Origin of the sequence: Williamsia herbipolensis, assembly GCF_000964005.1 — a bacterium.
Lineage (GTDB): Bacteria > Actinomycetota > Actinomycetes > Mycobacteriales > Mycobacteriaceae > Williamsia_A > Williamsia_A herbipolensis.
In genome coordinates, this window is record NZ_JXYP01000038.1 from 1 (window position 1) to 193,540 (window position 193,540).

The following is a 193,540-nucleotide window of genomic DNA, read 5'->3' on the forward strand; positions in this document are numbered from 1 at the left end:
TCAGGCCCATTCGATCAGCGATCGATCGGATCAGCACGGTTCCCGCATGCCCAATCACGCCACGCCCACCAGATGTGACCGACAAGCCCGATGACCACGATGTACTCTTCACCTACGGAGTGCCTCCCAGTTCGGAAAAATGTTGACTTCAGCAATCACCATTATCCCTGCTGGACAGGCACTTCCGTCATTTCACACGCCGAACGACCTCAACTCTCGTGAACAATCCGGGCTAGAACTGTGCGAGGTCGATTCCGTGGGTATGGGCATGGCTGGTCAGCTGTTCCAACCTTCGGCGGGCGTCATCGTCACCGACGACCGCCACCTGCGATTGTCCTATCTGCTGACCCGCGAGAAATCCGAACACGTCATCGGACTCCCCGGACACCGTGACGTCCGCGACCTCATCCTTCGGACACAGAACGGCGGTGAGGCCATCTCGCGCCGCCTCCACGAGAATGTGGTCTCCCTCGGAGTCGATCCTCAGTCGCAACGGAGCGACGGCGCCGTCGAAATGCACCACGTCGGGGTACAGCGACAGCACCGCGAAGCCCAGCCACCGGCCACGGCTGCTATCGCCGGCCTTGCCCGCGGCCATGTACGGCACTCCCCACCGGGCCAACTCGACGAGAACCGGCTGTGACGAGCCTCCGCGCTCGATGCCCACGAGCTTTTCGGCCGCAGAAGCACTCGCCGCCGGCGCGGTGCCGGACGGATGGGTGAGCTCGCCGCAAACTCATAGCGGCACCCACGAGGTGTCAGCGGCGGTGCGCGGTGGCGGGAATCCCCCGACCGGTCGCAGCGTGATCGTCGATTCGAGGTGGATGCGGACGGACGGATCGGACTCGAAGCGGTACCGGCGCGCGACGACGGCCCCGAGAATCGCGGCGTTGAGCATCGCGAACCCCTGCCCGACGCACGCACGCCGACCGCCACCGAAGGGCAGATAGGAGAACTTCGGGCGGTCCGCCGCCGCCCCGTCGAGCCACCTCTCCGGCTCGAACGAGGTCGGACGCTCGTACACCGACGGATCCCGGTGAGTGCTCCACCCACTCACCATGATCCGCGACCCTGCCGGCACCTGATGACCGTTGATCACGTCGTCTGCGGCGGCCAATCTCGGGATGTGCCAGACCGGCGGATACAGGCGCATGGCCTCGAGGAAACATGCATTCAGCCATGGCATCTGCTCGGCGTCGGCGGCGGTCGGCAGCCGTCGGTCGCCGAGCACGGCGTCGACCTCGTCCTCGAGTCGCTCACGCGCCGTCGGGTGGTGACCGAGCAGGTAGAACATCCACGCCAACCCGTGTGCGGTGGTCTCGTGGCCGGCCGCGATGAAGGTCTTGATCTCATCGACAACCTTTGTGCGCGTTAGCTTTTCACCGTTGGTGGGGTCGGGGCTGTCGATGAGCAGGGCCAGCAGATCATTGCGGTCGCCGTGCCCGTGGGCGAGGCGATCGTCGACCAGTGACTCCATCACCGCATCGGTGCGCCCGGCCAGGCCGGCGTAACGCCGCCAGTGTGTGGGTGTGAAGATCCGCGCCGCACGGACGATACCGACCCGCTTCACGTCCTGGAGCAGCATCGCGGCAGGGCTTCGGCTCATCTGGCCGATCTCGTGGAGTGCCTCGCCGATCAGACTTCCCACGTCGTCTCCGGTGTCGGCGACATCGTGGCTGACCAGTGCGCGAAAGACGGTGTCGAGTCCGATGCGCAGCATCTCGCCGTCGAGATCGATCTCCCGGGCGTTCGGCGCCCCATCCCAGGTGTCGACGGTGTCGGCGGCCGCGGCGGCCATGTGGTCGGCGTAGACGCCGAGATTCCGTTTGGCGAACACCGGATTCACCATTCGCCGCGACCTGCGCCACGTGTCGCCGCGACTGGTGACCAGACCGTTCCCGAGAATCGGTCGGAAGAGATCGAACTGGTTCGATTTCGGGTAGTTGTCCTGGTTGGCCACCAGGACGTGTCTGACCGCATCGCTGCCGCGGACGAACACGACACTCTGCCAGCCGATCCTGATGCGGGAGACGTTGCCGTACTTCTCGGCGAGCGAATCCATGGTCCGCAGGATGTCGCTACCGAGATACTTGAGCCACGTGAGCGATTCGCGTGCACCAGGTCCCGGGATCGCCGTCGCGCGACCGCGTGCGGCAGGATCGACCGGCGTTTTCACGCGTCGCTGCTCTGGCGACGCACCGTGAGACCACGGGTCGTGGACAACGGGTCGAAGTCCTCAGCCCACGCCGGGATCGATGCGGTGTCGGCGATGACGGCTCCGGACTCGATCTCGGCGATGAGATCGCGCCCGACGATGGATCCCGCGGCATGGACGCCGCTGTACATCGCCCCCACGGTGCCCGGCCCCCATGCAGTACTCGTCCCGACGGTGAACAGCCCCGGGATCGGTGTCACGTCCTTCGGGCGCAACGGACCGATCTGGGTGACGCGGGTCTGCAATCCGAACGGCGCGCCACGGGTGTTGTTGACGAAGCGCGTCTGCGTTGCAGGCGTAGCGAGTTCGGCGACGACGACTTTCGAGGACGCGCCGGGAAAGACCTGCTCCATGCGCTCATACATGCCGTCGATGACGATCTTCTTGATCTCGGCGTAGCGCGGGTCGTCGCTGTAGTCACCGTCGGCGATACCGCGACCGTCGATCCCCCACAGACGGGCCTTGCTCGGGGTGATGGTCTGGACCTCGATGGTCGAGTGACCGGGCGGCACGGCGCGGCTGTTCCCCGGGTCACGTCGCGACGACGACTGCACGAACATCGGCTGACGCGTCGACATCGCGCGCGCCCACTCGGCACCGTCGGAGAAACCTCTGCCGGAACCCACGCCGGCGCCGAACTGTGCCAGCGATCGCAGCGAGGTGGCATCGTCCCAGGACGGGATGGCGAAGTAGTTGCTGTTGGGTTTGTCGGACACGTCATGGTCGACGCCGAAGAAACCGTTGATCAACGGCTGCGACATCTTCCAGCGGCTGACCCGCTCGCGGAACAGCCGCGGAAGGTGTTGGAGACCGACGAAGTCGGTGTAGGTCTTGATGACGTCGGCATCGGACACGACGACGGGAGCCGACAGCACCTCACCATCGGCCAGGAGCACGCCGTTCACACACCCACCCTCGATGGTGATCGAGATGACGTCGGCATTCGTGCGGATGGATCCGCCGTGCGCGGTGATCACCTCCGCGAACCCGGCCGCGAGCATCTGACCACCCCCCTTGGGGTAGTACGAGCCGGTGCCGACGTAGTCCTGGAAGAACGTCGCCATGGCTGCCGTGGGGAGGATCGCCGGGGTGCTGGCCAACGCCCCACACTGCACCGACAGCGCCAGCACGGCGCGGGGCGACAGCCGGCAGGCGGCCAACGTCGCCGCGTAGGGCATCACCATGAACGGTGCGGCCCACCCGGCGCGCAGCGACCAGCGGGCGAGTCCCGCGGCCGATCCCAGATCGGCGCGGGAACCGGACTCACCGATGCGCTGCATGATCGCGTGGAAGCGACGGATAGCCCGGCGCTCTTCCGGGAACGCGTCGATCAGGTTCTCGAGGTACCGGTCCCAGCCGACGGGCGTCGCGAGTTCGAAATCGGGGGCGACGATGCGGTCGAAGCCGTCGGGGTCCATCGGCAACCACTCGATGCGGTCATCGAGTCCCAGACCCCGCATCATCGTGGTGACGATGCCGTCCGGTCCGCAGTGACCGAGGTAGTGGACACCACAATCGAACTCCCACTTCCCCTTTCGGCGGAACACGTGCGACGAGCCACCCAGGGTGGTGTAGCGCTCGAGGAGGAGAACCTTCTGCCCGGCCGCCGCAAGGTAGGCCGCGGCGGACAGTCCACCGAGCCCCGAACCCACCACCACTGCATCCCACTGTGCGTTCACGCGTAGATCCCCCATGGTGAGTCCCTTCGTTCGCCAGCGAAGGCGACTAGACTGATCGGTATAGGCAGACCGTAGTACAACGATCGGTATCATTCAACGGCCAGGCGCAAGGGTGGCGACCACGACCGAAAGCGGAGAGGTGACATGTCAGCGCGAGACAAGCTCGTCTACGGCACCATCGACCTCATGCAGCGGCGCGGGGTGTCGGCGTCGGGATTGTCGGACATCCTCGAGCACAGCGATGTGTCCCGGCGATCGGTCTATCTCAACTTTCCCGGCGGCAAGCCCGAACTGGTCGCCGCTGCGACCGAGGCCGCAGGGGCCTGGATCACCGCGCAAGTCGAGGCATCGTGCGCCGAGGACGACCCCGTGAGCGCCGTGTCGGACTTCGTCGAACAGTGGCGAACCATGCTCGGCGGCAGCGATTTCGAAGCGGGATGCCCGGTCACCGCGGCTGCGATGGCACGGTCGGTGGCGCCGGCCGCGGCCGATGCGGCAGCAACGATCTTCGACACGTGGCGCGCCGTTCTCGCCGACGCCCTGACGCGGCGACAGGTGGCCGAGTCGCGAGCCACCACACTGGCGACGATGATCGTGGCCGCGGTCGAGGGTGCGGTCCTCATGGCGGTCGCCCAGCAGTCGATGACACCGCTCACCGATGTCGAGCAGGAACTCATCCCGCTATTGCGATCCGCCGTGCCGTCGCTCGACTGATCGGTCCCACGGCGACACATCGATGCAACCACCAGTGCCCGGGGCCCACCACGGTCACTCTGCTCGCTCACACCTCGGCCCCACCGAAAGGAACCACATGTCAATCCCGTCCACCGATCGTCGGCGACCGCTCATCGCGGTCTTCCTGGCCGCTCTCATCAGTCAGAACGCCATCGCGCTGCCCTATGTTCGTCGGAACGGTGTGCGGTCGATTCCCGACTTCTTCGTCGGCGACATCCTGAAGACGACCCCGGGCCGCTTCGCGATGGTGGACCTGGCCCATGTGGTCGTGGCTTTCCACATCTGGGCGCTGTCCGAGGCACGTGAGCTGAAGATCATGCGGTGGTGGGCGGCATCGATCGTGATGACTTTCGCAGTCGGGATCGCCTCAGCGATACCCTTTTTCCTGCTCGCCCGCGAACAGGCACTGATCAGCGCCGGTCGCACCAACCCCTGACGCGCGCGCCCTCGGCCGTCTCTCTACGAGCCGACGGGGGCCGTCCTCCCTGGTGAACAAATTGTTCAGTATCCTCGGGGATGCAAACGTGAGGATCAGTGGTGGAGGACGCCGATGTCGGACGTGGACATGGTCGAGTTGGTGAACGACGACGGGTCGCCCTGCGGTGTGGCACCGAGAAGCACGGTCCACGGGGCGTCGACTCCGCTGCACCGCGCCTTCTCCTGCCACCTCCTCGATGACCACGGCCAGATGTTGATGACCCGTCGAGCACTGAGCAAACGCACCTGGCCCGGAGTGTGGACCAACTCCTTCTGTGGCCACCCTCGACCCGGCGAGTCCACGGTCGACGCGGTCCACCGCTACAGCCGTCATGAACTCGGCGTCGACGTCATCCGGCTGACGCCGGTGTTGCCCGATTTCCGATATCGCGCCGTCGACGCGAGTGGTGTCGTGGAGAACGAACTGTGCCCGGTGTTCACCGCTCACTCGGTCGGCTCGCTGGACAACAATCCTCTCGAAGTCGTCGAGTCCAGATGGGCTCCCATCCAGGACATCTGGACTTCGGTGCAGGCGACGCCGTGGGCGTTCAGCCCGTGGTTCGTCGACCAGATGCACCACCTGCACGCGAGCGGGAGTCACGCCTGGTGACGCACCGAACGAAGCTGTGCCTTCGCCGGCCGGCTGCCGCTCCAGGTCATCTGTCGGGCGTTCGAATGACAAACCCGGCCGTGTCCGATTAGCGTTCGTTAGATGTCGACCGTGGATGCCGATGTCTTGCAGGCCCAGTACTTCATGGCTGAACTCGAACAGGCCGCGGAGGTGTTGGTCGGACAGATCCAGTCGATCGAGCAACGGAAATCCGGGCAACGCGAGGTGGAGCGACGTCGGCGGGAGCTCTACGACGTCCGCCGACAGATCGAGGCGTTGAGGCATCGGTTCGCCAAGCAGCTCTGACGTGTGACGGGTTTCGTCATCGCGGTGACGTCTGGCGCGGTGGGTATCCACATACCGGTGGAGACCAGCTCGGCGAGCTGGCCACCACTGACCGACGCCCCGGGTCCCACTCGTTGACATCAAGTCAATCAAATCTTAGTGTCGAGCGATGGACGCCACCGCCACCGAATCAACCAGTTCGGCTCTGCGACGCGCATTCGGATGCTTTCCCAGCGGGGTGGCGGCGATATGCGCGGACGTCGAACCGCAGGCCACCGGCATGCTCGTCAGTTCGCTCACCTCGGTCTCTCTCGACCCGCCACTGCTCTCCCTGTGTGTCCAGAACGGATCTCGCACGTGGTCCGGTCTGCGGACGGCGACCCACGTCGGGGTGAGCGTCCTCGGCGACACTCACGAACAGGTCTGCGCACAGTTCGCCGGCACCTCGGCCGAGCGTCTCCGCGGTGTCGACACCCGGCGAACTGACCAGGGCGCGATCCTCCTGACCGACGCGGCCGCCACCTTCATCTGCTCGGTCTGCGACGAGATCCCGGCCGGTGACCACTCGATCGTGATCCTGCGCATCGAGACGTTCGACACCGCACCCGAATCCGCGCCGCTGGTCTTCCATCGATCCCGGTATCGGCGGCTCGCCGGATAGCCCACACATCACCCTGAGCAGAAGATCCATCCACAACCTCGACAGGAGACCCCCATGACCTCAACGCAGGCCCCACCCATCACCACGGCCGACGACGTCCTGGCCCGGGTGACGGAATTGCTGCCCCTCATCAAGGAACACTCGGCCGAGAACGAGAAGGAGCGTCGCGTCGATCCCGTTGTCATCGAGGCACTTCGAGAGGCCGGGGCGTTCCGACTCGCCGCTCCGCGACGGCACGGCGGGCTCGAGGCGGGTCTCGAGTCGATGCTCGAACTGTCCGCCCTGATCGCCGAGGCAGACGGCGGGCCATCGTGGGTGACAACGCTGTCGAACATCCAGTCGTGGTCGACATGCCTGTATCCCACGCAGACCGTCGACGAGATCTACGCCGATGGTCCGGACGTGGTGATGTGCGGTGTCGTCACCCCGGGCGGCACCGCACGCAAGGTCGACGGCGGTTACCGCGTCACCGGGAAATGGCCCTACGCATCGGCGAGCCTGCACGCGGAGTGGATGGGCGGCGGGGTCTGGGTTCTCGACGAGGACGTCGACGAGGAAGACCAGGCGATGGTCCTCCTGCCGCGAGCCGACGCCGGCGTCGACGACACCTGGTACGTGGCCGGGATGCGCGCGTCGGGGAGCAACACGATCGTGGCCGAGGACGTGTTCGTCCCCGAGCACCGCCTGATCTCGATGCTCCCGGTCATCTCGGGCACCTACATGGCCGATCACCCGGAGTCCGCGTTCTATCGCTCCGCCTTCGGCGCCATGCTCGTGATGGTGTTGGTCGGCCCCCAGCTCGGCCTCGGCCGCGCCGCTCTCCACCTCGCGACGACGAAGGCGGCCACCAAGTCGTTGGCGTACACCAACATCGAGTGCCAGGCGGAGTCGGTGGCCTTTCAGCTGTTGATCGCCGAGGCCGCCACGAAGATCGACACCGCGCACCTTCACGCCTTCCGGGCCGCAGACGACGTGCGACGGTACGCGGAGGCGAACATCTACCCCGACTTCACCGCCCGTGCCCGGATGCGCACCGACTCCGCGGTGGCTCTGAAGTCGATCAACAGCGTCATCAACACCCTTCTCGATGCGTCAGGGGCGGGAAGTTTCGCCGAGGTCAATGCGATGCAGCGCATCTGGCGGGACTCGAACGTGGCTGCACGACACGCGGTGATGCTGCCGCAGGTGTCCATGGAGACGTACGGCAAGGCGCTGCTGGGTCAGCGCGACCACATCACCGCCATCATCTAGCTCGGACACGAGTGATACAGGAGCCATCGATGCCCGAGATAACCACCGCGAGAACACTGCAGACCTCCCAGGAGAAGGCGTGGGCCGTGATCTCCGACCCGACGCGGTTCGCGGAGTGGAACACCTTGCACACCTCGTGGGGAACACAGCCGCCCACCGACCTCGCGGTCGGCACCACGATGACCGAGGTCGTCACCATCAAAGGCGTGGTCGACACGATCGACTTCACGACCACCGACTACGACGCACCCCGTTTCGTCCAGTTGGAAGGGTCCGGGAGCACCGCGTCCACCGTGCAACTGGACTTCACCGTCGAGCCCGATGGTGACACCGCGTGCGTGGCCACCCTGCACGTGATCTTCAACGCCTCGATCCTGTTCGGCCCGCTCGGCAAGATCGTCCAGAAGGCGTTCGGCAAGCAGCTCGACAAATCTCTCGAGAAGCTCAGCGAGATAGTCGAATAGGTCGTCGGCGGCCCACCTGCTCACTCCAACAGCGCGACGGCGCCATCGAGGTCGATGCCGGGGTCGAGTACGTGGGCCGTCTGGATACATGCGACGATCAGCGATTCCATCCACCGGACCATGTGGTCGACATCGAACGCATCGGTGTTGTCGAGCCACTGGACAGTCGACTCATCCAACGCGCTGACCGCGGCGCGACCCACCATCCGCAGTGCGGGGTTGTCACGGTCCAGACCCATCACCGCGGCGAAGGCCGCGAGAGCCGTCCACCGCGCCGCCTCGTAGACCTCCCACGCCTGCGGGTCCGCACCTCGACCCCCCAGCACGAGTCGTAGCGCCAGGCCACGATGCTCGCGGAGGTATTCGAGGTGCTGTCGCAGGGCCGTCCGCACGAGTTCTCGGGGAGTCGAACCCGGCCGAAAGACGAACGCGGCGTTGAGTTGGTCCGCGGTGGTGCGTACAGCCTCCAGGTAGATGCCGCGCTTGTTCCCGAAATAGTGGAAGAGCAACCCGTGCGCCACGTCGGCCCGCGCGGCGATGTCGGCCACCGCCACCTGCTCGTAGTCGCTCTCGGAGAACACCTCGATCGCCACGTCCACGAGCCGCTTGCGCGTCTCGGCCTTCTGCGCCGCCCGCTTGCTCGGCTTGGCCGACGACGACCGGGACAACGGGACTCTCCTTCGGTTGCGCGGCGACGATGATCTTCGACTGACCCTACCGCCACCTCACCCGACGAACGGCGTCCTGTTCTCGGTCATCGCGGTCAGTTCGCGTTCCATCACCTCATGGACGCGGTGCGCATAGTCATCAGCGGATTCGCCGTCGCGCGAGGTCATCGCGGGCAGGACCGTGGTGGTGATCTTGGTGGGGAGCGGGAGGTAGGGCAACAGTCCGACGAATCCGGTGGTGAGGCCCCACGGGAGGGATATCGACGTGGGAAAGGACTTCAACCGCAGCAGTTTGTCGAGTCCCGCGAGACGTGCGAGTCGCCGTCCGCCGCTGATGACGAACAACGACTCACCAGCACCCGCCGTGACGAGGACGATCGGCACCCCGGCTTCGGTGGCGAGCCGGGCGAACCCGGTCCGGCCGTCGAACATGACCCGGTTGCGATCGCTCCATGACTTGAAGCCGTCGATGTCGCCGCCGGGGAACACGAGGACATGCCGTCTCGCCCGCAACGCCACCACAGCCGCGTGGTGGTTCGCGGGCGTCGCGTCGAACTTCTCGACGACGCGTCCCAGACCGAGCGCCCAGGCGATCTGATGCGTCAGGATGCTGACTCGGCGCTTGTCGCCGGTCTGTTCGTACGCCGACGCGAACGCCAACACGTTCAGATCGAACACACCGCCGAACCCGTGGTTGGCGACGAACAGAACGGGACCTCTCGGCATCGGGCCACGGTGGTCGGCTTCCATCCGGTGATAGAAGCGAGCCACCGCGACACTCATGCCCACGATTTGCCGCGGCACCACGTCCATCAGTCGACCTCAGGTCGCATTCGGGATCAGCGCGACGTGTGACCGCGGCGGGCGGCCTCGCGTTCGGCGAACTGGCGGTAGGTGGTCGCCGGTCGCCCCAGCAGCTACGGCAGCACCGCCATGTCGCCGGCGGGCAACCCGTTCTTGTCGTAGTAGTTCATCATCGTGACGTAACAGTCGACGGACTCCTGCGGCCAACTCCGGACACCCTTCGCGTTGGATGACTGCGCCAGACCGCGCGCGATCTGCAGCGGGGCGTGAATGGTCGTCGCGCGCAACGATCGGACGAGAGCGACACCGAACCCACGCGCCCCGAGCCACGGATTCTTCACGACGCCGGGCGGGAGGCGCAATGCCGACACCTTGTGTCCGAGAACGTCTCCCCAGATCTTCGCCATCTCATGGCGGGTGAGTTCCTGGGTCGACAGGTCGTAGGTCTGCCCCGCGTGCTCGTCGACGGGTGCGGTCATGATGCGCCCGCCGACCTCGCTGACGTCCTCCGCGTCGACGACCCCCATCACCGAGTCCGGCGAGGACGGGTACGGCAGCACCTTGCCGCGCACGAACTCCCAGAAGTCCAGATAGTTCTGCATGAAATGCGATGCCCGCAAGAATGTCGACGGGATCCCCGAGTCACGGAAGACGTCCTCGACGCGCCCCTTCTCCTGATGGTGGAACATCTCGACGATGTCGGGGTGGATGACCCGAGTGGTAGGCGATGTGCTCCACCTTGTTCGCACGCGCCGCCGCGACGATATCTTCAGCGATCGACACCTCGCGGACGATGCTGGTCGGATTCGCGTGGAAGATTCGCTCCACTCCCGCGACCGCGGCGGTGAGGTCGTCGGACGATCGGATGTCGCCGATCACCGTCTCGGTCGCCCCGTCTGCCCGAGCGGTTCGCGCCTGATTCTCGTTCTTGACGAACGCGCGAACGTCGACGCCGCGGCCGTGCAGGTCACGCACCAACGCGCGTCCCATGCCACCACCGGCTCCGGTCACCAAAATCATGTGTCGCTCCCTCGTTGGATCGGTCGACCCATACTAGCCAGTCGATTGACTTGAAGTCAATGAACCTCGACGCTTCACTGACTTCGAGTCAGTGGCATCCTATGATCCTCCAGGGCGGACCGTCGGCGTCGGCGAGCCGATGGCACACACCGCGCTGTCGCCCCATATATCGAGGTCGCATGCACACAGCAGTCATCACCGGCGCGTCGTCGGGAATCGGTCGGGCGATTGCCGCGCTACTCGTGGAACGCGGATACCGGGTCATCGGCACCAGCCGTGACAGCGCAACCATCTCCGATCCCATCCCCGGCGTGGACTACCGCGACCTCGACCTCACGTCCACCCAGTCGATCTCAGCGTTCGCGGCCGGACTCGGTGACAGCGATGTCGACGTACTCATCAACAACGCGGGCGAAAGCCAATGTGGGCCGTTGGAAGAAATTCCCATCGACGCCCTACGGCGGTTGTTCCAGATCAACGTGCTCGGGCACATCGAGCTCACCCGGTTACTCCTGCCCGCGATGCGTGCACGGCGCCGAGGACGGATCGTGTTCGTGGGTTCGATGCTCGCCAGCTTCCCCCGCTCGCCTACCGCTCGTCGTATGTGGCCACCAAGGCGGCGATCAAAGGCTTCGCCACCGCGGCCCGGCTCGAGGTGGCGCCGTTCGGTGTCGCGATCACCACCGTCGAGCCGGGATCGATCAACACCGGACTCTCGGAACGCCGGACCAAGTATATCGCCGACGACTCCGCCTACCGCAAGGCGTTCACCGCGACCGTGGCCGCACTCGACGCCAAGGAGGCAGGGGGCATCTCGGCGCAGCGCGTCGCCGAGACCACCCTGAAGGCCGTCACCGCCACGCGACCGGAGCCGCTTTACGCGGTCGGCAGCAAGGCGCCGGTGGTGTTCGCCGCACGTCGACTCCTGCCGCGCCGCGTCATCGAGTCGGTGATGGCGAAGTCCTACGGGGTGACCGGATCCGACTGACGCAGAACCAGATCAGCCGACCGTGACGCCACGCCGGGCGGGTTCACGCGCAGCGAACCCCCGGTAGCTGGTGGCCGGGACCCCATCGCGGTCCGGGCGATCACGCTGACCAGGTCACCGATCTCGTCGGCGACGGCGTGCGCGCTGCAATCCAGCATCGAGCCGATTTCGGGGTCGCGCAACGCTGTTGTGTGGCGGATCAGCGGGAAGGATGACTCGGCCGTGACACCAGATCCGGCAACCGGATCAAGCTCCAAACTCGCCCGACGGCTATCGCTGAACGCGATCAGCGCATCTACCATCGAAGACGTCCATTCTTGTTGCTGACCGTCCCGGTCGGCCCATCGCCCGCAATGGTCGCGAGGCGCACGATCTCATCGGTGCCCTCGGTGACGTCGTGGGCGCCGTCGCCAGCGTTGAGGTCGGTCCGCGTATAGCCGGGGTCAGCAGCATTGACCCGAATGCCGGGCAACGCGCGCGAGTATTTCAGTGTGAGCATGTTCAGCGCGGTCTTCGACACGGCGTACACAGGCGGTATCACCTGCCAATCGAAATAGTCGTGCTCGACGGTGTCGTGTATCGATCCGACTCCGGATGAGACGTTGACGATCCGGGCGTTGTCCGACATCTCCAGCAACGGGACGAACGCGTTGGTCACCCGCATGGCACCGAACAGATTGGTGTCGAGGACGATACGGGCGTCGTCAACCGACGTGTGTTCGAGCGGGCTGCGCCCACCGGTGACGCCGGCGTTGTTGATCAACACCTCCAGCCGCTCGTGTTCCGCGCGAACCTGGCGCGCGGCGGCGTCGACACAGCCCTGATCGGTGACGTCGAGATGGACGAACTCCACACCCAGGTCGGCGGCGGCAGCCTGACCGAGTTCTCGGTGGCGTGCACCGATGATGACGGTGTGACCTGCCTGCCGCAGACGCCTGGCCGTCTCGCGACCAATTCCCTTGTTTGCCCCGGTTATCAGCGTCACGTCACTCATGTTCTCGACGGTATGCGGCAGGACCGCAGACCAGAAGATGATGACCGTCGGTAGGACTGTCAGTACCACCGTCGGGGCGGACACACTGGAGTGATGTCGATCGAGCACAGGGAACCGCCGACCGCGCAATCGTCAGCCGGGTTCGCGTCGCTGCTGCATTCGTGGCGTGATCGCAGCGCGCCGATGTCGGATGTGACGGGCAGGCCACGACGTTCCTCGGGTATGCGCCGCGAGGAACTCGCCGTACTGGCCGGAATCTCTGTGGACTACCTCATTCAGCTCGAGCAGGGCCGGGCGACGAACCCGTCACCGGCGGTCGTCGCAGCGTTGGTCCGAGCCATGGGGCTGGCCGCCGCCGATGCTGCAGTGCTTTGTGGCGCAGCCGGTTTGGCGGCACCGGCGTCTGTTGTGGATCGGTCGGTTCCCGACAGCGTCACACGGATGGTGGCGCGGGCAGATCGGCTGCCCACTGCGGTCTTTTCCGCGGACTGGTGGCTGTTGCAGTGGAATCCCGCATGGTCGGCGCTCATGGAGATCCGATGGAACTGTCCGGCCGCCGACGCAACCAAGCGTGGTACGAGATGACCGAGGACACCTCAGCAGTGTGGGTGGACCCCGAAGAACACGCCCGGTTTCGGGATGCAGTGGTCGGAGACCTTCGCATCGCGCAGATAGCCCACCCCGCAGATCCTGAACTCGACGACCTCATCCGTGACCTCAAGAGCGCCAGTGCCGAGTTCTCCGGGCTGTGGCGTACCGCCACGCCGACGTTCTACCGGGGAGCGCGAAAGACCTTCACTCACCCCGTCTGGATCCGATCACCCTCATCGGAGACGTTTTTCATGCCACCGGCTCGGATGTGCGGGTCATCGTCTACTCGGCGGAGACCGGATCCCAGGAGGAGACGCGACTGAACACGCTGACGTCTGACGGCTAGCGTCTCCATGATGGCCACGCTCGCACTCGACATCGTCGCCCAACACCTCGAAGTGCTCGGCGGCGAGTTCGTGATCGAGCACGCTTGACCGCCTTCTATTCCGGTGGTTCCGCACACGAACTCGACCAACCCGGCATGACCGTATCGATGATCGCCCCTGTCGGCCGACGGCATACCCGTCTTCGTCGGCTCAACGGCCACCGCCGACATCGTCCTGACCCCGTCGACACACAAATCGGTCGCGGTCGAGGCGCTTCGGGCAGCGGGTCACCACATCTCCGTGTAGCGCCTACCGACGTCGCCGCGACGGCGTTGCGTTGACGTCGGCGAGGTGTGGCCGAGGAGCCGTCGCGGACGCTTTTCATACAACGCGACCACGCGAATCCGACTAAGCGGTCGCGCTGTCCGACCAGGTGTGTCTGGTGCGCCACACTGCGGTGGCCGGTGGGTGCGAAGCGCTGCTAACGTTTACATCGTTAGGCTATGCAAAATCCTGTACGGGTGCTCAGGACGCCTACTCGTCCTCCCGTCCGGCCATAGTTCGAAGGAGTACCACCCATGTCTGTCGACACCCAGGACGACCAACTCGCCCGCCGCATTGCCGATCTGGTCGGTGACGACGCGCAGTTCGCCGCCGCGCGCCCCGACGACGCGGTGACCGCGGCGATCAACGAGCCGTCGCTGCGACTCGCCCAGATCATGGACACTCTCGCCGAGGGCTACGCCGACCGACCCGCACTCGGGGCGCGTGCCGTCGAGTTCGTCGAGGACCCTGCGACCGGTCGCACCACCACCACGCTGCTGCCGCGCTTCGAGACCATCACCTATCGCGAGCTGTGGGCCCGTTTGCGCTCGGTCGCCGCGGCACTCGCCGACGGTGCGGTCTCGCCCGGCGACCGCGTCGGGGTGTTGGGGTTCACCAGCATCGACTACGCGGTCATCGACATGGCGACGGTTCTGCTGGGCGCGGTGTGCGTGCCCTTGCAGACCAGTGCGCCGCTGACCCAGCTGCAGCCCATCGTCGACGAGACCGAACCCACGCTGATCGCCGCGAGCGTCGATCACCTCGGTGACGCGATCGGACTCAGCGGGAACAGCGAGTCGCCCGCACGGTTGATCGTGTTCGATCTGCACCCCGAGGTCGACGACCACCGCGACGCGGTCGCCGATGCGCAGCGTCGCCTCGCCGACGGCGAGCACGCGGTGACCGTGGAGGCGCTCGCCGACGTGATCGCACGCGGTGAGTCGAAGGTGACCGGCCCGGTTCCGGTTGTGGGCGAGGGCGATCCGCTGTCACTGCTGATCTACACCTCGGGTAGCACCGGCCGACCCAAGGGTGCGATGTACCCGGAGAGCCTGGTGACCAACGCATGGCGGCGGTCGACGAACATGGTCGGTGCGCAGGGCACCACCGGTCCGTCGATCACCCTGAGCTTCATGCCCATGAGCCACGTCATGGGGCGACACATCCTGTTCGAGACGCTCGCGTCGGGCGGGACGTCCTACTTCGCGGCGACCAGCGACCTGTCGACCTTCCTCGAGGACCTCGCGCTGGTGCGACCGACGTTGCTCAGCTTCGTCCCCCGGATCTGGGAGATGATCTTCACCGAACACCAGAGCGCCCTGAACCGTCGCGTGAACGCGGGTGAGGACGAGGCCACCGCGAGCGAGGCGGTCTCGGCGGACCTGCGCGACAACCTGCTCGGCGGGCGATACGTTGCCGCACTGACGGGTTCGGCGCCGATCTCGGCGGAGATGACCGCGTTCGTCGAATCGTTGCTCGGACTGCACCTGGTCGAGGGGTACGGATCCACCGAGGCCGGGATGGTGTTCATCGACGGAGCGGTCCGCCGTCCCCCGGTGATCGACTACAAGCTCGTCGACGTCCCCGACCTCGGATACTTCCACACCGATCGTCCCAACCCGCGCGGCGAGCTGCTCGTCAAGTCCGACACCATGTTCCCCGGATACTTCAACCGTCCCGACGCCACCGCCGACGTCTTCGACGAGGACGGTTACTACCGCACCGGCGATGTCGTCGCCGAGACCGGTCCCGATCAGCTGGTCTACCTCGATCGCCGCAACAACGTCCTCAAGCTCTCCCAGGGCGAGTTCGTCACCGTGTCGAAGGTGGAGGCGGTCTTCGCCGACAGCCCCGTCATCGGGCAGATCTATATCTACGGCAACAGCGCTCGTGCGTTCCTGCTGGCGGTCATCGTGCCGACCGACGATGCCCTGGCCCAGGTCGACAGTGATGTCGACGCGGTCAAGCCGATCCTCGGCGAGTCGTTGCAGCGGGCCGCCAAGGCCGCGGGTCTGCAGTCCTACGAGATCCCCCGTGACTTCATCGTCGAGACAACGCCTTTCACGCTGGAGAACGGTCTGCTGACCGGCATCCGCAAGCTCGCGCGTCCCCGGTTGAAGGAGAAGTACGGCGAAGCGCTCGAACAGCATTACGCCGACCTCGCCGACGGTCAGACCAACGAACTGGCCGCGCTGCGCCGCGACGGCGACACCGCACCGGTTCTCGAGTCCGTGAGTCGAGCCGCGGCCGCACTGCTCAGCGCGTCGGCCTCCGACGTGCAGGCCGATGCGCACTTCACCGACCTCGGTGGTGACTCGCTGTCGGCGGTGACGTTCGCCAACCTCCTTCGCGAGATCTTCGACATCGATGTCCCGGTCGGCGTCATCGTCAATCCGGCAGCCGACCTGCAGGCCATCGCGGACTACATCGACAACGAGCGGAACTCGGGTGCGACCCGACCCACGTTCGCGACGGTGCACGGCGCCGACGCCACCGCGGTCCACGCACGGGATCTGACCCTCGACAAGTTCGTCGACGCCGAGACCCTCGCCGCGGCACCGTCGTTGCCGCGCCCCGGCGAGCAGGTCCGTACCGTTCTGCTCACCGGCGCGACCGGCTTCCTCGGTCGGTTCCTCGCGCTGGAATGGCTCGAGCGGATGGATCTCGTCGACGGCACCCTGATCTGCATCGTGCGCGCGAAGGACGACGCGGCGGCCCGGGCGCGACTCGACGCGACCTTCGACAGCGGCGACCCGGCCCTGTTGGCGCGATACGAGAAGCTGGCCGCCGACCATCTCGAGGTCGTCGCGGGTGACAAGAGCGAAGCCGATCTCGGTCTCGACGCGCAGACGTGGCAGCGCATCGCCGACACCGTCGACCTGATCGTCGACCCGGCGGCACTGGTCAACCACGTGCTGCCGTATGCGCAGCTGTTCGGCCCGAATGCCCTGGGCACGGCCGAGCTGATCCGCATCGCGCTGACCAGCAAGCTCAAGCAGTTCGCCTATGTCTCGACCATCGGTGTCGGGGCCGGTATCGAGCCGGCGTCGGCGTTCGTCGAAGACGCCGACATCCGCGAGATCAGCGCCACCCGTGCGGTGGACGAGACCTACGCCAACGGTTACGGCACCAGCAAGTGGGCCGGCGAGGTGCTCCTGTGGGAAGCGCATGATCTGTGCGGTCTGCCGGTGTCGGTGTTCCGGTGCGACATGATCCTGGCCGACACCCAGTTCGTCGGTCAGCTGAACGTGCCCGACATGTTCACCCGGTTGATGCTGAGCCTGGTGGCCACCGGGGTCGCCCCGAAGTCGTTCTACGAGCTCGACTCCGATGGCAATCGTCAACGCGCCCATTACGACGGACTACCAGTGGACTTCATCGCCGAGGCGATCTCGACCCTGTCGGTCCAGCTGCTCGACGGTTTCGAGACGTACCACGTGATGAACCCGTACGACGACGGCATCGGTCAGGACCAGTTCGTCGACTGGCTGGTCGATGCGGGGTACTCGATCCAGCGTGTCGACCACTACGACACCTGGCTCCAGCGGTTCGAGACCGCGGTCCGCGCGCTGCCTGCCAAGCAGCGGTCCGCGTCACTGCTGCCGTTGCTGCACAACTACCAGCAGCCCGTGCCGCCGCTCAACGGGGCGATGGCATCGACCGATCGGTTCCGCGCGGCGGTACAGGACGCGAAAATCGGTCCCGACAAGGACATCCCGCACATCACACCGCAGATCATCGTCAAGTATGCCACCAACCTGGAGGTTCTCGGACTGCTCTGAGCCGATTCCGCGAGGCAGTGCAGCGGTGACGTTCGAGCACAGGCACGTTCGACGTTCCACAAGCGCGAGGGGATTCAGCCGACGGTGGCCCCACGCCGGGCGGCTTCACGCGCGGCGAACTCCCGGTAGCTGGTGGCCGGTCGACCGAGCAGTTCCGGCAGCACGGTCATGTTACCGGCCGGCAGTCCGACCGTGTCGTAGTAGCTCATCATCGCGACATAGCAGTCCTTGGACTCCTCCGGCCAGTTCCGCACGCCACGGGTGTTCGACGAGCCGGCCAGTCCACGAACGATGCTCCCCAACGCATGGGTCTTGGTCGACGCCAACGACTTGGCGACGATCGTCGCGGCCGCACCGACACCCTGCAACGGGCTCTTCACCGCCGTGGGAGGGAGTCGCACGGCCGAGACCGAATGGCCCAGAACGCCACTCCATATCGCTGCCATCTCGTGGCGGGTGAGCTCCTGGGTCGATAAATCGTACGTTTTACCCGCATGACCGTGCGGCGACGCGGTGATCATCGCACCCACCTCACCGATGTCCTCCGCGTCGACAACACCCATGACCGAGTTCGGCGACGACGGGTAGGGCAGAGTCCCGGCGAGCATCAGGTCCCAGAAATCGAGATAGTTCTGCATGAAGTGCGACGGCCGCAGAACAGTCGCCGGGACGTCGGACGCATGCAGCAGCGCCTCGACTCGCAACTTCTCCTGGTGGTGTGGCAACTCCTTGATCTCCGGATGGATCACCGAGTTGAACACGATGTGTTCGACGTCGTTGGCGCGCGCGGCGGCGATCAACCCCTCTGCGATCGCCACCTCCCGCACCACGGCCGTCGGACATACGTGGAACACCCGGGCGACGCCGGGGACCGCACCCACCACGTCATCAGTTGACCTGATGTCGCCGATCACCACCTCGGCCGCACCGTCGGCACGCGCGACGCGGGCCTGCTCCTCGTTCTTGACGAACGCACGAACCTTCTCGCCTCCCTCGGCCAGCCTGCGCGCCACGCCGCGGCCCACTCCCCCGCCGGCTCCGGTCACCAGGATCATCTCGACCACGTCCACTCCTCTGTTGACAACACACGAGGATCCACCGCGCACGCCGTACCGGGGCAACGACAACACGACGTGCCCCGCTGCCTCGGATGATGCGACGCTACAAGACGGTTGACTGTCAGTCAACGAAATGTCAAGCTCGGTGACATAAACCAGACGATGCGAGATGACCGTCATGCCGTCGGGTGAGCGCCGCCGCTTCGCGGCTCGACGCACCCTCATCACCGGCGCGAGTTCCGGGATCGGCGAGGAGTTCGCCCGCGCCCTCGCGGCCCGGGGATCGGACCTCGTACTCGTGGCGCGTCGCGCCGACCGATTGCGTGAGCTCGCCGACGAGCTGAGCAGAAAGTTCTCGGTCGACTGCGCCGTCGTTCCCTTCGATCTCGCCACCGAGAACCCCGGCGCTACCTTGCGCGCCCAGGTCGACGACGACATCGACCTGCTCATCAACAACGCCGGCTTCGCGACCCAGGGACTTTTCGTCGACACCGACCCGGCGGACTACCGCAAGGAGATCGCCGTCGACGTGATCGCGGTCGTCGATCTCGCGCGTGCGTTCCTTCCCGAGATGATCGAGCGCGGCCACGGCGGCATCATCAACGTCTCGAGCACCACGGCCTTCCAGCCCGTGCCGTCGCTGGCGGTCTACTCGGCGTCGAAGGCTTTCGTCCTGAGCTTCAGTCAGTCGCTGTGGTTCGAGGCCAAGAAGCACGGGATCACCGCGTTCACCCTCGCCCCCGGGCCCACGAAGACCGAGTTCTTCGACGTCATCGGCGACGACGCGTCGGTCGTCGGATCTTTCCAGACGCCCGACCAGGTCGTCGCCACCGGGCTGCGCGCCCTCGACCGCCGCCGGACGCCGCCGCATGTGGTCTCCGGACGTATGAACGCCATCGCGGCGCAACTCGCCGGCATGGTGCCCCGGCGCATCCTCGTCCCCGCGCTCGACCGGGTGATGCATCCCACCACTTCGCGCAACGACAGGGAAAATCGTGCCAGATCCTGACGACTCCGCATCTGCGACACCGTCGACGTCAGACACCGAGGTCGCGCCCACGGCGGCGCATTGGCGCGACTTCCCGTGGGAGGAGGTGACCCGTGAGGTCGAACTCGATGGGAAGCGCATCCATCTCGTCGATCTCGACCGGGTCGGCGACGACCGTGATGTGGTGGTGTTCCTGCACGGCATATCCGCGAGCTGGCGCTGGTTCATCGAGATCCTCCCCGAGGTCGCCAGGACCCACCGGGTCATCGCCATCGACCTTCCCGGGTTCGGCGATTCCCAGTTCTCGCGCAGACAAACGAGTTTCACCGCGCTTGCGCAGGCGGTGGCCGCAGTGTGCGCGGAACTCTCGGTCGATCGCGCCACGATCGTGGGGCACTCGATGGGGTCCATCGTCGCGACCCGCCTCGCGATCGACCGCCCCGATCTCGTCGAGCGACTCGTGATCACCGGCGGGCCCATCCTCTCGCTCACCGGCCTGGCGCGGAACCCGATCCAGACCTTCCTGGCCCAACCGCGATCGGTCGCGACCCTGCTCGCGGAACTGTTGACCATCGGCGTTCCCCTGCCCGCGCGGGTGACCACGATGGTGGCCTCGTCACCGAGGTTGTTGAAGCTGGCTCTCGGCCCGTTCCTGGCGCACCCCGAGAAGTTGGATCCCGACCTCATGGAGCAGGTCATGTCCGCCCTCGGCGCACCGGGATCCTTTCCCGCCCTCCTGTCGACCATCGGCGACGATCCCGGGGGCGATCTGCACCGGATCTCCTGTCCCACGAAGATCATCCGTGGACCACTGGACCCGCTGTCACCGCCTGCCGACGTCGACCGATTTCTCGCGACGGTCGCCACCTCGACGGCGGTCGAGATCCCGGAGACCGGGCACTGGCCGCATATCGAGAAACCGGCCGAGTTCCTCGCCGAGCTGGGCCAGTTCCTGGGCGAGACCGGTCGACGACCTGTCGCACCCGCTCGTCATCAGCTCGTGGGACGCGGACCGTCGTCGGCGAGCGTCTGCAGCAAGGGTGTCACCCGGTAACCGACCATCTCACGCATCACCAGCCCGGTCGTGGTCCGCTTGACGCCCTTGATGGCCAGCACCGCGCCGGCGATCCGGTACAGATCCTCCACGTGGCGTGCGACGACCTCGATGAGCAGATCCGCGACGCCGCTCATCCCGACCACCTCGACGACCTCCGGGATCTTCGCGAGCGCGGCACCGACCGCGTCGAGCTTGCGCTGGCGCACGCTGGTCAGGATGAAAGCGCGCACCGGATAGCCGAGACCCGTTGTGCTGATCCGATTTTCGAACGAGAGCAACGCATTTTCCTGATCCATGCGCGCGAGGCGCGATTGCACGGTGTTGCGCGAGAGCCGCGTACGATCGGCGAGCGCGAGAGCCGTGGCACGCGGAGCGTCGGACAAGGCGAGGAGCAGACGCGCGTCCGTCGCGTCGAGACGGTCGTCCTTGGGCATTGCGCTCATCTTTCGGGTCGGTTCAGCGGCGATGATGCGCAATCTGCACAGAAACGGACGCGGCCCTGGCGCACAAGCGAAATTCGCGTCACCGTTTGGTGAGCATAGTGCGAACGCATCCTCGAAGCGACGTGATCCGTCGACCTCCCTGTCGCACATCGCGCCACCGGACATCCCGACCGTGCAGGCGCCCATCGTCACCCCGAAGATCCATCCGGTGACCTCCTGATCACCACCGAACACACGAGGAGCACGCCATGTCGCCATCGACACCGGGACCGGCGACTGCGGAGTCCGCGCCGCTCGAGGCCACCGCACACCATCTCGACGAGATCGCCGAGCGGGTGCTCTGGTTGTCGACGTCGATCATCCACCACGCCAATCGCGTGCGCCCCAACACCTCTGGCCTCAAGGTCGGCGGGCATCAGGCGTCGTGTGCCTCGATGGTGTCGATCATGACATCGCTGTGGTTCGACCAACTCCGGTCCGGTGATCGTGTCTCGGTCAAGCCGCATGCCTCCCCGGTTCTGCACAGCCTCAACTACCTGCTCGGCGACCTCGAGGAGAAGTACCTGACGACACTCCGCGAGTACGGCGGACTGCAGTCGTATCCGAGTCGATCGAAGGATCCCGAAACGGTCGACTACTCCACCGGCTCGGTCGGCATCGGCGCCACGGCCCCGATCTGGGGAGCGATGGCAAGTCGGTACGTGCAGACCTCGACGGGGCATGCAGGCAGCGGCCGACAGTACTCACTCGTCGGAGACGCCGAACTCGACGAAGGCGCGGTCTGGGAAGCCATCCTCGACCCCGGCATCGCCGACCTCGGCGAGGTCGTATGGATCGTCGACATGAACCGCCAGTCCCTCGACCGGGTGGTGCCCAACATCGCCGCCGGACGGCTCGAGGCGATGTTCGGCGCCGCGGGATGGCAGGTCATCACCGTCACGTTCGGCGCCCTGCTGGAGTCGTTGTTCACCCGCCCGGGTGGATCGGCGTTGCGCACCAGAATCCTCGAGATGCCCAACGCCGAGTACCAGCGGTTGCTGCGCTGCAGCCCGTCCGAGGTGCGCGACCGTCTCCCCGGCGACGGAACCGGTCACGACGAGATCGCCGGCCTGATCGCCGACCTCGACGACGACACGCCCGCCGCGGCCATCCGCAATCTGGGCGGTCACGACATGTCGGCCCTGACCGAGGCGTATCGCCGGATCGACGACACCCGACCGACCGTCATCATCGCGTACACGATCAAGGGTTTCGGCCTGCCCACCGAGGGGCATCCGCAGAATCACTCGTCACTGCTCAGTGTCGACGAGTACGAGACGTTCGCCGCCGAACTCGGTCAGGATCCCGCCGCACCCTGGAGCCGCTTCGACGACGGATCGGAGCTCGCCTCGCTGTGCAACGCCACCGCACGCAGATTGCGACGCGATCCGGTGCCTGCGCGTGCGGATCTCACGATCCCGAGCGACAGCGGTCGCACCCCGAAGGGCACGTCGAGCACCCAGGCCGGTCTGGGTCGAGTGCTGCTCGACCTCAACCGCAGCGCCCCCGACATCGCCCGGCGGGTCGTCACCGTGAGCCCCGACGTCAGCTCGACGACCAACCTCGCCGGCTGGGTCAACAAGGTCGGTGTCTGGTCGGCGGCCGAACGCCACAACTAGTTCGACGACGATCCCGAGACGCTCATGCACTGGCGCGAGAAGCCGACCGGTCAGCACATGGAACTGGGTATCGCCGAGACCAACCTCGTGGGTCTGATCGGTGAGCTGGGCGCCACGTGGAGTCGGTGGGGAGAGCCGCTGTTCCCGATAGGCGTCATGTACGGCCCGTTCGTGGAACGTGCGTTGGAGCCGTGGTCCTACGGCATCTACGCCGGCGGCCAGTCGATCCTCGTCGGGACACCGTCGGGGAGCCTCGCTACCGAAGGTGGTGCGCACCAGTCGATCAAGACCCCGTCGATCGGTCTCGAGCAGCCCGGCTGCATCTCCTACGAGCCCGCCTTCGGCATCGACGTCGAATGGACGTTGCTCGCCAGCATCGGCCGACTGGGCCGACCGGACGGCACCTCGGCCTACCTGCGTCTGTCGACGCGACCGGTCGACCAGTCCCTCGCCGACGTCCCCGAGGATCCGGCTGCGCGGGAGCGGCGTCGGCGTCAGGTGGTGGCGGGCGGCTATCCGCTGGTGCGGCGCGAGAACCCTGCGGTGACGATCGTCGGGATGGGCGCACTGATCCCCGAGGCGCTGGCCGCGGCCGAGCGTCTCGAGCAGGTCGGGGTGTCGGCCGACGTCCTGTGCGTCACCAGTCCGGGACTGCTCTTCGAGGCCGTGCAGGCGCGCCGCGGCCAGGGCTCCGGGCCGACGTGGATCCTCGATCAGCTGCTGCCTGCCGACCGCGCCACCCCGATGGTCACCGTCCTCGACGGCCATCCGCACACTCTCGCCTTCCTCGGCGGGGTCAATCGCGTGTCGTCGATCTCATTGGGCGTCAGCCAGTTCGGACAGGTCGGTTCCCTCGAGGACGTCTACCGCCACCACGGGATCGACGCCGACAGCATCGTCCGCGCCGCTCTCGACGCGCTGGCCTGACACGACCAGCGCTCTACGACAGGGATTCTCATGACCACCAGTACCCGAGAGACGACCACCGTGTGCCTACCGGCCCTCGGCGAGGGGGTCGACGCTGCCGTCATCACCCGGTGGCTGAGAGATCCCGGGGACCGCGTCGAGGCCGGCGAACCCCTCCTCGAGGTCGCGACCGACAAGGTCGACACCGAGATCCCCTCTCCCGCATCAGGGTTACTCGTCGACGTTCTCGTGCACGAGGACGACTCGGTGGCCGTGGGAGCCGACATCGCGAGGATCGCGTCGGACGCCGCCCCCGAAGTCGTCCCGCCCACGGATCCGCGGCCACGCGCCGACGACCGTGTGGCCGCAGCACCGACCGACACAGCTGCGCCAGACACCCAGAAGCTCAGTCGTCTGCGTCGAACCATCGCGTCCCGGATGATGGAATCGCTGCAGACATCGGCCCAGCTGACCACGGTGTTCGAGGTCGACGTCACGGCGATCGCGCGACTGCGGCAAGAACACAAGGCCGACTTCCTCGCCCGCACAGGCGTGAAGCTGTCCTTCCTGCCCTTCTTCGCACGAGCGGCGATCGACGCGCTGGCCGACCATCGCGTGCTGAACGCATCGGTCAACGCCGACGTCACCGAGATCACCCACCACCCTCGCTGCCACCTGGGCATCGCGGTCGACGGCGAGCGAGGCCTGATGGTCCCCGTGATCCGCGACGCACAGGATCTACGCATCGATGGTCTGGCGCAGGCCATCGCCGACAAGGCCGATCGGGTCCGCGCCGGAACCATCACCGTCGACGAACTGACCGGCGGAACCTTCACTCTCACCAACACCGGAAGTCGCGGCGCGCTGTTCGACACCCCGATCATCAACCTGCCGCAGACCGGGATCCTCGGTACCGGTGCGGTGGTCGAGCGTCTGGCACCCACCCGCGTCGACGGAGCGCTGGGCATCGAGGTCCGATCGTTTGTCCACCTGGCGGTTTCCTACGACCATCGGGTCGTCGACGGTGCGGACGCAAGTCGATTCCTCGGCTCGGTGAAGCACAGTCTCGAGAACGGCTTTCAGACGAGCGATCTGCTCTGAGCCGGCGCCGCCTCGCAGGGTATCATGGCCGCGTGATCGCCTGGGGGTTTGTGCGTCGTGACAGGTGATGCTGCGCGGGTCCGTACCGCGACCAGGCGTTCACAGCAGAAGGCCGCCACGCGCGACCGGATGGTGACTGCGGCCTCCGAGCTGTTCGCCGAACGCGACTACGGCGACGTGACGATCGCGGACATAGCCAGACGCGCGGGCGTCGCCCACGGACTGCTGTTCCATCACTTCACGAACAAAGAGGGAATCTACCGCGCAGTCCTCGACAATGTTGTGGCGCAGATGGATTCCGCGTTCACGACCCCCGTCGGGGCAGACACCCCGACGGTCATCCCGGCCGCCTTGCGCACTCAACTGAGCTATCTCGAGACCCACCGAGGCGTCGCACTGCGGCTCATCGTCGGGCGACGCCACCCCGACCCGACGGTCGCCGCCGTGTCCGACGGCGGACGCACCCGGGCGTTGACGGCGCTGGCGGGATCGCTGGAGCTCGACCCGACCAACCGGCTCATGCAGTACGTCGGCACCACCCTGGTCGCCGCGTTCGACGAGGCGTCGTCGTGGTGGTTGAACGACCCCGATCCGATCCCGGTCGACGCCCTCGTCACATCGTTCATCGAACTCGGCATCGGTGCGCTGAAGGGTGTCAAGGAGCTCGAAGGGTGCCCTGACCCTGCGGGAACCGATCGCTGCCCTCACCGCCGCCGCAGCCATGGGCCACGGTGGAAAGAACTCGTGACCGCAATTCGTTGACTGTCGTTCAGCGAACGGGTTAACTTGGGTTTCCGAGGCCAACCCTTAATCCGGGAAGGCCTGTCCTGACCCGTGGCGTCTCTGGACGTTTGGGGTCGCTGGCGTGTTTCCGTGAAGGAGCCTCAGCGAACGATGGCACCTTGCGGTGGCAAGTAAACAACCCGCCCGTTTCTTTGGCAACCCAGTGCGTGGATCACGTAAAGAGCTCGTGGAGCCATGATTGGGCCCGCTCGGGCAATTCCGGCGACACCGACAGCCGACAGCGGCCGAGCGACTCGTGGTCGCGGCGAACTCCGACTTTCCCCTCGGCGCTGCAGACCCTGGGTGCCGAACTGCAGAGCGCGGTGGACAGCGGCGACCAGACCGCGCGGGAGCGGCAGCTCGATCTGCGCGAGTGCCGTAACAGTCCGGCGGAACGCCGCCCGGCGATGTCTGGCGCAAACCGCCTCGAACTGGTAGAACAGTTCTGAACTTGTTGTTCATCACTCTTGCTGAACTGCGAGTTGATCGTCACAGCCATGAGGCCGAACCAGTTACCTTCGTCGGCTCGACGGCACACCGCACCCTCCGTGTGTGTGATGCGCCGTTGTCATTCAGCCGCACGCAGGGCACACCGCCCCGGTGCACCAGACGGGGAGACACATCGCAGTGGCCGTTCCTGACACCCACCTCGCGCAGCCCGACAGTCATCCGGACGTGCGCCTTCCCATCGACCGGCCGTTCATGGCGTGGCTCCGCCAGATGGTTCACGCGCCCACCCGCGACGAAGCGATCATGGCCCACCTCAGCCGGTGCGCGGCCACCATCGCGGGGGTCGATCATGTTGCCGTGGTCACCGTCTCGCGAGCGCGGCGACGCGTGCCCTCCCTCTCGCTCGAAGGTGCCAGCAGCACACTGGCCGAGAAGCTCTCGCTGATGGAGATCGAGTCCGACGACGGGCCGATTCATCGCGCGACCACAGATCGATGCACTGTCGCCTGCAGCGAGACAACCGGTGACAGCGCCTCGCGGTACATGTTCGGTCTTCCCGCGCCCCACACCGTTCGTTCGGTGCTCGCGATCCCACTGCTCGAGCCGACCCACTCGTCGGTCTTCGCCGTTGCCACCTTCTGGTCCGAACGGGACGAATCGCTGCCTGGTGACGTCCGCGGACGGGCGACAGCGGTCAGCGACCTCCTGGGCGCTCGCCCTGGGCGCAGCCGCAACGCGGTCACAGTTCGACGCGGCTCTTCAGTCCCGGGATGTCATCGGACAGGCCAAGGGAATGATCATGGAGCGTTACGACATCTCCGCCGATGAGGCATTCGCACTCCTCGCCCGACTCTCGCAGGACACCAACACCCCGCTCGTTGCCGTCGCGACGAAGCTGACCGACGCGGCGCCCCCCGCCGACACCGGGGCAGACTAGAGAATGACAGTCATCGACACGGTGATGATCTCGACGGGCCGTGCCCGGGACGGGGCCGATCATGACCAGCCACGACCCACCCGATGACGTCATACCAATCTTCGGCGGTCCGGCCGCCGATGCCATCGAAGAACTCGCCGACGAAGAGCGCGCAGCCCTTCGCCATCCGGTGAACGACCGCCTCGACGCGGCGCTCCACGATCTGAAGTCGACGCTCGGCCTCCCTGACCGGGAGAAGTGATCTCGTTCCGACGTGACCTGCGGCCCGGCCTACTTGTAGGAGCGCTCCTCGGCGATCGCTCGCGAGTACCCGAAGATGGCGAACACCACGTAGATCGCGACGAACACCACCGAGAACTGCACGCTCTTGCTGCGCGACAACGAATCCAAGACCGACATGGTCACCCCAATCAACGACGACACGACTTCACCGTCAATTATTTCGTGACTCCATGCACCGGTGCAACGCTGTGTGGAGAAAAAGCTGTGGCTCCGCAGACCTACCTGCGGGTCGCGGCACGTGAGCCGGGGTGAACACGGATGGCGCTGCGTCAGCCCCCGCGTGTGAAGGCCTCCTCGGCCGCGCGTCGATGCAACGCCTGCAACTCTTCGGCCTGCCGTGCGGCCTGCTGGTCGAGTTCGGCGCACCTGGCGGTCCCCGGCCCGAAATCGACACGGCCCTCCATGCCGAGCTCCCACATCGCCTTCTTGGCGAGCAACAGCGAGCGCATGGCCTCCAACGCCGCGACGCGACGGAAACGACCGCGCGTCAACCCGACGACGCCGGCCACGCCACGCACCCCGGTGCCGACGCCCACCACCGCTCCCAGCCACGACTCGCGATGGCCGCTGAGTTCCTCTACGCGGGTGCGTACGAATGCCATCTCCTGCTCCAGCTCGCCCGGCAGATGGTCGATCGCGTTCACCGTCCAGGGATCATGGGCGACCAGACGCGCGAGTTGCAGACCACCGCTGGCGCCGATGAGATGCGTTCGCATGTAGAGCGCAGAGGTCTGGTGTGCGATGTCCATGGAGGAACCCTTCGTCGCGTTGGTCGGATCCGGCGAGGGCTCTACCCGTTCAGACAAGACCAGTGTAGAGCGGGAACCGTCGCGGTGGCGCGCCGATCCGTGAGACAGTGGAGGGGTACAGACGGCCACGTTGAGTTTCCCAGCTACGGTCAATCCGCGATCGAATGTCGTGGTTCTGCTGGTGATGTCGATGTCTGGCAAGGTGAGCATCGACTCCCGATCCTTGGCGTCAACTGCGAACGATGTTGCTTCCGTTGATGATCCGCTCGAGCCGGCACACCTGACAACAGATCGCGCATCACGAGAGGCATCATCATGCGCGCAGTCACGTGGCAGGGCAAGCGGAAGGTCAGTGTCGACGAGGTACCCGATCCGACGATCGAGCAGCCGACCGACGCGATCATCAAGGTCACCTCGACGAACATCTGCGGCTCCGACCTGCACCTCTACGAGGTGCTGGGAGCCTTCATGACCCCCGGGGACATCCTGGGCCACGAACCCATGGGCGTGGTCGAGGAAGTCGGCTCGCAGACAGGCGATCTCGCCGTGGGCGATCGCGTGGTGATCCCCTTCCAGATCTCCTGCGGATCCTGCTACATGTGCGACTCGTCGCTGTACACCCAGTGCGAGACCACACAGGTCCGCGATCAGGGCATGGGCGCGGCGCTCTTCGGCTTCTCATCGCTGTACGGAGCCGTACCCGGCGGTCAGGCCGAGTACCTCCGTGTTCCGCAGGCACAGTTCACCCACATCAAAGTGCCCGAGGGGCCTGCGGATTCGCGTTTCGTCTACCTCTCCGATGTACTGCCGACCGCGTGGCAGTCGGTCGAGTACGCAGCGATACCCGAGGGTGGATCGGTCACCGTCCTGGGCCTGGGGCCGATCGGCGACATGGCCGCACGCATCGCCGCACACCGAGGCCACCGTGTGATCGCCGTCGACCGCGTCCCCGAACGCCTCGACCGCGCACGGGTTCGCGGTATCGAGGTGATCGACCTCGACGCCGTCGACGACATCGGTGAGGAGATCCGCGCGGCCACCAATGGACGCGGAACCGATTCGGTGATCGACGCGGTGGGCATGGAAGCTCACGGATCACCGGTGACGAAGCTGGTCCAGCAGGTGACCGGCCTGCTCCCCGACGCGCTGGCGGCACCGATGATGCAGAAGGCCGGGGTCGATCGTCTCGCGGCGCTCTATGCGGCGATCGACATCGTTCGACGCGGCGGGACGATCTCGCTCATCGGCGTCTACGGCGGCATGGCCGACCCGCTTCCCCTGCTCACCATGTTCGACAAGCAGATTCAGCTGCGCATGGGTCAGGCGAATGTCAAGAAGTGGGTTCCCGACATCCTGCCGCTGCTCGGGGAGGACGATCCCCTGGGCGTGGATTCGTTCGCCACGCATGAACTCCCGCTCGAGCAGGCGCCTCATGCGTACGACATCTTCCAGAAGAAGACCGACGGCGCGGTGAAGATCATCCTCAAACCCTGAGCACACCCGCGAGGGCGGGTCGTCACTGCGGGCCGGACGCCGCAGCCGCGCCGGCAGCCGACGACCCGCCGCCGACCGACACCTGATCCTTCAGCGTCGCGAGCTTCATCGCCGAGTCCGAACCGGCCTCAGCGTGATAGATCGCGAGGATCTGACCGTCGGTACCCGCCAGGGGGAGCTTCTCCCGGCGAAGCTCCATCGCACCCACCATCGGGTGGTTCAGGCGCATGGAGCCGCCGGCGAGCACGGCTACGTCGTGCCGAGCCCACAGCGAGCGGAACTCCTCGCTGCGCAGGGACAACTCGCCGACGAGCTGGGTCGTCGCCGGGTCGTCGACCTCGGTGCCGACCGACGCACGGAAGCCCGCCACCATCCCGCGGGCGCGCTGGGCCCAGTCGTCCCATAGTTCCTTCTCGGCGGGGTCGAGCAGAAACGCCCGGAGACGGTTGGTGCCGACACTGATCGCGGGAGAGACCGCGGTCGCCAATGGATTCGCGGCCAGTACGTCGAAGGAGCGGCTCTCCACGAAAGCCGGCAGGTCGATCACCTCGAGGAGCGACAGGATTCCCGTCGGTACGCCGACCCGCTTACGGCCTCGGGGCGGGCGGGGGCTCGCGCCCGCCAACGCATGCAGATGCGCCGTGGCCGCGGTATCCAGTTCGAGGACTCCGGCGAGGGCGTCGACCACCTGCGTGGAGGGGTTCCGGTCGCGACCCTGCTCGAGCCGCAGGTAATAGTCCGCACTGATGCCCGCGAGCAGGGCGATCTCCTCGCGGCGCAGGCCGGGCGTCCGACGGACACCACCCGCGGCGAAACCCGCACGCTCAGGACTCATCAGCTCGCGGCGAGCGCGCAGGTACTCACCCAGGGAGTTGGGACGATCGCTCATGGATTCGATGGTAGGAGGACCGATCGCACCGTGGGTGGTCCTGACGGTCCCAGGATGAGCGGGGACTCCTCACCACGGTCGATGCGCTCCTAGCGTCGATGGGGACGGCGAGATCCGCCCATACGAACCCACAGAGGAGCGATCATGTCCGACATCACCCTGCCCGGCGGCACATTTCGCATGGGCGACCTGACGGTCTCACGATTCGGTTACGGCGCAATGCAACTCGCCGGTCCCGGCGTCTTCGGGCCGCCTCCCGATCGGGAGGCCGCCGTCGCGGTGCTCCGCGAGGCCGTCGACCTGGGCATCACCCACATCGACACCGCGGACTTCTACGGGCCCTTCGTGACCAACGAGATCATCAAGGAGGCCCTGCACCCCTACCGCGACGATCTCCACATCGTCACCAAGGTGGGAGCCCGTCGCGACGACGACGGCAACTGGCCGTTTCATCGGAGTCCCGAGGAGCTGACGACCCAGGTGCACGAGAACCTTCGCCATCTCGGTCTCGACGCACTCGATGTCGTGAACATGCGGATGGGCGCCACCGACGGCCCCGCGCCCGGACCGATCGCCGAACAGATCGGCGCACTGGCGGAGCTACAGCGTGCGGGCGACATCAGGCACATCGGCGTCAGCAACGTCACGGCTGCCCAGCTCGCGGAGGCACAGGAGATCGCGCCGGTGGTCTGTGTGCAGAATCGGTACAACCTCGCCGATCGCGCCGACGATGCACTCGTCGAGGACACGGCGGCGCAGGGGATCGCCTTCGTCCCGTTCTTCCCGCTGGGCGGATTCTCACCCCTGCAGTCGAACGCGTTGTCGCGCATCGCCACCAGCCTCGACAGCACTCCACTCTCGGTGGCACTGGCGTGGTTGCTGCACCGCTCCCCGAACATACTTCTCATCCCCGGCACGTCGTCGGCAGAACACCTGCGCGAGAACGCAACCGGAGCAGGACTCGACCTCAGTGCAGACGTACTGGCCGAGCTGGATCAGATCGGGACAGGCGACTGACCACACGATGATCGCCGCAGGACCTCCCTCACACTGACGACGACACCGATCCGACCGGCCTCGACGTCAGCCGAGACCGATCGGATCGGTGCCGGCTCTAGCTCGAACCGAACAGTCCCGCACCGAGTCCCAACAGCAGGTTGCCGACACCGAGATTTCCCAACAGGCCTCCGACGAGCGCCCCGACAGCTCCGAGCAACATGTGATTCTCCTTCGATGTGGTCACCGCGCAACCGTTCCGGTCACCCGGCAAATGTCAGATACTGCATTCGGACATCGAAATAGTAACTAGCGAGTCTCACATCTGTTGTCGATTTCGAGACCCTGACCACGCTCTGTAGGGTCGCTAACTCACGCTTTGTGGTCTCGAATCCATTGCCCGCGAGGGGTATACGCGCGTTCCGGCTGGTCAGGTGTGCAATGCGGCATCGATGGCGTGGGCCACCGCGGCGACGTGGGGTGCGTGGAGGACATCGACGTGACCTCCGGGTACGGCGACGAGATCGACTCGTCCCGATGTCACCGACTCCCACCGGGACCGCCGATGCGTACTGCCCTGCGCGCACAGCACGGTGACCGGGGCGTCGATGTGGCGAACGCGATGCCGACGGACCATCCGAACACCGCGGTGGTAGAACACGATCCACTGGGTGACGGGATCGAACACCTTGCGTCCGGCCACCGGCAACCTGAGGAACAGACCCACGAGTTGTCGATGGGTCATCGTCATCTCGGCCTGCACCGGAGCGCCTGCGTCGAAATGCACGTCGTCATCCGGGAGCCCCGCCGCAACATCGAGTTCGGCGACGGACGCCTCGGTGAGCGAGGAGTCGATGAGGACGACGTGGCGTACCGATTCGCCATCATCAGCCAACTGGGCCGCCATCTCGAGGGCGACCATCCCACCCATCGAATGGCCGGCCAGATGATACGGCCCGTGGGGTTGTGCGCTGCGGAGCTGCTCGATGTTCCTGCGCGACATGGCCACGATGCTGCGGTCGGGACGCCCCGGCTGTTCGAGACCGCGCGCCTGTAACCCGTAGACCTTGCGGCCGGGAGTGAGGGAGCGCACCAGCGGGACGAAGGCGGACGCGGGGGCTCCCGCACCGGCCACCAGAACCAACGGGGTGTCGTCACCCTCGGCTCGCAGTGGCACCAGGACACCCCCGCGGTCACGTGTCCCGCCGGAGCGATTCGCCTCGCGCACACCACGGGTCAGGGTGTCGATGGTCGGCGCGGCGGTGAACGCCGCCAGATCCACCTCCACATGCAGCATCTGTCGGACGGTGGTCGCGATCCGGGCCAGAGCGAGTGAATCCACGCCCGCCGCCACGAGGTCCTGATCGGCGTCGAGTTCGGCGTCGACCGATGCCCGTGTGAGGGCCAGGCGGACCGCGGATTCGACCACGTCGGGCGACCGGCGGCGGCGACGCGGTTCCGGGGTCGTCACCGGCGACGGCAGCGCGGCGCGATCCACCTTGCCGCGATCGGTGCGTGGCAGAGCGCCCATACCGACCACGAATCTCGGGACCATCCATGGTGCGAGCGTGGCGGACACATGCGCACGAACCCGTCGCTCGAGTGCGGCGGCCGACTCCGATGCGCTTGCCACGTAGGCGACCAGTTCGGTGCCCCCGTCGTGGTCGATCCCGCGCACGAATACCTCGTCGACGCTCGGCATCGCGACGATCGCGACCTCGATCTCGGCCGGCTCCACCAGGTATCCGCGGATCTTCACCGCGTCGTCCGCCCGGCCCAGAACATGAAGCGTCCCATCGGGATCGAGGAAACCCCGATCGCCCGTGCGATACCCACGACCCGAACCCGAGTCCGGGAGGAACCGGTCCGACGAGCGGCCCGCGTAACCCACCGCGATGGTCCCGCCGACCACGATCACCTCGCCGGTTCGACCCGCGGCCAGGATGCTCCCCTCGTCATCGACGATCGTCACCTGCCGCGGGCCGGGCAGACCCTTTCCTGCGGCCACGCGGCCGGGTGGGACCTCGTCGTCCGGATCGAAGACGGTGTGCCCGACGAGCCCGACCTCGGTCGACCCGTACCAGTTCACCACCCGCGGTGGGGGTTCGGAGAGATGGCGCGCGAGCAGGACATCCTCACGGGTCGAGGGTTCGCCGTAGAACGTGATCTGACGGACGGTCGACAGGGGCCGAAGCACACCGTCGCGGGCGTCCGCCGCCAGACGACGCACGAGACTGACCGAGGAGTTCACCACCGTCGGGCGCTGGTCGTGCAGCCACTCCATCAACGACTCGACACCCATCCGACGCGAATCGGCGAGCAGCACGGTGGCACCGGCGAGAAGGCCGGAGAACAGAGTGGTGAGTCCGGCGCTGAAGCCGAGCGGCATCACGTCGGCGATCCGGTCACCGTGCGTCAGACGCTGGCCCACGGCCGCCTCGTAGGCCTTGCCGACGGCGTTTTCGTGATCGAAGACAACCCCTTTCGGTTCGCCTGTCGAGCCCGAGGTGAACACGATCGTCGCGGCATCATCGGGCCGCGCCCGTCGCTCGCCCGGCGTGACCGCATCGGCCGCCCGCACCCGGTCCTCATCCCAGAGCTCGGCCTCGGCCAGTGCGAGGATCCGGGATACGCGGTCCGCTGTCAGCTGCGGGTCCAGCGGAACAAGCGCCCGTCCCGCCAGCAGCGCGCCGAACGCTATCACCACCGGCTCGATGCGATCGTCGAGGTGGATCGCCACGGGCCCGCTACCGGCGCCGGCCAGGATCGCCGCCGCCGCCGATGCCTGTTCGAACAGAGCCGCGTGGGTGATCCGTCCGTCGCGGCCTACGACGGCGTCGGCCTCGGGCACGTCGGTCGCGGAAGCAGTCAGCATCGCAGCCACTGTCGTCGGAACCGGACGGTCTCGCGTCGTGGGCGGAATCGCCGCGAGGTCGAGCTGTGCCTGGATTCCGGTCACGTCGGTCATGGTGGTCCCTCTCCCCGACGCAAGAGTTTACGTGCACGTGGACACATGCGGAGCGGGACGTGGGAATCAGCGCAGGTGACGCGTGATGCGATCCCAGTTGCCGGAGGCCACCTGCACGCGCTCGTCGGGCGTCAGGTCGGCGTCGTCGAGGAATCGGCGGGCCGCGCCTGCGGATGCATCGATGTAGGGATAATCCGTGGCGTAGACGATGCGGTCGATCCCGACGACCTCGCGCGTCCACCGAAACGCCCTCTGGGAGAACACTCCCGATCCCATCACGAGGACGTTGTGCGTGAGGTAGTGCTCGAACGGGTTCTGGGTCGTCCCGGTCAGCGCCCCCACACTCCCGATCCGGTCGGCGTAGAACAGCACCGCCTCACCCCAGTGCCCCACGACGACCTGCAGTTCCGGGTGCCGGTCGAAGACGCCGCCGAAGATCATGTGCAGCAGTTCGATTCCGGTCTCGTAGTGCCACCCGATCAACGGGCCGGCGAACAGTGTGTCGACGTCCGGTCCGATCCCGGTGTAGTACGCGTCTCGGACCGCGGCAGTCGGTGTCTGCGGATGCAACACCACGGGCGCGCGGAGCTGCGCGGCGGCGGCCCAGATGGGTTCCATCGCCGGATCACCGAGGTGCATCGCCGCGGTCCGCCCGTAGATCATGGCCCCGAGAAGGCCCTTCTCCGACACCGCGCGGCGAAGTTCGTCGGCGGCCGCCCGTGGGTCCGGGGTGGGCAGGGCGGCCAGCCCGTCGAACCGATCTGGGTGTTCGGCGACCGCACCGGCGATGATGTCGTTGGCGGCCGCCGCCAGAGGCACGGCCCTGTCCGCATCGAGGTTCTGCACCCCGGGCGTGGTGACCGACAGGACCTGCACATCGACACCCTGGTCGTCCATGTCGGCGATCCGAGCGCGACCGAGGTCGAACAATTTCTCCGGTTGCGCACCGGGGATCGACATGCGGCGCGCCGTGTCCGGGCCGGCGACAGCAGCCCAGGCGTCGGCGATCTCCGCCGTCAGAAGGTGCTCCTCGAGCGCGACTATCTGGTAGTCACTCTTGCGAACGGTTGCCATGAAGCCGTTGTACACCGGCGGTCGACATAGGCTCGTCGGATGACCGATCAGGGTGCGTGTGATGTCCGATGACGCGTCGCGGCGTACGGGGATGTCGCGCGCCGAACAGAAGGCAGCCACACGCGCCCGACTGATCACGGCCGCCGGCGAACTGTTCGCCGAACGCGACTACGCCGACGTCACCATCGCCGATCTCGCCGCTCGCGCCGGCGTGGCGCACGGATTGCTGTTCCACCACTTCTCGAGCAAGGAGGGCCTCTATCGTGCCGTCCTCGATGCGGTTGTCGCCGAGATGGACTCGGCGTTCGCCGCTCCGGAAGGCGGCGACACGCCGACCATCATCCGGGCTGCGCTGACCACTCACCTGAACTATCTGGCCACACATCGCGGCGTCGCGTTGAAACTCATCGTGGGCCGTCGCCACGCCGACCCGACGGCGGCGGAGGTGTCCGATCGCAGTCGTGGTCGAGCCCTGTTCGCGCTGGCCACGCTCCTGGATCTCGACACTGCAAACCCGGTCATGCAGTTCGTCGGCGCCACCCTCGTGTCCGCGTTCGACGAGGCCACACACTGGTGGCTCCACCATCCCGCCCCCTTCCCCGTCGACGCACTCGTCCCGTCACTTCTCGAGCTCGCGATCGGTGCACTCGAAGGTGCCCGATCACTCGACGGCTGCCCCGACCTCGAGGACGCCATCGCGACAGTGCGCGTCGCCGCACACGGGTCGGGGGCCGGCGCCTGAACCGTTGATCGGTATCCGTCGCACGCCGACGTCACGCCCGCGCCCGGACACTCGTGCGGTTCCCGCCCACGATGAACGCCAGGGTGACCGCGGTGATCGATTGGGCGCAGATCAATCCGGTGAGCACCGCCAGCTGGAAGCGGGCGGCCTGTTCGGCACCGGCTCCGGCAAGTATCGCCCCGACGAACGCCCCAGGGAGGGTGACCAATCCGACTGTCCGAGTCTGATCCAACCCGGGGACGAGCGCCTCGAACACCGCGCTTCGGCACAGGTCGACAAGGGCCTGCCGGCGGGTGGCCCCGATCGACAACCACGCCTCGACCTCGTCGGCACGGGCCGCGATCGCAGTGAGCAGGTTCCGACCGGTGAGGGTGGCGGCAGTCATGCATCCGCCGATGATGATGCCGGACACCGCGATCAGGTCTTTCGGATCCCTGTCGAGGATCGGGATGCCGACGATCACTCCGACGGTCACCGTGGCGCCGCACCCGCACGCCACCAGTGTTGCCGGCACGGCATGTCGGAACGTCCGCAGCCTCCGTGCTGCGGTGACGACAGCGACGGTGAACATGATCGCGACGACCACGGCGGCCAGACTCCAGTTGGTGATGGCCCCACGCAGTACGAGGGCGACCACGGCGAGCTGCAGCACCGCGCGCAGAGCGGCTCGGATCGCCGGCCCCCGCTGCCGAACCCCGTACCAACCCAAGACGGCCACCGCGATGGCGACGAGCACGGTCCCACCGACGGCCAACCGAATCCAGTGCTCCAACGATCACTCCCAGAGGTCGGCCCGTCGAGGGCGCGGCGGCCGGCTGAAGCGGGTGTCGGCGGCGCACTCGAGCGAGACCGTCAGTGTGGAGGTATGCAGCTGAGAGGACGCTGAGACCTACGTCTGACCCGTCGGGACGGTCGACCACACCCGCCCTCTCAGCCGTTTTGCCGGTGATTCGGTGGCACCACGCACATCGGTGTCGCCGAATCACCGCCGTCAGGGCAGTAAGAGCAGTTCACCGTCTTCTCAGGTGCGTACAGCGTCGTCACAGGATCGCACCTTCACAGTGGGGTCCACGCCGGAGGTGCTCTTCCCGGCGACAAGCCACCATCTGGACGAAAGGCCCAGCCATGCATCAGCGACCGGTCGCACCACCATCCCGCATCGCGAGTCAGGCGCTGAGCAAAGTCCCCGAGGTCACGATCTTCTTCTGGGTCATCAAGATCCTGGCGACCACGGTCGGGGAGACGGCCGCCGACTACCTGAACATGACGATGGGGTTCGGGCTGACCAACACCACCATCGTCACCGTCGCAATCCTCGTCGTCAGCCTCGCCGGCCAGTTCGCGGTCCGCCGTTACATCCCGGTCCTCTACTGGTGGATCGTGGTCGTCATCAGCGTCACCGGCACGCTGATCACCGACAATCTGACCGACAACCTCGGCGTCCCGCTGATCGCGACCACGATCGCCTTCGCCGCCGTCCTCATCGCGGTCTTCACCGCCTGGTACGTGGTCGAGGGGACGCTGTCGATCCACTCCATCCGGACGCCACGACGTGAAGCGTTCTACTGGCTCGCCATCCTGTTCACCTTCGCGCTGGGGACCGCCGCCGGCGACCTCATCGCCGAGAAGTTCGCGCTCGGCTACACGTGGTCGCTCGTGTTGTTCGCGGCGGTGATCGGGGCGATCACGCTGAGCCACTACGGTGTACGGCTCAACGCCGTCATCGCGTTCTGGGCTGCCTACATCATCACTCGGCCTCTGGGAGCATCGTTGGGTGACCTGCTGACCCAACCCACCGATGCCGGCGGCTTCGGACTCGGCACCACGGGGGTCAACATCGCCTTCTTCGTCGTCATCATCGCTCTCGTCGCCTACCTCACCGCCACAAAGGTCGACCGACTCGAACAGCGTGACTCGTCGCCGGGCACGATCCGCGAGGCGGCCACATCGTGACCCGAAGCGTCACGTCGTCGACAGACCGACTGTTCGGACTCGCGATGGGGTACATCGGTGTTGACGCTCCCTTTACCGTCCCACAGGACCCTCTCAGCGGGCGCTGTCCACACTGAGGACTCGTTCCCGACGACCCTGGAGTGCTTCGTGCCCACCTTGCGAAAATCGACACCCGACACCGCCGGTCATGCTGCGATCGCGGGCCGTTTGCGGGTCCCCGAGATCACCGCGCTGTTCTGGGCGATCAAGATCCTGACGACCGGCATGGGCGAGACCCTGTCGGACTTCCTCGGAACCCACGGCAACGACATCCTCAACGCCGCCGCCATCCTCCTGGTGTTCGGCGCCGTGTTCGCGGTCCAGTTCCGCGTACGTCGCTACATCCCGGCCGTCTACTGGGCCTGCGTCGCCATGGTGAGCGTCCTGGGCACCGTGGTCGCCGACGTCGCTCACGCCGTCGTCGGGATCCCCTACATCGCCACCAGCGTCTTCTTCGCCGTGGCCGTCGCGGTGATCCTGGCGCTCTGGCACCGCAACACCGGCTCGCTGGACGTGCACACCATCACCGCACGCGCTCCCGAGTTGTATTACTGGGCAACGGTCATGGCCACCTTCGCACTCGGAACCGCGCTCGGTGACCTCACCGCCAGTTCGCTGCATCTCGGCTACCTCGCCAGCACCATGGTCTTCGCGGTGGTCATCGTGATCCCCCTCATCGCCTGGCGACGCGGCGCCAACCCCGTCCTGACGTTCTGGGCCGCGTACGTGGTGACCCGGCCACTCGGTGCGTCGGCGGCCGACTGGCTCGCCGATCCGACGTCGAAGAGCGGCTTGGGCTGGGGCACAGGGCCTGTCACAGTAGCGTGGCTCGCTGCGATCGTCGTTCTCGTGGCGATCGTGGCCGTCGGTCAGCGGCGGTCGACGAACACGGTGCCCGCCGAGGCCGGGAGCGCACGGGAGCCGGCGGACCTCGACCGGGCCACGAAGCCCGATGTGATGACGAGGGTGCCCGGGCACCGGTCATGAACCCGTTCGCTCCGTGGACCACCGTGATGCGCGAGGATCCGCCTACTCTGCAGCGATGAGCTCGCGAATGCGGTCCGCTGTGCGCGCAGTGGGCCATCACCTGGCGGGGGTGCGTGTCCGCCTGACGGTGGTGGCGACCGTTCTCCTGGCGGTCGCCCTCGCCTGCGCGGCCGCGATCATGCTGTCGGTACTGCACAATTCTCTGCTGAACTCCGCCGACGCGGCGGCGGCGGCGAGGGCCACCCAGATCGCGGCGACCGTGCGCACGGAATCGCTGCAGGGCATCGACGCCGAGACCGTGGCGCCATCGAAGGATCTCGACATCATCCAGGTCCTCGATGCGGCCGGGCGCGTGCGGGCCTCGAGTCCCTCGGGCCGCGGTGGTCGGGTGGTCGATCCGGTCGCGGTCGGCGCGCACGAGACCATCGACGGCGCTCAGATCGATGGCCGAGGCGATGAATTCCGGACCACGGTGGTCGGGGTCGACTCGCCGGCGGGACCATTGACCATCGCCGTCGGTGCCGCCGAAGGACCCATCAACGACGTCGTGATCACCGTCGCGATCCTTTTCTGCGCGGTGTTCCCGATCATCCTGTTGGTGTTGGCCTTCGCCTCATACCTTTTCGTCGGCCGCGTGCTCCGGCCCGTCGAGGGCATCCGCGCCCAGGTCGCGGAGATGTCGAGCAAGGATCTCAGCGCCCGGGTACCCGAGTCAGGGGCGGGCGACGAGATCTCGACGCTCGCGAGAACCATGAACGCGATGCTCGACCGCCTCCAGCTCGCGCGCGAACAGCAACTGCGGTTCGTCGGCGACGCGTCCCACGAGCTGCGCAGCCCGCTGATGAGCATCTACGGTCTGCTCGATCTCGCCCGCACCACCGGCCGACCACTCGATCTCGCGACGATCGACTCGATCATGCTGCCCGAGGTGTCGCGGCTGCAGGCGATGGTCGACGATCTGCTGCTCCTCGCCAAGGCCGACGAACGCGGGATCCCTGTCGTCATGGAAGACGTGGATCTCGACGACATCGTGGCCGAGGCGGCACATCGCACCGACACCCTCAGCCCCATCACCATCCGTGCGCGGGTGACACCGATCCGGGTCAGCGGTGACCGCGAGAAGCTCTCGCGTGCAGTACGTAATGTTGTCGACAACGCTGTGCGCCATGCGCATTCGGCGGTGACCATGACCATGGCGACGACCGAGGACGGCATGGGACAGATCGTCGTGAGCGACGACGGCCCCGGGATCCCGGCCGCAGAGCGAGAGCGGATCTTCGACCGGTTCGTGCGTCTCGACGCAGACCGGGAACGTTCCGCCGGAGGGTCCGGCCTGGGCCTCGCCATCGTGAGCGAGATCGTGCGCGCGCATGCGGGGACGGTGCGCGCAGGCGAGGCGCCCGGCGGGGGTGCCGCGATCACCATCAGCGTCCCGACGAGCGCATCGGCGGAGTGAGAGTCGCCGTCGATCCCCGACTCACTCGTCGAGCCGGTACCCGACGCCGCGGATCGTCTGCAGGCTGGTGACACCGAACGGTCGGTCGACACGTCGGCGCAGATAGCCGATGTAGACCTCGACGATGTTCTCGTCGCCTTCGTAGTTCACGTCCCACACCCCCTGCAGGATCTCGTTCTTGGTCAGAACCTGCCCCTTGTGTCGCATCAAGAACTCGAGGAGACCGAATTCGCGTGGCGTGAGGGTGATCTCGACGTTCCCGCGCCGGACGCGGTGCGCGGAGGGGTCCAGTGACAGCGATCCGGCGGTCAACGTGACGGGACGCTCGGGAGCGCCGCGGCGGACGAGCGCGCGCACTCGTGCGATGAGGACGGCGACCGAGAAGGGTTTGATCAGATAGTCATCGGCCCCGAACTCGAAGGCGTCCACCTGATCGTGGTCGCCGTCTTTCGCGGTCAACATCAACACCGGTGTCCAGACGGAGCGTTGCCGCAACGTCCGGACCACCTCGTAGCCGTTGAGCCTCGGCATCATGATGTCGAGAACGATGACCTCGTAGGTGGTGGTCGAGGCGAGGTGGAGTCCGTCTTCGCCGTTGTGCGCCAGCTCGACGACCCAGCCCTCGGCGACCAGCGTGCGCCGCAACGTCTCAGCGCCGTTCCGATCGTCCTCGACCACCAGGACCCGCATCATCGACCTCCGCTCGCGATGGCCTGAACCGTGCTCCGGCGTCGGACACCTGTCATGTCGCAGTCAACACCCCGGACCCGAGAAGTGCGATCAGGACCAGGCCCAGCGCCACGCGGTAGCCGACGAAATAGGTGATCGGGTGTCGCCCCACGAACCGCAGGAGCCAGGCGATGCTGGCGTAGGCGACGACGAGGCTGACCAGCGTGGCCACCGCGGTGGCCGCCCAGCCCACCCCGTGGGAGATGTCCTTGGCCGACGTCGCGGCCTCGTAGCCGCCCGCGGCCAGCAGCGCGGGAATGGACAGATAGAACGACAGGCGGGTCGCGGCCACGCGGTCGAGCCCCCGGAACAGTCCCGCCGAGATCGTGGCGCCCGACCGCGACACACCCGGGATGAGCGCTATGCACTGCAGCACTCCGACGACCACACCGTCGACGACCGTCACATCGCGACCCGTCCGTCGCTGCGTCGCGACACGCTCGGCCAGATACATCACGACGCTCCAGACGATCAGCGCCGCGGCGACCACCCACAGACTGCGCAGCGGTCCCGAGACGACGTCTTTGGCGAGGAACCCCACGATCCCGATCGGGATCGATCCGATGATCACCGTCCACGCCATCCGGTAATCGGGGTTGTCACGGTCGGATGCCGACCGTAGACCCCGTACCCAGGCGACGATCAAGCCGACGATGTCGGAGAAGAAGTAGATGATCACCGCCGCGATCGCCCCGACCTGGATGATCGCGGTGAACGCCGTCACCGACGCGTCGTCGATCCGCAACCCCATCAGCTTCTCGGCGATGGTCAGGTGACCTGTCGACGAGACCGGCAGGAACTCCGTCAGTCCCTCCACGATCCCGAGCACGATGGCCTGGATGATGTTCACTCCGACGTCTCCTCCGACTCGACCGCGAAGGACGGACCTGCCCACGCGTCAGTAGGAGACCACAGCGCCGCTGAAGAATCGCTGAGAGACGAGGCAACTACTTCTTGTCGCCCTTCTCTTTCCCGATCCCGTTCCCGTTCCCGATCCCGTTCCCGTTCCCGTTGCCGTTGCCACCGGGCGGCGCCGCGGGCACGACCGCGTTGGTAGGGGGCGTCGGAGCGGCTGCGGGTCTCGGAGAGTCTGCGGTCGGCGGATCGGCTGCGGCCGTCGGCGTGGCGACCGCGGACGTCGCGACCGCGGTCGATGACGGCGCGGCCCCGCGCGACACCGGCGCGGCGGAGGAGATGGCCGGTGAGGGTTGCACGCCGGCCGGCGCAGAATCCGGGCCCGACGCGATCCACAGGACTGCACCGATCCCCACGGCCACCATCGCGACTCCCATGGCCCACGACCACCACGGGAGTCGAGCGGCCGTGCGGGCCGGCACCTGCGCCCCGGCGAACACCGGCTCGGGCTGCGCGGCGGTGAACACCGCGGTGGGTGCGGGCGCCCCGTGCTCGATGTCGCGCAGGCGTGCGGCCACCGACACCGCGGTGGGTCGGTCGGCAGGTGCACGCGCGGTCATGTCGGTCAGGAGCGACGCCCAGGCCGGCCCGAACTCGATCGGCACGGCGGGATCGCTCTGTAACCGCGCCATCGCCGACGCGACCGCGGTCCCCTCGAACACCATTCGCCCGGTGAGACATTCGATGAGCAGCAGGCCGAGTGCGTAGACATCACCGGGTGGTCCCGTCGCGCTGCTCCCGGTCGCCTGCTCGGGACTCATGTAGTGCACGGTCCCGACCGTGGTCCCGTGCTCGGTGAGGTGCTCGGCGTCGATCACGCGAGAGATACCGAAATCGGCGAGTTTCGACGACTGCTCGCGGCCGCCGACGGGTGGGCTCGGCATCAGGATGTTGGCGGGCTTGATGTCCCGGTGCACCACCCCCGCAGCGTGGATGTAGGCGAGGGCGTCGGCCAACTCTCGACCGATCTGCGCCACGGCCGCCGGCGGCAGCGCGCGATCCCCCCGATGGGTACCGAGCGTCGGACCGTCGACGAGTTCCATGATCAGGTACGGGACATCGACCCCGTCGAGGTCCTGCGTGGTCCCCGCGTCGAAGAGGCTGATCAGGCCCGGGTGCGACAGCGACGCCAGCGTGCGCATCTCGGCTTCGACACGGCGTCGATCGTCCACCGAACGGGGGTGGACGCGGAAGAGCTTGACGGCGACCGGACGGCCGAGGAGCTCATCGGTGGCTCCGTACACGTCGGCCATGGCACCTCGTCCGAGCGCGCGGCCGAGACGGTAGCGTCCGGCGACCACCCGCGCGTCGGCCGGCACACCGCCCGCCACTGTCGTCATCGATGCTCCTACCGCGAGACCCTGCCTGTCGGTGGAGCCTATCGCCGCCGACTCGCGGCCCGGACCGAGCGTGTTGGCACAATGCTCTGGGGGTGGAGGACCGGGGACCGAGGAAGGATCCACGCGTGCGCCCATCGACCGATGCGGCCGAGCCGTCACCGATGACGGTCGACATCGAGACCGTCTATCAGCCCGTTGTCGAGGTCGAGACCCGTGCGGTGGTCGGATTCGAGGCCCTCACCCGCGCGCCGTCCGGCGTCTGGTCGTCTGCGGGTGCGATGTTCCACGCCGCGGAACAACAGAACCTGACCGTGGAGTTCGACTGGCGGTGTCGTGTCACCTCGCTGCGCGGTGCGCTCGCCGGCGGCTTCCCGAGCGGCTTGACCCTGTTCCTCAACGCCGAACCGGCGGCGCTCGACGCCACGCCTCCGGCGGACGCCCATCCGGTGCTCACGGCCGCGCGCGGGCTGTCGGTGACGGTGGAGATCACCGAGCGACACCTCATGCGCGATCCGGCCGGACTGCTGCGGGCCGTCGAACATGCGCGGCGTCTGGGATGGCGGATCGCGCTCGACGACGTGGGCGCGGACTCCTCGAGCCTCGCGATGCTCGAGCTGCTGCGACCCGACGTCATCAAACTCGACATGAGCCTGGTCCAGGAGCGTCTCGCGCCCGATGCTGCCGACACCATTGTCACCGCGGTCCGGACCGAGGCCGATCGGACCGGGGCGGTGATCGTCGCCGAGGGGATCGAGAACGAGCGCCACGAGCAGCGCGCGATCGATCTCGGCGCCCACCACGGGCAGGGCTATTTCTACGGTCGCCCCGGTCCGCTTCCGACCTTCGGTCCGTCGGGCGATCTGGCAGAGGGGATCGATCGGGCGCCGCTGCCCGCGGTGACCGTCCGCGACCCGGCCGCGGTCACGCCCTGGGGTGTGTGCCGATCCGTCGCGGGGCGCCACGGCATCGACGGGAACGACCTCGCCGCGTCGGAGGAGCGGCTACTCGCGCGTGCGGCGCAGCTCGGTCCGTCCGCGATGGTCTTCGTCACGATCCCGTCGTCGAACGATGTCTCGCCTGATCGCCACGCCCTGCTGCGCGATGTCGCATCGCGCACGGCGTTGACGGCCGTCTTCCACACCACACGAGTCGGCGACGAGACCGGCTCACGCGCCGTGGTCATCGACACCGAGGAGCCGTTGGCGCGTGAGCGATCCGTCATCGTGGTGTCGCCGACGTTCACCGCGTCGTCGGTCGCGCTCGAGGCCGGTCAGGCGGCCGACGGCTCACGACGGTACGAACGAGTGCTCACCGAGGATCGCGAGATCGCACTCGGCGCGGCGACGTTGTTGGCTCGTCGGATCCCCGCGCACGATCCCGTCGGATGAGCGTCGTTCGTCGTCGAACGTGTCGGGCTCAGTCGGCCCCGGGCGCGAGAAACGCCGCGGGCGGACGGTACGGCTCGACGTAGTTCGTCGCCGGTGACCCTCCCGTGCCGGGGTAGGCGCGGCGGTACCGCGAACGCTTCACGCGTGCGATGTGCTCCTGCAGGGTGCGATCACCACGTGCCATGGCGCGAGAGCGGATGGAATAGATCGTCAGACCGTAGAGGACGACCCAGACGACGAGTGCGGCGATGCCGGCGACGGTGAGGCCTGTGGCGACACCCGCCAGACCCAGTGCGAACGCTGCGGATCCGAACATGAACGCCGCCCATCCGACCTGACCCCAGACCGCTGCGCGCCGTAGGCGTGCTCGGCGTTGCCGTGCCGCGCTCATCGGCGGCGCGTGACGCAGGTGGGGCGACGAGAAACTCATGGTGACGGCCATAGCGCTAACCTCCTACGGTGTGATCTGGGCCACATCGTCACGTCAGAATACCGCCGCCCGCTCCTGAACTACCTGTTCAGAACCTGAGAATCTGAACGCATTCTCTGAGCGAACGGGTCGGGGCGATGAACCCGTGCCCGATGGCACACGCGTACCGCCGGAACCCCCTTTTGCGCCCCTTTGTCACTGTGCGGTCTGTCATCGGTCGCCACGCAGCAGGGCGGTGACATCCCCCGACGCCGTGCGATAGCCGAGGCCGTAGTCCACCGCCACGCGGCGGCAACCGTCGGTCTCGACCGACAGCGTCGCGCCGCCGGATCCGTCCGGCCGATAGAGGGACATCACGGCGACCTCGGTGGCGTCGGTGTCGCACGAGGGTGCACTCGGGGCCGAGATGGACTCGCGCACGATACGACTGGCGTCGGCTGCGGTCAGGCGTCGCGCCTGCGCCCCGGACATCCGCAGATCGCCCGTCGACGACCGCGACGTCCGGTAGCTACACACCGTCGACGCGGCGACTGCCCGCGTCGGGAACCGCAGTGTGCCTTCGCGAACCGTGTCCGAGTAGAGGTCACCGTTCGTCCGCGCGAACCCCGCCGAGCGGCCGCGGCAGATCGTCACGGGGACCACCCCGAGATCTCGGACCGGGGTACGTCCGATCTCCCTCAGCGCTTCCCACGCGGCGAGTGGCTCGTCCCGGTACCCGCACACGACGCGAGGCCACGCCACGCGGATCGCACCCGCGTCCGACACCAGCCAGGTGGCGACAGGCGCCACGACGTTGACGGCACAGCTCACCGAGGTGTTGCGATCGGTGCGTTCCGACGGGCGGTCGATGGCACGCACGAACGCATCGACGTCGCCGCCGAGTTCCACCGCATCGATCACGGTGGTGCCGCCGGGACCATCCGAGGTCCGGCAGCTGACCACCGTCCTCGCCCGGAAACCGTCGGGCACCGACCCCTCACCCAGGTTCTCACCGGTCGCGCCGCCCTCCACGCCGAACCCCCCGACGATGTCGGGGGTGGTGCAGGACGCCTCGGACGAGATCGGTGCAGCGGGAGGCCGATACGACTCGGTCCCGTCCGAGAACAGTTCGCATCCGGCAACGGATGTCACCACCGCGGCCGTCGCCACCGTCATCACCACCGCGCGAACCGTCAGCACGGCGACGACGTCATCGGCGCGACCCGGCATCGGCGGGCTCGTCGACCGGTTCGGAGTCGCCGGCACTGGGCGGCAACCGCGGCACGATCATCTGTTCGGCATAGTTCTTGCCCCAGTCGTTGAGAGCTTCGACGAAGGGCGCCAGCGCTTTTCCCTGCTCGGTGAGCGAATAGACCACCTTCGGTGGCACCTCGGGGAACACGGCGCGTTCGACGATCCCGTCGGATTCCAGTTCCCGCAGCTGCCGGGTGAGGACCCTCGGGGTCACGGGACCCACCGCACGCCCGAGCGCCCCGTATCGCATCGGGGCGTCGAGCAGGTGCTTGACGATGGTCATCTTCCAGGCCCCGCCGAGCACCGCCACGCTGACCTCCACCGGGCACACCTCGTACGCGCGCCGCACCGGCTCACGCAGCGTCGGATGGTTCTCGTCTGTCATGTCGCGGCTCCCGCGGCATTGCCCTCGCGGGGACAGTGCCGTCCATATGGACGCAATTGTGCGTACTACCGCGTCAGAGCCTACTGCTCTAGACAGAACCCATGACCGCTACGAACAGACACGACCTCCTCGAGCAGTGCGCTCGACGTGGCGATGAACCCCCTGGCGACTTCGGACGCATCACGTCACGCCTCTGCGGCGCAGCGCTGGGCAGTGCCACGGTGGTGGCGACCATCCTCGCCGCGGTCAGTGCCCACGGGGCCGGCCCGGGCGCGATGGTGGCTCTCATCTGCTCGGCAGGGATACTCACGATCGCGCACCTCGGCCTGCAGTTCCAGGCCGCGGTCGCCGTCCTCCGCGACGGATCCGTGGCCGTCGGAGTTGTGGTTGCGTGCGTCGTCACCACATCACTCGTGGCCCTCTACCTCCTGGCCACCGGGACCTCGGGCGGGTTCGAGGCACTGGTCGTCACCGCCGGGTGCGCGGTCCTGCACGGGCGGTGCCTCGCCCCGTCCGATCACCAGGTGCGCCATTGACAACTGTGACAATCTCTGGTGACACTATCGAGGAACACTCGCTCGCGGCCACCCCACGTTCGACGGCCGCACTGCTTCGCGCTCCGCGCGTTTGAAAACAGGAGACCTCTGATGACTGCACCGACGACCACGTTCGACTTCGACGCGATGCTGGCCAAGATCAAGGACAAGCAGTGGTCGCTGGCCGACATCGACTGGGAAGCGCCCGGCGCCGAGTTGATCGACCCCGAACTGCACGCACGACTCAAGCCGTTCATGTCGGACCTCATGTGGATCGAGAACGTCGGTGCTCGCGGGTTCGCCGCGATGGCGAAGAAGGCCCCGACCGACACGCTGCGCGAGATCTACACGTACTTCCACGCCGAGGAACAGAAGCACGCCAACGCCGAACTCGCGCTCATGCGTCGGTGGGGGATGCTCGACGGTGACGAGATGCCGGAGCCCAACGTCAACGTCAAGCTGATCATCGACTGGCTCGACAAGCATGCCGACGGGCTGAGCCTGAGCGTGTTGGGCACCGTCATACCGATGCTCGAGGTCGCCCTCGACGGCGCGCTGGTCAAATTCATCATGGACGAGATCCATGACCCCATCTGCCAGGAGGCGTTCAAGCACATCAACGCCGACGAATCGCGCCATCTCGCCGTCGATTTCGCGGTCATCGAACTGCTCGGCAACTCGACCATGCGCAAACTGCTCGTCGACACCGTGGGCGCGTGGATGAACCCGTCACTCATCATTGGGACCCTGCGTTACATCCCGCTGCTGAACAAGATGCGCGACAACATCGTCACCATGGGTGTCGACGAGGAACGGCTCTACAGCGCGATGAAGCGTTTCAAGAAGGTCGGGCAGCGTAATCCCGCGGCACTGCGGGTTCCCATGTACCGCTTCATCCAGTGGCACGGCGACATGGTGATCGACCGCAGCCACCCCTACCACCTTCTCGCCGACCGCCTGGTGAAGATCACCAAGCACTATCCGACGCGCACGCTCAACTCGAGCCCCACCTGGTCGAAGGAACTCACCTACGAGCCGACCGCCTGACGGTGGGTTCTCCCGACGACGCGCCCTCGTACACGTCCGGGCGGCTGCAGCTCCGGGTCCGTGAGGTGATCCGTGAGACCGCCGATGCCGCGTCGGTGGTGTTCGAGTCGCCACACGACGGATTCACCTATCGCCCAGGTCAGTTCATCACCGTCGGTGCGCAACTCCCGGAGGGGCTGGCACCGCGGTGCTACTCCCTGTCGACCGCACCCGATCATGATCCCCACCCGGCCATCACCGTGAAACGGGTCGCCGGCGGGCAGGTGTCGAACTGGTTGATCGACAACGTCGCCCCGGGCATGAGTGTCGACATCATCTCTCCGACCGGAGGATTCACCCCGCGCGAGTGGACCCACGACTTCGTGGTCGTCGCCGCGGGCAGTGGCATCACACCGGCGATGTCGATCATCAAGACCGCGCTGATGACACACGACAACGCCATCACGTTGATCTACGCCAACCGCGATCAGGAGTCGGTGATCTTCGCCGACACCATCGCGACCCTGCAGGAGACCTACCCCGACAGACTCGTGGTGCAGCACTGGCTGGAGTCCGAACGCGGGCTGCCGACCGCAGCGGGTATCGGGTCGTTGATCGCCGGGATCGACGACGGAGCGGCGGCGTACCTGTGCGGCCCGACGCCGTTCATGGACGTCGCGCACGAGGCGCTCGAGGCCGCCGGCCTGCCCGTGGCACGCATCCATCGCGAACTGTTCTATTCGTTGACCACGAACCCGTTCTCGGCCGCTGCGACGACCACGCCCGCGGCGCCGGTGTCGCCGGGACAGCCCGCGGAGACCGGAACGCGGGTCACCGTCGAGATCGAGGGCGAGACCCACGAGGTGGCGTGGCCGCGCGACGCGATCCTTCTCGACGTCCTGCTGGACAACGGGATCGAGGCGCCGTACGTGTGCCGCGAGGGGAACTGCGGTGGGTGCGAGTTCATCCTCACCGAGGGCGAGGTGGAGATGAGGGTCAACGACACCCTCGACGACTTCGATCTACGCCGTGGTGCCCGTCTGGCGTGCCAGTCGACACCGGTCACCGACATCGTCGGAATCTCCTACGACAGCTAGCGCGGGGTCAACGCTCGGAGTCGTGCACCGCGGTCACTGCATCGCCACCACTGCGCTTGGTCGAGTACAGAACCGCGTCCGCGCGGGCCAGCATCGCTCCGACCTCGCGGTCGGGTGGTGGCCAGCTCATGGGCTGCGTCGTGTGGATGCCGATGCTCATCGTGACCGGCGCCGACCGTGACCGATCGGCCATCGACTCCCGGACCCGGTGCGCCAGCGTCGATGCGGACTCCGAATCGACGTGCAGGACCGCGACGAACTCGTCACCACCGATCCGGGCGATCGCATCGGCATGACCGTCGCAGACCGATGTGAGGGCCGTCGCGACGGCCACGAGCAGTGCGTCACCGTGGCCGTGACCGTTCGCGTCGTTGATCGTCTTGAACTTGTCGATGTCGGCCATGAGAACGCTCACGGGACCCCCGGCCGGGACCCGCGTGGTCGAGTGCGACAGCGCCTCCTCGAATCCGCGCCGGTTCAGCAGACCGGTCAGCGGATCGGTGAACGAGTTGCGGGCGTCGTTGCGCAGGAAGGTCAGCGCGATCTGACCGGCGATCAGTCCGGCGTTGCAGGCCGCCAGTTGCGCCACCACGATGACGACACCGGTCACGACGTCGAGGTCGGTGACGACCAGTGCGTAGGCGCCGGTCCCGACGATCACCGCCGTCACCCACACGCAGTGCGCGACGAGAACGGCAGGGCTGTGGATGAAGATGACATAGATGCCCAGGAGCACGTACAGCGACAGCAGCGCGAGTGCCGCCGTCGACGACGGCGCCGCCCCGGCGAGGGCGAGAACGGACAGCTCGGTGACGGCCAGGAATGCCAGCGACACCCTCTCGGAGGGCCACGGACGGTCCGACCACCACCACCACGCGCAGAAGCTGAACGCCAGCACCGCGATCCCGGCACAGACGGTGACGGCTGGTCCCGGACGACCAGAGGCGATGAGAGCGATCCCCATCGCGGCGAGCATCGCGTACCCGGAGGCGACCAGGATCCGGTCCACGCGCAACCACGCACGCGACTCCGCGAACGCGTAGACCCACTCGTACTCGAACGGCTGCTCCCACCACCACCGCAGGAGTTCGATCGTGGTCTTGTCGCGGATGCGCGCCGCGCCGGGACCCCGAGGATGCGGAGGCGGCACCGGCAGTTACCGCCTCTCGTCGCTCGGGCTTCGCGCCGTCATCGAACGCGCTCGCCGATTCTAGGTGACGCCCCGCCCGGGGCTCGCGAATCGCTCAGGTCGCGCGCTGCACCGCACGGTGTCACACAGCGGATTCGGCGCGTGCCTTCAGCTGTTCGAGGCCGCGGGCGAAGTCGCCGCCGATGAGCTTGTCCATGGGCACGACCTTCGTCATCAGCTTCGCGATACCGGAGCGGTCGCCGGTCATCGTCCACTCGACACCGGTGGTGCCGTTGATCTGCTCGGCGATCGTGAACACGACCGTGCTGGTCGACTTGAACGGCTTCAGGAACTCGAGCGCGATGGTGATGCGACGGCGGGGTTCGACGTCGGTGATGGCCATGCTCCCGGCGCCGGCCTTCCGGTTGCCCTTCCAGGCATAGGTCGCGCCGACGCCGGAATCGGGTCCCGAGTAGGACCGTTCGACGTTCGGATCGGTCTGCTCCCACGGTGACCACGCGGTCCAGTGGTGGAAATCGGCAATGAGCGCGTAGACCACATCGGCGGGAGCGGCGACGTCGATCGACCGGGTGACGGTGTACGCGCTGGGTGCCATGGCCAGTACCGTAGCGGCCCCGCCACGATTCCGTCAGAGATCCTCAGCGCAGACATGGTTTCTCGACGGCGTGCTCGGGTGGCGCGGTGACGGCGGTGTCCTCAGACGGCGGTGTCGCGTCGGCGGGCGCACTGCGTGCCTGCACCACGCAGGCCGCTGCGCCAAGAGCCAGACCACCGATCGTGAGCGGGGAGAGGCTCTCCCCCAACGCGATCCAGGCCATGACCGAGGCGGCGGCGGGGATCACCGCGAACACGATCGACGCCGACCGCGCGCCCGCGGACTTGATGCACGCGGAGTAGAGCGTGGTGGCACCCACCGAACTGAACACGATCATGGTGGCCAACAGGATCAGCGCCCTCGGCAGGTCGGTCGTGTGTTCGGGCGAGATGACGGCGAACACCGCGGCGACGGGCGTCGACGCCGTGAGGCCCAGGGCGCTCACCATCCACACGTCCATGTCGGCACAGAACCGTCCTGGTAGATCCCACCGGCCGACAGACCGACCATGGCCACGATCACCGCGACGATCCCGAGCCCGATCCCGTGGTCGGCGACGATCTTCGGGGCGCAGGCCAGTACGACCGCCGCCGCCGCGAGACCGAGTGCGAGCGCGCCGCGCCGCGACTCGCGTTGTCCGAGAAAGACGATCATCAGCCCGGCCGTCACCACCGGGTTCAGGGCGATCACGAGGGCCGCGAGCCCCGACGGGACACCGTGATCGAGTGCCCAGTACAGCCCGATGAACTGGACGCCCTGGGTCATGAGGCCCGCCACCATGGCGTGTCCCATCTGGCGTCGCGTCGGTCGCGTCGGTCGCCGGATCGCGACGATGACCCACAGCAGCGCCGCCGACGCGTTGCACCTGTCGCCGGCTGCGGTGACCGGACATATCCGGAAGCTCGAGCGCGAACTCGGATGTCGCCTGGTCATCCCCGACGGGCGCGGGATCGCACTCACCAGCGACGGCGACGAACTCGCGGTCCGAGCCCGCGACATCATCGCCCACCACGACGACGCCGTGCGGACGCTGACCCCGCACGACGACAACGGGATCCTGGTCGCCGCCACCGAACACGCCGCCGAGTTCCTCGTCCCCACCGTGATGGCGCTCGTCCACGCCCGGCATCCGGAGCGGCCGGTGCGGCTGCGCCTCACGCGCAGCGCCCACGTCCGCGACCTCGTCGACGACGATCGCGCCGACGTCGCCCTGATGTTGACCCGCCCCGCGAGAGGAAGCGTTCGCGTGGCGCCGGTCCCGCTGCAGTGGTTCGCCCACGACGCCCGCCCCAGCGAGGACCTCGTGCTGTTCGCCAACCCCTGCGCGGTGCGCCACGAGGCGCTGGCCTCCCTGGGACGGCGTCCGCACCGGGTGGCGGCCGAATGTGTCGACCTCACATCGGTTGTCGGCGCGGCGCGCGCCGGTGTCGGGATGACCCCCCTGCCGCGCATCGGGCCGGCACACGACGGGCTGCGGGTCGTCCGCGGACTCCCGCCGATCCCCGACATCAGCCTCTTCGTCGCCGCCAGTGCCCGCGTCGACACGTCCATCCGTCAGGAGATCGTGGGCCTCCTGCGTCATGTCCTGTCCGGACGAGTCGACGCGGCCTGAGCGGGCTGGTCCTCGACCGCGCGCGAGTCGGTGAGCGTGAGCGCTCCGATCGCCGCGACGAGCCCGACGACGACGGCGAGGATGCCGTAGGTGATGCGCTCGCCGTGGAAGAACGAGGCGACCAGGTCGCTGCTCCACGTGCCCGCGGGGAGTCGCGTCGTCACCAGGACGGCGATGAGGGTGCCCACCACGGCGGTACCGACGCTGGTGCCCACCTCCTGCGCGGTGTCGTTGAGGGCGGTGCCGATGGACGTGCGGTTGGCCGGCATGGCGTCGACCAGGGCGACCGCGCAGATCGTCATGACCGTCCGCAGGCCGATGGTCATGAGGACCATGCAGGCCGCGATCGCGACGTAACCGTGGTCGACGCCCCACGCCAGCCCGGCGAGTGACCCGCCGAGACACGCGGCGCCGATGAGGCACGCCATCCTGTGCCCGAAACGCGTTGCGAGCCACTCCGACAGCGGTGTCGCTGCGACCATGGTGATGATGATCGGCAGGTTCGCCAGGCCGGCGCGGACCGGGCTCCACCCATAGGCGTACTGGAAGTGCAGGATCAGGCCGAACATGACCGCGGCCATCGCGATCGCGGTACCGATCTGCGCGATCGCGGCGCCTCGGACGGTGCCGTTCGCGAACAGTCCGAGGTCGAGCATCGGTGCGGCGGTGCGACGTTCGTGGACGATGAACGCCGCGCCCGCGGCGACGGCACCGGCGATGGCGGCGAGGGTGGGCAGCGACGACCAGCCGTGCTGGACCCCGCTGGTCAACGACCAGCAGGCCAACCCGATGGTGGCGATGCTCAGGACCGCGCCCGGGAGGTCGAGCCGGTCATGGGTGAGACCGTCACGACGATCGGGGGCCACCCCGCGCCACACGCCGATGCCCGCGATCAGCGCGATGGGGGCGTTGACGAGGAGCAGCCATTCCCACCGGACGTGCGCGAGCGCGGTGCCACCCAGCACCGGTCCGAGAACGAAGCCGGCCATGCCGACGACGATCATCACGGTCATGGCGCGCATGCGCAGCGCCTTGTCGTCGAACAACCGGAACACCAGCGAGTTGGTGATCGGTGCCATCGCGGCGGCCGCGACGCCGAGCGCGGCACGCAAGGCCACGAGTTCGCCCGTGCTGGTGACCGCGACCACCAGCAGGCTCAGGGTGCCGAAGGCCGCGAGGCCGATCATCAGGACCCGGCGTCGGCCGAACCGGTCGGCGATCGATCCGGCGGTCAGCAGTAGCCCGCCAAAGGTCAACGAGTAGGCGCCGGTGATCCATTGCAGGGCGGTGGTGCTGCTGCCCAGGTCGCGTCCGATCGTCGGCAGCGCGATCGACAACAGCGTGTTGTCGACCATCTCGACGAAGAACGCGAGGCACAGCGCGGCGAGGGGGATCCAGGCCGCGGCGAGCGAGGTGTAGGTGCGCGCCGACGAGACCGGCGGTGCGGCGGTCGGGGCAGGGGAAGTGGTCATGCGGGTCTCCTGACGTGCGAGGTCGGTGTCGAGACCAGACGTTATGAACCGCCGCTGTCGTGGGACTGTCGCGCTCTGTCGCGTCCCTGTCGCACTCCTCCCGGGGCCGCCACTATGTCGTGTCGCCGGCCAACTCCTCCAGCAGGGGCGAGACGCGGAAGTCGACCATCTCCCGCATCACCAGTCCTGTCGTGGTGCGCTCCACCCCGTCGATCGCGAGGATCTCCCCCGCGATCCGGTACAGGTCCTCGACGTGGCGTGCGACGACCTGGATGAGCAGGTCCGCCACCCCGCTGAGCCCGTGTACCTCGACGACCTCCGGGATCTGCGCGAGCGCGACACCGACGGCGTCGAGTTCGCGCTGGCGGAGGTTGGTCATGATGAACGCCCGTACCGGGTACCCGAGTGCTGCCGGGTCGACACGCCGCTCGAACGGTCGCAGCGCATGCCCCTTCTCCAACCTCGCCAGTCGTGACTGCACGGTGTTGCGGGACAGGCGCGCGCGCTCGGCGAGCGCGAGAGTGGTCGCGCGCGGCTCGGCGTTGAGCGCCATCAACAATCGCGCGTCGGTGGAGTCGACACTGCGCGGATGGGTCATTGTGCTCACCTCTGTCGGGGCGATGGGACGTCGATATGTGCATTATGCGCAGTCCACACAGGGGTGGTTGCGCAATCGGCCAAGCGAGAGCACCGTTTGGAGTACAGATCGCCAGTGCCGAGGAGAACGCCATGTCATCGCCCAGCCACACCGACCCGATGCACGAGGCCTCGCCGGAGGTCCTCGACGAGATCGGTGAGCGGGTGTTGTGGCTCTCGACGGCGATCATCCATCACGCCAACCGGGTGCGGCCCAACCCCTCGGGCCTGAAGGTCGGGGGCCACCAGGCGTCGTGCGCGTCGATGGTCTCGATCATGACGGCGCTGTGGTTCGACCAGCTCCAGCCCGGCGACCGCGTCTCGGTGAAACCACACGCGTCGCCTGTCCTGCACAGCCTCAACTACCTCCTCGGGGACCTCGAGGAGAAGTACCTGACCACCCTGCGCGAGTTCGGTGGCCTGCAGTCGTACCCGAGCCGGTCGAAGGATCCCGACACCGTCGACTACTCGACAGGGTCGGTGGGAATCGGTGCCACCGCACCGATCTGGGGTGCGATGGCGCGGCGCTACGTCCAGACCTCCACCGGCCAGACGAGCAGCGGACGTCAGTACTCCCTCGTCGGTGACGCCGAGCTCGACGAGGGGGCGGTGTGGGAGGCGATCCTCGATCCCGGTGTCGCCGAACTCGGTGAGGTGGTGTGGATCATCGACCTCAACCGCCAGTCGCTCGACCGCGTCGTGCCCATGATCGCCGCCGGTCGACTGGAGGCGATGTTCGCCGCCGCCGGCTGGCAGGTCATCACGGTCACCTTCGGTGCCCTGCTGGAGTCGCTGTTCACGCGCGACGGCGGCATCGAGTTGCGCGCGCGGATCCTCGGTATGCCGAACGCCGAATATCAACGGCTGCTGCGCTGTTCACCCGACGAGGTGCGCAACCGACTTCCCGGTGACGGAGACGGCGCGTCCGCGATCGCCGCGCTCATCGCCGATCTGGACGACTCCACCCTGGCCGCGGCGATCCGCAACCTGGGCGGTCACGACATGTCGGCGCTGATCCGGGCGTATCGAGAGATCGACGACACCCGACCCACGGCGATCATCGCCTACACGATCAAGGGATACGGGTTGCCCACCGAGGGCCACCCACAGAACCATTCATCGCTGCTCACCGTCGACGAGTTCGCCTCGTTCGCCGCCGAACTCGGGCGTGACCCCGGCCACCCGTGGGAACGGTTCCCCGACGAGAGCGCCGCAGCACAGCTCTGCGCGACGACCGCCCAGCGCCTCCGACGCGATCCGGTCCCGACGGCACCCCGCCTCGAGGTGCCCATCGACAGCGGACGGACCCCGAAGGGCACCTCGAGCACTCAGGCGGGCCTGGGTCGAGTCCTGCTCGACCTCAACCGCAGCGCCCCCGACATCGCCCGTCGGGTCGTCACCGTGAGCCCCGACGTCAGCTCCACCACCAACCTCGCCGGCTGGGTCAACAAGGTCGGTGTGTGGTCGGCGGCCGAGCGCCACAACTGGTTCGACGACGATCCAGAGACGCTCATGCACTGGCGCGAGAAGCCGACGGGTCAGCACATGGAACTGGGTATCGCCGAGACGAACCTCGTCGGTCTCATCGGCGAGCTGGGCGCGACGTGGAGTCGGTGGGGTGAGCCACTGTTCCCGATCGGCGTCATGTACGACCCGTTCGTCGAGCGCGCCCTCGAGCCCTGGTCCTACGGCATCTATGCCGGCGGGCAGTCGATCCTCGTCGGGACGCCCTCGGGGGTCAGTCTCGCCGCCGAAGGCGGTGCACACCAGTCGATCACGACACCATCGATCGGACTCGAACAGCCGGGGTGCATCGCGTATGAGCCGGCGTTCGGCATCGACGTCGAGTGGACGTTGCTGGCCAGCATGGGGCGCCTCGGTCGACCGGACGGCACATCGGCGTACCTGCGGTTGTCGACGCGTCCGGTCGACCAGTCGCTGGCGAACGTCCCCGATGATCCCGCGGCGCGGGAGCGACGACGCCGTCAGGTCGTCGCCGGGGGTTACCCTCTGGTGCGCCAGGCGAATCCGGTGGTCACCCTGGTGGCGATGGGCGCGGTGGTCCCCGAGGCGCTCGTTGCCGCCGACCGACTCGAGCAGGCGGGCGTGGCGGCCGACGTCCTCGTGGTGACGAGCGCGGGACTGCTGTTCGAGGCACTGCAGGCGCGTCGCGGTCAGGGATCAGCGCCGACGTGGATCCTCGATCAGGTGCTCCCCGCCGACCGCGCCACCCCGATGGTGACCGTCCTCGACGGGCATCCCCACACCCTGGCGTTCCTCGCCGGCGTGAACCGGGTCGCGTCGGTGTCGTTGGGCGTCAGCAGTTTCGGGCAGGTCGGTTCACTCGACGACGTCTACCGACTGCACGGGATCGACACCGACAGCATCGTGCGCGCCGCCCTCGACGTCACCGCCTGACCGCAGTTGGGCACGTAAGGACCGCAGTTGGGCACGTAAGGACCGCAGTTGGGCACGTAAGGACCGCAGTTGGGCACGTGATGCCCGAACAGGTCACGGCCAGACGAGGCGTCCACCCTCGAAGTTCTGCGCGAAGTTGCGGCCGATCCGGTACTCGTCGCTGGTCGGCATCCCGAATTTGCCGGGGCCGCCGGCCGCGGCGTACTTGCCGAGGATGCCGCCCCACACGGGGTGCTGGCCCGACTTCTCGCTGGTGTAGAGGTTGCCGCCCTGGAACAACTGCTTGCGCCCCTTGCCCGCGGCGTCGATCTCGTTGGAGGTCGGGAACTTCAGTGCGCCGCGCTCGAAGCCGAGGCTGCCCCACTTCGCGCGGATGGGGTCGCTGATCGGGTGCGCGATCCCGTTGCTGACGTTGGCTTTCCAATAGAACGACGTTCCCTTGTCGAACCGCTGGAAGCGTCCACCTTTGTCGGCGAAGGCCTCGTCCATCGTGGGGTCGCCCCACTTCTCCGCACCGCCGGTGGCCTTGAACGCCTCGAGGATACGTCCGCCGACGTTGTACTCGCCGAACTGTTCGTCGGCGCCGGCGATCGCGGCGGTCTGCGCCGAGCCCACCAGCACGGCCGCCATCGCCGCCACGGTCAGGGCTGTTGCACGCTTCTTGAGTTGCATTGTCGAATCCTTACATAAGGACGCTAAATGATCGGGATGTTGGCCGACCATGTGGTCCGATCGGAGTACCGCGACCGGTCACGCGCTCAGTCGGCTACCACCGCAGCGGCGAACTGCCCAGCGGACTGGGTGCCTTTAGCACCGGGGTCGGGACGCCGTCGAACGACAACGGCAGACCGGGCTCGGTGATGACGCCGAACGGACTGTCGACGGTCTGCAGTCCGATGGTGGGGGCGGAGGGCCGCGGGATGTCGTCGACGACGTCGCGTGCGAGGAGGCCGAGATCCTGTACCCACATGCACACGCGGGCGAGGTTGATGCGTACGCGCCAGGATCCGCCCACAGCGGCACGACGGCGCAGCGCGGCCACCATCCCGGCGGCACCGAGGTACGCCGCCAGGTAATCGTTGAGGAGATAGGTGGGCGGCAACGATGGTCGGCCGTTCACGGCCTCCGACCCGGCGAATCCGGTTGCCGAGCAGGCCAGTTGATCGAAGCCGCCGCGCTCGGCCCACGGACCGTCGGCGCCCCAGCAGTGGTACTCGCACACCACGACACCGGGTCGCAGGGCTGCGAGGTCGTGCGCCCCGAATCCCCGCTCGGCGATACCGCGGTAGGAGTTCACGACGACGTCGGATCCGGCGCACACCTCGCTGAACGCAGCCCGCTGGTGATCGTCGCGCAGGTCGGCGAAGGCGTTGCGCTTTCCGCCACCCGTCATGACCACCATCGCGTTCGGATCAGAGTTGTCGGGCCGCGAGACGTGCAGGACGTCGGCGCCGAAGGTGGCCAGCAGCCGCGTCGACACCGGTCCGGCGATCACGTGGGTGAGGTCGGTGACCCGGACACCGCCCAGGGGTGGCCAGGAGGCGGCCGCCGGCAGATCGGTCTGCGGACCGTCGCCCATGCGGTCGATCTCGACGATGTCACGCGCGAGCAGGTCGATCCCCACCTCGTGGGCACGCCACTGCGCCGCGGTGCGCACGACCGCCGCCACGCCGCCCGCCGCACACACCGCGGTCTCCAGTGCCACGGCGTCCCAGTGGGCAGCGGCCTCGGCGATCCGATCCGGGAAGGGCGGGCAGTTGAGCACTTTGCACACGGCATCGCGCAGTCCGGCGTAGGTGGTGATGAGGAAGATCCACCGGTCGTCGCGGCAGCGATAGAAGTCGTTGTTGCCCAATGCGCGAGGGTCTTCGATCAGGTGAGGGGCGGGCACCCCGGACACGGTGGTCAGGTAGGAGGCGCGCAGTTGGTCGATCGCGTCGGCGGCGCGCACGGTGATCGTCTGCGGATCTGCGCCGGCGGATTCGGCCACCGCGGCGACCTGGATCCCGAACGCGGCGATCGCAGCTGAGGTCGCATCGGCGAGGCGGTGTGGCGACGGTGTCAACGGATCGCCGCCGATCACCGTTGCGTGCGAACGGATCTGTTCGTCGTCGGTCCCGAACAATGCGGTGAGGCTGTCGATGATCGCTGCTGTCGACGGCGCGCCGGGTGGTCGGCGGGAGGCTGTGTCGGCAGTGGACGATTGTGGGGTTGCGGTGTCGGCGTTCATGACGTCCACGGTCGTCGGACGACACGCGCGGCTCCCGGCCTTACGGATATCCGTAGGCTATGGACCGTGACCTCGACCGGACACCGCTCGCTGGCCCGCGCTGATCGCCTTCTCGACCACGTGGCCCGATCCGCGACGGCACCGACGTTGACCGACCTCGCCCGCGCCATCGGCGCACCGGTGAGCTCCACCCAGGATCTGGTCCGGGAGCTGTGCGTGCTCGGCTATCTGCGGGTCGTCGACTCGCGCTACCGCACGGGCCTGCGGATGCACGTCCTCACCGTCGTCGCCGGTGCGCCGTCGACGGCGGGTGTCGACCACGACGACCTCGTCCGGCTGAGTCGACTCGTACAGGCACCGGTCACGCTCGCCGCCCTGGTGGGGCGCGAGGTGTTCTATCTCGACCACGCCGGCCCACGGGCGCCGACGCGACTGCAGGTGGTGGCCGACGATCACCGCCCGCGCCCGACGCTGCGCACCGCGGCGGGTCGGTTGCTGCTCGCACTGTGCGACGAGCCGGTACGACGTCGCATCCTCGGCGAACTCGCGGTGGCCGATCCCGTCGCCGCACGGGCGTTCGCCACGGAGCTGCCGCTGATCCGGCGCCATCGGATCGCCCGCAGCGACGGACTCGCCGACCCCGACATCGCGGCGGTCGCGCTACCCACCACGCAACCCGACATCGCGCTCATGGTCACCGCACGGCGTGCGCCGCGGGGCGGACGGGTTCCGGTTCTCGAACGTGCCGCGCAGACACTCCGGGCAGAGATCGATCAGCGCGGCGCGGACACCTCCGAGGTCCCCGGGACGCGATAGCCACGGAACGACACAGCTGATCGGGCTCGGAAGCCGAGACGTTCGTAGACCGAGATGGCGGCCGAGTTGCTCTGCGCCACATGGAGGAACGGACGGTCGCCGGTGGCGGTGATGAGTCGGATCTGCGCGGCGAGCAGGTGTGCGGCGAGTCCGCGGCCGCGGGCTTCGGGTGCGGTACAGACGGCGCTGATCTCGGTCCATCCGGGCGGGCGGAGACGATGGCCCACCATCGCCACGAGTTCTCCCTGATCTCGGATGCCCAGATAGACACCCAGTTCGGGCGTGCGGGGGCCGAAAGGCCCGGGCCGGGTGCGTTCCACCAGATCGAGGATGTCGGGAAGGTCGTCGGGGCCGAGGGTGACGACCGACTCGGTCGAGGAAACCGCCGGCAACGAGCCGTCGTGCACCATCTGCAGACCGTCGAGACCGAACACCTGCTCCCAGTCCGCGGGTGGGCGGTCGGGAGCACTGAACATGTCGGCGAAACCGCCTGGTCCGAGCAGTGCGGCCAGGTCGTCCCACCGCCGGGGATCCGAGGCATCGACGGCGACAAAGCTGCACACCCCGGGCGCGAAACCCACTGCACTGCCCACTGCCCGGGCGAGGTGGGCGTGGTGACCGCGCAGCGACCCCATGACCGGAAGATCGAGGGCCTCGAGGCCGGACGTGTGCACGAAGACCAGTGTTGCTGATGGCGCGCGCCCTGGACAAACACAGCGGCGGTCGCCGGCATGATGCCGACGACCGCCGCTGCGGGAAATCGATCGCTCAGAGAAGCGAGATCACTTGGTGTTGACGGTGATCTTCGCGATTCCGACCAGCAGACCGGCCTTGACGGCGTCGGTGTTGAAGGTCTTGTTGAGCAGGCCGGCCGCGGTGTCCGAGATCAGGACGCGGGTGCCCTCGAGAACGGCGGTGCCGTCGGGGTTGCTCTGCAGCGGCTTGAGCGTGCTGCCGTCGAGATCGAAGACGATCGCCTGGGTGGCGGCGACCTGACCGTTCACGGCGACGTCGGCCATGAGCTTCGAGGTGCCCGGGTCGATGGTCAGGTTCGTGATGTCGACAACGGTCTGCCCTGCGGTGAGGGAGAAGCCGGCGCCGGCGTGCTCGATCTTGCCCTGGACGTACGGCTGGATCGATCCGGGGGTGTAGTACGTGACGTTTCCACCGGTGATCGGGAACACCAGCGAGCCGTTCTCGAGCTTCGCGCCACCGACGACACCCGGGGTGAGCTTGAGTGCGGTGAGCGCGTCGGTGAACCCGGTGTCCAGAGCGACGGCCGTGTCGCGACCGGTGAGGGTTGGGATGGTGGCGACGGGGGCCGGAGCGCTCGACTCGGCCGCCGAGGGGGCCGCCGAGGAGGTGGCCGCGGTCGACGACGACGCCGAATCCGACGAGTCGTCACTCGAGCAGGCAGCCGCCGGAAGAACAGCGATGGCAGCGATCGCCGCGGCGACCACGATCTTGCGGGACTTGAGCATCATGGGTGTATATCCGTTCATGAAAGTGTTCGTTCGCAACGTATTTCGTGGCGACGCTGGCGACACACTGTTTCGGCGACGACCGCTTGGCCATCAGAGTGTGTACACAGGGCATTCGGCACGCCTGGCGGTTCGGCTTGGTCTCGATGGCAAGAAGTTTGAATTTTTCCGCAGACACGGTGGTGTGACCAATTTATCCCCGCACCTGCGGACCGCGACCCATCCATCCCGGTTCCGGCAACGAACGACCTCATGACGATCGGTGACGTGCCGATCAGATGACGATCAGAAATTTGTTGCTTTTCAACGAGATATGAGTGGCGCTCGCCGGACCGGTCGGACTGATCACATGGGTGCCCGGGCGGACACGGTGTTGTCGTGGTTCGCCCGGACACCCTTGCGGGCAGTCCGGCGCGGTGCGGTCAGGCGCCGTGGACACCAGCGACGTCGTCGTGTGGATGTGACCGGGCGTGCCGGTTGCGCACCACCATCACGACGACGAGGGCCCAGATGACCAGCACGGCAAGGGTCAGACCGAGACCGTAGGGCCGATCCAGGATGGTGAGGCTCTCATTTCCTCCCGGTGCAGCCTTTCCCTCAGGGCGTGGCAGGATGACCGGCAGTGCCAGCAGGACGAGCAGGACGGTCGCCGACCCTCCGGCCAGCACAGGTGCCCACCATCGTTGCGGCAAAATATTTTTCGCTGTGTGACCGGTGGCGATACACAGGGGCGCGAACACCGCGTCGTGCACGATGAGGCCGGCGATCAGCCACACGACGATCGACATGATGTCGGCAGGCGACATCTCCCAGATCAACGACAACCCGTACCAGGCGACCGGTACCGCCCCGACGATCAGCAAGGCCCTGATCAACCGTGTGGTCACAGCACCTCCATTCGTGCCAGCCACTTCGTCTGCAGAACCCCGGGCCGGTTGGGTGTGATGAGTCGGCACGGATACCCGTGATCGACGGTCAAGGTCTCACCGTGCAATTCGAGCGCGACCAGCGACGACGGGTTCCGGACGAAGTTCGCGGGCAGAACGCTGACGGCATAGAGCCCGCGTTCCAGCGACACGAACCTCACGTCGCGATCGAGATCACCGCCGACGAGTTCCACGAGATCACGCACTCGTACCCCACGCCACGTCGCCTGAGCGCTCCAGCCCTCGACGCACGCGATCGGGAGATCGCTGTCGTGCTGGGGCATCTCGCGCAACTGGTCGAGGGTCAGAACCTTCATTCGTCCTCCCGCGGTCACGGTGAAGGTGTACTCGCGCGACTGTGCGGCCATGGTGACTCCCGCTGCCGCCGCGGTGCGGTTGATCGGTACGCCCTGGGGTCCGTCGCCGGAACGGGGTGCGAGGAACGAGATCCATTTGAGGAACGGCACCGTCTGCCCGGCGAACGCGAGTACGGCGAGCCCGGCTGCGGCGACGGCGCCGCGCAGGATCGCGCGCCGGGTCACTGCACCGGGGGCTCCTTGTGTCGACGGGTCGACGAATCGCGCGTAGACCGACGGCGGCGGGTCCCTGGGGACCGCGGGCGGATCGTCGGTTCCGTGGTCGTCGACGACGGCATCGCGTTCGGGATCGATCGGTGGCGGTGTCGTCATCGCGCAGTCCGATCGAGGGGCTCGTTGTCGATGGCCTCGGTCGCTTTCGAGGGGCGATCGAAATGCCGCCTGGATGATCGGGAGCTTGACGGCGATGTGGACCATGAGCGCGGCGACGACGACGAACGACATCGCGTAATGGGTTGTGGTGAAAAAGAATCTCCACGGATAGAACTGCGCGGTGTTCATCAGCCCGGTGAACAACTGGAAGATCATCGAACTCACCAGCACCGCGATCGACAGCCGCTCCACCGCGCGCAGCGGCGACCCGATGACCGGCCGAGCGAACAGGCGTGGGTACACCAGCTGGAGCTTGACGAGCAGCAGCGGGATTGCTGCGGTGCCGGTGATGACGTGGAGTCCCTGGCTGAACCGGTACAGCCACGGTGGATCGGAAGGGAACCAGAACCAGCTCGGCGGATGCTGGATCCAATGGCTGATCATTCCCGTGGCCAGACATATGGCCACGCACAGGCCGAGCAACGCGCCCACGCGGGCCGTGATCCGCGGACTCCGCAACGAGGTGTCGTCGTCGGCCGGATCGCCGGAGGTGAACCCGATCGCGTAGAGCACCGCGAACATCTCTCGAATGCGCTCGCGCACAGCGCCTCTGCGCGGGACCGGCACCTCCGATGTCGTCACGCCCATGATGCGACGCACCAGAGCCGTGGAGGCGGCCAACCGGCGGCCCGCATGGCCGGTGGGCCTCGGCGTGGCGGCACGGTCGTCGAGCGCGCGGCCACCGACGTCGGCGCTGTCGGTGTCGTCGGTGTCGCTCACCCAGGGCATTCGTACCCGCGGCCCAGTCGGCTTGGTCGAGCGACGGATCGGCACGCGGTCACGGCCGGCTTCTCTGTCGACCGATCGCTCGACACGCTCCGCGTACCGTTGAGGGCATGACGACTGACGGTGCAGAAGAACGCCAACAGATCGACATGGTCATCGACCGCATCGCCGCGAGCCGAGAACTACCTCGCGAACGTGTGGCCGATGTTGTCGACAAGGCCTATCGAGAACTCGAACAGAACCGGATCCGGGACTTCGTTCCCCTGCTCGTGGAGCGCCGTGCACTGCGGGACCTCGACCGTGAATCCGTCGACTGAACTGACGAACACTCTGTCCTCGAGCGGCCGGCGTCAGTCGATGATCACCGCGCGGTTCTCGCGCTGCAGGGTGGCCAGGCCGTCGCGCATGGCCTGGATTCGTTCGGGTGGGTGGCCGACCCAGTCGGTGAGCTCACCGACGACCGTGACGGGTTCGAGGGTGCGGAACGAGTGTGTCGGGTTGCCCGGGAACTTCTTGTCGGTCACGTTCGGGTCGTCCTCCACCGCGCCGGTCGGCTCCACGAGGTAGATCCGGCCCGGTCCGTCGCCGACGGCCATCTCCGCTCCCCACACCGCGGCGTCGAGCGTTCTCGTCATGTAGACGTGCCGGAGCGGCCGTTCGCGGAAGTTCGACCGGTGGCCTGGCACCAGCCGGTCCCCCACCGCCAGATCGGCCTTGGTCCCGTGCAGCCACCCACCGGATTCGTGCACCTCGAACGGTGTCGGTACCTGCACCATGCGCGAACTCCCCTCGTCCCGCCGCGCCGGGTCCGGACGCGAGCACGACGATGGTGCACCGCCACTGGGGTCTTGCCGCAAGACCCCCTCCCCGACCTATCCTGGAAGCAACGGTCGTGTGCGTCGCGGTGATGCGGCGCCCGATAGGTTGTCATCATCAGTTGCCGGCGTTCGCGCCGGGCGTTGCACGATTCGATGAGACGAAGGACAGCCATGACATTGCTGGGAGTGGTCGGCGGCGGAACGATGGGCGCTGGTATAGCCGAGGTCGCCGTACGCGCAGGTGACGAGGTCATCGTCCTCGAGCGCGACCAGGCCGCCGCCGACGCCGCGACGGCACGTATCGAGAAGTCACTGGCCCGCGCGGTCAAGTCGGGCAAGCTCAGCGACGACGACTCCGGCGCCGCACTCGGCCGGTTGCGCACCACCACCTCGATCACCGATCTCGGCGATCGCGAACTGGTCATCGAGGCACTTCCCGAGATCGAATCGCTGAAGATCGGATTCTTCGCCGATCTCGACAAGGCGACGTCACCCGAGGCGATCCTGGCCACCAACACCTCGTCCATCCCCATCATCCGGGTCGCCAAGGACGTCGCCGACCCGAGTCGCGTGGTCGGCGTGCACTTCTTCAACCCCGTCCCCGTGATGCCCCTCGTGGAGATCATCTCCAGTCTCGTGAGCTCCGAGCACGCCGTCGAGACCGTCACCACTTATGCGCGAGACCATCTCGGCAAGCGCACCATCGCCGCCGGCGACCGCGGTGGATTCGTGGTCAACGCACTGCTGGTGCCCTACCTCCTGTCGGCGATCCGCATGTGCGAGAGCGGATACGCCACGAAGGAGGACATCGACACCGGCATGGTGAACGGGTGCGCGCATCCGATGGGTCCGTTGACCCTCTGCGACACCGTGGGTCTCGACGTGATCCTCGACGTCTCCGAGTCTCTGTACGCGGAGTTCGCCGAACCCCACCTGGCCGCGCCGCCGTTGTTGCGCCGCATGGTCGACGCCGGTTTCCTCGGCAAGAAGTCGGGCCGGGGTTTCTACGACTACTCGCGCTGAACGCGGGCGGATCGGAAGATCTGCAACAGGATTCGGTCGACGAGTGGTGTCGGCAGGTGATGCAGGACGCTGCGCCGGAGATCGGCGCGGACGGAATAGTGCGTGCGTGGGCGCTTCGCGGTGGCCGCGCGCCACACCACCTCGGCCAGCAACCGGGGGTCGTGGGCGCGTCCCTGCTCGCGTGCCGCGAGGTGGCCGACCCGGTCGATGAGCTCACCGAAGTGCGTCGAGGTGTCGCGGGCATGGTCGAAGGCTCGGCCGATGCCGTCGACCATGTCGGTGCGGAACGGTCCGGGGCGGATCGTGCTCACCGGGATGCCGAGGAACATGAGCTCGCGCCGTAGTGCGTCGGAGTACGCCTCCACGGCGTGCTTGGTGATCGCATACGGCCCGTTGAGCATCAATGCGCTCTGCCAGCCGGTCTCGGAACTGATGGTGATGACACGTCCACCCGCGTCGATCACCTGCGGCAGAGCCGCTTTCACCACACGGTAGGTGCCGAGCAGGTTCACCTCGAGCAGCCCGGTCAGTTCACCCTCGTCGATCTCGGCGACGGATCCGACGCGCATCACACCCGCAAAGGTGACCACGGCATCGAGGCCGTCGGCCGCTTCGTGCCGGGCGATCTGCAGTGCAGTCTCGACGGAATCGGTTCGGGTGACGTCGATCTCGATCGGTACGATGCGCTCCGCCGGGGGCGGTGGTCGCAGATCGGCGGCGAGCACGCGCCACCCTCGATGCGCGAACAGTGTGGCCGCGGCGCCTCCCAGTCCGCCGCCGGCTCCGGTGATGAGAACCGTCGGGGTCACCGATCACTCATCCGGCGACCCGGTCGCGGGTCAACACGCAGTGGGTCCGGCTGTAGATGGTCGGCATGCACTCGTTGCAGTGTGTGCAGAGTGACCGCGGCCGGTCGTTCGCCTGGATCCGGTTGATGAGATCTGGCTGGCGGAGCAGAGCCCGAGCCATCGCGACGAACTCGAAACCCTCGCTGCGCGCGAGATCCATCGTCTCGCGCGACGTGATGCCGCCGAGCAGGATCAGGGGCATGGTGAGTTCCTGCCGGAACTGCCGCGCCATGTCGAGCAGGAACGCCTCCTGATAGGGGTAGGCCCGGAGGAACGGGCCGGCCAACCGCATCCCCCACCCCAGCGGTGGCGGGAAGGCCCGGGCGAAGCTGCGCCGCGGGGCGTCGCCGCGGAACAGGTACATCGGGTTGAGAAGCGAACTACCGGAGGTCAATTCGAGTGCGTCGAGGGCGCCGTCGTCCTGCAGCCAGCGACCGATCTGCAGACTCTCCTCGATGTGCAGGCCCGGCGCGACACCGTCGTCCATGTTGAGTTTGGCGGTCACCGCGAGGCGGTCGCCGACCCGGTCACGCACAGCCATCGCGATGTCGCGGGCCAGCCGGGCGCGGTTGCGCAGCGAGCCGCCGTACTCGTCGCGACGTCGGTTGAGGAGCGGACTGAAGAACGCGCTCACGAGATAGTTGTGGCCGAAATGGATCTCGACGGCGTCGAAGCCCGCCTGCTCGGCGTGGCCGGCGGCGTCGGCGTGCGCCTGCACCACCTCGTGGAGTGCCGCGGCGTCGGGGCGGTGCATCATCTTCATGCTCAGGGGGCTGAACAACCGCGTGGGGGCCAGCGCCGGAGACCGGTTCGACGCCGCGTTCGCGACGGGACCGGCGTGGCCGATCTGGGCGCTGACCGCGGCACCTTCGGCATGGACTGCGTCGGCGAGTCGTCGCAACCCGGGCACGGCGTCGGGGCGCATCCAGATCTGGTGTCGATCGGTGCGACCGCCCGGCGCGACGGCGCAGTAGGCGACCGTGGTCATCCCCACCCCACCGGCGGCGGGGGCACGGTGGTACTCGATGAGGTCGTCGGTGACCAACGCATCCGGTGTGCGCCCCTCGAATGTGGCCGACTTGATGACCCTGTTGCGCAGCGTGATCGGCCCCAGCCTTGCCGGTTCGAAGATGTCACTCATCGTCACTCGCCCTCCTCGGACAGACCTGCGGACACGAAACGGCACAGGGACTCGACCTGTCGCGCCGACAGGACACGGTCGCCGGCGAGCGGATCGCCGAACTGCCCCAGGATCAGCTCGAACGCCAGGGCCCACCGTTGCCTCGCCTCGGACACCGACAGCCCGGAGACGTTGCGGCGCAGCATCTCCACGAAGGGGTCGAGGGTGAACCACCGTCCGGTCCAGGCCATCTCGCGGCGCCCGAGCACGACGCGGGCCAGGAGGTGGAGGTACAGCCGACCCGCGGGGTCGTCGGCCATGGTGACCAACGGCGCGACGACGCCGTCGACGATCTCGCGCACCCCGAGCGACTCGGCGTCCATCCGCGACACCGGCTCCAACCACGCCGGTCCGAGCCGCGCCTCGAGGAGGGCGGCGACGAGTCGCTCCTTCGATCCGAAGTGATAGTGCACCGCCGCGGCGTTCATCCCGGCCTCGGTGCACACCGCGCGCACCGACACCGCGTCGTACCCCGACCGCAGCAGGAGCGACTCGGCGGCCACCAACAGTCGTTCCCGGGTGTCGACCTCGATCTGTTCCACATCCCGAGTAGAACACGTTCCAATCAGTAGTTCAATCACTGATTGAACGGGCTGCGGTAGGTGGTCTGCTGAAAACTGCCCCCTGAGCGACCTCCGAGGGCACATTCCCCTCGAGCAGCGGTCTCGGGGACGTTTTCAGCAGCGAGCGGCACCGGCCACTGGGTCAGCTGACGATGTCCTTGCGGTGGAACCACCACCAGGCGGCGCCGAACAACACCGACGAGTAGATCAGCGAGATGCCGACCCCACGGGCCATGTCCTCCCAGATCACGTTCGGGCCCAACGCATCCAGCCAGGCGAACTGGTAGTGAGTGGGCAGGAACTGGCGGTACGGATCGAGGGCGGAGATCGAATCGAGGATGTTCGACAGGATCACCAGCATCGTCGCGCCACCGACCGCGCCCAGCGGCGCGTCGGTGAGAACGCTCAGCAGGAACGCGAAACCCGCGACCACCATCGACTGGATCAGCGTGTAGCCGACCACGATCGCGAGCCGTTGGAGCGTCTCCGAACTCGTGAAGTCTCCTCCGAGCGGCGACTGCGCCGGGCCCCAGCCGAAGAATAGACCACCGATCACATAGGCCCACACCGGCAGCAGGATGAGCACGATCGCGCTCGACGCGAGACCGATGAACAGCTTCTGGCGCAACAGATGTGAGCGGCGGACCGGGATCACCAGCAGGTAGCGCAACGACGCCCAGCCCGCCTCACCGGCGACGGTGTCACCGCAGAACAGCGCGACCAGCACCGTCAGCAGGAACGACCCCGCCGCGAACTCGGTGAACAGGGCGAAGTTGGCGCCGCCCGCGGTGGCCAGTCCGTAGAGCGCCGAGGTCTGACGGCCACCCTGGTCGCCACCGGCGGTCGAGGGATCGTCGGAGCTGAGGGAGAACGCGATCGCGATGATGGGCGGCAGGATCAGCACGAGCAGAGCGGCCACCTGGGTGCGGCGACGCCGCAACTGCCGCACCGCCTCCACGCGCAGGCCCAGGGTGCGGCGCGAGCGGAACTCGACCGGAGCGACGGGTCCGATGGAGTCGAGACGGTCATGCACCCCCTTGCGGGTGGCGGCCACCCGCGTCGCGGCGGTGGAGTCGTCAGCTGAGGGTGCGGTCACGAGGACTCCTCTCCGATCAGGTCGAGGAACGCCTCTTCGAGGTGTCTCCGCGATTCGACGACGTCGGCGTCGATGCCGGCATCGGCCAGGACCCGTTGCGCTGCGGCCACATCGGCGACCGCGAGGGTCGAGGTCGCGGCACCGGCGAGTTCCTCCACCGACCCTGCGGTGATGAGTCGACCCTTGTGCATGACCACGACGTGGCTGCAGGTCTGCTCGACCTCCGACAACAGGTGGCTCGACACCACCACCGTGCGTCCGGTGGCGGCGTACCGCCGCATCACCTCACGCATCTCGGCGATCTGCGGCGGGTCGAGACCGTTGGTGGGTTCGTCGAGGATGAGCAGCTCCGGCAGGCCGAGCATCGCCTGCGCGATGGCCAGACGTTGGCGCATGCCCTGGCTGTACTTGCGGACCTTCCGGTCGACCGACGCTCCGAGACCGGCGATCTCGAGTGCGGTCTCGACATCGGCGTCGGCGCGGGGACGTCCGGTCGCCGCCCAGTACAGATCGAGGTTCTCGCGACCCGAGAGGTGCGGGAGGAGTCCCGGTCCCTCGATGAACGCGCCGACGCGAGCCAGTACGGCCGACCCGGGGCCGACGTGCTGACCGAACAGGCGGATCGATCCGGCCGTGGGCGAGATGAGTCCGACCATCATGCGCAGGACCGTCGTCTTGCCGGCGCCGTTGGGGCCGAGCAGCCCGACCACCTGGCCCTTCTCGACGCTGAACGACACCCCGTCGACGGCGCGATAGGAATCGCCGTACTCCTTCACGAGGCCTTCGACGACGATCGGTGACACATCGTCGGACGGGACGTCGGCGTTCTCCGCGCGACCACGACGCCAGCCCGCGAAGGAGATCCCCGCGATGAGCGCCAGCAGCACGACGATGCCGGCGATCGGCCAGGCCCACGGGAACGGCGCCGAGCGTGCCTCACCGCTGAGCGTGGTGAGCGACAGCATCGGTGAATCCAGTGCGATGGAGTAGGTCCGGGCGTCGGTGGGCAGGGCGAACCCGAGGTCGGTGGTCGAGACCTGCACCGCGACACGATGTCCCGCGGCGATCGTGCGCACCACCGTCGGCAGGTTCACCGTCACCGACGCAGGTTGTCCCGGGGTGAGTCCGGTCAGTCGGACCGGCGTCACGAGGCCTGACGGCTGAGTACGTCTCCCGTCGGTGTCGACATCGACGAGCGAGACGAACAGCGTTGCGTCGGTGGTGGTTCGCGGTGTGACACGCAACCGTACGGTCGACGATCCGCCGACGAGGGTGTCCGACGCCAGCGGCGCCGAGACGAAACCGCCGGCCTGGCCGGGGAGCGCCGAGAGTGACACCCCGCCGGTGACCGAGGTGGCCGTCGCCAGGAGGCTGCCGATACCGGGCACGGCGGTGATGGCGGTCGGGGTGCCGCCGGCGGGGGCGTTGACGAGCTGGGTGCCGCCGAGCAGCGGCATCTGTCGTGTCTTCTGTGCGGCGGCCAACGATGCCGCGCTCAGCGGTCGTGCCGTGGACCGTCCGGTATCCGAGGAGAGGGCACCGTCGGCCACGTCGGCGGAGAAGCCGCTCTGCGGGGTCCGCTTGTCCTGCAACACCTTTGCGAACCACGACTGGACCGCCGAGGAGATGTCGCCACCGGGTTGGTCATGACCGCCGGTACGCCACTGCATCCGCACGGGAGTGCCGTTCGCCGCGATCCCGGTGGCGTTGCGCACGGCCTGGTCGATCGGGAACAGCGAGTCCTGCTGACCCTGGGTGAGCAGGGTCGGCGCCGTGATCCGGTCCAGCACCGACGCCGGGCTCGACGCGCGCATCAGTGTCTGCAGGGCGGCGGTGGGGGCCCCGGCGGTCGCCGAGGCCTGGTAGGCCGCGCACACGTCGGGCGCGAACTTGCCGCATCCGTCGACGCTGGCGGTGCTCGCGGCCTGGCTGAACAGTTGGCCTGCCCAGGCCCGTTTGAACACACCGTTCGGAAAGAGGGCCTGCGACAGGTCGTTCCAGGTGATGTCGGCCGCGATGGCGTCGACCCGACGGTCGTAGGCCGCGGTCAACAGCGCGACACCACCACCGTAGGAGCCGCCCGCGATGCCGACGCGGGGGTCGTTCGGTCCGTCGCGCTCGACCTCGGGCATGGTCGCCAACCGGTCGATGATGCGCCGGGCGTCGGCGATCTCGTAATCGGGGCTGTCGAGGTGGACGAGGCCGCCCGACGCCCCGAACCCCCGTGCGGAGTACGCGACCACCACGTACCCGCGACCGGCGAGGGTGCGTGCCTGCGACGTCAGGTCGTCCTTCGAACCACCGAAACCGTGGGCGAGGATGACCGCCGGGGCGGGGAGCGTGGCGGGGAGGAACAGCGAGGCGTCGAGCGAGACCGGAGTGCTGCCCTCGGGGACACCGGCGACCGTCATCGACCGTTCCGACACCGCACGATCGTCGCCACCGGAGGTCGCGATCACCGCGATCACCACCGCCAGCACGACGACCACGACCGCGGCCACGATCAGCCAGAGTCGACGACCCCCGCGCACCGTCCGACTGTTACCGATGCTGCTCTCCCTCGATGCCCGCGACCCGCGTAGGTCGTCCGCATCGATCATGCCCGCAATCGGGCGACGATGCCGTCGGGCAGGAGGACGCCGCTCCACTACGCTCCGGGACGTGGACCCCGACACCATCGGCGACGACGAGTCACCGGGCGACGTCATCGCCCGTGTCGTCCGCGAGGACATCCTGGCCGGCCGCCTGGCGGCCGGGGAGCGTCTGGTGGAGGAGGCACTGGCCAAACAGTTCGGCGTGTCACGCGTACCGGTCCGTGAGGCGCTCGGCCAGCTCGAGGGCGAAGGGTTCGTCACCATCGTCCGATACCGCGGCGCAACCGTGTCGACATCGTTGCGCAAGGACAACAGGGAACTGCTGGAGGTGCGGCGCGGTCTCGAAGTGCTCGCCGCGCGGTTGGCGGCCGGCAGACGCGGAGGCGAGGTCGCCGACGAACTCGCCGCCTACGCGCGCCCCGCGCGGTTGCCGGACCGGGACGGCGCACCGACCTCTCGTCCGTTCCACGACCTGGTGGCGATCGCCGCCGGCAACGACCAGCTGCGGGAGATGCTCGCGACGGTGAGCAGGCGTGTCGCCTGGGGACTCGGCGACGACCCGGAGGCCTCCGAGTACGACCACGCCGCGCTGGCTCAGGCGATCCTCGGCGGTTCCGAGGTCCAGGCGGGTTTCCTGATGGACGAGCACCTGCGCCGAGATGAGCGCGCGGCCGACGTCGAGCGAACCGGACCGTAGAAGTCGTATACGACCTGACCGATAAATCCGCGCTTTAACACGTCTGTAGCGTAGGGTAACCAGAGTGACACGCCTTTTGTATACAAATTGGGGCAGTCGCCCCCGATCAGCGAGGCGATTCGCCGCCGATCACCAGATCTCCGGTGCCAGATACTCCCGTTCCCGGAGAAGTCGCCATGTCCATTCCCGCACCGCTCACCGAGCCGGCCACGCTCGTGCCCCCCACATCGACCGGCACCACCCCACCCGCCGACCACACCCCGCCGGCCCAGGGGCTGACCGCAACACTCGACCGCATCGGCTTCACCCGGGTGCAGGCCGCGGTCATCTTCCTCTTGATGGCCGGATTGTTCTTCGACAGCCTCGAGCAGAACTCGACCGGCGCCATGGGACCGCTCATCAAGGACTCGCTGGGTATCGGGAACGCGCAGTTGACGTTGATCAACACCGCAACGGTCATCGGCGGCCTGGTCGGCCGCCTCATCGGCGGTTACATCGCCGACCGCTGGGGCCGGCGCATGGCGCTCAGCCTCAACCTCCTCGTCTACACCCTCGGCGGCCTGATCAGTGCCGCAGCTGTCAACTACGAGATGCTGCTGGCCAGCCGCTTCATCGTCGGCATCGGCCTCGGCGGCGAGTTCACCGTCGGCCTGGCGATCCTCGCCGAGGTGGTGGCCACTCGTCACCGTGGTTCGCTGCTCGCGACGCTCAACATTTCCTCGGGCGGCATCGGCAACATCGCCTCGTTCGGATTCTTCCTGCTCGTTCTCGGCCCGCTCGGCAGCGTCCTCGGTGGAGCCGACCACTCGTGGCGCTGGACCTACGTGATACTCGCTCTGCCTGCGCTTCTCGTGGTCGCCTTCCGCCGCTATCTGCCCGAGTCGCCGCGGTTCCTGCTGTCGAAGGGCCGCGTGGACGAGGCCAACCAGTCGTTGACCCGCCTCGCGTCGGGCTCGATCTCCGGTCTGCGCAAGCCGGGCCCGACGAAGCATTTCGTCACCGCCGCAGATGCACTGCCGCACGTGAAGACCTCGTACGCCGAGGTGTTCAAGGGCCGCAACCTGCGACGCACCGCCGCGATCGGTTCGGCGTCGTGGATGTCGTTCGGCGCGCAGGTGACCCTGCTGTTCCTGATGCCGATCCTGCTGGTCTCGCGCGGCTACTCGCTGTCGGACTCGCTGTTGTTCACGATGATCATGAACATCGGCAGCCTGTTCGGTGCCTGCACTGCCTGCTACCTCGCGAGTCGGGTACCCCGCCGCATCACCGTGATGTCGGCCGCTGTCCTGGGCTGCATCGCCGCCATCGCCTTCGCGGTCTTCGCACAGAACGTGCTGTTGATCCTGGTGCTGGGCGCCATCTTCCAGTTCTTCACGATGCTGCTCAACACGATGCTGTCGGTCTGGACACCGGAGCTGTTCCCCACCTCCATCCGTGCCATGGGCGCCTCGGTGGTCAACGGGATCGGCAACGTGGCCGGCGCGGTCATGCCGTTCGCCGCACTGTTCTTCTTCAACATCGCCGGGGTCGCCGGGGTGTTCTTCATGATCGCCGCGATGTACGGCCTGCTGGTCGTCGCGGCCAAGTTCGGACCGGAGACGTTCGGCAAGTCCCTGGAGGCCGCCACTGAGGCCCCCTCCGACATACCGATCGCCGCCTGAGATCCGCACTTCCTGAACTCGATTCCCTCATCACCACAGAAAGCAGTCATGCAATGTCACATCTGGCCATCTCCGCCACCGCACACGGGCTCAACTACCTGCCCGAGTACTACGCGGACCACGCCGGCCTCTTCGCCGATCGCGACCTCACGGTCCATGCGAAGGCTTGCGACCCCTGGACCGGTGTCCTCGACGATCTGGCCACCGGCGCAGCCGATGTCGCCCTCGGCGGCATCTGGGTCCCGGGCATGTATCACGGCACCCCCCGCGAACTGACCGTGTTCGCCCAGCTCAATCATCAGTTCCCCAAGGCCCTCGTGACCCGCGAGGAACAGGCCACGGTGTTCGAGTGGTCGCAGCTGACCGGGAAGACCGTGCTCGCTCCCGGCATCGGCGGCAGCGCGCCGTACGCCATCACCGCCGGGATGATGCGCGAGTCGGGCACCGACTCAGCGGCCACCACCTTCCTGCGCGACCTGTCCACCCCGATGTTCGTGGAACTGTTCGAGGCCGGACTCGGTGACGCCATCATCCTTGACATCACCACCGCCCAGTCCATGCACGACCGAGGCACCGGCCACATCGCCGTCGAGTATGCCGAGGTCGGAGGTCTCGGACCCAACAGCGTGTACTACTGCCGCACAGATCGTTTCGAGGAGCTCGAAGAGCGCCTCGTCGCGTTCACGGCAGCGCTGAGCGACGGCATGGCGGCGGTACGCCAGGCGCCGGTCACCGAGCTCGAGCCACTGCTGGCCGAGCACTGGCCGTCCATGCCCCGGGCGACGCTGTCGGCGTCCTGCGCGCGGATCCAGCGCTCGCAGACCTGGGACACCGTCCGCATCGACGCCGACGCCACCGACCGGTGGATGCGCATCCTGGCCGAGGAGGGCATGGTGCGCACCGCGCCTGTCTTTGCCGACCTGGTGAACACCCGGGTCGTCGACGCTGCCGAGCTGGTAGCGGTCGGCTGACGAATGACCCTGGTGTTGCGGCACTCCCACGTGGCCGCCCTGCTCGATCGCGTCGCAATTCTGGGCGCGGTCGAGCAGGCCCATTCCGACCTCAGTACCCGCACCGCACAGAACCCCCGCCCGATCTCCATGCACGCACCTGACGACGGCGCGGTGATCGGCATGGCCGCCGAGCTCCGATCCGCGGGACTCGTTGCGGTGAAGGTCCTCTCGGATCTCCCCGGTAACCCTGCCCACGGCCGTCCGCGACAACGATCGACCATCGTCGTCACCTCCGCAGCCACCGGTCAGTGCGTCGCGCTGATCGACGGCCGTGCGATCACGGCGATGCGGACCGCGGCGACCAGTGCCATCGCGACCAAGCACCTCGCCCGCCCAGACGCCTCCACGCTCGGACTGGTCGGCGCGGGCAATCTCGCGGTCGAGCACACCCGCGCCATCGCGCTCGTGCGTCCCATCGAGCGCATCGTGGTGTGGTCCCGTTCGGTCTCGACGGCCGACGCGCTCAGTGAGAAGGTCGCCGATCTGAACATCCCCGTGGTATCCGCTGGATCGGTCGATGATGTTGTTGCACAGTCGGACATCGTCTGCACGCTGACCCCCTCGGTGACCCCGATCCTTCTCGGGGAGTCACTCCGACCGGGCATGCACGTCAACGCCGTCGGCGCGGCGCCCCGGCCCGACGAGCGGGAGGTGGACGGCACCGCGATGGCGCGCTCCCGCGTCGTCGTCGACAGCCGCGCCACCGCACTCGCCAAGTCGGGCGACGCGCTGCTCGCGATATCCGAGGGCGCGATCACCGAGTCCGACATCGACATCGAACTCGGTGACGTGATCAGCGGCCGTACGCCCGGCCGTCGCGACGCGGACGAGATCACCCTGTTCGACTCCACCGGGATCGGCCTGCAGGACCTCGCCACCGCGGCCCGGGTGATCGAGTGGGCGCGCGCCGCCGGCGTCGGCACCGACATCGACATGTCGGCCTGACGCCGGCGCACCGCTACACCGGTGCGAGCACGTCCTCGCGGTCGTGGGTCGCGAGCTTCGGCGACGACACGACGAGACCTGCGAGCGCGGCGAGGGTGGCCGCGACCGCACAGATGGTGAAGAGGACCTGGTAGCCGCCCAGCGACGGCAGCGCCGCACCGCCGACGGTGACGGTGATCGCCGCGAGCAGGCTGCCACCGACGGCACTGGCCAGGGTGCTGCCGAGTGACCGTGCGAGGGTGTTGATCCCGTTGGCGGCCGCGAGGTCCGCGGCAGGGGTGTGCACGTTGATCAGCGACGGCAGCGACGCGTAGGCGATACCCGTGCCGGCGCCGACGATGGTGCTGCCCAGGATGATCTGCCAGAGCGAATCGGTGAGCACGATGCGCACCACGAGCCCCGCGGCGATGATCAGACCACCGGCGAAGAGAACCTTTCCCGGTCCCCACGCCGCCATCAGCCGGGCCGCGACCGGTGCGAGCAGGAGCATGAGGATGCCGCTGGGCATGAGGCACAGTCCGGCGACGAGCACCGACGACCCGAACCCGTAGCCGGTCGCCTCGGGCGCCTGCACGTAGTTCGCGGTACCCACGAAGCTGGCGAACAGCGCGAAGCCCACGAAGATCGAGGCGACGTTCGTGATGGCGACGGGCGGATTCGACAGGGCGCGCATGTCGACGAGCGGATCGGGCGATCGCTTCTCGACGACGACGAGCAGCGCGAGAAGCACCACCGAGGCGACGAGCAGGCCGATGGTGGCGAACGAGCCCCAGCCCCACGACGATCCCTGCGACAGCGGCAGCACCAGGCAGACGAGACCGCCGACGAGGAGCACGATGCCGGGCACGTCGATCGCCCCGGGCCGTTCACCGCGCGGGTTGCCGACCACGGCGAGCACCAGCACGATGCTGGCGAGTGCACCGACCGCACCGATCCAGTACAGCGCGTGGTAGTCGAAGTGCTCGGCGACGATGCCGGCGAGCGGGAGACCCAGTGCGCCACCGACACCCAGCATCGCGCTGACGAGCGCGACCGCGGAGCCCTTGCGGGCCTCGGGCAGCACCGCCGAGAGCAGGCTGATGCCCAGGGGGATGGCCGCGCTGGACAGTCCGGTGATCGCGCGGCCCAGGATCATCACGCGGATGTCGTCGGTGAGCGCGTCGATCACCGAGCCGACGAGCAACGCCCCGAGTGCGACGATCAGCATCAGACGGCGTCCGTACATGTCGGCGAGTCGGCCGATCACCGGCACCGCCGCCGCACCGACGAGCAGTGTCGAGGTGAGCAGCCACTGCGCCTCGGTGGTCGAGGCTCCGATGTCCCGCGAGATCGTCGGCAGCACCGGGAGCACGAGGGTCTGCGCGAGCGCAGCCATCAGCGCACCGAGTCCGATCGCGATGATCTCGAGGTTGGCTCGCCATCCCGATCCGGCGTGCACCCCGTCTTGCGTCTCCGTCGTCATGTCACTCCACTCCCTCACTGTGCAAACGCTTGTTTACACAGAGACGGTAGACCGCTGTGGCATTCTGGTCAACATGCGTTTACATGAGTCGTCGCAGCACTCGGATCCCACCGGCGAGGCCGTGGGGCGCGAACGCAACGCCGACGCCACACGCGCCGACCTGCTCAAAGCCGCCAAGCGCCGGTTCACGGTCTACGGCTTCGAGCGGACCACCGTGCGCGAGATCGCCGCCGACGCGGGCGCCAACGTGTCGCTGATCAACCGATACTTCGGGTCGAAGGACGGCCTGCTCGCCGCGGTACTGGCCGAGACCGCGCTCGTGTTCGACGGCCGACCGACCGTCGGTGCGGCGCGACCCGAGACGGTCGTCGACGAGCTTCTCGCCGGCATGGCCCCCGACGCGTGGCCGGAGTTCGGACACGAGAACCCTCTGGTGCTGCTTCTCCGCGACGCCGCGGGCGACGAGGCGACGGCGAACCTGCGCCGACGGACGCTCGACGCGGTGATCGAGCGTTTCGCCGGGGACATCGCGAGCGGCGACACGGGCGGTGGCAGCGTGCCCGGAGATGAGGCCCGCCTGCGCGGCGCACTGCTCTTCGCCATGATGATCGGAGTCGTGTCGCTGCATTCGGCGTTGCCCGACAACGCCTTCGACGTCACCGACTCACCCCGCTTGCGCTCGATGCTCACCGAGATCGCAGCGTCGATCACCCGGACCGACGTCACGGGATGATGCGGGCCTCCCGGTAGCGGGCGACGGCGTCGGCGAAACTCTGCGGGGTGGAGCGGAATCCGAGGAATCCGGCCTGACGGCTCTTGGTCATGTCGGTGAGGCACTCGATGTCGCGGCCGAGGTCGCTGTCGGTGTGCCACCACGAGGCGAGACGGTCGACGTCGGGCTCGACGAGGTCGTGGGCCTTCGCGATCTCGGCCCACTCGGAGGCAGCGGAGCCCATGCGGTCGTCGAGCGGCTGCGGCTCGGAGTCGAAACCGACGGGCTCCACGTCGAACAGTTCCGCGATCTGGGGCCACAGCCACCGCCACCGGAACACGTCACCGTTGGCGACATTGAAGGGTTCATTCGCCCCCGCGTCATGAGTTGCGGCCCAGATCATCTGCTCGGCCAGCAGGCCGACGTCGGTCACGTCGGTGAGGCCGTCCCACTGGGTCTTCGACCCGGGGAACACGAACGGTCGGTTGTTCTGCTTGCACAGGGTGGCGTACACCGACAATGTCAGCGCCATGTTCATCGCGTTGCCGACCGCGAACCCGAAGATGGTGTGGGCCCGGTGCACGCTCCACGTGAACCCCATGCGCTCGGCGGCGGCGAAGAGCTCGTCTTCCTGTGCGTAGTAGAAGTTCTCGTTGTCGAGTCGGGGCTCGGACTCGTGGAACGGAGTCTCGGCCATCACCGCTGTTCCGTAGTCCTCGAAAGGGCCGAGGTAGTGCTTGAGTCCGGTCATCAATGACACGTGCCGCACCGACGACCCCTCCAACGCCGCGAACACGTTGCGCAGCAACAGCGAGTTGACCTCGATGTTCTCGGCCTCGGTGTCCTTCTTCATCCACGCGACCAGGAACACCACCTCGGGTTCGATGTCGCGCAGCTTCGCGGTGAGGTCATCGACGTCGAGGAGGTCGGCCGCGATGGGGGTCACGCCCTCGACCGGCAACGTCTCGTGGCGGGACAAGCCGTAGGTCGTCCAGCCCTCGTCGACGAGTTGGCGACTGATGGCCTGACCGGAGATGCCGGTCGCGCCCACCACGAGCGCGACTCCTGGGGTGTGTTCACTCATGACCAGTGCAGCACACCCGGCCGGTCACTTTGTTCCATCACGGCTGTGACCAGCGCGGAGCCGCCGCAGTCAGGCGACGGTGGGCTTGTCGGTCCGGAGCCACTCCACGCCCGATGCGACCGCATCCTTCAGCGCCGACCGTTCCCCGACGTAATCGGCGGCGGCACCCACCACGGGGACCGCGCTCAACGTCCGCCACAGACGCGACGGGCGTGGACGCCGCTTCGCCTCGCCGGCGACCTTGCGCAGGAGCTGCGCGGTCGACCAGATCCGCTTCACGACCGCGCGTGCCGACCGTGCGACCGAATGGTCGTCCTCGGCGGCCGGGAGCGGCTCGATGTCGTCGGCGGTGGAGGGTTCGAGCAGTGTGGCCGAGGTGATCGTCCGGCCACAGAGCACGGCGGCGAGCAGGTCGGTCTGCCGCGTGCGGTCGATGACACCGTGCACGCGGGCGACGGCGCACAGGACGAACGCCTGCTGGGTGAACCCGAGCACGTCCTGGATCGGCAGACGGTCGGCCGCCGCACCGAACACGCCCGGGTAGGCGACCAGTACCGCGGTCAGCGACCCGACCCGGTCGACCCACCAGTCGGTGCGTTCGTCGGTGTCGAGCGCCTCCCACTTCGGCGACCCCGGAGCAGAGGCCGCGTTGGTCACCCATGCCAGGGAGTCGGCGACTTTCGCCACCGCCCTGTCGGAGAACGAGTCCTCGTCACCGTCGGCCACGCCGTCGCCGTCGGTCGAGGCGTCGCCGTGGGTCGCGGCGTCGTCGTCGGTCGCGGCGCCGTCGGTGTCGTGTGCCGCCGCGGCCTCGGCACGGTCCTCGCCGAACGGATGGCTGTTCTCGAGGACGTCGAGGACTGGCGCGATCATGCCGGTGGCCCGGTGCAGGATCGCGGCGACCTCGGCGTCGGTCAGGTCTTTCACGAGATCACTTGACCGCGCGACGAACCCGCACCGCTGCACTGACGATGAGGGCGATGACCGCACCGACGACGGCGGCGCCGAGCATGGCGACACCCACGCCGAGATCGAAGTCGAAGCTGATGAACTTGATGGTCGTGTGCACCGTGTTCTGCAGGACGAACACCACGAGGGCGATGACGAGGACCAACGCGACGACGAGCGAGATCTTCGTGACAACGCTGGTGCCGGAACGCTTCGCGGGAGTGGAGGTGGTCATGGACGGTTCCTTTCGGGAGGGTGGAGCAGGTGGTGTGGAGTGATCAGGCCGCGCGGGCCGGTGTGACGAGCAGCCGGTGCACCGACGCCGCGATCACGGCACCGACGAGCGGGAAGACGATGAACACCCAGAGCTGGGACAGCGCGAGGTGTCCGGTGAGGACAGCGGGACCGATGGACCGCGCCGGGTTGACCGACGTGGAGTCGATGCCGATGGCGACGAGATGGAGCACGGTGAGCGTGAGGCCGATGGGCACTCCCGCGGCGTGCGGGGCGGATGCGGTGCGCGACGTCGCCGACAGCACCACGAACACCAGGATCGCGGTCGCGACGACCTCGATGATCGCGACGGGCACGAGCCCGTATCCGCCGGTCGATGCCGAGCCGAAGCCGTTGGTGCCCAGGCCATCCGCAGCGCGGCTGTAACCGGGACGACCCGATGCCACGGCCAGCACGACCGCTGCGCCCGCGATGGCACCGATGACCTGCGCGACGACGTAGACGGCCGCTCGCGCCGGTTCGATGCCCCGGCTGAGCAAGACGCCCAGCGTCACCGCGGGGTTCACGTGGCAGCCCGAGATGGGACCGATCGCGAATACCAGGGCGAGCAGCGTGAGGCCGAAGGCGAGCGCGATGCCGATCGTCCCGACGCTGTCACCGGCGAGTACCGCGGTACCCACGCCACCGACGACGAGCAGCCCGGTTCCGATACCCTCGGCGGTCGCGGCGCGCGCGGTCGAGACCTCGCTCATCGCTGCTTCGAGCGGTTCTCGCGGCGCTCGTGCCACTTCTTCTTGGCGAATCCCCATGTGACGCGGCCGAGTCCGGCGTACAGACGGCTCGCGACGCTCCTGTGTTCACTCATCGTGTCTCCGAACGTGTTCTGCGCACACGTCATCCGGCCGAAAGCCATGGGGACAGCGGCCGATGATGTGCAGCGAAATGGTGAGCGACGGGACCGAGTGGCCCGTCGGTGTGACGGGGCGGCGTCGTGCGCACGCCCGCGGGGCGGCCTGCGCGGCCGCAGTGGTCACCCGGTTCGCGTCGATGGCGAACCGGGTGACACGGAAGCGGTTACTTGAAGGTGTCCTTGATGTTCTCGCCGACCTTCTTCACGCCGGCCGAACCCTGGTCCTTCTTGCCCTCGGCCTCGAGGTCCTTGTTGTCGGTGACGTCCCCGATGACCTCTTTGGCCTTGCCGACGGCGTCTTCGGCAGCGTTCTTTGCCTTGTCAACGATTCCCATAGCAATCCCACTTTCATCCGGGGCCCCTGATTGGGGTCACAGGCATGTAGTCGGGGCGCGCCCGTGTTGTGCACGCGCAAGATCTGTGAAGTGGATCACACGGCGGTGTCAGCGGGCGGATCGGCGGCGGGGACCGCGGTGTGCCCGGCGATCATCTCGGTGGCGATGTCGCGCACCCTGCGGTTGGTGTTCTGCGACTGCGCGCGCAGCATCGCGAACGCCTGCTCGGCGCCCACCCCGTGGCGACCCATGATCATGCCCTTGGCCTGCTCGATGGGCGCGCGCGAACTGAGCGCGGCCCGCAAGGCGTCGGCGACCTCGACCGCGGACTTGAAGCGCGCGAAGTCACCGATGGCGCGGGACACCGTGGTGGCCAGCAGTTCGATGATGTCGGCGTCGACGGTGTCGAATGCCGCGGCCGCCGCACCGTAGAGATTCAGGGCGCCGAGGGGTTGGTCCTGCGCCGCGAGGGCCGCGGCGAGGAAGGAATGGATGTTCTCCTGCGCCGCCGACGCGGCGAACTCCGGCCACCGCTGGGTGCCTGCGTCGACATCGACCAGGACGGTCTCCCCGGTGCGCGCCGCGTGCAGACACGGTCCGTCACCGGCGTCGTACTGCTCCTGGTCGACCCGCAGGGTCCGTGAATCGGTGTGCACCGCGGTGTAGGTGCGGCCGCCGAGGGCGATGGTGATGCTGGTGCACGTGGCACCGTCGATGGCCTCGTGCGCCACATCGACGACGCGCTGCAGCAACACGATCAGGTCGTCCTCGTCGGTGATGCTGCCGCCGAGGGCGACGAGCATGGTGGCGAGCGTCGCCGGGGTGGCGTCCGAGGTCGCGACCGCGGTCGCGACCTCCACGGCCTCGTCGGTGGCGCCGTCGGGGGTCGCGGCGAGCAACGACGTGCTCGTCCGTGGGTCCGACGCCGGGTCGTCGCCGGAAATCGGGGTGATCATCGCGAGTCCTCCTCGTCGGGTGGGGTGTCGGTCCGACGCACCGAGACGTCGACCGACTGGGTCAACACGGCGTGGCGGGCCTCGCCCAGCACATCCCGCACGACGTCGAGAACGAGCCGGCGCACCCGCGCCACGAGGGCGTCGAGGTCGGTGGGTTCCGAGCCGTGCAGGCCCACCCGGACGCCGGTGAGCTGACCGCCGTCGATGTCGAGATCGACCGCCGACGGCCGGTGCGCGTCACCCCGCAGAGCGCGTGCGAGCACGGCGCGCAACGCGTGCTCGCGCACGGTGAGGTCCCCGAGCCGGTGCTCGGCGGGCGTGCCGAGCGACAGCAGACGCCCGCTGCGCGCGGTCGCCCGCACGCGGTCGAGGACGCCGTCGGCGATGCCGTCCCATCCCGCCTGGGCGCGATCGCGGAGATCGGCGACGAGCTGTCGGGAGATCAGGTCGTCGTCGGGGGGTGGGGTGGGTGCGGCGCTCACTGCCAACTCCTCATCGATCCGCGCAAGGCTGTTCGGGCGCGGACGTAGTGACCGCGGGCGGCCGCCGACGCCACGCCCAGCACCTCGCCGATGTCGCCGAAGGGCATCTGTTCGACCTCGCGGAGGATCCAGGCGGCACGTTGGCGTGGGGGCAACACCGACAGCTCCTTCTCGAGTGCGTCGACGAACGCGTCGGAGGTGGTCGCTGAGAGCGGCAGCCCCAGCGTCGAGGGTCCACCGAGGTCGAGGATGTCATCGCCGATGGGAACCGGCGACCGTTTGCGGTAGGCGTCGACGATCTTGCGGGAGCAGATGGCGAACAGCCATGTCTGAACCGAGCTGTCATGACGGAAGTGGTCGAGTCCGCGCCATGCGGCGACGAAGGAGTCCTGCACCACCTCCTGCACGGTGCATTCGTCGGCGAGCATGCGGCGCGCGAAGCCGTGCAGACGTGGACCGAACCGGTCGACGAGGGTGTCGAAGGCGCCGCGATCGCCGAGGCGCGCGTGCTCGACGAGCTCGCGATCGGTCAGGACAACAGCGTCCTGGTCGTCTCCCCACACAGAAATACCCCTTCACAGCCACGGCTCCGCTCGGCAAGCCATCACGTGGAAGAGGCAGACCAACTTTATGTCGTTCGGCGCCGCAGCTCCCACAGGGGTCGAGATCAGACGTGGTGTTTGTCACACCACCTCGGCATTCGACGGGGAGGAGAGTGGACGACTACGCCCATGTCGGGCGATCCCGACATCCCTGCGAGGAGGCCCGACCATGTACTCCGAAGGTGCCCACACCGACGCCGCGGTGGTCGATGCGGTCCTCGCCGTCGAGGATGTCGTCGCGATAGTTGACAACCCCGACGACCCCGAACACACCGACGACACACACATCCACGTGACCGTCACCGATGCCCACGATCCGACGGTCACCGCGCACAACGTCCGAAACGCCGCGCACCGGGTGACCGGCGGGCGAGTCGACGTGACGATCGAGGAGATCCTCGAACGCTGATCGCCCGCGGTCAGCGCCCGCGGGCGGCGGCGTTGAGACGCGCGGCCTGACGTGTCAGGTGGTCGCGTTCGAGCAGGTTCGACGCCGCCGATGCGGCGCGGGCGTACAGCTCTGCGGCAGTGAGCGCGTCACCGGCGCGCTCGTGCAGGTGGGCGGCAACGGCGGTGGGACGCGGGAGTGCCGGATCGAGATCGACGAACGCCGCGAGCCCGGCGGCGCCACCGTCTGCCTCACCGACGGCGACGGCTCGGTTGAGCCGTGCCACGGGGCTGTCGGTGAGGGCGATCAGCTCGTCGTACCACTCGACGATCTGCACCCAGTCGGTCTCGGCGGCCGAGGGCGCGTCGGCGTGCAATGCCGCGATCGCGGCCTGGGCCTGATACTCGCCCAGCCGATCCCGGGCCAAGGCGCCCTGCAGCACGGACACACCCTCGGCGATGAGCGTTGTGTCTTAACGACTCCGGTCCTGCTCGGCCAGCGCCACCAAGGATCCGTCGGACGCATGTCGCGCTTCCCGCCGTGCGTGGTGGAGCAGCATCAGGGCCAGCAGACCGGCGACCTCCTCGTGGTCGATCACCGCGAGCAGTGCACGGACCAACCGGATCGCCTCCGCCGCGAGGTCGATGTCGCCCGAATACCCATCGTTGAAGACGAGATAGAGCACCCACAGCGCGGTCGCCACATCGCCTGGCGCATCGAATCGGACCCCGGCGATGGTCCGCTTGGCGCGGCTGATGCGTTGGGCCATCGTCGCTTCCGGGACGAGATAGGCCTCTGCGATCTGCCGCGTCGTGAGGCCCCCGACAGCCCGCAACGTCAGCGCGACCGCCGATGCCGGCGTGAGAGACGGATGCGCACACAGCAGATACAGCGCAAGGGTGTCGTCGGTGGACGGAACGGGCCCCGGCGACGGCTCGTCCTCCATCCGCTCCTCACGCAGCCTCCGCGACGAGTCCGCGCGTGTGGCGTCGACGAACTTGCGCCACGCGACCGTGATCAGCCAACCCCGCGGCTCGCGCGGCGGATCGTCCGGCCAGATCCGCAAGGCCTCGACGAGCGCGTCCTGCACCGCGTCCTCGGCACGGGCGAAGTCGGCGCCGCGGGCGACGACGACCTCGATCACCCCCGGAACGAGGGATCGGATGAGGTCGGCGCCGACCGCGTCAGGCGGCATGTGTCACTCCGTGACCGTCATCCACTCGTCACTCCGTGACCGTCATCCACTTGTCACTCCGTGACGGCAGGCGACTCGGTGAGGAACGGCCGTACCTCGAGCCACTCGTGGATCGGCTCCCCGCCACGGCCCGGTGCCGCCGAGAGCTCACCGGCGAGTGCGACCGCGCGATCCCAGTTCTCGACGTCGATGATCATCCACCCCGCGATGAGGTCCTTGGTCTCCGCGAACGGCCCAACGGTCACCGGCGGCCGCCCCTCGCCGTCGTACCGGACCCACGCACCCTCGGGGGCCAGGGCCTGACCGTCGACGAACTCGCCGCTGTCCTCGAGTCGGCCCGCGAAATCGTTCATGTACTGCATGTGTGCCGAGATCTCGTCCTCGGTCCACTGGTCCATCGGCACGTCGTTGCGCGGGGCGGGGGCTCCGCGGTAGTGCTTCAGCAGCAGGTACTTCGCCATGGTGTTCTCCTCGGTGCGGTGCGGCCCATTCTGGCCGCGCTCGACACAGGGACGGAACCGATCGACGGTTCTCGACATCGCCGGACAGGAAAAATGTCGCCGGATGTCGAACCCGGTACCTCAGTAGTCGTTCGTGGTGTCGACCGCGGTGCCCGTCGGACTCAGTCGTTGCAGGTGGACGCGGCGCGCGAGCCGGATGACGGGACGGATCAGCAACTCGACACTGCCCGCGAGGAACAGCCAGGTCCCGGCGTAGGTGGTGGATTCGCCGAAGAAGAGGATGCTGCCGACGATGAACCAGATCGCCACGAGGATGTCGTTGACGATGCTGACCACCTCCCACCGCTGACGGATCACGAGTTCCTCGCGGCCGATGGTGAACGTCAGTTCGTTGCTCATGAGCCCATCCTCCATCGGCCTGTCGGTGCGTGGCTCGCATTCCAGACGTCGGCACCACCCGACTCAACGGGCGTTGAGATTCGGGTGGTACACATGTCGAGACCGACCCGGCAGGAGGCACCCATGACGACCACGTCCCGTTCCGCGGACCGCCACGGCGGAACCCGAGGCGAGCGCACACCCATCGGCACCCTGCTGCTCATCGTGCTCGCGTCGCTCTCGGCGATCGCGCCGATCGCCACCGACCTCTACCTGCCCGCGTTCCCCACGATGACCGGCGATCTGGCGACCGGCGCCACTGCCGTACAGCTCACCTTCACCGCGTTCCTCGTGGGTGTCGCGGTGGGGCAACTCGTCTTCGGACCGTTGTCGGATCGGGTCGGACGTCTGCGTCCCCTGATCGGCGGCGCCGCGATCTGCGTGATCGCCAGCGCGCTGGCCGCACTGGCCCCGACGATCGAACTGCTGGTCGCCGCGCGTTTCGTCCAGGGTCTGGCCGGCGCGGCCGGCATGGTGATCGGGCGCGCGGTCATCAGCGACCTCGCCGCCGGGCCCGCAGCGGCCCGGGCGTTCAGCATCATGACGCTCGTGACCGGCGTGGCACCGATCCTCGCCCCGTTCGTCGGCAGCCTCCTCATCGGCGGCGTCGGGTGGCGCGGGGTCCTCTGGGTGGTCTTCGCACTCGCCGCGGTCATGCTCGTCGCGGTCGTCGCCGTGGTGCGCGAGACGCACACACCCGAGCGCCGACGCCGGGCTCGCATGGAAAGCGCCGAGAACGGTTCGGCAGCAACGGATCTGATCTCGCGTGCATTCCTCGGCAACACCGGGGCCTACGGATTCGGCTTCGCCGTGATGATGGCCTACATCGCCGCGTCACCCTTCATCTACCAGGTGCTGCTCGGCATGAACGAGATCGCGTACGGGGTGTCGTTCGGCACGAACGCCGCCGGTCTCGTCGTCGTCGGCAGCGTGGCGGCACGACTGTCCGCGAGCCGGTCGATCAGGGGGATGCTCGGCCTTGGGCTCTCGGTCGTCGGCGCGGCGACCGTCGCCCTGCTCATCGTCGTGGTGGCGGGTGCACCGCACTGGCTCATCCCGATCCCCATCTTCGTCGCCGTGTCCGGCCTCGGACTGGTACTCGGCAACGCCACGGCCGCGGCCCTGCAGGCGGTCCCGCGCGCATCGGGCTCGGGGTCAGCATTGTTGGGTGCCTTGCAGTTCGGGCTCGGCGCCGCGGTGTCGCCCCTGGTCAGTCTCGGTGGCGAGAGCGATCCCCTCCCGCTGGCGATCGTGATGGTCACCTGCGCTCTCATCGCCCTCGCCGCCTTCGTTGTCGCCGGCCGGCCATCCGACTGACCTCCCGCACCGAAGCCATAGCTGCTCCGCAGACGGCGAGCTCAGACATGTCCGCTGCGGCTTGGCGATCGGCGGGGTCGCACTTCTCGAAGCATTCAAAACTGCAACGCGCACAGCATCGTCCTGGCATCGGGCATCCACAGGAACGGTCTGTTCACAGCCACGAGTTTCACCACGGGGCATTGTCGTACCCCTGTTCTAGGCTTCTTGTATGGCTGACGCGGGGGTGCGGCGAGTGAGAATCGAGCGCAGCGAGGCTCGGAGCGAAGGCGCGTCCACCCCCGTTGTCACAGCTTGGGCTGGGGTGGATGCGGGGTCGGTGGGATTGCTCACCGATCATGTTGCTGCACCGGTGAACGCGTTGTTGGGCAACATGGTTCACGCCGCCGCCGGGCAGGCGTTCCTGGAGTGGACCCGGTACAGGGATGCCGGTGAACTGCACCGGCAGTTGGTGGTGCCAGAAGAAGCGTCGGATCGTCGGACGTTCGACGCGACCATGCAATGCGCGGCCCGGATCGCGATCACCCACTCCATCTCCCAGGGCGCGGCCGAGCGGATCGTCGACACCGCCGTCGCTTTACGCGACCGGTTACCGAAGGTGGCCGAGTGTCTGCGCGACGGGAAACTGGCACCGCGGTATGTGCGAGTGATCGTCGAACGCACCGACCTCGTTCTCGACCGCGAAGATCAGCAGGTCGTCGACACCGAGATCGCAGCAGCATTGCGGCGGCGGGGGTCCTGGTCGCCGTCGCGGATCCGGGACATGGTCGACCGCAGCGTCTACCGCGTCGACCCCGACGCCGTCCGAGCCCGCCGCAAGGCTGCAGTCGACGCTCGCGGATTCTGGACCGAACCCCTCGCCGACGGCATGGCACGCGTCGAGGCCACCTCCACCGCCGAGAAAGCCATCCAGATATCGCGACGGGTCGACGCTTTGGCCCGTGCGGTCTGCGACAAGGACGGCCGCACCCTTGCCGCGCGGAAGTCCGATGCCCATTTTTGTCTCGTCATGGGGGTGGCGTGGGAATGCCAGTGCGGCAGCGACGACTGCGACGCACCCACCATCGACGATGCCGCCCCCGCACCGCGCACGATGCCCGGCACCGGCAGCAGCATGACGCTGCATGTCATCTGTGATCTGGAGACTGTCGCCGGGGACGGGGAGACGCCGTGTTTCCTCGACGGCTACGGCGTGATCTCCCCAGCGCATCTCGACGAGCTGCTCACCGAACCCGGTGTGACGATCGCCCCGATCGGGCATTCCGATGACCCGCTCGCACCCCACACGCCAGGCAATCCGTATCGGCCGTCGACCGCACTGGACACCGTGGTGCGGGCCCGGTCGTTGTACTGCGACGTCGCAGGATGCGAAAGACCCGCGTGGGTGTGCGACATCGACCACGTCCGCGAGTACGACCACGACAATCCCTGCGCGGGTGGGCAGACATGCCCCGGGAACACCGGATCCAAGTGCCGGCTGCACCACAACCTCAAAACCCACACCGACTTCCTCGACGACCAGACCATCGGCCGCGACGGCCGCATCACATCAGTGATCATCACCCCCGAAGGCTTGACGGTGGCCGGGCCCGCATTCGACGGCACCGACCTGTTCCCGGCCTTGAAGGACATCCGATTCACCGCACCCCAGAACGCGCCAACCGCTCCTGGACCCGCCGAAGAGCCAGCACCCACCAGACGCCGACCACGCCTGGCGGACAAACACGCCCGCCGCCAGACAGAACGCGAACACAACTGCCGCACCCGCGAAACCGAGGAACAGGCCCGGGCCTCTGACCCCGCCAACGACGAGCTGCCGCCCTTCTGAGACGACCCGCCACGGTCGGCGACGCAGGATACGGTCGGGCGATGACACCGGTCCACCGTCGCCCACTGCGCAGATGGTGAACGTCGTCGCCCTCGCCAGGGCCGGGCACCTGCCGCCCGCGCTGGCGGTCACCGCTCTGTCGACGGTTCTCGCGGCCACCGGCGACGTCGCACCTGCGATCGTCGTCGCCCTCGCGATCGCGGTGTTCAGCGGCCAACTCGTGGTGGGGTGGACCAATGATCTGATCGACCACGACACCGACGTCGCCGTGCACCGCACCGACAAGCCGCTCGTCGTCGGCAGCGTCACCCGCGAGGCGGTCGTGACCGCGACGGTCCTCACCACCGCGGTCTGTGTCGTCGCCTCACTGCTGTGCGGTGTCGCTGCGGGGACGGTGCACCTCGTCGCCGGTGTCGGGGCGGCCCTGGCCTACAACCTCGGGGTGAAGCGGACGATCTTCTCGTGGGTGCCCTACCTGCTCGCCTTCGGATCGGTGCCCGTCGCAGTCGGTCTCGCGTCCCGATCCGGCGACCTGCCGCCGGCGTGGGTGGTGGCGATGGCCGCACTGCTCGGTGTCGGCGCCCACCTGCTCAACGTGTTCCCCGATCTCGAAGATGACGCCGTCACCGGGATGAGTGGACTGCCGCATCGACTGGGCCGCACCAGGATCCCGCCGGTCGCGGCGGCACTCCTCGTGGGCGCCACCGCGATCGGCGTCGTGGCCACACACCGCGGGGCGTGGCAATGGGCGGTGCTCGGAGTCGTCACGGTGGTGGCCGCGGTGTGCACGCGCGCACCGGGCCGGGCGCCGTTCTACGCCACGATGCTGATCGCCGGGATCGATCTCGCGATCATCGTCATCCGCTGACCAGACGCGACACCAACAGTTCGACGATCGCGCGTCGCCCTGCCTCGTCGCCGGGATGCGTGAGCAGTCCCTCCACCACGAACGCGACGATCGCGCTCGCCGCCTCGGCGCTCGCCGCCTCGGCGTTCTCCGCCGGCAGATCAGCCCGCGTCAACGCATCGGCGAGTTCGTGGAATCCCGTGTGCCACTCGTCGATCACCGGCGACGACGCACGCCGCGAGTGCACGGTGTCGACCAACGCGTGCATCGACGACAACTCCTCGACGGCGAACATGATCTTCTCCGGCAGCGGCGCTTGCGCCACCGACCCGTACCGGCTGAGCGCCTCGACCAACAACTCCTCGAGCACGGCGACAAGGAGGTGGTCCTTGTCGGCGAAGTACCAGTAGACGGTGTTGGTGGTGACACCCGCCTCGGCCGCGATCCGGCTGACCGGGGTGACCTCGTAGCCGTCGGCGACGAACAGCGCGCGCGCCGCCGCGACGATCTCGTCACGCTTCTCCGCACGGGCGCGGGGACGACGGTTGGCGGGCACCGGTCGACTCTACTTGATCGTCGTTCAAGAAACCGGTAGCTTTCCTTGAACTGCATTCAAGAACAGAGCGAGAGGCAACGCCGTGCCCACCGAGATCGAGTACACCCGAGTCGAGGAGACCTTCGCCTCCGAGGGCGTGGGCTGCGCGGCCACCGTCTACCGACCCAGCACCGCCTCGCCGGGCACGCGGACGCCGGTCATCGTGATGGCCCACGGGTTCGGCGGGGTCCGTGCGCTGCGTCTGCCCGCCTACGCCGAGGTGTTCGCCGCCGCCGGCTACGTCGTGATGGTGTTCGACTACCGCTACTTCGGTGACAGCGAAGGGGAGCCACGCCAGCTCCTCGACGTCTCGTCGCAGCTCGCCGACTGGCGCTGCGCCATCGCCCATGCGCGCACCATCGACGTCGCCGACCCCGACACCGTCATCGCGTGGGGCACCTCGTTCGCCGGCGGCCACGTGATCAGCACCGCCGGCTCCGGCGAACGACTCGCGGCGATCATCGCCCAGGTGCCGCACGTGAGCGGACCCGCGGCGGTGCGCGCCACGGGGATCCGGCGCGCCCTGCGGATCGCGCCCGTCGCGCTCGCCGACACCGTCGCCGCACTACTGCACCGGACGCCGCGCTACGTCGCGTCGATCGGTCCCGACGGATCGGCCTCGGTGATGTCGGCACCGGGCGCGGAGGAAGCCTTCGAGCGTCTCGTCACCGCGTCGGGGATCCGCCGCGGCGAGTACGCGGAGACCGTCGCCGCCCGGATAGCCCTGCGCATCGGCCTCTACTCCCCAGCCCGGTCGGCTGCGCGTGTCCGGTGCCCGGCCCTGATCCAGGTGGCCACGGGCGACACCATCGCCCCCTCGGCGGCCGCGACGAAAGCCGCACGCTCGATGCCCGACGCCACCGTGCTCACCTACGAGGGCGGCCATTTCGACCCCTACGTCTCGCCCTTGTTCCCCTCCGTCGTCGCCGATCAGCTCGCGTTCCTGCGTACCGTCGCGCCTGTCGATTGACCGTCCCCCGCGCGGGAGCGCTGCTATATTCGGTTCTGCTGTAGACCTCGGCACCCGCGCACAACGGATTTCGACTCTGCGTGATCGAAATTCTTGACCTGCGGTGACGTACCGCCGATCACCGCTGGTGACGACACCGGTTCCCGCACAACACACCGCCCGCGCCGCGTACGGATGCCGCGCAAGCAGCCCCGTGGGCCGGGTGGTGTCGGTTACCGTTGCGCAACTCGCCCACGCTCCCCACCGCCGTCCGTCGACCCCTGTCGGATGCGGAGCGCGCTGCGGTCGCACGAACGATGGGATGCCAGTGGACCTTTGGGGTTACCTACGAGGCCGGGGTGAGCTCCTCACCTTCCTCACCTATCAACACGCGTCGCTCGCGTTGCAGGCGCTGGTCGTCGGTTCCGTCGTCGCGGTCGTCATCGCGGTGCTCGTCTATCGCCTGCCGTTCGTCTCCGCCCTCACCCTCACCACGAGTCGTGTCGCGCTCACCATCCCGTCGCTGGCTCTGCTCGCGCTGCTGATCGTGCCGCTGGGACTCGGTGTGCTGCCGTCGTTCTTCATGCTGGCGTTCTTCGCCGTGTTGCCCGTGATCGGCAACGCCATCGTCGGTCTGCGGTCGGTGCCGGAGACGGTGATCGAGTCGGCGCAGGGAATCGGGTTGTCGCGCTGGCGGATCCTGTTCACCGTCGAACTCCCCATCGCGTGGCCGATCATCCTCATCGGCATCCGCGTGTCCACGCAGATGATCGTCGGTGTCGCCGCGATCGTCGCCTATGTTCTCGGCCCCGGGCTCGGGTCGTTGATCTTCAACGGTCTGGCCCGGCTCGGCGGCGCCAACGCCCTCGAGATGGCCCTCACCGGAACGGTTCTCATCGTCGTCATCGCCCTGGTGTTCGACGCCCTGCTGGTGCTGCTCGGGCGCCTCACGATCGCAAAGGGACTCTCATGACAGCAACCTCTGCCGGCAGCGACCCGTCGCGCACGGTCACCGGGGTGCCGATCCGCCTCGACGGAGTGGTCAAGCAGTACCGCGGCACGTCGGCGCCGGCGGTGAAGAAGCTCGACCTCGAGATCGCCGCAGGTGACATCGTCGCGTTCGTCGGCCCCTCGGGTTGCGGCAAGACCACGACGCTGAAGATGATCAACCGACTCATCGAGCCGACCGCCGGCCGCATCCTCCTCGACGAGCGCGACGTCACCGGCGAGAACCCCGACAAGCTGCGCCAGTCCATCGGATACGTCATCCAGTCCGGCGGCCTCTTCCCGCACTGGTCGGTGAAGAAGAACATCGGCGCGCTGCCGCGCGTACTCGGGTGGGACAAGAAGCGCATCGCCGAGCGCACCGACTACCTGCTCGACCTCGTCGGCCTCGACGCCGACGTCTTCGCCGACCGTCTCCCCAAGGACATGTCCGGCGGCCAGCAGCAGCGTGTGGGCGTGGCCCGTGCGCTGGCCGCCGACCCGCCGGTCCTGCTGATGGACGAGCCGTTCGGCGCCGTCGACCCCATCACCCGGGTTCGCCTGCAGGACAGCCTCATCGCGATCCAGCACGAGCTGGGCAAGACCATCGCCATCGTCACCCACGATTTCGAGGAGGCGACCAAGCTCGGCGACAAGGTCTGCATCTTCTCCGAGGGCGGTCACATCGAGCAGTACGCGACGCCCGAGGAGATTCTCGCCAGTCCGGCGACGCCGTTCGTCGAGGAGTTCGTCGGGTCCGGCGCCACCCTCGCCCACCTCACCCTGTCTCGCGTGCGCGACGTGCCGCACAACCCGGTGCTGCGGGCGCGGGTCGGGCAGTCGACACAGGAGGTCGTGAACCAGGCCCGCGCCGAGGGTCACACCTGGGTGGTCGTGGTCAACGACGACGGCACCCCGCGCTCGTGGCCCTCGATCGACGAACTGCTCACCAAGGACGTCGTCTCCGACTACGTCGACAACCGTCTGCCGGTCGTCGCCCGGTCGGCGACCCTCAACGACGCGCTCGACTCGATGCTCGCCGCGAGCCAGGGCGGCGTCCTCGTCACCGACGGCCGCGGAGCGGTGCAGGGGACGCTCACCATCGCGGTGGTGATGGACGTGATCCGCAACCAGCTCGCCGACGCCCGCGCGGACACCGACACCGACACCTACGCCGATCACGAGGACGGCGCGGCGTCGTGAAGCGCCTGCGCCGCATCCCGACCGACGTCTGGTTCGAGCCGCTCATCATCATCGTGGTGCTGGTCGGCTACATCATCTGGTACCGGTCGACGACCTTCAGCACCACCGAGCAGGCGTCGCTCGCGTGGTCGACGCTGAAGTCGACGATCCTCGACCACATCGAGCTCACCCTCATCTCCACGGCCTGGGTGGTGGTCATCGCGATCCCGCTGGGCATCCTGCTGACCCGCGAGAAGGCCAGGCGTGTCAGCCCGTTCGTGGTCAACATCGCCAACATCGGTCAGGCCGCACCCGCCGTCGGTCTCATCGTGCTGTTCACCTTCTGGCTCGGGACGGGGTTCCGGACCGCGGTTCTCGGCCTCGTGGTCTACGCGATCCTGCCGATCCTGCAGAACACGATCATCGGTCTGCGGCAGGTCGATCAGCGCACCATCGAGGCGTCACGCGGCATCGGCTACTCGGGCCTGCGCACCCTCGTGCAGGTCGAACTGCCGCTGGCCGTGCCGGTCATCCTCAACGGCGTCCGCACCGCGCTCGTCATCCTGGTCGGTACGGCCACGCTCAGCACGTTCATCGGCGCGCCGAGTCTCGGCACCCTGATCACCACCGGCGTCACCCTGTTCCTGCCGAAACTGCTCGTCTCCGGGGCCATCCTGGTGGGCCTGCTCGCCATGACGATCGATTGGCTCGGCCGGCTCGTCGAGCTGGTCGCGACACCACGAGGACTCGCATGACTCAGCGCACATCCCGAGCTGCCGGCCCGCGCCGACGGTTTCGCGCCGCACTCGTCGTTCTCGCGGCGACGGCCCTGACCGTCGCCGGCTGCGGCCTGGTCAGTTCGTCGGGCACGTTCACCACCGGCAGCCTCGCCGACGGAGCGAAGCCGCTCGAGGGTGCCAAACTCACCGTGACGTCGAAGAGCTTCACCGAGGGCGTCCTCCTCGGCAAGATCACCGCGTCGTACCTGTCGTCGGCCGGCGCGAAGGTCACCGACCTCACCGGCGCCCCCGGTTCGGCGTCCTCGCGGCAGGCGCAGCTCAACGGCGACGCCGACATCCTGTGGGAGTACACCGGAACCGGGTGGGTCACCTACCACAACCAGACCGAGACCATCGCCGACCCGACCCTGCTGTGGGAGAAGGTCCGCGACATCGAGAAGTCGACCAACAACCTGGTGTGGTTGCCGCCGTCGAACTTCAACGACACCTACGCGTTCGCCGCCTCGGGCCCCACCGCGCAGCGCCTGAAGGTGACGTCGCTGTCGGAGGTCGCGAAACTCCCCGTGGCCGACCGCACTTTCTGCGTCGACGACGAGTTCTTCTCGCGCTCCGACGGATTCCTGCCGATGCTGAAGAAGTACGGGATCCCCTACGGCACACCGGACGGTGTCCCGGCAGCCAACGTCACGCGCATGGACGCCGGTGTCATCTACACCTCCACCGCGAAGAGCGCTCCGTGCAACTTCGGCGAGGTCTACACCACCGACGGCCGCGTGAAGAACCTGGATCTCACCGTGCTCACCGATGACCGGAAGTTCTTCCTGCCCTACAGCGGGACCGCCGTGGTGCGTTCGTCGATCATCAAGGAGTACCCGCAGCTGGCCCCGCTGATCGCGAACATCTCGAAGCGGCTCACCGACGATCTCATGCAGGATCTCAACGGCCGCGTCGACATCGACGGCCAGGATCCCGCCGACGTCGCCTGGGACTGGCTCACGAGCACCGGACTCGTGAAGTGACCTCGCCGGTCACATGACGAACCGGGCGCCGGACACAGTACGCGTCCGACGCCCGGTCGTCTCAGGGGTGCTGCGTCAGTTGACCAGCGGTCCGCTCGGGGCGCAGACCACGGGGCTCGCGGGGTTGAGTGCGTTCTTGATGATCGACACCATGCGCGTCGAGTAGCTCATCGAGATGTGGTCGGACAGGTCGATCGGGCACCCGTCCTGCAGCGTAATGTTCTTGACCGTCGCGCCGGGGCCGGCGGTGAGGAACGTCGACTCCGACGGGGTGGTCACCTCGTCGTACTTGGTGCGGACGACCGTGTAGTCGATCCCGGGCAACGTGTCGCCACCGGCATTGAGCTTGTTGATGAAGTCCGATCCCACGACCTGCTGGATGCCCGAGACACCGACGGGGAGCTGGGCGAACCCGAGCACGTCGATGCCGAGGTTGTTGATGCTGCGGCCGAGCGACCCGATCCCCAGAAGCGTGGTGCCGTGGTTGGTCCCGCCCATGGTGATCAGCTTCTGCACCTTCGCGGCGCCGCCGTTGAACTTCAGGTACTGACGCGCCAGCGGCCCGCCCTGCGAGTGCCCGACGATGTCGACCTTCGACGCACCGGTCGCTGCGAGAACGCGGTTGACGAACGTCGCGACCTGGCCGGCCGAGGTCGGGATGTCACCGGTGCCGTTGGTGCCGGGGATCAGGGAGATCACGCCGCCGCCGTTGGTGATGTTGAGCTTGCCGTAGTTGAACGTGAAGGTGCAGTAGCCCGCCGCCTTCAGATCCGGGGAGATCCGCGCGAAGTTGTCGTATGCGTTCTCCCAGGTGCCGTGGAGCAGGACGACAGGGCGCTGACCCGACTTGGGCTTGCAACCGAAATCGTTGGCGCCAGGGGGAGCGGCGTTGGGGTTGAGAATGGCGTAGCCGAAGGCGTTGCCGAAGTTGGTCTGCTGCGGCCCCACACCGGAGGTGTCCGAGGCGGTGCTGGCGGTGCCGTCGGGCACGGTGAACGGACCCGACACCGCCTGGGGCGCGATGGACCGGTTGTTGGTGTTGGTGTTGGGCTGCGCGGTCCGGGGCGCGGCCTTGGTGGGGGCCTTGACCCCCTGCTTGATGGTGTCGGTCAGTTGCTGCACCGACGGCGCCGCGGTGGCCGGTCCGGCAAAGCCGGCACCGAGTCCCGCGACAGCGGCGATCGACACGCAGCCGATCGCGAGACGCTGGAGTCCACGAGTGGTCTTCATGTGTGCCCTTTCAGGGATCTCTTCCGGCGCCGCGGAAGCCGAATGCCCCCAGTTCGTACGCCGCGCGAAAGATATCCATGGCGACGAGACCCCTCGGACGCAATCGCCGAGGTACGTTCGATTTTGGCAGCGGGTGACCTGGGTCACTGTGAACAGTCACGACGCAAAGGTCCCGTTCGGGCGTATTTCTCAACGCCCGTTGGAGAACGTCACCACGGGGCCCGTCATCGGGGTCACGCCCTCACCCGACCGGCGCGAGCACCGTGACGGAGTTGTGTCCGCCCATACCCAGCGAGGGCTTCACCGTGATCCCGTCGACCATGGGTGTCGCGCCGTCGAGGAGCTGCGGATGCGCCGCGGCGACCTGCGGGGGCGCCGGGACCACGCCGTGTTCGGCCCCCAGTGCGGCCGCGGCGATCTCGACCGCGGCCGCCGCACCCTGGCAGTGCCCGGTCAGCGGCTTCATCGAGTAGACCGCGGGGCGCGACTCGGCGAACATCTCCGCGAGGATCGCGGTCTCGGCCGCGTCGCACTGCGCGGTGCCCGGGCCGTGCGCGTTGAGGTACCGCACGTCTCGCGCGGCGACGCCGGCATCGTCGAGGGCGTCGGTGACACACCGCATGATCTCCCGATGGTCGGGCGCCACCGACGCCACGTGGAACCCGTCGTGCGACATCGCGCCCCCCAGGATGCCGAGGTAGCCCCGAGCCGAGCCGCGCCTGCTCAGGACGAACCCGACTGACGCCTCCCCCATGGCGAATCCGCGGCTGCCCTCCTGGAACGGTCGGCACGCGTCGAGCGGTTCGGTGTCGACGACACCCGCACCGAGCCGCACGAAGTGATCGACGTTCTCGGGGGTGAGCGACAGATCGGTGGCGACGCACACGACGTCGTCGACGATGCCGGCGTCGAGCCACATCTTCGCGGTGATGAGTGCGACATTCCCGGAGCTGCATGTGGCCGACACATTCATCGCTGGACCGTGGAAGCCGAATTCCTGCATGAGGGTCGAGATGGGCGTCGAGGGCAGCAGACCCATGTAATCGCGAATGCGGCGGTAACCGTGATCGTCGAGATGGAACGACCGCCAGTCCTCGGTGTCGCCGAGCACCACGCCGTGCAACAACCCCACCCGGCGGCCGGGATCCCACCCCCGGGCGTGCGCATCGTCGATCGCCTCCCTCGCCGCAAAGCGCATGGCCTGCGAGAAGCGACTGCGACCGTCGGCCGGGTCGCCACCGTCGGGCACCTTCGCGAGCCAGATGCCGTCGCCGTCGGCGTACGCCGCCCCCTGGTGGAGGACGGCGGCAGGTTTCCCGCCCGACACACCGCCCCACAGCGCATCGGTGCCCCACCCGTAACCGGTGACGGCTCCGACGCCGACGATGTCCACATTGTCCGCGCCATTGTTCGAGATCATTTCGGTGACACCTTTCGTCGTCGCGAGATCGGGGAAGACATCCCCGAGAACCATTGAGATACACATGGGGCGACAACACAAAAGAAGGCGTCAACAATGCGACATCACCAATGCGCAGTGACCCCTTCTGCACATTTTTCGAGTCCTCTCATCGCCTGTTCATGGTCCGATAGACTTCGCCGGTCGGGTGGACGAGACCCCGACGTCAGGTGAGCGTGGCGCGACGGGGAGGCACGGGGTGACCGATCCGGACCGTCACTACAAGATCCTGATCGATCACAGTCCCGACGCGATCGTCGTGCACGAGGGACGCCGACTGGTGTTCGTGAATCCCGCGGCACTGCGCCTCGTCGGTGCACATTCCCCCGATCAGGTTGTCGGCCACCTGTTCTCGGAGTTCGTCGACCAGGGCTCACTGGTGGCGCTCCGGGAACGTATCCGCAGTCTCGAGGTCGAGGGCGTGCCGTCCACACCGACCGAGATGACCCTGCGCTGTATCGGGGGCCGCCAGACACCGGTGGAATCCCGCTCGGTGCTCACCCTCTGGGAGGGTCGCCCCGCCTACCTCGCAGTTCTCCGCGACCTCTCCGCGCAACGCGCCGCCGAACGTGCCGCGGCGGTGGCCGAGCACCAGTTCGCCAGCGTGGTCTCCACCCTCGCCGAAGGTGTCATCGTGCAGGATCCCGACGGCATCGTGCAGTCGATCAACGCCGCCGCGGCGAGTGCGCTCGGCGTCGATGCGGCGGCCGTGGTCGGTCGGGATCTGCCGCGAGAGTTGTTGCGCGCCAGGGTCGTCGACATCGACGGTCGACCCGTGGCCCACGCAGACCTCCCCCACGTCACCACGTCGCGTACCGGCCGCCCCACCCGTTTCCTGCTCGGCGTCACCCGCCCCGACGGCACCCAGGTGTGGTTGCGCGGGACCTCGGCGCTGATCGACGACCACCCGCTGTCGCACCTCGTCGCGTCGTTCACCGACATCACCGCCGAGCGCAACGCCGCCGCCCAACTCGCCTACCAGGCCACCCATGACTCTCTGACCGATCTCCCCAACCGCCTGCACCTGGTGTCGGTGTTGACCGAGACCGTGGCGTCGACCGAACGCGGGCCGATCGCGGTGCTCTACGTCGATCTCGACAATCTCAAGACGATCAACGACTCCTTCGGCCACAGCGTCGGCGACGCCGTGCTGCGCGAGGTGGCGCGACGACTCCGCGCGGTCGTGCCGGACGGATGCCAGGTCGGTCGGGTCGGCGGAGACGAGTTCGTCGTACTGCTCGCCGGGCCGAGCGCCGACACCGACGAGGTCTCCGACGCCGTCCACCACACACTGTCGCGCCCCCTCGAACTCGACGGTTGGACGATGGGAGTCGGTGCGAGCATCGGCCACGTGGTGGTGCCGCAGGGCGACACCCGCACCATCGACGACCTCCTCCGCGACGCGGACATGGCCATGTACGCCGCGAAGGAGGCGGGCGGGAACCGCACGGTCCGTTTCTCCTCCGAGCGCACTCGCTGAGACCGTCGGCGGGTCGTAGGCTCGTCGGGTGCCCCCCACCGAGTCCTCGACCCCATCGGTCGACGCCACCGATCCGTCCGCGACACGCATCGAGGTGTCTCGCGTGATCGCCGCATCACCCGCTGCGGTGTTCGCCGTGCTCAGCGACCCGCAGGGACACGTCGCGATCGACGGTTCGGGCATGCTGATGGGAGCCGACGGTGACCGGGTGCGGGCGGTGGGCGACACGTTCGTCGTGCACATGGACCGCGAGGCCCTCGGCGACATCCCGATGGGTGAGTACGACGTGACCGTGACGATCGCGTCGTTCGAGCGTGATCGCGAGATCTCCTGGACGATCCTCGGCCGCATGCGCCCGCCCATCGGCCACGTGTACGGCTACCGGCTGCGACCTGAGGGCGACGGCACACGGGTCACATCGTTCTACGACTGGTCCGACATCCACCCGGAGTGGCGTGCGAAGGGCATCTTCCCGGTGATCCGGCCCGAATCACTCACCGCGACACTGGGCATCCTCGCGCGCACGGTGCTCCGCGGCTATCCCTGCGCGACCCCGAAGGGCTGAGGTCAGCGCTCGAGGCGTTCGGGAGCGGTCGGATCGATCGCGCGTCGGGTGACCGTCGTCGTCCGACCGTAGATCGCCTCGTAGGCGGCACGGTCGGCCACCGCCTGCCGGCGGCGGCTCTCCGGCAGCAGATCGGGGTCGAGCCCGTGCTTGCCGAGACGGTGCCTGCGGTTCTGGTCCATGTACGCCGCGCAGTAGATCAGCCCGAGAACCGCTGCGAGAGCGACCATCTGCGCGCGCAGCCACCACGGTCCGGGGAACATCATGAACACCGCGAAGATGGGCAGGAACGGCACCATTCCCCGCACGAGGTGTCGCACATAGAAGTTGCGTCCCAACAGATCTCGGCGCACCCAGTCGCGGAGATCGGCGTCGAGGGTGCGTCCGAACGCGTATCCGATCCACTGCCACACCGTCGGTCGTGTGCGCGCCCGTGTCGATCCGCTCATCGCCGGCTCTCCTTCTCGGCGGCCGCCCGGGCCGCCGCGTTGATCCTCCACAGCACCTCTCGCAGGTCCTCGAGATCGGCCAGGGACACCCCAAGGGTGTCGACCACGGCCGGTGGGATGTCGAGGGCCCTGGTGCGCAGGGCCACGCCGGCGTCGGTGAGGGCGACGTCGAGCTGACGCTCATCGGCATTCGACCGCTCGCGGGTGACGAGTCCGGCCGTCTCGAGTCGTTTGAGCAGCGGGGACAATGTCGCGGAATCGAGCATGAGCACCTCCCCGATGGCGCGCACGCTGCGCGGCGAGGACTCCCACAGCGCCAGCATCACCAGGTACTGCGGATGGGTCAGCCCCAGCGGTTCGAGCAGGGGCCGGTAGATGGTCAACACGGTGCGGTTGGTGACGGCCAGGGCGAAACACACCTGCCGGTCGAGCCGGAGCAGGTCGTCGGTGGCGGGCGCATCGGTCATGGATTCGATCGTACACGATTGAATCGTGCACTATCTATCCACGTGGTCGCCCAACGACGGATCCCGCCGTCGGCGTCGACGGCGGGATCCGGTGAGCGATCGGAGATCGCGGGCGATCTGCAGGTTCTACGAGCGGGTACGGGCGCTGAAATCGAGGTCGTTTCCGCCCCACAGCAGGATTCCCGAGACCGCGACGGTGCCGAGCACGAACATGGTGATGAGCATGGCCTCTCCTTTCTCGTCGGCGAACGCCTCGACTGGCACGTTCGTTCTGTTTCCCAGAATAGAACCGAAAAGAGCCAGCGCACAGGGAAAGTCGGCGACACCTCGTCGACCGGTGCGAAGTGACGTGCGTCGCTGTGCGTCGCGGGCCGAGTCGCGGGTCACCGCCGACCGCGGCACGTGACCGCCGTCAGTCGCCGGAGCGGAAGATCCGGCGACGCCGAGGCCGCGCGGTCTGTCGCAGTTCGGTCTCACTGGTGAGCTTCACGCGGGGACGGCCCACGCTGGTCCCTCGACGCCGTTCGACGCGATCGATGGTCGCGATCCCGCGGGCCCGCACCGGCGCCACGCCGCGTCGACGGAGGAACGTGTCGAAGTCGCCCATGGCGTGCGGGCGGGTCGCCAGTCGCCCCGCCGCCGCGTCGGCGATGAAGGCCTGCACCGTCTCCTCGGCGTCGGCGCGGTTGGCGCCGATCCCGCCGGTGGGGCCACGTTTGGCCCAGCCGACCACGTACGAGCCGGCCACCTCCACCGAGGCGTCGGAGATCCGACCGGCCTCGTTGGGGATCCGGCCCGCTGCGTCGTCGAACGGGAGCCCGGGGATCGGCCGGGTGCGGTAACCGATGGAGGAGATGAGGTTGTCGGCGGGGATGTCGCGCACCACGTCGCCGGTGCGCACACGGACGGCGCGGACGCGGTCGTCACCCAGCACCTCCAGCGGCGTGGAGTCGTACAGGAAGACGATCCGCTTGTGCGCGCCGTCCACCTCGGCGGTGACGGTGATCGCATCCTGATCCGACGCGTCGACGGTGATGATCTCGACCCCGGGAGTGTTCACCAGGGCGGTGTACTCGGCGGGCGTGTGGGCGCCGGTGTCGCGACCACGGCGGCCCAGCAGGACCACCTCGCGGGTGCGGTGGGCCTCGAAGAAATCCAGGGCCCGATCGGCGATGTCGGTGCGGCCGAGATCGGCGAGATCGGTGTGGAACAGGCGCACGATGTCGAGGGCCACGTTGCCGGTACCGACGATGACGGTGCGCCCGATATGGGCCGGCTGCAACGGGTTCGGCGCGTCGGGGATGCCGTTGTACCAGGCGACCGCCGCACTCGCCGAGGTGCTGCCGGGCAGGTCCTCACCGGGGATGCCGAGACGACGGGGCTCCGACGCCCCGATGGCATAGAAGACCGCGTCGAAGTGGTCGGCGAGATCCTGCGGCGAGACGTCGCGACCGACCTCGACACCGCCGAGCACCGTCACGCGGGGATCGCGCAGGTGCAGATCGAACCCGCGGGTGATGTTCTTCGTCGCCGGGTGATCGGGCGCCACACCCGAGCGCACGAGTCCGCCCGGCGTGGGCAGCTTGTCGATCACCGTGACCTCCACGGCGGTGCGCATCAGCAGCGTGCGCAGCGCGTACCCGGCCGAGGGACCGGTGCCGACCAGAGCCACCTTCATGCCCTCGGGCAGACGCAGCAGCGGCACGTATTCGGTGGGCTTCTGCTCCTGGGAGACCTCGCGGTCGCGGTAGTAGGCCGCGTTCACCTCAGCGAAGTGCAGATCACGCGGTCCGAGGCGGTCCACGGGGAAGATCGCGTCGACCGGGCACGCGTCCGAACACGCACCACAGTCGATGCAGGTGTCGGGATCGATGTGCAGGATGTCCGCGGTCCCGAAACCCGGCTCGCCCGGCGCGGGGTGGATGCAGTTGACCGGGCAGACCGACACGCACCCGGCGTCGCTGCAACACGACTGGGTGATCGCGAACGCCATCAGAGAAGATTCGCCCTGCGGTACCACCGTGCGGCCGGACGCGTGAGCAGGCCGACGCTGTCGAGGAACTCCATCAGGTGCACGCAGCTCTCGCGCATCATCGACTGGAAGTGGCGGTTGTTCTTCTTGACCGCCATCGCACGCTTGCTGTCCAGTCCGGCGTTCGTGTACAGGTGCGGCGAGTGCAGGCTGGTCACGATGAGGAAGCCGGCGATCGCGATGATGAGCGCGCTGAGCTGGCGACGGAACCAGCCGACACCCTCCATCGACTCGCGCACCTCTTCACGCGCGAACTTCATGTGGCGCGACTCCTCGAGCACATGGATCTCGTTGACCGTGCGCACCAGCGGCAGCACGCGGTCGTCGTTCATGCAGCCGCGCTGGAAGACGTCGAGGACCTCCTCGGCGACGAGGATGGCGCTGTAGGCCACCTCGTTCTTCGCCAGCGCCATGAACGCCTTGCCGGCCCAACCGACGAACTTCGACGGCCGGTAGGAGGTACCCACCATGACGTCGGCGCCCTTGGCGAACATCAGCGAGTGACGGCACTCGTCGGCGATCTCGACGAGCGACCACTGGAACTCGGGCGAGTGGTACTCGCCGAGGTACTGATCGCGGATGACCATCTCCTGCAGGATCATCTCGAACCAGATGCCGTTGGTGGAGATCGAGGCGAACTCGTGGCGGGTGAGCTCGATGCGCTGTTCTTCGGTCAGCTCGTCCCACATGTCGGTGCCGTACAGCGACGACCATTCCGGGCTGCAGCCGTACTTGGTCGGATCGAGGGGCTCGTTCCAGTCGATCTCGGTCATCGCGTTGCGCGACATCCTTGCGGCGGACGCGATCAGCCGGTCGGAGACCTCGTTCGACCCCTGATCGCGACGGGTCTCGTCCGTACCGGTGCTCTCGACGGTGATCGTCATCTCGCGTCCCTCCATCGTGACAACTGGTGTTGTAGTCAATGAGCGTTGTAGTCAACGCTCGTTGTCACGATACGTGTTCGGAGTACACCTGTAAACCCTCTGCGGCGGGCCCCGAACGCAGAACGTCCCCGTGGGGTGACGCGATGGACGCGATGTCCACCGCCCCTCCACGGGGACGATCTACGCAGTTCAGGCCGGTCGACGAGGACCGTGCGACGTCAGTCGCGCGCTGTCATGCCCTCGGGTGTCACTCCCTCGGGGGCATCGAGACGCGCACGCCGTTGTCGCCGCCGTGCTCCGGGCCCGCGTCGGGGTGATCGGAGGGCAGGCGGCCGCGGAAGCGAGCGGCCTCGCTGTCACGGACGTCGGAACCCGAGTGCGCCGGGCGGTGGTATGGACCGGGCTTCGGTCGCACCTTGCCGCCGGGGAACGCCAGCCGCAGTATGGTGCGCTGCACCTGTCCCCACTGGGAGAAGAACGGACCGGTGTTGTACGGCAGGTCGTAGCGCTCGCAGATGTCCTTCACCTTGGGGGCGATCTGCGAGTACCGCGAGCTCGGCATGTCGGGGTAGAGGTGGTGCTCCACCTGGTAGCTCAGGTTGCCGCTGGCGATGTGGAACAGCGGGCTGCCGTCGATGTTGGCCGCGCCCACGAGCTGACGGGCGTACCAGGCGCCACGGCTCTCGTCGGCCGCCTCCTCCTTGCTGAAGGTGTACGCCTGGTCCGGGAAGTGTCCGCAGAAGATGATCGCGTTCGACCACACGTTGCGGATGATGTTGGCGGTGAAATTCGCCCAGAAGGTCGCGACGAATGTGTCCTCGACACCGGGCAGCACCCGGTCGGCGACCGATGCGATGGACTTCGTCCGCTTGCCGTTGAGTTTGCGGATCTGCTTGCCCAACCGCGAGCCCTTCGACTGGTGGACCCGACCGCCGGTCGCGATGGCGGTCAGCGCGAACGCGCCGGCGCTGATCGCGGGCCAGCCGATGTAGTCCTTCACGATCTGAGCGCGCATCTTGCCGCCGATGCCGCGCAGGTCCTTGAGGACCTCGGTCGGCGACTTTTCGCCCCGTCGCAGCGCCTCGAGGTCGAGATCGTGCAACGCCACGCCCCACTCGAAGAACGCGATGAGCAGCAGGTTGTAGAACGGCTGCGCGAGGTACACGGGATTCCACGGCTGATGCGGGTCGATGCGCATGATCTCGTAGCCGAGATCCTTGTCCTTGCCGCGGATGTTGGTGAAGGTGTGGTGCACGTAGTTGTGCGAGTGCTTCCACGATTCAGCGGTCGACGCGGTGTCCCAGTCCCACACCGACGAGTGGATGTTGGGGTCGTTCATCCAATCCCACTGGCCGTGCATGACGTTGTGGCCGATCTCCATGTTCTCGAGGATCTTCGCCGCGCCGAGGGCCGCCGTTCCGGCGAACCAGGCGGGCTTGGACCGCGAGTTGAGGAGGATCACGCGGCCGAGCGCGACGAGCTGACGCTGCGCGGCGATCACGGACTTGATGTAGTTGCGGTCCTTGTCGCCGAGGTCGCTGTAGACCTCGTCGTGGATCGCGTCGAACTCCTTGCCCAGTCGCTCGATGGTCTCGGCATCGAGATGGGCGATCGGGTTGCCGGTGGGGTTGCGTCGTTCGGTGGTGGTCATGCTGGTCCTCCCTGATGGATCGCTGTGGTGCGCTGCGATTCGCTGGTGTTGCCCGCCGCGCGGGCTGTGGTGGAACGGGATCCCTGGGTCACAGGTCCACCTCCACGTCGCCCTCGGCGCTGTTCACGCAGATGCGGATCGACTGCCCCTCGGGTGAGGAGACGTCTCCGGTGCGCAGATCACGGATCTGTCCCTTCTTCAACACACCCGTACAGGTGTGACAGATGCCGATGCGGCACCCGTACTTGAGCTCCAGCCCCGCCTTCTCGCCTGCCTGCAAGATGGGAACGCCTGGCTCACACTCGAAGTCACTGTCGCTCTTGAGCATCGTGACGTGGCCACCCTCACCTTCACCGGGGTCTGCACCGAAGGTGGGTTGGAATCGTTCGAGCAAGATCTGGTCGCCGATGTCGTTGGCCTTGTAGTGCTCGACGAGATCGTCGAGCAACTCCGCCGGCCCCGACGCCATCGTGGTGCGCTCCCGCCAGTCGGGGCACAACTGGTCGAGATCCTCGGGCTTCATGCGGCCCTCGTCGCCGGTCACCCGCAGGTTCAGCGTGAAGCCCTCGTGCGCCTTGTCGAACCGCTCGAGTTCGCGCAGGAACATCGTCTGCTCGCGACGATGGATCGAGTGGATGGCCACGACATCGTTCATCTCGCCGCGATGGTCGAGCGCGCGCATCATGCTCATGATCGGCGTGATGCCGCTGCCGGCACTGATGAACAGCATCTTCTTCGGCAGGGGCTCGGGCAGCAGGAACGTGCCCTCGACGTCGCTGAGGCGGACGATCTCGCCGGGGCGGATCGCGCGCACCAGGTACGGCGAGACGGTTCCCTCCTCGACGAGCTTCGGCGAGACACTGATGAGTCCGTCGCGGGGCTCGGGATCCGAGGTCAGCGAGTAGGCACGCCAGTGGAACTTGCCGTCGATGACCAGTCCGAGCCGGACGTACTGACCGGGCTCGTGGCCGGGCCACTCGTAACCGGGTCGGATCCACACCGTGGAGGCGTCGGTGCCCTCGGGGCTGACCTCCTCGACGCGACCACGCAACTCCTTGGTGGTCCACAGGGGATTGATCAGCTCGATGTAGTCATCGGGTTCGAGCGGACTGAACAGCGCCCGGATTCCCTTGAGGAACCCCCTGCGCAGGGGCGATACCTGGGGTGTGGCGCCGCGTTCAGCCATCGAGACGCCCGCTGGGATTCATAGGTGACACGTGACCTCACAAGGTTCTCGATCGAGATGGCTGCTGTCCGCACCCCCGGTTACCCCCACGCCTGGCGTTCAGCGAGTGTGATCCGGGTCTCTCCGGCCAACAGTACGTTGCCTCAGGGCGTGGCGCGCACGCTTGCGATCACAGAACAGACAATGCAGTCGGGTGCAAGGTCACCGTCAGGTCACGGCCTCCCGGATGCGTGGTGACGCGCTCCAGATCAACGATCCGCGATGTGTGGTGCGGGACAAGCGACCGAACACTCGCTCCGTCCCGCGCCTGGTCAGTCGAGTGCGCCCATCGGCCTGAGGCAGACTGAGCGGATGAGAACCGGGGCGACATGACAACCGGACACCGCCGCCGGCGCATCGGGGTCGCCCTCGGTGCCGTCGATCGCGCCGTCTACGACGCGGTCGCACGATCGGACAGTCCTCTGCTCGACGCGACGATGCCGCGACTCACCAACGCGGCGAACTATTCGCGGCTGTGGTTCGCCATCGCGGCGGGACTCGTCGCCTCGCGGTCGGCGTCGGCCCAGCGGGGAGCGGCACGCGGCGTCACCAGCCTCGCCGTCAGCAGCATCGTCACCAACCAGGTCGCGAAACGGGTCTGGTCGCGACGGCGACCGATCCCCGACGCGGTCCCCCTGGCCCGGGTGGTCCGCACGCCGTCGTCGACGTCGATGCCCTCGGGACACTCGGCGAGTGCAGCAGCCTTCGCGGTGGGGGTCGGGCTGGAGAACCGGAAGTTCGGCGCCGCGTTGGCACCGTTGGCCGCGCTCGTCGGCGTCTCCCGCGTCGCCACGGGCGCTCACTACCCCGCCGACGTCGTCGTCGGGTTCGGGATGGGCGCCTCCATCGCGCTGGTCATCGGGCGGGTGTTCCCGCCGATGTCGGTGTACCGCCCGGTCGATCACGCCCCCCGGTGGGTGCCCACCCGTGAGCGCAGCGACGGCGACGGGGTGGTGCTGGTCATCAACCCGAACTCCGGAAGCGGCAGCGGGGAACGGATCATCGACGAGATCCGCGCCCATCTGCCCGCCGCGGAGATCGTGACCTGCGGCGAGGGTGACGACACCACCGAGTTGTTGCGCGCCGCCGCCGAGCGCGCCGAGGTCCTCGCCGTGGGTGGCGGTGACGGGACCGTCGCCGCCGCGGCCGACATCGCCCGCCTCGCCGGGCTGCCGCTGGCGGTGTTCCCCGCGGGTACCTTCAACCACTTCGCCAAGGACATCGGGTGCGCCACGGTCGCCGACACCGTCGACGCGATCCGCAAGGGCCGCGCGGCGCGGGTCGACCTCGCGCTGCTCAACGGTGAGACGGCGTTCATCAACAACGCGAACATCGGCGCCTATCCGCAGTTCGTGCGGTTTCGCGAGCGATACGAGAAGACGCTGGGCAAGCCGATCGCCAGCGTGTACGCGATGCTGCACACGCTGCGCCGCGAGCGGCCGGTGCGGTTGCGGTACCGGGACACCGACAACGGGGACACCACCGTCACCACGTCGCTGTTCTTCCTGGGGACGTCGGTCTACGAGACCCCGGGGTTCGCGCCGGCGCATCGACCACGTATGGACGACGGGCTCCTCGACGTCCGCATCCTCGAGGTCGACCGGCGGTTCGCGAAGAGCCGCATCATGTTCTCGGTCCTCACCGGTCAGCTCGCGCGGTCCAGTCTGTACCGCGAGCTGCGGGTCACCGATTTCACGGTGACCTCGCTCGACGGGCCCACCACCATCGCACTCGACGGCGAGATCCGAACCCGGTGCACGACGGCGTCGTTCACCGTCGACCACGAGGGTCTGGTGGTGTTCGGGAGTTTCGAACGTGAGTGAGAACCACTCAGTCGTCGCCACCGACGGGACGCGGCTGGCCGTCTCGATCCGTGGCCGCGGACCCGCACTCCTCTTGCTGGCCGGACAGTCCAACGACCACACCTGGTGGGACGGTGTGCGCGAGGACCTCGGCGTCGGCCGCACCACCGTCGCCGTCGACTACCGCGGGACCGGCGGCAGCGACTCTCCCGAGATGCCCTACTCGACAACGATGTTCGCCGACGATGCCGTCGCGGTGCTCGACGACCTCGGGATCGCGGACGCGGCCGTGTACGGGACGTCGATGGGCGGTCGCGTCGCACAGTGGGTCGCCGCGAACCACCCGCAGCGGGTCACCCATCTGATCCTGGGATGCACCACACCGGGTGACGCCCACGGCGTCCCCCGCAGCGCCGAGGTCCGCCGCGCGTTGGCGCACGACCGCTCGCAACAGGTGCTCACCGACCTGATGTACACACCGCGGTGGCGCACCGCGCACCCCGGCCCCTACCGCACCCTCGGCGACCCGACGATGACGAACCACGCACGACACCGACACCTGCAGGCGAGCAACAACCACGACGCGTGGGATGCCCTGGGCGACATCACAGCACCGACCCTGGTCCTGCACGGCAGCGACGACCGGATGGCCCCGGTCGGCAACGCCGCACTCCTCGCCGACCGCATCGCCGACGCAACCGTGCGGGTGTTCACCGGAGCGCGTCACGCCTACTTCGAGGAATGCCACCACGAGGCCGGCCCTGCAGTCACCGAGTTCCTCGGGCGCTGAGCGATCCGAACAGGAGCCGATCGGTCAAGGAAAGTCGATGCGATCCAGGGCGAATCGTCGGACGCTGCCGGGGATCGTCGCGTCGCACGTGGACAGCAGCGGCGGCGACGCCGAGACCCGCAGGGTCACCTCTGCACGCCGACCATCGCCGGCGTCGAGGACGACACGCGCGCTCTCCCCGTCGTCGAGCACGTCGATCGGCGCGAACGCCTCGATGCGATCGTCTCCGGTGTGTTCGCGAGCGAAGTGCTGCGCGGCCTGCACCACATGCGGCACACACGTCCGCCCGCGCAGCAGGTCGGCGGCAACGCGCCCCTGGGCGTGTCGGCCCATCAGGTCGACCACGTCCCCGGAGTCGACGCGCCCGTAGCTCAACCCGTCGGGCAGCACGATCATCGTCGCGGCGAACCGGTCGCCTCCCAGATGCGAGCACTCCCAGGTGATGTCGGGGTTCGCGGCGGCCAGATCGGCCGTCGCGGCCCGACCGCGCACCGCGCAACACCGGTCGTGTTTGCCGTGGGCGCACACCGCCGCGAGCGGGCCGTCCACGATCGATCCGGCCGAGCCGTCGAGGGGCAGATCCAGATAGTCCTCCGGCCCGGAGACCTCGCCGCCGTACATCACCGATCCGACCGGCCTCGTCTGCGCGATGAACCACCGCCAGCGCGGCGTCTCGGCGCGGCGCCCCGGGCGGCGGATCGCGACGATGCGCATCGAGGCCGCCTCGGCGCGACGGACGATCGCCCGCCCGAGTGCGGGGTCGAGGATGCGCGGCGACTGCAGGAACGCCGAGTGTCCCCACGGCCCGGCCACCTCCAGCAGCAGCCAGTCGTGTCCGAGAGACGCCGTCGCGAAAAGCGGTTCGTCGGCCGCTAGCGACCTGTCGCTACAGGGGGGCAGCGGCATGCCCCGCTCGCCGGCGATCACGCTCGGGCGGGCGCTCGGCGAGGTCACACCCCCGCCGGGACCACGACGGCCTCCCGCAGAAGGCGTCGGATCACCACGGTCGCGTCGGCGGTGTCGAGGCCAGGAAGGGTTGCCGCGTCCGCACTCTCGGCCGAACGGAGATGACGGAGAGCCGGCGCGCAGAAGTCGGGGAAGGAGATGGCACGGTCGGACAGCTGCACGTGGACGCGTCCGGCGACCGGGTCGTCGACGACGGACCCGATGAGTCCGTGGCGCCAGCGCACGCGCACCGATCCTGCGGCGGCGATCGCGTCGAGGGTGGCCAGGGGCCGCACCGCGGCGGGACGGGTGCGGCTCGCGAAGACCTCGGAGAGGTCGGTGGCGACCGCTGATCCCCACTCGTCGGCGCGGTCGCGGATCTCGTCGGCGAACGCCAGCAACGCCTTCGTCGCGTGGGCGGCGATCGCGTCGTGGTCGGTCGGGTCGATGCCGACGGGCAGCGAGGTCCGCAGGTCGGTCACCGCGCCGGCGACGCGGTCGACCGCAGCGCGCACGACGTCGACCCGTGTGAGTGCGGGGACGCCGATGGTCAGGTGGATGGCGGTCTCGTCGGTGGTCCGCGCCGAGTGCAGCCACCCCCGCGGCAGGTACAGGGCGTCGCCGGGGGCGAGATCGGTGTCGATGACGGGGGTCTCGGTGACGCGCCGGGAGATGGCGTCGCGATGACCGGTCCACGCATCGGTGGGCAGCGGACTGGTCACGACCGGTTCGTGGACCGTCCAGTGCTTGTGGCCGGCGACCTGCAGCACGAAGACGTCGTGCACGTCGTGGTGGGAGTCGAAGCCCTGGCTGCCAGGAGGGGTGATGTAGGCGTTGGCCTGCACGGGATGCCCGAGATCGTCGACGAGGCGACGGACGAACTCGATGACCGGGGGCCACAGGCGGTGCAGACCCTGCAGCACGATGGACGCCCCATCGGCGAACTGCGCCGACGCCTTTGCCGAGTCGACCTGATCGCCGATCTCGGCCCCGACTCCGGCCGGCCCCAGGAACTCGTCCCGGGACAACAGGGAACCGTTGCGCGCCATCCGGATGAACGGCGCGCGTACCCCGCGCTCGGAGAGCAACTCGTCGACCGCGGAGGCCGAGAGGAGATCACCGAAGTCGCGGGGCAGCGTCGTCGAGGTGCTGAGCAGTGGCCTACGACCCCAGTACTCGCGCTGGAAGGTTCCCAGATCGACTGAGATGCAACGGCTCAGCATCTTCTGGTGTCGTCAGGCCGTGCCGTCGGCGCCACCGTCGTGGCCGCCGGGGTTCGAGCCACCGTCGGCCGGGCCCTCGCCCGCACCCGCGGTGCCGTCGGCACCACCGTCGTGACCGTCGGGGTTCGAGCCACCGTCGGCCGGGCCCTCGCCCGCACCCGCGGTGCCGTCGGCACCACCGTCGTGGCCGCCGGGGTTCGAACCGCCGTCGGCGGGGCCTTCTCCGCCACCGGTGGAGGTGGTGATGTCATCGTCGTCGAGCGCCATGATCTGCCTTTCGTCGCACGTGAGCTGGTGTGTGGTCCAACTCCTCCTGTCTACCACCAGAGCGACTCGGCTCGTGGGCCTCTCGGACACCTCCGATCCGACCGGTTCCGATGTGTGTGACGCGGGGCCGATGGTGGTACACGCATGCGCCGGATCCGTACATCCACCCGGGATACTGGGGTCATGCGGTCCCGACAGAAGGTCATCGACGCGGCCCTCGAACTGGTAGGCGAGGGCGGGTTCGCCGCGGCCAGCATCGCGGCCGTGGCGTCGCGGGCCGGGGTGTCGCGGCAGACGATCTACTCGATCTTCGGCAGCCGTGAGGACATGGTGTCGCAGGCGATCATCAGCGTGACGATGGCGGCGACGGAGGAGATGCGGTCGGGTGTCGACACCGCCGAGGGGCCCACCGAGTACCTCGTGGAGTTCATCGTCGCCGGCCGGGCGGTGCTCTACCGACACCCGGTCCTGGCCACCCTGTTGCGCGGCGAATCCCTCAACCCTCTCTTCGATTCCGGCATGCTCGACCGCGCGCGCCCGGTGGCGCGGGAGATGCTGTCCCCCATGGCCGATCAATTCCCCCAGCTCGCCCCGCGCATCGACGACATCGTCGAGATGGCCGTGCTCCTCGGTCTCTCGGTCATCCTCTTCGACGACCCGACGGGCCGCTCCGACGAGGACCTCCGCACGTTTTTGACACGCTGGCTCGGTCCGTACCTCGGTTAGTTCTTGACACTTTCTGCGCCGACTGTCTAGTTTCAGGACGTCATCGCATCGCCGATCCATCGGGGGATCCCACATGGCCGACGTCAGTCGCCGCTCGTTTCTCGCAGGTACCGCCGCCGCAGGTGTCGCCGCGCTCGCCGCACCCGTTGTGGCGCAGGCTCAGACACCACAGGGCCACCGCGGGCCGGCACCCGCAAGCGTCCGCCTCACGCGCGAGAGCCACCGCGTCGTCGTCGTCGGCTCGGGATTCGGCGGTGGCGTCACCGCTCTGCGTCTGGCCGAGGCGGGGGTCCCCGTCCTGGTTCTCGAACGGGGCAACCGCTGGCCCACGGGTCCGAACGCGAAGACGTTCCCACTCGCCACGGCGCCCGACAAGCGGATCCTGTGGCACCGCGGCGCCCCTCAGTTGTTCGGGAAGCCGGTCGGCTTCGAGCCCTATACCGGTCTGCTCGACGCCGTCGTCGGCGAGAACATGACCGCGATCTGCGCGGCGGGGGTGGGCGGCGGTTCCCTCATCTACCAGGGGATGACCCTCCAACCCGCCGCGGACGTCTTCGCGACGCAGTTCCCGGAGCAACTCGACTACGCACGCATGGCCCGCGTCCACTACCCGCGGGTGGCGCGGATGCTGCAGCTCGAGACCGCGCCCGACGCGCTCGTGGACAGTCCGCCATATCACGCGCCGCGCGTGTTCGCGAAACGTGCTCGGGCAGCGGGACTCCCGGTCTCGAAGATCCCCATGCCGATCGACTGGACCTACGCACTGCGCGAACTCCGCGGGGAGATGACGCCCTCGTACACCAACAGCGCCGGCACCCTCGGGGTGAACAACGGCGGCAAACACAGCGTCGACGTCACCTACATCAGGCAGGCCGAGGCCACCGGCCTCGTCACGGTCGCGGTACGCCACGAGGTCCGCGAGGTCTTCCGAACCCGCAACGGGCAGTGGGAGGTCCACGTCGACCGCACCGACACCTCGGGTCGCGTGCTGGAGAACAAGATCATCACGACACCGACGCTGGTGATGGCGGCGGGGACCATGAACACGACGCGCCTGCTGATGCGCGCCGCCGCCAAGGGCCAGATCACCGACATGCCCGACGGCCTGGGACAAGGGTGGGGCAGCAACGCCGACCGGATCTACACCTGGACCAGCCTCGCCGACGACTTCGGCGCCGTGCAGGGGGGACCCGTCGTATTCGGAACGCTCGACTGGTCACGACCCACCGAGGCCATCACGGTGATCCAGGCGTCCATTCCCTCACTGGCAGGCATCGACTCGCGCACGACGATGATGGTCGGCTACGGCGTCAGCGAGGGCCGCGGCCACTTCACCTACGACTCCCGCGCCGACGACGCGATCCTGCGATGGCCGGCCGACGGCGACGCCCACATCCAGAACACGCGCATCGGTCCCACCGTGCGGAAGATCGCCCGAGGAGACATCCTCGGCGACACCACGGGCGTCTTCCCGAACACGTGGCACCCGTTGGGCGGTGCATCGATGGGGTCGGTGTGCGACCTCGACGGCCGCGTCCGCGGACAGAAGGGCCTGTACGTCCTCGACGGTGCGTTGATGCCCGGCAACTGTGCGGCGTGCAACCCGTCGATGACGATCGCCGCGATCGCCGAACGCGCACTGGACAACCTGGTGGCGAACGACGTCGGGACCATCATCTGACGCGCGGACCTACCGCGCCCGCTCGATGGTGCCGTAGTCGAGTCCGCCGTGCGAATACGTCGGCACCACCGGCCACTGTCGCTTCCACGACGCGCACTCCGACGACGCGATGATCTGCAACCACCGCGGGTCCCTCGGCGACGGCGACGCCATCGTCTTCTCCTTCACCATGGAGTCGTACTGGTCGAGCGAGTCCTCCATCGTGTTGGCGTTGAGAACGACCTCGCGGTTGTAGAACGCCGCCTGCTGCCGCACACCGGGGATCTTCGACAGCTCGGGTTGCCAACTGTCGGCGGCCATCCCGTTCTCCGACGACACCCAGACGCCGTCGGGGGTGTTGACCACCAGCGAGTGGTTGCCGTCGGTGTGACCGGGCGTCCACAGCAGGCTCACCCCGACACCGAGTTCGACGTCACCGTCGAACACCCGCACACGGTCCATCGGCACACCGTCCATCCCGTCGGCGACGTACCACGACCACTGCAACGGATGCGGCGCCTCGAAGGTCCCGAGTTCCTTGCGATGGACGAGCAGTTCGGCGTTGGGGAACAACGGCTCCCGGGGCGCGGACTCACCGGGGATGACCGAGGTGCTGCCGAGGATCATTCGCACGTCCTGGACGTGCAGGTGGTCGAAACTGAGGAAGTCGACGTCGTCGTTGCTCAGTCCGCACTTGGGCAACACACTCTGCGGGTCGTTGTAGTACTTCGTGAACACCCTGTGCGACAGGAACTTCCCGGCCATCGATTCCAGCTTGGCGTAGAACGGCGCCTCGGCGGAGCCCGCCGCGACCGTGGGCTCCCACACCAGCGTCTTGAGTTCTCCGTCGAAACCCTCGAACTGGACGACGAACATCCGGTTGATGATCGAGATCATCGGGTTGGGGCCCACCGAGTACCCCTGGAAGGCGAACCGCTGCGGATAGGGCGCCGCGGCGATGTCGAAGCTCTTGATCGCGCGGACCTGTCCCTGGGCGATGAACCGCTCGCGGTAGGCCTGTGCCGCTGCGCGGACGGCATCGAGACGCTTGCCGCGCGGCCAGATGTCGTGGACGCCCTCGAATTCCGGTATCGGTCGGATCACCCGATCGTCGATGGGTGCGGCGTGGGTCGGCGCCTCGAAGGTGGTCATGCCGGCTGCTCCTCGTCATCGGGGTCGTCCGGCGAGAATACATCATCTGACACGCGCTCGTTCCCGAATGCCCGCAACGATCCTCCGGACACGATCGTCGACCCCGGGCCGACTAGTCTGGTCTGCGATGAGGCCGGGCGCGACGAGTGAGCAGACGACGGGCCGTCGCTACGGCGGCCAGGATCCGGCGGCCCGGCAGGCGGCACGGCGTGAGCAGCTGCTCGACGCCGGACTCGAGTGCTTCGGCACCGACGGCTACCAGCGGACCTCGGTGAAGCAGGTCTGTGAACGCGCCGGACTCACACAGCGCTACTTCTACGAGTCCTTCGACGATCGCGAGAGCTTGCTGCTCGGGGTCTACGACTCCGTCGTCGAGGTGGTGCGCGGCCGGACAGAGGCCTCCATCGCCGATGGCGGCACCACCATCGCCGACCTGGCCCGCATCGCGCTCGGAGAGTTCGTCGACTGCCTCACCGAGGACGCGCGACGCGCTCGGATCATGTTGCTCGAGGTCGTCGGCGTCAGCCCCGCGCTGGAGGCGCGCCGCTACCGGGTCATCCACGACTTCGCCGACGTCATCGTCGCGGCGGGCGCCGCCCACGCCGGTCTCGGGGAGACCACTCACGAGTTCCACCTCGTCGCGGTCGGCCTGGTGGGTGCGGTCAACCAGCTGCTCGTCGACTGGGTGCTCGGCAACGGGTCGACCGACCCCGATCACATCCTGGCGGTCTGCGTCCGCCTGTTCGCGGCGACGTTCGACGACTTCGTCCCCGACTGATCCACGACCGGATCGCGTTCGGTCAGCATGAGCAGTTCGGCATGGATGCGCGCGGCGTCGGGGCCGCTGGAGAACGGCACCCGGTTCAGGTGGGCGGTGTCGCGCTGGTTGCGATAGATCGCGACGAAAGCGACGACGAGGACGGGCACGAGGATCACTGCGAGAGTCATGTCAGAAAGTGTGTTCTCGCACATATCGTGCCACCAGCGGCAGAATTGCCGATGTTCACAAAATTTCTGCCACACTGGTCGTCATGCTGCGAACAGTCGCCGTGATCGTGCAGGAACCCGTCGCACTCTTCGAGTACGGGGTGGTGCACGAGGTCTTCGGACTCGACCGCACCGATGACGGTGTGCCCCCGTTCGAGCTGCTCATCTGCTCCCCGACGCCGAACGTCCCGCTCTCGAGCGGCAGCGGGGGGTCGATCATCGCGCCCCTGCCGCTGTCGGCCGCCCTCGACGCCGACCTCGTCGCGATCCCCGGTGGCCCGAGCGACGGCGACCCGCTCCCCGAGGTCCTCGACGTGCTGCGCACCGTCGCCGCCCGCGGTGGTCGTCTCCTGTCGGTGTGCACCGGCGCCTTCACGATCGCGGCCACCGGACTCCTCGACGGGAAACGCTGCACCACGCACTGGCGTCACGGCGAGAAGTTGACCGCGCGATACCCGAACACCGTCGTCGACACCGATGTCCTGTTCGTCGACGAGTTCCCGATCGTCACCAGCGCGGGCACCGCGGCCGGGATCGACGCCTGTCTGCACATCGTCCGGCAGGAACACGGCCCCGTGGTGGCCAACGCCATCGCGCGACGAATGGTGGTGCCGCCCCACCGCGACGGCGGACAGCGACAGTTCGTGTCGGCGCCCGTCCCGGACTGTTCCGAGGACGGCTTCGGCGCGGTGCTCGCCTGGATGCTCGAGAACCTGGCCGACGACATCTCGGTGCCCGCCCTCGCGGCGCGCTCGCACATGTCCGCGCGAACGTTCGCCCGTCGGTTCGTCGACGAGGTCGGCACCACCCCCCACCGATGGCTGACCGAACAGCGGGTGCTGCACGCGCAGAACATGTTGGAGGCGACCGACATCGGGATCGAAGAGGTCGCCGAACGGGCCGGCTTCGGTTCGGCGACCCTGCTGCGACACCACTTCTCGGCCGTCGTCGGGGTGTCCCCCACCGCCTATCGCCGACGCTTCGGGTGCGCGGTCACGGCCGACTGAAAGTCCGGCGCTGCCCGCCTCAGGGCTTCGTGGTGGTCGGGTCCCCTGTGTCGGCGGTCCCGGTGTCGCGGTCCGCGGTGTTCGCGGCGTCGGTGGTCACCGGGGCCGGCTCGACGATGTCATCGAATGCGATGCGAGGGACCACGGTGGCGGCGAGGACAGCCCGCACCGCGTGCACGATCGTCGCGACACCGAAGCCGACGGCCGCGGCGAGCGCGAGGTAGAACGCCACGTCGACGAGCGCACCCGACCCGGGTTCGGTCACGAGGGCCGCGGCGAGCGCCAGGACCAGCCCGCCCAGGGACCACGCGGTCGCCACCAACCGGGGCGCGGTGGTCGACGCGGCGAACAATCGGCGGTAGATCGTCGTCTCGAACTCGTCGACGGCCGCCAACCGCACCGGGTCCCCGTCGGCGAGAGTGCGCAGTGATGCGGCCAGTTCCGCGTCGCGACCGAGGTGGTCACCTTCGCGCCGCCGGTGGTGGGTGTAGGCGATGACCGCCGCGATCGCCGCCACCAGTCCGAACGCCGCCACCACAGAGCTGTCCACGGCCGTCACGCTACCGCCCGACCCCACCCTCGGCGGCCCACAGCGAATTGTCCGTTTGACCGCCCGCCGTCGAGTCCTGCGCCCTACGATGGCCCCGAACATGCGCCCGGTCGCACCGGCCGGACCGCATCGGGCGTCCGTCCTCGAGGAGCACCGATGGCTGAACTGGTCGAACACTCCGCGCGCATCGTCGCCGCGCGGCTCGACAACACCTCGATCCGGGCGATATCGGGATCGATGGTGTCCTACCAGGGCACGGTGGCGTTCAAGTCCGCGGGCTTCGGCGGCGGATCGGGCGTGCTCGCCGGGCTCAAGCAGCGCGCGACCGGCGAGAGCCTGTCGTTGATGGAGGCCACCGGTTCCGGGGTCGTCCACCTGGCCGTGAACGGGCAGTACGTGAGCGTGTTGGCGCTGAACAACGAGACGCTGCAGGTCGAGTCGCAGCAACTCCTGGCGATGGCAGGCGCCCTGCAGACCAACGTCACCTTCGCCGGCCTCGGGGGTATGAGCAGCGGACAGGGGCTGTTCACCACCACGGTCACCGGCACCGGTCAGGTGGCCCTGCTGTCGTCGGGCGGTCCCCTGATCCACCTCGAGGTCAACCCGAACCTGCCCCTGGTGGTCGACCCCGACGCCTTCGTGTCGGCGAAAGGTCAACTGCAGCAGTCATTCGTCACCGACGTGAGCTGGCGCGACATGGTCGGCGCCGGCGGCGGCGAGGCCTTCTCCCTGCGCTGGCAGGGCCAGGGCGTCGTCTCGATCCAACCCGCGGAACGGTGAACGCCATGGTCTTCGAGAAGGTCAACAGCAAGGTCGTCTCGGTCGACATCGCCCGCGCCGGAGGCGTGATCGCCCGCAAGGGAGCCATGCTCTTCTACACCGGCCAGGTGATGTTCTCGCCCCACATGATCCCCGGCGCCGGCGGCGCGGGCCTCGGCGCGATGGCCGGCGTGGCCGGTCGGATGATGGCCGGCGAGCACGAGAAGACGATGCTGGCGCAGGGAACAGGCGTGGTGCACTACGGGTTCGCCGGCCTCGCCGTCCATATCGTCGATCTGCCCCAGGGCGGCACGGTGACCGCCGACGCGTCCCGACTGCTCGGCCACACCGCGGGTATGCAGGCGTCGGTGGTGATGATGCAGTCCCAGTCCGGCAGTGGCGGTGGCGGCCTGCGCAACGCCCTGCGCGGCGCCGCGACCGGAGCCCTCACCGGCAACGGGTTGATGACCACGCAGTTGCAGGGACAGGGCGCGGTGGTGTTGCTCGCGCACGGCGAGGTGATGGAGCTGCGTGTGGGTGGTGAACCCGTGGTCGTCGACCCGCAGGCGTTCGTGGGAACGCTGGGACACGTTCAGACACAGCTGAAGTCGGCGCTGAGCTGGCGAGATGCGGTCGGTCGCGGCGCAGGCGAGGCCATGCAGCTGCACTGCACCGGCGACGGCATCGTGTTCGTGCAGGCATCGGAGCAGAAACTGTGAGGGACACGCTGTGAGCGACATCCTGAATCCCGCGGTCCTGGTGGGAAACGACAACGTGCCGCACAACTCCTACGCGTACTACATCACCCTCGACAAGCCCTGGATCATGTCGAAGGGCGCCATGATCGCCTACTACGGGCAGATGCAGTTCCGGACATTGATGCAGGGCCTGCAGTCGGGACTGCTCGCCTCGATCGCGGGAACGATCAGCGCACCGATGTACATGGGCAACTTCGTCGTCGCCGAGGGCCAGGGGACGTTGATCATCGGTGATCGTGGATTCGACATCAACTCCTTCGACCTCGACGACGGGAATCTCACCGTGCGCGCGGCGAACCTGCTCGCCTTCGAGCCCGGTCTGCAGCTCAACCAGTCGATCGTGCCCGGCTACCTCACCCTCATCGGGACAGGGAAGTTCCTCGCGTCCTCGAACGGGCCGGTGATGTTCGCCGAGCCACCGGTGCGCGTCGATCCGCAGTCCCTCGTCGGCTGGGCCGACTGCCCGTCACCGAGTCACCACTACGACCAGAACTGGGTGAACGGCTTCATGGCCGCCGGCGCCGCCATGATGGGGGCGGGCAGCGGCGAGGAGCAGCAGTTCGACTTCACCGGCGCGGGAACGGTTCTCATCCAGTCGAGCGAGAAGGTCCGCGACGACGCCGACGTGGTCCGCACCATCGAGACCCAGATCCCCGCGCTGTCGCAGGGCGGCATCCGCCGGATCATGGCCACGGCGCAGGCGCACATCAGCCAGCAGTGATGGTCACCCGCCCGATGGGCGGCGTCGTTATCGATCCGTTACCGATGTTCTCGAATGGATACCGATGCGTTCAGGGATTCTCTGTTCGGGCAGGTAACGGTATAGCGTCCTTTTCATAGCGATCAAAGAAATGGGTCGTCGCGTCACCCGCGCCTGACCGCGCGTTGTTCGAAAGGCCCGCCATGGACCAGAACATTCTCGAGCACCACATCCCCCAGCCCGCAGGCGTCGAGCCCGCGGTCACCAGCCCGGCCACCTTCGCGGCCCCTTCCCTCGCCGATGCGGACACCGCGTCGGATTCGGTTCTCGCCGATGTCGCCGACAAGGCGGAGAACCTGCTCGGCGACATCGCCGACGCGCTGCCCGGTCCGCCGGAGAGCCTGCTCCTCGGCGAGCACGGAGGCGTCATCATGCTCGCCGCCCTGGTCATCGCGACCATCGTGATCCTGGCCGCCTCCGCAGCCACCGGGGCACTGTGAGCACGGGCTCCGCACCCATGGGGGTCGGCCCCGACGAGCGCAGCCGCGACTGGCTGACCCTGGCCATCGAGGGCGTTCTCGTCGCCGTCATCCTGGGCACGCTCATCGGCGCGGTCGTGACCGCGCTGCCGCTCATGGGTCTGCTGTCGACGATCGGTGTCGTCGCAGCTTTGGTCGTCATCGTGCTGCTCGTGGTCCTGGCCGCCTATCTGGGCCGCAGTGCCGACGACGAACCACTCGAGTCGCTGGGCGACGTCGAGAACTTCTGACACGTCTATCGTCGCTCAGCCGAGCGCGTAGACGATGCCGAGGCCGGCGGCGCACGACGCCAGCGACAGGATCAACGACAGTGCCGCATAACCGATCCCGGCGCCGACGCGACCGGATCGCAGCAGCGTCACGGTCTCCACGCTGGCGGTGCTGAAGGTGGTGTAACCACCGCAGAAGCCGGTGCCGATCACCGCCTGCCAGTCGGCATCGACCCCGGCGCCGGTCACCAGGCCGGCGATCACACCGAGCGCGAACGATCCCGTGACGTTGATGATGGTGGTCTGCCACGGCGTCGACCACCCGAAACGGTGGCGCAACTCGCCGTCGACGGCGAAGCGGGCCACCGCCCCGAGTGCGCCCGCGAGGGTGACGAGGACCGCGATCACCGCGTCATCACCGATCGCGAAGCTATGAATCCGAGTGCGGCGCAGACGATCCCGGCGATGACGGTCGCCGCGACATAGGCGATACCCACGACTCGGTCGGCACCGGCGAGTAGCCGGTCCGATTCCAGGGCGAAAGCGCTGTAGGTGGTCAGGGAGCCGCAGAACCCGACGCCGACGAGAAGCCGGATCCGCTGGCGCACACCGGTGTCGGGACCCGACACCGTCAGCCAGCCCACCAATGACCCGAGAATCGTTGCGCCGACGAGGTTCACGACGAACGTGGCCCACGGCCAGTGCCCTGACGTCGCCGGATCGAGCTGCTCGGCGGCGTAGCGGAGCGCGGTCCCGACCAGCCCGCCGCCGAACACCACGAGCATCGCGCGCACCTGGCGATGCAGTGGGATCGGGGCCGGCGTCTCGGGATCGGTCACGCGCTCACGCTACAACCGCCTCTCGGGCTCCGACAGGCGGATCAGACGTGCGCGGTGACCGTCTGCTCGATGTTGCCCTTGGTCGCCTTGGAGTACGGGCAGAACGAATGTGCGGTCTCGGCGACCTTGTCGGCGGTCTCCTGGTCCAGGCCGGGCAGCGTGACGTCGATCGCGGCGGTGAGGCCGAATCCACCGTCGGAGGAATCCTTGCCGATACCGATCGTGACCTTGACCTCGGTGCCCTCCGGGGGCTTCACACCGGACTGCTCGGCTGTGGCGCGCAGGGCGCCGAGGAAGCATGCGGCGTAACCGGCCGAGAACAGCTCCTCGGGGTTGCTGCCCTCACCGCTACCGCCCATCTCCTTCGGCGGGCGCAGATCGAGATCGATCTGACCGGTGTCGGAGTAGACTTGTCCGTCGCGTCCGCCGCCGGTGGCCTTGGACGTGATCGTGTAGACGGTGTCGATGCTCATGAGCTCCTCTTCCTGAAGGGACAGTGGGGTACGTGAACCACAGAACACGTACGCCGAACACAACGGCCCCGCGGAACGGATTGTTCCGTGGGGCCGTTGTGTGTGGTGTCGACGCAGATCAGCCCTGGGCGCCCTCGCGGACCCCGGCCTCGACCTTCTTGCCCAGGTCGGGATCGACGTTGGTCCAGTACTCGAACACGCGGCTGAGCACGGGCTCCTTCACACCGTCGAGGACGTGGCCGACGATGTTGTCGACGAGCCGATCGCGGGCGTCGTCGTCCATCACCTCGCGGACGAGCTGACCCGCCTGCACGAAGTCACCGTCCTCGGGGTGCTCGACGTAGCCGGTACGCAGCGCGTCGCCGTCGAAGCTCCAGAGGCCCTCGTCGCCCGCGGCCTGTTCGGAGGCGTGCGGTCCCCCGAAGGAGTTCGGGGCGTACACCGGGACCTCGGGTCCGTTGGAGCGGTACGACATCGATCCCTCCTTGGAGTAGGTGTTGATCTCGGCGTTCTTCGCGTAGTTCACCGGCAGCTGCGAGTAGTTGGTGCCGATGCGGTAGCGGTGGGCGTCGGCGTAGCTGAACACCCGACCCAGCAGCATCTTGTCCGGCGAGAAGCCGATGCCCGGAACGACATTCGACGGCTCGAACGACGACTGCTCGATGTCGTTGAAGAAGTTGCGCGGATTGCGGTTCAGCGTGAGCTTGCCGACCTCGATCAGCGGGTAGTCCTTCTGCGACCAGACCTTGGTGAGGTCGAACGGGTTGAACTTGTATCCCTCCGCCTCGTCCACCGGCATGACCTGGATCTTAAAGGTCCAGCTCGGGAAGTCACCGGAATCGATGGTCTCGTAGAGATCCTTGCGGTGATGATCGGGGCTGCTGCCGGCGAGGGTGTCCGCCTCGTCCTGGGTGAGGAAGTCGATGCCCTGGTCGGTCTTGAAGTGGAACTTCACCCAGAAGCGTTCTCCCGCTTCGTTGACCGTCTGGTAGGTGTGCGAACCGAAGCCGTCCATGTTGCGCCACGTCTTCGGGATGCCGCGGTCACCCATCAACCAGGTCACCTGGTGTGCGCTCTCCGGGCTCAGGGTCCAGAAATCCCACTGCATGTTGTGGTCACGCAGGGCCGAGCCGGGCAGACGCTTCTGCGACCGGATGAAGTCCTGGAACTTGATGGGATCCTTGACGAAGAAGACCGGGGTGTTGTTCCCGACCAGATCCCAGTTGCCCTCGGTGGTGTAGAACTTCAACGCGAAGCCGCGCGGGTCACGCCACGTGTCGGGGCTGCCCTGCTCGCCAGCGACGGTCGAGAAACGCGCCAGCGCTTCGGTTTTCGTGCCCTGCTGCAACACAGCAGCTTTCGTGTACTTCGAGATGTCGTGGGTGATCTCGAGTTCACCGAAGGCGCCGCCGCCCTTGGCGTGCACGACGCGCTCCGGCACGCGCTCGCGGTTGAACTGCGCCATCTTCTCGATGAGGTAGTGGTCGTGCAGCAGGATCGGTCCCTGCGGGCCGGCGGTCAGCGACTGATCGTCGCTCGCGACCGGGATGCCGGTGTTGGAGGTGGTGTGCGGGGTGGAGGCGTTCTGGGTCATCGATGGTCTCCTAGTGGTGCCGTGCGGCTCGCCAGGGCTCGAAGAGTCGCGCTTGTCGGTCGGGCTGCATTCGTTCACGGCCGGAGATGGGACCAACGCTACGGCATCATCTGGAACGGATCCAGACAGCTGGGGGATGAGAGTTCCGCCCGGAGGCCTCGCGGCCATGTTCGAGTGGCGCGGTCCCCGCCGGTGTTCTAGCGTCTGTGCGCAGAGGTCGTGTGTAGCACCGGGCAGTCCCGGTGTTCGCGTCCGCGGTGTTCTCACTCTTCACGCCGCGTCGAAAAGCGCATCCGCCCTCACGTCGAAGAGAGATCACACCCGTGAACGACACCACCCAGGACGACACCACCCGGAACGCGAGCCCCCGGGCACCGATGACCGAACTCCTGCGCGAGAAGCGCATGGGCGGCGTCGGAACCGAGACCACCCGCCGAGAGATCCGACGCATCAGTCTGCGTGATCTCGACACGCGACACGACGCGATCGCCGCCGAGTTGTGGAGCGCGGCAACCGACATCGGGTTCTTCCAGATCGTCGACCACGGGATCGACGCCGACACCCTCGACCGCGTCTTCGCGGCATCGGAGCGATTCTTCGCCCTGCCCACCGCGGTGAAGGAGCGCTACCCGTTGCGCCCGGGCACCAACGCCGGGTGGGAGTACTCGTCGCAGGTTCGCCCGTCGGTCGGAACGCCCGATCAGAAGGAGTCGTTCCAGGTCACGCGGCCGCGCATGGACGGCCTCTGGCCGAGCGACACCGAGCTCGAGGGCTTTCGGGATCTCGTCGAGGGCTTCGAACGACGGTGCTGGGAGATCGCGATGCGGGTGCTCGGGTGCTTCGCCCCTGCCCTCGGTTTTGATCGTGACTTCTTCACGCGGGCACACGATCCGGCGAGTACCGACTACCAGAGCACTCTGCGGCTGCTGCACTACTACCCGTTCGGCGACGACCTCCTCGACCGGCCCGATCTCTGGCGGGCCGGCGCACACACCGACTTCGACGCACTGACACTGCTGTTCCAGAGATCCGGTCAGGGCGGCCTGCAGGTGCTCCCCGGCGCCGAGAGCGACGAGCAGGCCTGGACCTCGGTGGAACCGTCCGACGACGCGATCACCTGCAACATCGGCGACATGCTGATGCGCTGGTCCGACGACCGCTTGCCGTCGAACTTCCACCGCGTGCGCTCGCCTCGACGCGACGAGTACCGGGGAGCGCGCCACACCATCGCGTTCTTCGCGCAGGCCAACCGCGACGTCGTGATCGAGGGGCCCGGCGGGAAGTACCCGCCGATCACCGCCCACGACTACCTGCAGCAGCGCATCGCCGCCAACTTCGCACGCCGATGAGCGTTCTCGTGCCCGACGCGTCGGTGTACACCGGCGGCCGGTGGGACAGTCACCGCGACATCGTCATCGACGACGGCGTGGTGACCGCGATCGTGCCCGCGGGGACCGGTGAGGGCGTTCGTGCGACCGCGCCCGGAGGCCACGTCATCCCCGGCTTCGTCAACACCCACACCCACCTCCAGCAGTCGCTGATGCGGGGCGTCGCCGAGTGCACACCACTGCTCTCGTGGCTGCTGGAGGTGGGTCGGCGGTCGACGGCGATCACGCCCGAGCGCGCCTATCTCGCAGCGGTGTCGGCGTCGCTCGAGGGACTTCGTTCGGGAACCACCACCCTGCTCGAACACATGTGGCCGCACCCTTCGCCCGACGTGCACGACGCAGTGATCCGGGGTCTGCGCGACACCGGTGTGCGGGCCGTGGTGGGGCGCGGGATCGCAGACCGCGCGGATGCGACCCGCCGGTGGGGTTTCGAGCCGTCGCTGATGCAACCGCTCGACGAGGTGTTCTCCCACGTCGAGCAGATGCGCCAGGCGGTCGCGGGCTCGACGATCACCGTCGGACTCGCGGTGCCCAACCCCCGCTCGCTGACGCCCGACGGGATGGCCGCGGTCCGCGGGTACGCCCGGGCGCGATCGATGACGGTGTCGATACACCTCGCGGAGACGCCGACGGACGACGCGATGTGTCGCGAGCACGCCGGCGTCGGCGCGCTCGACTACCTCGCGACGTCGGATTTCCTGTGGGACCGGTTGCTCGCCGTGCACTGCGTGGAGGTCTCGGCCCAGGATCGCGAGACGTTGCGCGCGCACGGCGTCGGCGTCTCGCACAACCCGCTGTCGAACATGCGGCTGGGCAGCGGTGTGGCACCGGTCCCGGCGATGCTCGCCGAGGGACTGCGTGTGGGACTGGGCGTCGACGGCGCCGCCAGCAATGACACCCAGAACATGCTCGAGTCGTTCCGGATCGCCGCCTACCTGCAGCGGGCCACCCACAAGAGGGCCGATCTGCTCGGCTTCGGCGAGATGATCGACATGGCGTGTGGCGGCGTCAACCCGACCATGGGGCTGCCCGAGGTGGTCGGCGGGGTCACGGTGGGCGCGCCCGCCGACCTGACCGTCATCCGCTTCGACCGGGACTTCGCGACGCTGCCGGTCAGCGACCCCGGTGCGTCGATCCTGACCACAGGGAGCCCGTCGATCGTCGACACCGTGCTCGTGAACGGTGAGGTGGTGATCGCCGACGGCCACAGCACCCGCGTCGACGAGTCCGCACTCACCGCGCAGATCGCGACACTGTAGCGACCACGGGCTCAGCCCCGACGGGACCGCATCTGTCCCGGACGCAGTCGCATGGGCTCGGGGAGCCACTGATTGACGCTGCGACGCAGCGTGAACAGCGCCGAGAGCAGGAGCAACGCGAACTGCACCCACGCGACCACCGTCATCACCGGCGAGACCTCGGGGTAGTCGAAGAGCAGGTCGATGCCGACCGGGATGCACAACAGCATCAACACGACGGCGGTGACGTAGAAGCTGCGGCAGTTGCGGCTGTGGTGACGCGCGGTGGCGGTCAGCAGCGGGTACTGGATGGCGAGCAGCACCACGATGGCGATCAGCATGATCACCGGGTACGTCGAGGACAGCGAATCGACCTGCGTGGCCGGCGCCGACTCACGGGGGTTCGTCGCGATGCCCTCCTCCAGCCGCCCGCGCAGGGCGTCGGAGATGGTCCCGAGGTTGATCAGCCCGTACGCCGCGCTGATGAGAGCCGCGACGGCACCGCCCACCCACAGCACGAACGCGTGCTGCAGCGCGCGTGGCGGTGGTCCGATGTCGTCGGTGCGCAGATCCTTGTCGGCCGACGTCCGACCGGCCGCGATCTCGGCCATGTCCATGGCGTCGAGCTCGGCGAGGCTGGGAATGGGCTCGGGGTCCTGCGGAGTGCTCACGCACTCCAGTGTGGCACCCGACCGATCAGACGAGCAGTTCGGCGATCTGGATGGTGTTCAGCGCGGCACCCTTGCGCAGGTTGTCGCCGGCGACGAACAGCGACAGGCCGCGTCCGTCGGGTACGCCCTCGTCGACACGGATCCGTCCGACCAGCGATTCGTCGATGCCGGCCGCGTCACGCGGGGTCGGCACGTCGACCAGTCGCACGCCGGCGGCGTCGGCCAGGATCTCGCGCGCACGCGCAGGCGACAACGGCCGGTCGAACTCGGCGTTGATCGACAGCGAGTGGCCGGTGAACACGGGCACACGCACACACGTGCCACTGACCAACAGCCCGGGCAGATCGAGGATCTTGCGCGACTCGTTGCGCAGCTTCTGGTCCTCGTCGGTCTCGAACGATCCGTCGTCGACGATCGACCCGGCCAGCGGGATCACGTTGTAGGCGATGGGGGCGACGTACTTGACCGGATCCGGACCGGTGACCGCGGACCCGTCGTGCACCAGCCCCTCGACACCGTCGATCCCGGCACGCAGCTGCCCGGCGAGCTCCTCGACACCGGCGAGGCCGCTCCCCGAGACCGCCTGGTAGCTCGAGATGATGAGCCGACGCAGACCGGCCTCGGCGTGCAGCGGCTTGAGCACCGGCATCGCGGCCATCGTGGTGCAGTTCGGGTTGGCGATGATGCCCTTGGGCGGGTTCGCGGCCAGGTGGCCGTTGACCTCGGAGACGATCAGCGGGACGTCCGCGTCCTTGCGCCACGCCGAGGAGTTGTCGATCACGGTGACCCCCGCGGCGGCGAACCGCGGCGCCTGCTCCCGCGACATCGTCGCGCCGGCCGAGAACAACGCGATGTCGAGGCCCGAGGGATCGGCGGTCGCCGCGTCCTCCACGGTGATCTCACCGTCGAGCCACGGCAGCTTCTTGCCCGCCGACCGCGACGACGCGAAGAACCGCACCTCGTCGGCGGGGAACTCCCGCTCGGCGAGCAGGGTCCGCATGACGGCACCGACCTGTCCGGTCGCGCCGACGACTCCGATACTCGTCACGAACTCTCTCCTCGTTCCGCCCGTGTCATCGGGTCACCGTCCTGTTCCTGCGTGCACGGTCGCGACCTCGTCGCCACCGAGATCGAACGCGGAGTGGATGGCGCGCACGGCGTCGTCGAGCTCGGTGTCGCGGCACAGCACCGAGATCCGGATCTCCGAGGTGGAGATGAGTTCGATGTTGATACCGGCCTGGCTCAGCGCCTCGCAGAAGGTGGCCGTGACACCGGGGTGGCTCTTCATGCCGGCACCCACCAGCGACACCTTGCCGATGTGGTCGTCGAACAGGATCTCCGAGAACCCGATCTCGCCCTTGAGCTTCATCAGCTTGTCGACCGCGACCGGCCCCAGTTCCTTCGGCAGGGTGAAGGTGATGTCGGTCTTGCCGGTGTCGACCTTCGACACGTTCTGCAACACCATGTCGATGTTGATCTCGGCGTCGGCGACGGCACGGAACACCCGGGCGGCGTAGCCGGGCTTGTCGTCGAGCCCCACCACGGTGATCTTGGCCTCGCTGCGATCGTGTGCGACTCCGGTGAGAATTGCGTCTTCCACTGCGATGTCCTCCATCGAACCGGACACGATGGTGCCGGGCTTGGTCGTGTACGACGAGCGAACGTGTACGGGAACGTTGTATCGGCGTGCGTATTCCACGCATCGCAGCATCAGGACCTTGGCGCCGCACGCGGCCATCTCGAGCATCTCCTCGAAGGAGACGGTCGCGAGGTGGCGTGCGTCGGGGACGATGCGCGGATCGGCGGAGTAGATGCCGTCGACGTCGGTGTAGATCTCGCACACGTCGGCGTTCAGCGCCGCGGCCAGCGCGACGGCGGTGGTGTCGGAGCCGCCGCGACCGAGGGTGGTCACGTCCTTGGTGTCCTGCGAGACGCCCTGGAAGCCGGCGACGAGGACGATCTTGCCCTCGTCGAGCGCGCTGCGGACGCGGCCGGGGTTGACGTCGATGATCTTCGCCTTGCCGTGGCTGCTGGTCGTGATCACGCCGGCCTGCGATCCGGTGAACGACTGCGCCTGCGCGCCCATCGAGCTGATCGCCATCGCGACCAAGGCGTTGGAGATGCGTTCACCGGAGGTGAGGAGCATGTCCATCTCGCGGGCGGGCGGCGAGGGGCACACCTGCTCGGCGAGGTCGAGCAGCTCGTCGGTGGTGTCGCCCATCGCCGAACACACGACGACGACGTCGTTCCCCTGCTTCTTGGTGGCGACGATCCGCTCGGCCACGCGACGGATGCGTTCGGCCGATGCGACCGACGATCCGCCGTACTTCTGCACCACGAGCGCCACGCCGGCCTACCTCCACCTGTCCTCGTCTGTGTACCGCCATCTGAGACTCGCCATACCCTACCGGCCGACCTGCGCCATGACCGATTCGAGCGGTGACCTGGCCGGATCGGTTCGATCGCGGGGCTTACGATCTGTGTCGTGGCAGGAACCCCCTCGGCGAGCACCCCGACGGCGACCGACCGTCCCGGGTCGAGCACCGACGCCCTCGAGCCCACGTCGACCGACACCGCGTCGCCGGTCGAGCCCGGATGGGCCGCCCGACATCAGGACTGGCTGGCGCCGATCGCGATCTATCTCGCGATCCGCGCGATCGGGCTGTTGACGCTCGCCCGCTTCGCCGATCTGCGAGGTGGCTCGGTCGGCTACTTCCTCTCGTCCTGGGACGGCCGCTGGATGTTGGCGATCGCCGAGCATGGATACGGCGGTGTGCCGTTCACGCAGGCCGACGCCCACGGCTATCGCGACGCCAACACCCCCTACGCCTTCTTCCCCGGGTACCCGATGCTCGTCGGTGCGGTCGCGAAACTGCCCGGCGTCACCACGTTCGGTGCCGCGATGGCGGTCAACATCGTGGTCGGCTGCATCGCCGCGGTCGGCGTCGCGCGCCTCGGTGCGCTGTGCTGTCGCCTGATGGGCGACCGGCCGCGCGGCGGGTCGGGCTGGTTCACCGACAACCTGCGGATCACCTCGCGCGTCTCGATGTTCCTCAACTCGACCACCGACTCCACCGACGCGCCGACGTCGCGGGTGGTCCCGCGCCGTGTCGGGCTGATCCTGGTGGTGCTGTTCGCCGCGGCACCGATGGGCATCGTGCTGTCGATGGCGTACACCGAGGCCCTGTTCTGCGCGCTCGCGGTGTGGGCGCTCGTCGGTGTCCTCGAACGCCGATGGCTGCTCGCCGGGACCATGACGATGCTCGCCGGACTCACCCGCCCCACGGCCGTGGTGCTGGTCGGCGTGGTGATGCTGGCGGCGCTGCTCGCCCGTCGCGACGGACCACGTGCGTGGCTCGCGGTGATCCTCAGCCCGCTGGGCTATCTCGGCTACCTCGGCGTGGTGTGGCACCAGACCGGCAGTCCCACCGGATGGTTCACCATCCAGACCCAGGGGTGGGGCACCGAGATCGACTGGGGCAAGGCCGCCTGGCAGTTCGTCAACTACTCGCTCGTCAACGCCGACGAGGTCGCCGTGGTCGCGACCGCATGGATCATGGTGGCCACCATCGCACTCGTCGCGGTCTGCGTGTGGGAACGGTTGCCGTGGCCGGTGCTGCTGTACGGGACGCTGGTGATCGTGTCGATCGTCGCCTCGAGCGGTTTGATGATGAGCCGACCGCGACTGTTGTTGCCCGCCTTCGTGATGCTGATCCCGTCGGCGATCGCACTGTCCCGCGCCCGCCCGTTCACCCAGCTGTGGGTGCTCGCCGCGGTGGTGACGCTGAGCTCGTGGTTCGGCGCCCACATGCTGACGGTCTACCCGCACGCGATCTGAGCGCGCGGGGCCGATCAGGCCCGGGTAGGTCAGGCGCGAGCGAGCGCCAGCTTCTCGATCCGCGGCAGGGCGATCGCCATGATCGTCAGGTAGGCCGGAGCCCAGAGAGGCACACCGAAACTCAGCACACACCGGTTGTCCCCACGCGGGATGACCTCGTGACGCGTCGCGGGGACCCCGGCCACCCGCCACGCCCACGCCCGGCCCTCGACGAACTCGGTGATGGTGAACGGCAACGGCACCCCCACCGGGGTCCACACCTTGCCGCGCGCTCCTGCCTCGAGCCCGCCGGGGGTGTCGAGTTGCGCCCCCGTCACCGACGGCCCCCACTCCGGCCAGGCCGTCAGATCGGTGATGACGTCCCACACCGCGGCGGCGGGTGTGTCGATGGTCAGTTCGACCGATGGCATCGCGTGTCGCAGTCCCAGTCGCATGGTCCCGACAGTAGGTGCCGACGCCGGCGTGTGCCGGGGGCATGACCGTCCGGGTCACGGCTGTCCGGGTCACACCTGCGGGGCTCACCGCACCCCGAGCCACCGCGGGCCGGGGAACCCGGTGTCGGTGTCGGCCCCCGACCGCTCGTGCGCGGCGAGTCGATCGCGGGCGGCGCGGATGGTCACCTCGTCACGGATGCCGTCGGCATCGGGACCGAGGTCGGTGAGGACACCGGCGTAGGAGTCGAGGGTGGGCAGCCCCGCCTCGCGACGACTGCGACGATCGGCGACGGCCAGCGCCAGGACGAGAGCAGGGGCCAGGATCAGGATCAGTGTGAAGGTCATGGCACTGACTCTGCGGGCACAACGATCCTGCCAACAGTGGCAGTTGCGACACTCTTCGCAAAGATCCCGCCAGTCAATGCGCGGCGGCCTCGAACCCCACGCAGAGCAGCTCGACGCCGTGGTCGAGCCGGCGCCGCGAATCGGTCAGTCGGCGCTCGCGGCCGACTCCGCGCAGGGCCGCCACACGGGGCGGCGGCTCGTCGGTCTCGTCGCCGTCGAGCACGTCGTCGAGGCCGCTACGGGTGGAGACCTGCTCGGGGTTGGTCCGCAGCAGCTGATCACTGACGTCGGCCAGCGCGACTCCCTGGATGTAGCTCCAGAGGGTCAGGGTCATCTCGGCCGACGTCACGCGGTCGACACCGAGCTGGGAGAAGCCGGCCATCATCCAGTCCAGACACCCCAGACTCGACGCGCCCATACTGTGCCGCGGTGACGAGTAGGCCAGCACGACCCACGGGTGACGCTGGTAGAGAGCCCAGTCGATCTCGACGGCGACCTGCACGCACTCACGCCACGTGCGGTGACCGACGACGGCGAGATCGTCGCTGAGCTCGTCGCCGCGCCCGTCGGTGCGCGCCATCTCGTGCGGGTAGGGGAATCGCCGGCCGACCTCCTCGGTCATGGCCATGAGCAGCGCGTCCTTGTCGGCGACGTGGCGGTAGAGCGACATCGCGCCCACCCCGAGGCGGTCGGCGATCTTGCGCATGGTGACCGCCGCGAAGCCCTCGGCGTCGGCGAGATCGATCGCCGCCTCGACGATCGCCGTCCGGGTCAGGCGCGTCGTCGAAGTCGATTCGGTCATCGCACGTCACCTCCCGTCGGCGGTGGCGCAGAGCACCACAGAATTCATTTGCGTACAGCGTACCCAACTGGGTATCTTTGCCGGAGCAAACCATCCGCGTACGCCGTACGCGCACCGGTGTCGACAGTCGAGTCAGCAGAGGAGGACAGCAGCATGAGCACGATCGCGCAGACAACAGGAGGCGCCGACCCGCGAGGGACGCAACCACGCACCGACCCCCGTGCCTGGCTGGGCCTCGCGATCATGTCGCTGCCGGTCCTGTTGGTCGCCATGGACTTCTCGGTCCTCTACCTCGCCATCCCGACCATCACCGATCAGCTCGAGCCGACGGCGGCCGAGCAGCTGTGGATCGTCGACATCTACGGCTTCCTCATCGCCGGTCTCCTCATCACGATGGGCAACATCGGTGACCGCTTCGGGCGCCGCAAGATCCTGCTGTCGGGCGCGACACTGTTCGGCCTGGCGTCGGTGATCGCGGCCTTCGCGCCGAACCCCGAGGTGCTCATCGGCGCGCGCGCCCTGATGGGCGTCGGTGGTGCGACCCTGCTGCCGGCGAGCCTGTCGCTGATCAGCAACATGTTCCCCAACCTGCGCCACCGCTCGCTGGCCATCGGCGTGTGGACCGCATGCTTCGCCGGCGGCTCGGCCGTGGGCCCGGTCATCGGCGGCGTGGTGCTGCACCACTTCTGGTGGGGTTCGATCTTCCTTCTCAACGTCCCGATCCTGCTGGTGCTGCTGGTGCTGGCACCGCGGTTGGTCCCCGAATACCGTTCGGGCACCACCGATCCGTTCGACGTCCTCGGTGTCGTGCTGTCACTGCTCGGCATCCTGCCGCTGGTCTACGCGATCAAGCATCTCGCCGCCGACGGTGTCGATGCCGTGGGGATCGTCTCCGCGGTCATCGGTGTGGTCGCGATCGTGGCGTTCATCCGACAGCAGCGCAGCGCGAAACACCCTCTGCTGCAGATCAACCTGTTCCGTCTCCCCGCGTTCACCTCGGCGATCATGGCCGCGTTGACGTGCATGATGACCCTCGGCGCGCTGTCGTACCTGACCGGCATCTACCTGCAGTCGGTGCTGGGCCGCGATGTGTTGGCCGCCGCTCTGGCGGGTGTCCCGATGGCCGTCGCCGTCGCGGTGTTCTCGCTGGGGGCGTCGCGGATCAGCTCGTTGCTCGGCACTCGCGGGGCCTTCGTGACGGCGTTGCTGTTCGCCGCGGTCGGCAACCTCGGGTTGCTGGGCCTGGGCACCGACACCCCGTTGTGGATCTACCTCGCGGCGACCACCGTCGCCGGCGTCGGTTACGGCATCGTCTTCAGCCTGGTGTCGGAGGTCGCGGTGGCCTCGGCCCCGCCCGAACGCGCGGGCGCGGCGTCGGGGATCAGCGAGACGAGCTTCGAGCTGGGCACCTCGCTCGGCCTCGCCCTCATCGGTTCGCTGGCGACGCTGGTGTTCCGCGGCAATTCCGACGGACGCGACTTCTCGGACACGCTGGGTGAGACCCTGCGGCACGCAACACAACTGGGCTCCGGCCAGGGTGGCGATCTGGCGCAGACCGCCCGGACCGCCTTCGTCGACGGGCTGCATGTCGCCGTGGGCACCAGCGCAGGAATACTGGTGGTGATGGCCGCGGTGATCGCGGTCGTGCTGCGCCGCCGACAAGCGCGCTGATGGTGCCCGCACAGCGGGCGCAGGGAGGGACGACAACCGTGCACGAACTCTTCGAGAAGCGATGGAGCGCACGAGGCCTCGACGCCTCGGCCACCATCCCCGCCGATCACCTCACCTCGATTCTGGAGGCGGGGCGCTGGGCGCCGACCTGGGGGTCGACGCAACCCGTGCGATTCGTGGTGGGAGTGCGCGGCGATGCGACGTTCACCACACTGACCGAGGTGCTCAGCCGCGGGAACGCCTGGGCGAGCGCGGCGTCGGCGTTGATCCTGCTCACCACCCGCGACGACGCCACCGACGCGAACGCGACCACCTACGGTGCCGTCGATCTCGGTCTCGCGACCGCCCAGATGATCCTGCAGGCCGTCGATCTCGGGTACGTGGGTCACCCCATGGCCGGTTTCGAGGTCCCCGCGACCATCGAGCGCTTCGAGATCCCCGCGGGTGAGCGGCCGCTGGTGCTGCTCGCGGTCGGGACCCTCGCCGACCCGGCCACGCTGGAGCCGAAGATCGCCGAGAAGGACGCACGCGAGCGCACACGACGGCCCCTGGGGGAGATCGCGTTCGCCGAGCGCTGGGGCCACCCCTTCGGCGGATGAGTTCCGACGACGACTCGGCACACCATCCGCCGCCCCCGCGGCCGTCGTTGCGGGCGCTGTTCTTCGGGGTGTCGGGGTTCGGCACGCGCTGGCCGGCCGCGGTACGGGCCGCGGCCGCGTTCGCGCTGCCGGCCGTCGTCCTGCTGATCGGAGGACTCGGTCACAACGCGCTGTTCGCCGCGCTCGGTTCGTTCGCGGTGCTCTACGGCGAGAACCGTCCCTTCCGGATCCGATGGCGGGTCATCGGCATCGCCTCGGCGGCGCTGGTGGCCTCGGTCGCGGTGATGGGGTCCCTCGGCCACCTCGCCGACCTCGACGCCTCGGTCGCGGTGCGGTCGGGACTGGTGATGGCGTCGGTCGTCATCGCCGGGGTCGCGGTGTTCGTGGGCAATGCCCTGCGGATCGGTCCGCCCGGTCCGCTGTTCTTCGTGCTGACCGGCGGGATCTCCGCGACGGTGACCCAGCACGGTGTGAATCCGTGGGTCGTCGTCGCGTGTACCGCGGCCGGGACCGTCGGCTCGATGGTCGCCGGGATGGCCCCGGCGCTGGTGCACCGCTCACGACCCGAGGAGTCGTCGGTGAGCGCGGCCGTCGCCGCGATCGACGACTACCTCGCGACCGACGCCCCGCCGGAATCGGCTCTGCGGCAGGGTGCGTCGGGGCAACTCCTGCACGCCTGGAGCGTATTGCACGACGCCGCACAGACCGACGGCGTCCTGGCGCAGCGACTCTGGCAATCGCACCATCGACTCCACGGCGCCACCGAGGAAGACGAAACCCTCTCGACCGCACCGCTGCCGCGCCCGTCGGTGGGACAACGACTCCGGGCCGCCGCGCATCCGAACAGCCACGCCACGGTCGCGACCGTCCGGGTGGTCGTCGCGGCCACCGTCGTCGGGCTCGTCTCGGTCGCGGTCGGGTTGAGTCGACCGGACTGGGCGATCGCCGCGGTCGTCCTGGTTCTACAGCTCGGGCCCGACCGCATCCGCGGCGTGTTGCGCGGCGCCCATCGACTCGCCGGAACCGTTGTCGGCGTGGGCCTGTTCGCGGTGGTGCACCTCCTCGAACCGGGCAGTGTGGCGCTCGTCGCGATCCTGACCGTCCTCACCTTCACCATCGAGATCAGCGTGGTGAGCAACTACGGACTCGCCGTCCTCGCCATCACACCCCTCGCCCTGCTCATGTCGCCGACGACAGCGGGCCTCGCGGTGATCGCGGGCGACCGGATCATCGAGACGGCGCTGGGCGTGGCCGTCGCGGTCGCCGCGTTGTGGGTCGTGAGCCCCGGCGCACATCGACGCACCACGCGGTGGTCCCGGTCGGCCGCGGTGGGGAACATGCGACGCCTGCTCGACGACGTCGCCGTCACCTCACCGCACACCGACGCCGCGCGGGCGGGCCGACGGGATGTGCAGTGGGCGCTGATGGAAGCCGAGCTCGCGGCCACCGAGAGCGCGGTCGACGAACCCCGCTGGGCCCACACCGACTGGCCCTCCCACGTACACCTGCGTCACCTCGGCCACGACCTTCTCGCCGCGTGCTGGACGGCTCCACGCGACCGTCCGCTCGGCGCGGACGTGGTCTCCGACCTCCGAGCCCGTGCGGCCGCGGTCGGGTGACCTCTCGGGGATCAGCTCTTGGGGACGACTGTTTGGCCCATCACGGGGGCGGGGGTATCGTCTGCCACCATGCGGCGCAGCCTCCTTCTCGGGTGCCGCGGCGGGGTCTGATCAGACCGGCTCCCCGTCGCGGGGGTCGATCCTGCGCCGGTCACTTCATCCACGACCACGGAGAAATGACCTCCCATGCCTGCAGCAGACAGTTTTCGTTCCGGAGCCAGCCGCATCGTCTCGCCCGGCGGCCCCGTCCCCTCTGATCAACCGAGCTGGAACACCCAGCGCGCCTCGGCGATGCCGTCGCATCGGTACAAGCCCTTCGCCGACGAGGTCGAGGCCATCACGCTGGCCGACCGCACCTGGCCCGACCGGATCATCGACCGCGCCCCCGCGTGGTGCGCGGTCGATCTGCGCGACGGCAACCAGGCGCTGATCGACCCGATGAGCCCGGCGCGCAAGCGCCGGATGTTCGACCTGCTGGTCCGCATGGGCTACAAGGAGATCGAGGTCGGCTTCCCCTCGGCCAGCCAGACCGATTACGACTTCGTCCGCGAGATCATCACCGACGGAGCCATCCCCGACGACGTCACCATCCAGGTCCTCACCCAGTGCCGTGATGAACTCATCGAGCGCACCTTCGACGCCTGCCGCGGCGCGAACCGGGTGATCGTGCACTTCTACAACTCGACCTCGGTCCTGCAGCGCCGTGTCGTGTTCCGCGCCGACAAGGCCGCGATCACCAAGATCGCCACCGATGCCGCCCGCAAGGTGAAGTCGGAGGAGCAGAAGTACCCCGACACCCACTGGCGCTACGAGTACTCCCCGGAGTCATACACCGGGACCGAGCTCAGCTACGCCAAGGAGGTGTGCGACGCGGTCACCGAGATCATCGCGCCCACCCCGGCCGACCCGATCATCCTGAACCTGCCGGCGACCGTCGAGATGGCGACGCCGAACGTGTACGCCGACTCCATCGAGTGGATGCACCGCAACCTGGCCCGTCGCGACTCGGTGATCCTGAGCCTGCACCCGCACAACGATCGCGGAACCGCGGTTGCCGCAGCAGAACTCGGTTACCAGGCGGGCGCCGACCGCATCGAGGGCTGCCTGTTCGGCAACGGGGAGCGCACCGGCAACGTGTGCCTGGTGACCCTCGGGATGAACCTGTTCAGCCGCGGCGTCGACCCGCAGATAAGCTTCTCCGACATCGACGAGATCCGTCGGACCGTGGAGTACTGCAACCAGCTCGGCGTTCCCGAGCGCCACCCCTACGGCGGCGATCTGGTCTACACCGCGTTCTCGGGCAGCCACCAGGACGCGATCAACAAGGGGCTCGACCAGATGAAGGTCGACGCCGACGCCGCCGATTCCGACATCGACGACCTTTACTGGCAGGTTCCGTACCTGCCCATCGACCCCAAGGACGTCGGCCGCAACTACGAGGCCGTGATCCGCGTCAACAGCCAGTCGGGCAAGGGCGGCGTCGCCTACATCATGAAGTCCGACCACGGCCTGGCCATGCCGCGGCGACTGCAGATCGAGTTCAGCCGTGAGATCCAGAAGATCACCGACGGCGAGGGCGGCGAGGTCTCGCCCAAGGAGATGTGGGACGTCTTCGCCGACGAGTACCTGCACCCGCTGCGACCGCTGGAGCGCATCAGCCAGCGCGTCGACGCCGCCGAGACCGACGACGGCGAGGACCGCATCAGTGCGGTGGTCAAGGTCGACGGCGTCGAGAAGGAGATCGCCGGCCGGGGCAACGGGCCGCTCGCGGCGTTCGTCGATGCCCTGGGCACCGTCGGGTTCAACATCCGGATCCTCGACTACAGCGAGCACGCGATGACCGCGGGCTTCGACGCCAGCGCGGCCAGCTACGTGGAGACCGAGATCGACGGCGAGGTCGTGTGGGGCGTCGGCATCGCCACCTCGATCACCACCGCGACGCTGCGCGCGGTCGTCTCGGCGGTCAACCGCAACCACCGCAAGTTGTTCGGGTCGGGACAGGGCGACGACGTCGCCGCAGGCCCTGCCCCGCGGACCTGGGCGCCCTAGCCCGCGCCGACCCGCCCTGAACCGACGAACCCGCCTCCTGCGTGAGGCGGGTTCGTCAGTTCGGCGCGGGTTCGCACAGGCGGCTTCTCACCAGTCGAGGGGGATGGCCCGGAACGGCACCGTCGAACGGTGCGCCATCCCGTGCCGTGAGCGTCTGCACCGTGGATGCGCCGACCGGGACACGCAGGGGCGGTGAGTCCATCTCGGCCGCATCGACGATCGCCGTCGCCACCTCGGCCGGGGTCAGCATCGACGAGAACACATCCCCGCGCTGCGACATCAGTGGCGCGTACGGGTCATCGGGCAGCGCGTATCTGAGGACGTCGTCGAGTGCCCCGGTCGAGATCGCGCCCGGTTCGATGAGCGACGCGTGGATCCCGAAGTGCCCCACCTCGATCGCGAGCTCCTCGACAAGCGCCTCGAGCGCCCACTTCGTGGCTGCGTAGGCCGCGTTTCCGGGCAGCACCACGCGCCCGACAACGCTGGACAGGAACAGCAACCGACCACTTCCCCGCGTCCGCATCTGGGGGAGCACGGCCTGGGCGGTCCGGATCGAACCGACGGTGTTGGCCGAGAACAGCCGCTCGAGTTCTGCCGGTGGCGTGGCCTCGACCGACGCATGGAAGATCACGCCCGCGTTGGAGACCAGGATGTCGAGATCGCCGGCCTCCGCGATGGCTGCGTCGACAGACGCCTGATCGGTCACGTCGAGCGCGAGACGCTGGTCGACATCGAGATCGTCCAGCGTTCGGGGATCACGGGCGGTGGCGACCACACGATGTCCGCGGGCGGCGAACTCCTCGGCGGTGGCGCGGCCGAGGCCTTTCGACGCTCCGGTGATGAGTACCGATGGCATGGCATTTCCTTCCTGGTCGACGCGACCTGTCGGTGGGTTTGGTTTTCCAACTCACTCGGCCGGCGTTACGCTAACACCGTGAGTCCCGAAGTCAAACCGACAATGCTTGCCGGCGTCCGCGAATGCCCCATCGACGACGCCCTCACCGTCGTGGGTGATCGCTGGTCACTGCTCGTGGTGCGTGAGATCGGTTTCGGCGTGACCCGGTTCAACGACATCGCGCGACACACCGGGATGGCCCGCGACCGGCTGGCATCTCGCCTCCGCTCGCTCGAGACCGCGGGCATCATCCGACGAGAGCAGTACAACGAGCGGCCTCCGAGGCACGAGTACCTGTTGACCGAATCCGGCCGTGGCCTGCTCCCCGTTCTGGACGCGCTGCGGCGATGGGGCGACATGATGCCCCACGGGGCGCCTGCCACTCCTTGACTCGACGGCGGGGATGCACGACACTCGGGCTACATGTGACGATGAGTCACACTTAGTTGAGGGGTCGACGATGACACCACAGTTCGACGCGATCATCGTCGGCGCAGGCTTCGGCGGCATGGGTGCGGCGATCGCACTCCGCGAACTGGGGTACGAACGTCTGACGATTCTCGACCGCGAGGACGACCTCGGCGGTACGTGGCACGTCAACCACTACCCCGGGCTCGCCGTCGACATCGCGTCGGTCACCTACTCGTACTCGTTCGCCCCGAACCCCCACTGGTCCCGACTGTTCGCACCCGGCGCCGAGCTGAAGAAGTACGCCGAGCACATCGCCGACACCTACGACCTCCGACGCTCCATGCGTTTCGGTGTCAGTGTGCAGCGCGCCGAATGGGATGACGGCGAACACCACTGGACCGTGACCACCGACGCGGGCGAGACCCTCACCGGACGCTTTCTCGTGACCGCGACCGGATTCCTGTCGCAACCCCATACGCCCGACTTCCCGGGCATCGACGAGTTCGCGGGCACGATCATCCACACCACCCGGTGGGATGACGACCACGACTTCACCGGCGAGCGCGCGGCGATCATCGGCACGGGCGCCACAGCTGTGCAACTCATCCCCGAGATTGCTGCGCGCGCAACCGCTCTCACGGTCTTCCAACGTACCCCCATCTGGGTGGTGCCCAAGATCGACTTCGCCATACCCCCATTCGTGCAGCGCCTGTTCGCCCGTGTGCCGCGCACCCAGCGGGCGGCCCGATCGGTGAACAACGCGATCCTCGAGGGGATCATGGTGGTGGGTGTGCTGCACTTCCGGCAGGCCAAGATCGTCAACAAGATCGCCGCCGCCGCCGCGCGGGCGCATCTGAGGGTCTCGGTTCGCGGTCGCGCGACGAGGAAGGCCCTCACGCCGCACTACGACTTCGGCTGCAAACGACCGACGTTCTCCAACAAGTACTTCCGCACCTTCAACCGCCCGAACACCCGGCTGCAGACATCGTCGATCGAACGCTTCGAGAGCGACGCGGTGATCACCGCCGACGGCACCCGCACACCGATCGACACACTCGTGCTGGCGACCGGTTTCAACCTCTGGGACACCAATTTCCCTGCGTTGCAGATCATCGGACGCGAGGGACGCGACCTCGGTGCGTGGTGGCGTGAACACCGGTTCCAGGCGTACGAGGGCATCACGATCCCGAGGTTCCCGAACCTGCTGAGCCTGAACAGTCCGTACTCCTACAGCGGGCTGTCCTACTTCACGACGATCGAATCGCAGATGGCCCACATGCGACGTCTGCTCGGCGAGCTGTCGCGGCGTGGCGCGGACACCTTCGAGGTGACCGACGACGCGAACTCCGCCTTCCTCGACGACGTCACCGAGAAGCTCGGTGACTCGGTGTTCTACGGCGGCCAGTGCTCCACCTCGCGGAGTTACTACTTCAACCAGCACGGCGAGGCGGCACTGCTGCGTCCGACCTCGACATCGAACAGCCTCCATTCGGCCTCGACGTTCCCGCTCTCGGACTACGCGTTCGGTACCAGCACCCAGCCCGCCTGAGACGCCGCTGCCGGCGCCACCCCGTCACGCGGTACGGCCGTTCTCGCCGCCGCCGTCACTCGATGCTCGCGCACAACCCACGGATGTCCTCGGCCACGGCGGCGTTGACGCGTCGCTCGAGGGCCGTCGGTCGGTGGAGGATCTCGTAGACGCGGGCCGCGCGCACGCCGGAGAGCACCAGCCGATGGACCTGCGGATGCCGCACCGCGTGACGGGGCATGAGGGCGATGCCGTGGCCGGCGGCGACCATGGCCTCGATGACCGCGAAGTCGTTGATGCGGTGGACGACCCGGGGTGCGACACCGGTCACCGTCGCCAGTGACAGCAGCACGTCGTCGACCGGGAACCCACCGCGCACGCTGATCCAGTCCTCGTCGTCGAGATCGTCGAGACTCACCGATTCCTGCTCGGAGAGCCGGTGGTCGGGCGGCACGACGAGGTCGACGGGCTCACGCATCACCACGGCGGAGCGAACGCGGGGCGACGTGATCGAGGGCGCGCGTTCGTCACGGTGGGTGAGCACGAGATCGTGGTCGGCCAGCGCATCGGGCGCCGAGCCGTAGGGCACGTCGACATCGGCGGCCACGAGGTCGATCCCCGACGACCGCGTCGCCGACAGCAGACCCGGTAGCAGCAGCGCCGCGGCCGAGGGGAACATCGCGAGTCGCACCGTGCCGACGGTGGTGCGAGAACGGGCGGCCATCTCCTCGGCCGCCCGGTCGACGGCGGCGATCACCTCGTCGGCGCGCAGCACCAGCGCACGGCCCGCGTCGGTGAGCCGCAGACCGCGCCCCTGCTGCTCGAGGAGATCGATACCCGCCTCGCGAGCCAGTACCTTCAACTGCTGCGACACCGCCGAGGGGGTGAGGCGCATCGCATCGGCGACGGCACCCACACTGCCCCGGTCGGCGAACTCCCTGAGCAGCCGCAAGCGGTGGACATCCATGTAGCAAATCTACAATGACCGTCCACAACAATTCGATTGTGCTGAAGCGGCCGGCTCGCCCATCGTTGTCCGCATGAGCACTCGCCACCGTCTGATCGGTCTGACCGTCGTCGTGCTGTGGGGTCTGAACTTCATCGCGATCCACGCGGGCCTCGAACACTTCCCGCCGTTCTTCTTCGCCGCCCTGCGCTTCGCCGTGATGGCCGTCCCGGTGATCCTGTTCGTCCCCTTCCCGAACGTCCCCGTGCGTTGGCTGCTTCTGTACGGAGCCGGATTCGGCATCGTCCAGTTCGCGTTCCTGTTCCTGGCGTTGGCGACCGGCATGCCCACCGGTCTCGCGTCACTGGTGCTCCAGTCGTCGGCGCCGTTCACCGTCATCCTCGGGGTGGTGTTGCTCGGCGAGCGGATGACGCTGCGGCAGGTGGTGGGCATCGGCGTCGCGATCGTCGGAATGGTGGTGATCGGGATCGACCGGGCCGAGGCCGGCGCCGGGATCGGCGTGCTCCCGATGCTGCTCACCCTCATCGCCGGGCTCGGCTGGGCGTTCGGCAATCTCGGCAGCCGTCTGGCCAAGCCCGACAACCCCATGCGGCTCACGCTGTGGATGTGCGTGATCCCGCCGATCCCGCTCTACCTCATGAGCCTGGTGATCGAGGGCCCCTCGGCGGGGGTCGACGCACTGTCGACCGCGTTCACGCACGAGGGTCTGATCGCGCTCGGCGGACTCGCCTACGTGATCGTGCTGGGGACCGTCGCCGGGTCGGGACTGTGGACCTATCTGATGAGCAAGCACCCGGCGAGCACGGTGGCGCCGTTCTCGCTGCTGGTGCCCGTGGTGGGGATCACCGCCTCATGGCTCGTGCTCGGTGAGAACCCGTCTGCGCTGCAGCTCATCGGGGCCGCGGTGGTCATCATCGGCTGCCTCGGCGGGATGATGGGCGCGGCGGGCAGAGCGGTCCCTGTGACAGACTCATCGGCATGTCCGACGCCCCCACGCAACGCCGGGCGCGCCTCCCGATTCGTACCCGGACGGCGCTCGCGGCGGCCGCAGGAGCTCGCTGGGCCTCCCAGAGAACCGGTCGCGGCAAAGGCTCCATGATCGGTGGCCTCATCGCCGCGAAGATCGACCCCTCGATCATGGGTCGTCTCGCGGGCGGCAAGGCCACCGCGCTCATCACCGGCACCAACGGCAAGTCCACGACGACGAAGATGACCGCCGCGGCGCTGGCCGGTCTCGGTGGCGTCATCAGTCAGGCCGACGGCGCGAACATGGACGCCGGCATCATCGCCGCGCTCACCCTCGGACGCGACGCGCCGTACGCGGCGATCGAGGTCGACGAGCTGCACGTGCCCCACGTGTCCGACGCGGTCGATCCCGACGTGCTTGTGCTGCTGAATCTCTCACGCGATCAGCTCGACCGCGTGGGCGAGATCAACATCATCGAGCGCAGGCTGCGCGAGGGCATCGCCAGACACCCCGACATGACGGTGATCGCCAACTGCGACGACGTGCTCGTCGCCTCCGCGGCGTACGACGCGGCGAACGTGGTGTGGGTCGCGGCCGGCGCCGGATGGGCCAACGACTCGGTGAGCTGCCCACGCTCGGGCGAACCGATCATCCGTTCCGGCGACGACTGGTACAGCAGCGGAACCGACTTCCGGCGCCCCACACCCTCGTGGTGGTTCGACGACGACTCCATCCACGGCCCCGACGTCTTCACCGCGCCGATGACCCTCACCCTGCCCGGGAAGGCCAACCGCGGCAACGCGACCCAGGCCGTCGCCGCAGCGGTGGCCATGGGCGCCGACCCCCACGCAGCGGTCGCCGCGGTGTCCGGTGTCGGCGAGGTCGCCGGGCGGTACGGGGTGCGCACCGTCGGCCCGCACTCGGTGCGTCTGCTGCTCGCCAAGAACCCCGCCGGATGGCAGGAGGCGCTGTCGATGATCGATCCCGACGCCGCCGGACTGGTGATCGCCGTCAACGGCCAGGTGCCCGACGGCGAGGACCTCTCGTGGCTCTGGGACGTGCGTTTCGAGCACTTCGAGAACACGACGGTGGTCGCCGCGGGAGAACGGGCCTCCGATCTCGGGGTGCGTCTCATCTACGCCGGAGCCGAGCACCAGACCATCCCCGATCCGTTGGTCGCCATCGCCTCGTGCCCTCCCGGCCGGGTGGACGTCCTCGCCAACTACACCGCGTTCCGTGACCTCGGCGTCGCCATCGACCGGATCGAACGCTCGGAGGGGACCCGCCGTGGCTGACCAGACCTCAGCTCTCCGAATCGGTTTGGTGCTGCCCGACGTGATGGGCACCTACGGCGACGGCGGCAACGCCCTCATCCTCCGGCAGCGCGCACGGATGCGCGGCATCGACGCCGAGATCGTCCAGATCACCCTCGACGACCCCGTCCCCGAGTCGCTCGACGTCTACACACTCGGCGGGGCCGAGGACTACGCGCAGCGTCTTGCCACCCGACATCTCCTGCGCTACCCCGGTTTACAGAAGGCCGCCGCCAAGGGAGCGCCCGTGCTGGCGATCTGCGCCGCCATCCAGGTTCTGGGTCACTGGTACGAGACCTCGGCAGGCGAGCGGGTCGAGGGCATCTCGATGCTCGATCTCACCACCACACCGCAGACGACCCGCAGCATCGGCGAGCTGGTCACCAGCCCCACCCTCGCAGGCCTCACGCAGCAACTCACGGGATTCGAGAACCACCGCGGTGGAACGATTCTCGGTGCCGACTCGGTTCCGCTGGCCCGCGTCGACTCCGGTCACGGCAACCGGGCCGGGGATCGAGCCGACGGCGCTGTCACCGGGTCGGTGATCGGCACGTACCTCCACGGTCCGGTGCTCGCCCGCAATCCCGAGCTCGCCGACCACCTGTTGTCGCGGGCCATGGGTGGCGCGACACTGGCACCGCTCGACCTGCCGGAGATCGACCAACTGCGCCGTGAACGGATCGCCGCGGCGAAGCGGTAGCTGAGGAGTTCGACGCTCGAGGAACTCGACCGGGTCAGCCGATCACCCGACACCGCTCGCGGGTGCGGTCGACGGCGAACCAGCCGGCCTCGAAGTCCTGCCAGCGTCGCAGGTGCTCCCGCGTGCTCTCGCCATCGCGGGCGACCGCGCGCTCGAGTCGTTCCGGGGCGGTCGGGCCGTCGAGCCACAGCGCATGGTCGGCGCGATCGGCCATCGCGGTCCGCGCACTCGACACCCCCTCGATGACCAGGAGCGGTTCCCACCGGATCCACACGCGTGGACCCGGCTCGGCGGTGTCGCCACGCCACACCCGCGGTCGGTGCCGGTAGTCGTGTCGGCGCGTATACGCCTGCAGCACCTCGTGTTCGAGCTCCGGCCACCAGCCCACCGGGTCGTCCCACGTGGCGAACTCGTCGGTGCGGATGAGCACCGCACCTCGCCTGCGCGCGCCCAGCGCACTCATCAGCTGATCGGCGAACGACGACTTTCCTGCGCCCGACGGCCCGTCGATCACCACGATGCCCGAACGGAGCTCGTCGGCGAGATCCGATGCCACCGAACGGGAATCGAGATCAGGAGACGACACGACGGCGACTAGGTGAGAACACGACGACCCGACACGGCGCGCCCGAGGGTGAGTTCGTCGGCGAATTCGAGGTCACCGCCCATGGGCAGACCGGAGGCCAGTCGGGTGACCGACAGGCCCGGGAAGTCCTTGAGCATCCGCACGAGATAGGTTGCGGTGGCCTCGCCCTCGGTGTTCGGGTCGGTCGCGACGATCACCTCGGTGACGTCGACACCGTCGGCCTGATTACCGAGGCGCCGCAGCAGTTCTCGGATCCGCAGCTGGTCGGGACCGATGCCGCCGAGCGGGTCGAGGGCGCCGCCGAGCACGTGGTAGCGCCCCTTGAACTCCTTCGTGCGCTCGATGGCCTGCACGTCCTTGGGTTCCTCGACCACGCAGATCTTCGTGGTGTCGCGGCGGGCGTCGGAGCAGATGCGACACAGCTTGTCGGCGGAGACGTTGCCGCATTCAGCACAGAAGGTGACGTCGTCACGGACGTGTCCGAGAGCGGCGATCAACCGGTCGAACTCCTGGTTCTCGGAGCCGAGCAGGTGGAACGCAATACGCTGTGCGCCTTTGGGTCCCAGACCGGGGAGCTTGGCCAGCTCGTCGATCAGATCCTGGATCGGTCCCTCGTACACGGGGGTGTCACTGACCCAGGCCGGGGCCGCCGAATCCGGGCAGCCCGCCACCCAGTCCGCCGAGGCCGCCGGCCAGGGGGCCCATGGTCTGCGACGCCAGGGCGTCGCGCTTGCTCGCGAGGTCGGCCAGCGCGCCGACGATGAGATCCTGCAGTGTCTCGACGTCGTCGACGTCGATCACCTTCGGGTCGATCGTCACGCCGGTCACGTCGCCTGTACCGCTTCCGGTCACGGTGACCAGGCCGCCACCGGCCGTGCCGGTCAGCTCGGTCTCCGCGATCTGGTTCTGCGCGGCCAGAAGCTGCTCCTGCATCTTCTGTGCCTGCGCCAACAGTCCTGCCATCGGGTTCTCGGGATCCACGGAGTCCAGCGTAGTGGGCGCGCCGCCCAAGTCAGCGCAGCAGACGCTCGACGTGCTCGGCGATCTCGTCGAGGGTCACGCCGTCGGCGGCCTCGGCGTCGAACGACAGGACGTCGGTGCCGCCGAAGATCCGTGACGCGCGGGCGGTGAGCGCGAACTCGAACCGGTCGCCGACCCGTCGCCACTGCGTGATGCCATCGGGGACCGGCGCGCTCATACCGGTGCTGACCTGGTACGTCGGCGCCGTCGTGGTGACCTGGGTCAGCAGGTCACGTTGGATCTGGAAGCAGTCGCTGCTCTCGGTGTCGAGAAAGATGACGGCCTCGAACGCCAGATCGGCGATGCGGTCGTACGACGCGACGATCATCCGACCATCGTCGCACCCCCGGGTGGGGTGAACGCGCCCCACACGGCCGCCACCCGCGCGGCGGTGAGCACCTCGGCGCCCGGCCCCTGGGCCACCACCCGCCCCGATGCGAGCACCACACAGTGCGCGGCATGTGCCGCGGCCCCGAGGTCGTGGGTGACCTCGATGACGACGGCGCCGCGGTGGGCCTCCTCGGCGATCACCTGCGCGACCACCTCACGGGAGATCGCATCGAGCCCCGAGGTGGGTTCGTCGAGGAGCAGCACCTCGGCCTGCTGGGCCAGGGCCTGCGCGATCAGCACGCGCTGTCGCTGCCCTCCGGAGAGAGCCCCGACCTGTCGATCTCGCAGGTCTCCGATCGCGACGCGGTCCATCGCCTCACGCACGAGGGACCGGTCCTCGGGGCGGAGTCGACGATGCCTGCGTGCACGCCACCGACCCATGGCGACCGCATCGCCCACCGTGATCGGCAGCCGGTCGGACACGACCCGGTGCTGCGGCACGTACGCCGGGGTTCCCGCCTCCACCGAGCCCGCATCCGGCCGACGTACCCCGACCACCACATCGAGGGCGGTCGTCTTCCCGGCGCCGTTCGGTCCCACCACCACGCTGTGGCACCCGGCATCGAACTCTGCGGTGACCGCCTCGAGCGCCCATCGGTCCCCGAAGCGCACACCGACGCCTCTCATCTGCACCTTTACCAACGCATTACCCGCTTCCCATAATGAAAACGACTCCCATTATGCTCTAGCCGCATGTACTGGATCACCGAGCCGTTCGCGAGCATCGCGACGCAACGCGCACTCCTCGCCGGGATTCTGGCGGCGGTCCTGTGCGCGGTGGCGGGATCCTGGGTGCTGATCCGCGGGCTCACCTTTCTCGGCGACGCGATGGCCCACGGGATGTTGCCGGGCATCGCCATGGCGACCCTGCTCGGCGGCAACCCGCTCATCGGGGCCACCGCGAGCGCGCTGGCGATGGCTGCGGGAGTGGGCGCAATGACCGGACAGCGACGAATCGGCGGTGACACCGCGATCGGCGTGCTGTTCGTCGGCATGCTGGCGCTCGGCGTCGTCATCGTGTCGCGGTCGAACTCGTTCACCGTCGATGTGACGGCGATCCTCTTCGGCGATCTGCTCGCGGTGCGCGGTGTCGACGTCGTGGTCCTCGCGGTGGCGACCGGTCTCGCGGTCGTGCTCGCCGCCCTCGGCCACCGGGCGTTCACGGCGGTGTCGGTCGACGAGCGGCTGGCGGTCGGCCTCGGCTACCGGCCCACCCTCGTCACCGCCGCGCAGATCCTGCTGCTGACGCTCGCCGTGGTGGCGTCGTTCCACGTCGTCGGGACGCTGCTCGTGTTCGGACTCCTCATCGCGCCGCCCGCCGCCGCCGCTCTCTGGGCCCCGCGCGTGGGCGTGATGATGCTCGGCGCCGCGGCCGTCGGGGCCGCCTCCACCGTCGTCGGCCTCGTCCTGTCGTGGCATCTCGCGACCGCCGCGGGAGCCACCGTGGCGCTCACCGCGGTCGGCGTATTCACCCTCTCCGCCCTCGCGTCGGCAGCCCATCGACGTCGGCCCCGCCGTCCGTCACGACCATCCCAGGAGATCCCCGCATGAGACGTGCCCTCGGCGTACCCACTGTCGGAACCTCATTCGTCCCGATCGCTCTCGCGCTCACGCTCGTGGTCGCCGGGTGCGCGAGCACCGAACCGGCCCCGGATGCGGGCGCGGAGTCCCCCACTCCGCACGGATACGTCGAAGGCGCCGAGGAGACCGCCGACACCCAGTACCGCCTGGTGGTCGCCGACACCACCGACGCGAGGGTCTCGGTGGTCGATCTGCTGACCGGCGAATCGTCATCGGTGGCCGATGCTCCCGGCACGACCGACCTCGTCCGCGACGGTCGGTACGCCTACGCGGTGTCGGCGACGACCACGACCGTCGTCGACAGCGGCGGATGGACCGTCGACCACGCCGATCACGTCCACTACTACCGGGCGGCGCCGCGATCCCCGGGCACGATCGACCGCGGCGGTCGACTGCTCGGCGTCCACGCCGACGCGACACACACCGCGCTGACCTACGACCGTTCCGTGGTGATCCTCGATCGCGAAGAGCAGGACCGGGGCCGGATCGTCGTTCTCGACCGCCTCCCGAGAACGGGCGCGGGCGCCGCGACCGTTCCGCTCGCGGGATCGTTGTTGACCCCGACCGACGACGGCATCGAGATCCGCGAATCCGACGGTGCACGTGCGCAGACCGTCGATTGCCGTTCACCGAGCGCATCGACCGTGGCGCGCCGCGGCGCCGTGTTTGCCTGCGCCGACGCTGTCGTCGTCATCTCCGCGCGCGGCCGGGTCACCACGATCGGTCTCCCACCGGGCACGGGACCCGTCGAGCGACTCGCCCACCGCCCCGGTGCCAACGGTGTGGTGGCCACCGGACCCGGTCGCGCCGTTCTCGTCGACCTGACCGCGCGGACCGCGACGCCGCTGCCCACGGATGTACCCGCCACGGCGGCGACGGCCGGCGAGACCGGTCCGATCGTCGCGACCGCAGCCGGCGGCGTGGAGGTGCGCCGTACCGCCACGTCGCCCGCGACCCGCACCCCACTCCCCGGTGTCACCGACGTCGGCACCGTGCAGATCGACACCGCCCGCACGTACGTGAACGACCCCGCGAGCAACCGCGTGTTCGAGATCGACCACCGCGACGACGGCCGCATCGCCCGCGTGATCACCACCCCCGGCCGGGCGTCGCTCATGGTGGAGACCGGACGATGACCCGCGCGCGCCTCCTGTCCGCTGTCGTGGCAACACTTCTCGTGGCAGCCGGCCTGGCCGGCTGCTCCGATCGACCGTCGTCGGCGATCGTCGTCACCACCAACATCCTCGGCGACATCACCCGCGAGATCGTGGGAGACCAGGCCGCGGTCACCGTGTTGATGCCTCCCGGTGCCGACCCGCACAGTTTCGGCATCTCGTCCCGTCAGGGCGCCGAGATGAGCTCGGCGGATCTCGTGATCAGTAACGGCCTGGGTCTCGAGGAGGGCGTCGCGCGGGCCGTCGATTCGGCCCGTGCCGACGGTGCCCCGGTGGTGACGGTGGCCGAGAACCTCGATCCGCTGCCGGTGGCGGGCAGCGACGATGTACCCGACCCCCACTTCTGGACCGACCCCGACCGGGTCGTGCGCGCGACGCAGATCATCGCCGACTCCGTCGCAGAGCACGTCGACGGCATCGACCGCGCCGAGCTCGACCGGACGCTGGGGGCCTACCGGGACCGCCTCGACGCGCTGACCACCTCGATGGAGACATCGTTCGCGCGGATCGGGGTCGACCGCCGCAAGCTGGTGACCAACCATCACGTGTTCGGCTATCTGGCACAACGATTCGGCTTCGAGGTCCTCGGGGCGGTCGTCCCCGGGGGCACGACGCTGGCGTCGCCGAGCGCCTCGGACCTCGCCGAGCTCGCCGCCGCGGTCCGGCAGGCCGACGTGCCGACGATCTTCGCCGACTCCTCTCAGCCGGACCGCCTCGCGCGCGTACTCGCCGAACAGACAGGGACCGACGTCGCCGTCGTCGGGCTGTTCACGGAGTCGCTCACCCCACCCGGTCAGGGAGCGGCGACCTACATCGAGATGATGCGCGCCAACACCGAACGGATCACGACCGGTCTCACCCGAGACCGCTGAACACCGATGAGAGAGGAAATGACCATGTCGCACAGCATGACCCGACGACGTGCCGCCACCGGCACATCCCTGGTCGTCGTCGCCGGGCTGATGGCCGCCGGATGTGGGGACGGCGGCGGAACCGATGCCGGGACCGCGTCGACAGCCGGTGGATCCGCCGCCACGATCGCCGAGCCGATCGCGGTGACCTACGACGGCGGTATCGCCGTGCTCGACGGCATCACGCTGGCGGTGTCGAAACAGGTTGCCGTCGAGGGGTTCACGAGACTTAACCCTGCGGGGAACGACCGCCACATGCTCGTCACGACACCCGCCGGATGGCAGGTGCTCGACGCGGGGACCGGCACGATGACCGACACGACGTTCGCCGCCACCGACGCAGGGCACGTCGTCACCCACGCGGGGACCACGGTGCTGTTCGACGACGGCACCGGGAAGGTCACGATGTTCGACCCGTCCGACCTCGGCGGCGAGACGCCGCCTGCGGTGACCGAGTACACCGCCCCCGCCCCGCATCACGGGGTGGCGGTGCTCTCCGGAGACGACCTGGTCGTGACCGAGGGAACCGAGGACGCACGGACCGGCATCGCCGTGCTCGGTCCCGACCGGAAACCGAAGGTGCGCAACACCGAGTGCCCCGGGGTGCACGGCGAGGCCGCCGCGCAGAACGAGGTGATCGCGGTGGGCTGCGAGAACGGCATGCTGCTCTACCGCGACGGCGCGATCGTGAAGGTGACCAGCCCGGATCCGTACGGCCGGATCGGCAACCAGGCCGGCAGCGATTCCTCACCTTTCCTTCTCGGCGACTACAAAACGGACGAGGACGCCGAACTCGAACGCCCGACACAGGTCTCCGTCGTCGACACCCGGACCGCGTCGCTGCGGCTCGTCGACCTCGGCACCAGCTACACGTTCCGTTCGCTCGAGCGCGGGCCGTCCGGCGAGGCCCTCGTCCTCGGTACCGACGGCGCAGTGCACTCCATCGACCCCGCGAGCGGGCGGGTGACCCGCAGCGTGCAGGTCGTCGACGCCTGGGAGGAACCGATCGAGTGGCAGGATCCGCGCCCGGCTCTGCGCGTACGGGGCGGAACCGCGTACGTCACCGATCCCGCCACGCGGTCGCTGACCACGCTCGACCTGGGGACCTTCGCCGTGGGCAAGCGGGTGACACTGCCCGGCGTGCCGAACGAGATCGCGACCGCCTGATCCGCGACGCCGGTCACCGGCGGGACACGAACTCCCGTCGGTGACCGGTGAGGGGGTCGACGAACGCCAGTCGGTGGGCGACGAGCCGCAGCGGTCGGGTGAAGTCGCCCCGCTCCGGCATCGACCCGAGCTCGTCGTCGATGACGGGATAGAGCGGATCGTCGATGATCGGTACCCCGAGTCGCGCCATGTGCACCCGCAACTGGTGGGTGCGTCCGGTGTGAGGCACGAGGTGATACCAGGCGCGGTCGGGCGAGGGCCCGGGTTCGATCGCCGCGACACGGGTGCGTGCGTTGACCGGTCCGTCGACGACGGATGCCTGTCGGTTCCCCCGCACCTTCTCGACACGGTCGGCGATCTCGCGGGGAACCGTCAGGCCGCTCGGCGGCGTGTGCGCCAACGCGCGGTAGTCCTTCTCGACCCGCCGGTCGGCGAACAGTTGCTGGTAGGGACGCCGGACCTCGGGCCGGCGGGTGAACAGCAGGACGCCCGCGGTCAGCCGATCGAGGCGATGGGCGGGACTCACCTCGTCCTCACCGAGCAGACGACGCAGGCGCACCAGAGCGGTCTCGACGACGTGGGCGCCGCGCGGCATGGTCGCGAGGAAATGCGGCTTGTCGACCACCACGATGTCGTCGTCGACGTGCAGGATCTCCAGCTCGAACGGGACAGGGGTCTCGGCGCCCACACCTCGGTGGAGGTAGAGCGGCTCGAGAGCGGGTACCGGTTCGGCGGCGGTCAGCGGCCGACCCGAACGGTCGACGACCTCACCGGCGGCGAACCTCGCCAGCAGCACCGCGTCGTCGACACCGGCCAACGCCCGGGTGGCCCGCACCGCGTCGAACGCCGATCCGTCGGATCGGGGCACCACCCGGGTGGCGTCGACCCCGTCCCGCGCGGGCAGCGGCGACGCCCGCCGACGGGACATCGGTCGCTACTTCTCGAGCCGCGTCTTCAGGTTGCCCAGCAACGCCGACTGGATGCGGTTCAGCCCCTTGGGGGCGAAGGTCTTCTCGAAGAAGCCGCCGATGCCGCCGGCGCCCTGCCACTGCGTGGTGGTCGAGACCTTGGAACCCGAACCCGCCGGGGTGACGGTGTAGGTGGTGACCATCGTCGAGTTCGCGTCGCTCTCGGTGATGGAGTTCGCGTCGGCCGTGACCGTCGCCTTCACGTTCCGCGAGCGCTTCTTCGTCGCCTGCAGCGTCCACTGCGCGACGGTGCCCGCGCCCGACTTCCCGCTGACCACCTGGTAGTCGAGGTACTGCTCGGGCAGGATCTGCGGACGAACCACGGTGTAGTCCGACAGCGCCGAGAGCACCGCGTCGGGTGCTGCGTTGATGTCGATCGACTGGGTCGCCGAAACCTGGGCCACGAAAATCTCCTCGGTGTCGGGCCCGCCGGGAGGGCAGGCCGTGTCGTGCCGAACAGATTACCGGTGGTCAGCCCCTCCTGATCGCCACCGGCGCCGACCCCGCGAGGGTGCGGGCGACCACGCAGTAGCGCTCGGTCAGTTCGAGGAGCTTCGCGACCTTGGCGTCGTCGGCGTCGGTGTCGAAGGTGAAGGTCAGGGAGATGTCGGTCATCCCGACGGGCACGTCGCGGTCGATGCCGAGGGTGCCGCGGGCGTCGAACGCGCCGTCGGCGCGCACCTGTGCGTTGCGGATATCGAGCGACATGGCCGTCGCGACCGAACGGAACGTCACCCCGGCGCAGGCCACGAGTGCCTGCAGCAGCATGTCGCCCGAGCAGGCCTCGCTGCCGTCGCCGCCGGTGGTGGGGTGCAGACCCGCGGTGATGGGCCCGGCCCAGGTGTCGACGGTGCACGTGATGTCGCCGTCGGTGAACGTCCCGACGGCGTGCAACGGCGCGAGCGCGGCCTCGGGCTGTTCCTTGTACTGGTCCTTGAGCGGCTTCTGCAGTTCGCGCAGTGCGGTGGCGTCCATGCATCCATCGTGGCACGGGTCGGGTGGTGTTCATCCACGCGCCATGAGGTCGTGTCCGGTGGCTGGTTGGCGGGGCCGAGAGCGGAGTCCTACTCTCATCGAGATGACTTCAGACACAGCGACGGGATCGGGCGAGGTGGTGAGGCGACGCCGGTCGCAGGCGGGGTCGAACGACCGCGAGATGGGGGCCGAGGCCTTCGCCCGCGGAGTCGAGACGCTTCTCGCGAGCTACCGCGCGATCCCCGACCACGCCACCGTCCGGCTGGCGAAGAAGACCTCCAACCTCTTCCGCCGTCGCGCGAAGAACCCCTACCCGGGTCTCGACGTCTCCGGTCTGGACCGCGTGATCTCGGTCGATCCCGACGCGATGACCGCCGACGTCGCCGGTATGTGCACCTACGAGAACCTCGTCGACGCGACCCTCCCCTACGGTCTCGCACCGTTGGTGGTGCCCCAGCTCAAGACCATCACCCTCGGCGGGGCGGTCACCGGGCTCGGTATCGAGAGCACGTCGTTCCGCAATGGGCTCCCGCACGAGTCGGTGCTCGAGATGGACATCCTCACCGGCTCGGGGGACATCGTCACCGCGAGCCCCACCAATGAGAACGCCAACCTCTTCCACGGCTTTCCCAACTCCTACGGGACGCTGGGCTACAGCACGCGGCTGCGGATCGAACTCGAGCGCGTCGACCCGTTCGTGGAGCTGCGCCACCTGCGCTTCACCGACATCGCGACGCTGCAGGACACGATGGACCGCATCATCACCGACGGCAGCCACGACGGCGAGACCGTCGACTACCTCGACGGTGTCGTGTTCACCGCGACCGAGGCGTACCTCACCCTCGGTCGTCGCAGCGCGGTCGAGGGTCCGGTCAGCGACTACACCGGGTCCGACATCTACTACCGCTCCTTCCAGCACGCGACGACGTCGACGCCGATCCGCGATCGGCTGACGATCCACGACTATCTGTGGCGGTGGGACACCGATTGGTTCTGGTGCTCGCGTGCGTTCGGTGCCCAGAACCCGAAGATCCGTCGATTCTGGCCGAAGAAGCTGTTGCGCAGCAGTTTCTACTGGAAGCTGATCGCCCTCGACCACCGTTACGACATCGCCGACCGACTCAACGCCCGCAAGGGTGAGCCGCCGAACGAGCGTGTCGTGCAGGACATCGAGGTGCCCATCGAGCGGACCACCGAGTTCATCGAATGGTTCCTCGAGACCATCCCGATCGAACCGATTTGGCTGTGCCCGTTGCGGTTACGCGCCGGGAGCGAAGCAAGCGGCGCGGACGACGCGAGCGGGTCGAAGGGCGACAGGCCGTGGCCGCTGTACCCCCTGGAGCCGAACCGCACCTACGTCAACGTCGGGTTCTGGTCGGCGGTGCCGATCCAGGAGGGCGCGATCGAGGGACGGGCCAACCGACTGATCGAGGCGAAGGTCTCCGAGCTCGACGGCCACAAGTCCCTGTATTCGGACGCGTTCTACGACGAGGACCAGTTCGACGAGTTGTACGGCGGAGACGCGATGCGGCGTCTGAAGAAACAGTTCGACCCGGGAGCTCGTTTCCTGGATCTCTATGCGAAGGCGGTGAAGCGTCAATGATGGCGAATCACGGAACATCCACCCGAGGCGGTTCACCGTCGATCATCTCAGCGCCCAAGATGTCGCTCGCCGAGATCGTCGAGGCCATCGCCGGCGGTGACCTCAAGGTGCGGGTCACCGCGTACGACGGCAGCTCCGCCGGGCCTGTCGACGCCGAGTACGGCCTCGATCTCGTGACCCCGCGTGGCACAACGTATCTGGTCACCGCACCGGGTGACCTCGGGATGGCACGGGCCTACATCTCCGGCGACCTGAACCTCAAGGGCAGTCCGCCCGGCGATCCCTACGATGCGCTCAAGGCCCTCTCGGCGAACGTCAGTTTCGCGCGACCCAACGCGATCACGCTGGCCAACATCACCCGGTCACTCGGGCTCGAGCACTTCAAGCCGATCACCCCGCCCGCCCAGGAGGCGCAGCCGAGGTGGCGTCGTATCGCCGAAGGCCTGCGGCACAGCCGAACTCGCGACGCCGAGGCGATCCACCACCACTACGACGTGTCGAACACGTTCTACGAGTGGGTTCTCGGACCGTCGATGACCTACACGTGCGCCTGCTTCCCCGACCGCGACGCGAGTCTGGAGACCGCTCAGGACAACAAGTACCGCCTGGTGTTCGACAAGCTGGGCCTGAAGCCGGGCGACCGGTTGCTCGACATCGGTTGCGGCTGGGGCGGAATGGTGCGCTACGCCGCACGCCAGGGTGTGTACGCGATCGGTGCGACGCTGTCGGCCGAGCAGGCCGACTGGGCCCAGAAGGCGATCGCCGAGGAGGGGCTCGCGGAGTTCGCCGAGGTCCGGTTCAGTGACTACCGCGATGTCACCGAGACCGGGTTCGACGCGGTCTCGTCCATCGGACTCACCGAGCACATCGGTGTGGCGAACTACCCGTCGTACTTCGGTTTCATGCGCGACAAGGTGAAGCCGGGCGGGTTGATGCTGAACCACTCGATCACCCGGCCCGACAACAAGGGCAAGCACAAGGCGGGCGCCTTCATCGACCGCTACGTGTTCCCCGACGGGGAGTTGACCGGGTCGGGCACCATCATCGCGGCCATGCAGGACGCCAGCCTCGAGGTGGTCCACGAGGAGAACCTGCGCGAGCACTACGCGATGACGCTGCGCGACTGGAACCGGAACCTCGTGGCCAACTGGGACGACGCCGTCGCCGAGGTCGGTGAATCGACCGCCCGCCTGTGGGGTCTGTACATGGCCGCCTGCCGGGTCGGCTTCGAGCGCAACATCATCCAGCTGCACCAGGTGCTCGCGGTGAAGCTCGACGAGAACGGCGGCAACGGCCTCCCCCTGCGCCCCTGGTGGAACGCCTGATCTGACACCCCCGCAGTGGGGCACGTAAACCCCGCAGTTGGGCAGATAGTTCCCGCAGTTGGGCAGATAAATCCCGCAGTTGGGCATCGGCGTTTGCGATGTCGTTCGGTCGGGCTCGTCACGTGCCCAACCGCGGGCATTACGTGCCCAACTGCGGTCGTTAGATGCCCAACTGCGGTCGTTACGTGCCCAACTGACGGGTTAGGTGCCGTCGATGGGGCGGGCGCCGAGCTCGGAGACGAGCAGCGCCATGGCGACCTGCTCGGGATCCATGCGCGGATCGGGGTCGCTGTCGCGGGCGTCGGCGATCATCTCGTCGCGATCGGCGTCGGTGAGGTCTTCGTCGGCGACGGGTGGCGCCGGTTCCGGGGATGGTTCCTCGGGCGGCGGTGGTTCGTCCGATGACCCCGTGGCCGCCGCGTTCGCCCCACTGCGTCCGCCACGACGCGTGTAGGTGGTCTTCTCCGCCGTTGCGCCCTTGCGGCCGGGACCCGTCAGATCGTTCAAGGTCGCCGCCGACGCCGCGTCGTTGGCCATGTGGACGCAGCGCATGGACCACTCGCCGCCGAACACGTCGCCCATCGCGGCGCTGATCACCGTCTGGCCCCGCGGTTCGGACAGCCGCGCGACCAACGGCGCCGCGTCGTGGCTGATCACGAGGGTCGACCCCTCGACCGCGCGCACCGTCGCGGCCGACAGCATCACCTGGATGATCTTGTCGCGTTCGCCGATCTTCGCGCGTACATCGGCCCACTTCGCGCGCACGGTCTCGACGTCGACCCCGGGCGTCGCAGGTGGACCGGGCTCGGCTGCGGCGGGCTCGTGCTCCACGAGTTCCGGTTCCGGTTCGGGCTCGACCGATTCGGGCTCGACCTCGGCGAACGGCGCGGGCTCGACGACCTCCGGCTCCGGCTCGGGCTCGACGGGTGCAGGCTCGACGACGGGGGGCTCGGGCTCGGGCTCCGAGACGGCCTCGGGCTCGGGCTCGGGGACGATCTCGGGTGCGGGAGCCACCGCGACCGGTTCGACGACGGGTGCCGGAGCGGTGACCGCAGGCTCAGGCTCGGGTCGAGGCTCGGGCTCGGTCTCCCGACGTTGCGAGGGACGCACGAACTTCGACCCCGCGTCGGTGTCGGCGGGCGCGGCAGGCGGTCCGGCGGGCCCGGGCACCACCGCGGGTGCCGGTGCACCGATCTGCGCCGTGACCGCCGGAGCGCCACCCGCAAGCTGCGCCTCGATACGCTCGATCCTTTGCAGCACAGCCGATTCCGCATCCGAGGCCGAGGGCAGCAGCATGCGCGCGCACATCACCTCGAGCAGCAGGCGTGGCGAGGTGGTGCCGCGCATCTCCCCCAGGGCCGCGTGCACCGTCTCGGCGAAGCGGGTCAGCGTGGCGGGGCCTATGCGCTCGACCTCGGCACGCATGTGCTCCACCTGGTCCTCGGGGACCTCGACGAGTCCGCGCTCCACCGCGTCGGGCACGGCCTGCAGGAGGATGAGGTCGCGGAACCGTTCGAGCAGGTCGACGGCGAACCGACGCGGATCGTGGCCGGCGTCGACCAGTCGCTCGACCGCACCGAACAGTGCGGCGCCGTTCGACTCGGCCAACGCGTCGACGGAGTCGTCGATCAGCGCGACATCGGTGACGCCGAGCAACGCCAGCGCCCGCTCGTAGGTCACGCCCTCGGGTCCGGCGCCGGCCAGCAACTGGTCGAGAACACTCAACGAGTCACGTGGCGAGCCACCACCCGCGCGGATCACCAGTGGGAACACCGGCGGCGCCACGGTGACATTCTCCTTGGCGCAGATCGACTCGAGCAGGCCGCGCATCACCGCGGGCGCGAGCAGCCGGAACGGGTAGTGGTGGGTGCGCGACCGGATGGTCTGCAGCACCTTCTCGGGCTCGGTGGTCGCGAAGATGAAGATGAGGTGCTCCGGCGGCTCCTCCACCACCTTCAACAGCGCGTTGAAGCCCGCGCTCGAGACCATGTGCGCCTCGTCGATGATGAACACCCGATACCGCGACGACGCCGGGGTGTAGGAGGCGCGGTCGCGGAGCTCGCGGGTGTCGTCGACGTTGCCGTGGCTGGCCGCGTCGAGTTCCATCACGTCGAGGTTGCCGGGACCGCCGGGCGCCAGCGCCACGCACGAGTCGCACACGCCGCACGGCGTCGAGGTGGGGCCTTCGACGCAGTTCAGCGACCGGGCGAGGATGCGCGCCGACGACGTCTTGCCGCAGCCGCGTGGACCCGAGAACAGGTAGGCGTGGTTGATGCGGCCGGAATCGAGTGCCCGGCACAGCGGCTCGGTGACGTGTTCTTGACCGACGACGTCGGCAAACGTAGCTGGTCGATACGTCCGGTACAGGGCCACGCGAGAAAGACTACCGGCGCCTACCGACGCGCCGAGCGCCCACCGACGGCACTGTCCACAGGCTCGTCGGCGCTGTCGTCGATCGCCCCGCGCGGCACCGCTCGGCGTGACCCGACGAGGTACGCGCCGAGCGTGGCGATCGCCGTGATCAGCAGGACCCACAGATATGGCTGCGCACCGAACCAGCGGAACCACGCGGGGACGGGGTTCATGAACAGACCGATCCCGTAGAACGGTCGCAACCCCACGGCGCCGTCGGGGAGGAAGAACTTCCACACGAACGTCGAGAGCACGAGAGCGACCGGCAGCGCGGTCAGGGCGACGGCCCGCACATACGACGCGCGAGTCCAGGCCCGCAGGACGAGATCGACGGTCACCACCAGCAGCGGCACGAACCACACCCAGTGGTGACCCCAGGAGAACGGCGACACCGCCGTCGTCGTCATACCCGTCAGCGACAACGCGAGGACGTCGTTGCCGTGGCGATGCGCCACCATCGCGGCGCCCAGTCCGAGGGCGGCGACGACGACGATCGCCAGCAGCCACACCGCTGTGTTCGGTTCACGGGTCTGGAAGATGTGCGCGATCGCGCCGCGCAGCGACTGGTTCGCCGGGTTGCGGACATCGCCGACGCGCTGGGAGTCGAAGACCTTGTCGGTCCAGAACATCCACGACTGCTTCGGGATGAGAACCACCCCGATCACCACGGTCGCGACCCCCGTGGCCGCGGCCACCGCGACCGCCCGCCACGAACGCGTGAGGGCGAGGAAGAACACGAAGAACGCGGGGGTCAGCTTGATGCCGGCGGCGATTCCGACCCCGACACCGCGGAGTCGACTGCCCGACGGACGCAACAGATCCCACATCACGATCGCCATCAGGAAGACGTTGATCTGGCCGTACCAGATGGTGGTGCGCACCGGCTCGAGCAACAGCGCGATCGCGACCAGCGACGTCGCCACCACCACCAGGCGCGCGTCGAGGCGGTATCCCAGCGCCCGGAAGCTCGCGACCACCACATAGAACAGCGCCACCACGATGAGGGCCGACCACGCCGCGACGGCGACGTCCTTGCTCACCCAGGCGAGCGGCTGCATCACCACGGTGGAGAACGGTGTGTAGGTGTAGTCGAAATGTCCCAGCACCGGCCGGTCGTAGATCGGCTGACCGTGGAGCAGGTGCTGGGCACCGGCTCGGTAGACCCGCAGGTCCGCCTGGTTCTGGAACAGTCCGAAGACATGCGCGCGGAACGGGATGTACGCGTATTGCAGGTACAGGGCGACGGCGGCGAGGGCCACGGGGATCGCATAGAGGGCGGGGTGTCGCGGGAGGGTTCTCCCGGTCACCTCGCGCCCCATCATCTCGCCGCCGTCCGACGACGTCGCTCCCGCGGCCACTGTTGCACTCCTGGACTCGATCGACACACGGTGTCATCGATCGTCAGGAATGATAGCCATCCTCGGCGAGCGCTCGGGAATCGAACACGGACATGCGTGCAGGGACCAGGATCACCAACGTCGTCACCGCGGCGACGACGAACACCCAGTTGTACGGGTCGAGGGTGAACCATCGGAGCCACTCGATGCCGTGCTTGAAGAACAGACCGGTGTAGCGGGCGTCGGGGTGGGTCTCGCCGACGAAGGTCATCGGGCCGTCGATCACCGTCCGCCACGCGAACGTCACCAACAGCAGGGCGACGGCCGCCGTTGTCGCCGCGACCGCGATCAGCCGGGTGCGCGCCGCCAGCGCGTGGTGCACGAGGATCACCCCGAGCGGGACCACCCAGACCCAGTGGTGCCCCCACGACATCGGCGACACCGCGCACGACGTCATCCCCACCAGCGTCAACGCCAACAGCTCCTGGCAGCGTCGATGGGCGACCACCGCCGCCCACAACCCCAGCCCCATCGCGAGCAGCGCGAGCACCAGCCAGGCGCCGGTCGAGGGGCTGTCGGTGCGGAAGTAGTTGGCCAGGGCCCCGCGGATCGACTGGTTGCCGACGGTGTCGGGCACCCCGACGCGATTCGAGTCGAAGAACGTTCCAGTCCAGTACTGCCACGAGTCCCGGGGCAGCACCACGAAGGCCGCCACGATCGTCCCGACGAATCCGACGATCACGCCGATCGCGGCCCGCCATCGGCGCTGCACCAGCAGATACAGCACGAAGATCAGCGGGGTCAGTTTCACGCCGGCGGCGATTCCGGTGCCGATCCCGTGCAGGCGCGAGCGATCGGCCCGCAGCAGATCCCACAGGATGACCGCCATGAGGAAGATGTTGACCTGGCCGAACCAGATGGTGCTGCGGACCGGTTCCAGCAATGCCGCCACCAGCACCAACGACACCGCGATCACCCGCAGGCGCGGGGTGATCGGCCGGCCCAGCGCCCGGAACGACAGCGTGATCACGAAGTAGAGGGCGACGAAGATCGCGGCGGTCCACACGATGCGCGCGGCGAGGAACGACATCCACGCGAACGGGGTGAACACCACCACCGACACCGGCGCGTAGGTGTAGTCCATCTGACCCAGCAGCTTCGCGTCGTAGAGGCGACCGCCGTCGAGGACGGTGCGGGCCCCGGCGCGATAGACGTCGAGGTCGAGCTGGTTGTCGAACAGTCCCCAGAACGGGACGTCGTATCCGATGATCAGGTGCTGGACGTAGACGGCGAGGACGCCGAGGGCACCGAACCCGGCGACGATCAAGGTCCGGCGCGCGACCACCTCAGGACTTCGGGTCGGGAACCGCACCCACCGCGAGCAGCTTGTCGGCCGCGGCGAGCAACACACACGTCGCGACGCCGTCCATCGCCGTGGCCAGTTCCTCGGTGCCGGGGAAGGTGGGCGCCAGGCGGATGTTGCGGTCGTAGGGATCGCGCTTGTACGGATAGGTGGAGCCGGCCGCGGTCAGCGCGATACCGGCTTCCTTGGCCAGTTCGATCACTCGCGCGGCGGTGCCGTCGATGACGTCGAGGCTGACGAAGTATCCGCCGTCGGGTTCGGTCCACGACGCGACCTTGGAGTCGCCGAGACGGTCGGACAGGATCTTCGCGACCAGTGCGAACTTGGGCGCCAACAACTCTCGATGCTTCGCCATGTGGGCGCGCACACCGTCGGCGTCACCGAAGAACATCAGGTGACGGAGCTGGTTGACCTTGTCGGGGCCGATGGAGCTGATGCCGACATGCTTCTGGTGCCAGGCGATGTTCGACTCCGACGACCCGAAGAACGACACCCCGCTGCCGGCGAAGGTGATCTTCGACGTCGAGCCGAGGACGTAGGGCCGGTTCGGGTTGCCCTCCTGCGCGGCGATCTCCAGGATCGGCACCGGCGGCGGGAAATCCTCGGTGAGCGTGTGCACGGCGTAGGCGTTGTCCCAGTACACACGGAAATCGGGCGCCGCGGCGGGCATCGCCATCAGGCCGCGCACCACGTCCTCGCTGAAGGTGACACCGGTGGGGTTGGAGAACGTGGGCACCGCCCACAGGCCCTTGATCGTGGGATCGTCCGCGACCAGTGCCGCGCACGCGTCGACGTCGGGGCCGTTGGGCAGCATCTCGACGGTGACCATCTCGATGCCGAGGCTCTCGCAGATGGCGAAGTGACGGTCGTATCCGGGCGCGGGGCACAGGAACTTCACCGGGTCGCGACCCCAGGGACCGTCCGAATCGGGGGTGCCGTGCAGCATCGCGAACACGGTCAGGTCGTACATGATCTCGAGGCTCGAGTTGTTCGCCGCGATCAGCTGCTTCGACGGCACGGCCAGCAGTTCGCCGAAGATCTCCCGCAGACCGGGCAGACCGGCGGTACCGCCGTAGTTGCGACAGTCGGTGCCCGAGGGGTCGATGTGGGTGTCACCCGGCAGCGACAGCAGTCCGTTGGAGAGGTCGAGCTGATCAGGCGACGGTTTGCCCCGGGTGAGATCGAGTTTCAGCCCCGCGGCCTGCAGCGTCTCGTAGAGTCCGGCCAGCTCGTCGCGGGTGGAACCCAGTTCGGCGGCACTCATCGAGTGGTAGTTCACGCTGGCCTTTCGCAGACGATCTCTTCAGGTCCGACACCACCGCGCCGTGGTGGACACATAAAAAGAGGATCCCGCGCACCCGAGAGAGCCCGTTGACCCTTGCTGCCTTCCGGCCCTGGGGGAGTTCACAGGATGCACGCCGCGCGGGATCCGAGGTCGAGTGTAGACGGTGGGGTGGCGGCGACTCCAACCCTTGCCACGACCAGGGCCTTTTTGGTGGTCATCGCCGCCGCGGCTACTATCGCAGCACTGGAGGATTCGCCTAGTGGCCTATGGCGCTCGCCTGGAACGCGGGTTGGGTTAACAGCCCTCAGGGGTTCGAATCCCCTATCCTCCGCCAGTCAGACCAGCTCACGCCGATCGCGGCGAGGACGATCAGGCGCCACGCGAGAGCAGCGGGAACACCGCCTGGGTGAGCAGCGGCGCGATGTCGGCGCGGTCTCCCTCGACCGGCGCCAGCCAGCGCACCTCGTCGATCTCCGCGGCCGCCCCGGGGATGTCCAGCCAGGGATGTTCGAAGACCGATGCGCGCAGGGTGTACCCGTCCTCGTTGGCGGCGGGGGTCGCGTGGACGCCGAGAGACCTGAGCTGCGCCGGATCGAGAACGGCGCCGACCTCCTCGTGCACCTCACGGATCGCCGCCTGCGCCGCCGACTCCCCGGGTTCGGGTTTGCCGCCCGGGAGCATGAATCGCGCCGTCCCGCGTTTGCGGACGGTCAACACCCGCCCCTCGCCGTCACGGATCACCACCGCACTCACCACGATCAACCGCTCGGTCACACCGTGAGACTAGTTCGGGGCACAGAAAACCTGAGGTGGCCGAGCCGGTCGGTACGGCACACTGACCCGATGTTCCTGACCATCTCGGCGCGACGCTCCCCGGCGTTCGACGCTCCGAGCGACCTCGGCTTCCTGCTCCACAAGCACCCCGACCGGGTGCAGTCGTTCGACGTCTACGGCGGAACGGCGCAGGTCTTCTACCCCGAGGTCACCGACGACATCTGCACCGTCGCGTTGCTGCTCGAGGTCGATCCCGTCGCACTCGTCCGCGGACGCTCCGGCGCGCGAGACGGTTTCGCCCTGGGGCAGTACATCAACGATCGCCCGTACGTGGCGTCGTCGCTCCTCGCCGTCGCGATGGGAAAGGTGTTCCGGTCGGCGCTGAACGGACGGTGTCCCGGCCACGAGCAGCTCGTGGACCGCGCCGCCGATCTCGAGATCACCCTGCCCGCGGTACCGGGGAATCCCGAACTGCTGCAACGACTGTTCGGCCCGTTGGGCTGGACGGTGACCGCGACGCCGGTCGCACTCGACTCCACCCGACCGGAGTGGGGTGCGGCGCCGTTCGTGTCCCTCACGGTGCGCGGGACGCTGCGACTCGCCGACGCGCTCGGCCACCTCTATGTGCTCCTTCCGGTGCTCGACGACGCGAAGCACTACTGGGTGGGCGAGAGCGAGATCGACAAGCTGATCCGCACGGGCGGCTCGTGGTTGGCCACGCATCCCGAACGCGACCTCATCACGCACCGCTACCTCGCTCGCCAGCGCGGGTTGAAAGAGGCTGCCATACAACGCCTTGTCGAGCTCGACGACCGTCCGGCCGACGATGCTGTCGCCGAGGAGGTGGTCACCGTCGCCCGCCCCCTGGTGCGCGAGCGCCACGACGCGGTCCTGCAGGCGGTGCGAGAGCTGCAGCCCACGTCGGTGGTCGACCTCGGGTGCGGTCAGGGTGCCCTGCTGGCGTCGTTGCTGGAGATCCGTGGCGTGACCACGGTGGTCGGGACCGAGGTGTCGGACTCGGCGCTGTCGACCGCCGCCACCCGGCTGCACACCGATCGCATGACCGAACGACAGTCGGAGCGTTTGCACCTGCTGCTGTCGTCGCTGATGTACACCGACGACCGACTCGAGGGAACGGATGTCGCGGTGCTCATGGAGGTGATCGAACACATCGACACCGATCGGCTCCCGACCGTCGAGGCGGGCGTGTTCGGGGCGATGCGGCCGCGAGCTGTCGTGATCACCACGCCGAACGCCGAGTACAACGTCCGCTACCCCGGGCTCGCGCCCGGCGCCTTCCGTCACACCGACCACCGGTTCGAGTGGACGCGAGCGGACTTCACCGCGTGGACGGCGGCGACCGCCGACCGATACGGCTACTCGGTGGATCTACGCACGGTGGGTGAGGTGGACGCAGTCGTCGGATCGCCCACGCAGATGGCCGTTTTCCGCGTTCGCGAGTCACTGGAGGAGGCGTCATGACCGAGTTGGCCATACCGCGCCTGTCACTGGTGTTGCTCGTCGGGACCAGCGGGTCGGGCAAGTCCACCTTCGCCGCCGAGCATTTCGCGCCCACCGAGGTCATCTCGAGCGACGACTGTCGCGCGATGGTCTCCGACGACGCCAACGATCAGGGCGCCACCGGCGACGCCTTCGACGTGCTGGAGTACATCGCCGGGAAGCGTCTGAGCCGTGGACTGCTCACGGTGATCGACGCGACGAACGTGCAGGCGTCGTCGCGGAAGTCGCTGCTCGCGCTGGCGAAAGAGCACGACGTGCTCCCGGTCGCGATCGTTCTCGACCTCCCGGTGTCGCTGGCCGTCGAGCGCAACGCATCACGCCCGGACCGGACCTTCGGGTCGCATGTGGTGAAGCGGCAGCACGACCAGCTGCGCCGCTCGCTGCGCAGCCTCAAGCGCGAGGGTTTCCGCACGGTCCACGTGCTCGATTCCGTCGAGGCCGTGGCGCAGGTGTCGTTCTCACGGACGCGGCTGTTCAACGACCGCAGTGACGATCACGGCCCCTTCGACGTGATCGGCGACGTCCACGGCTGCCTCGGCGAGCTGCGAGAACTGCTGGCGCGCCTGGAATACGCTGTCATCGAGGACGCCGACGGTCAATCGGTCGACGCCACCCACCCCGACGGGCGTCGCGTGGTGTTCGTCGGCGATCTCGTCGACCGCGGTCCCGACTCGGTGGGCGTGCTCCGCCTGGCGATGGGGATGGTCGCGTCGGGCAACGCACTGTGCGTGTCGGGCAACCATGAGGCCAAACTCGTTCGCGCGCTGAGCCGCAAGGATGTGACCCCGAGCCACGGGCTGCAGGGAACACTCGACGAGCTGTCGGCCGCCGGGTCCGAGTTCACCGCCGCGGTCCGGGAGTTCTGCGACGGTCTCGTGGCGCACTACGTCCTCGACGGGGGGCGACTCGTCGTCGCGCACGCCGGCCTCACGGAGAAATATCACGGACGCGCCTCGGGCCGGGTGCGCGCCTTCGCGCTGTACGGCGACACGAGCGGTGAGACCGACGAGTTCGGACTGTCGGTCCGTTATCCGTGGGCCGACGATTATCGCGGCGCGGCGACGGTTCTCTACGGCCACACACCGGTTCCGACCACGAGTGGGTGAACAACACCCTGTGCCTCGACACCGGGTGCGTGTTCGGCGGCAGCCTCACGGCGCTGCGCTATCCCGAACGGGAGGTCGTCTCGGTTCCTGCGGCCGCCACCTACTACGAGCCGGTACGGCCGCCTGCCCCGCCCGAGCGGGATCCGCAGGTTCTGGCGCTCACCGACGTCCTCGGTCCGCGCGTCATCGACACCGCGTACATGGGTCGGGTGTCCCTGCGCACGGAGAACGCGGCCGACGCGTTGGAGGTGATGAGCCGCTTCGCCGTCGCACCGACGGAACTCATGTACCTGCCGCCGACGAACTGTGAGCCCTGGAGACGGCCGCTCTTGATTCGAGAGCGGGCGTGCGATTGACTGACACTCCGGACACCGTTGCCACCACCCGAGGAGTTCTGCCATGTCGGATCGACCCGTCACCGCCGCCACCGTCGTCGGCGCAGGCCTCGCAGCCACCGGTGTGGCCCACTTCGTCGTGCCGCAGGCCTTCGCCGGCATCACCGCACAGGCCTTCCCCGATGACACCGCCACCTGGATCACCCGCAACGGCATCACCGAGACGGTGGTCGGGACGGCGATCGCGATCCCGGCGACCCGCCCGCTCGGATGGGTCGGACTCGGCGCGTACGTCGCGTTCCTCGGCGCCCAGGCCGTCCGGTCACGCTGAGATCTGGTCGTTCTCAGCTCGTCTCATCGTGATTCGCCGTCCGGACCTGTGATGCGCGCGGCCCAGTCGTCGGCCCACCCCACCAACGGGGCACCCGCCTCGAGGAGCGCACTCGCGTCGTCGGTGAGCGCATAACCCGCATCGGTGCGTTCGATGAGGCCCACGTCGCGTAGTTCGGCCAGCCTGGTGTTCAGCGTGCTCGCGGCGATCCCGCCGGCACGCTCCTGCAGCGCGCGGAACGACGCGGGACCCTCGGCGAGTGCCCACAGGATCCCCAGCGTCGCGCGACGTCCCAGGAGATCGAGGAGCGCCATGATCGGGCGCCTGGTGGTGGAGCCTCGCACCGGGCGACCGGGCCGCGGGGTGGCGTCGGCTCGTCGCATGTCGACCAGCCTAGGTCGACAACCCTGGCGGTACGGTCGAACGGTGGGTGACACCGAGTCGACTCGTATCGCGTACGCGCACTGGGCAGGCGAGTACATCCATCGGTTCGGATCGATCGCCGCGACCCACCCACTCGATCGCGAACTGGTGCGCCTGTGGGCGTCGTCGACGTCAGGCCGGGTGCTCGACGTCGGTTGTGGCCCCGGTCAGTGGACGGGTTTCCTCCACGAATGTGGTTGCGACGTCGTTGGTGTCGACCCGGTGACGGAGTTCGTCGAGCATGCGCGAGCGCACCACCCGCACCTCGATGTCGCCCAGGGCGACCTCGAATCCCTCGAGCTCCCGGCGGCGTCGATCGGGGCCGTGTTCGCCTGGTACTCCCTGATCCATCTCGATCCCGCCGCGGTGCGACGGACCCTGACCGAGCTCGGGCGCGTGATCGCGCCCGGCGGGGGCCTGCTGATCGGACACTTCGCGGCCGACACTGTGGTCGAGCCGTTCGCCCACACGGTGATCACCGCGTACCGGTGGCCCGTCTCATGGCTCGCCGACCTGCTGGCAGAGGCGGGATTCGACGTGATCGAGACCCATGTCCGGGAGGCCGCCGGGCAGCGGCCGCACGGAGCCGTCACCGCCCGCCGCCGCGACACCGGGTGACAGCAACGAGTTTCTGCCGCTCTCCGCACAATTCGTGCCACAACCGCTGGTGAGACCGGCGGTACGACCGTGATCTCGCTACCGTTCGCTCATGCCGATCGTTCCCGACACCGCGAACTGGACCTGGGTGCTGGAGAAGCCCTGTCCTGCCTGTGGTCTCGACGCCTCGCAGATCCCGTTCGACGCCGTCGCCGACCTCACCGAGGACAACGTCGCCCGGTGGCCACGCGCGCTCGACGTCGCCGATCCCGCGCACCGCCCGAACGACCACACCTGGTCGCCCCTGGAGTACGCGGCGCATGTCCGCGACGTCTTCCGGATATTCGGTGCGCGCCTCGAACTGATGCTGAAGCAACATGATCCGCTGTTCGACAACTGGGATCAGGATGCGACGGCGATCGCCGACAGGTACGGCGAGCAGGATCCCGCCGTGGTCCTCGCCGAGCTGCGTGACGCCGGCCTGGCTCTCGCGAGGGACTTCCGTGCGGTCCCCGGCGACGCGTGCCACCGCACGGGCCGCCGCAGCGACGGCAGTGGGTTCACGGTCGAGACCCTCGCGCGGTACTTCATCCACGACCCGGTGCATCACCTCGCCGGCGTCACAGGCGAACAAGTCACTCCTCGGTAGCCGCCCGCCTGCGGGCCGCGATCTCCAGCGCCATGGTCAGTACCGCGCCGTCGGGTGACTCGAGCCGGCCGGTCAGTGACACCGTCGCCCGGTCGGGCCGGTGCAGGTCGACGGCGTCGACCGTGATCGATCCCGTCAACTTCTCGTCAGGACGCACCGGCCGCAGCAACCGCACGTCCTCCATCCCTCGGCCGGCGATCGTGGCCCACCGATCGAACACAGCCGGCACCGCGAGGCGCTGGAAGATCGCCATCGTGTGGATACCGCTGGCGATGATGCCCCCGAAGAAGTGGTCGGCCGCGTAGGCCGGATCGGTGTGGAACCGCTGCGGATCCCACCGACGCGCGAACTCGATGATCTCGGCCTCGGTCGGCGTGTGGCTCCCCAGCGGCCACACCGAGCCGACCTCGAGTTCGTCGGCATGAATCAGTGTGCTCATCGTCCCGATACTGCCAAGTGGCGACCCGAGCCGGTCACCAGGCCGATCACCGCAGGTCACGAGGTCGCAAAAAAACTTCTCGATTGTCGGGAACTTTCCCGTGATCCCGCCGCATCCAATGCTGTGACCGACAAGAACAGCCACAACGAGCATCGAGGAGAACCACCATGAAGGTCAGCCAGAGCGACACGAACCACGACGGCACCAACGACGTCTACCTCGTCGACACCGACGGAGACGGCCGCGCCGACGTCGAGGAGAAGGACACCGACTTCGACGGCCGGGCCGATGTCCGCCTCGTCGACAACAACGGCGACGGACGTTCCGACGTCACCGACACCGACACGAACGGCGACGGACGCTACGACAGCCGTTCGATCGACACCGACCACGACGGTTACGCCGACGCCACCGGGACCCCGTCGGGTGCGGCCACCGCGCACTCGTTCTCCGGCTCCTCGGCGAGCACGCCCTCCTCGGACAGCACCTCGACCTACGGCAGCTCGTCCACCACCGACAGCTCCTCGACCTACGGCAGCTCGTCGAGCAGCGAGTCGACCAGCCCCTACTCGGGTACCAGCTCGTCGAGCCGCTACTCCGACGACGACAGCTCCTCGAGCAGCAGCAGCGACACCTACGGGTCGGGCCACACGGGATCGGCCGGCAGCGGATCCTACGGCTCCCACGGGTCGGACTCGTCCTCGACCGGTGCGTCGGCGACCTCGGGCATGCGCTGGAGCACCGATTCCCACGGCGCCGATGTGATGTTGGCCGACACCGACGGTGACGGCAAGATCGACATGGGTCAGAAGGACACCGATCACGACGGCAAGGTCGACGTGATGGCGTTCGACACCAACCACGACGGTCGGATCGACATGCTGATGCGCGACACCGACCACGACGGAACGCTCGACACCTGCGAGGTCGACTCCGACTACGAAGGTCACGTCGACTCGACGAGCGCGATGCACACCTCGGTGCCGTTCATCGAGGACCCGTCGTCGCACTCCGCCTCGGACACCTCGTACCACGGGCACTGAGCGCCGATGGCCGGGTGCGGGGCGGCTGCCCTGTACCCGGCCCGGATCGATCAGTTGGCGGTCTGGTCGGCCCGGGTGAGGATGAGGTACTGGGCGGAGATCTTCTGCGCGACCACGGTCGGATCGCGGTCGTCGGCCTCGCCGACGTACCGCCCCACCGTCACGAAACAGGTGTTCTCCTGGCCGGTGTCGGTGTCCCGCGAGACGCACGACGCGATCGGCAGTCCCTTCGGGGAGTCGACCTTGGTCGCACCGTTCTGGACGTCGGCGTTCACCAGGCCGTCCATGATCGACGTCGCACCGGTCCCGGTCGCGGCGCGGTAGACCGTGGTGTCCCACACGGCATTGTGCGTCGACTGCGCCGCGGTGAGCGTGGAGAGCATCGTCGACGGGGACGACGCGATGTGCGCCATCCCCCGCGGTCCGTAGACCGCACGGTCAGATCCGTTGACCGCGTTCGCATCTTTGTTCGGCAGTGCATAGAGAAGGATCTGATCTTGATCGACAGCGACCTCGACCGGCTTCCCTCCGTTCTGCGCCTTCGTGGGCGTGGCGGGGAAACCGTTCAGCAGACCCGGCTCGCGGGCGAGCACCGTTCGCACGGTGTCCTCACTCCGCTTCTCCTGTCCCGCAGGGGCGCTGGCCCAGGCGTAGATCACGTAGACCTTGAAGGGCGTGAAGGTCGCGAGCGTCGGCGCGATGGGTACCGCGGCACTTCCGCCGGCGTCGGTACGTGCCGCCAGAGTGGTGGCCAGACCGGCCAGCGGCACGGGGATCGACTTGTTCTGTCGCACCATGGCGTCGAACATCGACCGCGCCGCGCCCGCCGCCGTCGCGGAGTCGGTGTAGCGCACCACCATCAGCTGCATGCCGCGGGTCGGATCGCTCAACCGCAGCTGCGAGGTACCGGCCGAGGTGACGAATCCGGCCACCAGACGGTCGTTCGCGGGGACGAACGCGGCGTCGCGCCCCACCACGTTGGTGAGGTTCGCGCGACTGCGGATGATCGACGTCGGGTTCTTGACGTCGGTGAACTCGGGATCGATCTCCGAGGGCGTGTAGACGAACTCCGCCATGCGCTGGCCCTCGTACTCGACGATCTGAGCACCGGTGGCCATGCCGAAGGCCGGCGACGGGGTCGTCTGATAGCTGCCCGGGTCGAGAGCGGCGAGATCGACCTCGCCCGGCGACAGCGTCTGCGAGGCGGGGGTGGCCTGTCCGTCGACGGAGGTGGCGCACCCCGTCAGCGTGGTCGCGATGAGCACGGCGGCAGCGCCGGCGAGAACTACTCTCGACCGCATGTGGTCTCCTCCTGCTGGGATCGGGCCCAGTTAACCAGATTCGGAAACGTGGTCATGAGCGATACAGATGCACGATCGACGCAGGTGACACCTTCTGACCTGCGTGCACAGACCGACTCGGTGCTCGCCGCCGCGGCAACGGTGCTGCGCGCGTACAAGATGGACGACGTCGCCGACCTCGCGGCGCGTAAGGCCGCTCGTGACGGCCAGGCCCGCACCGTGGTGGTCGTCGGAGAGGTCAAGCGCGGCAAGAGTTCGCTGGTCAACGCCCTGGTCGGCCGACGTGACCTGTCACCGGTGGGTGTCGACGTCACGACCACGGTGGCGATCGGTGTCGCCCCCACCGACGACCCGCCCCTCGACGGCACCGCGACCCTCCTGTTCCCCGACCGCTCGGAGCAGATCCCGCTGACCGCCCTCCCCGACTGGGTGACCGTCGGCGGTCGTCAGGTGCGTGATCCACACGTCGAGTCGCTACCCACCCGCGCGAGCATCCCCGTCACCGAGACCGCGATGCCCGGGGTCACCATCGTCGACACCCCCGGCGTCGGCGGTCTAGACCCGGCGATGGCCGCGCTCGCGGTCCAGAGCGCCCAGCAGGCGTGCGTGGTGGTGATCGTGTGCGACGCGTCGAGTCCGCTGACCGCGCCGGAGATGGACTTCATCCGGGAGGCCGGCGCCTCGGTCGACGCCCTCGTGGTCGCGGTGACCAAGACCGACAAGAACATTCGACGCTGGAAGGCCATCGTGGCCGACAACCGGCGGCTGCTCACCACGCACCTGCAGCGCGACATCCCCGTCATCGGGGTGTCGAGCCTGCGCGCGGTGCTCGCCGCCGACCTGCCACCCGGCGCCGAGCGTGACCGCGCCGAGATGACCTCGGGCATCACCGATCTGCGGGCCGAGATCATGCACCGCCTCGACGCGGCACAGGGGCTTCCCGCCGCAGATGCGTTGCGCACCACCCGGGAAGGACTGCTCGCCGTCGCGCGTCGCGTCGACGTCGAACACGCCGCGGTCGCCGGCCGCGGGACCACCCTGCCCGACCTCACCGCACAGCTCGACGCCCTCGAGACGCTCAAGGACCGCAGTCGGGAATGGGAGCAGTACCTCGCCCGTGACCTCACCCAGCTGCGACAGCAGGCCATCGACGACAGCGATCGGCGTCTCGACGAGATCCGCGCGCGCTGGACCACCCGCATCAACAAGAGCGGGATGGAGGTGTTGCGGCGCAGCCCGCAGAAGTTCACCGCCGACATGCAGGACGAACTCGAGCGCGCGCTCGCGGTCACCATGGCGCAGTTCCTCGAACAGCTCTACTCCACGATCGTCGCGCCCCGATTCGACTCCGACGTGGTGTGGGAGCAGATCTGCGGACGCATCGTCGAATCGCTGCAGGGTCCGCGCATCGAGGCCCAGCCGGTGGGAAGCCGTCGTCACGGCCTGTTCGACCCGACGCTTCTCAACATGGGCATCATGGGCTCGTCGATGATCGGCGGGGTTATCGGCCTGTCCACCGCACTCGGCGTGGGCGCGATCGTCGGAACCGTCTGGGTGGGAGTCAATCTCGGCTTCCGCGCCATGCGCACCGGCAAGACGAACCTGCTGGCGTGGCTGCGGGAGACGTTGGCCACCACCAAGACCGTCACCGCCCGACTCCTCGAGCTCGCCATCGCCCAGGCAAGGCCGGAGATCGTGATCCGGTACCGCGAGCACCTGCGCACCGCGATCGAGGACCTCCAACGTCAGATCGGTGTCGCGCGCGACGCCGCCACCTCCGATGCGACCCGTCGCGAGAAGGACCTCGCCCGCCTCGACACCAATCGCTCGGTCATCGCCAAGCGGTTGGCCGAGACGGAGTCGATGCTCGCCCGCGTGTCTGCGCAGGCGACACCGTGAATGCTCCTGCATCCCATGCCGATCCGGTTCACGTTACGCTCGACAACGGACTGAGGGCGCTCGCCGGCCTCGGTGGCGATCTCGTGGCCCACGCCAACCAGATCGGCGCGACGCTGTGGGCCCCTCCGCGGCTGGTGGTCGCCGGGCGGCTCAAGGCCGGCAAGTCCACCCTCGTCAACGCCCTCATCGGTGCGCCCGTCGCAGAGACCGCGGCACTCGAGGCAACCCGGGTGGTGACCATCTACTCCGACGGCGCGCCCTCACGCGCGGAGGTCGTCGCCCTCGACGGGGCACGACACCCCGTCGCGCTGGACAGCGGGACGCCGACCTCACCCGCCGGACTCCCGCTACCCGACGAGCAGATCGCCTACCTTCATCGATGGCTGCCGTCGGCGGCGATCCGCGACCTCACGTTCATCGACACCCCCGGGCTGGCGACACTCACCACGGGCAACGAGACCGCGACCCGCCGGGTTCTCATCGACGGGTTCGAACAGACACGGACGGCGTCGGTCGATGCCGACGCCGCGGTCTTCCTGTTCGACTCCGTTCCTCGCGCAGACGAATTGGCGTTCCTGCGACAACTGCCGCTCTCTCCGCTGAACACCCTCGGCGTGCTGTCGCGTGCCGACGGATTCGGCGAAGGCGCGCTGGGTCGGCGCGACCCGCTCGAGCACGCCACCGACCACGCACGCACCCTGGCACGACAGCTGGCCGACACCGTCTCGACGGTGGTGCCGATCTCGGGCCTGATGGCGCAGACGAGCCACACCGGCGCGTTGGTGGAGGCCGATGCGCGGGCGCTCGCGTCGCTGGCGTCGTGGGGACCCCTCGACCTCGTCGACCACCTCGAGTCCGACGCGCCCGGCGTCATCGACGCCGCGACCCGCGATCGACTGCTCGACCTGCTCGGCGAGTACGGGTTGATCAACGGTCGGACGGTCGCCGCGCGGGGGGCCGCCGCCCTCAACGAATGGCTGGTCGCGCATTCCGGGATCACGCTGCTGCAGCAGGTCCTGCGAACATCGCTCGGCGAGTTCGCGTCGCTGAACCGCGCCCGCCGGGTGCTCGATCGCATCGATGCACTGGCCTACAGCCATCCGGCGCGCGACCACATCCGTGCCATCGCCTACGGCGTCCGCAGCGACCCGTCGATGCTGCGGGTCGCGCTGCTCGCCGATCTGCAGCGACTGCTCGCCGCCGACCCGTTCGCCGCGATCGCCGACGACCTCCGCACACTGTTGAACGGCCGCACCGGGGCCCAGTGCGTCGGACTTCCTCTCGACGCCACCCTCGATCAGGTGCGCGAGCGGGCGCGAATCCGGCTCGCCAACACGCAGGCCCACGCCCTGTCGACCGCGACCGCAGCGGAGGACGCCGCCGTGGTCGACGTGGTGCGGGCCTACTCCGCGCTCGCTGCGACCGGGCGGTTGGCACCGTGACGGCGCCGTGGTCCGACGGCGGGGTGACGTGGAGTCGACCGGTCGGGGATGATCCCTCCATGGCATCGGCGGAGTGGATCCTCAGCGTCGACTTCGGCACGTCGAACACCGCCGCGGCGCACTCCGCCGCGGTGAGCGGCGCGATCGAGTCGCTGGCGCTGTCGCACGCGGGCAACCTGATGTCGTCGGGGGTGTTCGTCGACGCGCCGGACCGCATCGCGGTGGGCGATCACGCCGTCAACGAGGCCCAGCGCAACCCGGCCGCTTTCATCCCCGCCCCGAAACGACTGGTGGGCCAGGAGTCGATTGCGGTCAAGGGGCATCTCATCGGGACCTCACTGCCCATCGGCGCGGTGTTGCGCACCGTGTTCTCTCGGGCCGCCGCCGCCCACGCGGGGCGGATGCCGGCGCACCTGGTGCTCACCCACCCCGAGGCATGGTCGCCGGCGCAGGTCCGCGTGCTCCTCGACGCCGCGGGTTGGGCCGGGATGAACCCCGCGGTCATCACGACCATCTCCGAGCCCCGCGCCGCCGCAGCGCATTACGCACGCGGTACCGATCTCGCCGTGGGTGCCACGATCGCGGTCTTCGACTTCGGCGGCGGCACCCTCGACGTCGCGGTCCTCGTGCGCGACACCGACGGCGGGTTCTCGGTGATCGCCGCACGGGGCGACAACGGGTTGGGCGGCAAGAACTTCGACGCACTGATACGGCGCTGGGTCGACCACCAACTCGAGGCACGCAATCCCGAGCTCGCGCACTATCTCCGGCGCACGGCCCCGGCGGGTGTCCGTCACCAGCTCGACGAGTCGATCCGTCGTGCCAAAGAACTGCTGTCCGAGGCACCGTCGGCCACCATCACCGCCGCCGGAGGCGGATTCCACGAGACCCTGCAGATCACCCGGGACGAGTTCGACGAGCTCATCGCCGCCCCGTTGGACGCGGCCGCGGCACTCACGCGCGCCGTGCTCCACGACGCCGGCATCCGATCGCGTGACCAGCTGACCGCGCTATACCTCACCGGCGGCACATCACGCATCCCGCTCGTGCAGCGCACCCTGCAGACCCTGGGGCCCGTCGCCACCCTCGACGATCCCAAGACCGTGGTCGCGCAGGGCGCTCTCGCCGCGGTCATCTCCGATCGCCCCCGGCAGACCGTGCTCCCCGACGCCGCAGAGCTCATGTCGCAGTGGAAAGCGGTTCCCACCGGCCCCACCGCTGCGATCAGCCCCGACACGGCCGCCACCCGGCCGACGCCGACATCGGGTCGCACCGTGGCGCCGGCCAGTGAATCCCCGCGCCGCGGCCGGCGCGCGCTGCTGGCCGGCGGTGCGCTGGTCGTGGTGGCGGCCGTCGTCGCGGTCGCCGTCGTCCTCACCTCGGGCGGCTCCGACGAACCCGCGCCGGACCCAGCGGCCGATTCGACGGGATCGGTCGCGATGACCGGACTGCGCGAGACCACACCGGAGGGGATCGTGGCGCGGCTGCCCGACAAGCTGGCGAGCGCACTGACCGGATGCGAGCAGGCGACCGATGGACCGTCGGGGATCCCGCAGATCACGTGCGCGATATCCACCGACAGCGGTCTGGTGACCGGCCTGCTCACCACGGGTGCTCGCATCACCGTCTCCGCCGACCACACCCAGGCCCGCACCGACGTGGTCCGGATCCGGCGGGGAGACACCGGCGGCACCAGCACCGTGGTGGAGAACACCGCGCGCACCGCGGCGGCCGGCATCCAGCAGGCGCCTGGCAGCACCGCCGAGATCACCTATGCCAGTTCGAGTTCCTACATCCGAGCCTTCATCAGCGGGGTCGTGGGCACGAACGAGGCGAAGACCTTCTTGACCCGATCGGAGCTGATCTCATGACCGAGGAACTCGAACCCGACGCGGACGACGGGCAGTCGGTGTTGACGGCCCTCGGAGTGGATGCGGACGCCGATTACGCGGTGCCCGAACACCTCTGGACGACGGCGCTGGCGGTGGCGCTGGACCCTGACACCCCTCCCGTCGACGCGGCGAACGTGCCGATCATGGACGACCACGGCACCGTTCCCGACGCCGTCGTCACCGATCACGCCGCCCATCACGAGGCCTACCCGGACGACACGGCGTCCCACGACGCCGATCACGTGCATCTGGATCCCGGTCACGAGGACGGTGGGCACGGCGAGAGGGGCCACGACGACACCGGCCACGACGGTGGACACGATCCCGGTTCGCACGATCCGGGATCGCACGGCACCGACTGGCACGTGTAGAGGATGACCGATTCGGGAGCGGCCGAGGCAGAGCTGCTGTTGCGTGCGCGCGGCGGCGACCAGCAGGCGTTCGGCGAACTCATGTCGTTGCACCGCAACCGGGTATGGGCGGTGTGCCTCAACGTCACCGGCAACAACCACGACGCCGACGACGCTTTCCAGGAGACGCTGATCTCGACGTGGCAACACCTCGATCGATTCCGCGGCGAGGCGAAGTTCACCACCTGGCTGCACCGGGTCACCGCGAATTGCGCACTCGCCGTGGTGCGTCGACGCAAGCCGCGCACCGACACCGTCGACTTCACCGACACCGATCAGCCGGTCGTCCTCACCGATGATCCCGCGTCGCGTTTCGACGAGCACGTCGCCGAGCGGGACCAGCTCCGGTCGGCTCTCGCCGAGCTACCCGATGACTTCCGCACCGCGATCGTGCTGCGGGAGTTCGGCGACCTCAGCTACGCCGACATCGCCGAACACACCGGCGTCGGCGTGCAGACGGTGAAATCGCGACTCAATCGCGCACGCAGTCAGATCGCCACCACCCTGCGCGGATACGACCTCGCCTCCGAATGACGTCCTCTCGGGCGGCGCGGATTTGACCAGGGGGCTCGAGACCGTGGCGTGACTGCCTCGTGACCGAATCGACACCTTAACGCGTCCTACACGTTTCCGGGGGTGGTGACCATCGGTGGGACCGCCATCAAAGGAGGACTTATGTCGACCACATCCATCCGCCGTGTCAGCGCTCTCGGCGCGTTCACCCTGCTCGCCGGTGCGGGCATCGCTCTCGGCGCGGCACCGGCCGCCGCCGCCCCGCTGGCCTGCCCGGCCCTGCCCGGCCAGACGGCGACCACCCCGAACTGCACCGCGACCTCGACCGGGACCGGGACATCCGCCGCCATCGGCGACACCACGGGCGCGGCCGACGCGAACGGAGGCCGCAACGGGCTGTCGTTGGCCATCGGTCTCGGCGGTGGCAAGGCCACTTCGCAGGCCCAGAACTTCGCCGCCCCCGCGGCCATCGCGAGCGGACCCGGCGCCGTCACGAACCTGACCGGCATCAAGCCCGGTCTCGCCATCGGCATCGCCGGCCCCGGGGCCACCGTCACGGTCACCGGCCGCTCGGGTGCGACCTGCACGGGCGGGATCGGATTCGCGGGCGACTTCCAGACGTTCTCGGGGTGCCTGAACCTGGGCAACGGCGAGATCCCGCTCGGTAACCGCTGACCCGATCAAACCCGGTTGCGTACTGGACACCGTCGTCACTGCGCCGTACCCTCCGAACTGAGTTAGTCGTCATTAACCCAGTTGCCCCCGGAGTGTCTGCTCATGGTGTTCGATCGAGCGCGTAACCGGGCCGATCACGAGAGCCTCGTGGCCGACCTGTCCGACCGCGTGGCCACTGCCGCGCTGGGCGGGTCGGCCTCGTCGCGTGAACGCCACGTCGCGCGCGGCAAGCTGCTCCCCCGCGGTCGCGTCGACACCCTGCTCGATCCCGGCAGCCCCTTCCTCGAGCTGTCCGCCCTGGCCGGCACCGGGATCTATCTCGACGCCGCCGGCCACGACGAGTGCCCCGGCGCCGGGGTCATCACCGGCATCGGCCGGGTGTCGGGCCGAGAGTGTGTGGTGGTGGCCAACGACGCCACCGTCAAGGGCGGCACCTACTACCCGATGAGCGTGAAGAAGCACCTCCGCGCACAGGAGGTGGCCCTGCACAACAACCTCCCGTGCATCTATCTCGTCGACTCCGGCGGCGCCTTCCTCCCGAAACAGGACGAGGTGTTCCCCGACCGCGAGCACTTCGGCCGCATCTTCTTCAACCAGGCCACCATGAGTGCGCGCGGGATCGCCCAGATCGCAGCCGTTCTCGGCTCCTGCACCGCCGGCGGTGCGTATGTGCCCGCCATGAGCGACGAATGTGTGATCGTCCGCGATCAGGGCACGATCTTCCTCGGCGGCCCGCCGCTGGTGAAGGCCGCGACCGGCGAGGTCGTCACGGCCGAGGAACTCGGCGGCGGGGTGCTGCACTCGACGGTGTCGGGGGTGACCGATCATCTTGCCGATGACGACGCCGACGCGCTGCACCGGGTCCGACGGATCGTCTCCACACTCGGCCCACGGACCGAATCCCCCTGGCCGGTGCGCGAACCCCGCCCCGCCGCAACCGACCAGCACGACCTGTACGACGTCGTCCCCACCGACCTGCGCACCCCCTACGACGTGCGCGAGATGATCTCGCGTCTCGTCGATGTCGGCAACGAAGCAGACGGGACCGATTCCACGACAGGCGAGTTCGACGAGTTCAAGGCCGGTTACGGCACCACCCTCGTCACCGGCTTCGCCCACATCGAGGGCCATCCCGTGGGCATCGTCGCGAACAACGGTGTCCTGTTCGGCGAATCGGCCATGAAGGGCGCGCATTTCATCGAGCTGTGCGACAAGCGGAGCATCCCGTTGCTGTTCCTGCAGAACATCTCCGGGTTCATGGTGGGACGCGACTACGAGGCCGGCGGTATCGCCAAGCACGGCGCGAAGATGGTCACCGCCGTCGCCTGCGCCCGCGTGCCGAAGCTCACCGTCGTCATCGGCGGGTCCTACGGTGCGGGCAACTACTCGATGTGCGGGCGGGCGTATTCACCACGCTTCCTGTGGATGTGGCCGAACGCGCGCATCTCGGTGATGGGTGGCGAGCAGGCAGCGTCGGTGCTGTCGACGGTGCGCGGTGACCAACTCGATGCCGCCGAAAAGCCCTGGTCCGACGAGGAGGTCGAGGCTTTCAAGGCTCCGATTCGCGAGCAGTACGAGCACCAGGGCAACCCGTACTACTCCACCGCCCGGTTGTGGGACGACGGGATCATCGACCCCGCCGACACCCGCGGCATCCTCGGACTGGCCTTGGCGGCGTGTGCGAACGCACCCCTGGAACCGGTCTCCTACGGCGTCTTCCGGATGTGATCTGATGACAGACAGCATGATCCCGATCTCCTCGGTGCTCGTCGCCAACCGCGGCGAGATCGCCGTGCGCGTGATGCGATCGCTTCGCGCGATGGGTATCCGCTCCATCGCCGTGTTCAGCGACGCCGACGCCGACGCCCTGCACGTCACGGTCGCCGACGATGCCGTGGGCATCGGTCCCGCCCCCGCCCGCGAGAGCTACCTCGACATCGACAAGGTGATCGCCGCGGCCATCGCCACCGGCGCCGACGCGATCCACCCGGGGTACGGATTCCTCTCGGAGAACAGCGCGTTCGCGACCGCCTGCGAAGCGGCCGGCATCGTCTTCATCGGTCCGACGCCCGAGGCCATGACCGTGATGAGCGACAAGATCACCGCGAAGAACACCGTCTCGGCCCACGACGTCCCCGTCGTACCCGGCGTCGCCCGGCCCGGCCTCACCGACGACGACCTCACCGAGGCCGCGCGCGACATCGGATACCCGGTGCTCGTCAAACCGTCGGCCGGTGGCGGCGGCAAGGGGATGCGCGTCGTCACCGAACCGTCGGCCCTTCCCGCCGCGCTCGCCGGTGCCCGCCGCGAGGCCGCCTCGTCCTTCGGCGACGACACCCTGTTCCTCGAGCGATTCGTGTTGTCGCCGAGACACATCGAGGTACAGGTGCTCGCCGACGCCCACGGTGGGGTCATCCACCTCGGCGAGCGGGAATGCAGCCTGCAGCGTCGTCACCAGAAGGTGATCGAGGAGGCTCCCTCACCCCTGCTCGACGAGGCGACCCGAGCACGTATCGGGGCCGCAGCCTGCGACACCGCGCGCAGCGTCGGGTATCGGGGCGCCGGGACGGTCGAGTTCATCGTCTCCGCCGACCGACCCGACGAGTTCTTCTTCATGGAGATGAACACACGGTTGCAGGTCGAGCATCCGGTGACGGAACTGGTGACCGGGATCGATCTGGTGGAGTGGCAGATCCGCGTCGCTCGAGGCGAGAAGCTCGCCATCGCGCAGGACGACGTGACGATGACCGGACACGCGATCGAGGCCCGCGTCTACGCCGAGGACCCCGCGCGCGGCTTCATCCCGACCGGCGGCACGGTGATCGATCTGGTCGAGCCCCGGGGCACCGGCATCCGCATCGATTCCGGCCTCGTCACCGGCACCGTGGTCAGCAGTCATTACGACCCGATGCTGTCGAAGGTGATCGCCCACGGGCCCGACCGCGCCTCCGCCCTCGCGCGGCTCGACACCGCCTTGGCCGGGACCGGGGTGCTCGGTGTGGGCACCAACATCGACTTCCTGCGCACCGTTCTCGCCGAGGACGACGTGCTCGCCGGTCGCCTCGACACCGGCTTCCTCGACCGACTCGTCGAGACCATCGTTGCTCCCGTCGTCCCGGACGACGCGGTCATCGCCGCCGCCGTCGCCGGATGGGCGGCACGCTGGCGCGACGCCGGCTCCGATCCGTGGTCACGACCCACCGGCTGGCGGGCCTCACGACCCGACGCGCCGACCGTCGTCCGCCTGCAGGCCGGGCCCGACATCCGTGTGGTGTCGGTGACAGGGACACCGGACGACGCGCGGGTCTCCCTCGACGACGCCGCCGCGCTGCACGTGTCGGTCGCGGTGTCGGACGAGGGTGTCGCGATCACCACCGACGGCATCCGGCGACGGTATCGAGTCGCTCAGCGGGGCAACGACATCTGGGTGGATCGCACCGGGGGCACATGGTCGCTGTCGCAGATCCCGGCGGGTACGGGAAGCGCCGGCGCCGACGCGGCAACCGACGCCGACCTCCGGAGCCCCATGCCGGGGTCGGTCATCGCGGTCGGCGTCGCCGACGGTGACGAGGTCGCCGCGGGGACGGTGGTCGTCATCGTCGAGGCCATGAAGATGGAACACACGCTGAGCGCACCGGTCGACGGTCGGGTCGAGCTGTCAGCCGCGGTCGGCGATCATGTTGGCGTCGGCGAACTACTCGCCCGCGTTATCCCGACCGACACCGGGACATCCGCCGACACCGAGATATCCACGGGAACGACACCAGGGGAAACAGCATGACCATGACCAGCTCGGAATCGATCTCGACGGCGAACCTGCCCGAGGACTATCGCGACCTCAAGGCGACGGTGGCCGACTTCGCCCGGTCGGTGGTTGCCCCGGTGTCGGCGAAGCACGATGCGGAGCGCTCGTTCCCGTACGAGGTCGTCGCGGGGATGGCGGAGATGGGCCTGTTCGGGCTGCCGTTCCCCGAGGAGTACGGAGGCATGGGCGGCGACTACTTCGCGTTGTGCCTCGCACTCGAGGAACTCGGCAAGGTCGATCAGAGCGTCGCCATCACCCTGGAGGCCGGAGTCTCCTTGGGCGCGATGCCGATCTACAGCTTCGGGACCGAGGAGCAGAAGCAGGAGTGGTTGCCGCGCTTGACGAGTGGGCAGGCGCTCGGCGCGTTCGGTCTCACCGAGGCGGGCGGCGGCAGTGACGCCGGCGCGACGAAGACCACCGCCGTCCTCGACGGCGACGAGTGGGTCATCAACGGCTCCAAGCAGTTCATCACCAACTCCGGCACCGACATCACCGAGCTCGTGACCGTCGCCGCGGTGACCGGGGCCGACGCCAACGGCCACAAGCAGATCTCGTCGATCATCGTTCCGACGTCATCGGCCGGCTTCGCCGCGGGCCCGTCGTACGACAAGGTCGGGTGGAACGCCTCGGACACCCACCCGCTCACCTTCAACGACGTGCGGGTGCCTCGCGAGAACTTGCTCGGCGAACAGGGGCGCGGGTACGCCAACTTCCTCCGCATCCTCGACGAGGGCCGCATCGCCATCGCGGCGTTGGCCGTCGGGGTCGCACAGGGGTGCGTCGACGAGTGCGTGCGGTACGCGAAGGAACGGTCGGCGTTCGGCCGACCCATCGGCGACAACCAGTCGATCGCGTTCACCATCGCCCGCATGGAGGCCCGCGCTTACGCGGCGCGCACCGCCTACTACGACGCCGCCGCGTTGATGCTGGCGGGCAAGCCGTTCAAGACCCAGGCGTCGATCGCGAAGATGGTGGCCTCGGAGGCCGCGATGGACAACTCGCGCGACGGCACCCAGGTACACGGCGGCTACGGCTACATGAACGAGTACACGGTCGCCCGGCATTACCGCGACAGCAAGATCCTCGAGATCGGCGAGGGCACCACCGAGGTGCAGCTGATGCTCATCGCCCGCAGCCTCGGTTTGTAGGTCCCGCGCCAGGGCTGGAGAACGGTCGTTCTCACATCGTGGGACGACCGGAAATAGACGGGGGACAACGGCGTTGACGCTGGCATGACGAACCCCAGCACGAATGACCTCAGCAGCAAGGCCACGACCCTTCTCGAACTGCACAAGCCCGGCGACCCGGTGATCCTGCCGACCGTGTGGGACGCGTGGTCGGCGAACCTCGCCGTCGCCGCGGGCTTCACCGCGCTGACCGCGGGAAGCCACCCCATCTCCGACTCGATCGGCAAGTCCGACAACGAGGGACTCACGTTCGACGAGGTGCTGACCCGCATCAAGCAGATCACCGCCGCGGTCGACGTGCCGATCTCGGTCGACATCGAATCGGGCTACGGCGAGGACCCGAAGCGCCTGATCGAGGGGCTCATCGACGCCGGGGCCGTGGGCCTCAACATCGAGGACACCGTGCACAGCGAGGGTGGTCGCCTGCGTGAGGCGCAGGAGCACGCCGACTTCGTCGGCGCACTGCGTGCGGCGTCGGATGCGACCGACGTCCATGTCGTCGTCAACGCCCGCACCGACCTCTTCGTGAAGGAGATCGGCGACGAGTCCGACCGCGTCGACCGCGCGATCGCGCGCCTGAAACTGGCTGCCGAGGCCGGCGCCGATGTGCTGTACCCGGTCGGCTTCCACAGCGACGACGTCCAGAAGCGTCTGACCTCCGAACTGCCCCTGCCGGTCAACGCCATCGGCCACCCGGTCAACAGCGACAAGGCGACACTCGCCGGACTCGGCGTGGGACGCGTCAGCTTCGGTCCCATCTGGCAGATGGTTCTCGCCGAGCGGTCGAACGAGATCCTCGCGCGCTGGAAGTGGTCTCCATCCACGACGTGAGAGACGGCAGGCGCGGTAACACGCGCCTGCCGTTTCTGCGCGTCGGCGACGTGTGGTTTTTCTGACAGCCGTTTCGCCACCTCTCGAGTACCCCGACCGGACGAGCGACCGTAGCCTTTCGCGAAAGTCGCTATTCAGTTCATCAAAGAATCTCGGGGATTCGCGTGATCAGAATCGTTGCGTCGGCACTGGCGGTGCTCGCCGCTGTCGCCATGGTGGCCACCGTCGCACCGGGGGTGAGCACGGCGCAGCCCGTGGTCCGCCCATCCTCGGTCGGCGCCACCCCTGATCTGTCCGAACCCGGGCCCTTCCGGGTCACGTCGACCGAACCGGTCACGCCCTGCCGAGGTCCCGGTGCCCCCGAGCAGATCCGCAGCGTCCGCGAGCAGGGAGCGCGTTCGCCTCTGCTGTGTACCTCCGCCGCACCGATCGGCTCGGGGCCCGACAACGGTGTCGACTTCTACGCACCCGACGGTGCGCCCGGGCGCCGCCCACTCGTCGTGTTCGTCGCCGGCAGCGGCGCCAACCCCGGTTACTTCGTCCGCATGGTGACCCACTGGGCCAGTCACGGGTTCGTCGTCGCGGTGGCCTACAACGCCCGGGAGATCGCCCCCGAGAGCGTGTTCACCGGCATCCGGCGTGCGCTCGCCGCCGCCAACGACCCTCGCTCGCCGCTGTACGGCCGGATCGACCCGTCACGGGTCATCTTCGCCGGCCATTCCGCCGGTGCCACCAAGGCGCTCGAGTCCGCGAGCCTCATCGCGTCTCCCCCTCCGCAGGTCGTAACCGATCGCCTCCCTCTCACCGTCCCGCCCGGCGTCCGGGTGGTCGGGGTCCTCGCGATGGCGCCCGACATCTACACCCTGCCCGGACCATCGCGCACACCGACGCTGATCACCACCGGCACCGACGACCGCACCGCGTCGCCGAACCTGCTGCGCCCCGTCATCGTCGATCGCCTGACCGCGCCGACGTGGTTCACCGTGGCGCGCGGAGCTCCCCACCTCGCCGCGGTCGATCCGGTGGCCGACTACCCGCTGACCCGTATCGGGTTGGCGTTCCTGGAGTTCGTCGCGGGCAGCGGCACCTACTGCCGTGCCTTCGTCGGCGCCGACCCTCCGGTTCTCGCCGATCCTGTTCTCGCCGTGTCCGTTCGCAACGCCGCGGCGCGCTCACTGGCCTGCACACGCTGACCATCCCCGCCGACCGGAGGACACACCTTGCCCCGCATCCTGGTCATGACCTCGCCCGCACGCGGCGTGATGTACCCGATCGTCGAGACGCTTCTGGAGCTCCGCGACCGCGGGCACGACATCCACATGATCACCATCGCCGACGAGGTGCCGATGCTGCGCGGCCTGGGACTGTCGGCCTCGCCGCTGCCGCCCGAGATCGACGAGGCGCTACCGGGCGACTGGCGGGGCGACGACACGCGGACACCCAACTCGCTGACCGACCGACTGCTGTCGCGGATCGACGCCGAGTTCAGCCACCTCACCGCCGCTGTGGCCGACCATCGCCCCGACATGATCCTCACCGACGTGGTGGCCACCGGCGCCCAGTGCGCGGCCGAGGCGTCGGGCCTTCCGTGGGCCATCTGGAGCGCGACCTTCCTACCGCTGTTCACCACCGACGGGCCGCCGATCGGGTTGGGGCTCACGCCTCGCGACGGACGACTACCGCACCTGCGGGACGCGGTCATCGCCCGTGCGGCGCAGAGCATCTGGGATCTCACCTTCCGACGGAAGTTCAACCGCGCACGACGCGGGTTCAGCCTCCCCGAGCTCAGACACTGCGACGGGGTCATCCGTCGAGCGCCTCTGGTCCTGAGCCTGTGCGGCGCGCCCCTCGAGCGCCCTCGCGTCGACTGGCCTCCCACCGTGACGATGGTCGGACCATCGCTGTGGGCCCCGCCCGGCGACCGCGACCCCCGCATCGACGCGATCGACGGCCCGATCGCCCTGGTGACGTGCTCCACCGAGCTGCAGGCCGACCAGACGCTGGCCACCACCGCGCTCGAGGCCCTCGCCGGGACCGGGATGCATGCGGTCGTCACCACCGGCGCGCTCGACCCCGATCAGTTCGTCGCCGGACCCGACGCCACCGTGGTGCGTTTCCTGCCCCACGAACAGGTACTCGACCGGGCATCGGTGGTGATCAGTCACGGCGGGATGGGCATCACGCAGAAGGCATTGGCCCGCGGCATCCCGATGGTGATCGCGCCGTTCGGACGCGATCAGCGCGATGTCGCCGCACGGGTGGACGCGGCCGGTTCGGGGATCCGCATCGACCCACGCAGCATGACGGCTCGATCTCTCCGCGATGCGGTGTCGACCGCCCTCGGGTGCGGTGACCGGGCTCAGCGGATCGCGGCCATCGCACCGGCACAGGGATCGGCCGATCGCGCCGCGACATGCATCGAGACGACGCTGCACAGCGGCACCGGATCGGTCGGGGCGGTTTTCACCCGGGCTGAACCGACCACATCCGCGGGGACCACCGCGTCGAATATGCTGTGAACGGCAACTGCGGTTGTGGCCGCCCGGATCATCCGGCGACCACAGGCGTGAACCCCCACGAACGCACGACCCCGACCCAGGAGCGGCCGATGTCCGGTGAGCGGCGATCCGACGCCCGGCGTGCGATGCGCCGCGCGAACGCCCGGCACCACCGTGGCGCGAACCCGCTCGAGCGCGAGATCGACATCACCGAACGCAGGATGCACCGGCTGCTGGTCCTCGTCGGCATGATCCTGCTGCCGCTGGCGATCGTGCCCGGCATCCTCATCTGGAGTTCGCACCAGGACGACCCGCCGCAGAAGCGCATCGACACCGTGAGTGCGACGACCGACCTCAGTTCAGCGGCGGTCACCCCGATCACCTCGACCATCGGATCCGACGAGTCGAACAAGGTGCCCGCGCACTGGACCTACAAGGGCGCCGCGAAATCCGGTGTCATCACAGTCCCGCCCGGCACCGCCGCCGGCAGCTCATTGCTGCTCACCGTCGATCAGGACGGTCGCCCCACGCCCCCGATGCCGTTGCGCGCCGACGCCGGCGTGACGGCGGTCGCCGTGGTGATCGTGCTCATCGGCCTGGTGATCGCGACGCTGCTGGCGTTGCAGAACTGGATCCGGACGCATTGCGACCGGAAGCGGGACATCATGTGGGACAACGCCATCGCGAGGTTCTTCGCTCCGGAGTGATCGCGGCGTCACTCCAGCCTGTTGCCGTCGGAGTCCCAGTGCGACTCCACCTTCTTGCTCGGCTGCACCCGCGGGGGCTCGCCCTTCTGCTTGGGGTAGTCCGGCGGGAAATTGAGTTCGCCGCCGGGCAACGTCTCCCACAGTTCGAGCAGGGGCTCGATCGAGTACGCCTGGGAATCGATCTCCGACCACGGATCGCCGTCGGCCAGGTAGTCGGGGACGGTCGTGAGATTGAAGTCCCTCGGGTCGGTGACCTCGGCGAGCCGCTCCCAAGTGACCGGTGTGCTCACCGGCGCCCCGGGTTGGGCCCGCAGGCTCCACGCACTGGCGATGGTCCGATCGCGGAGGTTCTGGTTGTAGTCGAGGAACAGGCGGGTGCCGCGTTCCTCCTTCCACCATGCGGTCGTCACACCGTCGTCGCGGCGCTCGAGTTCGCGGCCCAGTCCGATCGCCGCGTGGCGTACCTCGTCGAAGGTCCACCGCGGCTCGATGCGTACGTAGATGTGGACGCCCCGGTTACCGCTGGTCTTGGGGAAGCCCCGCAGACCGTGTTCGGCCAGCAGCTCCCTCAGCACATCGGCGACGCGTTGGGCGTCGGAGAACGACGTGCCGGGCTGCGGATCGAGATCGATGCGGAGTTCGTCGGGATGGTCCACGTCGGGGCGGCGCACCGGCCAGGGGTGAAAGGTCAGGGCGCCCATCTGGGCCGCCCACACCAACGACGCGGGCTCGGTGGGGCAGAGCTCGTCGGCCTTGCGTCCGCTCGGGAACGCGATCGACACGGTGTCGACGAAATCGGGCGCGCCCTTGGGAAGTCGCTTCTGATAGAAACCGTCGCCCTCGCGATCCTGCGGTCCGGTGGCCAGGCGCATGCCCTCGCGCCACCCGTCGGGCCACCGTTCCATGGCGGTCGGTCGTTCGCCGATCGCGGCCATGAGGGCGTCACCGACCGTAGCGAAGTACTCGCACACCTCGAGTTTGGTGATGTCGGGCGTTCGATCGGTCGCCTCGTAGACGACGCGGTCGGGGCTCGAGACGCGCACCTCGCGGTCGCCGACGGCCACCATCGCCGCTGGTGTCTTCGCCATCAGTCGGACCCTTCCAGCACATCGTGCAGGTCGTAGGTGAGCGGGACCTCGAGCTGGTCGTACCCGCAGCTCTCGGGGTCGCGGTCGGGGCGCCACCGCTGGAACTTCACGGTGTGCCGGAACCGCTCCTTCTCCATCTGGTCGTAGCCGACCTCAACCACCAGCTCGGGACGGATCGGGATCCACTCGCCGGTGCCTGCGGAGTTCCAGCGGTTCGGCTCGCCCCGCGCGGTGTGGTCGGGGTCGAGCCGCATGGGCTCGAACTGCTCCTGCAGTTCGACGCGTTTGGCGTCGGTGAACGCACTCGATCCGCCGACGCTGCGCAGCTGCCCGTCCTGGTAGAGCCCGAGCAACATCGATCCGACGCCGGTGCCGCTCTTGTGTACCCGGTAGCCGATGACCACGCAGTCGGCGGTGCGTTTGTGCTTGACCTTCAGCATCTCTCGCTTGCCGCCGACGTAGGCACCCTCGATGCGTTTGCTGACGACCCCGTCGAGTCCGGCGCCCTCGAAGGCACTGAACCAGTCGATCGCGGTCTGCGAATCGGTGGTCACTCGGCTCACCCGGAGGAGACCCGCGCCCGGTATCGCCTCGGTCAGCGCCTCGCGCCGCACCCGGAAGGGTTCGCCGGTGAGGTCGCGGTCGCCGAGGGCGAGGGCGTCGAACCCGATGAACATGGCCGGGGTGGTGTCGGCGAGCATCTGTACCCGCGAGTCGGCGGGGTGGATCCGTTGACTGAGCGAGTCCCAGTCGAGCCGGCGGACGCCGCCGATCTCGGCCTGCACGCCGATCTCACCGTCGACGACGACCCGATTCGGGAGTTCGGTGCGAGCCGCCTCGACGAGTTCGGGAAAGTAGCGCGCGAGATCCTTCCCGCTGCGTGAGCCCATGACCACCTCGTCGCCGTCGCGGAAGATCAGTGCCCGGAACCCGTCCCACTTGGGTTCGTGTGACCACGCGATGTCGTCGTCGGGCTGGGCGGGCACGGCGGTGACCGCCTTGGCGAGCATCGGCGCGACAGGTGGCATGACGGGGAGGTCCACGCCCCCATGGTCTCACCCTCCCCACCCCCGACGCTGCAGAAGGCGCCAGTAGGTACTGACTACACGACGTGCATCAGAGATGCTGACTGTGTGGAAAACGCCCGTCGAGTGCGTGACCCGCGGTTGCTGACTGTGTGGAAACGGGCGTCGAGTGTGCTGACAGCGTGACGCGAGCCGACGACGAATCAACGCACACTCGGCGTCCGGCTTCCGCACCGTCAGCGGCAGTAGACTCAACCCCGCACCCGAAATGCGCTCACGTGCAATAACATTCACTGAAATCAACCTCCCACCATTCGAACACGTGTGCTAGAATAGACGTACAGTCAAACCTGGGGAGGAGCGTCTTCGTGAACGATCTCGTAGCGGATTACGCTGCCCTGGAACAGATCTTGAACAAGATCGCTGCATCCGACTCCACAGCGTGCGACGACGAGACCGTCGCCGAGCTGGCGATCCGCCACGAACACGCCATCCGCCGAATGGAATCCATCGGCAATCAGCGGATTCTCGAGGTCTCCGACCGCGATGCCCACCGGACCGTGGGATGCGTGACCGTCACCGAGTTCCTCCAGGCGAAACTGCGGATCACCCAGCCAAAGAAACGGTTACAGGCGGTCCATGCGCTGGAACCCATGCACGCGATGACCGGTGAGAAACTGCCGCCGGTGTGCCCGAACAGCGCCCGCGAGTTGGCGGCCGGAACCATCGGACCCGATCACGTGCACGCGGTTCTCGACGTAATGAAGAAGATCCCGTCAGCGGTGGATGCCGAACACCGGGCGTTCGCCGAACAGACTCTCGCCGAGTTCGCGACGACCTTGACGCCGAAAGAGATCACCGCCGCCGGCGTGCGGATCCTCGCCCACCTCGATCCCGACGGGCAACTGACCGACGACCGTGATCGCGCCAGGAATCGGAAACTGAACCTCGGGTGCCAGGACTCGCAGTTGATGTCGACACTGACAGCGACGCTCGATCCGATCACGCGTGCTCTGTTCGATGTGGTGCTCGCCAAGTGGGCGGCTCCGGGGATGAACAATCCCGACGACGATCAGTCACCCAAGGGTGATCACGGAGAGGCCGATCCTGAACTGCTGAAACAGGCGGCCGATCGGGACCATCGATCGCAGAGTCAGCGGAACCATGACGCGTTCAAGGCTCTCTTGGATGCTGCGGTCAACGGTGGCCTGCTCGGTGGGTCGCATCGTGGATTGCCGCCACAGATCATCGTGTCCATCACCGACGCACAGCTGCGTGAGCACGCCGGTGTCGCGCGCACCGCCACCGGTTCTGACTTGCCAATCAGCGATGTGATCAAGCTCGCTGCCGATGCCCAGCCCCACCTCGCGGTGTTCAGCGATGTCACGAACGAACCGCTGTTCTTTGGTCGCGGCCGGCGCCTCGCGTCGCAAGCGCAAAGGTTGATGGCCTTCGCCCAGTACAAGGGCTGCAGCAAAGACAACTGCACGACACCGTTCGCCCACACCGAAATGCACCACGCCGAAGCCGATTGGGCCGACGGCGGAAACACCGACTCGCCACACATGGCACCCGCCTGCGGACGCCACAACCGGGCCGTCGGATCCGAACCGCATCAGTGGAGCACCGAGAAGATCACCGACGGCCCCGACCGCGGCCGCTATGGATGGCGACGCAACACCGACCCACCGGAGACACTCCGCGCCAATCACTTACACCGGATCGACGAACTGCTCCAACAGCATTCGACGAGTGATGACCCATGGGTCGAATCTCCGGATGTCGGCCAACCGCTACCGGTGATCGACGTCGAACACCCGAGAGCGTCACGCTTCGACATCACATGGCCGGATGCTTTGCTGTACCCCGCTGCCTCGTAGCTGGTTGCGTTCTACCGCCGCTGACTGTGCGGAAAGTCGTCGTCGAGTGCGCGCTGTACGACTGTCGACTCACGCGACGCGGTCAGCACACTCGACTGAACTTTCCACACACTCAGCACCACCACCCGCGCCTGGACTTTCCACACACTCAGCCTCGACTTCCGCGACCGTACGTTTTTCCAGACAGCCAGCACGGTCGGCGGCGCGGTTAGCCTCAGTCTTTCACCAGCGTTGCGCTGATTACTGATTCTGTTGTGTGGCTGCTGGTTTGGTGATGTGGGCATGCGGAGGTTGCCGGCTGGCTGTGTCGGTGGGCGGGTCTTCGGGTCCTTGG

193 protein-coding genes, 1 tRNA gene, 1 other RNA gene, 6 pseudogenes and 1 riboswitch are annotated in these 193,540 nt (G+C 68.2%); of the genes and pseudogenes, 101 read left to right on the forward strand and 100 right to left on the reverse strand.

Annotation, left to right across the window (positions count from 1 at the left end):
* Window positions 1–232: 232 nt before the first annotated feature.
* The 3 genes from TU34_RS19520 to TU34_RS19530 all read right to left on the reverse strand — a co-directional run bounded on the left by TU34_RS19520 (window position 233) and on the right by TU34_RS19530 (window position 3,909).
* Window positions 233–598: a hypothetical protein gene (locus TU34_RS19520; protein WP_150116619.1), complete on the reverse strand. Its 366-nt coding sequence runs from the start codon at window positions 596–598 to the stop codon at window positions 233–235.
* A 138-nt stretch (window positions 599–736) separates the two neighbouring features.
* Entirely contained in the window at window positions 737–2,176 is a 1,440-nt protein-coding gene (locus tag TU34_RS19525; protein ID WP_045824594.1) for a cytochrome P450, read from the reverse strand.
* The gene (locus TU34_RS19530) at window positions 2,173–3,909 is read right to left on the reverse strand and encodes a phytoene desaturase family protein (RefSeq protein WP_045824595.1); all 1,737 of its coding nucleotides are present in this window, start codon (window positions 3,907–3,909) and stop codon (window positions 2,173–2,175) included. The genes TU34_RS19525 and TU34_RS19530 overlap by 4 nt, the downstream gene beginning before the upstream one ends.
* Window positions 3,910–4,038: 129 nt before the next feature.
* Between TU34_RS19530 and TU34_RS19535 the strand changes: the two genes are divergently transcribed.
* The 7 genes from TU34_RS19535 to TU34_RS19565 all read left to right on the forward strand — a co-directional run bounded on the left by TU34_RS19535 (window position 4,039) and on the right by TU34_RS19565 (window position 8,377).
* A complete protein-coding gene (locus TU34_RS19535) occupies window positions 4,039–4,608 on the forward strand; it encodes a TetR/AcrR family transcriptional regulator (protein ID WP_045824596.1) in 570 nt (189 codons plus the stop codon).
* A 97-nt stretch (window positions 4,609–4,705) separates the two neighbouring features.
* Entirely contained in the window at window positions 4,706–5,065 is a 360-nt protein-coding gene (locus tag TU34_RS19540; protein ID WP_045824597.1) for a DUF2834 domain-containing protein, read from the forward strand.
* Between the two features lie 114 nt (window positions 5,066–5,179).
* Entirely contained in the window at window positions 5,180–5,716 is a 537-nt protein-coding gene (gene idi / locus TU34_RS19545; protein ID WP_045824598.1) for an isopentenyl-diphosphate Delta-isomerase, read from the forward strand.
* A gap of 102 nt (window positions 5,717–5,818) precedes the next feature.
* Window positions 5,819–6,022, forward strand: a complete 204-nt coding sequence (locus TU34_RS19550) for a hypothetical protein (RefSeq protein WP_045824599.1) — start codon at window positions 5,819–5,821, stop codon at window positions 6,020–6,022.
* Window positions 6,023–6,170: 148 nt separating this feature from the next.
* Window positions 6,171–6,662: a flavin reductase family protein gene (locus TU34_RS19555; RefSeq protein ID WP_045824600.1), complete on the forward strand. Its 492-nt coding sequence runs from the start codon at window positions 6,171–6,173 to the stop codon at window positions 6,660–6,662.
* 54 nt (window positions 6,663–6,716) lie between these two features.
* Entirely contained in the window at window positions 6,717–7,913 is a 1,197-nt protein-coding gene (locus TU34_RS19560) for an acyl-CoA dehydrogenase family protein (RefSeq protein WP_045824601.1), read from the forward strand.
* A gap of 29 nt (window positions 7,914–7,942) precedes the next feature.
* Window positions 7,943–8,377: a type II toxin-antitoxin system Rv0910 family toxin gene (locus tag TU34_RS19565; RefSeq protein ID WP_045824602.1), complete on the forward strand. Its 435-nt coding sequence runs from the start codon at window positions 7,943–7,945 to the stop codon at window positions 8,375–8,377.
* Window positions 8,378–8,397: 20 nt separating this feature from the next.
* Here TU34_RS19565 and TU34_RS19570 read toward each other — a convergent pair whose 3' ends face one another.
* From TU34_RS19570 to TU34_RS24700, 3 genes and pseudogenes are all read right to left on the reverse strand, one after another.
* Window positions 8,398–9,045: a TetR/AcrR family transcriptional regulator gene (locus TU34_RS19570; protein WP_045824603.1), complete on the reverse strand. Its 648-nt coding sequence runs from the start codon at window positions 9,043–9,045 to the stop codon at window positions 8,398–8,400.
* Window positions 9,046–9,102: 57 nt separating this feature from the next.
* A complete protein-coding gene (locus tag TU34_RS19575) occupies window positions 9,103–9,771 on the reverse strand; it encodes a 1-acyl-sn-glycerol-3-phosphate acyltransferase (RefSeq protein ID WP_238981399.1) in 669 nt (222 codons plus the stop codon).
* A 191-nt stretch (window positions 9,772–9,962) separates the two neighbouring features.
* Window positions 9,963–10,869: pseudogene (locus TU34_RS24700) on the reverse strand (SDR family oxidoreductase).
* Between the two features lie 179 nt (window positions 10,870–11,048).
* Between TU34_RS24700 and TU34_RS19585 the strand changes: the two are divergent.
* Window positions 11,049–11,857, forward strand: a pseudogene (locus TU34_RS19585) (SDR family oxidoreductase).
* Here the strand turns inward: TU34_RS19585 and TU34_RS23700 are convergent.
* Together TU34_RS23700 and TU34_RS19595 are read right to left on the reverse strand one after the other, a co-directional pair.
* Window positions 11,833–12,159 carry a hypothetical protein gene (locus TU34_RS23700; protein ID WP_150116620.1) on the reverse strand — a complete coding sequence of 109 codons (327 nt, stop codon included), beginning with the start codon at window positions 12,157–12,159 and terminating at the stop codon, window positions 11,833–11,835. The pseudogene TU34_RS19585 and the gene TU34_RS23700 sit on opposite strands and share 25 nt — an antisense overlap.
* Window positions 12,153–12,851 (reverse strand): SDR family NAD(P)-dependent oxidoreductase, encoded by a 699-nt coding sequence (locus tag TU34_RS19595; RefSeq protein WP_045824724.1) that lies wholly within the window; start codon window positions 12,849–12,851, stop codon window positions 12,153–12,155. The genes TU34_RS23700 and TU34_RS19595 overlap by 7 nt, the downstream gene beginning before the upstream one ends.
* A 93-nt stretch (window positions 12,852–12,944) precedes the next feature.
* Between TU34_RS19595 and TU34_RS24145 the strand changes: the two genes are divergently transcribed.
* From TU34_RS24145 to car, 4 genes are all read left to right on the forward strand, one after another.
* The gene (locus tag TU34_RS24145; protein WP_203225502.1) at window positions 12,945–13,436 is read left to right on the forward strand and encodes a helix-turn-helix domain-containing protein; all 492 of its coding nucleotides are present in this window, start codon (window positions 12,945–12,947) and stop codon (window positions 13,434–13,436) included.
* Window positions 13,433–13,765, forward strand: a complete 333-nt coding sequence (locus TU34_RS24665) for an MmyB family transcriptional regulator (protein WP_420835201.1) — start codon at window positions 13,433–13,435, stop codon at window positions 13,763–13,765. Before TU34_RS24145 ends, TU34_RS24665 begins: the two co-directional genes overlap by 4 nt.
* 180 nt (window positions 13,766–13,945) lie before the next feature.
* Window positions 13,946–14,074 (forward strand): ACT domain-containing protein, encoded by a 129-nt coding sequence (locus TU34_RS24670; RefSeq protein WP_150116633.1) that lies wholly within the window; start codon window positions 13,946–13,948, stop codon window positions 14,072–14,074.
* Between the two features lie 272 nt (window positions 14,075–14,346).
* The gene (car, locus tag TU34_RS19605; protein WP_045824606.1) at window positions 14,347–17,874 is read left to right on the forward strand and encodes a carboxylic acid reductase; all 3,528 of its coding nucleotides are present in this window, start codon (window positions 14,347–14,349) and stop codon (window positions 17,872–17,874) included.
* A 74-nt stretch (window positions 17,875–17,948) separates the two neighbouring features.
* On the opposite strand, the gene TU34_RS19610 is transcribed toward car, so the two are convergent.
* On the reverse strand, window positions 17,949–18,929 hold the full coding sequence (locus tag TU34_RS19610; protein ID WP_045824725.1) for an NmrA family NAD(P)-binding protein: 981 nt from the start codon (window positions 18,927–18,929) through the stop codon (window positions 17,949–17,951).
* A gap of 172 nt (window positions 18,930–19,101) precedes the next feature.
* Between TU34_RS19610 and TU34_RS19615 the strand changes: the two genes are divergently transcribed.
* On the forward strand, window positions 19,102–19,941 hold the full coding sequence (locus TU34_RS19615; RefSeq protein WP_238981400.1) for an SDR family NAD(P)-dependent oxidoreductase: 840 nt from the start codon (window positions 19,102–19,104) through the stop codon (window positions 19,939–19,941).
* Complete coding sequence (locus TU34_RS22510) at window positions 19,928–20,974, forward strand: alpha/beta fold hydrolase (protein WP_052689073.1); 1,047 nt, start codon at window positions 19,928–19,930, stop codon at window positions 20,972–20,974. The genes TU34_RS19615 and TU34_RS22510 overlap by 14 nt, the downstream gene beginning before the upstream one ends.
* Here the strand turns inward: TU34_RS22510 and TU34_RS19625 are convergent.
* The gene (locus TU34_RS19625; RefSeq protein WP_045824607.1) at window positions 20,914–21,411 is read right to left on the reverse strand and encodes an Lrp/AsnC family transcriptional regulator; all 498 of its coding nucleotides are present in this window, start codon (window positions 21,409–21,411) and stop codon (window positions 20,914–20,916) included. The two genes, TU34_RS22510 and TU34_RS19625, sit on opposite strands and share 61 nt — an antisense overlap.
* A 257-nt stretch (window positions 21,412–21,668) precedes the next feature.
* On the opposite strand from TU34_RS19625, the pseudogene TU34_RS19630 reads away from it, so the two are divergent.
* The 6 genes and pseudogenes from TU34_RS19630 to TU34_RS19645 all read left to right on the forward strand — a co-directional run bounded on the left by TU34_RS19630 (window position 21,669) and on the right by TU34_RS19645 (window position 27,496).
* Window positions 21,669–24,005: pseudogene (locus tag TU34_RS19630) on the forward strand (transketolase-like TK C-terminal-containing protein).
* Between the two features lie 30 nt (window positions 24,006–24,035).
* Entirely contained in the window at window positions 24,036–25,085 is a 1,050-nt protein-coding gene (locus TU34_RS19635) for a 2-oxo acid dehydrogenase subunit E2 (RefSeq protein WP_045824608.1), read from the forward strand.
* 57 nt (window positions 25,086–25,142) lie between these two features.
* On the forward strand, window positions 25,143–25,847 hold the full coding sequence (locus tag TU34_RS19640) for a TetR/AcrR family transcriptional regulator (RefSeq protein ID WP_150116621.1): 705 nt from the start codon (window positions 25,143–25,145) through the stop codon (window positions 25,845–25,847).
* A riboswitch (M-box (ykoK) riboswitch) is annotated at window positions 25,829–25,988 on the reverse strand. (Overlaps the previous gene by 19 nt.)
* A gap of 47 nt (window positions 25,989–26,035) precedes the next feature.
* Entirely contained in the window at window positions 26,036–26,317 is a 282-nt protein-coding gene (locus TU34_RS23710) for a hypothetical protein (protein WP_150116622.1), read from the forward strand.
* Between the two features lie 710 nt (window positions 26,318–27,027).
* A pseudogene (locus TU34_RS24405) lies at window positions 27,028–27,255 on the forward strand (ANTAR domain-containing protein); the annotation flags it as partial.
* A gap of 61 nt (window positions 27,256–27,316) precedes the next feature.
* A complete protein-coding gene (locus TU34_RS19645; RefSeq protein WP_150116623.1) occupies window positions 27,317–27,496 on the forward strand; it encodes a hypothetical protein in 180 nt (59 codons plus the stop codon).
* A 29-nt stretch (window positions 27,497–27,525) separates the two neighbouring features.
* Here TU34_RS19645 and TU34_RS24530 read toward each other — a convergent pair whose 3' ends face one another.
* Together TU34_RS24530 and TU34_RS19650 are read right to left on the reverse strand one after the other, a co-directional pair.
* Window positions 27,526–27,654, reverse strand: a complete 129-nt coding sequence (locus tag TU34_RS24530; protein ID WP_275041765.1) for a hypothetical protein — start codon at window positions 27,652–27,654, stop codon at window positions 27,526–27,528.
* A gap of 152 nt (window positions 27,655–27,806) precedes the next feature.
* Entirely contained in the window at window positions 27,807–28,286 is a 480-nt protein-coding gene (locus TU34_RS19650) for a hypothetical protein (RefSeq protein WP_045824611.1), read from the reverse strand.
* Between the two features lie 315 nt (window positions 28,287–28,601).
* Between TU34_RS19650 and TU34_RS19655 the strand changes: the two genes are divergently transcribed.
* On the forward strand, window positions 28,602–29,780 hold the full coding sequence (locus TU34_RS19655; RefSeq protein ID WP_045824612.1) for a zinc-dependent alcohol dehydrogenase: 1,179 nt from the start codon (window positions 28,602–28,604) through the stop codon (window positions 29,778–29,780).
* Between the two features lie 22 nt (window positions 29,781–29,802).
* On the opposite strand, the gene TU34_RS19660 is transcribed toward TU34_RS19655, so the two are convergent.
* Window positions 29,803–30,669, reverse strand: a complete 867-nt coding sequence (locus tag TU34_RS19660) for a helix-turn-helix domain-containing protein (RefSeq protein WP_045824613.1) — start codon at window positions 30,667–30,669, stop codon at window positions 29,803–29,805.
* Between the two features lie 144 nt (window positions 30,670–30,813).
* On the opposite strand from TU34_RS19660, the gene TU34_RS19665 reads away from it, so the two are divergent.
* Window positions 30,814–31,686 (forward strand): aldo/keto reductase family oxidoreductase, encoded by an 873-nt coding sequence (locus TU34_RS19665; protein ID WP_045824614.1) that lies wholly within the window; start codon window positions 30,814–30,816, stop codon window positions 31,684–31,686.
* 409 nt (window positions 31,687–32,095) lie between these two features.
* On the opposite strand, the gene TU34_RS19670 is transcribed toward TU34_RS19665, so the two are convergent.
* Window positions 32,096–34,540 carry an alpha/beta fold hydrolase gene (locus TU34_RS19670; RefSeq protein WP_160298560.1) on the reverse strand — a complete coding sequence of 815 codons (2,445 nt, stop codon included), beginning with the start codon at window positions 34,538–34,540 and terminating at the stop codon, window positions 32,096–32,098.
* A gap of 159 nt (window positions 34,541–34,699) precedes the next feature.
* Window positions 34,700–35,707 (reverse strand): amidohydrolase family protein, encoded by a 1,008-nt coding sequence (locus TU34_RS19675; protein WP_045824728.1) that lies wholly within the window; start codon window positions 35,705–35,707, stop codon window positions 34,700–34,702.
* Window positions 35,708–35,768: 61 nt separating this feature from the next.
* On the opposite strand from TU34_RS19675, the gene TU34_RS22515 reads away from it, so the two are divergent.
* Complete coding sequence (locus TU34_RS22515) at window positions 35,769–36,449, forward strand: TetR/AcrR family transcriptional regulator (RefSeq protein WP_150116624.1); 681 nt, start codon at window positions 35,769–35,771, stop codon at window positions 36,447–36,449.
* A 31-nt stretch (window positions 36,450–36,480) separates the two neighbouring features.
* Here the strand turns inward: TU34_RS22515 and TU34_RS19685 are convergent, their stop codons facing one another.
* Complete coding sequence (locus TU34_RS19685) at window positions 36,481–37,221, reverse strand: ABC transporter permease (RefSeq protein WP_065973653.1); 741 nt, start codon at window positions 37,219–37,221, stop codon at window positions 36,481–36,483.
* 353 nt (window positions 37,222–37,574) lie between these two features.
* Between TU34_RS19685 and TU34_RS19690 the strand changes: the two genes are divergently transcribed.
* From TU34_RS19690 to TU34_RS19700, 3 genes are all read left to right on the forward strand, one after another.
* A complete protein-coding gene (locus TU34_RS19690; RefSeq protein ID WP_045824616.1) occupies window positions 37,575–38,402 on the forward strand; it encodes a COG4705 family protein in 828 nt (275 codons plus the stop codon).
* Between the two features lie 147 nt (window positions 38,403–38,549).
* Window positions 38,550–39,428 carry a COG4705 family protein gene (locus TU34_RS19695; protein WP_065973654.1) on the forward strand — a complete coding sequence of 293 codons (879 nt, stop codon included), beginning with the start codon at window positions 38,550–38,552 and terminating at the stop codon, window positions 39,426–39,428.
* A 55-nt stretch (window positions 39,429–39,483) separates the two neighbouring features.
* Window positions 39,484–40,884 carry a sensor histidine kinase gene (locus tag TU34_RS19700; RefSeq protein ID WP_238981401.1) on the forward strand — a complete coding sequence of 467 codons (1,401 nt, stop codon included), beginning with the start codon at window positions 39,484–39,486 and terminating at the stop codon, window positions 40,882–40,884.
* Between the two features lie 21 nt (window positions 40,885–40,905).
* Here the strand turns inward: TU34_RS19700 and TU34_RS19705 are convergent, their stop codons facing one another.
* The 3 genes from TU34_RS19705 to TU34_RS19715 all read right to left on the reverse strand — a co-directional run bounded on the left by TU34_RS19705 (window position 40,906) and on the right by TU34_RS19715 (window position 43,868).
* The gene (locus TU34_RS19705; protein ID WP_045824618.1) at window positions 40,906–41,574 is read right to left on the reverse strand and encodes a response regulator transcription factor; all 669 of its coding nucleotides are present in this window, start codon (window positions 41,572–41,574) and stop codon (window positions 40,906–40,908) included.
* A 52-nt stretch (window positions 41,575–41,626) separates the two neighbouring features.
* Window positions 41,627–42,463 (reverse strand): undecaprenyl-diphosphate phosphatase, encoded by an 837-nt coding sequence (locus TU34_RS19710; protein ID WP_045824619.1) that lies wholly within the window; start codon window positions 42,461–42,463, stop codon window positions 41,627–41,629.
* Window positions 42,464–42,560: 97 nt separating this feature from the next.
* Window positions 42,561–43,868, reverse strand: a complete 1,308-nt coding sequence (locus TU34_RS19715) for a serine/threonine-protein kinase (protein ID WP_045824620.1) — start codon at window positions 43,866–43,868, stop codon at window positions 42,561–42,563.
* 125 nt (window positions 43,869–43,993) lie between these two features.
* Between TU34_RS19715 and TU34_RS19720 the strand changes: the two genes are divergently transcribed.
* On the forward strand, window positions 43,994–45,256 hold the full coding sequence (locus TU34_RS19720) for a sensor domain-containing phosphodiesterase (RefSeq protein WP_052689077.1): 1,263 nt from the start codon (window positions 43,994–43,996) through the stop codon (window positions 45,254–45,256).
* A 28-nt stretch (window positions 45,257–45,284) separates the two neighbouring features.
* On the opposite strand, the gene TU34_RS19725 is transcribed toward TU34_RS19720, so the two are convergent.
* The 3 genes from TU34_RS19725 to TU34_RS19735 all read right to left on the reverse strand — a co-directional run bounded on the left by TU34_RS19725 (window position 45,285) and on the right by TU34_RS19735 (window position 47,304).
* Complete coding sequence (locus TU34_RS19725) at window positions 45,285–45,698, reverse strand: hypothetical protein (protein WP_045824621.1); 414 nt, start codon at window positions 45,696–45,698, stop codon at window positions 45,285–45,287.
* 198 nt (window positions 45,699–45,896) lie between these two features.
* The gene (locus tag TU34_RS19730; RefSeq protein ID WP_045824622.1) at window positions 45,897–46,895 is read right to left on the reverse strand and encodes a hypothetical protein; all 999 of its coding nucleotides are present in this window, start codon (window positions 46,893–46,895) and stop codon (window positions 45,897–45,899) included.
* Window positions 46,876–47,304: a winged helix-turn-helix transcriptional regulator gene (locus TU34_RS19735; RefSeq protein WP_045824623.1), complete on the reverse strand. Its 429-nt coding sequence runs from the start codon at window positions 47,302–47,304 to the stop codon at window positions 46,876–46,878. The genes TU34_RS19730 and TU34_RS19735 overlap by 20 nt, the downstream gene beginning before the upstream one ends.
* 101 nt (window positions 47,305–47,405) lie before the next feature.
* On the opposite strand from TU34_RS19735, the gene TU34_RS19740 reads away from it, so the two are divergent.
* The 3 genes from TU34_RS19740 to TU34_RS19750 all read left to right on the forward strand — a co-directional run bounded on the left by TU34_RS19740 (window position 47,406) and on the right by TU34_RS19750 (window position 49,963).
* Complete coding sequence (locus TU34_RS19740) at window positions 47,406–47,840, forward strand: hypothetical protein (protein WP_150116625.1); 435 nt, start codon at window positions 47,406–47,408, stop codon at window positions 47,838–47,840.
* A gap of 111 nt (window positions 47,841–47,951) precedes the next feature.
* Window positions 47,952–48,887 (forward strand): hypothetical protein, encoded by a 936-nt coding sequence (locus tag TU34_RS19745; protein WP_045824625.1) that lies wholly within the window; start codon window positions 47,952–47,954, stop codon window positions 48,885–48,887.
* Window positions 48,888–48,889: 2 nt separating this feature from the next.
* Window positions 48,890–49,963: a ferredoxin--NADP reductase gene (locus TU34_RS19750; protein WP_052689079.1), complete on the forward strand. Its 1,074-nt coding sequence runs from the start codon at window positions 48,890–48,892 to the stop codon at window positions 49,961–49,963.
* Between the two features lie 7 nt (window positions 49,964–49,970).
* Here TU34_RS19750 and TU34_RS19755 read toward each other — a convergent pair whose 3' ends face one another.
* From TU34_RS19755 to TU34_RS23720, 4 genes are all read right to left on the reverse strand, one after another.
* Complete coding sequence (locus TU34_RS19755; protein ID WP_045824626.1) at window positions 49,971–51,113, reverse strand: GGDEF domain-containing protein; 1,143 nt, start codon at window positions 51,111–51,113, stop codon at window positions 49,971–49,973.
* 121 nt (window positions 51,114–51,234) lie between these two features.
* The gene (locus tag TU34_RS19760) at window positions 51,235–51,708 is read right to left on the reverse strand and encodes an SRPBCC family protein (RefSeq protein WP_045824627.1); all 474 of its coding nucleotides are present in this window, start codon (window positions 51,706–51,708) and stop codon (window positions 51,235–51,237) included.
* A 43-nt stretch (window positions 51,709–51,751) separates the two neighbouring features.
* The gene (locus TU34_RS23715) at window positions 51,752–52,168 is read right to left on the reverse strand and encodes a DMT family transporter (protein ID WP_052689080.1); all 417 of its coding nucleotides are present in this window, start codon (window positions 52,166–52,168) and stop codon (window positions 51,752–51,754) included.
* Window positions 52,150–52,554, reverse strand: coding sequence for an EamA family transporter (locus TU34_RS23720; protein WP_238981408.1), 405 nt, complete (start codon window positions 52,552–52,554; stop codon window positions 52,150–52,152). The genes TU34_RS23715 and TU34_RS23720 overlap by 19 nt, the downstream gene beginning before the upstream one ends.
* Here TU34_RS23720 and TU34_RS19770 point away from each other — a divergent pair.
* Window positions 52,472–53,320: a LysR family transcriptional regulator gene (locus tag TU34_RS19770; protein WP_150116626.1), complete on the forward strand. Its 849-nt coding sequence runs from the start codon at window positions 52,472–52,474 to the stop codon at window positions 53,318–53,320. The two genes, TU34_RS23720 and TU34_RS19770, sit on opposite strands and share 83 nt — an antisense overlap.
* Here the strand turns inward: TU34_RS19770 and TU34_RS19775 are convergent.
* Together TU34_RS19775 and TU34_RS19780 are read right to left on the reverse strand one after the other, a co-directional pair.
* Window positions 53,287–54,792 (reverse strand): MFS transporter, encoded by a 1,506-nt coding sequence (locus tag TU34_RS19775; RefSeq protein ID WP_045824628.1) that lies wholly within the window; start codon window positions 54,790–54,792, stop codon window positions 53,287–53,289. The genes TU34_RS19770 and TU34_RS19775 overlap by 34 nt on opposite strands.
* 112 nt (window positions 54,793–54,904) lie before the next feature.
* Complete coding sequence (locus TU34_RS19780; protein WP_045824629.1) at window positions 54,905–55,390, reverse strand: Lrp/AsnC family transcriptional regulator; 486 nt, start codon at window positions 55,388–55,390, stop codon at window positions 54,905–54,907.
* Between the two features lie 131 nt (window positions 55,391–55,521).
* On the opposite strand from TU34_RS19780, the gene TU34_RS19785 reads away from it, so the two are divergent.
* The gene (locus TU34_RS19785; RefSeq protein ID WP_045824630.1) at window positions 55,522–57,846 is read left to right on the forward strand and encodes a transketolase-like TK C-terminal-containing protein; all 2,325 of its coding nucleotides are present in this window, start codon (window positions 55,522–55,524) and stop codon (window positions 57,844–57,846) included.
* Window positions 57,847–57,939: 93 nt separating this feature from the next.
* On the opposite strand, the gene TU34_RS19790 is transcribed toward TU34_RS19785, so the two are convergent.
* Together TU34_RS19790 and TU34_RS19795 are read right to left on the reverse strand one after the other, a co-directional pair.
* Window positions 57,940–58,518, reverse strand: coding sequence for an LGFP repeat-containing protein (locus tag TU34_RS19790; RefSeq protein ID WP_052689083.1), 579 nt, complete (start codon window positions 58,516–58,518; stop codon window positions 57,940–57,942).
* A 94-nt stretch (window positions 58,519–58,612) separates the two neighbouring features.
* Window positions 58,613–60,076, reverse strand: coding sequence for a CoA transferase (locus TU34_RS19795; protein ID WP_082080480.1), 1,464 nt, complete (start codon window positions 60,074–60,076; stop codon window positions 58,613–58,615).
* A 66-nt stretch (window positions 60,077–60,142) separates the two neighbouring features.
* On the opposite strand from TU34_RS19795, the gene TU34_RS19800 reads away from it, so the two are divergent.
* Window positions 60,143–60,892, forward strand: a complete 750-nt coding sequence (locus tag TU34_RS19800; protein ID WP_045824631.1) for a helix-turn-helix domain-containing protein — start codon at window positions 60,143–60,145, stop codon at window positions 60,890–60,892.
* Here the strand turns inward: TU34_RS19800 and TU34_RS19805 are convergent.
* The 4 genes from TU34_RS19805 to TU34_RS19820 all read right to left on the reverse strand — a co-directional run bounded on the left by TU34_RS19805 (window position 60,850) and on the right by TU34_RS19820 (window position 64,768).
* Entirely contained in the window at window positions 60,850–61,566 is a 717-nt protein-coding gene (locus tag TU34_RS19805) for a GNAT family N-acetyltransferase (protein ID WP_238981402.1), read from the reverse strand. The two genes, TU34_RS19800 and TU34_RS19805, sit on opposite strands and share 43 nt — an antisense overlap.
* A 108-nt stretch (window positions 61,567–61,674) precedes the next feature.
* Window positions 61,675–62,394, reverse strand: coding sequence for a hypothetical protein (locus TU34_RS19810; protein ID WP_238981403.1), 720 nt, complete (start codon window positions 62,392–62,394; stop codon window positions 61,675–61,677).
* A gap of 401 nt (window positions 62,395–62,795) precedes the next feature.
* The gene (locus TU34_RS19815) at window positions 62,796–63,260 is read right to left on the reverse strand and encodes a hypothetical protein (protein ID WP_045824632.1); all 465 of its coding nucleotides are present in this window, start codon (window positions 63,258–63,260) and stop codon (window positions 62,796–62,798) included.
* The gene (locus tag TU34_RS19820; RefSeq protein ID WP_338063018.1) at window positions 63,257–64,768 is read right to left on the reverse strand and encodes a molybdopterin-dependent oxidoreductase; all 1,512 of its coding nucleotides are present in this window, start codon (window positions 64,766–64,768) and stop codon (window positions 63,257–63,259) included. The genes TU34_RS19815 and TU34_RS19820 overlap by 4 nt, the downstream gene beginning before the upstream one ends.
* A 116-nt stretch (window positions 64,769–64,884) precedes the next feature.
* On the opposite strand from TU34_RS19820, the gene TU34_RS19825 reads away from it, so the two are divergent.
* The gene (locus TU34_RS19825) at window positions 64,885–65,091 is read left to right on the forward strand and encodes a three-helix bundle dimerization domain-containing protein (protein WP_045824633.1); all 207 of its coding nucleotides are present in this window, start codon (window positions 64,885–64,887) and stop codon (window positions 65,089–65,091) included.
* Window positions 65,092–65,124: 33 nt separating this feature from the next.
* On the opposite strand, the gene arr is transcribed toward TU34_RS19825, so the two are convergent.
* Window positions 65,125–65,550 carry an NAD(+)--rifampin ADP-ribosyltransferase gene (gene arr / locus TU34_RS19830; protein ID WP_045824634.1) on the reverse strand — a complete coding sequence of 142 codons (426 nt, stop codon included), beginning with the start codon at window positions 65,548–65,550 and terminating at the stop codon, window positions 65,125–65,127.
* A 213-nt stretch (window positions 65,551–65,763) separates the two neighbouring features.
* On the opposite strand from arr, the gene TU34_RS19835 reads away from it, so the two are divergent.
* Window positions 65,764–66,615 carry a 3-hydroxybutyryl-CoA dehydrogenase gene (locus TU34_RS19835; protein ID WP_045824635.1) on the forward strand — a complete coding sequence of 284 codons (852 nt, stop codon included), beginning with the start codon at window positions 65,764–65,766 and terminating at the stop codon, window positions 66,613–66,615.
* On the opposite strand, the gene TU34_RS19840 is transcribed toward TU34_RS19835, so the two are convergent.
* From TU34_RS19840 to TU34_RS19860, 5 genes are all read right to left on the reverse strand, one after another.
* Entirely contained in the window at window positions 66,603–67,424 is an 822-nt protein-coding gene (locus TU34_RS19840; RefSeq protein WP_045824636.1) for an SDR family NAD(P)-dependent oxidoreductase, read from the reverse strand. The genes TU34_RS19835 and TU34_RS19840 overlap by 13 nt on opposite strands.
* 7 nt (window positions 67,425–67,431) lie before the next feature.
* The gene (locus TU34_RS19845; RefSeq protein ID WP_045824740.1) at window positions 67,432–68,604 is read right to left on the reverse strand and encodes an NADH:flavin oxidoreductase; all 1,173 of its coding nucleotides are present in this window, start codon (window positions 68,602–68,604) and stop codon (window positions 67,432–67,434) included.
* A gap of 2 nt (window positions 68,605–68,606) precedes the next feature.
* The gene (locus tag TU34_RS19850; protein WP_045824637.1) at window positions 68,607–69,185 is read right to left on the reverse strand and encodes a TetR/AcrR family transcriptional regulator; all 579 of its coding nucleotides are present in this window, start codon (window positions 69,183–69,185) and stop codon (window positions 68,607–68,609) included.
* Between the two features lie 163 nt (window positions 69,186–69,348).
* Window positions 69,349–70,302, reverse strand: a complete 954-nt coding sequence (locus TU34_RS19855) for an ABC transporter permease (protein ID WP_203225504.1) — start codon at window positions 70,300–70,302, stop codon at window positions 69,349–69,351.
* Complete coding sequence (locus TU34_RS19860) at window positions 70,299–72,833, reverse strand: alpha/beta fold hydrolase (RefSeq protein ID WP_203225505.1); 2,535 nt, start codon at window positions 72,831–72,833, stop codon at window positions 70,299–70,301. The genes TU34_RS19855 and TU34_RS19860 overlap by 4 nt, the downstream gene beginning before the upstream one ends.
* A 130-nt stretch (window positions 72,834–72,963) precedes the next feature.
* Between TU34_RS19860 and TU34_RS23725 the strand changes: the two genes are divergently transcribed.
* The 4 genes from TU34_RS23725 (at window position 72,964) to TU34_RS19880 (ending at window position 77,212) form a co-directional block, all read left to right on the forward strand.
* Window positions 72,964–73,593 carry a GntR family transcriptional regulator gene (locus TU34_RS23725; RefSeq protein WP_045824638.1) on the forward strand — a complete coding sequence of 210 codons (630 nt, stop codon included), beginning with the start codon at window positions 72,964–72,966 and terminating at the stop codon, window positions 73,591–73,593.
* A gap of 176 nt (window positions 73,594–73,769) precedes the next feature.
* Entirely contained in the window at window positions 73,770–75,254 is a 1,485-nt protein-coding gene (locus TU34_RS19870; protein WP_238981404.1) for an MFS transporter, read from the forward strand.
* A gap of 53 nt (window positions 75,255–75,307) precedes the next feature.
* Window positions 75,308–76,225, forward strand: coding sequence for an ABC transporter substrate-binding protein (locus TU34_RS19875; RefSeq protein WP_045824639.1), 918 nt, complete (start codon window positions 75,308–75,310; stop codon window positions 76,223–76,225).
* Window positions 76,226–76,228: 3 nt separating this feature from the next.
* Window positions 76,229–77,212: an ornithine cyclodeaminase family protein gene (locus TU34_RS19880; RefSeq protein WP_045824640.1), complete on the forward strand. Its 984-nt coding sequence runs from the start codon at window positions 76,229–76,231 to the stop codon at window positions 77,210–77,212.
* A 13-nt stretch (window positions 77,213–77,225) separates the two neighbouring features.
* Here TU34_RS19880 and TU34_RS19885 read toward each other — a convergent pair whose 3' ends face one another.
* On the reverse strand, window positions 77,226–78,674 hold the full coding sequence (locus tag TU34_RS19885) for an MFS transporter (RefSeq protein ID WP_045824641.1): 1,449 nt from the start codon (window positions 78,672–78,674) through the stop codon (window positions 77,226–77,228).
* Between the two features lie 73 nt (window positions 78,675–78,747).
* On the opposite strand from TU34_RS19885, the gene TU34_RS22530 reads away from it, so the two are divergent.
* Window positions 78,748–79,407: a TetR/AcrR family transcriptional regulator gene (locus tag TU34_RS22530; RefSeq protein ID WP_160298561.1), complete on the forward strand. Its 660-nt coding sequence runs from the start codon at window positions 78,748–78,750 to the stop codon at window positions 79,405–79,407.
* Here TU34_RS22530 and TU34_RS19895 read toward each other — a convergent pair.
* From TU34_RS19895 to TU34_RS19930, 8 genes are all read right to left on the reverse strand, one after another.
* On the reverse strand, window positions 79,397–80,470 hold the full coding sequence (locus TU34_RS19895) for an SDR family oxidoreductase (protein WP_045824642.1): 1,074 nt from the start codon (window positions 80,468–80,470) through the stop codon (window positions 79,397–79,399). The two genes, TU34_RS22530 and TU34_RS19895, sit on opposite strands and share 11 nt — an antisense overlap.
* 69 nt (window positions 80,471–80,539) lie before the next feature.
* The gene (locus TU34_RS23980; RefSeq protein WP_045824745.1) at window positions 80,540–81,397 is read right to left on the reverse strand and encodes a hypothetical protein; all 858 of its coding nucleotides are present in this window, start codon (window positions 81,395–81,397) and stop codon (window positions 80,540–80,542) included.
* Between the two features lie 4 nt (window positions 81,398–81,401).
* Complete coding sequence (locus TU34_RS19905; RefSeq protein ID WP_045824643.1) at window positions 81,402–81,653, reverse strand: LapA family protein; 252 nt, start codon at window positions 81,651–81,653, stop codon at window positions 81,402–81,404.
* A gap of 43 nt (window positions 81,654–81,696) precedes the next feature.
* On the reverse strand, window positions 81,697–82,404 hold the full coding sequence (locus TU34_RS19910; RefSeq protein ID WP_045824644.1) for an aquaporin: 708 nt from the start codon (window positions 82,402–82,404) through the stop codon (window positions 81,697–81,699).
* A gap of 322 nt (window positions 82,405–82,726) precedes the next feature.
* Window positions 82,727–82,897 carry a CsbD family protein gene (locus TU34_RS19915; RefSeq protein WP_045824645.1) on the reverse strand — a complete coding sequence of 57 codons (171 nt, stop codon included), beginning with the start codon at window positions 82,895–82,897 and terminating at the stop codon, window positions 82,727–82,729.
* A gap of 95 nt (window positions 82,898–82,992) precedes the next feature.
* Window positions 82,993–83,853: a GAF and ANTAR domain-containing protein gene (locus tag TU34_RS19920; RefSeq protein WP_045824646.1), complete on the reverse strand. Its 861-nt coding sequence runs from the start codon at window positions 83,851–83,853 to the stop codon at window positions 82,993–82,995.
* Window positions 83,850–84,335, reverse strand: a complete 486-nt coding sequence (locus TU34_RS19925; protein WP_045824647.1) for a hypothetical protein — start codon at window positions 84,333–84,335, stop codon at window positions 83,850–83,852. The genes TU34_RS19920 and TU34_RS19925 overlap by 4 nt, the downstream gene beginning before the upstream one ends.
* Window positions 84,332–84,898, reverse strand: coding sequence for an RNA polymerase sigma factor (locus TU34_RS19930; protein WP_045824648.1), 567 nt, complete (start codon window positions 84,896–84,898; stop codon window positions 84,332–84,334). Before TU34_RS19930 ends, TU34_RS19925 begins: the two co-directional genes overlap by 4 nt.
* Before the next feature lie 208 nt (window positions 84,899–85,106).
* On the opposite strand from TU34_RS19930, the gene TU34_RS19935 reads away from it, so the two are divergent.
* Window positions 85,107–85,346 (forward strand): hypothetical protein, encoded by a 240-nt coding sequence (locus TU34_RS19935; protein WP_045824649.1) that lies wholly within the window; start codon window positions 85,107–85,109, stop codon window positions 85,344–85,346.
* A 10-nt stretch (window positions 85,347–85,356) separates the two neighbouring features.
* Here TU34_RS19935 and TU34_RS19940 read toward each other — a convergent pair.
* The 3 genes and pseudogenes from TU34_RS19940 to TU34_RS19950 all read right to left on the reverse strand — a co-directional run bounded on the left by TU34_RS19940 (window position 85,357) and on the right by TU34_RS19950 (window position 87,380).
* A pseudogene (locus TU34_RS19940) lies at window positions 85,357–86,520 on the reverse strand (RNA polymerase sigma factor).
* Window positions 86,521–86,573: 53 nt separating this feature from the next.
* Complete coding sequence (locus tag TU34_RS19945; RefSeq protein ID WP_045824746.1) at window positions 86,574–86,981, reverse strand: YciI family protein; 408 nt, start codon at window positions 86,979–86,981, stop codon at window positions 86,574–86,576.
* Between the two features lie 120 nt (window positions 86,982–87,101).
* On the reverse strand, window positions 87,102–87,380 hold the full coding sequence (locus TU34_RS19950; RefSeq protein ID WP_235455957.1) for a YrhK family protein: 279 nt from the start codon (window positions 87,378–87,380) through the stop codon (window positions 87,102–87,104).
* A 123-nt stretch (window positions 87,381–87,503) separates the two neighbouring features.
* On the opposite strand from TU34_RS19950, the gene TU34_RS19955 reads away from it, so the two are divergent.
* The 3 genes from TU34_RS19955 (at window position 87,504) to TU34_RS19965 (ending at window position 91,432) form a co-directional block, all read left to right on the forward strand.
* Complete coding sequence (locus TU34_RS19955) at window positions 87,504–88,736, forward strand: multidrug effflux MFS transporter (RefSeq protein ID WP_045824651.1); 1,233 nt, start codon at window positions 87,504–87,506, stop codon at window positions 88,734–88,736.
* Window positions 88,737–89,055: 319 nt separating this feature from the next.
* On the forward strand, window positions 89,056–90,564 hold the full coding sequence (locus TU34_RS19960) for a DUF222 domain-containing protein (protein WP_045824747.1): 1,509 nt from the start codon (window positions 89,056–89,058) through the stop codon (window positions 90,562–90,564).
* Between the two features lie 73 nt (window positions 90,565–90,637).
* Window positions 90,638–91,432, forward strand: coding sequence for a UbiA family prenyltransferase (locus TU34_RS19965; RefSeq protein ID WP_045824652.1), 795 nt, complete (start codon window positions 90,638–90,640; stop codon window positions 91,430–91,432).
* Here TU34_RS19965 and TU34_RS19970 read toward each other — a convergent pair.
* On the reverse strand, window positions 91,422–91,967 hold the full coding sequence (locus TU34_RS19970; RefSeq protein WP_045824653.1) for a TetR/AcrR family transcriptional regulator: 546 nt from the start codon (window positions 91,965–91,967) through the stop codon (window positions 91,422–91,424). The two genes, TU34_RS19965 and TU34_RS19970, sit on opposite strands and share 11 nt — an antisense overlap.
* An 82-nt stretch (window positions 91,968–92,049) precedes the next feature.
* Here TU34_RS19970 and TU34_RS19975 point away from each other — a divergent pair, with 82 nt between their 5' ends.
* The 5 genes from TU34_RS19975 (at window position 92,050) to TU34_RS19995 (ending at window position 96,880) form a co-directional block, all read left to right on the forward strand.
* A complete protein-coding gene (locus TU34_RS19975) occupies window positions 92,050–92,976 on the forward strand; it encodes an alpha/beta hydrolase (RefSeq protein ID WP_045824654.1) in 927 nt (308 codons plus the stop codon).
* Window positions 92,977–93,277: 301 nt separating this feature from the next.
* Window positions 93,278–93,928 carry an ABC transporter permease gene (locus TU34_RS19980; RefSeq protein WP_150116629.1) on the forward strand — a complete coding sequence of 217 codons (651 nt, stop codon included), beginning with the start codon at window positions 93,278–93,280 and terminating at the stop codon, window positions 93,926–93,928.
* Window positions 93,925–95,142 (forward strand): ABC transporter ATP-binding protein, encoded by a 1,218-nt coding sequence (locus TU34_RS19985; RefSeq protein ID WP_045824656.1) that lies wholly within the window; start codon window positions 93,925–93,927, stop codon window positions 95,140–95,142. The genes TU34_RS19980 and TU34_RS19985 overlap by 4 nt, the downstream gene beginning before the upstream one ends.
* Window positions 95,139–95,876 (forward strand): ABC transporter permease, encoded by a 738-nt coding sequence (locus TU34_RS19990; RefSeq protein WP_045824657.1) that lies wholly within the window; start codon window positions 95,139–95,141, stop codon window positions 95,874–95,876. The genes TU34_RS19985 and TU34_RS19990 overlap by 4 nt, the downstream gene beginning before the upstream one ends.
* Window positions 95,873–96,880, forward strand: a complete 1,008-nt coding sequence (locus TU34_RS19995; RefSeq protein ID WP_045824658.1) for a glycine betaine ABC transporter substrate-binding protein — start codon at window positions 95,873–95,875, stop codon at window positions 96,878–96,880. Before TU34_RS19990 ends, TU34_RS19995 begins: the two co-directional genes overlap by 4 nt.
* A 75-nt stretch (window positions 96,881–96,955) precedes the next feature.
* Here TU34_RS19995 and TU34_RS20000 read toward each other — a convergent pair whose 3' ends face one another.
* Complete coding sequence (locus tag TU34_RS20000; protein WP_052689095.1) at window positions 96,956–98,110, reverse strand: esterase/lipase family protein; 1,155 nt, start codon at window positions 98,108–98,110, stop codon at window positions 96,956–96,958.
* Between the two features lie 241 nt (window positions 98,111–98,351).
* Window positions 98,352–99,530, reverse strand: a complete 1,179-nt coding sequence (locus TU34_RS20005; RefSeq protein ID WP_045824749.1) for a beta-ketoacyl synthase N-terminal-like domain-containing protein — start codon at window positions 99,528–99,530, stop codon at window positions 98,352–98,354.
* Between the two features lie 238 nt (window positions 99,531–99,768).
* Between TU34_RS20005 and TU34_RS20010 the strand changes: the two genes are divergently transcribed.
* Together TU34_RS20010 and TU34_RS20015 are read left to right on the forward strand one after the other, a co-directional pair.
* Window positions 99,769–101,049, forward strand: coding sequence for a diguanylate cyclase domain-containing protein (locus tag TU34_RS20010; RefSeq protein WP_045824659.1), 1,281 nt, complete (start codon window positions 99,769–99,771; stop codon window positions 101,047–101,049).
* A gap of 28 nt (window positions 101,050–101,077) precedes the next feature.
* Complete coding sequence (locus TU34_RS20015; RefSeq protein WP_045824660.1) at window positions 101,078–101,614, forward strand: SRPBCC family protein; 537 nt, start codon at window positions 101,078–101,080, stop codon at window positions 101,612–101,614.
* A 2-nt stretch (window positions 101,615–101,616) separates the two neighbouring features.
* On the opposite strand, the gene TU34_RS20020 is transcribed toward TU34_RS20015, so the two are convergent.
* From TU34_RS20020 to TU34_RS20045, 7 genes are all read right to left on the reverse strand, one after another.
* A complete protein-coding gene (locus tag TU34_RS20020; RefSeq protein ID WP_045824661.1) occupies window positions 101,617–102,063 on the reverse strand; it encodes a DUF5313 family protein in 447 nt (148 codons plus the stop codon).
* On the reverse strand, window positions 102,060–102,530 hold the full coding sequence (locus TU34_RS20025) for a MarR family winged helix-turn-helix transcriptional regulator (protein ID WP_045824662.1): 471 nt from the start codon (window positions 102,528–102,530) through the stop codon (window positions 102,060–102,062). The genes TU34_RS20020 and TU34_RS20025 overlap by 4 nt, the downstream gene beginning before the upstream one ends.
* Before the next feature lie 126 nt (window positions 102,531–102,656).
* Complete coding sequence (locus tag TU34_RS23985) at window positions 102,657–102,794, reverse strand: hypothetical protein (protein ID WP_160298562.1); 138 nt, start codon at window positions 102,792–102,794, stop codon at window positions 102,657–102,659.
* Between the two features lie 148 nt (window positions 102,795–102,942).
* Entirely contained in the window at window positions 102,943–104,523 is a 1,581-nt protein-coding gene (locus TU34_RS20030; protein ID WP_045824663.1) for an FAD-dependent oxidoreductase, read from the reverse strand.
* On the reverse strand, window positions 104,523–105,446 hold the full coding sequence (locus tag TU34_RS20035; protein WP_045824750.1) for an AurF N-oxygenase family protein: 924 nt from the start codon (window positions 105,444–105,446) through the stop codon (window positions 104,523–104,525). Before TU34_RS20035 ends, TU34_RS20030 begins: the two co-directional genes overlap by 1 nt.
* Window positions 105,447–105,693: 247 nt before the next feature.
* Window positions 105,694–107,097: a fatty acid desaturase family protein gene (locus TU34_RS20040; protein ID WP_045824664.1), complete on the reverse strand. Its 1,404-nt coding sequence runs from the start codon at window positions 107,095–107,097 to the stop codon at window positions 105,694–105,696.
* 88 nt (window positions 107,098–107,185) lie between these two features.
* The gene (locus TU34_RS20045) at window positions 107,186–108,283 is read right to left on the reverse strand and encodes a ferredoxin reductase (RefSeq protein ID WP_045824665.1); all 1,098 of its coding nucleotides are present in this window, start codon (window positions 108,281–108,283) and stop codon (window positions 107,186–107,188) included.
* 368 nt (window positions 108,284–108,651) lie between these two features.
* Here TU34_RS20045 and TU34_RS20050 point away from each other — a divergent pair, with 368 nt between their 5' ends.
* Complete coding sequence (locus TU34_RS20050; RefSeq protein WP_045824666.1) at window positions 108,652–110,145, forward strand: bifunctional phosphatase PAP2/diacylglycerol kinase family protein; 1,494 nt, start codon at window positions 108,652–108,654, stop codon at window positions 110,143–110,145.
* The gene (locus tag TU34_RS20055; RefSeq protein ID WP_045824667.1) at window positions 110,138–110,914 is read left to right on the forward strand and encodes an alpha/beta fold hydrolase; all 777 of its coding nucleotides are present in this window, start codon (window positions 110,138–110,140) and stop codon (window positions 110,912–110,914) included. The genes TU34_RS20050 and TU34_RS20055 overlap by 8 nt, the downstream gene beginning before the upstream one ends.
* Before the next feature lie 24 nt (window positions 110,915–110,938).
* Here the strand turns inward: TU34_RS20055 and TU34_RS20060 are convergent, their stop codons facing one another.
* From TU34_RS20060 to TU34_RS20070, 3 genes are read right to left on the reverse strand one after another with little or no spacing between them, the layout of a single operon-like run.
* Window positions 110,939–111,820 (reverse strand): sucrase ferredoxin, encoded by an 882-nt coding sequence (locus tag TU34_RS20060; RefSeq protein ID WP_045824751.1) that lies wholly within the window; start codon window positions 111,818–111,820, stop codon window positions 110,939–110,941.
* 44 nt (window positions 111,821–111,864) lie between these two features.
* Entirely contained in the window at window positions 111,865–113,082 is a 1,218-nt protein-coding gene (locus TU34_RS20065) for a cupin domain-containing protein (RefSeq protein ID WP_045824668.1), read from the reverse strand.
* Between the two features lie 12 nt (window positions 113,083–113,094).
* Window positions 113,095–113,349: a hypothetical protein gene (locus TU34_RS20070; protein WP_045824669.1), complete on the reverse strand. Its 255-nt coding sequence runs from the start codon at window positions 113,347–113,349 to the stop codon at window positions 113,095–113,097.
* Window positions 113,350–113,532: 183 nt separating this feature from the next.
* On the opposite strand from TU34_RS20070, the gene TU34_RS20075 reads away from it, so the two are divergent.
* Window positions 113,533–114,075 carry a TetR/AcrR family transcriptional regulator gene (locus TU34_RS20075; RefSeq protein ID WP_045824670.1) on the forward strand — a complete coding sequence of 181 codons (543 nt, stop codon included), beginning with the start codon at window positions 113,533–113,535 and terminating at the stop codon, window positions 114,073–114,075.
* Window positions 114,076–114,148: 73 nt separating this feature from the next.
* On the forward strand, window positions 114,149–115,756 hold the full coding sequence (locus tag TU34_RS20080) for a GMC oxidoreductase (RefSeq protein ID WP_045824671.1): 1,608 nt from the start codon (window positions 114,149–114,151) through the stop codon (window positions 115,754–115,756).
* A gap of 9 nt (window positions 115,757–115,765) precedes the next feature.
* Here the strand turns inward: TU34_RS20080 and TU34_RS20085 are convergent, their stop codons facing one another.
* Window positions 115,766–116,887: an MBL fold metallo-hydrolase gene (locus TU34_RS20085; protein WP_045824672.1), complete on the reverse strand. Its 1,122-nt coding sequence runs from the start codon at window positions 116,885–116,887 to the stop codon at window positions 115,766–115,768.
* Between the two features lie 127 nt (window positions 116,888–117,014).
* On the opposite strand from TU34_RS20085, the gene TU34_RS20090 reads away from it, so the two are divergent.
* Entirely contained in the window at window positions 117,015–117,665 is a 651-nt protein-coding gene (locus TU34_RS20090; RefSeq protein WP_045824673.1) for a TetR/AcrR family transcriptional regulator, read from the forward strand.
* On the opposite strand, the gene TU34_RS20095 is transcribed toward TU34_RS20090, so the two are convergent.
* Entirely contained in the window at window positions 117,602–117,835 is a 234-nt protein-coding gene (locus tag TU34_RS20095) for a hypothetical protein (protein ID WP_045824674.1), read from the reverse strand. The genes TU34_RS20090 and TU34_RS20095 overlap by 64 nt on opposite strands.
* Window positions 117,836–117,918: 83 nt before the next feature.
* Here TU34_RS20095 and TU34_RS20100 point away from each other — a divergent pair, with 83 nt between their 5' ends.
* Entirely contained in the window at window positions 117,919–118,881 is a 963-nt protein-coding gene (locus TU34_RS20100; protein WP_045824675.1) for a GlxA family transcriptional regulator, read from the forward strand.
* Window positions 118,882–118,900: 19 nt separating this feature from the next.
* Here the strand turns inward: TU34_RS20100 and TU34_RS20105 are convergent, their stop codons facing one another.
* Window positions 118,901–119,431, reverse strand: coding sequence for a hypothetical protein (locus tag TU34_RS20105; protein WP_045824752.1), 531 nt, complete (start codon window positions 119,429–119,431; stop codon window positions 118,901–118,903).
* A 156-nt stretch (window positions 119,432–119,587) separates the two neighbouring features.
* Between TU34_RS20105 and TU34_RS20110 the strand changes: the two genes are divergently transcribed.
* The 5 genes from TU34_RS20110 (at window position 119,588) to TU34_RS20130 (ending at window position 122,417) form a co-directional block, all read left to right on the forward strand.
* Window positions 119,588–120,211: an AIM24 family protein gene (locus TU34_RS20110; RefSeq protein ID WP_045824676.1), complete on the forward strand. Its 624-nt coding sequence runs from the start codon at window positions 119,588–119,590 to the stop codon at window positions 120,209–120,211.
* A gap of 5 nt (window positions 120,212–120,216) precedes the next feature.
* On the forward strand, window positions 120,217–120,909 hold the full coding sequence (locus tag TU34_RS20115) for an AIM24 family protein (protein ID WP_045824753.1): 693 nt from the start codon (window positions 120,217–120,219) through the stop codon (window positions 120,907–120,909).
* Window positions 120,910–120,919: 10 nt separating this feature from the next.
* Complete coding sequence (locus tag TU34_RS20120; RefSeq protein WP_045824677.1) at window positions 120,920–121,669, forward strand: AIM24 family protein; 750 nt, start codon at window positions 120,920–120,922, stop codon at window positions 121,667–121,669.
* Between the two features lie 182 nt (window positions 121,670–121,851).
* Entirely contained in the window at window positions 121,852–122,148 is a 297-nt protein-coding gene (locus TU34_RS20125; RefSeq protein WP_045824678.1) for a hypothetical protein, read from the forward strand.
* The gene (locus tag TU34_RS20130) at window positions 122,145–122,417 is read left to right on the forward strand and encodes a hypothetical protein (protein WP_045824679.1); all 273 of its coding nucleotides are present in this window, start codon (window positions 122,145–122,147) and stop codon (window positions 122,415–122,417) included. Before TU34_RS20125 ends, TU34_RS20130 begins: the two co-directional genes overlap by 4 nt.
* 15 nt (window positions 122,418–122,432) lie before the next feature.
* On the opposite strand, the gene crcB is transcribed toward TU34_RS20130, so the two are convergent.
* From crcB to TU34_RS20150, 4 genes are all read right to left on the reverse strand, one after another.
* Window positions 122,433–122,804: a fluoride efflux transporter CrcB gene (gene crcB, locus TU34_RS20135; protein WP_045824680.1), complete on the reverse strand. Its 372-nt coding sequence runs from the start codon at window positions 122,802–122,804 to the stop codon at window positions 122,433–122,435.
* Window positions 122,801–123,235, reverse strand: a complete 435-nt coding sequence (locus TU34_RS20140) for a fluoride efflux transporter FluC (RefSeq protein ID WP_045824681.1) — start codon at window positions 123,233–123,235, stop codon at window positions 122,801–122,803. Before TU34_RS20140 ends, crcB begins: the two co-directional genes overlap by 4 nt.
* Before the next feature lie 41 nt (window positions 123,236–123,276).
* Window positions 123,277–123,708, reverse strand: a complete 432-nt coding sequence (locus tag TU34_RS20145) for an organic hydroperoxide resistance protein (protein ID WP_045824682.1) — start codon at window positions 123,706–123,708, stop codon at window positions 123,277–123,279.
* A gap of 118 nt (window positions 123,709–123,826) precedes the next feature.
* The gene (locus TU34_RS20150; RefSeq protein ID WP_045824683.1) at window positions 123,827–125,302 is read right to left on the reverse strand and encodes a catalase; all 1,476 of its coding nucleotides are present in this window, start codon (window positions 125,300–125,302) and stop codon (window positions 123,827–123,829) included.
* Between the two features lie 377 nt (window positions 125,303–125,679).
* Here TU34_RS20150 and TU34_RS20155 point away from each other — a divergent pair, with 377 nt between their 5' ends.
* Together TU34_RS20155 and TU34_RS20160 are read left to right on the forward strand one after the other, a co-directional pair.
* Entirely contained in the window at window positions 125,680–126,651 is a 972-nt protein-coding gene (locus tag TU34_RS20155; RefSeq protein WP_045824754.1) for an isopenicillin N synthase family dioxygenase, read from the forward strand.
* Window positions 126,648–127,949 (forward strand): amidohydrolase family protein, encoded by a 1,302-nt coding sequence (locus TU34_RS20160; RefSeq protein ID WP_045824684.1) that lies wholly within the window; start codon window positions 126,648–126,650, stop codon window positions 127,947–127,949. Before TU34_RS20155 ends, TU34_RS20160 begins: the two co-directional genes overlap by 4 nt.
* A gap of 11 nt (window positions 127,950–127,960) precedes the next feature.
* On the opposite strand, the gene TU34_RS20165 is transcribed toward TU34_RS20160, so the two are convergent.
* The 3 genes from TU34_RS20165 to TU34_RS20175 are packed head-to-tail and all read right to left on the reverse strand — an operon-like array spanning window position 127,961 to window position 130,946.
* On the reverse strand, window positions 127,961–128,599 hold the full coding sequence (locus TU34_RS20165) for a hypothetical protein (protein ID WP_045824685.1): 639 nt from the start codon (window positions 128,597–128,599) through the stop codon (window positions 127,961–127,963).
* Window positions 128,600–128,624: 25 nt separating this feature from the next.
* A complete protein-coding gene (locus TU34_RS20170) occupies window positions 128,625–129,647 on the reverse strand; it encodes an aspartate-semialdehyde dehydrogenase (protein WP_275041766.1) in 1,023 nt (340 codons plus the stop codon).
* Between the two features lie 33 nt (window positions 129,648–129,680).
* Window positions 129,681–130,946, reverse strand: coding sequence for an aspartate kinase (locus TU34_RS20175; protein ID WP_045824686.1), 1,266 nt, complete (start codon window positions 130,944–130,946; stop codon window positions 129,681–129,683).
* A gap of 138 nt (window positions 130,947–131,084) precedes the next feature.
* On the opposite strand from TU34_RS20175, the gene TU34_RS20180 reads away from it, so the two are divergent.
* Window positions 131,085–132,437: a membrane protein gene (locus TU34_RS20180; protein WP_045824687.1), complete on the forward strand. Its 1,353-nt coding sequence runs from the start codon at window positions 131,085–131,087 to the stop codon at window positions 132,435–132,437.
* 29 nt (window positions 132,438–132,466) lie between these two features.
* Here TU34_RS20180 and TU34_RS20185 read toward each other — a convergent pair whose 3' ends face one another.
* The 3 genes from TU34_RS20185 to TU34_RS20195 all read right to left on the reverse strand — a co-directional run bounded on the left by TU34_RS20185 (window position 132,467) and on the right by TU34_RS20195 (window position 134,018).
* Window positions 132,467–132,871, reverse strand: coding sequence for an SRPBCC family protein (locus tag TU34_RS20185; RefSeq protein ID WP_045824688.1), 405 nt, complete (start codon window positions 132,869–132,871; stop codon window positions 132,467–132,469).
* A gap of 84 nt (window positions 132,872–132,955) precedes the next feature.
* The gene (locus TU34_RS20190; protein ID WP_045824689.1) at window positions 132,956–133,216 is read right to left on the reverse strand and encodes a hypothetical protein; all 261 of its coding nucleotides are present in this window, start codon (window positions 133,214–133,216) and stop codon (window positions 132,956–132,958) included.
* A 73-nt stretch (window positions 133,217–133,289) separates the two neighbouring features.
* Window positions 133,290–134,018 (reverse strand): TetR/AcrR family transcriptional regulator, encoded by a 729-nt coding sequence (locus tag TU34_RS20195; protein WP_045824690.1) that lies wholly within the window; start codon window positions 134,016–134,018, stop codon window positions 133,290–133,292.
* Between the two features lie 153 nt (window positions 134,019–134,171).
* Here TU34_RS20195 and TU34_RS20200 point away from each other — a divergent pair, with 153 nt between their 5' ends.
* From TU34_RS20200 to leuA, 4 genes are all read left to right on the forward strand, one after another.
* The gene (locus TU34_RS20200) at window positions 134,172–135,689 is read left to right on the forward strand and encodes an MFS transporter (RefSeq protein WP_045824691.1); all 1,518 of its coding nucleotides are present in this window, start codon (window positions 134,172–134,174) and stop codon (window positions 135,687–135,689) included.
* A 38-nt stretch (window positions 135,690–135,727) separates the two neighbouring features.
* The gene (locus TU34_RS20205) at window positions 135,728–136,288 is read left to right on the forward strand and encodes a nitroreductase family protein (protein ID WP_045824756.1); all 561 of its coding nucleotides are present in this window, start codon (window positions 135,728–135,730) and stop codon (window positions 136,286–136,288) included.
* Entirely contained in the window at window positions 136,285–137,907 is a 1,623-nt protein-coding gene (locus tag TU34_RS20210; RefSeq protein ID WP_045824692.1) for an FUSC family protein, read from the forward strand. Before TU34_RS20205 ends, TU34_RS20210 begins: the two co-directional genes overlap by 4 nt.
* A 186-nt stretch (window positions 137,908–138,093) precedes the next feature.
* A complete protein-coding gene (gene leuA, locus TU34_RS20215) occupies window positions 138,094–139,956 on the forward strand; it encodes a 2-isopropylmalate synthase (protein WP_045824693.1) in 1,863 nt (620 codons plus the stop codon).
* A 55-nt stretch (window positions 139,957–140,011) separates the two neighbouring features.
* Here leuA and TU34_RS20220 read toward each other — a convergent pair whose 3' ends face one another.
* Complete coding sequence (locus tag TU34_RS20220) at window positions 140,012–140,812, reverse strand: SDR family oxidoreductase (RefSeq protein WP_082080475.1); 801 nt, start codon at window positions 140,810–140,812, stop codon at window positions 140,012–140,014.
* A 78-nt stretch (window positions 140,813–140,890) separates the two neighbouring features.
* Between TU34_RS20220 and TU34_RS20225 the strand changes: the two genes are divergently transcribed.
* Both TU34_RS20225 and TU34_RS20230 read left to right on the forward strand, forming a co-directional pair.
* Window positions 140,891–141,241 carry a winged helix-turn-helix transcriptional regulator gene (locus tag TU34_RS20225; protein ID WP_238981405.1) on the forward strand — a complete coding sequence of 117 codons (351 nt, stop codon included), beginning with the start codon at window positions 140,891–140,893 and terminating at the stop codon, window positions 141,239–141,241.
* Window positions 141,242–141,311: 70 nt separating this feature from the next.
* Complete coding sequence (locus TU34_RS20230; RefSeq protein WP_045824695.1) at window positions 141,312–142,811, forward strand: flavin-containing monooxygenase; 1,500 nt, start codon at window positions 141,312–141,314, stop codon at window positions 142,809–142,811.
* 55 nt (window positions 142,812–142,866) lie between these two features.
* On the opposite strand, the gene TU34_RS20235 is transcribed toward TU34_RS20230, so the two are convergent.
* Complete coding sequence (locus tag TU34_RS20235; RefSeq protein ID WP_045824696.1) at window positions 142,867–143,757, reverse strand: LysR family transcriptional regulator; 891 nt, start codon at window positions 143,755–143,757, stop codon at window positions 142,867–142,869.
* Window positions 143,758–143,830: 73 nt separating this feature from the next.
* Between TU34_RS20235 and TU34_RS24410 the strand changes: the two genes are divergently transcribed.
* From TU34_RS24410 to TU34_RS20250, 3 genes are read left to right on the forward strand one after another with little or no spacing between them, the layout of a single operon-like run.
* On the forward strand, window positions 143,831–144,856 hold the full coding sequence (locus TU34_RS24410; RefSeq protein WP_150116630.1) for an EamA family transporter: 1,026 nt from the start codon (window positions 143,831–143,833) through the stop codon (window positions 144,854–144,856).
* Window positions 144,775–146,019: a Mur ligase family protein gene (locus TU34_RS20245; RefSeq protein ID WP_238981410.1), complete on the forward strand. Its 1,245-nt coding sequence runs from the start codon at window positions 144,775–144,777 to the stop codon at window positions 146,017–146,019. The genes TU34_RS24410 and TU34_RS20245 overlap by 82 nt, the downstream gene beginning before the upstream one ends.
* Window positions 146,012–146,737 (forward strand): type 1 glutamine amidotransferase, encoded by a 726-nt coding sequence (locus TU34_RS20250; protein ID WP_082080476.1) that lies wholly within the window; start codon window positions 146,012–146,014, stop codon window positions 146,735–146,737. The genes TU34_RS20245 and TU34_RS20250 overlap by 8 nt, the downstream gene beginning before the upstream one ends.
* A 34-nt stretch (window positions 146,738–146,771) precedes the next feature.
* On the opposite strand, the gene TU34_RS20255 is transcribed toward TU34_RS20250, so the two are convergent.
* From TU34_RS20255 to TU34_RS20275, 5 genes are read right to left on the reverse strand one after another with little or no spacing between them, the layout of a single operon-like run.
* Window positions 146,772–147,323: a uridine kinase family protein gene (locus tag TU34_RS20255; RefSeq protein WP_045824698.1), complete on the reverse strand. Its 552-nt coding sequence runs from the start codon at window positions 147,321–147,323 to the stop codon at window positions 146,772–146,774.
* Window positions 147,324–147,331: 8 nt separating this feature from the next.
* Window positions 147,332–147,943, reverse strand: a complete 612-nt coding sequence (gene recR / locus TU34_RS20260; protein WP_045824760.1) for a recombination mediator RecR — start codon at window positions 147,941–147,943, stop codon at window positions 147,332–147,334.
* A 7-nt stretch (window positions 147,944–147,950) separates the two neighbouring features.
* Window positions 147,951–148,286, reverse strand: coding sequence for a YbaB/EbfC family nucleoid-associated protein (locus TU34_RS20265; RefSeq protein ID WP_045824761.1), 336 nt, complete (start codon window positions 148,284–148,286; stop codon window positions 147,951–147,953).
* Between the two features lie 49 nt (window positions 148,287–148,335).
* Window positions 148,336–148,671: a hypothetical protein gene (locus TU34_RS20270; protein WP_045824699.1), complete on the reverse strand. Its 336-nt coding sequence runs from the start codon at window positions 148,669–148,671 to the stop codon at window positions 148,336–148,338.
* On the reverse strand, window positions 148,668–149,360 hold the full coding sequence (locus TU34_RS20275; RefSeq protein ID WP_045824762.1) for a metal ABC transporter ATP-binding protein: 693 nt from the start codon (window positions 149,358–149,360) through the stop codon (window positions 148,668–148,670). The genes TU34_RS20270 and TU34_RS20275 overlap by 4 nt, the downstream gene beginning before the upstream one ends.
* 66 nt (window positions 149,361–149,426) lie before the next feature.
* On the opposite strand from TU34_RS20275, the gene aztB reads away from it, so the two are divergent.
* The 4 genes from aztB to aztD are packed head-to-tail and all read left to right on the forward strand — an operon-like array spanning window position 149,427 to window position 153,567.
* A complete protein-coding gene (aztB, locus tag TU34_RS20280; protein WP_045824700.1) occupies window positions 149,427–150,284 on the forward strand; it encodes a zinc ABC transporter permease AztB in 858 nt (285 codons plus the stop codon).
* On the forward strand, window positions 150,281–151,450 hold the full coding sequence (locus TU34_RS20285) for a hypothetical protein (protein WP_052689098.1): 1,170 nt from the start codon (window positions 150,281–150,283) through the stop codon (window positions 151,448–151,450). The genes aztB and TU34_RS20285 overlap by 4 nt, the downstream gene beginning before the upstream one ends.
* Window positions 151,447–152,361 carry a zinc ABC transporter substrate-binding protein AztC gene (aztC, locus tag TU34_RS20290; protein WP_045824701.1) on the forward strand — a complete coding sequence of 305 codons (915 nt, stop codon included), beginning with the start codon at window positions 151,447–151,449 and terminating at the stop codon, window positions 152,359–152,361. Before TU34_RS20285 ends, aztC begins: the two co-directional genes overlap by 4 nt.
* 24 nt (window positions 152,362–152,385) lie before the next feature.
* Window positions 152,386–153,567 (forward strand): zinc metallochaperone AztD, encoded by a 1,182-nt coding sequence (gene aztD, locus TU34_RS20295; RefSeq protein ID WP_045824764.1) that lies wholly within the window; start codon window positions 152,386–152,388, stop codon window positions 153,565–153,567.
* Between the two features lie 13 nt (window positions 153,568–153,580).
* Here aztD and TU34_RS20300 read toward each other — a convergent pair whose 3' ends face one another.
* The 3 genes from TU34_RS20300 to TU34_RS20310 all read right to left on the reverse strand — a co-directional run bounded on the left by TU34_RS20300 (window position 153,581) and on the right by TU34_RS20310 (window position 155,510).
* Window positions 153,581–154,495 carry a pseudouridine synthase gene (locus TU34_RS20300; RefSeq protein WP_045824702.1) on the reverse strand — a complete coding sequence of 305 codons (915 nt, stop codon included), beginning with the start codon at window positions 154,493–154,495 and terminating at the stop codon, window positions 153,581–153,583.
* 6 nt (window positions 154,496–154,501) lie between these two features.
* Entirely contained in the window at window positions 154,502–154,939 is a 438-nt protein-coding gene (locus TU34_RS20305; protein WP_045824703.1) for an SRPBCC family protein, read from the reverse strand.
* Between the two features lie 67 nt (window positions 154,940–155,006).
* The gene (locus tag TU34_RS20310) at window positions 155,007–155,510 is read right to left on the reverse strand and encodes an OsmC family protein (protein WP_045824704.1); all 504 of its coding nucleotides are present in this window, start codon (window positions 155,508–155,510) and stop codon (window positions 155,007–155,009) included.
* A 181-nt stretch (window positions 155,511–155,691) separates the two neighbouring features.
* Between TU34_RS20310 and TU34_RS20315 the strand changes: the two genes are divergently transcribed.
* Entirely contained in the window at window positions 155,692–157,113 is a 1,422-nt protein-coding gene (locus tag TU34_RS20315) for an FAD-binding oxidoreductase (RefSeq protein ID WP_045824765.1), read from the forward strand.
* 59 nt (window positions 157,114–157,172) lie between these two features.
* Window positions 157,173–158,438: a class I SAM-dependent methyltransferase gene (locus TU34_RS20320; protein ID WP_238981406.1), complete on the forward strand. Its 1,266-nt coding sequence runs from the start codon at window positions 157,173–157,175 to the stop codon at window positions 158,436–158,438.
* A 201-nt stretch (window positions 158,439–158,639) separates the two neighbouring features.
* Here the strand turns inward: TU34_RS20320 and TU34_RS20325 are convergent, their stop codons facing one another.
* The 5 genes from TU34_RS20325 to ffs all read right to left on the reverse strand — a co-directional run bounded on the left by TU34_RS20325 (window position 158,640) and on the right by ffs (window position 164,984).
* A complete protein-coding gene (locus TU34_RS20325) occupies window positions 158,640–160,811 on the reverse strand; it encodes a DNA polymerase III subunit gamma and tau (RefSeq protein WP_045824705.1) in 2,172 nt (723 codons plus the stop codon).
* A 20-nt stretch (window positions 160,812–160,831) separates the two neighbouring features.
* Window positions 160,832–162,208, reverse strand: coding sequence for a glycosyltransferase 87 family protein (locus TU34_RS20330; RefSeq protein WP_052689100.1), 1,377 nt, complete (start codon window positions 162,206–162,208; stop codon window positions 160,832–160,834).
* Window positions 162,209–162,251: 43 nt separating this feature from the next.
* Complete coding sequence (locus tag TU34_RS20335) at window positions 162,252–163,532, reverse strand: glycosyltransferase 87 family protein (protein ID WP_052689101.1); 1,281 nt, start codon at window positions 163,530–163,532, stop codon at window positions 162,252–162,254.
* A 1-nt stretch (window position 163,533) separates the two neighbouring features.
* Complete coding sequence (locus TU34_RS20340; RefSeq protein WP_045824706.1) at window positions 163,534–164,829, reverse strand: aspartate aminotransferase type Ic; 1,296 nt, start codon at window positions 164,827–164,829, stop codon at window positions 163,534–163,536.
* A gap of 60 nt (window positions 164,830–164,889) precedes the next feature.
* An RNA gene (gene ffs / locus TU34_RS22730) (signal recognition particle sRNA small type) lies at window positions 164,890–164,984 on the reverse strand.
* A gap of 96 nt (window positions 164,985–165,080) precedes the next feature.
* On the opposite strand from ffs, the gene TU34_RS20345 reads away from it, so the two are divergent.
* Window positions 165,081–165,169, forward strand: a tRNA-Ser gene (locus TU34_RS20345).
* 35 nt (window positions 165,170–165,204) lie between these two features.
* Here the strand turns inward: TU34_RS20345 and TU34_RS20350 are convergent.
* The gene (locus TU34_RS20350; protein ID WP_238981407.1) at window positions 165,205–165,609 is read right to left on the reverse strand and encodes an NUDIX hydrolase; all 405 of its coding nucleotides are present in this window, start codon (window positions 165,607–165,609) and stop codon (window positions 165,205–165,207) included.
* A 69-nt stretch (window positions 165,610–165,678) separates the two neighbouring features.
* On the opposite strand from TU34_RS20350, the gene TU34_RS20355 reads away from it, so the two are divergent.
* The 3 genes and pseudogenes from TU34_RS20355 to TU34_RS20365 all read left to right on the forward strand — a co-directional run bounded on the left by TU34_RS20355 (window position 165,679) and on the right by TU34_RS20365 (window position 168,902).
* Window positions 165,679–167,091 carry a 3' terminal RNA ribose 2'-O-methyltransferase Hen1 gene (locus tag TU34_RS20355; RefSeq protein WP_045824707.1) on the forward strand — a complete coding sequence of 471 codons (1,413 nt, stop codon included), beginning with the start codon at window positions 165,679–165,681 and terminating at the stop codon, window positions 167,089–167,091.
* Window positions 167,088–168,538 (forward strand): annotated as a pseudogene (locus TU34_RS20360) (polynucleotide kinase-phosphatase); the annotation flags it as partial. The gene TU34_RS20355 and the pseudogene TU34_RS20360, both read left to right, overlap by 4 nt.
* Window positions 168,539–168,635: 97 nt before the next feature.
* Window positions 168,636–168,902: a membrane protein gene (locus tag TU34_RS20365; protein ID WP_045824708.1), complete on the forward strand. Its 267-nt coding sequence runs from the start codon at window positions 168,636–168,638 to the stop codon at window positions 168,900–168,902.
* 23 nt (window positions 168,903–168,925) lie between these two features.
* On the opposite strand, the gene TU34_RS20370 is transcribed toward TU34_RS20365, so the two are convergent.
* Window positions 168,926–169,285, reverse strand: a complete 360-nt coding sequence (locus TU34_RS20370) for a winged helix-turn-helix transcriptional regulator (RefSeq protein WP_045824709.1) — start codon at window positions 169,283–169,285, stop codon at window positions 168,926–168,928.
* A gap of 43 nt (window positions 169,286–169,328) precedes the next feature.
* Here TU34_RS20370 and TU34_RS20375 point away from each other — a divergent pair, with 43 nt between their 5' ends.
* Complete coding sequence (locus tag TU34_RS20375) at window positions 169,329–169,943, forward strand: class I SAM-dependent methyltransferase (RefSeq protein ID WP_045824710.1); 615 nt, start codon at window positions 169,329–169,331, stop codon at window positions 169,941–169,943.
* A 91-nt stretch (window positions 169,944–170,034) separates the two neighbouring features.
* The gene (locus tag TU34_RS20380; protein ID WP_045824711.1) at window positions 170,035–170,571 is read left to right on the forward strand and encodes a DinB family protein; all 537 of its coding nucleotides are present in this window, start codon (window positions 170,035–170,037) and stop codon (window positions 170,569–170,571) included.
* On the opposite strand, the gene TU34_RS20385 is transcribed toward TU34_RS20380, so the two are convergent.
* A complete protein-coding gene (locus tag TU34_RS20385) occupies window positions 170,558–171,010 on the reverse strand; it encodes a MaoC/PaaZ C-terminal domain-containing protein (RefSeq protein ID WP_045824712.1) in 453 nt (150 codons plus the stop codon). The two genes, TU34_RS20380 and TU34_RS20385, sit on opposite strands and share 14 nt — an antisense overlap.
* A 167-nt stretch (window positions 171,011–171,177) precedes the next feature.
* Here TU34_RS20385 and TU34_RS20390 point away from each other — a divergent pair, with 167 nt between their 5' ends.
* Window positions 171,178–172,053 (forward strand): hypothetical protein, encoded by an 876-nt coding sequence (locus tag TU34_RS20390; RefSeq protein ID WP_045824713.1) that lies wholly within the window; start codon window positions 171,178–171,180, stop codon window positions 172,051–172,053.
* A 50-nt stretch (window positions 172,054–172,103) separates the two neighbouring features.
* On the opposite strand, the gene TU34_RS20395 is transcribed toward TU34_RS20390, so the two are convergent.
* Complete coding sequence (locus TU34_RS20395; protein ID WP_045824714.1) at window positions 172,104–173,354, reverse strand: DUF7373 family lipoprotein; 1,251 nt, start codon at window positions 173,352–173,354, stop codon at window positions 172,104–172,106.
* Window positions 173,355–173,408: 54 nt separating this feature from the next.
* Between TU34_RS20395 and TU34_RS20400 the strand changes: the two genes are divergently transcribed.
* The 13 genes from TU34_RS20400 (at window position 173,409) to TU34_RS20460 (ending at window position 189,213) form a co-directional block, all read left to right on the forward strand.
* Window positions 173,409–175,253: a dynamin family protein gene (locus tag TU34_RS20400; RefSeq protein WP_045824715.1), complete on the forward strand. Its 1,845-nt coding sequence runs from the start codon at window positions 173,409–173,411 to the stop codon at window positions 175,251–175,253.
* Window positions 175,250–176,695 (forward strand): dynamin family protein, encoded by a 1,446-nt coding sequence (locus tag TU34_RS20405; protein WP_045824716.1) that lies wholly within the window; start codon window positions 175,250–175,252, stop codon window positions 176,693–176,695. Before TU34_RS20400 ends, TU34_RS20405 begins: the two co-directional genes overlap by 4 nt.
* A 59-nt stretch (window positions 176,696–176,754) precedes the next feature.
* Window positions 176,755–178,566, forward strand: coding sequence for an Hsp70 family protein (locus TU34_RS20410; RefSeq protein WP_045824717.1), 1,812 nt, complete (start codon window positions 176,755–176,757; stop codon window positions 178,564–178,566).
* On the forward strand, window positions 178,563–178,958 hold the full coding sequence (locus tag TU34_RS22535) for a hypothetical protein (RefSeq protein ID WP_052689106.1): 396 nt from the start codon (window positions 178,563–178,565) through the stop codon (window positions 178,956–178,958). Before TU34_RS20410 ends, TU34_RS22535 begins: the two co-directional genes overlap by 4 nt.
* Before the next feature lie 3 nt (window positions 178,959–178,961).
* A complete protein-coding gene (locus TU34_RS20420; RefSeq protein WP_045824718.1) occupies window positions 178,962–179,531 on the forward strand; it encodes an RNA polymerase sigma factor in 570 nt (189 codons plus the stop codon).
* 141 nt (window positions 179,532–179,672) lie between these two features.
* On the forward strand, window positions 179,673–180,185 hold the full coding sequence (locus TU34_RS20425) for a DUF6764 family protein (RefSeq protein WP_045824771.1): 513 nt from the start codon (window positions 179,673–179,675) through the stop codon (window positions 180,183–180,185).
* Window positions 180,186–180,287: 102 nt separating this feature from the next.
* Window positions 180,288–181,913 carry a carboxyl transferase domain-containing protein gene (locus TU34_RS20430; RefSeq protein WP_045824719.1) on the forward strand — a complete coding sequence of 542 codons (1,626 nt, stop codon included), beginning with the start codon at window positions 180,288–180,290 and terminating at the stop codon, window positions 181,911–181,913.
* Between the two features lie 16 nt (window positions 181,914–181,929).
* Window positions 181,930–183,966: an acetyl/propionyl/methylcrotonyl-CoA carboxylase subunit alpha gene (locus TU34_RS20435; protein ID WP_045824772.1), complete on the forward strand. Its 2,037-nt coding sequence runs from the start codon at window positions 181,930–181,932 to the stop codon at window positions 183,964–183,966.
* A gap of 2 nt (window positions 183,967–183,968) precedes the next feature.
* A complete protein-coding gene (locus TU34_RS20440; RefSeq protein WP_045824773.1) occupies window positions 183,969–185,138 on the forward strand; it encodes an acyl-CoA dehydrogenase family protein in 1,170 nt (389 codons plus the stop codon).
* An 84-nt stretch (window positions 185,139–185,222) separates the two neighbouring features.
* Window positions 185,223–186,008, forward strand: coding sequence for an isocitrate lyase/PEP mutase family protein (locus TU34_RS20445; RefSeq protein WP_045824720.1), 786 nt, complete (start codon window positions 185,223–185,225; stop codon window positions 186,006–186,008).
* Window positions 186,009–186,172: 164 nt separating this feature from the next.
* A complete protein-coding gene (locus TU34_RS20450; RefSeq protein ID WP_150116631.1) occupies window positions 186,173–187,201 on the forward strand; it encodes an alpha/beta hydrolase in 1,029 nt (342 codons plus the stop codon).
* A 45-nt stretch (window positions 187,202–187,246) separates the two neighbouring features.
* Complete coding sequence (locus tag TU34_RS20455) at window positions 187,247–188,527, forward strand: glycosyltransferase (protein ID WP_052689108.1); 1,281 nt, start codon at window positions 187,247–187,249, stop codon at window positions 188,525–188,527.
* A gap of 89 nt (window positions 188,528–188,616) precedes the next feature.
* Window positions 188,617–189,213: an Rv1733c family protein gene (locus TU34_RS20460; protein WP_150116632.1), complete on the forward strand. Its 597-nt coding sequence runs from the start codon at window positions 188,617–188,619 to the stop codon at window positions 189,211–189,213.
* A gap of 8 nt (window positions 189,214–189,221) precedes the next feature.
* Here TU34_RS20460 and TU34_RS20465 read toward each other — a convergent pair whose 3' ends face one another.
* From TU34_RS20465 to TU34_RS24415, 3 genes are all read right to left on the reverse strand, one after another.
* Window positions 189,222–190,301 (reverse strand): DNA polymerase domain-containing protein, encoded by a 1,080-nt coding sequence (locus tag TU34_RS20465; protein ID WP_203225506.1) that lies wholly within the window; start codon window positions 190,299–190,301, stop codon window positions 189,222–189,224.
* Window positions 190,301–191,344 carry an ATP-dependent DNA ligase gene (locus TU34_RS20470; protein ID WP_275041767.1) on the reverse strand — a complete coding sequence of 348 codons (1,044 nt, stop codon included), beginning with the start codon at window positions 191,342–191,344 and terminating at the stop codon, window positions 190,301–190,303. Before TU34_RS20470 ends, TU34_RS20465 begins: the two co-directional genes overlap by 1 nt.
* Before the next feature lie 326 nt (window positions 191,345–191,670).
* Window positions 191,671–191,880, reverse strand: coding sequence for a hypothetical protein (locus TU34_RS24415; protein ID WP_238981412.1), 210 nt, complete (start codon window positions 191,878–191,880; stop codon window positions 191,671–191,673).
* Here TU34_RS24415 and TU34_RS20475 point away from each other — a divergent pair.
* Window positions 191,827–193,206 carry an HNH endonuclease signature motif containing protein gene (locus TU34_RS20475; protein WP_238981411.1) on the forward strand — a complete coding sequence of 460 codons (1,380 nt, stop codon included), beginning with the start codon at window positions 191,827–191,829 and terminating at the stop codon, window positions 193,204–193,206. The genes TU34_RS24415 and TU34_RS20475 overlap by 54 nt on opposite strands.
* Window positions 193,207–193,540 lie beyond the last annotated feature (334 nt).

Excerpts from the sequence above, each read along its gene's own strand:
- TU34_RS20410 (WP_045824717.1), top strand. The coding sequence starts at position 176,755 with ATGGCATCGGCGGAGTGGATCCTCAGCGTCGACTTCGGCACGTCGAAC.
- leuA (WP_045824693.1), top strand. The coding sequence starts at position 138,094 with ATGCCTGCAGCAGACAGTTTTCGTTCCGGAGCCAGCCGCATCGTCTCG.
- TU34_RS20315 (WP_045824765.1), top strand. The coding sequence starts at position 155,692 with ATGGGGGCCGAGGCCTTCGCCCGCGGAGTCGAGACGCTTCTCGCGAGC.
- TU34_RS20185 (WP_045824688.1), bottom strand. The coding sequence starts at position 132,871 with ATGCGACTGGGACTGCGACACGCGATGCCATCGGTCGAACTGACCATC.
- TU34_RS19560 (WP_045824601.1), top strand. The coding sequence starts at position 6,717 with ATGACCTCAACGCAGGCCCCACCCATCACCACGGCCGACGACGTCCTG.
- TU34_RS20160 (WP_045824684.1), top strand. The coding sequence starts at position 126,648 with ATGAGCGTTCTCGTGCCCGACGCGTCGGTGTACACCGGCGGCCGGTGG.
- TU34_RS19735 (WP_045824623.1), bottom strand. The coding sequence starts at position 47,304 with ATGACAGACGAGAACCATCCGACGCTGCGTGAGCCGGTGCGGCGCGCG.
- TU34_RS20145 (WP_045824682.1), bottom strand. The coding sequence starts at position 123,708 with ATGAGCATCGACACCGTCTACACGATCACGTCCAAGGCCACCGGCGGC.
- TU34_RS19905 (WP_045824643.1), bottom strand. The coding sequence starts at position 81,653 with ATGACCACCTCCACTCCCGCGAAGCGTTCCGGCACCAGCGTTGTCACG.
- TU34_RS19530 (WP_045824595.1), bottom strand. The coding sequence starts at position 3,909 with ATGGGGGATCTACGCGTGAACGCACAGTGGGATGCAGTGGTGGTGGGT.
- TU34_RS20110 (WP_045824676.1), top strand. The coding sequence starts at position 119,588 with ATGGCTGAACTGGTCGAACACTCCGCGCGCATCGTCGCCGCGCGGCTC.
- TU34_RS19870 (WP_238981404.1), top strand. The coding sequence starts at position 73,770 with ATGTCCATTCCCGCACCGCTCACCGAGCCGGCCACGCTCGTGCCCCCC.
- TU34_RS19795 (WP_082080480.1), bottom strand. The coding sequence starts at position 60,076 with ATGAACGCCGACACCGCAACCCCACAATCGTCCACTGCCGACACAGCC.
- TU34_RS20285 (WP_052689098.1), top strand. The coding sequence starts at position 150,281 with ATGAGACGTGCCCTCGGCGTACCCACTGTCGGAACCTCATTCGTCCCG.
- TU34_RS20390 (WP_045824713.1), top strand. The coding sequence starts at position 171,178 with ATGAAGGTCAGCCAGAGCGACACGAACCACGACGGCACCAACGACGTC.
- TU34_RS20220 (WP_082080475.1), bottom strand. The coding sequence starts at position 140,812 with ATGCCATCGGTACTCATCACCGGAGCGTCGAAAGGCCTCGGCCGCGCC.
- TU34_RS19785 (WP_045824630.1), top strand. The coding sequence starts at position 55,522 with ATGTCATCGCCCAGCCACACCGACCCGATGCACGAGGCCTCGCCGGAG.
- TU34_RS20050 (WP_045824666.1), top strand. The coding sequence starts at position 108,652 with ATGACAACCGGACACCGCCGCCGGCGCATCGGGGTCGCCCTCGGTGCC.
- TU34_RS23700 (WP_150116620.1), bottom strand. The coding sequence starts at position 12,159 with ATGGTAGATGCGCTGATCGCGTTCAGCGATAGCCGTCGGGCGAGTTTG.
- TU34_RS19935 (WP_045824649.1), top strand. The coding sequence starts at position 85,107 with ATGTACTCCGAAGGTGCCCACACCGACGCCGCGGTGGTCGATGCGGTC.
- TU34_RS19835 (WP_045824635.1), top strand. The coding sequence starts at position 65,764 with ATGACATTGCTGGGAGTGGTCGGCGGCGGAACGATGGGCGCTGGTATA.
- TU34_RS20365 (WP_045824708.1), top strand. The coding sequence starts at position 168,636 with ATGTCGGATCGACCCGTCACCGCCGCCACCGTCGTCGGCGCAGGCCTC.
- TU34_RS19955 (WP_045824651.1), top strand. The coding sequence starts at position 87,504 with ATGACGACCACGTCCCGTTCCGCGGACCGCCACGGCGGAACCCGAGGC.
- TU34_RS20270 (WP_045824699.1), bottom strand. The coding sequence starts at position 148,671 with ATGATCGTCGCGTCGTACGACCGCATCGCCGATCTGGCGTTCGAGGCC.
- TU34_RS19770 (WP_150116626.1), top strand. The coding sequence starts at position 52,472 with ATGAGGCCCGCCACCATGGCGTGTCCCATCTGGCGTCGCGTCGGTCGC.
- TU34_RS20085 (WP_045824672.1), bottom strand. The coding sequence starts at position 116,887 with ATGACCACCTTCGAGGCGCCGACCCACGCCGCACCCATCGACGATCGG.
- TU34_RS20300 (WP_045824702.1), bottom strand. The coding sequence starts at position 154,495 with ATGTCCCGTCGGCGGGCGTCGCCGCTGCCCGCGCGGGACGGGGTCGAC.
- TU34_RS19790 (WP_052689083.1), bottom strand. The coding sequence starts at position 58,518 with ATGCAACTCAAGAAGCGTGCAACAGCCCTGACCGTGGCGGCGATGGCG.
- TU34_RS20080 (WP_045824671.1), top strand. The coding sequence starts at position 114,149 with ATGGCCGACGTCAGTCGCCGCTCGTTTCTCGCAGGTACCGCCGCCGCA.
- TU34_RS20380 (WP_045824711.1), top strand. The coding sequence starts at position 170,035 with ATGCCGATCGTTCCCGACACCGCGAACTGGACCTGGGTGCTGGAGAAG.
- TU34_RS19565 (WP_045824602.1), top strand. The coding sequence starts at position 7,943 with ATGCCCGAGATAACCACCGCGAGAACACTGCAGACCTCCCAGGAGAAG.
- car (WP_045824606.1), top strand. The coding sequence starts at position 14,347 with ATGTCTGTCGACACCCAGGACGACCAACTCGCCCGCCGCATTGCCGAT.
- TU34_RS19995 (WP_045824658.1), top strand. The coding sequence starts at position 95,873 with ATGACTCAGCGCACATCCCGAGCTGCCGGCCCGCGCCGACGGTTTCGC.
- TU34_RS20455 (WP_052689108.1), top strand. The coding sequence starts at position 187,247 with ATGACCTCGCCCGCACGCGGCGTGATGTACCCGATCGTCGAGACGCTT.
- TU34_RS20320 (WP_238981406.1), top strand. The coding sequence starts at position 157,173 with ATGTCGCTCGCCGAGATCGTCGAGGCCATCGCCGGCGGTGACCTCAAG.
- TU34_RS20230 (WP_045824695.1), top strand. The coding sequence starts at position 141,312 with ATGACACCACAGTTCGACGCGATCATCGTCGGCGCAGGCTTCGGCGGC.
- TU34_RS19775 (WP_045824628.1), bottom strand. The coding sequence starts at position 54,792 with ATGACCACTTCCCCTGCCCCGACCGCCGCACCGCCGGTCTCGTCGGCG.
- TU34_RS23715 (WP_052689080.1), bottom strand. The coding sequence starts at position 52,168 with ATGGACGTGTGGATGGTGAGCGCCCTGGGCCTCACGGCGTCGACGCCC.
- TU34_RS19725 (WP_045824621.1), bottom strand. The coding sequence starts at position 45,698 with ATGGCCGTCACCATGAGTTTCTCGTCGCCCCACCTGCGTCACGCGCCG.
- TU34_RS24665 (WP_420835201.1), top strand. The coding sequence starts at position 13,433 with ATGACCGAGGACACCTCAGCAGTGTGGGTGGACCCCGAAGAACACGCC.
- TU34_RS19635 (WP_045824608.1), top strand. The coding sequence starts at position 24,036 with ATGACCACCAGTACCCGAGAGACGACCACCGTGTGCCTACCGGCCCTC.
- TU34_RS19915 (WP_045824645.1), bottom strand. The coding sequence starts at position 82,897 with ATGGGAATCGTTGACAAGGCAAAGAACGCTGCCGAAGACGCCGTCGGC.
- TU34_RS20310 (WP_045824704.1), bottom strand. The coding sequence starts at position 155,510 with ATGGACGCCACCGCACTGCGCGAACTGCAGAAGCCGCTCAAGGACCAG.
- TU34_RS20465 (WP_203225506.1), bottom strand. The coding sequence starts at position 190,301 with ATGGCGAAGACACCAGCGGCGATGGTGGCCGTCGGCGACCGCGAGGTG.
- TU34_RS19670 (WP_160298560.1), bottom strand. The coding sequence starts at position 34,540 with ATGCTGACTGCTTCCGCGACCGACGTGCCCGAGGCCGACGCCGTCGTA.
- TU34_RS20155 (WP_045824754.1), top strand. The coding sequence starts at position 125,680 with ATGACCGAACTCCTGCGCGAGAAGCGCATGGGCGGCGTCGGAACCGAG.
- TU34_RS19655 (WP_045824612.1), top strand. The coding sequence starts at position 28,602 with ATGCGCGCAGTCACGTGGCAGGGCAAGCGGAAGGTCAGTGTCGACGAG.
- TU34_RS19875 (WP_045824639.1), top strand. The coding sequence starts at position 75,308 with ATGTCACATCTGGCCATCTCCGCCACCGCACACGGGCTCAACTACCTG.
- TU34_RS20435 (WP_045824772.1), top strand. The coding sequence starts at position 181,930 with ATGATCCCGATCTCCTCGGTGCTCGTCGCCAACCGCGGCGAGATCGCC.
- TU34_RS19920 (WP_045824646.1), bottom strand. The coding sequence starts at position 83,853 with ATGATCACCCCGATTTCCGGCGACGACCCGGCGTCGGACCCACGGACG.
- TU34_RS20475 (WP_238981411.1), top strand. The coding sequence starts at position 191,827 with ATGGAATCCATCGGCAATCAGCGGATTCTCGAGGTCTCCGACCGCGAT.
- TU34_RS20370 (WP_045824709.1), bottom strand. The coding sequence starts at position 169,285 with ATGCGACGAGCCGACGCCACCCCGCGGCCCGGTCGCCCGGTGCGAGGC.
- TU34_RS20210 (WP_045824692.1), top strand. The coding sequence starts at position 136,285 with ATGAGTTCCGACGACGACTCGGCACACCATCCGCCGCCCCCGCGGCCG.
- TU34_RS19760 (WP_045824627.1), bottom strand. The coding sequence starts at position 51,708 with ATGGCACCCAGCGCGTACACCGTCACCCGGTCGATCGACGTCGCCGCT.
- TU34_RS19730 (WP_045824622.1), bottom strand. The coding sequence starts at position 46,895 with ATGCCGGGTCGCGCCGATGACGTCGTCGCCGTGCTGACGGTTCGCGCG.
- TU34_RS20095 (WP_045824674.1), bottom strand. The coding sequence starts at position 117,835 with ATGACTCTCGCAGTGATCCTCGTGCCCGTCCTCGTCGTCGCTTTCGTC.
- aztC (WP_045824701.1), top strand. The coding sequence starts at position 151,447 with ATGACCCGCGCGCGCCTCCTGTCCGCTGTCGTGGCAACACTTCTCGTG.
- TU34_RS19965 (WP_045824652.1), top strand. The coding sequence starts at position 90,638 with ATGGTGAACGTCGTCGCCCTCGCCAGGGCCGGGCACCTGCCGCCCGCG.
- idi (WP_045824598.1), top strand. The coding sequence starts at position 5,180 with ATGTCGGACGTGGACATGGTCGAGTTGGTGAACGACGACGGGTCGCCC.
- TU34_RS24145 (WP_203225502.1), top strand. The coding sequence starts at position 12,945 with ATGTCGATCGAGCACAGGGAACCGCCGACCGCGCAATCGTCAGCCGGG.
- TU34_RS20460 (WP_150116632.1), top strand. The coding sequence starts at position 188,617 with ATGTCCGGTGAGCGGCGATCCGACGCCCGGCGTGCGATGCGCCGCGCG.
- TU34_RS19690 (WP_045824616.1), top strand. The coding sequence starts at position 37,575 with ATGCATCAGCGACCGGTCGCACCACCATCCCGCATCGCGAGTCAGGCG.
- TU34_RS19780 (WP_045824629.1), bottom strand. The coding sequence starts at position 55,390 with ATGACCCATCCGCGCAGTGTCGACTCCACCGACGCGCGATTGTTGATG.
- TU34_RS20275 (WP_045824762.1), bottom strand. The coding sequence starts at position 149,360 with ATGAGAGGCGTCGGTGTGCGCTTCGGGGACCGATGGGCGCTCGAGGCG.
- TU34_RS19650 (WP_045824611.1), bottom strand. The coding sequence starts at position 28,286 with ATGGACATCGCACACCAGACCTCTGCGCTCTACATGCGAACGCATCTC.
- TU34_RS20090 (WP_045824673.1), top strand. The coding sequence starts at position 117,015 with ATGAGGCCGGGCGCGACGAGTGAGCAGACGACGGGCCGTCGCTACGGC.
- TU34_RS20005 (WP_045824749.1), bottom strand. The coding sequence starts at position 99,530 with ATGATCTCGAACAATGGCGCGGACAATGTGGACATCGTCGGCGTCGGA.
- TU34_RS20445 (WP_045824720.1), top strand. The coding sequence starts at position 185,223 with ATGACGAACCCCAGCACGAATGACCTCAGCAGCAAGGCCACGACCCTT.
- aztB (WP_045824700.1), top strand. The coding sequence starts at position 149,427 with ATGTACTGGATCACCGAGCCGTTCGCGAGCATCGCGACGCAACGCGCA.
- TU34_RS19745 (WP_045824625.1), top strand. The coding sequence starts at position 47,952 with ATGACTGCACCGACGACCACGTTCGACTTCGACGCGATGCTGGCCAAG.
- TU34_RS19665 (WP_045824614.1), top strand. The coding sequence starts at position 30,814 with ATGTCCGACATCACCCTGCCCGGCGGCACATTTCGCATGGGCGACCTG.
- TU34_RS19595 (WP_045824724.1), bottom strand. The coding sequence starts at position 12,851 with ATGAGTGACGTGACGCTGATAACCGGGGCAAACAAGGGAATTGGTCGC.
- TU34_RS20265 (WP_045824761.1), bottom strand. The coding sequence starts at position 148,286 with ATGGCAGGACTGTTGGCGCAGGCACAGAAGATGCAGGAGCAGCTTCTG.
- TU34_RS19520 (WP_150116619.1), bottom strand. The coding sequence starts at position 598 with ATGGCCGCGGGCAAGGCCGGCGATAGCAGCCGTGGCCGGTGGCTGGGC.
- TU34_RS20040 (WP_045824664.1), bottom strand. The coding sequence starts at position 107,097 with ATGACCACCACCGAACGACGCAACCCCACCGGCAACCCGATCGCCCAT.
- TU34_RS20150 (WP_045824683.1), bottom strand. The coding sequence starts at position 125,302 with ATGACCCAGAACGCCTCCACCCCGCACACCACCTCCAACACCGGCATC.
- TU34_RS20400 (WP_045824715.1), top strand. The coding sequence starts at position 173,409 with ATGAGCGATACAGATGCACGATCGACGCAGGTGACACCTTCTGACCTG.
- TU34_RS19810 (WP_238981403.1), bottom strand. The coding sequence starts at position 62,394 with ATGAACGGATATACACCCATGATGCTCAAGTCCCGCAAGATCGTGGTC.
- TU34_RS19575 (WP_238981399.1), bottom strand. The coding sequence starts at position 9,771 with ATGCCGAGAGGTCCCGTTCTGTTCGTCGCCAACCACGGGTTCGGCGGT.
- TU34_RS22535 (WP_052689106.1), top strand. The coding sequence starts at position 178,563 with ATGACCGAGGAACTCGAACCCGACGCGGACGACGGGCAGTCGGTGTTG.
- TU34_RS19540 (WP_045824597.1), top strand. The coding sequence starts at position 4,706 with ATGTCAATCCCGTCCACCGATCGTCGGCGACCGCTCATCGCGGTCTTC.
- TU34_RS20440 (WP_045824773.1), top strand. The coding sequence starts at position 183,969 with ATGACCAGCTCGGAATCGATCTCGACGGCGAACCTGCCCGAGGACTAT.
- TU34_RS19660 (WP_045824613.1), bottom strand. The coding sequence starts at position 30,669 with ATGAGCGATCGTCCCAACTCCCTGGGTGAGTACCTGCGCGCTCGCCGC.
- TU34_RS20200 (WP_045824691.1), top strand. The coding sequence starts at position 134,172 with ATGAGCACGATCGCGCAGACAACAGGAGGCGCCGACCCGCGAGGGACG.
- TU34_RS20420 (WP_045824718.1), top strand. The coding sequence starts at position 178,962 with ATGACCGATTCGGGAGCGGCCGAGGCAGAGCTGCTGTTGCGTGCGCGC.
- TU34_RS20045 (WP_045824665.1), bottom strand. The coding sequence starts at position 108,283 with ATGGCTGAACGCGGCGCCACACCCCAGGTATCGCCCCTGCGCAGGGGG.
- TU34_RS19555 (WP_045824600.1), top strand. The coding sequence starts at position 6,171 with ATGGACGCCACCGCCACCGAATCAACCAGTTCGGCTCTGCGACGCGCA.
- TU34_RS19985 (WP_045824656.1), top strand. The coding sequence starts at position 93,925 with ATGACAGCAACCTCTGCCGGCAGCGACCCGTCGCGCACGGTCACCGGG.
- TU34_RS19845 (WP_045824740.1), bottom strand. The coding sequence starts at position 68,604 with ATGAGTGACATCTTCGAACCGGCAAGGCTGGGGCCGATCACGCTGCGC.
- TU34_RS20075 (WP_045824670.1), top strand. The coding sequence starts at position 113,533 with ATGCGGTCCCGACAGAAGGTCATCGACGCGGCCCTCGAACTGGTAGGC.
- TU34_RS24530 (WP_275041765.1), bottom strand. The coding sequence starts at position 27,654 with ATGTCGGTCTTGGATTCGTTGTCGCGCAGCAAGAGCGTGCAGTTCTCG.
- TU34_RS19625 (WP_045824607.1), bottom strand. The coding sequence starts at position 21,411 with ATGCCCAAGGACGACCGTCTCGACGCGACGGACGCGCGTCTGCTCCTC.
- TU34_RS20100 (WP_045824675.1), top strand. The coding sequence starts at position 117,919 with ATGCTGCGAACAGTCGCCGTGATCGTGCAGGAACCCGTCGCACTCTTC.
- aztD (WP_045824764.1), top strand. The coding sequence starts at position 152,386 with ATGTCGCACAGCATGACCCGACGACGTGCCGCCACCGGCACATCCCTG.
- TU34_RS20355 (WP_045824707.1), top strand. The coding sequence starts at position 165,679 with ATGTTCCTGACCATCTCGGCGCGACGCTCCCCGGCGTTCGACGCTCCG.
- TU34_RS20000 (WP_052689095.1), bottom strand. The coding sequence starts at position 98,110 with ATGAAGACCACTCGTGGACTCCAGCGTCTCGCGATCGGCTGCGTGTCG.
- TU34_RS24410 (WP_150116630.1), top strand. The coding sequence starts at position 143,831 with ATGAGCACTCGCCACCGTCTGATCGGTCTGACCGTCGTCGTGCTGTGG.
- arr (WP_045824634.1), bottom strand. The coding sequence starts at position 65,550 with ATGGTGCAGGTACCGACACCGTTCGAGGTGCACGAATCCGGTGGGTGG.
- TU34_RS19895 (WP_045824642.1), bottom strand. The coding sequence starts at position 80,470 with ATGAGTGAACACACCCCAGGAGTCGCGCTCGTGGTGGGCGCGACCGGC.
- TU34_RS22515 (WP_150116624.1), top strand. The coding sequence starts at position 35,769 with ATGTCCGATGACGCGTCGCGGCGTACGGGGATGTCGCGCGCCGAACAG.
- TU34_RS22530 (WP_160298561.1), top strand. The coding sequence starts at position 78,748 with ATGCGTTTACATGAGTCGTCGCAGCACTCGGATCCCACCGGCGAGGCC.
- TU34_RS20035 (WP_045824750.1), bottom strand. The coding sequence starts at position 105,446 with ATGACGATCACCGTCGAGAGCACCGGTACGGACGAGACCCGTCGCGAT.
- TU34_RS20195 (WP_045824690.1), bottom strand. The coding sequence starts at position 134,018 with ATGACCGAATCGACTTCGACGACGCGCCTGACCCGGACGGCGATCGTC.
- TU34_RS19910 (WP_045824644.1), bottom strand. The coding sequence starts at position 82,404 with ATGAGCGAGGTCTCGACCGCGCGCGCCGCGACCGCCGAGGGTATCGGA.
- TU34_RS20060 (WP_045824751.1), bottom strand. The coding sequence starts at position 111,820 with ATGCCGCTGCCCCCCTGTAGCGACAGGTCGCTAGCGGCCGACGAACCG.
- TU34_RS20425 (WP_045824771.1), top strand. The coding sequence starts at position 179,673 with ATGTCGACCACATCCATCCGCCGTGTCAGCGCTCTCGGCGCGTTCACC.
- TU34_RS19675 (WP_045824728.1), bottom strand. The coding sequence starts at position 35,707 with ATGGCAACCGTTCGCAAGAGTGACTACCAGATAGTCGCGCTCGAGGAG.
- TU34_RS19945 (WP_045824746.1), bottom strand. The coding sequence starts at position 86,981 with ATGGCGAAGTACCTGCTGCTGAAGCACTACCGCGGAGCCCCCGCCCCG.
- TU34_RS19825 (WP_045824633.1), top strand. The coding sequence starts at position 64,885 with ATGACGACTGACGGTGCAGAAGAACGCCAACAGATCGACATGGTCATC.
- TU34_RS19740 (WP_150116625.1), top strand. The coding sequence starts at position 47,406 with ATGACCGCTACGAACAGACACGACCTCCTCGAGCAGTGCGCTCGACGT.
- TU34_RS19645 (WP_150116623.1), top strand. The coding sequence starts at position 27,317 with ATGACCAGCCACGACCCACCCGATGACGTCATACCAATCTTCGGCGGT.
- TU34_RS20070 (WP_045824669.1), bottom strand. The coding sequence starts at position 113,349 with ATGGCGCTCGACGACGATGACATCACCACCTCCACCGGTGGCGGAGAA.
- TU34_RS20395 (WP_045824714.1), bottom strand. The coding sequence starts at position 173,354 with ATGCGGTCGAGAGTAGTTCTCGCCGGCGCTGCCGCCGTGCTCATCGCG.
- TU34_RS20115 (WP_045824753.1), top strand. The coding sequence starts at position 120,217 with ATGGTCTTCGAGAAGGTCAACAGCAAGGTCGTCTCGGTCGACATCGCC.
- TU34_RS19950 (WP_235455957.1), bottom strand. The coding sequence starts at position 87,380 with ATGAGCAACGAACTGACGTTCACCATCGGCCGCGAGGAACTCGTGATC.
- TU34_RS20025 (WP_045824662.1), bottom strand. The coding sequence starts at position 102,530 with ATGACCGATGCGCCCGCCACCGACGACCTGCTCCGGCTCGACCGGCAG.
- TU34_RS20385 (WP_045824712.1), bottom strand. The coding sequence starts at position 171,010 with ATGAGCACACTGATTCATGCCGACGAACTCGAGGTCGGCTCGGTGTGG.
- TU34_RS20190 (WP_045824689.1), bottom strand. The coding sequence starts at position 133,216 with ATGACCTTCACACTGATCCTGATCCTGGCCCCTGCTCTCGTCCTGGCG.
- TU34_RS19700 (WP_238981401.1), top strand. The coding sequence starts at position 39,484 with ATGAGCTCGCGAATGCGGTCCGCTGTGCGCGCAGTGGGCCATCACCTG.
- TU34_RS19885 (WP_045824641.1), bottom strand. The coding sequence starts at position 78,674 with ATGACGACGGAGACGCAAGACGGGGTGCACGCCGGATCGGGATGGCGA.
- TU34_RS20020 (WP_045824661.1), bottom strand. The coding sequence starts at position 102,063 with ATGAGCGGATCGACACGGGCGCGCACACGACCGACGGTGTGGCAGTGG.
- TU34_RS19715 (WP_045824620.1), bottom strand. The coding sequence starts at position 43,868 with ATGACGACAGTGGCGGGCGGTGTGCCGGCCGACGCGCGGGTGGTCGCC.
- TU34_RS19705 (WP_045824618.1), bottom strand. The coding sequence starts at position 41,574 with ATGCGGGTCCTGGTGGTCGAGGACGATCGGAACGGCGCTGAGACGTTG.
- TU34_RS20235 (WP_045824696.1), bottom strand. The coding sequence starts at position 143,757 with ATGGATGTCCACCGCTTGCGGCTGCTCAGGGAGTTCGCCGACCGGGGC.
- TU34_RS19610 (WP_045824725.1), bottom strand. The coding sequence starts at position 18,929 with ATGATCCTGGTGACCGGAGCCGGCGGGGGAGTGGGCCGCGGCGTGGCG.
- TU34_RS19880 (WP_045824640.1), top strand. The coding sequence starts at position 76,229 with ATGACCCTGGTGTTGCGGCACTCCCACGTGGCCGCCCTGCTCGATCGC.
- TU34_RS20030 (WP_045824663.1), bottom strand. The coding sequence starts at position 104,523 with ATGGCGTTCGCGATCACCCAGTCGTGTTGCAGCGACGCCGGGTGCGTG.
- TU34_RS19535 (WP_045824596.1), top strand. The coding sequence starts at position 4,039 with ATGTCAGCGCGAGACAAGCTCGTCTACGGCACCATCGACCTCATGCAG.
- TU34_RS19615 (WP_238981400.1), top strand. The coding sequence starts at position 19,102 with ATGACCGTCATGCCGTCGGGTGAGCGCCGCCGCTTCGCGGCTCGACGC.
- TU34_RS20125 (WP_045824678.1), top strand. The coding sequence starts at position 121,852 with ATGGACCAGAACATTCTCGAGCACCACATCCCCCAGCCCGCAGGCGTC.
- TU34_RS19550 (WP_045824599.1), top strand. The coding sequence starts at position 5,819 with ATGTCGACCGTGGATGCCGATGTCTTGCAGGCCCAGTACTTCATGGCT.
- TU34_RS19980 (WP_150116629.1), top strand. The coding sequence starts at position 93,278 with ATGCCAGTGGACCTTTGGGGTTACCTACGAGGCCGGGGTGAGCTCCTC.
- TU34_RS20065 (WP_045824668.1), bottom strand. The coding sequence starts at position 113,082 with ATGCTGAGCCGTTGCATCTCAGTCGATCTGGGAACCTTCCAGCGCGAG.
- TU34_RS20430 (WP_045824719.1), top strand. The coding sequence starts at position 180,288 with ATGGTGTTCGATCGAGCGCGTAACCGGGCCGATCACGAGAGCCTCGTG.